Origin of the sequence: Romboutsia sp. Marseille-P6047 (genome assembly GCF_900604535.1) — a bacterium.
Classification (GTDB): Bacteria; Bacillota; Clostridia; order Peptostreptococcales; family Peptostreptococcaceae; genus Romboutsia_E.
The window spans coordinates 1-230,686 of sequence record NZ_UWOT01000005.1 but is presented as its reverse complement, the minus strand read 5'-3'; the positions used below and the strand labels follow the sequence as shown (position 1 = coordinate 230,686).

At 26.4% G+C, this 230,686-nt stretch carries 223 protein-coding genes, 2 tRNA genes, 3 pseudogenes, 4 riboswitches and 4 other annotated features (1 of these 236 cut by a window edge); of the genes and pseudogenes, 167 read left to right on the top strand and 61 right to left on the bottom strand.

The window, feature by feature from the left end; all coding sequences use genetic code 11:
* From EIH23_RS07430 to EIH23_RS07415, 4 genes are all read left to right on the top strand, one after another.
* Positions 1 to 532, top strand: partial view of a PTS transporter subunit EIIC gene (locus EIH23_RS07430; RefSeq protein WP_122639587.1) — the 3' portion only. The gene continues 854 nt to the left of window position 1, outside the view; 532 of the gene's 1,386 nt are visible here — the last part of the coding sequence; the start codon falls outside the window, past its left edge; it ends in the stop codon at positions 530 to 532.
* A gap of 198 nt (positions 533 to 730) precedes the next feature.
* Positions 731 to 2,206 carry a glycoside hydrolase family 32 protein gene (locus tag EIH23_RS07425; protein ID WP_122639586.1) on the top strand — a complete coding sequence of 492 codons (1,476 nt, stop codon included), beginning with the start codon at positions 731 to 733 and terminating at the stop codon, positions 2,204 to 2,206.
* Entirely contained in the window at positions 2,199 to 3,155 is a 957-nt protein-coding gene (locus tag EIH23_RS07420; protein ID WP_122639585.1) for a carbohydrate kinase family protein, read from the top strand. Before EIH23_RS07425 ends, EIH23_RS07420 begins: the two co-directional genes overlap by 8 nt.
* Before the next feature lie 21 nt (positions 3,156 to 3,176).
* The gene (locus tag EIH23_RS07415) at positions 3,177 to 3,692 is read left to right on the top strand and encodes a PTS sugar transporter subunit IIA (protein WP_122639584.1); all 516 of its coding nucleotides are present in this window, start codon (positions 3,177 to 3,179) and stop codon (positions 3,690 to 3,692) included.
* Between the two features lie 35 nt (positions 3,693 to 3,727).
* Here EIH23_RS07415 and EIH23_RS07410 read toward each other — a convergent pair whose 3' ends face one another.
* The gene (locus tag EIH23_RS07410; protein ID WP_122639583.1) at positions 3,728 to 4,513 is read right to left on the bottom strand and encodes a 3'-5' exonuclease; all 786 of its coding nucleotides are present in this window, start codon (positions 4,511 to 4,513) and stop codon (positions 3,728 to 3,730) included.
* A 275-nt stretch (positions 4,514 to 4,788) separates the two neighbouring features.
* Between EIH23_RS07410 and EIH23_RS07405 the strand changes: the two genes are divergently transcribed.
* The 3 genes from EIH23_RS07405 to EIH23_RS07395 all read left to right on the top strand — a co-directional run bounded on the left by EIH23_RS07405 (position 4,789) and on the right by EIH23_RS07395 (position 8,563).
* Positions 4,789 to 6,687 (top strand): glutamine synthetase, encoded by a 1,899-nt coding sequence (locus EIH23_RS07405; protein ID WP_122639582.1) that lies wholly within the window; start codon positions 4,789 to 4,791, stop codon positions 6,685 to 6,687.
* 129 nt (positions 6,688 to 6,816) lie between these two features.
* Positions 6,817 to 7,614 carry a M23 family metallopeptidase gene (locus EIH23_RS07400; RefSeq protein ID WP_122639581.1) on the top strand — a complete coding sequence of 266 codons (798 nt, stop codon included), beginning with the start codon at positions 6,817 to 6,819 and terminating at the stop codon, positions 7,612 to 7,614.
* A 256-nt stretch (positions 7,615 to 7,870) separates the two neighbouring features.
* Positions 7,871 to 8,563 (top strand): hypothetical protein, encoded by a 693-nt coding sequence (locus tag EIH23_RS07395; RefSeq protein ID WP_122639580.1) that lies wholly within the window; start codon positions 7,871 to 7,873, stop codon positions 8,561 to 8,563.
* Positions 8,564 to 8,590: 27 nt separating this feature from the next.
* On the opposite strand, the gene EIH23_RS07390 is transcribed toward EIH23_RS07395, so the two are convergent.
* Positions 8,591 to 9,721, bottom strand: a complete 1,131-nt coding sequence (locus tag EIH23_RS07390; RefSeq protein ID WP_122639579.1) for an MGDG synthase family glycosyltransferase — start codon at positions 9,719 to 9,721, stop codon at positions 8,591 to 8,593.
* A gap of 1,012 nt (positions 9,722 to 10,733) precedes the next feature.
* Between EIH23_RS07390 and EIH23_RS07380 the strand changes: the two genes are divergently transcribed.
* The 3 genes from EIH23_RS07380 (at position 10,734) to EIH23_RS07370 (ending at position 12,960) form a co-directional block, all read left to right on the top strand.
* Positions 10,734 to 11,174 carry a hypothetical protein gene (locus tag EIH23_RS07380; protein WP_122639577.1) on the top strand — a complete coding sequence of 147 codons (441 nt, stop codon included), beginning with the start codon at positions 10,734 to 10,736 and terminating at the stop codon, positions 11,172 to 11,174.
* A gap of 55 nt (positions 11,175 to 11,229) precedes the next feature.
* Positions 11,230 to 12,261 (top strand): M42 family metallopeptidase, encoded by a 1,032-nt coding sequence (locus EIH23_RS07375; RefSeq protein ID WP_122639576.1) that lies wholly within the window; start codon positions 11,230 to 11,232, stop codon positions 12,259 to 12,261.
* A 189-nt stretch (positions 12,262 to 12,450) separates the two neighbouring features.
* Positions 12,451 to 12,960, top strand: coding sequence for a hypothetical protein (locus tag EIH23_RS07370; protein WP_122639575.1), 510 nt, complete (start codon positions 12,451 to 12,453; stop codon positions 12,958 to 12,960).
* Positions 12,961 to 13,019: 59 nt separating this feature from the next.
* Here the strand turns inward: EIH23_RS07370 and EIH23_RS07365 are convergent, their stop codons facing one another.
* A complete protein-coding gene (locus EIH23_RS07365) occupies positions 13,020 to 13,364 on the bottom strand; it encodes a hypothetical protein (RefSeq protein WP_122639574.1) in 345 nt (114 codons plus the stop codon).
* Between the two features lie 253 nt (positions 13,365 to 13,617).
* Between EIH23_RS07365 and EIH23_RS07360 the strand changes: the two genes are divergently transcribed.
* From EIH23_RS07360 to EIH23_RS07345, 4 genes are all read left to right on the top strand, one after another.
* Complete coding sequence (locus EIH23_RS07360; RefSeq protein WP_122639573.1) at positions 13,618 to 14,838, top strand: hypothetical protein; 1,221 nt, start codon at positions 13,618 to 13,620, stop codon at positions 14,836 to 14,838.
* Between the two features lie 244 nt (positions 14,839 to 15,082).
* A complete protein-coding gene (locus EIH23_RS07355) occupies positions 15,083 to 16,021 on the top strand; it encodes a metal ABC transporter solute-binding protein, Zn/Mn family (RefSeq protein WP_122639572.1) in 939 nt (312 codons plus the stop codon).
* Between the two features lie 10 nt (positions 16,022 to 16,031).
* Positions 16,032 to 16,754, top strand: a complete 723-nt coding sequence (locus EIH23_RS07350) for a metal ABC transporter ATP-binding protein (RefSeq protein WP_122639571.1) — start codon at positions 16,032 to 16,034, stop codon at positions 16,752 to 16,754.
* Between the two features lie 15 nt (positions 16,755 to 16,769).
* On the top strand, positions 16,770 to 17,612 hold the full coding sequence (locus EIH23_RS07345; RefSeq protein WP_206425646.1) for a metal ABC transporter permease: 843 nt from the start codon (positions 16,770 to 16,772) through the stop codon (positions 17,610 to 17,612).
* 69 nt (positions 17,613 to 17,681) lie between these two features.
* Here EIH23_RS07345 and EIH23_RS07340 read toward each other — a convergent pair whose 3' ends face one another.
* Both EIH23_RS07340 and EIH23_RS07335 read right to left on the bottom strand, forming a co-directional pair.
* Positions 17,682 to 17,957: a YlbF family regulator gene (locus EIH23_RS07340; RefSeq protein ID WP_122639569.1), complete on the bottom strand. Its 276-nt coding sequence runs from the start codon at positions 17,955 to 17,957 to the stop codon at positions 17,682 to 17,684.
* Positions 17,958 to 18,144: 187 nt separating this feature from the next.
* Positions 18,145 to 18,963 carry a pyridoxamine kinase gene (locus tag EIH23_RS07335; RefSeq protein WP_122639568.1) on the bottom strand — a complete coding sequence of 273 codons (819 nt, stop codon included), beginning with the start codon at positions 18,961 to 18,963 and terminating at the stop codon, positions 18,145 to 18,147.
* A gap of 196 nt (positions 18,964 to 19,159) precedes the next feature.
* On the opposite strand from EIH23_RS07335, the gene EIH23_RS07330 reads away from it, so the two are divergent.
* Entirely contained in the window at positions 19,160 to 20,353 is a 1,194-nt protein-coding gene (locus tag EIH23_RS07330; protein WP_334294987.1) for an amidase domain-containing protein, read from the top strand.
* Between the two features lie 178 nt (positions 20,354 to 20,531).
* Complete coding sequence (locus EIH23_RS07325; protein WP_122639566.1) at positions 20,532 to 20,732, top strand: cold-shock protein; 201 nt, start codon at positions 20,532 to 20,534, stop codon at positions 20,730 to 20,732.
* Between the two features lie 89 nt (positions 20,733 to 20,821).
* Here the strand turns inward: EIH23_RS07325 and EIH23_RS07320 are convergent, their stop codons facing one another.
* Positions 20,822 to 21,598, bottom strand: a complete 777-nt coding sequence (locus EIH23_RS07320) for a hypothetical protein (protein WP_122639565.1) — start codon at positions 21,596 to 21,598, stop codon at positions 20,822 to 20,824.
* A gap of 175 nt (positions 21,599 to 21,773) precedes the next feature.
* On the opposite strand from EIH23_RS07320, the gene EIH23_RS07315 reads away from it, so the two are divergent.
* The gene (locus EIH23_RS07315) at positions 21,774 to 22,199 is read left to right on the top strand and encodes a CBS domain-containing protein (RefSeq protein ID WP_122639564.1); all 426 of its coding nucleotides are present in this window, start codon (positions 21,774 to 21,776) and stop codon (positions 22,197 to 22,199) included.
* A gap of 74 nt (positions 22,200 to 22,273) precedes the next feature.
* Here EIH23_RS07315 and EIH23_RS07310 read toward each other — a convergent pair whose 3' ends face one another.
* On the bottom strand, positions 22,274 to 23,029 hold the full coding sequence (locus EIH23_RS07310) for a peptidylprolyl isomerase (RefSeq protein ID WP_122639563.1): 756 nt from the start codon (positions 23,027 to 23,029) through the stop codon (positions 22,274 to 22,276).
* A 667-nt stretch (positions 23,030 to 23,696) separates the two neighbouring features.
* Between EIH23_RS07310 and EIH23_RS07305 the strand changes: the two genes are divergently transcribed.
* Entirely contained in the window at positions 23,697 to 23,960 is a 264-nt protein-coding gene (locus tag EIH23_RS07305; protein WP_122639561.1) for a TIGR03905 family TSCPD domain-containing protein, read from the top strand.
* A 56-nt stretch (positions 23,961 to 24,016) separates the two neighbouring features.
* Here the strand turns inward: EIH23_RS07305 and EIH23_RS07300 are convergent, their stop codons facing one another.
* A complete protein-coding gene (locus tag EIH23_RS07300; RefSeq protein WP_122639560.1) occupies positions 24,017 to 24,472 on the bottom strand; it encodes a hypothetical protein in 456 nt (151 codons plus the stop codon).
* A gap of 399 nt (positions 24,473 to 24,871) precedes the next feature.
* Between EIH23_RS07300 and glpK the strand changes: the two genes are divergently transcribed.
* Positions 24,872 to 26,380 (top strand): glycerol kinase GlpK, encoded by a 1,509-nt coding sequence (gene glpK, locus EIH23_RS07295; protein WP_122639559.1) that lies wholly within the window; start codon positions 24,872 to 24,874, stop codon positions 26,378 to 26,380.
* A gap of 130 nt (positions 26,381 to 26,510) precedes the next feature.
* On the opposite strand, the gene EIH23_RS07290 is transcribed toward glpK, so the two are convergent.
* Positions 26,511 to 26,858, bottom strand: a complete 348-nt coding sequence (locus EIH23_RS07290; protein WP_122639558.1) for a RidA family protein — start codon at positions 26,856 to 26,858, stop codon at positions 26,511 to 26,513.
* A 157-nt stretch (positions 26,859 to 27,015) separates the two neighbouring features.
* Here EIH23_RS07290 and EIH23_RS07285 point away from each other — a divergent pair, with 157 nt between their 5' ends.
* Positions 27,016 to 28,293: a Gfo/Idh/MocA family protein gene (locus EIH23_RS07285; protein WP_122639557.1), complete on the top strand. Its 1,278-nt coding sequence runs from the start codon at positions 27,016 to 27,018 to the stop codon at positions 28,291 to 28,293.
* A gap of 63 nt (positions 28,294 to 28,356) precedes the next feature.
* On the opposite strand, the gene EIH23_RS07280 is transcribed toward EIH23_RS07285, so the two are convergent.
* Together EIH23_RS07280 and EIH23_RS07275 are read right to left on the bottom strand one after the other, a co-directional pair.
* The gene (locus EIH23_RS07280) at positions 28,357 to 28,818 is read right to left on the bottom strand and encodes a regulatory YrvL family protein (RefSeq protein ID WP_122639556.1); all 462 of its coding nucleotides are present in this window, start codon (positions 28,816 to 28,818) and stop codon (positions 28,357 to 28,359) included.
* 83 nt (positions 28,819 to 28,901) lie between these two features.
* Positions 28,902 to 29,696, bottom strand: coding sequence for a M55 family metallopeptidase (locus tag EIH23_RS07275; RefSeq protein WP_122639555.1), 795 nt, complete (start codon positions 29,694 to 29,696; stop codon positions 28,902 to 28,904).
* 115 nt (positions 29,697 to 29,811) lie between these two features.
* Between EIH23_RS07275 and EIH23_RS07270 the strand changes: the two genes are divergently transcribed.
* Positions 29,812 to 30,723 carry a S66 peptidase family protein gene (locus EIH23_RS07270; protein ID WP_122639554.1) on the top strand — a complete coding sequence of 304 codons (912 nt, stop codon included), beginning with the start codon at positions 29,812 to 29,814 and terminating at the stop codon, positions 30,721 to 30,723.
* Between the two features lie 100 nt (positions 30,724 to 30,823).
* Entirely contained in the window at positions 30,824 to 31,414 is a 591-nt protein-coding gene (locus EIH23_RS07265; protein ID WP_122639553.1) for a DUF3867 domain-containing protein, read from the top strand.
* A 37-nt stretch (positions 31,415 to 31,451) separates the two neighbouring features.
* Here EIH23_RS07265 and EIH23_RS07260 read toward each other — a convergent pair whose 3' ends face one another.
* Together EIH23_RS07260 and EIH23_RS07255 are read right to left on the bottom strand one after the other, a co-directional pair.
* Positions 31,452 to 32,093 (bottom strand): isochorismatase family cysteine hydrolase, encoded by a 642-nt coding sequence (locus EIH23_RS07260; RefSeq protein WP_122639552.1) that lies wholly within the window; start codon positions 32,091 to 32,093, stop codon positions 31,452 to 31,454.
* A 157-nt stretch (positions 32,094 to 32,250) separates the two neighbouring features.
* Complete coding sequence (locus EIH23_RS07255) at positions 32,251 to 33,630, bottom strand: YjiH family protein (RefSeq protein WP_243113347.1); 1,380 nt, start codon at positions 33,628 to 33,630, stop codon at positions 32,251 to 32,253.
* A gap of 101 nt (positions 33,631 to 33,731) precedes the next feature.
* Positions 33,732 to 33,953: a binding site (T-box leader), on the bottom strand.
* Between the two features lie 247 nt (positions 33,954 to 34,200).
* Here EIH23_RS07255 and EIH23_RS07250 point away from each other — a divergent pair.
* Complete coding sequence (locus EIH23_RS07250) at positions 34,201 to 34,389, top strand: asparagine synthase (protein ID WP_122639551.1); 189 nt, start codon at positions 34,201 to 34,203, stop codon at positions 34,387 to 34,389.
* A 162-nt stretch (positions 34,390 to 34,551) separates the two neighbouring features.
* Positions 34,552 to 35,373: a tetratricopeptide repeat protein gene (locus EIH23_RS07245; RefSeq protein ID WP_122639550.1), complete on the top strand. Its 822-nt coding sequence runs from the start codon at positions 34,552 to 34,554 to the stop codon at positions 35,371 to 35,373.
* A 59-nt stretch (positions 35,374 to 35,432) separates the two neighbouring features.
* On the opposite strand, the gene EIH23_RS07240 is transcribed toward EIH23_RS07245, so the two are convergent.
* Positions 35,433 to 36,002, bottom strand: a complete 570-nt coding sequence (locus tag EIH23_RS07240) for a GerMN domain-containing protein (RefSeq protein WP_122639549.1) — start codon at positions 36,000 to 36,002, stop codon at positions 35,433 to 35,435.
* A 249-nt stretch (positions 36,003 to 36,251) separates the two neighbouring features.
* On the opposite strand from EIH23_RS07240, the gene EIH23_RS17175 reads away from it, so the two are divergent.
* Complete coding sequence (locus EIH23_RS17175) at positions 36,252 to 36,320, top strand: hypothetical protein (RefSeq protein ID WP_442970288.1); 69 nt, start codon at positions 36,252 to 36,254, stop codon at positions 36,318 to 36,320.
* A gap of 110 nt (positions 36,321 to 36,430) precedes the next feature.
* Here EIH23_RS17175 and EIH23_RS07235 read toward each other — a convergent pair whose 3' ends face one another.
* Complete coding sequence (locus tag EIH23_RS07235; RefSeq protein WP_122639548.1) at positions 36,431 to 38,353, bottom strand: ABC-F family ATP-binding cassette domain-containing protein; 1,923 nt, start codon at positions 38,351 to 38,353, stop codon at positions 36,431 to 36,433.
* Positions 38,354 to 38,388: 35 nt separating this feature from the next.
* A complete protein-coding gene (locus EIH23_RS07230; RefSeq protein WP_243113346.1) occupies positions 38,389 to 39,093 on the bottom strand; it encodes a M15 family metallopeptidase in 705 nt (234 codons plus the stop codon).
* A 179-nt stretch (positions 39,094 to 39,272) separates the two neighbouring features.
* On the opposite strand from EIH23_RS07230, the gene EIH23_RS07225 reads away from it, so the two are divergent.
* The 4 genes from EIH23_RS07225 (at position 39,273) to EIH23_RS07210 (ending at position 42,292) form a co-directional block, all read left to right on the top strand.
* Positions 39,273 to 40,049: a sugar phosphate isomerase/epimerase family protein gene (locus EIH23_RS07225; protein ID WP_122639546.1), complete on the top strand. Its 777-nt coding sequence runs from the start codon at positions 39,273 to 39,275 to the stop codon at positions 40,047 to 40,049.
* Positions 40,050 to 40,051: 2 nt separating this feature from the next.
* Positions 40,052 to 40,519, top strand: coding sequence for an ASCH domain-containing protein (locus tag EIH23_RS07220; RefSeq protein WP_195250859.1), 468 nt, complete (start codon positions 40,052 to 40,054; stop codon positions 40,517 to 40,519).
* A 19-nt stretch (positions 40,520 to 40,538) separates the two neighbouring features.
* A complete protein-coding gene (locus tag EIH23_RS07215) occupies positions 40,539 to 41,291 on the top strand; it encodes a GNAT family N-acetyltransferase (RefSeq protein ID WP_122639544.1) in 753 nt (250 codons plus the stop codon).
* A gap of 158 nt (positions 41,292 to 41,449) precedes the next feature.
* Positions 41,450 to 42,292 (top strand): Rpn family recombination-promoting nuclease/putative transposase, encoded by an 843-nt coding sequence (locus tag EIH23_RS07210; protein ID WP_122639543.1) that lies wholly within the window; start codon positions 41,450 to 41,452, stop codon positions 42,290 to 42,292.
* A gap of 76 nt (positions 42,293 to 42,368) precedes the next feature.
* Here the strand turns inward: EIH23_RS07210 and EIH23_RS07205 are convergent, their stop codons facing one another.
* Complete coding sequence (locus EIH23_RS07205; RefSeq protein ID WP_122639542.1) at positions 42,369 to 42,875, bottom strand: GNAT family N-acetyltransferase; 507 nt, start codon at positions 42,873 to 42,875, stop codon at positions 42,369 to 42,371.
* A gap of 141 nt (positions 42,876 to 43,016) precedes the next feature.
* Here EIH23_RS07205 and EIH23_RS07200 point away from each other — a divergent pair, with 141 nt between their 5' ends.
* The 3 genes from EIH23_RS07200 (at position 43,017) to EIH23_RS07195 (ending at position 44,077) form a co-directional block, all read left to right on the top strand.
* Positions 43,017 to 43,382 carry a hypothetical protein gene (locus EIH23_RS07200; protein ID WP_122639541.1) on the top strand — a complete coding sequence of 122 codons (366 nt, stop codon included), beginning with the start codon at positions 43,017 to 43,019 and terminating at the stop codon, positions 43,380 to 43,382.
* Between the two features lie 145 nt (positions 43,383 to 43,527).
* Positions 43,528 to 43,758, top strand: a complete 231-nt coding sequence (locus EIH23_RS16550; protein ID WP_164489010.1) for a nucleotidyltransferase — start codon at positions 43,528 to 43,530, stop codon at positions 43,756 to 43,758.
* Positions 43,700 to 44,077 (top strand): hypothetical protein, encoded by a 378-nt coding sequence (locus EIH23_RS07195; RefSeq protein WP_164489004.1) that lies wholly within the window; start codon positions 43,700 to 43,702, stop codon positions 44,075 to 44,077. The genes EIH23_RS16550 and EIH23_RS07195 overlap by 59 nt, the downstream gene beginning before the upstream one ends.
* 204 nt (positions 44,078 to 44,281) lie before the next feature.
* On the opposite strand, the gene EIH23_RS07190 is transcribed toward EIH23_RS07195, so the two are convergent.
* Both EIH23_RS07190 and splB read right to left on the bottom strand, forming a co-directional pair.
* Complete coding sequence (locus EIH23_RS07190; protein WP_122639540.1) at positions 44,282 to 44,887, bottom strand: cupin domain-containing protein; 606 nt, start codon at positions 44,885 to 44,887, stop codon at positions 44,282 to 44,284.
* A gap of 99 nt (positions 44,888 to 44,986) precedes the next feature.
* Entirely contained in the window at positions 44,987 to 46,009 is a 1,023-nt protein-coding gene (gene splB / locus EIH23_RS07185) for a spore photoproduct lyase (protein ID WP_122639539.1), read from the bottom strand.
* Between the two features lie 155 nt (positions 46,010 to 46,164).
* Between splB and EIH23_RS07180 the strand changes: the two genes are divergently transcribed.
* From EIH23_RS07180 to EIH23_RS07140, 9 genes are all read left to right on the top strand, one after another.
* Positions 46,165 to 47,100, top strand: a complete 936-nt coding sequence (locus EIH23_RS07180) for a YbgA family protein (protein ID WP_122639538.1) — start codon at positions 46,165 to 46,167, stop codon at positions 47,098 to 47,100.
* 15 nt (positions 47,101 to 47,115) lie between these two features.
* The gene (locus tag EIH23_RS07175) at positions 47,116 to 48,333 is read left to right on the top strand and encodes an NAD(P)/FAD-dependent oxidoreductase (RefSeq protein WP_122639537.1); all 1,218 of its coding nucleotides are present in this window, start codon (positions 47,116 to 47,118) and stop codon (positions 48,331 to 48,333) included.
* An 80-nt stretch (positions 48,334 to 48,413) separates the two neighbouring features.
* Positions 48,414 to 48,666 (top strand) — a binding site (T-box leader).
* A 66-nt stretch (positions 48,667 to 48,732) separates the two neighbouring features.
* Positions 48,733 to 49,797, top strand: coding sequence for a bile acid:sodium symporter family protein (locus EIH23_RS07170; protein WP_243113345.1), 1,065 nt, complete (start codon positions 48,733 to 48,735; stop codon positions 49,795 to 49,797).
* 152 nt (positions 49,798 to 49,949) lie between these two features.
* Entirely contained in the window at positions 49,950 to 51,797 is a 1,848-nt protein-coding gene (locus tag EIH23_RS07165; protein WP_122639536.1) for a phytoene desaturase family protein, read from the top strand.
* Positions 51,798 to 51,807: 10 nt separating this feature from the next.
* The gene (locus EIH23_RS07160; protein ID WP_122639535.1) at positions 51,808 to 52,737 is read left to right on the top strand and encodes an ABC transporter ATP-binding protein; all 930 of its coding nucleotides are present in this window, start codon (positions 51,808 to 51,810) and stop codon (positions 52,735 to 52,737) included.
* Between the two features lie 17 nt (positions 52,738 to 52,754).
* Positions 52,755 to 53,147: a hypothetical protein gene (locus EIH23_RS07155; RefSeq protein ID WP_122639534.1), complete on the top strand. Its 393-nt coding sequence runs from the start codon at positions 52,755 to 52,757 to the stop codon at positions 53,145 to 53,147.
* Positions 53,148 to 53,165: 18 nt separating this feature from the next.
* Positions 53,166 to 53,666, top strand: coding sequence for an ABC transporter permease (locus tag EIH23_RS07150; RefSeq protein WP_122639533.1), 501 nt, complete (start codon positions 53,166 to 53,168; stop codon positions 53,664 to 53,666).
* Between the two features lie 218 nt (positions 53,667 to 53,884).
* On the top strand, positions 53,885 to 54,994 hold the full coding sequence (locus EIH23_RS07145; RefSeq protein ID WP_243113344.1) for an ABC transporter permease: 1,110 nt from the start codon (positions 53,885 to 53,887) through the stop codon (positions 54,992 to 54,994).
* Positions 54,995 to 55,061: 67 nt separating this feature from the next.
* The gene (locus EIH23_RS07140) at positions 55,062 to 55,700 is read left to right on the top strand and encodes a nitroreductase family protein (protein ID WP_122639531.1); all 639 of its coding nucleotides are present in this window, start codon (positions 55,062 to 55,064) and stop codon (positions 55,698 to 55,700) included.
* A 40-nt stretch (positions 55,701 to 55,740) separates the two neighbouring features.
* On the opposite strand, the gene EIH23_RS07135 is transcribed toward EIH23_RS07140, so the two are convergent.
* The gene (locus tag EIH23_RS07135) at positions 55,741 to 56,184 is read right to left on the bottom strand and encodes a MarR family winged helix-turn-helix transcriptional regulator (RefSeq protein ID WP_122639530.1); all 444 of its coding nucleotides are present in this window, start codon (positions 56,182 to 56,184) and stop codon (positions 55,741 to 55,743) included.
* Between the two features lie 119 nt (positions 56,185 to 56,303).
* Positions 56,304 to 57,212, bottom strand: a complete 909-nt coding sequence (locus EIH23_RS07130; protein ID WP_122639529.1) for an SDR family oxidoreductase — start codon at positions 57,210 to 57,212, stop codon at positions 56,304 to 56,306.
* Positions 57,213 to 57,456: 244 nt separating this feature from the next.
* Between EIH23_RS07130 and EIH23_RS07125 the strand changes: the two genes are divergently transcribed.
* Genes EIH23_RS07125 through EIH23_RS07110 form a run of 5 tightly spaced genes read left to right on the top strand, consistent with a single transcriptional unit; the run spans position 57,457 to position 59,763 of the window.
* Positions 57,457 to 57,684: a LexA family protein gene (locus EIH23_RS07125; protein WP_122639528.1), complete on the top strand. Its 228-nt coding sequence runs from the start codon at positions 57,457 to 57,459 to the stop codon at positions 57,682 to 57,684.
* A gap of 14 nt (positions 57,685 to 57,698) precedes the next feature.
* The gene (locus tag EIH23_RS16255; RefSeq protein ID WP_147515474.1) at positions 57,699 to 58,361 is read left to right on the top strand and encodes a hypothetical protein; all 663 of its coding nucleotides are present in this window, start codon (positions 57,699 to 57,701) and stop codon (positions 58,359 to 58,361) included.
* Positions 58,362 to 58,371: 10 nt separating this feature from the next.
* Complete coding sequence (locus EIH23_RS07120) at positions 58,372 to 59,073, top strand: ATP-binding protein (RefSeq protein ID WP_122639527.1); 702 nt, start codon at positions 58,372 to 58,374, stop codon at positions 59,071 to 59,073.
* 18 nt (positions 59,074 to 59,091) lie between these two features.
* Positions 59,092 to 59,481, top strand: coding sequence for a hypothetical protein (locus tag EIH23_RS07115; RefSeq protein WP_122639526.1), 390 nt, complete (start codon positions 59,092 to 59,094; stop codon positions 59,479 to 59,481).
* An 18-nt stretch (positions 59,482 to 59,499) separates the two neighbouring features.
* Entirely contained in the window at positions 59,500 to 59,763 is a 264-nt protein-coding gene (locus EIH23_RS07110; RefSeq protein ID WP_122639525.1) for a Mor transcription activator family protein, read from the top strand.
* 110 nt (positions 59,764 to 59,873) lie between these two features.
* Here the strand turns inward: EIH23_RS07110 and EIH23_RS07105 are convergent, their stop codons facing one another.
* Genes EIH23_RS07105 through EIH23_RS07095 form a run of 3 tightly spaced genes read right to left on the bottom strand, consistent with a single transcriptional unit; the run spans position 59,874 to position 60,501 of the window.
* Positions 59,874 to 60,020 carry a YvrJ family protein gene (locus EIH23_RS07105; RefSeq protein ID WP_122639524.1) on the bottom strand — a complete coding sequence of 49 codons (147 nt, stop codon included), beginning with the start codon at positions 60,018 to 60,020 and terminating at the stop codon, positions 59,874 to 59,876.
* An 8-nt stretch (positions 60,021 to 60,028) separates the two neighbouring features.
* Positions 60,029 to 60,253 carry a DUF2922 domain-containing protein gene (locus EIH23_RS07100; RefSeq protein WP_122639523.1) on the bottom strand — a complete coding sequence of 75 codons (225 nt, stop codon included), beginning with the start codon at positions 60,251 to 60,253 and terminating at the stop codon, positions 60,029 to 60,031.
* A 32-nt stretch (positions 60,254 to 60,285) separates the two neighbouring features.
* Positions 60,286 to 60,501 carry a DUF1659 domain-containing protein gene (locus tag EIH23_RS07095; protein ID WP_122639522.1) on the bottom strand — a complete coding sequence of 72 codons (216 nt, stop codon included), beginning with the start codon at positions 60,499 to 60,501 and terminating at the stop codon, positions 60,286 to 60,288.
* 110 nt (positions 60,502 to 60,611) lie between these two features.
* Between EIH23_RS07095 and EIH23_RS07090 the strand changes: the two genes are divergently transcribed.
* From EIH23_RS07090 to EIH23_RS07045, 10 genes and pseudogenes are all read left to right on the top strand, one after another.
* Positions 60,612 to 61,079 (top strand): phage antirepressor KilAC domain-containing protein, encoded by a 468-nt coding sequence (locus tag EIH23_RS07090; RefSeq protein ID WP_147515471.1) that lies wholly within the window; start codon positions 60,612 to 60,614, stop codon positions 61,077 to 61,079.
* 101 nt (positions 61,080 to 61,180) lie between these two features.
* Positions 61,181 to 61,483: a hypothetical protein gene (locus EIH23_RS07085; RefSeq protein ID WP_122639520.1), complete on the top strand. Its 303-nt coding sequence runs from the start codon at positions 61,181 to 61,183 to the stop codon at positions 61,481 to 61,483.
* Between the two features lie 30 nt (positions 61,484 to 61,513).
* Positions 61,514 to 61,891: a helix-turn-helix domain-containing protein gene (locus tag EIH23_RS07080; protein WP_122639519.1), complete on the top strand. Its 378-nt coding sequence runs from the start codon at positions 61,514 to 61,516 to the stop codon at positions 61,889 to 61,891.
* A 67-nt stretch (positions 61,892 to 61,958) separates the two neighbouring features.
* Positions 61,959 to 62,360: a hypothetical protein gene (locus EIH23_RS07075; protein WP_122639518.1), complete on the top strand. Its 402-nt coding sequence runs from the start codon at positions 61,959 to 61,961 to the stop codon at positions 62,358 to 62,360.
* A 56-nt stretch (positions 62,361 to 62,416) separates the two neighbouring features.
* Entirely contained in the window at positions 62,417 to 62,797 is a 381-nt protein-coding gene (locus EIH23_RS07070) for a competence protein CoiA family protein (RefSeq protein ID WP_122639517.1), read from the top strand.
* Between the two features lie 9 nt (positions 62,798 to 62,806).
* Positions 62,807 to 63,262 carry a hypothetical protein gene (locus EIH23_RS07065; RefSeq protein ID WP_122639516.1) on the top strand — a complete coding sequence of 152 codons (456 nt, stop codon included), beginning with the start codon at positions 62,807 to 62,809 and terminating at the stop codon, positions 63,260 to 63,262.
* A gap of 763 nt (positions 63,263 to 64,025) precedes the next feature.
* A pseudogene (locus tag EIH23_RS07060) lies at positions 64,026 to 67,190 on the top strand (type I restriction endonuclease subunit R).
* A 10-nt stretch (positions 67,191 to 67,200) separates the two neighbouring features.
* A pseudogene (locus EIH23_RS07055) lies at positions 67,201 to 67,914 on the top strand (M48 family metallopeptidase).
* A 128-nt stretch (positions 67,915 to 68,042) separates the two neighbouring features.
* Positions 68,043 to 69,410 (top strand): MATE family efflux transporter, encoded by a 1,368-nt coding sequence (locus tag EIH23_RS07050; RefSeq protein WP_122639515.1) that lies wholly within the window; start codon positions 68,043 to 68,045, stop codon positions 69,408 to 69,410.
* A 296-nt stretch (positions 69,411 to 69,706) separates the two neighbouring features.
* The gene (locus EIH23_RS07045) at positions 69,707 to 70,912 is read left to right on the top strand and encodes an MFS transporter (RefSeq protein ID WP_122639514.1); all 1,206 of its coding nucleotides are present in this window, start codon (positions 69,707 to 69,709) and stop codon (positions 70,910 to 70,912) included.
* 87 nt (positions 70,913 to 70,999) lie between these two features.
* Here EIH23_RS07045 and EIH23_RS07040 read toward each other — a convergent pair whose 3' ends face one another.
* On the bottom strand, positions 71,000 to 74,113 hold the full coding sequence (locus EIH23_RS07040) for a ligand-binding sensor domain-containing protein (protein WP_122639513.1): 3,114 nt from the start codon (positions 74,111 to 74,113) through the stop codon (positions 71,000 to 71,002).
* Between the two features lie 260 nt (positions 74,114 to 74,373).
* Complete coding sequence (locus EIH23_RS07035) at positions 74,374 to 75,432, bottom strand: PQQ-dependent sugar dehydrogenase (protein ID WP_122639512.1); 1,059 nt, start codon at positions 75,430 to 75,432, stop codon at positions 74,374 to 74,376.
* A gap of 203 nt (positions 75,433 to 75,635) precedes the next feature.
* On the opposite strand from EIH23_RS07035, the gene EIH23_RS07030 reads away from it, so the two are divergent.
* The 4 genes from EIH23_RS07030 (at position 75,636) to EIH23_RS07015 (ending at position 79,997) form a co-directional block, all read left to right on the top strand.
* Positions 75,636 to 75,995: a hypothetical protein gene (locus EIH23_RS07030; RefSeq protein WP_122639511.1), complete on the top strand. Its 360-nt coding sequence runs from the start codon at positions 75,636 to 75,638 to the stop codon at positions 75,993 to 75,995.
* A 145-nt stretch (positions 75,996 to 76,140) separates the two neighbouring features.
* Complete coding sequence (locus tag EIH23_RS07025) at positions 76,141 to 76,590, top strand: globin domain-containing protein (RefSeq protein WP_122639510.1); 450 nt, start codon at positions 76,141 to 76,143, stop codon at positions 76,588 to 76,590.
* Between the two features lie 228 nt (positions 76,591 to 76,818).
* Positions 76,819 to 77,886, top strand: coding sequence for an AraC family transcriptional regulator (locus EIH23_RS07020; protein WP_122639509.1), 1,068 nt, complete (start codon positions 76,819 to 76,821; stop codon positions 77,884 to 77,886).
* Between the two features lie 164 nt (positions 77,887 to 78,050).
* Positions 78,051 to 79,997, top strand: a complete 1,947-nt coding sequence (locus EIH23_RS07015) for an oxidoreductase (protein ID WP_122639508.1) — start codon at positions 78,051 to 78,053, stop codon at positions 79,995 to 79,997.
* A gap of 123 nt (positions 79,998 to 80,120) precedes the next feature.
* Here EIH23_RS07015 and EIH23_RS07010 read toward each other — a convergent pair whose 3' ends face one another.
* Entirely contained in the window at positions 80,121 to 81,101 is a 981-nt protein-coding gene (locus tag EIH23_RS07010) for a helix-turn-helix domain-containing protein (RefSeq protein ID WP_122639507.1), read from the bottom strand.
* Positions 81,102 to 81,285: 184 nt separating this feature from the next.
* On the opposite strand from EIH23_RS07010, the gene EIH23_RS07005 reads away from it, so the two are divergent.
* Genes EIH23_RS07005 through EIH23_RS06995 form a run of 3 tightly spaced genes read left to right on the top strand, consistent with a single transcriptional unit; the run spans position 81,286 to position 84,414 of the window.
* Positions 81,286 to 82,686: an MFS transporter gene (locus EIH23_RS07005; protein WP_122639506.1), complete on the top strand. Its 1,401-nt coding sequence runs from the start codon at positions 81,286 to 81,288 to the stop codon at positions 82,684 to 82,686.
* 3 nt (positions 82,687 to 82,689) lie between these two features.
* Positions 82,690 to 83,559, top strand: coding sequence for an amidohydrolase family protein (locus EIH23_RS07000; protein ID WP_122639505.1), 870 nt, complete (start codon positions 82,690 to 82,692; stop codon positions 83,557 to 83,559).
* A 15-nt stretch (positions 83,560 to 83,574) separates the two neighbouring features.
* Positions 83,575 to 84,414, top strand: a complete 840-nt coding sequence (locus EIH23_RS06995; protein WP_122639504.1) for a creatininase family protein — start codon at positions 83,575 to 83,577, stop codon at positions 84,412 to 84,414.
* Positions 84,415 to 84,520: 106 nt separating this feature from the next.
* Here the strand turns inward: EIH23_RS06995 and EIH23_RS06990 are convergent, their stop codons facing one another.
* A complete protein-coding gene (locus tag EIH23_RS06990) occupies positions 84,521 to 84,700 on the bottom strand; it encodes a hypothetical protein (protein WP_122639503.1) in 180 nt (59 codons plus the stop codon).
* 288 nt (positions 84,701 to 84,988) lie between these two features.
* On the opposite strand from EIH23_RS06990, the gene EIH23_RS06985 reads away from it, so the two are divergent.
* Positions 84,989 to 86,416 (top strand): potassium/proton antiporter, encoded by a 1,428-nt coding sequence (locus EIH23_RS06985; RefSeq protein WP_122639502.1) that lies wholly within the window; start codon positions 84,989 to 84,991, stop codon positions 86,414 to 86,416.
* Between the two features lie 266 nt (positions 86,417 to 86,682).
* On the top strand, positions 86,683 to 87,396 hold the full coding sequence (locus EIH23_RS06980; RefSeq protein ID WP_122639501.1) for an acyl-[acyl-carrier-protein] thioesterase: 714 nt from the start codon (positions 86,683 to 86,685) through the stop codon (positions 87,394 to 87,396).
* 46 nt (positions 87,397 to 87,442) lie between these two features.
* On the opposite strand, the gene EIH23_RS06975 is transcribed toward EIH23_RS06980, so the two are convergent.
* Positions 87,443 to 88,276 carry a helix-turn-helix domain-containing protein gene (locus EIH23_RS06975; RefSeq protein ID WP_122639500.1) on the bottom strand — a complete coding sequence of 278 codons (834 nt, stop codon included), beginning with the start codon at positions 88,274 to 88,276 and terminating at the stop codon, positions 87,443 to 87,445.
* Positions 88,277 to 88,447: 171 nt separating this feature from the next.
* Here EIH23_RS06975 and EIH23_RS06970 point away from each other — a divergent pair, with 171 nt between their 5' ends.
* The 3 genes from EIH23_RS06970 to bilR are packed head-to-tail and all read left to right on the top strand — an operon-like array spanning position 88,448 to position 92,560.
* On the top strand, positions 88,448 to 89,812 hold the full coding sequence (locus EIH23_RS06970) for an MFS transporter (RefSeq protein WP_122639499.1): 1,365 nt from the start codon (positions 88,448 to 88,450) through the stop codon (positions 89,810 to 89,812).
* Positions 89,813 to 89,837: 25 nt separating this feature from the next.
* Complete coding sequence (locus tag EIH23_RS06965; protein WP_122639498.1) at positions 89,838 to 90,599, top strand: alpha/beta hydrolase; 762 nt, start codon at positions 89,838 to 89,840, stop codon at positions 90,597 to 90,599.
* A 38-nt stretch (positions 90,600 to 90,637) separates the two neighbouring features.
* Positions 90,638 to 92,560 (top strand): bilirubin reductase, long form, encoded by a 1,923-nt coding sequence (bilR, locus tag EIH23_RS06960; protein WP_122639497.1) that lies wholly within the window; start codon positions 90,638 to 90,640, stop codon positions 92,558 to 92,560.
* 44 nt (positions 92,561 to 92,604) lie between these two features.
* Here the strand turns inward: bilR and EIH23_RS16545 are convergent, their stop codons facing one another.
* The 4 genes from EIH23_RS16545 to EIH23_RS06945 form a co-directional block, all read right to left on the bottom strand.
* Positions 92,605 to 92,718 (bottom strand): sigma 54 modulation/S30EA ribosomal C-terminal domain-containing protein, encoded by a 114-nt coding sequence (locus tag EIH23_RS16545; RefSeq protein WP_243113343.1) that lies wholly within the window; start codon positions 92,716 to 92,718, stop codon positions 92,605 to 92,607.
* A 17-nt stretch (positions 92,719 to 92,735) separates the two neighbouring features.
* The gene (gene hpf, locus EIH23_RS06955; RefSeq protein WP_243113342.1) at positions 92,736 to 93,137 is read right to left on the bottom strand and encodes a ribosome hibernation-promoting factor, HPF/YfiA family; all 402 of its coding nucleotides are present in this window, start codon (positions 93,135 to 93,137) and stop codon (positions 92,736 to 92,738) included.
* 311 nt (positions 93,138 to 93,448) lie between these two features.
* Positions 93,449 to 94,186 (bottom strand): LytR/AlgR family response regulator transcription factor, encoded by a 738-nt coding sequence (locus EIH23_RS06950; protein WP_122639496.1) that lies wholly within the window; start codon positions 94,184 to 94,186, stop codon positions 93,449 to 93,451.
* A 14-nt stretch (positions 94,187 to 94,200) separates the two neighbouring features.
* Entirely contained in the window at positions 94,201 to 95,136 is a 936-nt protein-coding gene (locus tag EIH23_RS06945) for a sensor histidine kinase (RefSeq protein WP_122639495.1), read from the bottom strand.
* A gap of 227 nt (positions 95,137 to 95,363) precedes the next feature.
* On the opposite strand from EIH23_RS06945, the gene EIH23_RS06940 reads away from it, so the two are divergent.
* The 6 genes from EIH23_RS06940 to EIH23_RS06920 all read left to right on the top strand — a co-directional run bounded on the left by EIH23_RS06940 (position 95,364) and on the right by EIH23_RS06920 (position 102,170).
* Positions 95,364 to 97,934: an ABC transporter permease gene (locus EIH23_RS06940; RefSeq protein WP_122639494.1), complete on the top strand. Its 2,571-nt coding sequence runs from the start codon at positions 95,364 to 95,366 to the stop codon at positions 97,932 to 97,934.
* A 10-nt stretch (positions 97,935 to 97,944) separates the two neighbouring features.
* A complete protein-coding gene (locus tag EIH23_RS06935; RefSeq protein ID WP_122639493.1) occupies positions 97,945 to 98,622 on the top strand; it encodes an ABC transporter ATP-binding protein in 678 nt (225 codons plus the stop codon).
* Between the two features lie 359 nt (positions 98,623 to 98,981).
* Positions 98,982 to 100,514 carry a phosphoenolpyruvate carboxykinase (ATP) gene (locus EIH23_RS06930; RefSeq protein WP_122639492.1) on the top strand — a complete coding sequence of 511 codons (1,533 nt, stop codon included), beginning with the start codon at positions 98,982 to 98,984 and terminating at the stop codon, positions 100,512 to 100,514.
* Positions 100,515 to 100,604: 90 nt separating this feature from the next.
* Positions 100,605 to 100,700: riboswitch (guanidine-I (ykkC/yxkD leader) on the top strand.
* Between the two features lie 60 nt (positions 100,701 to 100,760).
* A complete protein-coding gene (locus tag EIH23_RS06925; protein WP_122639491.1) occupies positions 100,761 to 101,468 on the top strand; it encodes a B3/B4 domain-containing protein in 708 nt (235 codons plus the stop codon).
* A gap of 23 nt (positions 101,469 to 101,491) precedes the next feature.
* Positions 101,492 to 101,638, top strand: a complete 147-nt coding sequence (locus tag EIH23_RS16870; RefSeq protein ID WP_330566193.1) for a hypothetical protein — start codon at positions 101,492 to 101,494, stop codon at positions 101,636 to 101,638.
* Between the two features lie 4 nt (positions 101,639 to 101,642).
* A complete protein-coding gene (locus tag EIH23_RS06920) occupies positions 101,643 to 102,170 on the top strand; it encodes a hypothetical protein (protein WP_330566192.1) in 528 nt (175 codons plus the stop codon).
* Positions 102,171 to 102,271: 101 nt separating this feature from the next.
* On the opposite strand, the gene EIH23_RS06915 is transcribed toward EIH23_RS06920, so the two are convergent.
* A complete protein-coding gene (locus EIH23_RS06915; RefSeq protein ID WP_122639490.1) occupies positions 102,272 to 103,528 on the bottom strand; it encodes a GntP family permease in 1,257 nt (418 codons plus the stop codon).
* A gap of 204 nt (positions 103,529 to 103,732) precedes the next feature.
* Between EIH23_RS06915 and EIH23_RS06910 the strand changes: the two genes are divergently transcribed.
* From EIH23_RS06910 to EIH23_RS06875, 9 genes are all read left to right on the top strand, one after another.
* Positions 103,733 to 104,278 carry a cupin domain-containing protein gene (locus EIH23_RS06910; RefSeq protein ID WP_122639489.1) on the top strand — a complete coding sequence of 182 codons (546 nt, stop codon included), beginning with the start codon at positions 103,733 to 103,735 and terminating at the stop codon, positions 104,276 to 104,278.
* A 253-nt stretch (positions 104,279 to 104,531) separates the two neighbouring features.
* Complete coding sequence (locus EIH23_RS06905; protein ID WP_122639488.1) at positions 104,532 to 105,299, top strand: ABC transporter ATP-binding protein; 768 nt, start codon at positions 104,532 to 104,534, stop codon at positions 105,297 to 105,299.
* The gene (locus EIH23_RS16865; RefSeq protein ID WP_330566191.1) at positions 105,289 to 105,825 is read left to right on the top strand and encodes an FtsX-like permease family protein; all 537 of its coding nucleotides are present in this window, start codon (positions 105,289 to 105,291) and stop codon (positions 105,823 to 105,825) included. Before EIH23_RS06905 ends, EIH23_RS16865 begins: the two co-directional genes overlap by 11 nt.
* 292 nt (positions 105,826 to 106,117) lie before the next feature.
* A complete protein-coding gene (locus EIH23_RS16860; protein ID WP_330566190.1) occupies positions 106,118 to 107,284 on the top strand; it encodes an FtsX-like permease family protein in 1,167 nt (388 codons plus the stop codon).
* A gap of 93 nt (positions 107,285 to 107,377) precedes the next feature.
* Positions 107,378 to 108,049: a response regulator transcription factor gene (locus EIH23_RS06895; protein ID WP_122639487.1), complete on the top strand. Its 672-nt coding sequence runs from the start codon at positions 107,378 to 107,380 to the stop codon at positions 108,047 to 108,049.
* Positions 108,046 to 109,056, top strand: a complete 1,011-nt coding sequence (locus tag EIH23_RS06890) for a sensor histidine kinase (protein ID WP_122639486.1) — start codon at positions 108,046 to 108,048, stop codon at positions 109,054 to 109,056. Before EIH23_RS06895 ends, EIH23_RS06890 begins: the two co-directional genes overlap by 4 nt.
* Positions 109,057 to 109,226: 170 nt before the next feature.
* Positions 109,227 to 109,682 carry a LytTR family DNA-binding domain-containing protein gene (locus EIH23_RS06885; protein ID WP_122639485.1) on the top strand — a complete coding sequence of 152 codons (456 nt, stop codon included), beginning with the start codon at positions 109,227 to 109,229 and terminating at the stop codon, positions 109,680 to 109,682.
* Between the two features lies 1 nt (position 109,683).
* Positions 109,684 to 110,388, top strand: a complete 705-nt coding sequence (locus EIH23_RS06880; RefSeq protein ID WP_122639484.1) for a LiaF transmembrane domain-containing protein — start codon at positions 109,684 to 109,686, stop codon at positions 110,386 to 110,388.
* A 16-nt stretch (positions 110,389 to 110,404) separates the two neighbouring features.
* Positions 110,405 to 110,818, top strand: a complete 414-nt coding sequence (locus EIH23_RS06875) for a peptide deformylase (protein ID WP_122639483.1) — start codon at positions 110,405 to 110,407, stop codon at positions 110,816 to 110,818.
* A 39-nt stretch (positions 110,819 to 110,857) separates the two neighbouring features.
* Here EIH23_RS06875 and EIH23_RS06870 read toward each other — a convergent pair.
* From EIH23_RS06870 to EIH23_RS06850, 5 genes are all read right to left on the bottom strand, one after another.
* A tRNA-Asn gene (locus EIH23_RS06870) sits at positions 110,858 to 110,933 on the bottom strand.
* Between the two features lie 144 nt (positions 110,934 to 111,077).
* Positions 111,078 to 111,674 (bottom strand): 4Fe-4S binding protein, encoded by a 597-nt coding sequence (locus EIH23_RS06865; RefSeq protein WP_122639482.1) that lies wholly within the window; start codon positions 111,672 to 111,674, stop codon positions 111,078 to 111,080.
* Position 111,675: 1 nt separating this feature from the next.
* Positions 111,676 to 111,885, bottom strand: coding sequence for a 4Fe-4S dicluster domain-containing protein (locus EIH23_RS06860; RefSeq protein ID WP_122639481.1), 210 nt, complete (start codon positions 111,883 to 111,885; stop codon positions 111,676 to 111,678).
* A gap of 502 nt (positions 111,886 to 112,387) precedes the next feature.
* Positions 112,388 to 112,891 carry a VanZ family protein gene (locus EIH23_RS06855; RefSeq protein ID WP_122639480.1) on the bottom strand — a complete coding sequence of 168 codons (504 nt, stop codon included), beginning with the start codon at positions 112,889 to 112,891 and terminating at the stop codon, positions 112,388 to 112,390.
* An 87-nt stretch (positions 112,892 to 112,978) separates the two neighbouring features.
* The gene (locus EIH23_RS06850) at positions 112,979 to 113,731 is read right to left on the bottom strand and encodes a helix-turn-helix domain-containing protein (protein WP_206425645.1); all 753 of its coding nucleotides are present in this window, start codon (positions 113,729 to 113,731) and stop codon (positions 112,979 to 112,981) included.
* A gap of 130 nt (positions 113,732 to 113,861) precedes the next feature.
* On the opposite strand from EIH23_RS06850, the gene EIH23_RS16715 reads away from it, so the two are divergent.
* From EIH23_RS16715 to EIH23_RS06810, 10 genes are all read left to right on the top strand, one after another.
* Positions 113,862 to 113,990, top strand: a complete 129-nt coding sequence (locus tag EIH23_RS16715; protein WP_279265827.1) for a hypothetical protein — start codon at positions 113,862 to 113,864, stop codon at positions 113,988 to 113,990.
* Positions 113,991 to 114,211: 221 nt separating this feature from the next.
* Complete coding sequence (locus EIH23_RS06845) at positions 114,212 to 114,694, top strand: RNA polymerase sigma factor (protein WP_122639479.1); 483 nt, start codon at positions 114,212 to 114,214, stop codon at positions 114,692 to 114,694.
* Positions 114,687 to 115,226 carry a zf-HC2 domain-containing protein gene (locus EIH23_RS06840; RefSeq protein WP_122639478.1) on the top strand — a complete coding sequence of 180 codons (540 nt, stop codon included), beginning with the start codon at positions 114,687 to 114,689 and terminating at the stop codon, positions 115,224 to 115,226. The genes EIH23_RS06845 and EIH23_RS06840 overlap by 8 nt, the downstream gene beginning before the upstream one ends.
* Positions 115,226 to 116,023, top strand: coding sequence for a YfjL-like protein (locus EIH23_RS06835; RefSeq protein ID WP_122639477.1), 798 nt, complete (start codon positions 115,226 to 115,228; stop codon positions 116,021 to 116,023). The genes EIH23_RS06840 and EIH23_RS06835 overlap by 1 nt, the downstream gene beginning before the upstream one ends.
* Before the next feature lie 339 nt (positions 116,024 to 116,362).
* Positions 116,363 to 116,731 (top strand): ribonuclease H family protein, encoded by a 369-nt coding sequence (locus tag EIH23_RS06830; protein ID WP_279265829.1) that lies wholly within the window; start codon positions 116,363 to 116,365, stop codon positions 116,729 to 116,731.
* Between the two features lie 204 nt (positions 116,732 to 116,935).
* Entirely contained in the window at positions 116,936 to 117,175 is a 240-nt protein-coding gene (locus EIH23_RS16855) for a hypothetical protein (protein ID WP_164489009.1), read from the top strand.
* Positions 117,144 to 117,437, top strand: a complete 294-nt coding sequence (locus EIH23_RS16850) for a cytochrome P450 (protein WP_330566187.1) — start codon at positions 117,144 to 117,146, stop codon at positions 117,435 to 117,437. The genes EIH23_RS16855 and EIH23_RS16850 overlap by 32 nt, the downstream gene beginning before the upstream one ends.
* 204 nt (positions 117,438 to 117,641) lie before the next feature.
* Positions 117,642 to 117,729: riboswitch (cyclic di-GMP riboswitch) on the top strand.
* A gap of 204 nt (positions 117,730 to 117,933) precedes the next feature.
* A complete protein-coding gene (locus EIH23_RS06820; RefSeq protein WP_122639476.1) occupies positions 117,934 to 124,266 on the top strand; it encodes an NPCBM/NEW2 domain-containing protein in 6,333 nt (2,110 codons plus the stop codon).
* A gap of 103 nt (positions 124,267 to 124,369) precedes the next feature.
* The gene (locus EIH23_RS06815; RefSeq protein WP_122639475.1) at positions 124,370 to 124,993 is read left to right on the top strand and encodes a PH domain-containing protein; all 624 of its coding nucleotides are present in this window, start codon (positions 124,370 to 124,372) and stop codon (positions 124,991 to 124,993) included.
* A gap of 82 nt (positions 124,994 to 125,075) precedes the next feature.
* Entirely contained in the window at positions 125,076 to 125,690 is a 615-nt protein-coding gene (locus tag EIH23_RS06810) for a DUF4397 domain-containing protein (protein ID WP_122639474.1), read from the top strand.
* An 82-nt stretch (positions 125,691 to 125,772) separates the two neighbouring features.
* Here the strand turns inward: EIH23_RS06810 and EIH23_RS06805 are convergent, their stop codons facing one another.
* On the bottom strand, positions 125,773 to 126,198 hold the full coding sequence (locus EIH23_RS06805) for a ferritin-like domain-containing protein (protein ID WP_122639473.1): 426 nt from the start codon (positions 126,196 to 126,198) through the stop codon (positions 125,773 to 125,775).
* A 177-nt stretch (positions 126,199 to 126,375) separates the two neighbouring features.
* Positions 126,376 to 126,471, top strand: a riboswitch (TPP riboswitch).
* Between the two features lie 117 nt (positions 126,472 to 126,588).
* Between EIH23_RS06805 and thiT the strand changes: the two genes are divergently transcribed.
* Complete coding sequence (gene thiT / locus EIH23_RS06800; protein ID WP_122639472.1) at positions 126,589 to 127,224, top strand: energy-coupled thiamine transporter ThiT; 636 nt, start codon at positions 126,589 to 126,591, stop codon at positions 127,222 to 127,224.
* Positions 127,225 to 127,294: 70 nt separating this feature from the next.
* Here the strand turns inward: thiT and EIH23_RS06795 are convergent, their stop codons facing one another.
* The 4 genes from EIH23_RS06795 to EIH23_RS06780 all read right to left on the bottom strand — a co-directional run bounded on the left by EIH23_RS06795 (position 127,295) and on the right by EIH23_RS06780 (position 132,187).
* Positions 127,295 to 129,028, bottom strand: coding sequence for a carbon starvation CstA family protein (locus EIH23_RS06795; RefSeq protein WP_122639471.1), 1,734 nt, complete (start codon positions 129,026 to 129,028; stop codon positions 127,295 to 127,297).
* A 118-nt stretch (positions 129,029 to 129,146) separates the two neighbouring features.
* Complete coding sequence (locus tag EIH23_RS06790) at positions 129,147 to 129,665, bottom strand: hypothetical protein (protein ID WP_122639470.1); 519 nt, start codon at positions 129,663 to 129,665, stop codon at positions 129,147 to 129,149.
* Between the two features lie 116 nt (positions 129,666 to 129,781).
* On the bottom strand, positions 129,782 to 131,245 hold the full coding sequence (pdxR, locus tag EIH23_RS06785; protein ID WP_122639469.1) for a MocR-like pyridoxine biosynthesis transcription factor PdxR: 1,464 nt from the start codon (positions 131,243 to 131,245) through the stop codon (positions 129,782 to 129,784).
* Positions 131,246 to 131,263: 18 nt separating this feature from the next.
* Complete coding sequence (locus tag EIH23_RS06780; protein ID WP_122639468.1) at positions 131,264 to 132,187, bottom strand: D-alanine--D-alanine ligase; 924 nt, start codon at positions 132,185 to 132,187, stop codon at positions 131,264 to 131,266.
* Positions 132,188 to 132,422: 235 nt separating this feature from the next.
* On the opposite strand from EIH23_RS06780, the gene EIH23_RS06775 reads away from it, so the two are divergent.
* The 3 genes from EIH23_RS06775 to EIH23_RS06765 all read left to right on the top strand — a co-directional run bounded on the left by EIH23_RS06775 (position 132,423) and on the right by EIH23_RS06765 (position 134,793).
* Positions 132,423 to 132,496 (top strand) — tRNA-Cys (locus tag EIH23_RS06775).
* Positions 132,497 to 132,751: 255 nt separating this feature from the next.
* The gene (locus EIH23_RS06770) at positions 132,752 to 133,987 is read left to right on the top strand and encodes a competence/damage-inducible protein A (RefSeq protein ID WP_122639467.1); all 1,236 of its coding nucleotides are present in this window, start codon (positions 132,752 to 132,754) and stop codon (positions 133,985 to 133,987) included.
* Between the two features lie 20 nt (positions 133,988 to 134,007).
* Positions 134,008 to 134,793, top strand: coding sequence for an HAD family hydrolase (locus EIH23_RS06765; RefSeq protein ID WP_122639466.1), 786 nt, complete (start codon positions 134,008 to 134,010; stop codon positions 134,791 to 134,793).
* An 8-nt stretch (positions 134,794 to 134,801) separates the two neighbouring features.
* On the opposite strand, the gene EIH23_RS06760 is transcribed toward EIH23_RS06765, so the two are convergent.
* Entirely contained in the window at positions 134,802 to 135,389 is a 588-nt protein-coding gene (locus tag EIH23_RS06760) for a zinc dependent phospholipase C family protein (protein ID WP_122639465.1), read from the bottom strand.
* Between the two features lie 316 nt (positions 135,390 to 135,705).
* Here EIH23_RS06760 and EIH23_RS06755 point away from each other — a divergent pair, with 316 nt between their 5' ends.
* The gene (locus EIH23_RS06755; protein WP_122639464.1) at positions 135,706 to 136,632 is read left to right on the top strand and encodes a DMT family transporter; all 927 of its coding nucleotides are present in this window, start codon (positions 135,706 to 135,708) and stop codon (positions 136,630 to 136,632) included.
* Between the two features lie 121 nt (positions 136,633 to 136,753).
* Here the strand turns inward: EIH23_RS06755 and EIH23_RS06750 are convergent, their stop codons facing one another.
* Positions 136,754 to 137,695: a TIGR01212 family radical SAM protein gene (locus tag EIH23_RS06750; protein ID WP_122639463.1), complete on the bottom strand. Its 942-nt coding sequence runs from the start codon at positions 137,693 to 137,695 to the stop codon at positions 136,754 to 136,756.
* 161 nt (positions 137,696 to 137,856) lie between these two features.
* On the opposite strand from EIH23_RS06750, the gene EIH23_RS06745 reads away from it, so the two are divergent.
* The 3 genes from EIH23_RS06745 (at position 137,857) to EIH23_RS06735 (ending at position 142,679) form a co-directional block, all read left to right on the top strand.
* Complete coding sequence (locus tag EIH23_RS06745; protein ID WP_164489008.1) at positions 137,857 to 139,320, top strand: VanW family protein; 1,464 nt, start codon at positions 137,857 to 137,859, stop codon at positions 139,318 to 139,320.
* A 248-nt stretch (positions 139,321 to 139,568) separates the two neighbouring features.
* Complete coding sequence (locus tag EIH23_RS06740; RefSeq protein ID WP_122639461.1) at positions 139,569 to 140,237, top strand: vitamin B12 dependent-methionine synthase activation domain-containing protein; 669 nt, start codon at positions 139,569 to 139,571, stop codon at positions 140,235 to 140,237.
* Positions 140,238 to 140,255: 18 nt separating this feature from the next.
* A complete protein-coding gene (locus EIH23_RS06735) occupies positions 140,256 to 142,679 on the top strand; it encodes a homocysteine S-methyltransferase family protein (protein WP_122639460.1) in 2,424 nt (807 codons plus the stop codon).
* A gap of 44 nt (positions 142,680 to 142,723) precedes the next feature.
* Here the strand turns inward: EIH23_RS06735 and EIH23_RS06730 are convergent, their stop codons facing one another.
* Positions 142,724 to 144,814 (bottom strand): glutamine synthetase III family protein, encoded by a 2,091-nt coding sequence (locus tag EIH23_RS06730; RefSeq protein ID WP_122639459.1) that lies wholly within the window; start codon positions 144,812 to 144,814, stop codon positions 142,724 to 142,726.
* Between the two features lie 363 nt (positions 144,815 to 145,177).
* Here EIH23_RS06730 and EIH23_RS06725 point away from each other — a divergent pair, with 363 nt between their 5' ends.
* From EIH23_RS06725 to EIH23_RS06715, 3 genes are read left to right on the top strand one after another with little or no spacing between them, the layout of a single operon-like run.
* A complete protein-coding gene (locus EIH23_RS06725; protein ID WP_122639458.1) occupies positions 145,178 to 146,497 on the top strand; it encodes a glutamine synthetase family protein in 1,320 nt (439 codons plus the stop codon).
* A gap of 32 nt (positions 146,498 to 146,529) precedes the next feature.
* The gene (locus EIH23_RS06720) at positions 146,530 to 147,099 is read left to right on the top strand and encodes an ANTAR domain-containing response regulator (RefSeq protein ID WP_122639457.1); all 570 of its coding nucleotides are present in this window, start codon (positions 146,530 to 146,532) and stop codon (positions 147,097 to 147,099) included.
* 25 nt (positions 147,100 to 147,124) lie between these two features.
* Positions 147,125 to 148,774: a CTP synthase gene (locus tag EIH23_RS06715; RefSeq protein WP_122639456.1), complete on the top strand. Its 1,650-nt coding sequence runs from the start codon at positions 147,125 to 147,127 to the stop codon at positions 148,772 to 148,774.
* A 49-nt stretch (positions 148,775 to 148,823) separates the two neighbouring features.
* On the opposite strand, the gene EIH23_RS06710 is transcribed toward EIH23_RS06715, so the two are convergent.
* Positions 148,824 to 149,366 (bottom strand): DUF308 domain-containing protein, encoded by a 543-nt coding sequence (locus EIH23_RS06710; RefSeq protein WP_122639455.1) that lies wholly within the window; start codon positions 149,364 to 149,366, stop codon positions 148,824 to 148,826.
* 157 nt (positions 149,367 to 149,523) lie between these two features.
* Here EIH23_RS06710 and EIH23_RS06705 point away from each other — a divergent pair, with 157 nt between their 5' ends.
* Both EIH23_RS06705 and EIH23_RS06700 read left to right on the top strand, forming a co-directional pair.
* Positions 149,524 to 149,952 carry a DMT family transporter gene (locus EIH23_RS06705; protein ID WP_122639454.1) on the top strand — a complete coding sequence of 143 codons (429 nt, stop codon included), beginning with the start codon at positions 149,524 to 149,526 and terminating at the stop codon, positions 149,950 to 149,952.
* Between the two features lie 55 nt (positions 149,953 to 150,007).
* A complete protein-coding gene (locus tag EIH23_RS06700; RefSeq protein WP_122639453.1) occupies positions 150,008 to 150,655 on the top strand; it encodes a diphthine--ammonia ligase in 648 nt (215 codons plus the stop codon).
* A gap of 60 nt (positions 150,656 to 150,715) precedes the next feature.
* Here the strand turns inward: EIH23_RS06700 and EIH23_RS16240 are convergent, their stop codons facing one another.
* On the bottom strand, positions 150,716 to 150,880 hold the full coding sequence (locus EIH23_RS16240) for a hypothetical protein (protein ID WP_164489006.1): 165 nt from the start codon (positions 150,878 to 150,880) through the stop codon (positions 150,716 to 150,718).
* Positions 150,881 to 151,296: 416 nt separating this feature from the next.
* On the opposite strand from EIH23_RS16240, the gene EIH23_RS06695 reads away from it, so the two are divergent.
* From EIH23_RS06695 to EIH23_RS06680, 4 genes are all read left to right on the top strand, one after another.
* Positions 151,297 to 152,082, top strand: a complete 786-nt coding sequence (locus EIH23_RS06695; RefSeq protein WP_122639452.1) for a GNAT family N-acetyltransferase — start codon at positions 151,297 to 151,299, stop codon at positions 152,080 to 152,082.
* A 16-nt stretch (positions 152,083 to 152,098) separates the two neighbouring features.
* Positions 152,099 to 152,356 carry a hypothetical protein gene (locus tag EIH23_RS06690; RefSeq protein WP_122639451.1) on the top strand — a complete coding sequence of 86 codons (258 nt, stop codon included), beginning with the start codon at positions 152,099 to 152,101 and terminating at the stop codon, positions 152,354 to 152,356.
* Positions 152,357 to 152,510: 154 nt separating this feature from the next.
* A complete protein-coding gene (locus EIH23_RS06685; RefSeq protein ID WP_122639450.1) occupies positions 152,511 to 152,816 on the top strand; it encodes a hypothetical protein in 306 nt (101 codons plus the stop codon).
* 29 nt (positions 152,817 to 152,845) lie between these two features.
* On the top strand, positions 152,846 to 153,481 hold the full coding sequence (locus tag EIH23_RS06680) for a SpoIVB peptidase S55 domain-containing protein (RefSeq protein WP_122639449.1): 636 nt from the start codon (positions 152,846 to 152,848) through the stop codon (positions 153,479 to 153,481).
* A 6-nt stretch (positions 153,482 to 153,487) separates the two neighbouring features.
* Here EIH23_RS06680 and EIH23_RS06675 read toward each other — a convergent pair whose 3' ends face one another.
* Together EIH23_RS06675 and EIH23_RS06670 are read right to left on the bottom strand one after the other, a co-directional pair.
* Complete coding sequence (locus tag EIH23_RS06675) at positions 153,488 to 154,903, bottom strand: CehA/McbA family metallohydrolase (RefSeq protein WP_122639448.1); 1,416 nt, start codon at positions 154,901 to 154,903, stop codon at positions 153,488 to 153,490.
* Between the two features lie 11 nt (positions 154,904 to 154,914).
* Positions 154,915 to 155,850 carry a zinc dependent phospholipase C family protein gene (locus tag EIH23_RS06670; protein WP_122639447.1) on the bottom strand — a complete coding sequence of 312 codons (936 nt, stop codon included), beginning with the start codon at positions 155,848 to 155,850 and terminating at the stop codon, positions 154,915 to 154,917.
* A 130-nt stretch (positions 155,851 to 155,980) separates the two neighbouring features.
* Here EIH23_RS06670 and EIH23_RS06665 point away from each other — a divergent pair, with 130 nt between their 5' ends.
* A complete protein-coding gene (locus EIH23_RS06665; RefSeq protein WP_122639446.1) occupies positions 155,981 to 156,484 on the top strand; it encodes a hypothetical protein in 504 nt (167 codons plus the stop codon).
* Positions 156,485 to 156,549: 65 nt separating this feature from the next.
* Here EIH23_RS06665 and pdaA read toward each other — a convergent pair whose 3' ends face one another.
* A complete protein-coding gene (gene pdaA / locus EIH23_RS06660; protein ID WP_122639445.1) occupies positions 156,550 to 157,380 on the bottom strand; it encodes a delta-lactam-biosynthetic de-N-acetylase in 831 nt (276 codons plus the stop codon).
* Positions 157,381 to 157,570: 190 nt separating this feature from the next.
* On the opposite strand from pdaA, the gene EIH23_RS06655 reads away from it, so the two are divergent.
* Together EIH23_RS06655 and EIH23_RS06650 are read left to right on the top strand one after the other, a co-directional pair.
* Positions 157,571 to 160,699, top strand: a complete 3,129-nt coding sequence (locus EIH23_RS06655) for a helicase C-terminal domain-containing protein (protein WP_243113341.1) — start codon at positions 157,571 to 157,573, stop codon at positions 160,697 to 160,699.
* A 357-nt stretch (positions 160,700 to 161,056) separates the two neighbouring features.
* Complete coding sequence (locus EIH23_RS06650) at positions 161,057 to 162,649, top strand: AbgT family transporter (RefSeq protein WP_122639444.1); 1,593 nt, start codon at positions 161,057 to 161,059, stop codon at positions 162,647 to 162,649.
* Positions 162,650 to 163,025: 376 nt separating this feature from the next.
* On the opposite strand, the gene nhaC is transcribed toward EIH23_RS06650, so the two are convergent.
* Positions 163,026 to 164,465 (bottom strand): Na+/H+ antiporter NhaC, encoded by a 1,440-nt coding sequence (nhaC, locus tag EIH23_RS06645; protein ID WP_122639443.1) that lies wholly within the window; start codon positions 164,463 to 164,465, stop codon positions 163,026 to 163,028.
* A 110-nt stretch (positions 164,466 to 164,575) separates the two neighbouring features.
* Positions 164,576 to 164,748, bottom strand: a riboswitch (Lysine riboswitch).
* A gap of 140 nt (positions 164,749 to 164,888) precedes the next feature.
* On the opposite strand from nhaC, the gene EIH23_RS06640 reads away from it, so the two are divergent.
* A complete protein-coding gene (locus tag EIH23_RS06640; RefSeq protein ID WP_334294986.1) occupies positions 164,889 to 165,497 on the top strand; it encodes a ribonuclease H family protein in 609 nt (202 codons plus the stop codon).
* Positions 165,498 to 165,549: 52 nt separating this feature from the next.
* Here EIH23_RS06640 and EIH23_RS06635 read toward each other — a convergent pair whose 3' ends face one another.
* Positions 165,550 to 167,304: a peroxiredoxin gene (locus tag EIH23_RS06635; protein WP_122639441.1), complete on the bottom strand. Its 1,755-nt coding sequence runs from the start codon at positions 167,302 to 167,304 to the stop codon at positions 165,550 to 165,552.
* Between the two features lie 204 nt (positions 167,305 to 167,508).
* Here EIH23_RS06635 and EIH23_RS06630 point away from each other — a divergent pair, with 204 nt between their 5' ends.
* The 31 genes and pseudogenes from EIH23_RS06630 to EIH23_RS06480 all read left to right on the top strand — a co-directional run bounded on the left by EIH23_RS06630 (position 167,509) and on the right by EIH23_RS06480 (position 198,051).
* Entirely contained in the window at positions 167,509 to 167,790 is a 282-nt protein-coding gene (locus tag EIH23_RS06630; protein ID WP_122639440.1) for a hypothetical protein, read from the top strand.
* A 190-nt stretch (positions 167,791 to 167,980) separates the two neighbouring features.
* Positions 167,981 to 168,757 carry a protein phosphatase 2C domain-containing protein gene (locus EIH23_RS06625; RefSeq protein WP_122639439.1) on the top strand — a complete coding sequence of 259 codons (777 nt, stop codon included), beginning with the start codon at positions 167,981 to 167,983 and terminating at the stop codon, positions 168,755 to 168,757.
* Positions 168,758 to 168,919: 162 nt separating this feature from the next.
* Positions 168,920 to 170,311: a UbiD family decarboxylase gene (locus EIH23_RS06620; protein WP_122639438.1), complete on the top strand. Its 1,392-nt coding sequence runs from the start codon at positions 168,920 to 168,922 to the stop codon at positions 170,309 to 170,311.
* Between the two features lie 110 nt (positions 170,312 to 170,421).
* Positions 170,422 to 171,918: a VanW family protein gene (locus EIH23_RS06615; protein WP_122639437.1), complete on the top strand. Its 1,497-nt coding sequence runs from the start codon at positions 170,422 to 170,424 to the stop codon at positions 171,916 to 171,918.
* A 36-nt stretch (positions 171,919 to 171,954) separates the two neighbouring features.
* The gene (locus EIH23_RS06610) at positions 171,955 to 172,545 is read left to right on the top strand and encodes a helix-turn-helix domain-containing protein (protein ID WP_122639436.1); all 591 of its coding nucleotides are present in this window, start codon (positions 171,955 to 171,957) and stop codon (positions 172,543 to 172,545) included.
* Positions 172,546 to 172,624: 79 nt separating this feature from the next.
* Positions 172,625 to 174,007 carry an aldehyde dehydrogenase gene (locus EIH23_RS06605; protein WP_122639435.1) on the top strand — a complete coding sequence of 461 codons (1,383 nt, stop codon included), beginning with the start codon at positions 172,625 to 172,627 and terminating at the stop codon, positions 174,005 to 174,007.
* 131 nt (positions 174,008 to 174,138) lie between these two features.
* Positions 174,139 to 175,512, top strand: coding sequence for a tetratricopeptide repeat protein (locus tag EIH23_RS06600; RefSeq protein WP_122639434.1), 1,374 nt, complete (start codon positions 174,139 to 174,141; stop codon positions 175,510 to 175,512).
* Between the two features lie 88 nt (positions 175,513 to 175,600).
* The gene (locus EIH23_RS06595; RefSeq protein ID WP_122639433.1) at positions 175,601 to 176,557 is read left to right on the top strand and encodes a dipeptidase; all 957 of its coding nucleotides are present in this window, start codon (positions 175,601 to 175,603) and stop codon (positions 176,555 to 176,557) included.
* A 99-nt stretch (positions 176,558 to 176,656) separates the two neighbouring features.
* Complete coding sequence (locus EIH23_RS06590; protein ID WP_122639432.1) at positions 176,657 to 177,628, top strand: WG repeat-containing protein; 972 nt, start codon at positions 176,657 to 176,659, stop codon at positions 177,626 to 177,628.
* Positions 177,629 to 177,735: 107 nt separating this feature from the next.
* Positions 177,736 to 178,098 (top strand): CidA/LrgA family protein, encoded by a 363-nt coding sequence (locus EIH23_RS06585; protein WP_122639431.1) that lies wholly within the window; start codon positions 177,736 to 177,738, stop codon positions 178,096 to 178,098.
* A 1-nt stretch (position 178,099) separates the two neighbouring features.
* Entirely contained in the window at positions 178,100 to 178,789 is a 690-nt protein-coding gene (locus tag EIH23_RS06580) for an LrgB family protein (protein ID WP_122639430.1), read from the top strand.
* 124 nt (positions 178,790 to 178,913) lie between these two features.
* Positions 178,914 to 179,780 (top strand): YitT family protein, encoded by an 867-nt coding sequence (locus EIH23_RS06575; RefSeq protein WP_122639429.1) that lies wholly within the window; start codon positions 178,914 to 178,916, stop codon positions 179,778 to 179,780.
* A 340-nt stretch (positions 179,781 to 180,120) separates the two neighbouring features.
* Positions 180,121 to 180,936 (top strand): MORN repeat-containing protein, encoded by an 816-nt coding sequence (locus tag EIH23_RS06570; RefSeq protein ID WP_122639428.1) that lies wholly within the window; start codon positions 180,121 to 180,123, stop codon positions 180,934 to 180,936.
* A 67-nt stretch (positions 180,937 to 181,003) separates the two neighbouring features.
* Entirely contained in the window at positions 181,004 to 181,996 is a 993-nt protein-coding gene (locus EIH23_RS06565; RefSeq protein ID WP_243113340.1) for a CAP-associated domain-containing protein, read from the top strand.
* A 198-nt stretch (positions 181,997 to 182,194) separates the two neighbouring features.
* Positions 182,195 to 182,518, top strand: a complete 324-nt coding sequence (locus EIH23_RS06560; RefSeq protein WP_122639427.1) for a hypothetical protein — start codon at positions 182,195 to 182,197, stop codon at positions 182,516 to 182,518.
* Between the two features lie 152 nt (positions 182,519 to 182,670).
* The gene (locus tag EIH23_RS06555; RefSeq protein ID WP_122639426.1) at positions 182,671 to 183,255 is read left to right on the top strand and encodes an anthranilate synthase component II; all 585 of its coding nucleotides are present in this window, start codon (positions 182,671 to 182,673) and stop codon (positions 183,253 to 183,255) included.
* A 1-nt stretch (position 183,256) separates the two neighbouring features.
* Entirely contained in the window at positions 183,257 to 184,606 is a 1,350-nt protein-coding gene (pabB, locus tag EIH23_RS06550; protein ID WP_122639425.1) for an aminodeoxychorismate synthase component I, read from the top strand.
* Positions 184,596 to 185,333 (top strand): aminotransferase class IV, encoded by a 738-nt coding sequence (locus tag EIH23_RS06545; protein ID WP_122639424.1) that lies wholly within the window; start codon positions 184,596 to 184,598, stop codon positions 185,331 to 185,333. The genes pabB and EIH23_RS06545 overlap by 11 nt, the downstream gene beginning before the upstream one ends.
* Positions 185,334 to 185,360: 27 nt before the next feature.
* The gene (locus tag EIH23_RS06540; protein ID WP_122639423.1) at positions 185,361 to 186,062 is read left to right on the top strand and encodes a hypothetical protein; all 702 of its coding nucleotides are present in this window, start codon (positions 185,361 to 185,363) and stop codon (positions 186,060 to 186,062) included.
* A gap of 17 nt (positions 186,063 to 186,079) precedes the next feature.
* Complete coding sequence (gene folE / locus EIH23_RS06535; protein ID WP_122639422.1) at positions 186,080 to 186,652, top strand: GTP cyclohydrolase I FolE; 573 nt, start codon at positions 186,080 to 186,082, stop codon at positions 186,650 to 186,652.
* Positions 186,653 to 186,665: 13 nt separating this feature from the next.
* Positions 186,666 to 187,457, top strand: coding sequence for a dihydropteroate synthase (gene folP / locus EIH23_RS06530; RefSeq protein ID WP_122639421.1), 792 nt, complete (start codon positions 186,666 to 186,668; stop codon positions 187,455 to 187,457).
* Between the two features lie 9 nt (positions 187,458 to 187,466).
* Positions 187,467 to 187,826, top strand: coding sequence for a dihydroneopterin aldolase (gene folB, locus EIH23_RS06525; RefSeq protein ID WP_122639420.1), 360 nt, complete (start codon positions 187,467 to 187,469; stop codon positions 187,824 to 187,826).
* Entirely contained in the window at positions 187,826 to 188,332 is a 507-nt protein-coding gene (gene folK / locus EIH23_RS06520) for a 2-amino-4-hydroxy-6-hydroxymethyldihydropteridine diphosphokinase (protein WP_122639419.1), read from the top strand. Before folB ends, folK begins: the two co-directional genes overlap by 1 nt.
* Complete coding sequence (gene aroF / locus EIH23_RS06515) at positions 188,313 to 189,110, top strand: 3-deoxy-7-phosphoheptulonate synthase (RefSeq protein ID WP_122639418.1); 798 nt, start codon at positions 188,313 to 188,315, stop codon at positions 189,108 to 189,110. The genes folK and aroF overlap by 20 nt, the downstream gene beginning before the upstream one ends.
* A gap of 432 nt (positions 189,111 to 189,542) precedes the next feature.
* On the top strand, positions 189,543 to 191,357 hold the full coding sequence (gene dnaG / locus EIH23_RS06510; protein ID WP_122639417.1) for a DNA primase: 1,815 nt from the start codon (positions 189,543 to 189,545) through the stop codon (positions 191,355 to 191,357).
* Between the two features lie 15 nt (positions 191,358 to 191,372).
* Positions 191,373 to 192,527, top strand: a complete 1,155-nt coding sequence (gene rpoD, locus EIH23_RS06505; protein WP_122639416.1) for an RNA polymerase sigma factor RpoD — start codon at positions 191,373 to 191,375, stop codon at positions 192,525 to 192,527.
* Positions 192,528 to 192,646: 119 nt separating this feature from the next.
* Positions 192,647 to 193,333 carry a tRNA (adenine(22)-N(1))-methyltransferase gene (locus EIH23_RS06500; protein WP_122639415.1) on the top strand — a complete coding sequence of 229 codons (687 nt, stop codon included), beginning with the start codon at positions 192,647 to 192,649 and terminating at the stop codon, positions 193,331 to 193,333.
* 27 nt (positions 193,334 to 193,360) lie between these two features.
* On the top strand, positions 193,361 to 194,458 hold the full coding sequence (locus EIH23_RS06495) for a Nif3-like dinuclear metal center hexameric protein (protein ID WP_122639414.1): 1,098 nt from the start codon (positions 193,361 to 193,363) through the stop codon (positions 194,456 to 194,458).
* An 85-nt stretch (positions 194,459 to 194,543) separates the two neighbouring features.
* Positions 194,544 to 194,751 (top strand) — a binding site (T-box leader).
* A gap of 60 nt (positions 194,752 to 194,811) precedes the next feature.
* A pseudogene (gene argH, locus EIH23_RS06490) lies at positions 194,812 to 196,128 on the top strand (argininosuccinate lyase).
* Between the two features lie 70 nt (positions 196,129 to 196,198).
* Positions 196,199 to 197,056 (top strand): lipoyl synthase, encoded by an 858-nt coding sequence (lipA, locus tag EIH23_RS06485; protein WP_122639413.1) that lies wholly within the window; start codon positions 196,199 to 196,201, stop codon positions 197,054 to 197,056.
* 11 nt (positions 197,057 to 197,067) lie between these two features.
* Complete coding sequence (locus tag EIH23_RS06480) at positions 197,068 to 198,051, top strand: lipoate--protein ligase (protein ID WP_122639412.1); 984 nt, start codon at positions 197,068 to 197,070, stop codon at positions 198,049 to 198,051.
* Positions 198,052 to 198,157: 106 nt separating this feature from the next.
* On the opposite strand, the gene EIH23_RS06475 is transcribed toward EIH23_RS06480, so the two are convergent.
* Together EIH23_RS06475 and EIH23_RS06470 are read right to left on the bottom strand one after the other, a co-directional pair.
* The gene (locus EIH23_RS06475) at positions 198,158 to 198,553 is read right to left on the bottom strand and encodes an RrF2 family transcriptional regulator (protein WP_122639411.1); all 396 of its coding nucleotides are present in this window, start codon (positions 198,551 to 198,553) and stop codon (positions 198,158 to 198,160) included.
* A gap of 114 nt (positions 198,554 to 198,667) precedes the next feature.
* Positions 198,668 to 199,510: a L,D-transpeptidase family protein gene (locus EIH23_RS06470; protein ID WP_122639410.1), complete on the bottom strand. Its 843-nt coding sequence runs from the start codon at positions 199,508 to 199,510 to the stop codon at positions 198,668 to 198,670.
* A 211-nt stretch (positions 199,511 to 199,721) separates the two neighbouring features.
* On the opposite strand from EIH23_RS06470, the gene hcp reads away from it, so the two are divergent.
* Positions 199,722 to 201,446, top strand: coding sequence for a hydroxylamine reductase (hcp, locus tag EIH23_RS06465; RefSeq protein WP_330566185.1), 1,725 nt, complete (start codon positions 199,722 to 199,724; stop codon positions 201,444 to 201,446).
* Positions 201,447 to 201,494: 48 nt separating this feature from the next.
* On the opposite strand, the gene EIH23_RS06460 is transcribed toward hcp, so the two are convergent.
* The gene (locus tag EIH23_RS06460; protein ID WP_122639408.1) at positions 201,495 to 201,968 is read right to left on the bottom strand and encodes a DUF2798 domain-containing protein; all 474 of its coding nucleotides are present in this window, start codon (positions 201,966 to 201,968) and stop codon (positions 201,495 to 201,497) included.
* 172 nt (positions 201,969 to 202,140) lie between these two features.
* Between EIH23_RS06460 and EIH23_RS06455 the strand changes: the two genes are divergently transcribed.
* The 3 genes from EIH23_RS06455 (at position 202,141) to EIH23_RS06450 (ending at position 203,414) form a co-directional block, all read left to right on the top strand.
* The gene (locus EIH23_RS06455; protein WP_122639407.1) at positions 202,141 to 202,566 is read left to right on the top strand and encodes a MarR family winged helix-turn-helix transcriptional regulator; all 426 of its coding nucleotides are present in this window, start codon (positions 202,141 to 202,143) and stop codon (positions 202,564 to 202,566) included.
* Positions 202,567 to 202,632: 66 nt separating this feature from the next.
* On the top strand, positions 202,633 to 202,863 hold the full coding sequence (locus tag EIH23_RS16540; RefSeq protein ID WP_243113339.1) for a hypothetical protein: 231 nt from the start codon (positions 202,633 to 202,635) through the stop codon (positions 202,861 to 202,863).
* Positions 202,839 to 203,414: a hypothetical protein gene (locus EIH23_RS06450; protein ID WP_243113338.1), complete on the top strand. Its 576-nt coding sequence runs from the start codon at positions 202,839 to 202,841 to the stop codon at positions 203,412 to 203,414. Before EIH23_RS16540 ends, EIH23_RS06450 begins: the two co-directional genes overlap by 25 nt.
* A 43-nt stretch (positions 203,415 to 203,457) precedes the next feature.
* On the opposite strand, the gene EIH23_RS06445 is transcribed toward EIH23_RS06450, so the two are convergent.
* Positions 203,458 to 204,273 (bottom strand): MerR family transcriptional regulator, encoded by an 816-nt coding sequence (locus EIH23_RS06445; RefSeq protein WP_122639406.1) that lies wholly within the window; start codon positions 204,271 to 204,273, stop codon positions 203,458 to 203,460.
* Between the two features lie 133 nt (positions 204,274 to 204,406).
* Between EIH23_RS06445 and EIH23_RS16535 the strand changes: the two genes are divergently transcribed.
* The 3 genes from EIH23_RS16535 to EIH23_RS06435 all read left to right on the top strand — a co-directional run bounded on the left by EIH23_RS16535 (position 204,407) and on the right by EIH23_RS06435 (position 207,784).
* On the top strand, positions 204,407 to 205,027 hold the full coding sequence (locus EIH23_RS16535) for an MATE family efflux transporter (protein ID WP_330566195.1): 621 nt from the start codon (positions 204,407 to 204,409) through the stop codon (positions 205,025 to 205,027).
* Between the two features lie 13 nt (positions 205,028 to 205,040).
* Positions 205,041 to 205,676, top strand: a complete 636-nt coding sequence (locus tag EIH23_RS16530; RefSeq protein WP_243113337.1) for an MATE family efflux transporter — start codon at positions 205,041 to 205,043, stop codon at positions 205,674 to 205,676.
* 239 nt (positions 205,677 to 205,915) lie between these two features.
* Complete coding sequence (locus EIH23_RS06435; protein WP_164489005.1) at positions 205,916 to 207,784, top strand: PAS domain-containing sensor histidine kinase; 1,869 nt, start codon at positions 205,916 to 205,918, stop codon at positions 207,782 to 207,784.
* Positions 207,785 to 207,827: 43 nt separating this feature from the next.
* Here EIH23_RS06435 and EIH23_RS06430 read toward each other — a convergent pair whose 3' ends face one another.
* Complete coding sequence (locus EIH23_RS06430) at positions 207,828 to 208,823, bottom strand: LacI family DNA-binding transcriptional regulator (RefSeq protein ID WP_122639404.1); 996 nt, start codon at positions 208,821 to 208,823, stop codon at positions 207,828 to 207,830.
* Between the two features lie 380 nt (positions 208,824 to 209,203).
* Here EIH23_RS06430 and EIH23_RS06425 point away from each other — a divergent pair, with 380 nt between their 5' ends.
* The 12 genes from EIH23_RS06425 (at position 209,204) to EIH23_RS06370 (ending at position 224,212) form a co-directional block, all read left to right on the top strand.
* The gene (locus EIH23_RS06425; protein ID WP_122639403.1) at positions 209,204 to 210,469 is read left to right on the top strand and encodes a sugar ABC transporter substrate-binding protein; all 1,266 of its coding nucleotides are present in this window, start codon (positions 209,204 to 209,206) and stop codon (positions 210,467 to 210,469) included.
* Between the two features lie 50 nt (positions 210,470 to 210,519).
* Complete coding sequence (locus tag EIH23_RS06420) at positions 210,520 to 211,830, top strand: sugar ABC transporter permease (protein ID WP_279265826.1); 1,311 nt, start codon at positions 210,520 to 210,522, stop codon at positions 211,828 to 211,830.
* 2 nt (positions 211,831 to 211,832) lie between these two features.
* A complete protein-coding gene (locus EIH23_RS06415; RefSeq protein WP_122639402.1) occupies positions 211,833 to 212,687 on the top strand; it encodes a sugar ABC transporter permease in 855 nt (284 codons plus the stop codon).
* A 16-nt stretch (positions 212,688 to 212,703) separates the two neighbouring features.
* Entirely contained in the window at positions 212,704 to 214,749 is a 2,046-nt protein-coding gene (locus EIH23_RS06410) for a beta-galactosidase (RefSeq protein ID WP_122639612.1), read from the top strand.
* Between the two features lie 180 nt (positions 214,750 to 214,929).
* Positions 214,930 to 215,186 (top strand) — a binding site (T-box leader).
* Between the two features lie 138 nt (positions 215,187 to 215,324).
* Positions 215,325 to 215,891 carry a tryptophan transporter gene (locus EIH23_RS06405; RefSeq protein ID WP_122639401.1) on the top strand — a complete coding sequence of 189 codons (567 nt, stop codon included), beginning with the start codon at positions 215,325 to 215,327 and terminating at the stop codon, positions 215,889 to 215,891.
* A 199-nt stretch (positions 215,892 to 216,090) separates the two neighbouring features.
* A complete protein-coding gene (locus EIH23_RS06400) occupies positions 216,091 to 216,627 on the top strand; it encodes a hypothetical protein (RefSeq protein ID WP_122639400.1) in 537 nt (178 codons plus the stop codon).
* 31 nt (positions 216,628 to 216,658) lie between these two features.
* Complete coding sequence (locus EIH23_RS06395) at positions 216,659 to 218,023, top strand: sensor histidine kinase (protein ID WP_122639399.1); 1,365 nt, start codon at positions 216,659 to 216,661, stop codon at positions 218,021 to 218,023.
* A 114-nt stretch (positions 218,024 to 218,137) separates the two neighbouring features.
* Positions 218,138 to 218,563 carry a hypothetical protein gene (locus EIH23_RS06390; protein ID WP_122639398.1) on the top strand — a complete coding sequence of 142 codons (426 nt, stop codon included), beginning with the start codon at positions 218,138 to 218,140 and terminating at the stop codon, positions 218,561 to 218,563.
* Between the two features lie 296 nt (positions 218,564 to 218,859).
* Positions 218,860 to 219,561, top strand: coding sequence for a response regulator transcription factor (locus EIH23_RS06385; RefSeq protein WP_122639397.1), 702 nt, complete (start codon positions 218,860 to 218,862; stop codon positions 219,559 to 219,561).
* The gene (locus tag EIH23_RS06380) at positions 219,548 to 220,789 is read left to right on the top strand and encodes a sensor histidine kinase (RefSeq protein WP_122639396.1); all 1,242 of its coding nucleotides are present in this window, start codon (positions 219,548 to 219,550) and stop codon (positions 220,787 to 220,789) included. Before EIH23_RS06385 ends, EIH23_RS06380 begins: the two co-directional genes overlap by 14 nt.
* Before the next feature lie 117 nt (positions 220,790 to 220,906).
* Entirely contained in the window at positions 220,907 to 221,584 is a 678-nt protein-coding gene (locus tag EIH23_RS06375; RefSeq protein ID WP_122639395.1) for an ABC transporter ATP-binding protein, read from the top strand.
* A complete protein-coding gene (locus tag EIH23_RS06370) occupies positions 221,585 to 224,212 on the top strand; it encodes an ABC transporter permease (RefSeq protein WP_122639394.1) in 2,628 nt (875 codons plus the stop codon).
* A 47-nt stretch (positions 224,213 to 224,259) separates the two neighbouring features.
* Here EIH23_RS06370 and EIH23_RS06365 read toward each other — a convergent pair whose 3' ends face one another.
* A complete protein-coding gene (locus EIH23_RS06365; RefSeq protein ID WP_122639393.1) occupies positions 224,260 to 226,407 on the bottom strand; it encodes a YhgE/Pip domain-containing protein in 2,148 nt (715 codons plus the stop codon).
* A gap of 233 nt (positions 226,408 to 226,640) precedes the next feature.
* Between EIH23_RS06365 and EIH23_RS06360 the strand changes: the two genes are divergently transcribed.
* The 3 genes from EIH23_RS06360 to EIH23_RS06350 all read left to right on the top strand — a co-directional run bounded on the left by EIH23_RS06360 (position 226,641) and on the right by EIH23_RS06350 (position 230,519).
* Positions 226,641 to 227,342, top strand: coding sequence for an ABC transporter ATP-binding protein (locus tag EIH23_RS06360; protein WP_122639392.1), 702 nt, complete (start codon positions 226,641 to 226,643; stop codon positions 227,340 to 227,342).
* Positions 227,333 to 229,762, top strand: coding sequence for an ABC transporter permease (locus EIH23_RS06355; protein WP_122639391.1), 2,430 nt, complete (start codon positions 227,333 to 227,335; stop codon positions 229,760 to 229,762). The genes EIH23_RS06360 and EIH23_RS06355 overlap by 10 nt, the downstream gene beginning before the upstream one ends.
* A 208-nt stretch (positions 229,763 to 229,970) precedes the next feature.
* Positions 229,971 to 230,519: an NADH peroxidase gene (locus tag EIH23_RS06350; protein ID WP_122639390.1), complete on the top strand. Its 549-nt coding sequence runs from the start codon at positions 229,971 to 229,973 to the stop codon at positions 230,517 to 230,519.
* 51 nt (positions 230,520 to 230,570) lie between these two features.
* On the opposite strand, the gene EIH23_RS17090 is transcribed toward EIH23_RS06350, so the two are convergent.
* Positions 230,571 to 230,681: a helix-turn-helix domain-containing protein gene (locus EIH23_RS17090; RefSeq protein WP_279265828.1), complete on the bottom strand. Its 111-nt coding sequence runs from the start codon at positions 230,679 to 230,681 to the stop codon at positions 230,571 to 230,573.
* Positions 230,682 to 230,686 lie beyond the last annotated feature (5 nt).

Genomic DNA, 230,686 nt, shown 5'->3' with positions numbered 1-230,686 from the left:
AGTTTTAGATGCAGTACAATGGCTAATACAAATACCTTATGGAATTGGTGGATTCATAATGGGTGGAGTATATAGTACAACTGTTGTTGCAGGGCTTCATCATATGTACAATATAATAGATTTCGGGCAATTGGCGCAATTTGGGTTTAGCTATTTTGTTCCTATTGCTTGTGCAGCTAACATATCTCAAGGTGGAGCTGCATTAGGGGTTGCTTTAAGAACTAAAAATCCAAAAACTAAAGCATTAGCATTGCCAGCGGCATTAAGTGCATTACTTGGTATAACAGAACCAGCTATATTTGGGGTTAACTTAAGGTATATGAGACCGTTTGTTGCAGCAGCAATAGGTTCAGCATGTGCGTCTTTATATGCAGCTGTAGTAGGATTAGGTGCAACAGGTACTGGTGTAACAGGGATATTTGGAATACTTCTTACTTTACATGCTCCTTTACATTATGCAATATTGTTTGCAATTGCATTTTGTGTATCATTAGTTTTAACTATGATATTTGGTATAAAAGAAGAAGAATAGCATTATAAAAAATCTAAACATAATTATGTTTAGATTTTTTTATTTTAATGAAAAAATGAAATTTAATAAAATATTTTGAAAATGTTTACAATATTAAAGTGGTAATATATAATCAAAAGGTGGGAACGATACCATAAAAATATTACTTAGTTATGAATTTAATTTATATAGAACAATATATTAAAAAGGAGGTTGTATATGAGTATTATAAAAAGAGAACTTTCAAAAGTACTTGAAGTTTACAAGAGTTATGAAAAAACAAAAGTTGATAAAGATGAGTTTAGATTGAAGTTTCATTTAATGCCTCCAATAGGTTGGCTAAATGATCCTAATGGATTATGTCAATTTAAAGGGGAGTATCATATATTTTATCAATATTCACCATTTGAAGTTAAAGGTGGAATAAAGTTATGGGGTCAATATGTATCTAAAGATTTAATAAACTGGGAAGATAGAGGGGCAGTAATTTTTCCTGACACAATTTATGATATTCATGGTGTTTATTCAGGAAGTGCATTTATAGAAGATGATAAAATAAACTTTTTTTATACAGGAAATGTAAAACACTTAGGAAATCATGATTATATATCTTCTGGTAGAGGTCATAATACAATGATGTTTACAAGTGAAGATGGAATAAATTTTAGTGAAAAAAAAGTTTTATTAGAAAATATAGATTATCCACAAAATATGACTTGTCATGTTAGAGACCCTAAAGTATTAAAAAAAGATAATAGTTATTATATGGTATTAGGAGCTAGAGATAATACAGATAAGGGATGTATATTATTATATAAATCAAATAATTTAGAAGATTGGAATTATATAAATACAATAACTACTAAGGAAAAATTTGGATACATGTGGGAGTGCCCAGACTTAATAAAGCTAAAGGATGTTAAGAATGGAAATATCAAATACATGTTATCTATGTCACCACAGGGTATAAGAGAGGATGGATATAAGTATAATAATATATATCAAAGTGGCTATTTCTTAGGTGATATGAATTTTGATAAAGGAGAATTTACCTTTGGAGAATTTGTTGAACTAGATAGAGGTTTTGACTTCTATGCTCCACAAACTTTTGTAGATGAAAAAGGAAGAACTATACTAATAGGATGGATGGGTCTTCCAGATATAGAAAAAGATCACTATACAAATCCAACAGATATAAATGGATGGATGCATGCATTAACTATGCCTAGAGAATTAATTTTTGTAAATAATAAATTACTTCAACTTCCAGTAAAAGAAATTGAAAAGTTAAGAAAAAATAAGATTACAAATTATCTAAATAATATACAAGAATTTAGTGAGTTAAAAGGCGATGTTTATGAACTTGAAGTTAAATTTAATAGTGAAATCGATAACTTTGAATTAAACTTAAAATCAGACTGTAATATAAAATATAATAATGATGAAAAATTAATAAAATTAAGCTTTAAAGAAAGTGGATATGGAAGAAGATTAAGAGCAGTTAAGATTGATAGGCTAGAAAGTTTAAGAATATTTGTAGATAAATCTAGTGTTGAAATATTTGTAAATTACGGAGAAGAAGTATTTACAAGTCGTATGTATTGCAAAGAAAGAAATAATGATATAGAATTTAAGGGTAATTTAAATGATATAAAAATTAATTTATACGAATTGGGAGAATATAAATATGTATAAAATAATGACCATTGGAGAAGCATTAATAGACTTTATACCAAATAAAAAGAATTGTATGCTAAAAGAAGTTACAGAATTTGAAAGGATTGCAGGGGGAGCACCAGCTAATGTTGCAGCTGCAGTTGCAAAACTAGGTGGAAACGCATACTTTGTATCACAATTAGGAATGGATGCTTTTGGAGATCATATAATAGATGTTCTTAATGATGCAAGTGTCAATACAGAATATGTATTAAGAACGAATAAAGCTAATACAGGGCTTGCTTTTGTTTCTTTAAAAGAAGATGGCAATAGAGATTTTTCATTCTATAGAAACCCAAGTGCTGATTTATTACTTGAAGAAAATAATATAGAAGAAGATTGGTTTTTAGATTGTGGAATATTACATTTCTGTTCAGTAGACTTAGTTGAGTCGCCTATGAAGTATGCTCATAAAAAAGCTATAGAACTTGCTAAAAAAAATAAGGCAATAATAAGTTTTGATCCAAATGTAAGGTTACCACTTTGGAAAAATGAAAATGATTGTAAAAATGTAATTCTAGAATTTTTACCTTTATGTAATATAGTTAAAATATCTGATGAAGAATTAGAATTTATAACAGGTATAAAAGATGAAAATAAAGCACTAGAAAACTTATTTGTAGGTAATGTAAAGGTAGTTATATATACAAGAGGAGCTAATGGAGCTCTATTTATAACAAAAAATATGAATATTATAGAAAGTAATGGATTAAAAGTAGATGCAATAGATACTACAGGAGCAGGAGATTCTTTTATAGGGTCATTTTTATATCAATTAGGTAGAGAAAATGTAACTGTAGAAAATATAGATAAATTAGATGAAAAAATAGTAAAAGATATGTTAGATTTTAGTAACAGATATGCTGCAGACACAACTACTAAAAAAGGTGCGATAGCAGCTATGTGTACATTAGAAGAAATAAAATAATAAATACAGAGGAGAATGAAAATGGGATTATTTGATTTTTTTAAAAAGAAAAAAGATGTGGTTGTAGAAGATAAAAACACAGTAGAATTAAAAGGAATAGTATGTCCGACAAATGGAGAAATATTAGATATATCTGAAGTTCCAGATGAAGTATTTTCTCAAAAAATGATGGGGGATGGGTTTGCTGTAAAAACTTCTGATGGAGTTTTTGTTTCACCAATAAGTGGTACAGTAGAAATGGTATTTGATACTAAGCATGCAATAGGATTAAGAAGCAATGATAATGTAGAAATGCTTATACATATGGGAATAGATACAGTTAATTTAAAAGGTCAAGGATTTGAGGTATTTGTAAAAGCAGGAGATAAAGTAAAAGCAGGAGATAAGCTTGCTAAAATGGATGTTAAATATGTTCAAAAAAATGCTAAATCAGATATAACTCCAGTAATATTTACAGCATTAGAAGATGGAAAGTCTTTAAAAGTTATTAAAGGAGATGCTAAAGCTAAAGAAGAAAATAGAATAGAATTAGTTTAGTATAAAGAAAAGGCGAAAATTATTAAAGTTTTCGCCTATCTTTTTTTATAATTTACTTTAGAATCTTTAGCTTCTGTTAAAAATTGATTTGTTTTGCCCATTTTATATGCTAAATCTATTATTTTTTTCTCTTCTTTTGTTAAAGAGCGTTCTAAAATTTTTTCAAATTCACTAAATAATTTATCGTAATTAACTTCTTTTTTTGATTTTCTTTTAGATTGTGATGGCTTTACGGGAGTATAAATGTACACATCTGGAACTATGCTTGGATTATTTATTTTTATGAATACTTGAGCAGTATAATAAGCATCATTTAAAGCATTATGATAAGATTTATCTTGATTTAATCCAAGTATTGAAATTGCATTTTGAAGCCCTATGCTTTTACCAGAAGGATTATTAAAATATTTAGATGCATGTTCTTGTATATTAATATAATTTTTTGGTAAAGACTTTGATGGTAAATCATAATAACTTACATTCCTATATAATTCTTTTAAGTCAGCAGTACCCCAAACACCGAATACAGCTTTCTTAGAAGAAATAAATTTTTTGAACTCTTTAAATACTTGAGGGAAACCTTGAGCATTTTTTACATCATCCTTAGTAATGCTAGTCATTTTTTGTATGAAAGGATGAATATCTTTATATATCTCAGGTTTTACATAAGCATTAAAAGTATCTATCATATTAAAGTTAGAATCCAACTTAATTGCACCTAATTGTATTATCTCAAAAGGACACCTTTCGTTAGATACAGTTTTATTAAGAGATCTATCAAAACCTTGATTAAACTCTAAATCAAATACTATATATTCCATAGCTTTCTCTCCTAAATTTCTTTGCATTTTATTAATAATAAAAAAGTTTTTATATTAATAGTATACCCTATAATAATAAAAATTTGAAATATAACTATCAAAAGAACAACAAATATAACTAGAAAAGTTGTATAATAGATAGATGAAAGAAATGAATAATAAAAATATTGCGAACTTTTAAACTCTAATATATAATATTATAAAGAATAAAACGAATAAAAATATACAAAATAAAATAAAAAGTAGCATAAGCGCATCTTAAGGGGGAGTTATCAATGAGTAAATTACTACATGTAATAGAAAAAGAAAGATTTGACGCAAATGAATTAAAGTCTTTGCTTAAAGAACACAAACACATAAAATTTGTTTCATTAGTAGGTGTTGATTTGGGAGGAAATGCAACTGATGAAAAAATACCTATGGAACTATTTTTAGATGATATAGAAAGTTTCTTATCATCAGCAGTTCAAACTGATGGATCAAGTGTTGAGCTTTACGAAATAGCAACTTTAAATAATGCTAAAGTTGACTTAATGCCAGATGAAAGTAGTAGATGGTATGTTGATTATAACTTAGAACATATAGATGAAGAAACTAATTTACCAATAGGAACATTAAAAATACCTGCTTTTTTAATACACGATAACAAAAATGTATGTTCAAGGGGAGTGCTGCAAAAAGCTGAAACTTATTTTAAAGAATCACTTTTAGAAGTATTTAATGAATATCCTCATATGATAAACAACATAGGAATTAAAGATGTAAGTGAAATTGATACTATATTATTAACTTCTGCTACTGAATTAGAATTTTGGGTGAATACTCCAGAAGATAAAGCAGATCTAGAAGAATTATCAGTATCTCAAAGTTTAAAAGAACAATATTGGAAAAGAACTCATGGTTTAATAAGAACTTGTTTAGAAAAAACATTAATAACTATTCAAGCTAAAGGTATATGTCCTGAGATGGCTCATAAAGAAGTTGGAGGAATACAAAGTACTATAAGTATAGATGGTAAAACAAATCATGCTATGGAGCAATTAGAAGTGTCTTGGAAATTTGCATCACCTCTTCAAGCTGCAGATAATGAACTTGTTGTAAGAGAAGTTATAGAAGATATATTTACATCAAATGGTTTAGAGGTAACATTTAAAGCAAAACCAATACATGGTGTAGCAGGCAGTGGAAAACATACTCATGTAGGTGTAAGTGCTAGGTTAAAAGATGGAAGTCTAAAGAATTTATTTGCACCAATAGATATGAAAGATGACTATTTAAGTGAGATTGGATATGGTGCATTAATGGGTATACTTAATAACTATGAAGTATTAAATCCATTTGTAACATCAACAAATGATGCTTTTAATAGATTAGTGCCAGGATTTGAAGCTCCTGTTTGTATAGTTACTTCACTAGGTCATACATATGAAATTCCATCAAGAAATAGATCTGTACTTGTAGGACTAGTAAGAGATGCAGAAAATCCAAAAACATTAAGATTTGAGTTAAGAGCTCCTAATCCATTATCAAATGCTTACTTAGTAATAGCTGGATGTTATCAAACAATGTTACATGGTATAAAGGCTGTAGCAAAAAGTAAACTTACAACTAAAGAATTAGAAAAAGAATTATCAAAAGATATAGGTGAAGAAAGTTTTTACTTAGATAAAAATAGAGCTTATAGAGATGAAAATGATGTATTTGAACACTATACTCAAGAAGAGTTAAATGAAAGATTTTCAGTACCACCAGCTACAGTATATGAAAATGTAAGAAACTTAGAAATATATGAAGAAAAATTAGAAGCATTAAAACAAGGGGATGTATTCACTGATAAAATAATAAATTCATTTAAAGTCGGATCAATAGATAAATGGAAAAAGGAATTAGAATATAGAATAATAAAAACTTATTCAGCAAGAATAAGAAATTATGTAAAATTACATACAAAAGAAAACATGGATGCATTAGATGAAGTTATATGGAATTCAATATCAGATATTAAATTCAATGTAATGAAAGATACATTAACAAGAAAATCTTTATTTACTCAAATAAGAGATGCTATCGAAGGTGAAGACTATGAAACTGCATCAAAATTACAATTAGAATTAAAGAAAAATATGGTTGAAGTAAGAAAACTATATATGCAATATAAAAAGAATATATATTAATTTTATTTAGAAAATGACTACATTAAATTTTGGTTTTAATGTAGTCATTTTTACATTGAATACAATAAAGTGAATAAAACTTACATAATTAGTCTATATTAATATATAGTTGTAAAAGGAGGATAAAAAATGGATGAAAATTTTAAGAAAGTGATATTACATTTATTTGTATCACTATTATTAGTCATGTCCGTTAGTATTAATAAAATGTCTTATGCATTTGGAGAAGAAAATAAGTTAGATATGTTAATAGAGAATAAAGAAAAGCAAAGTTATTTAAAGGCTAAAATAGATGAATTAAATAATAGATTAGAATCAAAGAAACAAGAATTGAAAAATGATGGACAAGATGATTTAAATGATGATAATGAATTAGAAATTGTAAAATTGAGTTTTATACAAGAAGATAGTATATCAGATGAAGAAGAAGCGATAAAATCTGATATAAATAATATGGAACAAGAAAAAGAAACTTTAGGTAAACAATTACAAGATGAATTAATTGAAGGCGTACAATTAGAAAAATGTTTAGAAGAAGAAGCAGCAGAGAAATTATCATCAGAAGGTATAGACTTTATAAAAGGAATATGGCCTTTAAAGGAATATAAGGACATAAGCTCAGGGTATGGGTATAGAATACATCCTATAACTAATATAAAAAGCTTTCATAAAGGAATAGATATACCAGCACCACAAGATACTGATATATTAGCAATTGATGATGGTATAGTTAGTTTTTCAGGATATCAAAATGGATATGGAAATGTAGTAAAAATAAATCATTTTGATGGTAAAACAACTATATATGCACATAATAATTATAATATAGTTCAAGAAGGCGATATTGTAAAGCAAGGACAAGTTATTTCAAAAGTTGGTACAACAGGAGACTCTACAGGAATCATGTTCATTTTGAAGTTAAAATAAAAGGTGAAAATATTAATCCAATAAACGGAGTAACAAAATAGTTAATTAAGAATATAAGGCAAAGTAATAATACTTTTAGCCTTATATTTTTTTATCAAAAATATAATTATAGGGGTGAAATTTTTAGTAATTAAAAGCATATAGATTAATATGAGATAAATTTGATAGATAAAAAGTTCTGACAAGTTAAAGTCAAACTTTTATTTTTATATAAAATAAATGCTAAAAACTAAGTTTAAAATTATTGCTAGAGGAAGTGATAAAAATAAAACGTAAATTATTAATTGATTTTACAATCTATATAGCATCGCCTATAATTTTATATTATATAAGTGGAATGAACAAATTTGGTTCTTACGTTTTTTATTTAATATTAGCAGGAATTTGTTATACTTCATATACAAAATATAGACAGAATAGAGTGAGTGTATCAGGATTAAGTATAATGATAGCAATGACATTATGTATTTATTTTTCAAAATATCACAAATCAGGAATAGAAATATATACTTATATAACTTATTTAATTGGCTTATGTGCTGGGGTTATATTATTATTAAATTTATTTAACAGAAATATTTTTAGTCAAATTTATTCAGATATTTTAAATACAAACTCCAGTAGAAATTTACAAATAAATACTATTATAAGAAAGAGAAAACTAGAGAATGAATTTGATTTTTTGACAAGTACTTTAATACTTCAGCTCCTAGTATCAATATTTATAAGATTTTATTCAATTATAAACTATGGAATTTTAGGTTATAACAATGGATATAGCATTGAAATATTAAGTTTAATAACATTTAGTGGAATAGAATTATACACAATATATAAAATTATTTTAAAAACAGCAGTAGATAAATCAATTTCAAATAAAAGTAGTATTAATGGTAAAAATGAAGGAATAGTTATAAATTTAAATAAATATAAAAAAGTTAATAAATAAAAATAAAAGGTGCTAAATTAGCGCCTTTTATTTTTCAATACTTTTATCTTCTATTAATTCACATATATAATTATATATATTTTCAGGATGAATAGTTTTCTTAAAGTCGACTATATTTTCTAACATAAATTTAATTATTGAATTAAACTTATTAGATACTATAGATTCAAAAATTTCTTTAAGATCTTCATCATCATTATAAATGATTCCAATACCTTTATCTACAATAAACTTAGCATTTTCAATCTCTTGACCAACCTTAGGTAATTTTACAATTATAGGTGTCTCTGAGTGAATTGCCTCAAATAAAGTAGCACCACCTGGCTTTGTTAGCATTAAATCATAATCTTTTACTAATTCATGCATATTTGTGACAAAACCAAGAACTTTTACATTACTTAAAGGTTTTTTTTCTGTTAGGTTTTCGTAAAGTTTTTTATTCTTTCCAGCAACAATGGTAACTTCCAATATATCTTTATTAATGCCTACAAAGTTATCTATCCAATGCATAAAGTTCTCATCAAAATCAAATAATCCACGACCACCGCCTAGTAAAAGTAGTCTATATTTTCCAGGTATATATTTCTTTTGAGAAACATTAAAGTTTTTATTTATAGGTACACCTGTAACTTTAATGCTATTAGGTGTAATACCTTTACGTACCAATCTATTTTTTATTTCTTTACTAGGAACAAAATACATATCTGTATTTGGATAAATCCATTCTAAACTATCAACAACATCAGTAATAACTGTAATGCATGGAATAGGATCATGTTTAAGATTAAAGTTATATACACAAGATGCAGCTAAGGGGAATGTAGATATAATTAAATCAGGATTTATATCTAGTATGTACTCTGATAATTTTGGTGTATATATAATATGAGAAATATCATACTTAGGATTAAAAGATTTCTTTAAATAGTAGTAGTAATTATAAATCTCAGGCATATACTTTGTATTTTTCTCATACATCTTGACCATAGGTTTATTAATTCTAGGTAAGCTAGCATTTATAAAATTCTGTATTACTATATTATAATTATCATCATGTTCATTTATGTAATCTTTAATTGCATTAGCAGCACTTATATGACCTGCACCAAATTGTGCTGTTAAAATTAAAATAGTTTTATTTTTTTTTTCTAAGCTCAATATATCACCTCTATAAAGACCGTATTTATTTATTTATTTTATTTATAGTATTATACCGTATCACATTCAATATAAGCAATGATATAAAATTTATTATTTAAGGAGGATATATAATTTTAAGGTTGAAAAGTTAGTAAGAGGTGATTTTAATGGAAGGAATAGATAAAAATAAAAGTTATGAGAAAGATGAAAATGACTCTTATATATTTTAAAAATGATTTTTTACTCAATAATTGGAATCATAATTTTTTTCATACCTATAAATATAAATAATCAAACTCAAACTATGTTTATATCATATATCTGATTTAATTCAATTAAATTATAGAGAGTTTTGAAAATATATATAATATTATTTATGATAATAGGTAGTATAAAATCATTTATAGATAATAAAAATAAAATTTATTTTCTTTTAGAATTTTAAGTGTAATTATATTATTAAATGTATTTTATGGTAATAATTATATATTCTTTCAAAATGATAATACACCATTAATAATAAAGGATGTAGTTTTAAATTTAATAACAGTTTTGCCAATAAGTGCAGTATTTATGCCATTTATATTAGAGTATGGATTATTAGAAATTATTGAATCCTATTTTCATCCTATTATGAAAAAATATTTTAAGATAAGTGGAAAAGCATTAATAATCATATTTATATATTTATTTACAGATTGTTTTTGTGGATATTATATGACTCATTTGATGTACTCTAAAGGAAAGCTTAGATTAAATGAACTATACACACTACTAATAAATTTTTCAACTATGTCATTTTATATGATGAGTTATACATATTCAGAATTTAACTTAAATAGTAAAAGTTTTATCTTAGTATCATTATTAATATTAATAATAAGTAATATGGTTTTATGCAGAATATATCCATTAAGTAAAATAAAGAAATCATATTATGTAAAAACAAATTATAAGGAAAGTATACATAAAAAGGATAAATTTAAAAAGGGAATAAATAAGCATTTAGAAATAAAGAGAATGAAAATATTTGAATATAATAGAAAATTTAGGACATGTATTAAATTTAAATATGAAATTAATATCTAATTTAATAGTAGTGTTTTTTCTAGGTGATTTACTTTTTAATAATAATTCAGTAATAGAATTTCTTAGTCAAATATTTTATCCAATAATAAGTACAGTTAAATTTCCAGATGCCTCACTGATTAGCAAATCTATAATAAGAAGCCTTTATAATTCTATATCAACTATAGATTTAATAAACTTTAGCATTTTATATGATACAAGGTTCATAATAGGAATATTTTCCGTTATTATTGGTATATCTTTTACAACAAATTTAACATATATATACAGTGCTAATATAAAAATAGATAAAAAGTATTTTATAATTATGTATTTTGAAAAAGTTGCATTAACTATATTACTATATTCAATAATATATTATTCTAGGGGTTACATTATATAGTTGTATGAATATAATAAATTAGGGAAAAGGAAGACTTATAATACATGGAGGTAATATGAACAACAATTTATTATATAGATATATATGTGAAGTTTTAAGTATTCCAAGTCCCAGTGGATATACAAAGCAAATTGAAGAATATATAGTAAATTTTCTTAAATCTTTAGATGTAGAATTTAAAGTTGGAAATAAAGGCAATATATTAGCTACGATAGAAGGAGAAGAAAATAATTTTACTACTACTTTTTCAATTCATGTAGATACCTTAGGAGCAATCGTTAAAGAAATAAAAGAAAATGGACGATTAGGAATAAGTTTAATAGGTGAGTACGTAATTAGCTCTGTAGAAGGTGAAAATTGTATAATTTACACAAGAAATAATAAAAAATATGAAGGAACATTACAAAACATAAAACCGTCTATTCATATATATGGAGAAGATGCTAATAAAGTTGAAAGAACTGTAGAAAACTATGAGATAATAATAGATGAGGAATTATATTGCAAAGAAGATGTAATTAAATTAGGTATAGATGTAGGTGATATAGTATCCTTTGATACAAGAACGAAAATAACAAGTTCGGGATTTATTAAATCAAGATATTTAGACGATAAAGCAGCTTTAGGTGCAGTTTTATATATTATAAATTATATAAAATTAAACAAAATAAGTATAAAAAATACTATAAATTTTTTATTTACAAATTACGAAGAAGTAGGACATGGAGCATCTTCACTTATACCTGAAAATACAAAAAATTTAATTGCAATAGATTTCGGATGCCTTGGTGATAATCAAAATTCTACAGAAGATAGCGTTAGTATCTGTAGCAAAGACTTTAACGGGCCATATGATTATGAGCTTATAAGTTATCTTGTTTATTTATGTAAAGAAAATGATATTAGTTATAGATTAGATATTTATGAAAACTATTGTTCAGATGCAATATCAGCTTTGAGTACCGGGATAGATGCAAAATTTGCTTTGATAGGACCAAGTATATACGCATCACATGGATATGAAAGAACTCATATAAAATCTATTGAAGAGACTATAAAATTAATACTAAAATATATTATAAAATAGGCGTTATTAATACGCCTATTTTATTTACATATAAATAGATTTATTTAATTTTAAATATAACTTGATTATAATAAAATACTATATTTTTAATTAAATTAAAAGACGAAAAAGTTAATATATTGTAAAAAAATAGAAAAAATCATAATGATATGGTATAATGTATAAAAACTAATACAATGAGGGATGCTTATGAATAAATTATTAAAAACTATATTTTTAAGCACTACTATTTTGTTCAATACAGCATGTACAATAAGTGATAGTAATATAAGTGGCATAGATGACTTAGATAAAACTAAAATAGCTAAATTTTCTAGTGAATCAAGTAACTTAATAACTATACCTATCCAGATCGACTTTGATGATCCTTCAAAAATAGTTGAAGTAAAGTGTAGTGAAAATGATAGTATAGAAGAAAAAGTGAATTTAGTATTAGATACAATATCTAAAGAATGCTTTAATAGTCTTCCTATAAAGGGAGAGATTGTCGGAAATAGTGTAGTAGAAATAGAGTTAAATGAGTATGATGAAGAATCAAAAAAAATATCGTGGAAAAGAGATTATTTAAATGAATATACAAAGGATTATACTATAAATATTATAGTACAAAACTTAATACAAGATACTTTAAAGACAGAAATTTATAATATTAAAGATGTTAGAGTATACTATGATGATATACTAATTACATTAAATTAAATAAAGTAAAATAAAGGGAATGACTCAAAATGTGAGCATTCCTTTTATTTATTAAAAATTTACTTAATAAAGTCATTTAATATTATTTCTTCTTCACTTTCAGTATTAGGAGTACTTATATTATCATCAACATCTATAGAGTCATTAGCTAAATATGTTGCAACAGATAATATACCTATACCAGCAAATAATTTTAATTGTTGTTTTCCTAAATATTTAAATGCGGGAAATAAAACTTTTCTAGCTTTAGGGCTAACTAAAGTTGCAGCAGATAAAACTACACCTGATGCAATTAAAGTAGATAAAACAGGATAATTTGAAACAAACTCTGAAGTACCATTACAGCTTTTACAACAACATTCACTTAAGTCGTCTTTCATATTTTTAAATTGATCAGAAGTCATAAAATCACTCCAATACTTTAAGTTTAGTAAAGCCTTGTTTATAGATTATGTAATAAATCAAATTTTATAATTCATAAAATATGTTAAAGTAAAAAATTAAAATTAAAAAACAAAAAATACCTTAAATTAGTAGAGAATACACAAAAGATAAATAATTAGTAACCAGTTTAATTTGCTTTCATATAATTATATTAAACAACATAAGTAATACTTATGTCATTTTAAAAATACAGCAAAGGGGTTTTGACATATTATGAGAAAGAAAAAAAAACAATCTTGTTCATGCACTCCTCAAAACAATGCTTGTAATCAAGTTAAACAATGTAAAGTAGCAGACACATGTTCAAGTAATTTATGTAATCCATGTAAAAAACCAGTTAAAAAATACGTAGAAGATTTATGTGGGGATTATGAAATAACATGTGTAGATAAATGTGTTAATTTAGCTAAAAAAGCAGAGGAATTATTTGAAAAAGCATTAGAGTATGATTGCAAAGCTACAGAAACTTATAATCAAGCAAAGGAATGTGAGCAATCTGCTAAAGTATTACAACAAAAAGCTAATAATTTATTACAAAATTCAAGTTGTACTGAAAAAGAAGCAAAAGCAGCAGAGTGCAAAGCTAAAGAATTAATGGAAAAAGCAGAAGAACTTGCTGCTAAAGCTAAATGTTTGTATAAACAGGGGAAAGAAATACAACAGGAAGCTGAAGCTAATTGTGAAAGTGCAAAATGTCTATATGAAAAAGCACAATCTTATAACGAACAAGCTAAAGAATTATATAATCAAGCAATGAAATGTGATGAAAAAGCATTAGAATGCTATAAAAGTGCAGGAGAAAAAATTAAAGAATACGAATCTAAATCTAAAAAATGTGAAGATATGATTAACAAATGTGAAAATAAATTAGATGAATGTGATAAGAAAGTAAAAGACTCAAAATGTATGAAACCGATAGAAAAATGTATGAAACCAGTAGAAAAAGTTAATTATTGTACTTCACCTAAACCAAGTTGTTCTTGTAAATATGACGAGTATGATTATACATGTAATCCACCTAAGAAAAAAACTTGTGGCTGCAAATCTATGAATAATTGTGAATATAAACCTATGAGCAATTGTGAATGTAAGCCTATGAATAATTGTAATAACATGAATACAACAACTAAATCTAAACAATCAGATATAATGTACGTTGAAGATTGTGACCTTTGTTCAGGTAATTTATGTTCAACTTATGTTAGCCCAATGTATGATATGACACCAATGCAATGTATGGGAAATATGTGTGATAAATATCCATCATTAGATATGCCATATATAAATACCGTTCAAGATATGAATACAATGCAATATATGAACACTATGCCATATATGAATACAATGCAAGATATGAATGATATGTGGATGAATTATTATATGTATATGCAAAATATGTACATGCAAAATATGATGCCTTTTGATGAAATGTAGTAAAAAATTTATATAGTATATAAATAAAAAATAAGGTAAGTTATTACTAAATAGCTTACCTTGTTTTTGTTTTAAATGTAATAAAAATGCACAATATATTAACTTTAATAGTATCACATGAACTGTAAAGGTTAAAAATAAATATTGGTATGGATATATAATTTTTATTAATATATAATATACGTAGTATTAAATAGAATTTTAATAATTAATATATTTGAAATTAAATTCAAGGAGGATATAAATGAAAAAGATATATATATCGATGATGACAATACTAATAAGTATAATGATGATAGGATGTAAAGACAATAAAGTAAGTAAAGAAGATTTAGGTAATAAAGAAGAAAAAGTAAAGGTATATGCAACTATATTTCCACTATATGATTTTGCCAGAAACATAGGAAAAGATAAAATAGATTTAAATTATATAGTACCACCATCAGGTGAGCCACATGACTATGAAATAAGTGCTAAGATGGTTAAAGATATACAAAATTCAAATATACTTATAAAGAATGGACTAGGAGTAGATGCTTTTGCAGATAATATAGCTTCTGAATCAGATAACTTGAAAATAGTAATAGCAAGTGATGGCGTAGAAAAGCTTAAGTATGATGAAGAAGATCATAGTGAAGAAGAAAATGTACATAAACATGGAGAATATGATCCTCATGTGTGGTTAAATATTAATAATGCAATAAAAGAGTGTGAAAACATAAAAAATATGCTTATAGAAGTTGATAATGAAAATAAAGATTATTATGAAGAAAACTACAATAATTATATTAAATCATTAAAAGATTTACAAGACAGCTACGATAGTAACTTAAAGGATGTAAAAGGTAAAAGTTTATTAGTTTCTCATGGTGCATATGGATACTTATGTGAGGAATATGGGTTAAATCAAATTTCTATAACTGGAGTAAGCCCAAATCAAGAACCATCTATAAGTAAAATAACTGAGCTTACTGATTATGCAAAGTCAAATAATATAAAGTATATTTTATTTGACGGACTTGTAAACCCAAAGGTATCTCAGACAATAGCAAGTGAAGCAAAGATAGATACAGCAATTTTATATTCCATAGATGGTATAACTAAAAATGATTTTAATAATAATGAAGATTATATATCATTAATGGAAAAAAATTTAGAGACACTTAAAATGGTTTTAAAGTAGGTAAATAATTATGGTAAATATAATAAATTTTAAGAATGTAAGTTTTGGATATGAAGACAAAACTGTACTAGAAAATGTTAACTTCAATGTAAATCAAGGTGATTATATAGGAATTATAGGTCCAAATGGATCAGGAAAGACAACTTTATTAAAACTTATAATAAACGAGATCAATCCAACTAAAGGAAAAATAAAAATACTTAATAAAGATATTCAAAATTTTAATAATTGGGAAAAGATAGGATATGTAAATCAAAAATCAAATTCATTTACATCATCTTTTCCAGCCACAGTTACAGAAGTTGTAGCAATGGACTTAGCTCCTAAGATAGGTTTATTTAAAAGAATAAAGAAAAAACATTTAGAAGAAGTATATAAGGTCTTAAAACTAGTAGGTATTTATGAGTTTAAAGACAGGTTAATAGGTAGCTTATCAGGAGGACAGCAACAAAAAGTATTTATATGTAGAGCTCTTATGAGACACCCTAAAATATTAATACTTGATGAACCAACAGTTGGTATTGACCTAAATGGTCAAAAGGAGTTTTATGAAATTTTAAAGAAGCTAAATGAAAAATTAAATCTTACTATAGTTATAGTGTCTCATGATTTATTTATAGTAAAAGAAGAAGTAAAGAAAATTGCAGTAATTAAAGGTAAAAACATTAAGGTAATAGATAATATAGATGATAATGTAACAAAAAATACATTACTAGACCTTTTTGAAATGTAAAAGGGAGGTAGTATCTTGGAAATTTTTCAATATGATTTTATGATAAGAGCATTAATTTCGGCTTCAATAGTAGGGTTAATATGCCCACTTATGGGAATGTTTATAGTTTTAAGGAGATTGTCACTAATAGGAGATAGCCTATCACATATAGCCCTATCAGGTATTGCAGCATCTACCTTATTTAATTCAAATTCTATAGTAGGCTCATTAATAGCATCATCTTTAGCAGCACTTGTAATTGATAGATTAAGAACTAGTTTAAAGGAGTATGCAGATTTATCAATTGCTATAATAATGGCATTAGGAGTAGGTATATCTGGAATATTAATGAGTTCTTCAAGTGTTAATTTTGATTTATTCTCATTTATGTACGGAAGTATAGCAACGGTAACTAAAGAAGATATAGTTATAATAATGATAACTGCAGTAGTGGTAGTAGTATTTATAAATTTATTTTTTAAAGAATTAGTATATATTACATTTGATGAAGAAAATGCTAGACTGTCTAATATACCAGTAAAAATGATAAACTCAGTATTTATGATTTTGGTGGCAGCAAGTATAACTATGACACTTAGAATAGTAGGAGTATTATTAGTTTCATCCTTAATAGCTATACCTGTGGCTACAAGTTTAAAAGTAGCTAAAAGTTTTAAACAATCAATTTTTTATGCGATTTTATTTGGAGAAATATCAATACTTAGTGGGGTAATAATATCATTTTATATGGATGTTGCACCAGGTGCAATTATAGTTATAGTTAGTATATTACAGCTTATAATAGTTACTTTACTAAAAAAAATAACAAATAAAAATAAAATCAAAAAAGTAATAAATAAAAAAATGGCCTCAAAATAAATTTATTTTGAGGCCATTTTTTTATTTATTTTATAAGTTCTTTTTCTATTGTCTTATAAAGTCTTTCCATCATAAGGTTAAAATTTTTAGTGGCTTCCATATAATTTGATATAAGTGGTAAATTAAAAATGTATCATATTCTCTATCTAACTTTTCTAATTTTGCAGATAAATCTTCTTTACTAGATCTAGAGTAAATTGCATTTTTTTTATTAAGATAAGAGTCAAATTGTCTTTTTAAAGATCTATTCTTATCAATATCCATTTTACATTTATTCATATACTTAAACTCATTAGTATTTTTTATATAAGCTGCAAACTCTTTTGCTTTATGATTAATATCCATTATAATATACCTCCTATAAATTTGATATATTATATTTTATAAGGTTATAGATGTATATAGAACATTTAAGTAAATTTCATAAATAAAACTGTGTCAAAAATATAGATTATATAATTTATATAATGTAGCAAAACAGACAAGATGTAAATTTGACAACGTGTAAATTAAGCTACAATTATATATAAGACTATATTGATATTAAGTCACCTAGGAATATTTCAAACATTACACCATCGTTTCTATCAGTGTTAAACTGAGATGTATAGTTTATTGTTTTGTATATAAAGTTAGTTGCTGTTTTTACAGCAAATTCTAAATCATAGTTATTAGTCAATAATCCACACACAATAGATGTAAATATATCTCCAGTACCACTATAAGAACGATTGTTATATTTTACAGCTGTAAAGTATGATTTATTTTTAGCTTTGTTATAAGCTAAATTGATAATATTATCATCTTCTATAATACCGGTAATAATTATATTTTCTGGGCCTAAACCAGATAAATCTTTAGCAATCTCAATTAGTTCATCTCTTGAATAGTTATCATGATATTCTTTATCTGTTAGAATACAAGCTTCTGTTAAATTAGGAGTTGTTAAAGTTGAAATCTTTACTAACTCTTTTATTTTATTGCACATTTCTTTAGTAAATGTAGGATATAATTCTCCATTATCACCCATTACTGGGTCTACAACTACTAAAGAAGTTTTATTTTCTTTTATAAATTTAGACACTATATCAATTTGTTCCATAGAACCTAAAAATCCACTATATATACAATCAAAATTAATCTTTAATCTATTCCAAACTTCTTTATATTTATCCATCTCATTAGTGAAATCTAAGAATGTAAATTCTGGATAATTTGTTTGACTAGAAAGTATAGCTGTTGGAAAAGGGCAACACTGAACTTTTAAGGCTGAAAGTATAGGTATTGCCACAGTTAAAGAACATCTACCAACTCCTGATAAATCATTTATAGCTGCTACCTTTTTTAGCATAATACTCCTCCATAAAATTAAAATTATAAATATATATTACTATTAAAATACAGAAAAAAATATAATTTAAGGATAAATAAATATAAAAATTTTAATGTATCAATACAATTAACAATAAATAAAATTTTTTAACTATTAATTGGACATAATAAGATAAATAAATTCTATATCAAAATGATGTACTAATCGTTGGGAGGTGCTTTGTTTGAAATTACTCAAAAATAAAAATGAGTACATCAAAAAAATATGGATATGTTTATTCTTAACAATATCATTAGGAGTAGGTGTATTTATAAGTAAGGGTGTATATGATAAGATGGCATATAATAATAAAAACATAGAAGAAGAGGTGTTAGAAGCTAGCTCATTAGACACAGATACTAACAACGCAGAAAGTAATGAACAGTATCAGGTATTACTAGAACATTTATTTGACTATAGGAATAAAGCCATATTAGATCAAGATACAGATATACTAAAAGAATTATATGATACAAATAAAAAATTTGGATTATGGGCATATGAACATGAAGTAAAGAAAATGAAATATATAGAAAATTGGTCCAATAAACAAGGTGTAAATTTTAATGATATTAAAACTAGAGTAGTTGTAAAGAAATTTAAAGAAAAAGAAGAAGACTTATATGGAATAATTTGTACAGTATCTACTGAGTATAAGTATTCTTATGAAAATGAACCAGACGTAACCAATATGTTTAGAATTGGTACATATCATTATTTAAATGTTGTTATTAGAGATGATCAATATGTAATAGTAAAAGAGTGGTACACAGACCCTTTTGAGGATTCATTAAATTTAGATAATATTGATACAGTTGAAATTGAAAATTATATAAAAAATCATGAAAAAGTTGAAGTTCAATTAACTAATGAACAACAAAAAGCTATAAACTATGCTCACCAATATTGTGGAGCAGCAGCAGATGAAGAGTATGGTTTTAAATATAATAAAAACTATAGAGATTTTAACCCTGAAGGTGGAGACTGTGCAAATTTTGCATCTCAAATACTATATGAAAGTGGTAGATTTAAGAAAAATGATACATGGAATTTCAATGGCAAGGATGGAACAAAAGCATGGGTAAATGCTCAAGGGTTTAAAAATTATATGATTTATAGTGGAAGAGCGCAGTATATAACAAAAGGAGCTTATAATGATGTCTATAAAGAGGCATATAATTTACGCCCAGGTGATATTGTAGGATATGAAAAGGGTGGAAGGATAACTCACGTTTCAACTGTAACAGGATTAGATTCTAAAGGATATCCTTTAGTTACATGTCACAATACTGATAGATATTTAGTTCCTTGGGACTTAGGCTGGAGTAATAAAGACATTAAATTTCACTTGATTAAGGTTAATTACTAAAAATGTTTTCCTAAAAGATGGAGTGCACTAGAATGGCTTGTTTACTAGCTTCTAGCCATTTTATAAATCATGTATAAAACTAATAATATTTGACAATAATGAGCATATATGGTAAAATTACAATAAAGCTAATTTAATTTTAGCTGAACAATTGTGTGTTTTTTAGGAGGATTTATTAATGAAAACTGGTGTAGTTAAATGGTTTAACAACGAAAAAGGATTTGGATTCATATCTGTAGAAGGTGAAGGAGATGTTTTCGTACATTTCTCAGCTATACAAGGAGATGGATACAAGTCTTTAGAAGAAGGACAAAGTGTACAATTTGACGTAGTTGAAGGAGCAAAAGGTCCTCAAGCTTCTAATGTAGTTAGATTATAATTAAAAATTCATATATATTAGTTTTATTGCTATAATTCTAGTAGTATGTGAGAAAGCCGCTATATAGCGGCTTTTTACTTTTTAAATATTTATAAAGTTTTTACTAAACCTATATCATCTATAAATTTAAATTCTTTTTCATTTAATAATACATCATATAATTCTTCAGAAGTATATTTACAGAAATTATCTATACATTCTTCTAAAGAATCTTCTAGCTTATCAAATTCATTATACATATCAAATGTTGCAGCAAATTTTTCCATATCACTTCTTAACTCATCTATATCAACTAAAAACTCTATCCATGAAGAGTCTAATTCTTTATTTAAAATCATAGATTTAAACTTAGGCAATAATTCGGACTTATTTTTTATAGGTATTATTATTTCTTTCTTTTTATTTTCACTATCTATAAACTCAGATATATCATCGGCCATAGATAAAAGATTATTTTCTACATAGTTAAAGAAGTCTTCTTTATTAAATTCACGATGAATATTATCTGTAAATAATTCTTCCATACTAGATTGCCATAATCTTAATGCGTATATGTTAGCATTAGCACTTTTTATAGGATTACCTCTATAGTCATATAGTTTAGGATAAGAATAGTTGAAATGTTTTGCTATTTCTACTCTGAAAAAATATCCAGCATCATCCTTTGGCATTAAATTTATGATAAATTCATCTAAATCGCTACCTAAGTATACATGAGTAGACTTAAATATGTTAATAATATTATTTAGGTTGTCTTTATTTATAATCTTAATGTTGTTTTTTAATGCAATATTATAGATTTTATTTTCATAAACTTTATTTAAAATATTTTTTAATTCAGTATAATAATCATAAGTATATATCATGTCGTTCCTCCTAAAATGAATATATAATATTTATACCCCAAAAAAAATATTTAAAATAAAAATTTAAATAAAATACTAAATATGATAGAATTAATATGTAAAAGAAAATAAAAAATATGTTTTTATAAATAAATGTATATAAATCCTTATATTACATATTTGGAGGTGTAGTGTAATGAACATATTATTTTTTTTAACACCTAAAAGTGAAGTTGCATATATATATGAAGACTACACAATGAGGCAAACTTTAGAAAAAATGGAATATCACAGATATTCTTCTATTCCTATTATAAATAAGGAAGGGAAGTATGTAGGAACATTAACAGAAGGGGATTTACTTTGGACATTAAAAAATGACTTTTCACTAGATATGAAGTCAATAGAAGACATACCAATTATGAGTATTAAAAGACGTAAGGATAATGCCCCTGTATCTGTTGAAGCAAATATAGAAGACTTAATTTCAAAATCTATGAATCAAAATTTTGTTCCAGTAATAGATGATAATGAGACTTTTATAGGGATAATAAAAAGAAGAGACATAATTGATTATTGCTATCATAAGATGAATATACAAGAAGGTAGCAAGACAAAATAAGAAGATAATAATTAAAAATTACATAATATAAATAAAGCCTAGTAAAATTTACTAGGCTTTATTTATATTAGATATTAGTCGTTGAATTTAACCATATCATTGTATTTAGTTTTTAAATCATTGTATTTGTTAGTGTAAGCTTCACTTTGTTTTTGGTAAGTTAAAGCTTTTTCTATTTCGCTTTTAACTTCTGCATATTCAGATTGCCCACCTTGTTGTCTATCTTCTAATTTTATTAAGTGATATCCAAATTGAGTTTTAACTGGTCCAACTACTTCACCTTTATTCATAGTGAATACAGCTTCATCGAATTCAGGAACCATTTGTCCTCTTTCGAAAGTACCTAAATCTCCACCAGCATCTTTTGATGGGCAAGAAGAATGTTCAGTTGCAGCAGCCTCAAAAGTAACTTCTCCAGCATTTATTTTATTTAATAAATCACTAGCTTTTTCCTCATTATCTACTAATATGTGTTTAGCAGAAGCTGTATCAGGCTTTACAAATCTGTCTTTATTAGCATTAAAGAAAGCTTCTTTTTCTTCTTCTGTTAAAGTAACACTAGTTAAAACTTTGTTCATAGCATATTGCTTTAACATATTTTCTTTAACTCTTTCTAATTCAGCTTTGAATTCAGCGTCTTGATCGAAGTTGTTTTCCTTAGCTTCTATGTATAATAATTCTTGGTTAACTAAATCTTCTAGTATTTGCTTTTTTCCTTGATCAGAGTTGAAGTGAGCTGCTTGATAAGGATCTAATCCTCCTAATATTGCCTCAACATCTAAATTAGTTATTTCTTTTTCTCCAACTTTAGCTAAAACTTTTTTTTCCATAATTATTGACTCCTTTATATGTATTCATTATTAATATTAGCCTTTAATATAAATAATATCAAAAAAAATTTGATATGTCTAATATTTCCAGTATAAGTAAAATATTAGTAAAAGATTGCTATTGAAATTAATAGTAGAGATGATATTATTCCAACTACACCTTCTTCATTTTTAAATTTGAATACCATTTTACAAGAAAAATAAAAATAAACAAATATTGAAATGAATTTTAAGTATAATAATGTAATATTAGTTGGAAACAATAAAAAATTAGAAAGCGTTAGTATATAAGAAGTAGAGGTACTTAATCTATACCATAAATTTATATCTCTTAACTTTTTTTCTTTTGTATAATATAAGATTATAGCAATTATATAAACTAGACCACAAAATGTATAAATTGAAAAGAATATATACTCAATATATTTATTTTGTATAAAAATCCATTTATAGCAAATTATTGGCCAAAATAACAATGTTAAAAATCTAAAATACTTTTCAAAAATTAAATCTATTTTCAATTTATCACATCCCTTACATTTACATTAATATTAATAATATATAAATAAATTAAAGCATATATGTATATTAAATGCTAGATTTATATTATATTTTATATCATTAATTAGATTTTTTTAACATAAATTATATACATAGGGGGGGTTATATGTATAGATATTACACTAAAGGTGTATGTTCATCTTCTATATTATTAAATATAGAAGATGATATATTAAAAGATGTTGTATTTGAAGGTGGATGTGCAGGAAACTTAATTGCATTAAAAGAATTAGTTGAAGGCAAAAATATAGATGAAATCATAGATAAATTAGAAAACATACCATGTAAAGATAGAGGAACGTCTTGTCCAGATCAGCTTGCAACAGCACTTAAAATTTATAAAAAATATGTAGATAAAGAAGATGAGTAGCTACATAAAAAAGAGTGTCCTTAAAGGCACTCTTTTTTGCATATATATGATTAATATTATTGCTTATTAACTAATATAGCTATCTTTTCATCTGGATTGTAGCTTATTTGGATTAATTGATTTTTTCTAACATGCTCTAAATCTTCTCCACCGTAAGCTATTTGTAACTTAACAGGTAATTTACCTTGCTTTATTATTGCAACATATTCTTTTTTACCTTTTTTCTCTAAGCTTATTAAGTTACCTACATAAGGTTTAAAGTTTTGGTACTTTTCTCCAGATTTTTTTATGTAGAAATAAGATGCAACTGCTATTAATACATTTATACCGAATATTAACCAACCATTGATATCTGCAACCGCACCAACTATGATTAATACTAACATGATTACTATAGGTAAAATTGCTTTTTTCATTAATAATTTCCCCATAACCTCATTAGCTTTTCTCTCTGGTTCACTCATAGTTTTTGATCTAGCAAATGATTCAGCGAATTTGTCTTTTAAGCCCATATTGACCTCCTAGTTTAAATAAATGTTTGATTATAATAACGTTTTAGGATTGAAACTAAAAATTTATGTTATTAATATTATGTTCAATCTCTACATTTAAATTTACAATATGCAAATGAAAATACATTAAATATTTTATCATAAATTATAAGAAATGAAAATAAATGAAATTGAAATCTTTAGAAAATATTAAATTTATATTCTAAATTAATATAAAATTTAAAAAATCATTATAAATATATCTATTATAATTAAATTTACGTATATATTATCATAATAAAGGTAATAAAAATTTAATTATAATAAGATTTTAAATAATATATTTTATCATTTTATGTTAATATATTATGAATAGATAATAAATAATGAAATGTTACTTTTAAGGAGGACATATACATAATGGCAAAAAAATATATAATGGCATTAGATCAAGGTACAACTAGTTCTAGGGCCATATTATTTAATGATAAAGGTGAAATAGTAGAGACTGCACAAAAAGAATTTACACAAATATATCCTAAGCCAGGATGGGTAGAGCATAATCCAATGGAAATTTGGGGATCACAAAGTGGTGTTATGAGAGAAGTTATAGAAACTGCAGGGATTACTCCAGATGAAATAGCAGCTATTGGAATTACAAATCAAAGAGAAACAACTATTCTTTGGGATAAAAATACAGGCAAACCAGTCTATAATGCCATAGTATGGCAATGTAGAAGAACATCGGATATATGTAATGAATTGAAGTGTAAAGGCTTAGAAAATATAATAAAGGATAAGACAGGCCTTTTAATAGATGCATACTTCTCAGCTACAAAGGTAAAATGGATACTTGATAATGTAGAAGGTGCTAGGGAAAAAGCAGAAAATGGAGAACTATTATTTGGTACAGTAGATACATGGCTTATATGGAAATTAACTCATGGGAAAGTTCATGTAACTGACTATTCTAATGCATCAAGAACTATGATGTATAATATAAAAGAATTAAAATGGGATGAGGATATATTAAAAGAATTAAATATACCTAAATCTATTCTTCCTGATGTAAAACCATCAAGCTATATATATGGACATACAGACTCACAAATGTTAGCAGGAGCGCAAATTCCAATATCAGGATGTGCAGGTGACCAACAATCTGCATTATTTGGACAAACATGTTTTGAAGAAGGTTGTGCAAAGAATACTTACGGAACAGGATGCTTTTTACTAATGAATACAGGTGAAAAATTAGTTAGGTCTAATAATGGACTTATAACAACTATTGCTTGGGGTATTGATGAAAAAATACAATATGCCCTAGAAGGAAGTATATTTATGGGGGGAGCATCAATTCAATGGCTTAGAGATGAGCTTAGAATGATAAAAAATGCAAAAGACAGTGAAGAATATGCAACTAAAGTAAATGATACAAATGGAGTATATGTAGTTCCAGCATTTACAGGGCTTGGAGCACCTTATTGGGATATGTATGCAAGAGGAACGATACTAGGACTTACAAGAGGAGCTAAAAAAGAGCATATTATAAGGGCAACATTAGAATCTATAGCATATCAAACTAAAGATGTAATAAATATAATGGAACAAGACTCTAATATTAAAGTAAAGAATTTAAAAGTTGATGGAGGTGCAAGTAGTAATAATTTTTTAATGCAATTCCAATCAGATATATTAGATATAAATATAGATAGACCAGAAATAACAGAAACAACAGCATTAGGAGCTGCATATCTAGCAGGGCTAGCAGTTGGATTTTATAAAAATAAAGATGAAATAACATCAAAATGGAAAGTTAAAAAAGAATTCAACCCAAATATGAAAAGTGAAAAAAGAGAAAAGCTATATAAAGGATGGAATAAAGCAGTATCAAGATCCCTACAATGGGCAAAAGAAGATGAAGAATAATATTGATATAACTACTTAAGGCAAAGGGTTAATGAAAAATATTCTAGTCATTTGCAGCATCTTTCCAGCTGCATGACTAGAATATTTTCATTACCTCCTGCCCAAAGAGCTTATATTAAAAATAGTATTTTTAATACTTAGTAGCTGCTACTATTGATATCTCAACTAATAAACATTCTCTAGCCATTTTAGCTTCTACACAAGCTCTAGCAGGTTCATGTCCATCTTCAACCCAATTATCCCAAACTGAGTTCATATCAGCAAAATCATTCATAGATTTTAAGTATATTGTAGCAGATAATATATGATTTTTATCTGAGTTATACTTTTCTAGTAAATTTTCTATTTTACTTAATACACCGATAGTTTGTTCTTTAACATCACCTTCAGCATGAACTTGACCAGATAAATAAATTGTATTGTTATGTACTACAGCAGAACTCATTCTACCATTATTTTCATATCTTTTGATTTCCATAAAAAACCTCCTAATGTTAAATCATTTTTGTGTAAATAAAATTATAATACAAATTAGTATATTAATCTAGACTGTATAAATTGAAAATATACTATAATAACTTTGTAGGGGTAAGTAATATAATTTTATTGTTGTATTATAGAAAAGGGGAATAGATATGAAAAAAGTAAAAGTTGCAGTAGTAGGTGCAGGAGTAAGAGGGACTTATGCATATGCTCCGTATATTTTTGAAAATCAAGAAGTTTGTGAAATAGTGGCTGTAGCAGAAACTAAAAAGGGAAGACGCGATTTATTTTCTAAGAAGTATAATTTAAAAGAAGAAAATGTATTTGAAAGTGCAGAAGAACTTTTTGAAAAAGAAAAAATAGCTGATGCAATAATAATAGCAACTAATGACGATAGACATTTTAATCTAGCAAAGTTAGCTTTAGAAAAAGGATATCATGTTCTTTTAGAAAAACCTATGGCTAATAGTTTAGATGGATTAGTACATATAAAAGAGCTAGCAGAAAAATATACTGATAAAGTATTTATGACTTGTCATGTGCTAAGATATACAGAGTTTTTTAAGAAGTTAAAAGAAATAATAGATAGTAAGGAATTAGGAGCGCTAGTAAGTATACAACATAATGAAAATATAGGTTATTTTCACTTTGCACATAGTTATGTAAGAGGTAACTGGAGAAATAGTAGTGATACAGGACCTCTAATGTTGACTAAAAGCTGTCATGACTTAGATATACTATTATATCTTACAGGAAGTAAATGTAGAAAGATTGCCTCATTTGGAAGTTTAAAACATTTTAATAGTGATAACTTTAAATTAACTATGAGTGAAAGTTGTTATAGATGTAGTGAAGAAGAAAATTGCCCTTATTCATGTAAAAAAATATATTTAGAAAATGAAAGAATGATGAATAATGCAGTACATATAAATCCAACAAAAGAAAATCTAGATACAATTTTAAAAAAAGGTCCATATGGAAGATGTGTATATAGATGTGATAATAATGTAGTTGATAATATGGTAAGTATTATAGAGTTTGAAAATGATGTAACAGCAACATTTAACTTATCAGCATTTACTAAAGAATGTACTAGGACTATAAAACTTATGTTTACACATGGTGAAGTTGGTGGTAATTTTAAGGAAAATGAAATACGAATTAAAAAGTTTGGAGATATAAAAGAGGAAGTATTAAAGCTTGGTAAAAATGATTTAAGTCATGGTGGTGGAGATAAAAATCTTATTAAGCATTTTATAGATTTAATTATAAATGAAAAGATTGATAATAGTATTAAGGAATCTATAGAAAGTCATATAATGGCATTTGCATCAGAGTATTCAAGAGTAAGTGAGCAGGTTATATATATAGATGAATTCTTAAAAGATGCAATAGACATGACAAGCGAAATAGAAGATACTTTATTTTAAATAAAAAAAAGTAAGTTATAAAAATTAGCTAACTAAGACCTATTTTATAACTTACTTTTTTATTTATTTATCATCTTCGCTAGAGTCTTTATTTTTTCCTATATCAAATACGTCTACGCATTCTGATAATAGATAAGATAATATGGCAAATAATATTTCTGTATGTGTAGGTATGCTTATAGAATTCATAAATAAATCTATAATATTTACAGTGATAAAGGTTAGTAATATATCAATTAAAGATTCAATAATCTTATAAGCTTTATAAGGTAATTTATTTACATACCTAAAAATATCTAAAAAAGAAGTACATAGAAAATCTATAGGACTTCCAATTAAGAAATAAATCGCAAAAAATAGTATTACAGAGCCAACTGATTTATATTCAAAGCCTAAAAAAGACAAAAATCCAATACCTACAAAGGTAAATATTACAAACGATATTCCGAAAAATACTATAAAAAATAAAATCAAAGAAAGGATTTCAAAAAAAGGAATTTTATATTTTTTATTTATTTTAATCACTCCTCAAGTCTAACTATACTATATAATAGTTTACTATAAATGGAAGAGAAAATTACATAAAAATATTAAAAAGTTTAAATAATTTATATGAATAACAACATTCTTAAAACTTCATAGTAATCATTACTTTCAAATAATATAGTTTGAGAATCTACTGATTTCACATTAGGATAAAAAGATGCTTTAAAAGCTTTATAGTGTTCTTTATATTTAATTTCGACTTTAAAATGTTTTGGTAGCTTTATTAAATGTCGAGATAAGTCTCCTGATAGAGCTTCTTTCACACCTAGTTTAATGTTTTTTAGAGCAAGGTATGGATGTATTGATATAGAACTATTACCAATTCCTTTTGAAACTGGAACTGTAATTATGTTAGGGGTTAACTGTTTTGCATGACGGCATAACATTTCATCTCCACTTAAAAAAGCAACAGGGACATTATAATATAAACTAGTATAAGAATTGATTGTAAATTCAGAAGCTATAGAATCATTTATTTTTATATATTCAAATTGAGTATCTAAAGTATGAGAAAGTGGATTTCCATTAAATGTAGCAGGGCTATGATATCCTATAAACAAGGATGCGTCAAAGCTTTTATCTATACCAGCCATCATAACATGAGGGTCTTTCGTCCATCCTCGAAGAATTTTTATATTTTCAGGTAATTTCATTGGGTTAATATTTCGGCCACTATCATGAGCATCTTTAATTAATATATCACTTTTTTCAATTTCATTTATTCCAAGACAAGCAGCATTAACTTCTTGAGTCATTTGTTGTTTACTATATGTTGATAAATTATGTTCAAGTTCAGTCTCATTCCAATCTACAATACCGCAAGTACCTTCAATATCAGCGCTTATATAGATCTTCATAATATACCTCCAATTCTTAAAAATTAAGACTATATTAGTAATATCATCTTAATTTAAAGTATAGAATATTTATGACCAAATATAAACTAGTAATTAAATAAGGGAGGAGTAAGGTTTGAATATACCTAAAAATCTTAAAAAAGGTGATACTATAGGAATAATCGCTCCATCTGGAGATTTAAGAGAATATACAATTAATGAAATTAAATTAGGAATTGAAAGTTATGGATATAAAGTTAAAATAGGTAAGAGTTGTTATTTAACTTATAGAGGATACTTAGCAGGTAATGATGAAATAAGAGCTTCTGATTTAGAAAATATGTTCTTAGATACTGATATAGATGCAATAATGTGTCTTCGAGGAGGATATGGGACTAGTAGAATATTAAACTTGATAAATTATGATATAATAAAAAATAATCCTAAAGTATTTATAGGGTTTTCTGATATAACAGCACTTCATATAGCATTTAATAAAAAGTGTGACTTAGTAACATATCATGGAATTATGGCAAATACAGTTAACAAATGGGATGATTTTTCATATAAATCCTTAATTGAGTGTATTAATTTTAAAGATGAATTAATACTTAAAAATCCTTGTAAAGATTCAATAAAATCTTTATATAAAGGTAAAGCCAGTGGCGATATAATTGGTGGTAATTTATCTATGATAGCTTGTAGTTTAGGCACAGAATATGAAATTGATACAAGGGGCAAAATATTATTTATAGAAGAAGTTGGAGAATATATATATAGAGTAGATAGATTATTAAACCATTTAAGTTTAGCAAAGAAATTTGATGACTGTAATGGAATCATATTTGGCGATTTTAATGATTGTAGAAAAAGTACTAAACAAGATTGTGACCTTATTGATTTATTAGTTGAAATTGCTAATAGATATAAAAAGCCAACTTTATATAATATTAAATCAGGACATTGTAAGCCTATAGTGACAATTCCTTTTGGCATTAAGTGTAAAATAGATGCAGATGAGTGTAGTATAATATTTAATAAAAAATAATTTAAAATAAATTTATTATAAAAAGATATGAATATATATTTATTTGTCTTAAGTATGATATAATCTTATACAAGTAAAACTTTTGCTAGGAGGAATAGATATGTCTGATGATAGAATAATCGATTTTAATGAACTAAAAAATAAAGTAAAAGATACAGATGTAGATAAATTTGAGCAATATATATATAATTTATATTTTTCTGTGATGGATGGAAGCATGAGTATGTCTGAATTTTCTAGAAAGATATTTGATTATATGAAGGATAATAATATATCACAAGAGAAGTTTATGAATATACAAAAAAAATTCATGGAGAGATATGGAATGGATCCGAACGAAGTTGAAAATCAATTAAAAAGCTTTGGTATAGATCCATCTACAATAAATATGGGAAATTTAGATCCTACTAATATGAGTGAGGATCAATTAAATAATATAAAAAAAGCTGCAGGGTTCTATGAAAGATATGGAACTAAAATACAACCTAAAAGTTGTATAAGTGCTACTATAAAAAATGACACTAATGATATTAATATAGTTATAGATCAAGAAAAAGTTATGCTTTTTAGTAATAAGAAAATAAACTTAATGGATGCAGAGTTAAATGAGTTTTTATTATCATACAAAAACATGTTTAATAATAAAATAAGAGTTGTACTTTGTGAAAACTACACAGAATATGATTATTAATAAAAAATGGATGAACCATAAAGTTCATCCATTTTTATTAATCTATTACAATATTTTTAACAACTTTAATTCCATTTTGAATCATACTGTTTAAGAAAACAATATTTGATAAATCTCCACAGTGTACATTAGGAATATCATATGTATCTACTAATTCAACTGGAACAATAATATTTTTATTAATGTTATTATGAATAAAATAAGTTTTTAAGGTAACTGCAAATTGATATATACATATATCTGTACAGTCTCCAACTATTATTATATTATCTACACCATCAAAGTTAATTTCACCTAATGCAAAAAATCCATTAGTAGAGTTTTTAGGTAATATCTGAAGATTTTCTATAGATTTTAATTCATCTATTACTTCACTTTCAGTATCATTTTCTAGACAGTGAATAGGGTAATTAGAAAATTCTAGGCAATCTTCACTGTGAGTATCGCTAAAAGCAACTAATCTATGTAATCTAGAAGAAAGTTTTTCTGTAATATTTGAAATAGGATTAATAAGAGCTTCTATTCTAGGTGAATATAAAGCACCTCCTTTTGCAAATCCATTATTCATATCTATTATAAATAACTCAGTTTTACTAAGATCTATTGTAGATATATTTAAATTTGGTAAATTATCTAAGTTATTTTTTAATATTTCTAATTCTTTTAATAAGTTATTCATAGTGCACCCCTTTTTATTTTCATTTATTTTTCATTTATATAGATATATAATACACTAGAGTAAATACTAGTGTAAATACAGTTAAGATTTATTTGTATAAAAATATAAGCAAATTAAATAAAAAAAGGCTATATTTTATATAAAATATAGCCTTTTTTTATTTAATTATAAGTTTTGCAACTACTGTTATTATTGGTAGAGCTATTGCAGTTCTTATTAAAAATATTACGAATAAATCCTTTAATTTAAGTGGAATATCAGATTTTAATATAACTGCACCAGTTTCAGTTAAGTAGATTAATTGAGTTATAGATAAAACACCTATTATAAATTGTGTTACAGGACTTATATCAGATCCAGATACCATTATTGATGGTAAGAACATATCTGTAAATCCTACTAAAACAGCAGGAGCAGCAGCACTAGCATCAGGTATTTGAAGAAGTTTTAGTATAAATACTACTGGTATTGATATTATGTTAAAGAATGGAGTGAATTCAGCTACGATTAAAGCTAAAGTTCCCCAAGCCATAACTAAAGGAAGTAGTCCTAAATACATATCTATAACAGTTTTACATCCGTTTACTAATATGCTTTTTACTGTTGGAGCATTTTCAGCTCTCTTCATTGCTTTTTCAAAACCAAATTTAAAAGTATTAACACCTTCGGGAATAATATCTTCTTTTAAATGAGGTACATTGTTATAAGTTTTATCATTAAATCCTTTCAATGGATATATACGAGGCATAATTAAAGCACAAGCTAATGATGCTAAACATACTGTTCCATAAAAAGGAACAAATAATGGCATAAATCCAAGTTGATCAGCTATTACCGTTGAGAAAGGTAGTGATACTAATGAGAAACAAACTGATATTATAGCAGCTTCTTTTGCCGTATAAAACCCTTGTTTATATTGAGTATTAGTTATCATAATTCCTAAAGTACCATCTCCTAACCAAGAAGAAACAGCATCAATTGCAGAACGACCAGGAACTTTGAATAAGTTATACATAAACTTAGATATTACTGTACCAAATAAATCCATAAGACCAAAGTCAACAACTAGTGGTAATAAAAATCCTGATACTAAGAATATTGCAAGAAGACTAGGAAGTAAACCAATCATAGTAGCACCAGTTAATTCTGATTTTATAAACTCAGGTCCTACATTAAATAAAGTCATAGTTATAAATATTGCACCAAGTATTCTACATATTAACCAAAATGGTGAAACATTTAATAAATCTCTTAAAAATTCATTTTTTATATTTATAAACTTGCTAAGTATAGATAATATAGCTGATGTCACTATTACAACTAAAGCAATACTTTCTAAATAATTAGCTCCAGCTATTTTGATAAGTTCAGCTAAGAATCCTATACCTATATTGAAAGATGATAAACCTTCTAAAGGAACAAAACTTCCATAAGGCATTGGTATAACAAATAAAAATAGTCCTAATAATGATGGTATTAAAAACTTAAATAAATTAACATTTTTTGATTCAACATTAGATTGAATTGTTTTTTCCATAATAATTTCCTCCTAATTAATAATTATAAATAAAAACGATTAAATTCTATTTTGCAAAATAAATTAATTCTTTATATTAAAAAAGTCCCTTGGTTATAAAACCAAGAGACGAAATATCCGCGTTACCACTCTCATTGTCAAAATTATGCAAATTATAATTTTAACCACTCAAATCTCTTAAGGCGAGATGACCTATTATCATACTAATAATTTCAAATAATATTCTCCAAAGCTCTCTTCAATTAAACTTCAATGCTAAGCTTCCACCATCCTTAGCTCTCTATAAAATTCATTTAATATACTCTCTTTTTCACAGAATTTAAAATATTGACTTGTTAGATATTAATATAAAATAATTGGTATAAAAAGTCAACATTTTATTTGAAAATAATAATGTTTTAAATTTTCCATATAAATATTTATATTTATGAGATGTTAAAAAACAGTTGATTATTCTAAGTATTTAATGGTTTATAATTACTATTTATAAATTAATTCCTATTTATATAAATCAGTCTATAAGTAAAAACTATAAGTGATTTAATTAAATCATTTAAGGAGGAAACACCCATGAAAAAAGGATTATTACCAGTAGCATTAGGAACTTTAGTAACAACAGCAGGCATAGTTATAGACTGTAATCAAAGTAAGTGCCAGATGTGCAAAGGAAATGATTACTTAAGTTTAACGGGAACTTTTCTTTTAGGATTAGGAGTGGCACATATATTACTTGGTGGTATAGATATTGTAAAAGAATAATTAAAAAAATAAACAAGATAGATATATAAACTATCTTGTTTATTTTTTTTATGAAAATTGTTAATTTGATAAAATAAAATTCATATTAATAATTGTAGTAACATAAATAAATTAAAAAAATAAAATATATTATGATTAATAGCTTAAAATGGGGGCGAACATATGGCTATAAATAAGATGTTTAAAGAAATGTTTAATGAGCAAAAAAGGAAAAAAGAGTTAGAACATCAAAAAGAAGTTTTAAAAAAAGCTTTAGAAGAGCAAGGATCTATGATTAATGAGTATGACAGGGCAATGGAGCTTTTAAAAATGAAAGAGTATAAGAAAGCTATACCTATTTTAACTAAGTGTGCAGATAATAATAATACTGGAGCACAATATGAACTTGGAAGACTTTTAAAAGATGGAATAGGAATAGAAGTTGATAAAGTAAAGGCCAAAAAATATTTAATAAGCTCATATAAAAATGGATATAAAAAAGCCGGTGCCCTACTAAGAGAGATGAATCATAAGGATAATGAAGTTTGTAAAAAGATAGTTGATATTGAATATGAAAAGATAAATAGTAATTTGGGATATACAATAGATATGCCTAAAAATTGGATTAAATTAGAGTCGAAAAATAAAGAATGCTTTGATACTATAGCCATTGACAAATTAGATGGAGATGTTCTTTTTAACATTAAAATGCAAGTATTCTTAATAGAAATACCTAATAACATGTCATACTCTGTGAATTTAGATAGAATAGCAAACAATATGGGATGTATTGAGTCTGTAAGTTTTAACAATGGTCATTGTGAAGGAAAATTAATTTGCGGAGAAGGATTAGATGGAACTTGTAACTATATATTTATAAGCAAGGGTAGTAAGGGGGTATATGATTTAAGAGTTATAGTTGATAAGTATCTAGATCCTGTTTATGAAGAAGTAATAGACCATATAATTTACAGTTTTGATATAGAAGATAAAATAGATGAATAAATTGAAATAAGGTTGAGCTTTGAAAGTTTATTTAAAGCTCAACCTTTATCTTTAATATTTTATTCTTCTAAAGAATCTTTAGTGAAGTACTCATCTTTATCCATTAATATATGTCCACTTTCATACTCTTCATCATCAACTAAAATTTTAAATTTATCTAAATTAAAGTTTTCTATATAAGTTTTTGCAACTGAATTAAGCATCATGGATTCAAAACCACTGCCTAAGTTAAAGTTATAAAACTCTTTGGATAAATTAAGAACACCTACAAGATTATCTTCTTGATCTTCAAATGTAGAAAAGCTTTTTACACTAGTATTAGAAGTAACTACATCTTCATTTTTTAATTCTTCTAAAATAGATTCAGAAGATATTTCATTTACTTTTACTTTTTTATTAACTATTGAGTCACTATCAATATCTGATACATATATATTTGCGAAAACTTCTGATGAATCTTCATTGTTACTAGTTATGTAATCAGGTGAAATTACTTCTAAACTAGAAGATTTATTTTCTGTTGAATCATTAGTAGTTGTAGTTTCTGTAGATGCTTTATCTTTAGAGCATGCACAAAATAGTAGCATACAAGAAAAAATGAGTATAAAAGAGCATGTATATTTTTTCATTAAATTACCTCCTTAATTATCTAGTTAAATAACTAGGCTAGTATCAGAATATGATATGAAGTGTTTAGATATGATAGATTAAAGAAAATAAAAGATATTATAATAAGCATTAAGCAAGCTATAAAACTATAGTGTGTCAATTTGGATACAAATCTTGTATATAAATTGGAATATATCTCAATAAGGTGTATACTAACTTTAAAAATAAAGACATAAGGGAAAAATACAGCATTAGATTGCGCAGTTTATATTATTGATAAAATGACTGAAAATGTATTTTTCATTTACGATGATAGAGGTATAGATATATTCAAATAATAGTAGATTATAAAAAAGAGTAATAAAAAAAGCTATTTAAGAATGCATTAATATAAAAAAATAGCAACTATATATGATATTAAATATCAATGATAGTTGCTATTTTTATATTAATTTTTAGAATTAGCTATTTCTTCAGCTAAGTTATTTAAGTATTCCCATCTTTCATACTTATATTCAAGCTCTTTTTCAAGATTTGCTTTTTCATCAAGTATTTCTTGAAGCTTAGTAAAGTTTGTAGCAAATTTAGAAGTACTATTATCTAATTCTTCAATCTTACTTTCTAGTTTTGCTATATCATCATCAATAGTATCAAACTCTCTTTGTTCGTTATACGAGAATTTAAGCTTTTTATCATTTTTAGGTTTTTCTTTCTTAACTTCTTTAGGAGTTTCTTCTTTTCTTTCGGAGTTTTGAGCTTCTTCAAATTCAATTCCTTGAATTTCTTTATATATTAAATAATCACTATAGTTACCTGTGAAGATATGGATGTTACCATTTCCTTCATAAGCAAATATCTTATTACAAATTCTATCTAAGAAATATCTATCATGTGAAACTGATATAACAACACCTCTAAATTCATCAAGATAATCTTCTAATCTGTTAAGTGTTTCTATATCTAAATCATTTGTAGGTTCATCTAGTAAAAGGACATTTGGAGCACTCATAAGAGTTCTAAGTAAATGTAGTCTACGTCTTTCTCCACCTGATAATTTTCCAATAAGAGTGTATTGCATAGTTGAGTTAAATAAGAATCTTTCACACATTTGAGATGCAGATATTTTAGTTCCATCAGCAGTTTCTATATAATCACTTGCTTCTTTTACATAATCTATAGCTCTCATATTTAAATCCATATGAGCATCATCTTGTGTAAAGCATCCTATTTTAACAGTTTCACCAATTTCTATAGTACCACTATCAGGAGCTAACTCACCATTTAATATTTTTATAAGAGTTGACTTACCTTGTCCATTTTTACCGATTATACCGATTCTATCATGACGAGCAAGAGTATATTCTAAATTATTTATTACAGTTTTATCTTTAAACTTTTTAGAGATATTGTGTATTTCTATTATCTTATTACCAAGTCTAGAAGAACCAACTGATATATCCATTTTCTCATCAGGAGTTATAACTTCTCTATTTGTTAACTCTTCAAATCTTTCAAGTCTAGCTTTTTGTTTAGTAGTACGAGCACGAGCCCCTCGTCTTACCCAAGCTAGTTCTGTTCTTATAAGATTTTGACGCTTTTCTTCCATACTAGATTCTATAGCAAGTCTTTCCATCTTTCTTTCTAAGAAAAGAGAATAGTTTCCATCATAGCTAAATAATCTACCTTTATCAAGTTCTATTATTCTATTAGTAACTCTATCTAAGAAATATCTATCATGAGTTATCATAAGAAGTGATGCCTTAGAACTATTTAAATATTCTTCTAACCAATCTATAGTATCATTGTCTAAGTGGTTAGTAGGCTCATCAAGTATTAATAATTCACAAGGCGTTATAAGTGCAGAAGCTAAAGACACTCTTTTTCTTTGACCTCCAGACATTGATTTTATTTTTTGATTAAAATCACTTATTCCAAGTTTAGTAAGAACAGCCTTAGCTTCACTTTCTAAATCCCAAAGATTAAGCGCATCTATTTTTTCTTGTAATGATAAAAGTTTATTATTTAAATTTTCATCAAAAGAAGTATTTATCTTTTCTAATACATCTTGATATTCACCAAGTAATTTCATTTCAGCTGAAGTACCTTTAAATACTTGTTCAAGAACAGTAGCCTCCTCATCATAATCAGGATTTTGAGGTAAGTATTCAACTCTAACCTTATTAGCTTTAGTTATAGTACCGCTTTCTGCTTCTTCAGCACCAGCTATTATTTTTAAAAGTGTAGATTTACCAGTACCATTAACACCAATTAAACCTATTTTTTCACCTTCGTTTATTCCAAGAGATATGTCTTTAAGTAAAGTCTTTTCAGAATAACTCTTACTTATGTTTTCTAATGTCATTAAATTCATATACATCACCTTTAGTTATAATTTTACTTTTATGTTTAATTATTTATATTTTTTTCAAAATGTTGATAATCAGGGTTTTTCCAATATCCTCCCCATGTCCATCCTCTTTTTACAAATGCATTATAACATGGGTCATTTTCTACTATCATACCCGTTATAAGATTATTTCTATCAATAAACTTAGTAGCAGTAGTTGGGTTAACCTTATTTGTAGAAGTATTTACATGAGGATTATATAAAGGATTAATATCAATTGCAACACCTTTACCATGATTAGATATTTTATCAGTTCCTGCAATTGTTCTATAGCAAAATGAGGAAGTGTTATTATCCTGCATAGAAAGTTCATCATCAGCATTATATTCGTCTATTAAGTTTATTTTTTCAATTGGATATTTTGCTTCATAAAGCTCCTTAAATATGTCTACAACTTCAGCTGCAACTTCCTTATTTACAATCATTTCTCCAATATGAGTTTTATCATCAAATCCATAGTATGATAACTTTAGATAAGATAAAGATTCAAACTTTATAGGTTCATCTTCAGGCATAGAACATCCTATCATTTTTTCTTTTATTTCAGATGGAATATCAGAATAAGAAAATATAGGTTCTTTATTTACATTTAAAGTTTCTTCTTTAGTGATATTAGAATCATCTAAAGTTATTTCCTTACTTTCACATCCAACTAAATTAATTAATATAAATAAAAATAATATGTATTTAATTTTATTTAGCAAAGTATCCTCCTTAATTTATAGATATTACTTAAAATATATACTAATATAAAGTTAGTATATATTTTAGAAACACTACCTTAAAACAATATAGTATTAATTATAACCTATAATGTAAATTTAATCTAATAGTTAAAATTAAGATTACAAATAGATAAAATAAGCAAGCTAGGAGTGAAAAAATGAAGTTTTATATATCTCAATTAGATGAAAACAAAAAAATAATACCAATAATAGAAAAGTACGATGTAGGTCTTGAAATAGTTCAGTTTTCAAATCCATTTATATTAGATAATAAAGAAAAATTTATAAAAGAATATAAAAATGAGTGGGGAAGCTTATTAAATGAAATAGATATATCAATACATGGACCATTTGCAGATTTATCATGTGGAAGTAGGGACAGTATAATAGCCAGTATAACTAAAAAAAGATTTGAACAAGGCTATGATGTAGCAAAACAATTAAATGCTAAAAAAATTGTTTATCATAATAGTTATGTTCCTAAGCTTTATACATATGAAGAATGGATTTATAATGCTGATAAGTTTTGGAATGACTTTTTTATAAATAAAGATGATAATATAGATTTTTATTTAGAGAATGTTTTAGAGTATGATACTGTTCTTATTAAAAGGATTTTAGAAAATATAAATAAGAAAAATTTTAGTGCATGTTTAGATATAGGTCATGCTAATGTTTATTCAGATGTTAGTATAAATGATTGGATAGAAGAGTTAGGTAGTAAGATAGGGCATATGCATATTCATAATAATTATGGAAAAGAAGATAGTCATTTAGGAATAGATAAAGGGAATATAGATGTTAGAAATATTATTAGTCAAGTAGAAGATAAAAATAGTGATGTTAGCATTTCCTTGGAAATAGTGGATACTAATGATCTAAAGGAAACATTAAACACTTTATATGAAGAAGGTTTTATAAAAAGGAGGGATTGAAAATGGAAGATAAATCTATAAAAATAATGTGGGAAAATTATTTAAAATCAATAGGTGAAACTATTGAAAATACAGATAAAACATACGAAGCGTGGCATTTTTGTAATGATAAAGAAACTGCAAATAAATTAGCTGATTTAGTTATTAAAGGCATAAAAAGAGGAACTACATCAGTTTATAAATTTTACGAAGTAGAAAATGAAGAAATACCAAAAGAAGGTACACACAGCATAATTACAAATTGGGACGGAGTAGCAAAATGTATTATAAAAGATAAAAAAGTATATGTACGTCCATTTAAAGATGTAGATGAAGTTCTTGCAGGAATAGAAGGTGAAGGAGATAAATCAATTTCTTACTGGAGAGAAGTGCATATAGAGTGTTTTACTGAAGAATTAAAAGAAATAGGAATTGAATTTAATGAAGATATGCTTGTAGTTTTTGAAGAATTTGAAGTTGTATATAAGTAATTTTGTGAGGTGTTAATTAGTGCAAGATTATAATAAAGCTATTAAGTATTTATCAAAAGATAAATTAAGTAATTGTGCATTATTACAAGTATTAAAACGTAATACTGCTAATATATTAAAAGCAGAAGAAGATGGAGTACTTTTGTTTGATGAAGTTAGTAATGCCTATATGTTAAGTGCTGAAAATACAGAAAAAATATTTGAGTGTCTTAAAGGTTTAGAAAACTGTTACTTATTTTATGTAACAGATAATTGCTTTGTGAAATATTTACAAAAGCTATATAACTTAGATGAAATTTTAATATGTAAACAATTTATATATGAAGATGAGCATATAGTTGATTATGATAAAAATCTTGATATAAGAGAGCCTTCTAGTTTAGATATGGATATAATTAAAAAGAATTATGATAAGATTACAGATGAAGAATTAGAAGAAATTAATAAGTTACATAATTTATATGTAGGATATGATAAGTCAAAAAATATGGTGGGGTTTATTGGGAATCATTTAGAAGGGAGTATGGGGATTTTAGAAGTGTTTCCTCAGTATAGAAGAAATGGATATGCTAGTGAGCTTGAAAGATTTATGATTAATGATTTTATAAGAAAAGGTATGATACCATTTTGCCAAGTTGAGGTAAATAATGAAAAATCTATTAGATTGCAGAGAAAACTGGGGTTAAAGGAAAGTGAAAAAGTGGTGTATTGGTTAAGTGATAATTTAGAAGTGAAATTTAAAATTACAGATGAAATAAAAGAAGATAAGTAAGAGATTTTTAAAGCTATAATTTCAATGAAATAACTTAACATTATGAGCACATATATTTCTCATATACTTTTTATCTAACTATCAACTTTATACTATAATAAATTTATATAAAATTGTATAATTTAATTATAAATTAATAAAACAAGGAAGTGATTATATTGAAGACAAGCTTACTAAGCCCTAAGATAGATTTTGTATTTAAGAAAATATTTGGTTCAGAAGAACATCCAAAAGTATTAATATCATTTTTAAATGCAGTATTAAAACCAATTAAACCAATTATTGAAGTAGAAATAAAAAATTCGGATATAGAAAAAGAATACATAGATGATAAATTTTCAAGATTGGATGTAAAAGCAAAAACTAGTAACAATGAAATTATAAATATAGAAATACAATTAAAAAATGAATATAATATGATTCAAAGAAGTTTATATTATTGGAGTAAATTATATGAAGAGCAATTAACAGAAGGGGATAGATATGACAAACTGTGTAGAACTGTTTGTATAAATATTTTAGACTTTAAATATCTAAAAAATGATAGATTTCATAATGGATATAGATTAAAAGAAATAGAAACTAATGAAGAGTTGACAGATTTAGAAGAGATACATTTTATAGAAATACCAAAACTTAAGAAGTTAGAAAAATCAGAGGAAGTAGTTGATTTATTAGAAGGTTGGGTAGAGTTTTTAAGAGATCCAGAAAGTGAAGTTGTAAGAAAATTAGAAATGAGTAATAAAGAAATAAGAGAAGCAAAGGATGAATTATATAGATTAAGTAGAGACTCAAAGGAAAGAGAATTATACTTTATGAGAGAAAAATCTTTAAAAGATGAGATAAGTGCATTAGCTAATGCAGAAGAAAAGGGAATGCAAAAAGGAAGAGAAGAAGAGAAAATTAATATAGCTAAAAATATGATTTTAAATGGTATGAGTAATCATATGATATCAAATATAACTGGATTAACCATAGAAGAAATAGATGAAATAAGATAAACATTTATAAATTTTAAGTGAATAAAAGAGGCTTGATATTTGGATATAACCATATCAAGCCATTTTTATTGAACATCTATTTGAAGTTTTTTAGTAATTTATCATAACAATAAAAAGACTTTTCTTTGTCAAATAAGTTTATTTTACCTATAAATTTAAATCCACATTTTTTTAATAATGAGTTCATCTTAGTATTTATAGAGTAAGTATCTGTTTTTAAGTAGACAACATTATTATAATAGGCTAATTTTTCAGCAAAGTTTATAAGCTCAGTTGCTACTCCTTGTTGCCTAAATCTAGGATTTACTGCCATTCTGTGTATCATCATTGATTTATCATTAGATGACCAGTTTAAACCTTCGTATTCAACTGGTTCTATAAAGTTAACACAGATAAAACCTTTTATATGACCACAGTCGTCATCTACATATAAATCCCCATTTTCTATATCATCAGCAAAATCTTCGTCTAGAGGATAGTTTTCACCCCATTGAGTATTATTGTAAGTTTTCATTTCTTCAATTGTGGATTTTATTATTTCTATTATGGTGCTTATATCATTTAACCTAGCCTTCCTAATCATATTTAGAACACCTCCAAAAGTGCTTGAACTTTCAATTAAATAGATTCTATTATATAATAAATTATAAATAAAAATTGGATAAAGAGATATTAAAATTTATATGAAACATTGAAAATTACGTTGTTTTATAGGAGGGATATAATGAGTAAATATACAAGTGAAGAAATAGAAAATACATTAAAGATTATCGAGTCTACAATTATAAATTGTGAAAAAATACAACCTAAATTTAAAGAAGGTACACCTCAATTATCGCTTTCTAGAAATCGTATAAAAGCTTTAAATATTTCAAAAACATTAATAACAAATGATGAGCATAGTTATACACAAGAAGATTTGTCAAAAGCAGAAGTTCAAATAACTTCTATTATTAATAAAAGTAAAAAGGCCTTTATTAATGCAAAAGAAGGTACAGGCACATATACACGTTTGAAGAGAATAATAGATGCTATGACAATTTCATTAGATTATATTCAAGAAGGTATAAATAATTTAATAAAAATGTAGGTTAACTTTATAATTATATAATGAGGGAATATTATTAGAAAGTATATATGCAATTGTTATATAATGAGAAGTAACGATATTATTTATATTATATATAGTAATTTGTAAGTGAGATTATTTTAGTAAATAAGAGAGGATGTAATAAATGTTTAATACTTTAAGTTATATAGGAAAAAAGTTAAATGATGCAGGTGTAACATGGGGAGTTGGAGCATCTATACTGCTTAATAAGTTTGGTTTTATAGACAAAACTAATGATATAGATATTTTTATAAACATTGATGATATTAAAAAAGTAGATGAAATCCTTAAAAGTATTGGAGAAAAAAAAGAAATGGGAAAAGAGTTCAACATACTCAACAAAATATTTTTATGAGTATGTAATAAATGGATTTGATGTTGATGTAATGTCTGGATTTGCAGTTAATCATAATAACGGAGTATTTAGATATATATTTGATAATAATTCTATATCAGAATTTAAATTAATTAATGGTGTAAATATACCATTTACTTCATTAGAAGACTGGTATGTAATTTATCAGTTAATTCCTAACAGACAAACCAAGGTAGATATGATAGAAACATATATTTTATCTAATGGAATTAAGAAACCAATGCTCTTAGAAAGAGCATTAGAAGGTTGTTTACCTGTAGATGTAAGATTGAAAATTGAGAATATATTAAATTCATAATTTAATATATCGATTAGATATGAGTGACAATATTAATAAATTACGAACTATAACGGTAGGGTATCAATCCTACTTTTTTATGCCTAATAATAAAGATTATTATCTAACTTAAATTAAAAATAAATATAGCCACCTTTAGCTTAGGTGGCTATATTTTGAGCAATGTACAAAGTCTTTAGTCATATTAATGAAGTAAATTTTATGTTAATACCTAGGATTTTGTTCAGAAGACTGTGCATCTGATTTAGTATTATGAACAGTACCAAAAGGATGTTTAGGTGGAGCATAAACAGAGTATACTTTAAGAGGTTCATTACCTGTATTGATTATATTATGCCATTTACCTGCAGGGATTATGATAGCAGAGTCATCATTAACTCTTCTTTCAAAGTTTAAGTTATTTTGACTATCACCCATTCTAACAATACCTTGACCGTCCTCAATACGTATAAATTGATCAGTTGTTGGATGCATTTCTAAACCTATATCGTCTCCAACATTAATACTCATTAATGTTAATTGTAAGTAACTTCCTGTCCATAAAGCTGTACGGAAAGTATTGTTTTGAGATGTGGCATCATCAATATCAATTGCAAATGGATTTGGTCCATAATCCTGTAATTGAGTATATTGTTGATTTTGAGTATATTGTTGATTAGAATTTGGAGCATACATTGGTCTATTATTCAATGAACCATATTGATAGGCATTATATATTTGTGAGTTAAGCCAAAACAAATATGGATACATATTATACATTTGTGGATTAACCATATAAGGATAGGGATATGATGTAGGAATATGATACATATTTATCACTCCTTCTTTTTTTAGACTTTATAACATTATATTGAATTATATTTATTAATATTACTATTTTTATAACTCAACTGTCTAATATCCCATTTATTAAATTATATATTTAATAAGACTATTAGGAAAAACATTTTTTATTTCAGTCATGAAGAAATCTTTCATATCAGCTAATTCCTCTTTAGTATAAACATATTTACCATATCCAAACTGACCATATTTAAACTTTCTATCATCATTGTTCATAGGTAAAGTAGTCTCTGGAAATATTTCAAGTACTCTATTCTTAGCCTTAGTAGTATATCTATGTGATATTACTTCAAATATAATTTGTTTATCAAAATCTTTAGGTAATTTTTCTTTTATACTTTTAATTAAATCTCTATATTCATCTTTCCAATTTTCATAAAGAAAAACAGGCGCTATTATAAAGCCTATTTGATATCCAGCATTAGCAACTTTTACAGCAGCCTCAATTCTTTTATTAGCAGATGCAGTATGATGTTCATGAGTATCTATTATTCTTGGAGTGTTTATACTAAATCTAATTTCTGTATGATTATTATGCTTTGCATCTAATAAGGTATCTACATCGTTATATTTGGTTACAAATCTAAATCTACCTTTTTCTTCTTTGCCTATGAATTCTATAGCTTTTTTCAATGAATTAGTATAAGGTTCAAGGGGTACAGGGTCAGATGTTGCGGCACCTTCAAATATAGTTACAGATGGAAGTCTTTCATCTATGTACTCTTTAGCTTTATTTAAAATTTCATCTATATTAACAAATACTCTTACATAAGGTTTATCACCTAATTGAGTATTTAAATAACAATATTCGCATCTTCCCATACATCCACTAACTAAAGGTAATTGATAGTTTGCAGATGGTTTACATGTTTGAAATTTTAAGCTTTTACGTTCTCCAACAACTAATGTTTCTTTACCAGATCTATATTGGTCATGTAAATTATCTCCTGGTATATGACTCTTAATTCTATTAGAACTTGCATTTATAATTTCAATTTTAGGATTATCTTTTACTTTATTATAAATGTTTTTGCCAATCTCTGTATCTAGAGAGTCTTTTTCAAATATAACTCTTTTAGGAATAAACATTATATCACCTCTTAGTATATTTTATTAATTTGATTTTATTGTTTGTTTATTTAGATTTTACATACAGATATAAATTAAAAAGATAATAAAAAAATAGCTAATAACAAATAATATAGAAATAATATAAAAATGGACAATATAGTAGGTGACAAGTTATGAGAAAGCCAAAATTAATTATTAGCAAATGTCTTAATTCAGAAAAGTGTAGATATAATGGTCAAATTTACGATGACAAGGTTATATCTTTATTAAGAAAATATGTAGATTTAGAAACTGTATGTCCAGAAAAAGAAATAGGCCTTACAGTACCGAGAGAACCTATAAGAATTGAAAAACATGATGACAAATATAAATTAATGCAACCTAGTTCTAATATAGATTACACATCTCAAATGACTGAATTTGCAGAAGAATTCTTAAGTAAAGTAGAAGATGTAGATGGATTTATATTAAAAAGTAAATCACCATCTTGTGGTATAAAAGATGTTAAAATTTATCCTAAGAATCAAAAATGTAGCATAAGTAAAGATGGACGAGGTGTTTTCTCAACTAAAGTTGTAGAAAAATATTCAAGTATTCCAATAGAAGATGAAGGTAGATTAAGAAACTATAGCATTAGGGATGAATTCCTTACAAAAATTTTTACAATAAATAATCTAAAATGTGAAAATAGTATTTTAGATTTTCATAATAAGAATTCATTATTATTAAAATCATACAATGAAGATATTTATAATGAACTAAACACTATAGTAAGTAAAGAAAATATAAATGAAGATGATATAAATTTATATAAAAATAAGGTATATGAAATTTTAAATAACAAAAGAGATAAAAGCAGTAAATTAAATCTTGCTAGAAACTTATTTGAAAAATATACAAATTATTTAAATGAAAATGAAATAAAATACTTTAATAATTTATTAATTCTTCATGAGAATGAAAAAATACCATTTAGTTCAATTCTTGTTGCACTACAAATATATGCAATTAGATTTGATGATAAAGATTTATTAAACCAAACATTTTTTAATCCTTATCCAACAGATTTAATAAGTATAAGTGATTCAGGAAAAGGTAGAAATATATAATTTAGGAGGGTAATAATGGAAGTTAAATATGTACAAGGAAAGCCATTATTTACATATATAAATAAAAATAAAAAACAATACCCATACTTAACTGAAGATATAGAAACTGATGTATGTATAATAGGAGGAGGGGTTACGGGAGCTATAGCATCTTATTATTTTAGTAAAAATAATGTTAAAGCAGTTGTTTTAGAAAAGAAAAGAATAGCTCATTTAAGTACTAGTGTAACTACATCTCTTTTACAATATGAATTAGATGATAACTTATCAGATCTTACAGAATATACAAGTTTAGAAAATGGAATAAAGTCTTATAAATTAGGTCTTAAAGCACTTGATGAAATTGAAGAATTTATAAAAGCAAATGGTAATAAGTGTGATTACAAAAAAAGAGATACACTTTTATACACAGCTAAAAATAATGAAGTAAATGCTATAAAAATAGAGTATGATTATAGAAAAGAAAATGGACTAGATGTTGAATATATAGATGAAAGTAATAATAAATTTAGTTTTGATTTAAAAGCAGGTATGATATCAAAAAATGGTGGAGCAGAGTTAGACCCATATAAATATACAAATCAATTATTAGATGTATCTTGCAATATGGGTGCTAAAGTATATGAAAATACAGAAGTTGTTGATTTAATTCATCATGAAGATTATATAGAAGTTATAACTGAATTTGGATATAAAGTAAAAGCTAAAAAGGTTATAGTTGCAACTGGTTATAATACAAAGTTATTTACTAAGAGAAATTTTGGAACTAAAACAACTACTTTTAATATAGTTACTAAGCCTGTTTCTAACTTTGATGGATGGGAAGAAAAGATACTTATAAGAGATAACTGCGATCCTTATAACTATCTAAGAACTACAGTAGATAATAGACTTATAATTGGAGGAGAGGATGTTGATTTTATACCAGATATATTTGATGAAAAATTAGCTAATGAAAAATATGATATTTTAGAAAATAGATTAAAGTCTATGTTTAAAGATATTGATAATATAGAAGCTGAGTTTAAGTATTGTGGAGCTTTTGCTTCAACACCTGATAATTTAGGATTTGTGGGACCTGGTAGTGAGCATAAGAATTTATGGTATTTATTAGGTTACGGTGCAAATGGGATTTTATTTGCAATACTTGGTGCAATGATGTTAAGTGATTTATATAAGGGTAATGAAGATAAAGATATGAAGTTATTTAAGGTAGATAGATTTGATAAATAATTATATTTTCTGAAAATTAAGAAAATGTTATTGACATGTAAAAATAAAGATAGTATTATGTATATATAATACTTAATAAAACAAAAGCAATGACAAAGACAAAAATACTTAGAAGTGTAAATACAGAGAACCAACATTTGCTGAGAGTTGGATATTACATAAAGTATATAATGATCACTTTGTAGCTTTCATGGTGAAATTAAAGTAATCATGAACGTTTACCAGCGTTATATGGTTAGGATTAAGACTTAAAAAAGTCCGATCTGATGAGTGGTAGCTTAATTTAAGCTGCAAATAAGGTGGTAACGCGAAATTATAACTTTCGTCCTTATATTATGAAAATATTCATGTATAAGGACGGAAGTTTTTTTATTTATAGAAAAAGGTGGTGAGATAAAAGTGGACATTGATATTAGTGACATAGGACTGATACAAATTGAAAATACTGAAAATTTAGAAAATAATAAGATGAAATTATGGGGAGGAATAAGTAAAATGAGTTCTTTAAAAAAAGTAAGTGATGTAGCATCAAAATATATGGCTTTAATAGTATTAGTAGTAGCAGGATTAAGTGTACTAAGACCAAGTACATTTTTATTTGCAGCACCTTATACAAATCAATTATTAGGGGTAATAATGTTTTGTATGGGAGTAACTTTAAAGCTAGAAGATTTTAAATTAGTATTAACAAGACCAAAAGATGTACTTTGTGGAAGCTTAGCACAATATACAGTAATGCCACTTTTAGCATACCTTGTATCAAAGTTATTAAACTTACCAACAGAATTTGCAGTTGGCTTAATATTAGTAGGATGTTGCCCAGGAGGACAAACATCAAATGTAATGGCTTATATATCTAAAGGTGATGTAGCTTTATCTGTAACGTTAACATCATTATCAACAGTATTAGCTCCACTTGTAACACCAGCACTTGTTTTATTATTAGGAGGAGAATCTGTAAATGTATCAATGAGTGCTATGTGTATGTCTATAGTTAATGTGATATTAGTTCCTATATTATTAGGATTTTTATGTAATAAATTCTTCTCAAAAGCAGTTGAAAAAGGTTTAGATGGATTACCACTTTTATCAGTAGTAGCTCTTAGTCTTATAATAGGTGGAATAGTAGTAAAGAATTCACAATTATTTATGTCTTCAGGCTTACTTTTAGTAGTAGCAGTAGGAATACATAATATGTTTGGATACTTAGTAGGTTACTTAATAGCTAAGGCAGTAGGTATGGAAGAAGCAAAAAGAAGAACAATGTCTATAGAAGTAGGCCTACAAAGCGGTGCACTAGCAACTTCTTTAGCTACTCAATATTTCTCACCGATGACTGTTATACCAGGGATTGTAGCTAGTGTTTATCATGCAATATCTGGAGCACTTTTATCTAATTACTGGTCAAGTAAGGCTTTAGATAAAAATAAAGATAGTAAAGAATATAATGAGGTATTAGTATAAAAATGAAATCATAAATTAATTATAAAGATAAGTTTATATTTAATAATGAGAAGAGCAGTATAGTATACTGCTCTTTTTGCTATGAATTAATAGTAATATTTGGAATAGAATGTTTATATAGAGTTTAAATAAAAGTAAATAAGGAGGAATAGATGAAATACGATGTTATTGTCATAGGTGCAGGTATATCGGGACTTACAGCAGCTGCCTTATTATTAAAGAGAAGATTAAAAGTATGTGTTATAGACGCACAATTTAAACCAGGTGGTTCTTGCGGAATATTTAAAAGAAAAGACACTGTATTTGAACAAGGAGCGGCTATGATTTATGGATTTAATGATAAAGGATTTAGCCCACATAGATTTGTATTTAATGCACTAGAAGAACCAATAGATATAATAAAACATGATAAGCTTTATGCTATAAACTTTGGAGAGCATAGAATAGTATTTCATGAAGATATAGATTTATTTATAGATGAATTAGCAAAAGTATTTCCAAAGGAAAAAGAAAATTTCAAAAGATTTTATAAGGATTTATCAAAGCAATATTTAAAAGTAATAGCAGAAAATCCAGCCTTTATATCTCCAGATGCAATAAAAAAAGAAGATGGATTAAAATCATTTTTAAGACATCCAATAGAGTACATAAGATTTTTAGGATATATGAATAAAAATACAGAAAGTATATTAAAAAAATACTTTAAAGATCCAAATGTATTTGATTTATTTGATAAGTTAACATCTACATATTGCTATACAAATGTAGAAGAAACACCTGCTATATTATCTTCAGTAATGTTTGTGGATAATCATTTTGGAGGTAGTTATTATCCAGCAGGCTCAACATTAAATTTAATTGGTAAGTTAGAAAAAGTGATTGAAGAAAATAATGGCGATATGATATATAATTCAGAAGTTGTAAAAATAATAGTAGAAAATAACAAAGCTATAGGTGTGAAACTAGATAATGAAGAAGCTATATATGGAGAATATATAATAAATTCTGGGACTGTTTGGAATTTATATAATAAATTATTAAAGGATAGTGCAGATGAAAACAATATAAAATGGGCAAACTCATTAGAACCATCATACAAGTCAAGTGTATTATTTGCACTTGTAAATAAAGAAGTAATACCAAAAGAAACACTTCCAATAGAAATGCTTATAGGAGATAAAACTAAATTAAATGAAGATGAAATTACAGTATACATATTAAGTATAGATGATAAAACACTTTGCGAAGAGAAGTATCACAGTATTATGGCAATAGGCCCTAGTTTAAAAGATTGGCCAAAAGGATTTAAAAATAGATATAACACTGAAGAATATAGAAATATGAAAGAAATTGAGAAAAATAGAATGCTAGATGTTTTAGAAAAAAGATTCCCAGGATTTAAAGAAAACTTATGTCATGTAGAAGTAGGAACACCTACAACATTAAATAGATATATATTAAAAGAAGGTGGAAGCGTAGCAGGTCCTAAACAAAAACTAGGGCAACATATGATGAAAAGATTAAAATCAAAAAGTGAAATAGAAAATCTTTTTAATTGTGGAGAATCAACAGTTATGGGAACAGGAACTCCTGCTGTTACAATATCAGGTATAAGTGCAGCAAACCTTATACTTAGAGAACTAAATTTAGATGAATTTGAATACAAAGAAAATATGAAAAACTATGTAAATATAGTTAAAAAGCCATTTGACTTTAATCATATCAAAATAGGAAAAAATGAAAAAGAAAATAATCTTGCTAAATTAGCTTTAAAGTGTCAGTTTTGTGATAACCCATCTTGTGAAAAAGCATGTAAATATAATATTTCAATAAGAGATATAAATAGAAGAGTTGCAGTAGGTAACTTTTATGGAGCTAAAAAATTATTAAAAGATAATAAGTCATGTAAAAACTGTGAAAGCAAAGACTGCGAAAATAAATGTATTAGAAAAAGTTACAAAGAATCTGTAAGTATAAAGGAGATAAATTCACAGCTATAGGAGGGATTTTATGTATATCCTTCAAGTAAAAAATTTGCATAAAAGGTATGATGATTTTGAGGCAATAAAAGGTATAAATTTAGATATAAAAAAATGTGAAATATATGGACTATTGGGTCCAAATGGAGCAGGAAAAAGTACTTTAATAAAATCTATATGTGGTCTTGAAAAAATAACATGTGGAGAAATAATATTTGAAGAAAAAGAAAATAACGTAAATAAATATAAAAGAAATATAGGACTTTTACCACAAGATATTGCTATATATAATGATTTTACAGCAAAAGAAAATGTATCTTTTTTTTGCTCCTTATATGGATATAATGGAAAAGAACTTAAAAAAAGAGTAAATAAAGCATTAGAATTCGTAGGGCTATTAGATGTTGAAAATAAAGTATCAAAAAACTTTTCAGGCGGTATGAAAAGAAGATTAAATATGGCTTGTGCAATAGCTCATAGTCCTAAATTAATAATAATGGATGAACCAACTGTGGGAATAGACCCTCAGTCTAGAAATCATATATTACAGTCAGTTAAAAAACTAAATGAAGAAGGATCAACAATAATATACACATCTCACTATATGGAAGAAGTAGAAGAACTATGCACTAACATATCAATTATGGACAATGGAAAAATAATAGCAAATGGAAGTAAAGAATACTTAAAGTCAAGCTTAGTTAATTACAATACATATACAATAAACTTAAAAAATGAAATATACAATATAGATAAATACATAAGAAAAATAGAAGGTGTTCAAAAAGTAGAAATAGATAAAAATAAAATAAAGTGCTATTATTCAAAGGATAAAAATATAACTCAAAAGCTTATAAACATTATATCAAATCATAGTGGTGTTATAGAAAATATAAAAAGCGAAATTCCCACATTAGAAAGTGTATTTCTAACATTAACAGGTAAAAAACTAAGAGATTAATATAACTGAGGGATGATATGATTTTAATAACTTTAATTAAAAAGGAAATTATGCAGTTTTTTAGGGATAAATTTAATGTGTTAGTAATGTTTATATTTCCTGTATTTCTTATAGTAGTAATGGGGTGTGCCTTAAATGGATTAATGAATGTAGATTACAATATATTTGAAAATAAAAAAGTATATTATAAAATAAATGATTTAAGTAAAGAAAATAAGTACTATAAAGTATTTAATAGCTTTAAAGATATCTGTGAAGAAACTATTAAAATAGAATTTAAAGAAATAAATGATGATAATAAAGCAAAAGAATATATTAATAAATCACAAGGTCTAGCATTTATAAATATACATGAAGATAAATTTGATTTTATAGAAATGAAAAAAGAAAATGATTCACAAAATATTTAGAAGTATTTTGAACAATATATAGAAAAATATACACTTACTGATACTATAATAAGAAAAAATCCTAATATTATAAATGATTTAATAAAAGAAAGTAATATAAAAATAAAAGAAGAAGGTACATTAAGTAGCGGAATAGATTCATTTACTTATTATACATTTTCAGAACTTGTATTAATAATACTTTACATATCTCAAATAACCTGTGTATCAACATATAAAGAAAGCTTTCAAGGTACATTGAGTAGATTAAGAATATCTAAAATTAGCAACTTTAAAATAATAATATCAAAAGTAATTTTAGGTATAATAGTAGGTTTAATACAAATTTTAGTAGTATATTTTATAAGTAGAGTTTTTCTTAATGTAAATTGGGGGCAAAATTTAGTCAAAACCTTACTTGTATTAATATCTTTAATAATATTTAGTTCAGTACTTGGAATCACAACTAGTATAATATTTAAAGATAATAAAACTTCATCTAGTTTAATTAATACATTATTAATAATTTTAGGTTTTTAGGTGGACATATGTACCAATTTCACTTATAAAATCAATTAAAATAACAAACATACTATGTCAAATAACACCTACCTATTGGGCAAACATATCATTACTTAGCCAAAGCTTAAAAATAAATACTAATTATTTTTATATATCAATAAGTTTATCCCTAGGATTATCTGCGTTATTAATGATAATAGGAATTTTGGGATGTAAAGTAAGGTTAGGTGATTATAATGATTAAAATTATTATAAATACAATTAAATTATTGATAAAGAAAAAAAGCTTTATAGCTATGTCAGTAGTAGCACCAGCAATAGTTATAGTATTCTTTAGTTTTACATTTGGAGGAAACTCTAATTATAAGGTAGGAATAATAGATAAAGATAATAGTTACATATCAAATGAAATAATAAATACAATAAATGAAATAGAAAATATAGATATAGTATATATAAGTAATGAAAGCGATGAAATGTTATTAGCATCTCATCAAATACAAGTAGCAGTAATAATAAATGATGGCTTTAGTGAAAATGTATTAAACTTAGATAAAGATAATATAATTGTAAAATCAATTTCAAACAGTGATGTTAAATCAATATTATTATCTATTATAGAATCTAAAATAGATAATCTAAATTTAATAGCTAAAGTAAGTAACAATGATATAGAAGTTTTTAAAGAATATAATGAAACATTTAAAGATAAACTACTTACATATAATATAAATAATGTTAAAGAAATAAGACCATCTATAGATAACTCACTTGGAATAGTTATTATGATGGTTCTTATAAGTGGAATAACTATTACTAATTTTTTAATAGAAGATGAAGAAAATAATACAAAATCAAGAGTATTAGTTAGTGGAATAAATAAATTTAAGTATTATAGCTCACTTTTTATAGTATTTTATTTACTATCTAGTACTAGCAGTTTTATATATTATACTGGTTGTAAAATGCTAGATTTAGATTTTAATATGGATAATACGACTAATTTTTTTATAGTTATGCTTATATTTAATTTAATTTCTATATCATTAAATTTGTGTATAGTAAGTTTTACTAGAAATAGGTACGTTGCTAGTACTGTAAATATACTGATTGTTATACCTACATGTATGCTATCAGGGATGTTTTGGGACTTTGAAGTTATGCCTACTTATCTTCAAAATATAGGAAACTTTTTACCGCAAAGATGGATATATATGTGTGTAGAGAACTTGCAAAAGTATAATAATTTAGGAGCTATAAAAGAATACATATTATATATGATGATACTATCTACAGTACTTTTTAGTATAAGTTTAATTTTATTTAGTACAATAAAAAAAGTTTGACGTCAAACTTTTTTTATTGTACTATTAGTTTGACATCAAATTAACTTAATTAACAAAGGAGAAAAATATGAATGTTATAGAAGCAATACAGGCACGTAAAAGTGTAAGAAAATTCAAAGATGAAGTAGTACCAAAAGAAGATATATTAAAGATGCTAGAATTAGCAACAGAAGCTCCTTCGCCAAAGCATCAACAAAATTGGAACTTTGTTGTATTAACTAATCGTGAAATAATAAATAAAATGGCTGATATAGTAACTGAAAGTCATGAAAGATTAGGTCAAATAGCAAAGACTGAAAAAGATAGAAAAATACATATGAGTGTAATAAAATATTATACATGTTTTAGAAATGCTCCAGCAGTAGTAATGGTATATGGTTCTGAATACAAAATGATAGAGTATAAAATACTAAAAGAGAATGATGCATCTCAAGAAGTATTAGATACATTAGTATCACCTCAATCAGCTGCTCAAGGAATAGGTGCTGCAGTTGAGAACTTCTTATTAGCAGCAACAGAAATGGGATATGGTACTTGTTATATGACAGGACCTACTCATGCTAAAGTAGAAATTGAAATTTTAATAGGTTTTGATAAGCCAGGATTTGAATTAATGTCTATGATAGCATTAGGAGTTGCTGAAGAAAATACAGCTCCTAAACCACCTCGTAAACCACTTGAAGAAGTAGTAACATTTATAGACTAAAAATAATAAAAATAGAAATGCCTATATGAATAAAGCATTTCTATTTTTCATTTTCAACCTTAAAGTTAGTATTAAGTTTTCTAAGTAATCTTAAGAATTCCTCTTTTTCCTCTGGAGTAAAGTTTTTATAAGCAGTTTCTCTTACTTGTGATGAAATAAAATTAAACCTATCTTCGATATCCCTAGCTTTTTTAGTTAAGCTTATATAAGCAACACGTTTATCTGTAATAGATTTTTCCTTTTCTATATATCCTAAACTTATAAGTTTGTTTACTAGTGGAGTTACTGTAGATTTATCTTTACCAATTTTTTTAGCTATCTCTTTCATAGTTAGCTTCTTATCACTTTCATAAAGAGCAGTTAATATATTCCCATGTGTTGGTATCAATTCAGTCAAATTATTTTCTTTTAATTTATTTTCAATAAACTTTATCATATTAGCTTTAGTTCTACTTATAAAATAAATAATATATTTATCCTTCATATTAATTCTCAATCTAGATAAAAGTATATTCATCTTAATATATAATACCACATATAAATATATATTTAAAAAATAAAAATGCCCAGTAAATAATTTACTGGACTTTATCAATAGTTTATTTATACTACAATATTTCCACCGTTAGGATGCAATATTTGACCAGACATATAAGAAGAATCATCACTAGCTAAAAATAAAAAGCAAGTAGCAACTTCATATGGTTGCCCAGCCCTTTTCATAGGAACTTCACTAGTATATGTTCCGAAAGTTTTAACTTCCTTTGCAGAAAAAGAAGCAGGTATTAAAGGTGTCCAAATAGGACCAGGTGCAACACCATTAACTCTAATTTTTTTGTCCATTAAAGATTGAGATAATGATTTAGTAAAAGTAAGTATAGCACCCTTAGTAGAGCTATAATCAATTAACTGTTTATTTCCTTCAAATGCAGTTACAGATGTTGTATTAATTATAGAAGCACCTTTTTTCAAATAAGGAAGAGCAGCTTTAGTCATATAAAAATAAGAAAATATATTTGTTCTAAATGTTTTTTCTAATTGTTCTATAGAAATATCTAAGAAATCATTTTGAACATATTGAACAGCACAGTTATTTATTAAAATATCTATTTTTCCAAATGTGTTGATAGTATTTGTAACAACTTCATCAGAAGAATTAGGAATAGTCAAATCACAAGGATTTAATAAACATCTTCTACCTATTTCTTCAATTCTACATTTTGTTTCTTGAGCATCTTTTTCTTCACTTGGGTAATATGCTATAGAAATATCCGCTCCTTCCTTAGCAAAAAGATAAGCAACAGCTCTACCAATACCACTATCTCCACCAGTTATAATAGCAACTTTATCTTTTAACTTATCACTTGGTTTATGACAAGGATTCTCTGAAATAGGTCTTGGAACCATTAGATATTCTAATCCGGGCATAGTATCTTGGTGCTGAGGAGGGAAGGCTATATTCACATCTCTACATATTGTCTCACTACCAATAAACTTATAAATAGGATACATATATTACACCACCTTAAAATAGTTTAGTTAACTATAAAATGTATATTAGAACTAAAGAAAAGTATTACTAAAAGTATAAAATTAAAATATATTAATAATATAATTTTAAAAATAATTGTACTTCATCAAAAACGGAACGGTATAGACATTTTTTGTCTGAAATTTATGAACGTATGTTTGGTAAAACTATTGAAATATATTTTTAAGACTGATACTATTAAATTATGAAAGGGGGGGAGATAAAATGAAAAATAAAGATTTAGAAAAAATTATAAAAATGTATGATGTAATTGAAAAATACTTTAATATTCATGGATATGCACCAAGTGTTAGAAATATAGGAGCAATGCTTGGAATATCATCAACATCCACAGTACATAGAAGACTAAATAAGTTAGAAGAATTAGGATGGATAAGTAAAGGCAAAAACATTACCAGATCAATAACTCTTAACTCTATAACATGGAAATAAAAAGGGGATAAAAAATGGCTTTGTATAGAAATGTAAATGTAGATATATGGAAACATCCAAAAATTTCTGTTGATATGAATCATAAAGAAAAATTACTTTTCTTATATATTTTAACTAATAACTCAACAAAACAAAGTGGGATTTATGTTTTACCAATAAAACAAATTGGATTTGATTTAAATATACCTCAAAAAACAGTAAAATTAATTTTAAATAAGTTTGAAAATGATTTAAATTTAATAAAATATAATTTTAAAACTCATGAAATAGCAATAAAAGGATGGGGAAAATATAATTTTAAAAATTGTGGTAAACCAATGCTTGATTGTATAAAATCAGAACTAAAAGACGTTAAAGACTTGGAATTACTTAAAGTTGTAAGTCAAAATATAAGTAAAAAAGAAGTAAAAGACTTATTTGAAAGAGCTTATAATGGTGAAAATATTCAAGAAGAAAAATTAACGTCACGTGAATTTAAAAATGAAGAAGATAAAAAATTAAAATACCAAAAAGAAAAACAAAAACAAAAACAAGAAGAAAAAGAAAAAGAAGTTCAAAAGAAATCTAATATTAGATCTATAAATTTTTACCAACCCAAAGAAGAAGATTCACTTTATAAATTACCAAGTAAAGAAGATTTAGAAAAAGCAAAAGCTATTAGTCAAATAGATTTATAGGAGAATTAAGATGGATAAAAGTAAATATAAATGTGACAAGTGCAAGGATATGTTATTTATTTTAGATAATGATGAAGCTACACCATGTTCTTGTAGAAGTATAAGAATAGCTGAAGATTTACTCAAAAAGAGTGGAATTAGTGAAGCATTTAAAGAAAAAAGCTTTGAAAATTTCAACTATAAAGTAGATTATCAGATATTAGATGCATATACAAAAGCTAAGACATATGCACAAGATATAATAATCAATTTTAAGCAAAATAAAAGAGCTTTAACTAAAGAAAGCTCAATTATATTTATGGGACAAGTAGGTTCTGGGAAAACCCACTTGTCAATGGCAATTGCCAACAGTTTACTAAACAAAGGCATAAGCGTAATATATATGCCTTTTAGAGATATTATAACACAAGTTAAACAAAATATGTTAGACGAAGAGTATTATAGAAAAACTATAGATAGATATAAAAATGCAAGAATTCTTTTAATTGATGACTTATTTAAAGGTAATATTACCAAAAGCGATATTAACATAATGTTTGAGATAATAAATTATAGATACCTAAACAAATTACCTATGATAATTAGTACAGAGTGCACAAAAGATATGTTACTAAATATTGATGAAGCTTTAGGAAGTAGAATAATTGAAATGAGTAAGGACCACATAATTGAACTTAGAGGTAAGAAATTAAATTATAGAATTTACTCATAAATATAGGGGGAAATAAATATGGGAATGTTAAATAAATTTTTTAATAAATCTGTAAAGGAAAATATATATCCTTTTGGAAGCAAAGAATGTACAAGCTATTTAAGAGAAGCTTATAAAAATAGCATAGATGACACTATATTATTAACTGAAGATATTTATGAAAAATTAGAAAAATATGATGAAATAAATAAAATGTTATGTGAATTAGAATTTGATAAAAAAGTAATAGAGCATTTCTTACAAAATGAAATGAAAGAATACGAAACAGCATTTTGTAAGGAAAGAAAAATAACTTGGAAAAGTAGTGAAAAAACAACAATAGATACTAAATCATTAAAAAAAGACAATCCTGAACTTGCAAGTAAATATTCAAAAACAACTAAATCTAGAATGTTTAAAATATATTAAGTAAAAGGAGAAATTTATATGGGAACTATGTTAGATAAAGTAAGTTTAGATGATATTCCAGAAAGCTTTAGAGAATTAGCAGAAATTATTGGGATAGATGCTTTTAAGAAGTTGGTAATTAATTATGGTGGAACTTCAATTTATGTTCCTGTAAAAGAAAGTATTAGTAGAAGCGTTAGGGATAAGATTTTAAAAGATACATTTGATGGAAATTATAAGAAAAGTGCAAGCACTTATAGAATTAGTGAATCTCATGTAAGAAGAATATTGAAAAACACTTAAATATACACTAGGATAATTTAAAATAAAAATTTCTAGTCATGTGACTTAGGGGATGCCACCAATGACTAGAAATTCTTGTTTTGATTCAAATATATGTAAATATTAAGAATTTATTTGAGAGATAAAAGGGTTTTAGATAAATCATTTATACTGTTTGATAGTGCTTGTAGTTTTCCTTCAATCCTTATAAGTAAATACATAGATAAGGCTATTGGAAATCCTACGTTGGCTATAACAGTTAAAAAATCACTATCCATAAAATCACCTACTTAAGATCGTATTCAGTAGAGTTAGTTTCAACTACTTTAGCTTTTACTACTTCTATTAAATCAACTTCACCAGGACAGAAGATATTTTTTTCTATGATTAAGTTCATAGCAGATATAACTTCACTTTCAGATAAGTTTTCTTTTGGATCATCAATTGTTAAGTTTACGTTTTTATCACCTTGAGATTTAAAAGTCATTATTAATTTTTTAGTAGTTTCCATAAATAGTACCTCCTATATTTAATAAGTATTTTTTATGATAAAGATGTAGAGTCAAGTTTTAAAACATCATACAAATCATGTTTTTGTAAAGAAGCTATAGCATTAGCTACTTCTAAAACATCATCAGCATTAGCATCTGATTTTAAATTTGAAAAAGTTTTACTACCTGTTAATGCTTTACCGTCTGTTCCAAGACCCTTGTCAAATTGTAGCTTTAAAGATGAAGCATTTTTAAATTCTGTTGCCATAAATATTACCTCCTTTTTATTTGGGAAACTTCCCTTGATTTAATTAAATGATATAACTTTTATTTATTATGGGCTGGTAATATATGACAAAAATTATTGGGGGTGATTATATGAGAAATTTTATTAATATAGAAAAAGGGCTTGCTTTAGTAGAAGCTCTAGAAGGACAAACTAAACAAGATAGAATAAATGGAGTAAATAAGTATGCGAGTATTGTAGCGTTAGAAGAAGTAAAGGGATTAGAAGAAGAGATAAGTCTGTTAAGAACAAAGGCTTCTTATTTAGATAAAATTATGAATCATAAAGGTACTATTACGGTGACTACTATAGCAGATAATTATGGTATGAGTTCTAGAATTTTTAATAAGCTACTTCATGAGCTTGGAATTCAGTATAAGCAAAGTGGAGTTTGGCATTTGTATAGTAAGTATAAGGATAGGGGATATGTGAATATTAGCTATATTGAGATGAAAGATAATACTATACCTAACATGAGATGGACTAATAAAGGAGTTATGTTTTTGTATAATAAGTTAAAAAGTGTGGGGATTTTACCTGTTTTTGAGAGGGTTATATAGGAAAATAAGTAAAATTATGTATATATAAAAGAATAATGATATAATTTAATAGATATTTAATAATGTTGTTAATTAATTTTAACAACAGGGATATATAAAATATGAAAACTAACTTACACAGATGGAATATAGCACATAAAGGACATTGTAAATGGTATTATGTAGACCATAACAATGAAACAATACATATATTCAATCAAAAACACGACTTAAATATGGAAACAGAATTAGAATATATATTTGGATATCATAAAAATCATAAATGTTTAATAGAAGAATTTAAAAATAAATCTTATAATGTAATAGTTTACAAAGGTAATGAAAATAACTTATATGATGAAATCTTAGTAAATCCAACTTATTATATAGATAAAGGTAATAACATTCACTTAGAAAAATTATAACATTAAACATATTACATTAGGGGGATTAAAATGGAAACCATAGGGGAAAGAATTTATAGAAGAATGAGAGAGTTAGATTTTATCCAAAAAGAACTAGCAAAAAAATCAAATATAACAGAATCAAACATATCTAGATATATAAATGGACTAACAGAACCTAAATCAGCAGTAACAAAAAGAATAGCAAATACACTACATGTATCAACAGACTATTTATTAGGATACGAGAAGAAAATAGAAAAAGATATAAAAGTTATATTAGAGAAAGTAGCAAAAATATTAAAAGAAGATAATTTAACCTATAACGGGAAAATAGCATCTAAAGAAACAATAGATGCTGCTTTAATGACTATAAATATGGGGATTTTATATACTAATGATATTAATAAGGATACTGTAACTGAATAGACACAATTCATCAGATAGAATATAATTTATTCCTAAGGTGGAAAATAAAAATAATAGGGGGAATACTATGAGATATTGTATGTTTCCATGCAATTTAAGTAAATATGACATATTAGGTAGCTTTTTAAAAAATGGATTTGTAGATTATGGAACAAAGTTTGATTTAAACGTAGGGGATGAAGTATATATATACACAGGAGCACCATATAGTGCAATATTTTTAAAATGTTCAGTTAGGGCTATTCTTAAATATGAAGAAACTATAAATGATGAAGAATTTAGCATAGAAAATGATGAAAATCAAGAAATATCTAAGAAGCCTAGATATGTAAGGCTGGTACCTGTTAAGAATTATTTAAATAAAATAGATAAGGTTAATAGTGAAAAGTTAAGAGATCATGGAGTAAAAGGATTTTCATTCCAAGTTCAACTATCACAAGAAACTATTGATTACTTAGAAAGTATATAGTTAAGTAAAAGCTAGTCGAAAAAGACTAGTTTTTATTTTATTAAGGGGAGGGAACTTTGAAAGAAACACTAAAGAATCCTTTTGGACTTATAAATGGAGCATTATATCATGTAAAAGACATATCAAAACAATGTGATGTATATTGCCCAGAATGTGGCAATAAGTTAATTTTAAAAGATGGAGATATAATGGTTAAACACTTATCTCACAGTATAAAAAGAGATAACTGTATAAATGAGAGCATTATACATAAATATATAAAACAATATCTATATGAAAAAATAGTAAGCTTGATTATAAAAAATCATAAAGTGATATTTGAGGGAAATAAGTTAAAACTTGCAAAAGAAGAATTATTAAATATAAAAGAAAAGTATATAGAATACAGAAACTTAGATATAAACTATATACCTGATATATTTCTAGTACTTGAATGAAATTATAATGTGGCTATAGAGATATGTTATAAAAATAAAAAGGACTTAGATTATCTAAATAAGATACTAAGTAATTCAAATATAGATATAGTACTAGAAATATGTGTGACAGAGGATGATTTGATAGATTTTAATGAATATGAATTAATTAAAAAAGCTAATGTAATATACAATAAAATAGAAAGAAAATATAGTATAGCTCAGGAAAAGGTTAATAAATTAAGTATTGAAAATAAAAATCTTAAAGAAAGGATTAAAAATGATTATACTTTAGAAAATAAGAATTTATTTAAAAGAATTAAATTTCTAAATGAAGAACTAAAAAGATATAAAAGCCTTGTCCAACATTTAGGCAAAATAAGTGAAAATCAAAGAGAAGAAATAGAAAAATTAGAAGAAGAAAATGAAAGGTTAAAAAAAGAGAGTTTGATTTATGAAGAACTTGAATTAATAAAAAATTATTAGCAAAAGTTTATTCAATAATTAATGAAAATAGTGTTATAGATCAAACTTATCATATAGATTATTATAAAGTTATAAGTGAGGATATATGTAGTAGATTAAGGGATTTATCGAATAAAATAGATATTTTAGTAGAAGGATATAGGGATATTGAGGATTATATAAGTTATGATATACATAGTTTTACTAATCAAGAGATATTAAAATCATTATCTGATTGTAAGTTTAAATATGAAGTAAATGATTTTAAAAGTGTAATTGAATCAATAGTTAAGCGAGTTGAAGATATAAGTAAGGGACATAAGATAAACAAAAATATAGATTATTATAAAGATAAGGTTAAAAACCTAGAGAATACAATACAATTGCAAGAGGATATATTAAGGTATTTAGGTTTATTAGATGGCATTAGTGATAGTTTTGATAATGCTAAGAAATTAAAGCTATATATTGATAAAATTAATAAAGAGTGCTATCATCTTCGGGGGAATCATCAAAGATGACCCATTTCAAAGAGAGGCACTCAATTTTATCTAATTATAGTATATGTTTTGTTATTTAATTATTGCCAAGTTTTAAACTAATATAACTATACTTAAATATTATAACTATTTTTATTATAATGTCAATTGAAAAATATACAAACCAAGGTATTTATATAAGAATATATGATATTTAAATAATAAATAGGAAAATAAGTGCTAAATACCTAGCACTTATTTTTATGTTAATATATAAATAGAAAATCATACAAGGGGGAATACATTTGTATCTAGGAAATGAATACACACTAGTAGAAAAACCAGCAATAGATTACCTAAGACAATTAGGATATTTATATATAAATGGAAAAGACTTAACACCAGAACATGGAGAAAGAGACACACTAAGCGAAGTAATCCTAGCAAAAAGAATGAAAACTTCCTTAAAAAAAATAAACCCATGGATAAGTGAAGAAAATATAAACAAAGTAGTAAGAATACTTCAAAGACCAGAAAATCTAGGAAGTGGCTTACTTGAAATAAATGAAAAAATATACAACTATATAATAAATTTAGAATTAACAGTAAGCGAAGTAATTGATAATAAAAAATCAACACCAACAGTTAAACTAATAGACTTTGAAAACATAGAAAATAACGACTTTTTAGTAGTAAATCAGTTTAAGGTAAAAGGAGAACAAGAAAGTATAAGACCTGATATAGTAATTTTTATAAATGGTATGCCAATAGCTGTACTTGAATGTAAATCACCATTTAAAGAAGGTAACTCTAATGAAAATGTAGGCAAAAATGATGGATATGAGCAGCTATGTAGATATATGAATAAAAGAGATGCCAATTATATAGAAGGAGCAGAAAGGTTATTTTATACTAATTTTATAACTGGAATATTAAATAAATATACAGCTTTTATAGGAACTATAAGCAGTGGTTATAAGCATTATGTAGAATGGAAAGATGCTTATCCAGTTTTAAATAGTGAAGTGAAAGATTATAAAGATAGCCCACAAAATATATTACTTCAAGGTGTATTTAAAAAAGAAAATTTATTAAATATAATGCAAAACTTTATAGTATACGATTTAGATAAAGAAAACAGTATAAAAATAAAAAAAGTTGCTAGATACCAACAATTTAGAGCAGTTGGAAAATGTTTAAAAAGAATAGAAGAAGGAAAAACACCACTAGAAAAGGGTGGGGTAGTTTGGCATACTCAAGGTTCTGGTAAATAACTTACAATGGTATTTTTAGCTAGAAATATAAGAAATACAAAGAAACTAAGTGATTCTACTATAGCAATAATTACAGATAGAACTGATTTAGATAAGCAAATATTTGAGACTTTCCAAAATAATTTAAATAATACTACTCCAGTAAGAGCTGATAGCATACAAAAAATGAAGGAGTTACTTAGAAATTCTAATGCTCAAATAATAACTACAACTATACAAAAGTTCCAAAGTGAAAAGGAAGAATTAAATATTGTAGGATTAAATGAAGAAGAAGCTAATAATATAGGAAATCTATATTTTGAAAAGGATTATGAAGTACTCTCAACTAAGAAAAATTTAATAGTAATGAGTGATGAGGCTCACCGTAGTCAATATAGCACTACTACTGCGAATCTTCGTTATGCTTTACCTAATGCTACTTTTATAGGATTTACAGGTACTCCTATAGACAAAGAGGATAAGTCTATTCCTAGAACTTTTGGTTCATATATAGATAAGTATTCTATAAAAGATGCAGTGGCAGATGGTGCAACTGTAAAAATAGTGTATGAAGGTAGAAGACATGATTTACATATAAAAGGAGATACCTTAGAAGATATATTTGAGAAAGAGTTTAGTGATAGAAGTGATGAAGAAAAAGAAGCTATAAAAAATAAATATGCAAATAAAAGAACTGTTGTAGAAGCAGATGATAGAATAGATGAAATTGCTAAGGATATATTAAAACACTACAAAGAATTTATATATCCGAATGAATTTAAAGCTCAGATTGTATGTGTATCAAGAGAAGATTGTGTAAAGTATTATAATGCTTTAAATAAGCATATGAAAGATATTATGGATGAGGAGTTAGAGTGTAAAATTATATTCTCATCATCTCAAAATGATAAGCCATATTTAAAAGAACATCATACAACTAGTAAGCAGCAAGAGGAAATTTTAAAAGAGTTTAAGAAAAGTACAAAAGAAAGTAAGTTGTGTTTTATTATAGTTAAGGATATGTTACTTACAGGATTTGATGCTCCTATTGAGCAGGTTATGTATTTAGATAGACCACTTAAAGAGCATACATTACTTCAAGCTATTGCAAGGGTTAATAGAACTTGTGGTGATAGGAAAAAATGTGGTTATGTTGTAGATTATTATGGTGTTTTAGACTTTTTAGATGAGGCTTTAGTTATATTTGATAAAGATGAGTTGGGAAGCCCTATGCAGTCTATAGATAGTATTTATGATGATATGATGAATCTTAGAGAAAATGTTATGAGGATGTTTTCTGGAGTAGATAAAAATAATATAGATGCACTTGTAAGAGTGGTTGAGCCAGAAGATAAAAGAGCAGAGTTTGAAATTGCTTATAAAAAGTTTGTAAGTTCTGTTGAAATGCTTATGCCAGGTAATGTTTCTAAGGATATATTAAATGATGTTAAGTGGTTATCATATATTAGGGCAGCTGCTAAAATGAGATATAATCCTGAGAAAAAGCTAGATATATCAGATTGTGGAGAGAAGGTTAAGGAGATTATTTCTAAGCATTTAGAATCTAATGGAGTTATATCTTGGATTACTCCTATAACTTTATTTGAATCTGATTTTGAGAAAAAAATAGAGAATAATATGTCTGATGAAGCTATAGCATCTAGTATGGAGCATGCTATAAAGAATGTATTAAATCTTAAGATGGACGAAAATCCAGTTTATTTTACAAGTTTATTTGAAAAACTTGTTGCTATACTTGAAGAAACTAAGGCTGATTGGACTGAGAAAAAAGCTAGATTAAAAGAATTTATAGATAGAGAATTAAATAGCGAAGAAGAAGAAGCTGCTAATGATTTAGGACTTACGAAAAAAGAGTTTGCAATTTTTGAGACTTTAATAAAGGTTTTAGAAGATGGAGCAAATTTAAATTCTAAGGTTTGTGAGGAAGAAGAAGTGTATATGTCTGATTCTAGTGTAGAATTTATTAAGGAATTTTGTAAGGAATTCAATATTAAAATGATAAATGATTGGTATATGACAGGATGGAGTGAGAATCCAACTAAAGTATCACAGGTAGATAGTAAGATTTATATGTATTTAATAAGTAAGTCAGCAAAACTTAGAGAAGTTTATGGAAATGACACAATGACAAAAATAAAAGATTTAAAGGAGCAGATGGTAAATTTATCTAAGATACATTATGCAACTTTAGACTAGAGGTAAGAATATGAAGTTAGAATTTAAATATGGAACTAGGGAAATTAGTTTTAATTTAATATATAGAAAAAGAAAAACTATGAGTATTGAAGTTGAGCCAAGTGGAGAGGTTAATGTAATCTCTCCATTTGGAGTTGATAAGGATATTATTTTAGAAAAAATTAAATCAAAGGCTAGTTGGATAGTTCAAAAGCAGTATGAAGTTAAGTATGTAAATGATACTAGGATAAATAGGGAGGCAGTAAGTGGTGAGTCTTATATGTATATTGGTAGAAATTATTCTTTGGATGTTGTTTTAGATGATAGTATAAGTGATATAAGTGTGAAGTTGTTTAGAGGTAAGTTTGTAGTTAGAACTTATACTAAGGATGAAGAGGCTATTAAAGAAGCTTTAAAAAATTGGTATAAAGAAAAGACTTTATCAAGACTAAAGGAAAGAGTATCTTATTATCAAAGTTATTTTAAGGATGAGGTATCTGGCATTAAGGTAAAGGATCAAAAAAAGAGATGGGCTAGTTGTACTGTTAAAAATGAGTTACTTTTTAATTGAAGATGTATAATGGCTCCTTCTAATGTGTTTGATTATATTGTTGTTCATGAAATGAGTCATATGGAGTATAAGGATCACTCAAAAGGATTTTGGGATAGGGTGTGTTCCGTTATGTCTGATTATGATTTGAGAAGGCAGTGGCTTAAGAATAATGGTATTAAGATGGATTTATAAAGTATTTGAGTAGGATTTATGTAGAGCAGAGATATATATTATTCATTTTTATAAACATCCCTATTGACTATCCCCTAACAGGATAGTTTATTATATTATAAATAATCACATATTACAAGGAGGTCCATATGGAAAATGCATTGCAAAAGAAAGTCAAATTGACTTCATTATTAAAGTATACATTTCCAACAGTAATAATGATGGTGTTTTTTTCACTTTATACCATAATTGATGGAATGTTTATATCTAAATTTGTTGGTGCAAATGCACTTTCAGCCACAAATATAGTTTATCCGGTAATAAATATATTAATAGGAATTGGAGTTATGTTTGCCACAGGAGGTAGTGCTATAGTTGCAAAAACTATGGGGGAAAACAAAACTGAAAAGGCAAGAGAGTATTTTACGCTTATAACAGTAAGTGCAATAATTTTAGGCATTATAGTTGAAATCATATGTATACTTTTTATGAAAAATATAATATATATGCTTGGTTCTACAGACTCATTATATTTTAATTGTAGAGAATATTTATTCTTTATGATAATTTTTACTCCATTTATAATACTAAAGCTTTATTTTGATTATTTTTTAGTAACAGCAGGTGTTCCAAAGCTAGGTCTTATAAGCTCTATTTTGGGTGGAATAATAAATATCGTATTAGATTATGTGTTTATAGTTCAATTTAATATGGGAGTTAGAGGTGCTGCATTAGCAACTTGTATAGGATATATTTTACCAAGTTTAGTTGGGTTAATTTACTTCTTTAATAAAAAGAACATGCTACACTTTGTAAAGTTTGAGTTTAATTTTAAAGTTATTTTAAACAGTTGTTCAAATGGGATGTCAGAAATGGTATCGCAAATATCATCAGCTCTTACAACACTTGCATTTAATATAGTAATGATTAAGCTTTTAGGAGAAGATGGAGTTGCTGCAATTACAATTATGCTTTATATTCAATTCTTATTAAATTCAGCATATTTAGGATTTACTTCAGGTACATCACCTAGAATAAGTTATAATTATGGGAAACAAGATGAAGAGCAAGTAGAAAAATTAGTTAAATATAGTATTATAATAATTTCTGTATTTGGTATTATAACATTTGTTTTATCTAGAGTTTTAGCAGAAATTTTAATATCATTATTTGCAACAAAGGGAAGTAATTTATTTGATATATCTTATAATGGATTTATGATTTTCTCAGTAGGATTCTTAATATCAGGATTTAATATATTTACCTCTGGAATGTTTACTGCATTTTCAAATGGAAAAGTATCTGCTATAGTATCATTTTTAAGAACCTTTGGATTTTTCTTACTTGGTATAGCTATACTTCCAAAAGTTATGGGAGTAAATGGAGTTTGGCTTGTAGTTCCATTTGCAGAGATTGCAACTATTATAGTTTCATTTGCTTTTATGTACAAATATAGAAAAATATATTTATATAAAAATGCATTTACATTAAAAAAATCTATGTCTATTGATTTTTAAATAAATTAAAAAATAGACGTGTTAAATATATTTATTAAGGCATGGATAGCTAATTCTCATATCCATGCCTATATTTTGTCAAACATCTAACCTAACGAATAATTATCATAAAAATATACTACCTATAATGAAAGAGTATCTATAAAATTTCTAGATAGTTGAATTTGAGGATATTGTACTAAAAAATGGATAAAAAGTACAATAGTTTAATTTTAAAATGATATATAATATAATTTGTAGATAATTAGATAATAAAAGTTATGTATTAACTTAAAAAAGGGGAGGAGTAGAAAACTATGAAATTTACTTATAAGCATACAATGTATGCTTGTTTTACGGGATATATTGTTCAAGCAATTATAAATAATTTTATTCCATTGCTATTCTTAACATTTCAATCATCTTATAATATACCCATATCAAAAATAACATTTTTAGTAACTTTTAATTTTGGATTACAATTAATAATTGATTTTTTAGCAGCCGGATTTATAGATAAAATTGGATATAAAATATCAGCTATAATCGCTCATATTTTTGCTGCTTTAGGTCTTATATTATTAGTGCTATTACCTGAATTATTTAGCGATCCATTTATTGGTTTAATGATATCTGTTATGGTTTATGCTGTTGGAGGAGGATTAATAGAGGTTCTAATAAGTCCTATTGTAGAATCATGTCCAACAGATAATAAAGAATCAGCCATGAGCTTACTTCATTCATTTTATTGTTGGGGGCATGCAGGAGTAGTATTATTATCTACTTTATTTTTTGCTATATTTGGAATAGGAAATTGGAAACTACTTGCTTTTATATGGGCTATTATTCCAGTAGCTAATGCATTTTTCTTTATGAAAGTTCCAGTACTTCATTTAATTGAAGATGGAGAAAATGGATTATCAGTCAAAGGTTTATTATCAAAAAAGCTATTTTGGATAATGGTATTATTAATGATATGTGCTGGTGCTAGTGAACAGTCAGTTAGCCAATGGGCATCAACTTTTGCTGAAAAAGGGCTTGGAATTAGTAAGACTGTTGGGGATTTAGCAGGTCCTATGATTTTTGCAATAATGATGGGTATATCAAGACTATTATATGGAAAGTTTGGAGAAAAGATAAATCTTCAAAAGACTATGCTTTGTAGTGGAATTTTATGCTTAATTAGTTATTTAATAATTTCATTATCATCTTGGCCTATATTAGGACTTATAGGGTGTAGTATAAGTGGTTTTTCAGTTGGTATACTATGGCCAGGAACATTTAGTATTTCTGCATCAGAAATAAAAGGAGGCGGAACCGCTATGTTTGCTTATTTAGCTTTAGCTGGAGATTTAGGGTGTTCATTAGGTCCAACTATTGTAGGAAGATTCTCAGGTATGTTTAATGATAATATTAAAATTGGAATTTTAGCAGCGAGTATATTTCCGATTTTATTGATTATAGGAATTATTATAAATAAATATATTCAAAAAGATAAGGATAATGTATCGATAAGAATATAATAAAAGTAAGGGCATATGTCCTTACTTTTATTATTAAAATAGTTTATAAAATTATTATGATATTAAAATAAGATGTTTTATTAATATTTAAATCTTTTTAGGTAATATTATTGTAAAGGTTGACCCTTTGCCTAATTCACTTGTAACAGTAATATCTCCACCATGGAGCTCAATTAATCCTTTTGTAATAGTAAGTCCTAGACCGCTACCTTTTGAAAATTCTCTTTTTGAACTTACAACTTGGCTAAACCTATCAAATATACTATCTATTTTTTCTGGTGGTATTCCGCTACCATTATCACTTATTTCTATAGTTAATATATCTTTTGAATCAACTATATTAACAAGTATTTTGCCATAAGAATCGGTAAATTTTATAGCATTACCAACAATATTTATAATACATCTTTCAATAGCATCTTGATCAAATTTCATAATACAATCTTCTATATTTGTATCGACAATAAGGTCTATTTCTTTTTCTTCAGCTAAACTTTTTAACGATAAAGCTGCCTCTTCAACTACATATATAATATCATTTTCTTCTAAAAGTAGATTATAAATACCTTCATTCATTTTAGAAGAATCAATTAAATCATTAATAATATTTAAAAGTCTTTTTAAATTATTATCATTTATCTTCATATATCTTGATAGTTCATTTGAAGAAATAGATCCTGTTTTATTAAGATTAACTATCAATTGTTGGGTTGCTCCTATAACATTTAATGGAGTTCTAAGTTCATGTGACATATTGATCAAGTAATTATTTTTACGTTTTTCTAATTCAATATTTTTCTGAAGAATTTCATTTTTTTCATTTATTTCTTTAGCTAATTGCTTATTTTTTAGAGTAATAGCATTCTTCAAATGTACTATTTTAAATGAAACATATATTATAATTATAAAAAATAGTAAGAAATAAATAAATTTAGCAAATTTACTTCTCCAAAATGGCGGATTTACATAAAAAGAAATACTTTCAATTTCACTATGATTTCCATTAAAATTTTGAGCTATAAAATCTATAGTATATTTTTTATCAGCTAAATTTGAGGGTGTAACTTCATTATCATGCATTAATGTCCATTTATCATTATTTATACGATAATAAAAATCAATATTTTGCACATTATTATAAATATTAGTAAATAAACTCATGGTAATAAAGTTTTCTTTATAGTCCATGGAAATATTATTTGAATCATTTATATCTACTCCATTTATAGAGACATTGTCAAAGTGTAGCACAGGAGAAGTTGTATTACTTTCTATAATATTTGGATCTATAACATATATACCACTAATAGATCCCAAAATATATTCTCCGTTTTTTGTTTTTAAAAATGAGTTTATAGAAAATTCTACTTTATTTAAATATTTTTTTACAGTTGTTAATTCATCATTTTTAAACTCTAAACAGTTTATCCCTGAATTTGTACTTATCAATATTTTATCATTAAAAGGGATAATACTATAAATAGTATTATTAGAAAGTCCATCTTCAATGGAATATGATTTGAATTCTTTAGTCAACCTATTATATTTATTCAGAGCACTTTCAGTACCAAACCATAAATTTCCTTTAGAATCTTCAGTAATCGATAAAATAGTATTATCAGAAATACTATTTTCAAACTCATTATATTTGAAGAGATTTACAGAGTTATTATTAGGGTCAAATTGTATCAAACCTTCTTTACTTGCACCACCAAGCCAATAAATACTTTGTGAATCTTTAAAAATAGGTCCACCTAAGTTAATATTTATGTTATTTTCAGTAAGCAGTTTGTTAATACTTTTTACGCTAAAGTCATTTAAATCAACAATATCAAAACCACCTATAGTTCCAACCCATAGATAGTCTCCATCTACATATAAGGTATGGCAAAATTTATTGTCCAATAAACTTTGTACTTTTAAAGTTTCTCTATTAATAATATTTAACCCAACGGAGGATGTAGCAAAAACATATTTTTCATTACCTTTTATATCCCAAATAGTATCAGAATTTAATTTGTTATCAGTTTTAGTATTCAGTTGTTTGATAGTATTATTTTTTTTATCCAATATACTAATACCATTTCCATAAACCCCAAGCCATAGATTTTCGTTAACATCTTCATATGTACCAACTATAATGTTATTTTTTACATCTGGGTCAACAACAAAATTATCATAATAGCTTATTCCTAAAGTACAGTCTACTGTACTTATTCCACAAAATGTACCTATCCATAAAAGTCCGCTAGAATCTTTCATAATGTAAGAAATATTATTATTAATTAATGAATATTCATCATACGAATTATTTGTAAAATGTTTTGGAAAATCGTTTTCTTTATATATATATAATCCGTTAGTTGAGCCGACATAAATTCCTGTATTATCATTATAAATATGGTTAATAGTATGGGAATTACCACTATCGTCATTAATATATAACTTATATTTATTATCAATTTCTTTAGTGCTAATATTATAAACATATAGACCATCATATTCAGTTCCTAAGTATATAGCATCTTTATATAATGATAAAGTTGTAAAAATAGCATCTTCAGTTAAGGATTTAATAATGCTATATTCGTTATTGATCATGTCATATTTTAAAAGGTGATTTTTTGATATCATATAAATTTCATTATCATTATAAAACTCTATAGATAATATCTTTGAATATGAAAGTTTAAAGTCTTGTTTAACTAAAGAAATAAAATTATCTTTAGTATGATCATAGATATTTAATCCATTTGATGTAGCAATTATAATATCACCTTGATTATTAATTTTGATATCCATAATTTTATTTGATGAGAGTGAACTATTAGTTACAGTGTAATTAGTTATTTTCTCAGTTTTTAAATTAATCTTACTTAAACCATCATGTGTTCCTACCCATAAATTATTATTTAAGTCTTCGTTTAGACATGTAATATAGCTATCAATAATATTTCGTTTTTCACTAAAGCCTTTATTATAAATTTCAAATTTAAAGCCATTGTATCTATTTAGGCCATTTTTAGTACCAATCCAAATATAATCTGAGCTATCTTGATAGATAGAATTTATTGAAGCTTGTGATAATCCATCTGATGTTGTAAGATTATAAAACATAAATTCAGAGGCATGAGCTATTGCAGGCAAGCATATACATATTAAAAGCAGTGTCATAAATGTTATTATCTTATCCCTATTCATAAATATACAAATACTCCCCTTAAATATAATTATATTTTAATTAAATATTATTTTATATACTTTGTCATATCATGTCAATTGATTTATAGGGAATTATGAAGTGAGAAAATAACATAATTCGTAATGTATAGAATTATTTTGAAATATATTGCATATAAAGTATGATAAATATAGAATTGTCAACTGAATATACAGAGACTAATAAAAATATTAGAAGACTTTAACTATATATTTAATTTTAGCATTAAGAAATCAAGTATTTATTTAGACACAAGCCTAAGGATTTTATCATCAAATTCATTAGGGTTTCCTCGACCATCTCTATTACTTGTTGAAATATAAATATATCCGTCGTTTCCTTGAATTACTTCACGTAATCTACCATAATTATTCTTAAAAAATGATTCTATATTTATAACTTCTGTTTTATTATCATTTAATGACATCACCAGTAGTTGTTGACCACGAAGATTAGCAACTAACAGTTTATCTTTCCAATCACCTTTATTTGCAAAAGCAATACCAGATGGAGCCCACGTTTCTTTTTGACTATGAACTAAAGGTTTTTGAATAGTAATGACATTAGAATCTTCATAACCTTGAACAAGAGGCCATCCATAATTACCTCCTGGGATTATTAGATTTATTTCATCATGAGCAGATTGACCATGTTCTGATGAGTATAATACATTATTAGAACTCCAAGCTAAACCTTGTGGATTTCTATGACCTAAACTATAAACAGGTGAGTTTGGAAATAGATTATCTATAGGGATATTACCATTAAGTTCAATTCTAAGTATTTTTCCAGCCAAACTTGATGTGTCTTGAGATAATGATGGATTTTGAGCATCTCCTGTTGTTATATATGATTTTCTATCAGGACCTATTTTTATTCTTCCCCCATTATGAAATTGATTATCAGGAATTTGATCTAAAAGAATTTTATCAATTGATAGAGTATTATTTCTTTCAAGTAGTCTTATTACTCTATTTAATATTTTATTATTATCACTATATGAATGCATAACGTATATATAATGATTTTGTGAATAATTAGGGTCTAGTGCAATTCCCATAAGGCCACCTTCACCTTGAGCTACAAATGGAAGTTCAAATCTTATAAGTGGATTTGGATTTAGTATATTATTTTCAATAACTCTAATTGATCCAGATCTTTCTGTAAAATATATTCTTTTATCATTGCTTATATCTATTGCCCAGGGGACATTTAAATTTTGTGCAATGACTTCTATTTCATAGGTAATTTGTCTTGATAATATAAGTTTATATATGAAATTATAGATTTTTTTCTTCATAATGAGATATCCTCCAAATTATATAGGTATAATATCATTACTTTAATATATGAGTATTGATACCTCAAATTGATTTATTGAGTATAGATTGGAGAACTGTATCAAAAGTAAAAGAGTATTGTAAATTTAAATATAGAGTAAAAGTAATTAACATGTTGTAGTATACTATAATTAAATAAGCTTAAGATAAAGGGAGAATAGAGATGTGTGAAATAAAAAATAATTGCAAAAGATTATTATTAAATATAAAAAAATGTGAACAATCTATTACAATTGATGGATATACTGATGCAGGTATTATAGGATATTTTCTTAAAATACCTTTTAAAAAAAGTCATACAAAGCGTTTTTTACAAATTGAATCGGATATTAAAAATATAAAAATATATATAAATGAAAATAATATAGATATAGACATAGATACATTTGAAGAGTATAGCAATTCATCAATAATCTATAATTCAAATCAATTATATACATTATCATATAAACAATATGAACATAGAATAGATTACTTAAATAATTTAAAAGAAAAAATCCTTATTTTGATGGAAAGAATATAATTAAGTTATTTAAAATTAAAAAAAATATATAATATATATTTAAAAATGTTTATATAAAAAATTAGCTGGGTATATTTTAAATAATTAAATGTATATATAAAATACACATTAAAAAGGAGAAAATAAATATGTTAAATCAAAAACAATAGATATAGTAAAAAGCACAGTACCAGTATTAAGAGAACACGGATTAGAAATAACAAAAACTTTTTATAAAACAATGTTTGCTAATAATCCCGAAGTAAAAGAAATGTTTAACATGGATAAGCAAGAATCTGGAGAACAACCAAAAGCACTAGCAATGACAGTATTAGCAGCAGCTCAAAATATAGATAATTTAGAAGTATTATTACCAGCAGTAAAGAAAATAGCAAGTATTCACGTTAATTCAAAAGTAAAATCAGAACATTATCCAATAGTAGGTAAGAACTTATTATTAGCAATAAAAGAAGTTCTAGGGGATGCAGCAACAGAAGATGTTTTAAATGCATGGGAAGAAGCTTATGAAGTTATAGCTAAAGTATTCATAGATGTAGAAAAAGAAATGTATGTAAATCAAATATGTGTAGATAATCAAATACATCAAAGAATGTAACTTAATAAAAGCTCCTTAAAGTATTGATATTTATATCACTACTATTAAGGAGCTTTTATTAATCCCTTGTAATTATTAAACTTACTATGATGATTACCATTCATTTATGATTAAGAATAAAAACTTGTCTATTTTTGTGAAAACCCCTAATATTATTAATATAATTTCAATTTATATATTTAAAGAAAAAACATATTAAATTTATAGCTATAATAAGTGGAGGTTTTTATGCAAAATATGAGATATTATTATGATTTTTCTGGTCAAAAATTCGGATATCCTTTAAGCTTAAGCATTAATAGCTTTAGCAGACAAGTGTTTTCCCGTCATAGAAGCCTAGAAATAACCTACGTTTTAAAGGGAGAATATGAGGCTATTACAGAAAACTTTTCTCATACAATTAAAGAACATGAACTAGTAATAATTGCTCCGAATGATATTCATATGATTCGTCAAAATTCTAGAGAAGAAAATGTGATTTTAACTATACATATTGATTTTTCTCTATTTACACCAGCAATGATAGGAGAAATAAAGCATTCTTACGAATCAATTGTTTGTACTGATAATAATAATTTTAAATTATTGAAAAAATTAAAGATTCAAATAGGTAAATTAATTGGAGTTTTGTTACGTGGCAATAATAATCTATTTGAGTTAAATACAATAATGATGGAAATTATTAATATAACTTCTAATAACATGCAGTACCCTATTGAACATTTGCCTCTTCAGTCTACTCATAGAGAAAATTATATTAAAGCTATTCAATATATAGATAGTCATTATAAAGAGGATATACGTTTAAGTGATATAGCAAACACACTTATGTTTAGTATTTCTTATACGTCTAAACTATTTAAAAAATATACAGGCATTCCATTTGTAAAATATGTTGCTCTTGTAAGAGTACGTGAATCTATAGAATCTTTATTGGAAGGGAAAAAATCTATTGAGCAGATTGCTGATGATTGTGGCATGCCAAATTCTAAAGCATATACTACAGCTTTTAAGGAACTATATGGAATTGCTCCTAGCCACTATCGAAAAAAGTTTGTCAATAATATTAAATTTAATGAAGATAAAAGAGAGCAATTAATGTATTTAGATTATAACCAAATGGAGCTGCTTCAACATCTATTAGAAGAATCAGAAAACATAATTTATGAAAATGTTGGTATAAAAATTAAAGAAAAAGAAGGACATATTCTTTGCTTTATTAAAACGTCTAAAGATGTAAGAAGTACTATGACTCACTGTAATGATGAAATTATTATAGATATTGCTAAAGATTAAAATCTACATTAAGACTTTCTATTATAAGTCATTTTTTCTTTAATTTTATCTCCTTTCGTCTTTAATCTTCAAATACAAGGACATATTTTGACCCTTAACATCAAGCTTGAACAAGGAAAGTAATCAAAAAATATGATAACATCAAATAAAAAGGAGATGAGGATATGAAAAAATATAGTCATTTATTTTCGCCTATTAAAATTGGTGAAACCATAGTTAAAAATCGTATTTTTATGCCACCAATATCTACAAATCTAGCAGATAAAGGTTATGTAACAGATACTTTAGTTGAGCATTACGCGGCAAGGGCAAAAGGTGGTATTGGTCTTATTGTAACTGAAGTAACTACTGTTGAACCTGTTTATACATATTTACCTGGAGATATGTCCATAAGTGATGATTCTTATATTCCTGGTTGGAAAAAGTTGACGGAGGCTGTACATAAGTATGGTGCAAAAATACTTCCACAATTGTTCCATCCTGCTTATATGGCATTTCCTGTTCCAGGAACACCTCGTTTAATTGCACCATCAAATGTTGGACCTTCCTATGCAAAGGAAGCTCCAAGACCAGTAACTATACCAGAATTAAAAACTATTATAAAGCAGTTTGGTGAAGCCGCATTAAGAATTAAAATTGCTGGAGGAGACGGTGTTGAAATTCATGCGGCCCATGCTCATGGTCTATTAGGAGGTTTTTTATCTCCAATATATAATAAAAGAACTGATGAATATGGAGGAGATATTAATGGCCGTTTGAAATTAACACTAGAAGTTATTGAAGAAGTTCGTAAAACATGTGGAAAAGATTTTATTATTGATGTAAGAATTTCTGGTGATGAATATTGTGATGGTGGTTTAAATATTAATGATGGAATATATATTGCTAAGCAGTTAGAAAAACATGGAGCTGATATGATTCATGTATCTGGAGGAACTACTATCATGCGTGGTAGCTCAATACCTGCACCTGGTACAAAGCAAGCCTCTCATGCTAAGCTATCAGAAGAAATTAAAAAACATACGTCAATTCCGATAGCTACTGTTGGAAGAATTACAGAGCCTTGGATTGCTGATGAATTAATTGCAAATGGAAAGTCAGATATCTGTATGATTGGAAGAGCTAATTTATGTGATCCTGAATTTGCTAATAAAGCAGAAAAAGGGTTAGACAAGGATATACGTCCATGTATTGGATGCCTTCGTTGTCTAAATGGTATTATGTTTGGAAATCGTATAGCTTGTACAATAAATCCATCTCTTGAAATTGAAAATGAAGATACTCTTAAGTTATCTGATACAAAGAAAAAAGTTCTTGTTATTGGTGGGGGACCTTCTGGTATGGAAGCGGCTTATGTTGCAAAGAAAAGGGGACATCATGTAGTTCTTTGTGATAAGAATGAAGAACTAGGGGGACTTATGCGTATAGCTTCTATACCAATTGCTAAGCAAGATCTTTCAAAAGTTACACAATACATGGTTAGAAAACTAGATGAAAGTGGAGTTGAAGTTCGTTTAAACTGTAATGTTAATAAAGAACTATTGCAAGATGAATTTTCTGATTATGAAGTGATTGTAAGCAATGGAGCTTCCCCTATTGTTATTCAACAATTTACAGCCTTTAAACATTGGGCAACAGCCGATGATATTTTAGATGGCAAGGTATTTCCTGGACATAAAATTGTTATTATTGGAGGTGGTTCTGTAGGTTGTGAAACTGCAGATTATCTTGCACCTTTAGTTTATGATCGTTTTCCTAGAGATAGAAAAGTTACTGTAATTGAAATGGGTAAAGAAGTCATGGAAACAGAAACAGGTCCAGGGAGAAGTTTACTTGTGCAGCGTATGATGAAAAAAGGTATAGAGTTAATCTGCAATGCTAAGGTTGAAAGTGTAGAAGAAGATAAAATTTATTATAGTAAAGACTGTGAAATCCACTGTATTGATGATTGTGATACACTTATATTCGCAGTAGGTTACAAAGCAGACTCTAGGTTAGTTGATACCTTAAAGGAACTTCAAATGACTTATCATACTATAGGAGATGCAAACAATGTTGGAACAATAAAAGATGCTATTAATGCAGGATATGATATTGCTAAAAAGTTGTAATATAAACAATCTAGGAGATGGATTGAAAATTTATTTTATATTAAATATAACTTAATATAAAATAAATTTATAAAAAATACTGTAGATAAGTTTGATTATTACAAATCTATCTACAGTATTTCTTTATAGATTATAATTTTTAAATTCTTTTGGAGATATTTTATATTCTTTAGTAAACGCTTTATAAAAAACAGAGTAATCTGAAAAACCACACTGATGTGGAATCTCTTTTAAAGGAACATTGTCCATAATTAGTTTTTTAGATGTTGTAAGTCTTTTTTGTGTTATTAATTTATATACACTAGTATTAAAATTCTTTTTAAATAGCTGATTAACACTAGACTCACTTATATGAAAATGATCAGCAATAGATTTAATAGTGATTTTTTGTGATAAATTATTTGATATATAGTGTAATATCTCATCTAGTAATATGGTTTTTTCTGGCTTAGAATAAGATAAATTTTTATAACAATGAGCTCTATAAAATAAACAATATAATTGAACAAATAAGCTATAACAGAAAAATTCGTTAGATGGATTTGAATTAGCTTTTTCTTGAAGTAAAAGCTCTATAATTTGTTCTACTTGTAAATAAAGTGTGCTATATGTTTGAAGAACATAGTGACCATTTAACATGGGGTCATGTTCAATTTTTTCAGTTAATTTAAGCATTTTACTACATTGATTATAAAAATTTGAGTTGATCCATATTACTGTACGATGATAAGTTTCTTTTGAGGCTTCACATAGCAGTGGTCGATGAGAAGCTCCAGGTGGAATAATTATTATACTTCCTTTTTGAATATTGTATCTATCATCCTCTATTAAATATTGAATATTTCCTGACTTACAAAAGATTATTTCATAAAATCCATGATTATGTAAAGTTACAGTGTCTTTTTCAGAATCAATCATATCATGTGCATCAATAAACGAGCTATTCATTTCTATATCTTTATATCCAATGTAGCTTCCATCATCTGTCAATATGCCTAAAAAATCTGTTCTTTTTTGATTTACTATTTCATTAAGAATTTCTGTATCATTTATTACACTTATCTTGTTTAATCTTATTAACTCTTCAATTTCAGAAAGTTTCATATATAATTTCTCCTATTAAATTAACAAAATTTAAATTACTAATTACTAATAATAGTAATGATTTTATGTAATATTTGCAATGTTTTTTGTAAATTATGCAATTTAAATTGCAAATAAAATAGATTATTATAGAGTTGTAAACGTTTTACTAAAAATCATTAAATTATTTAGGGGGAAGATCTATATGGTAAACAAAAGCGTGCGTCCTTTTGGTAAAAAGGATGAAATAGGTTATGTATTTGGAGATATGGCAGGGAGTTTTGTTAATTTATTTGTAGATGCATACTTTTTAATATTCTGTACTTATGTATTAGGAATTAGTAGTGCATGGATGGGGACATTATTCTTAGCAGCTAGATTATGGGATGCTATTAATGACCCTATAATGGGTTCTTTACCAGACAGATGGATGATTGGTAAATCAGGTGATAAGTTTAAGCCATGGATTAAAATATTTATGGTTCCACTAGCATTATCAGGAGTATTGTGTTTTACTAGTGTTCCATTCACTGGAGTTGCATTACATGCTTGGGTAGCTTTTGTATATGTATTATATGGAATGAGCTATACAGGAACTTCAATGCCTTTTGGAGCTATGGCAAACGTTGTTAGTACAGATCCAATTGATAGAAGTAAGTTATCAAGAGCAAGAAGTATAGGTGGTACACTTGTTGGTATAGGGGCTTTATCTTTTGTACCAGTTATATGTTTTGATGCAAATAGCAATATTATCCCAGAAAGATTTACATTATTAGGAATTATATTTGGTATTTTAAGTATTATTAGTTATTCTCTTTTATTAAAAAATACAGAAGAGCGTGTTCGTGTTGAAAAGAAAGAAAATGGTGAGAAGTTTAATTATGGAAATGTTTTAAAAGCAGTTGTTAAAAATAGACCATTAATAGGAGTCATGATAGCAACTATAGGTAGTATGCTTTATATAACTGGCTCTAGCCAAATAAGAAGTTATATATTTAAAGAGTATTATCAAAATACTTCTATAATGACTTTACTTAGTTTTGCATCAGTGCCAATTCTTTTACTTTGCTTCCCACTTGTTCCAAAACTTGTTGAAAAGTATGGTAAAAAGGCAACTTTAATGGCAGGAATTTTATTTAGTACTGTATTCAGTGTTATTCCATTTGTAGTTGAAATAAAGAATGTATATGTATATTCAGCTTTATACTTAATAGCGATGATAGGTCAAACTGCATTTACTATGTTAATTTGGGCATTAGTTACAGATTGTCTTGATTATAGCGAATGGAAATTTAACGAACGTAGTGACGGTTCTATGTACTCTTTATATACATTTAGTAGAAAAATAGGATCAACTATCGCTTCTGCATTTGTATCATTTGGATTAGGAGCAATAGGATATGTATCAGGAAGCAATGTAGTACAAACTGCAGAAACTATAAATGGTATATATCTTCTTGTAACATTACTACCAGTTATAACTTGTGTATTACAAGTAATAGGAATTGGATTTATATTTAATCTTAATAAAAGTAAAACAGAAGAAATGTATGATGCATTAAAACAAAAAAGAGAGAAAAACATTAAAGAAGTGGGGAATTTATAAAATATGAAAAAAATAGATATCCATCTTCATTTAACTTTAAATCAATACCCTAAAACTGATAAGATGTTTATTTCAAGTGCAGAAAATATGATACCTCACTTAAATAAATTAAACATTGAAAAAGGCATTCTAATGTCAGCTGGAGAAAATAATAATTCAATGATGCCAATTGGTTATAATGACGAATGTAGAAAAATATGTGAAATATTTAAAGATAAATATGTTTGGATGTGTAATTTAGATTATAATAATGAAGATAGTATATATGAAAGATTAAGTTTATACAAAGAACAAGGTGCAGTTGGTATTGGAGAATTTATGATTAATCGTAAATTAAATGATACCTTTATACAAAAAGTATTTGAAGCTGCAGAAAAATTAGATTTACCCATTTTATTTCATATGAGTCCCAAAGAAGGATATCAGTATGGTATTGTAGATGATAGTGGACTTTTCATGTTAGAAGAAGCATTAAAGAAGTATCCTAAATTAAAGTTTATTGGTCATAGTCAACCATTTTGGCATGAAATAAGCAAAGACCCAGGAAACTCTTTAGAAGAAAGAATGAAATGGGGAAGTGGCAAGGTTACTTTAGGAGGTAGACTACCATATTTATTTGAAAAATATCCTAATTTATATGGTGATTTATCTGCAAATAGTGGTGGTTGTGCTATTATGCGTGATGAAGGGTTTGGATTAAATTTTTTAAAGAAATACAATGATAGATTATTATTTGGAACTGATATGGTTAACAATGAAATGGAATTTCCACTTGGAAAGTGGCTTGATGAAAAGTATGAAGAAGGTTCTTTAGATAAAAAAACTTATGAGAATATTTGTAATAGAAATTCAGTTAAATTATTTAATTTATAAGTAGGGGAGATAAAAATGCGTACAAGAATATTACCAAAGATGCTTAATGATGAAGTTGAAGAGTATCTATCAAGAAATGATATTATTATAGTTCCAGTTGGAACAGTAGAACTTCATGGAGGATTTCCACTAGATTGTGAAACTACTATTAGTGAAGCTTATGCACTAAAAATGGCAGAGGCTTGTGATGGCTTAGTATTAACAGGTCTTCCATATTTTTATGCAGGAGCTACTGCAAGTGCAAGAGGTACAGTTCAAGTAAGTGTAAGAGAAGGAATCGATTATCTTGGAGCAATAGCAAGAAACTTACTAAGATTAGGATTTAAACGTCAAATTTATATAAGTTTCCATGGTCCAGCTCACATGACATGTAGTCCAATGATAAGAGATTTTATGGATGAAACAGGAGTTCCTATATTATATATGGATATGACAATGCATGTAATGAAAAATGCTCAAGATTTATTTAAATCTCTAGATAGCTTTCATGCTATTAGTGTTGGTGCTTATAAAATTATGAATAGAATAGAAGATGTTCCACTTACAACAAAATATGAACATAAAAATCCTCAATCGTGTAAACAATTTGATGATATATTTGGTATGGCATATCAAAGTGGCTCTATAGGATATTATTTCAAAGAAAAAGGAGATCATATGAGTACAACTGCTGTGCCAGATGAAGAAACTAGAAATAAATTAGCTAATGAAGGTGAAGAGCTTATTGAACAAATGGTAGAGAGAATGAACTTAACTCATGTTGTAGAGCAAATGAGAAAGCTTGAGGAATATAATAAGGAAGTAGAAGAAAAATGCCCTTGGGTACCATCTAATTTTAATAAAAATAGATTTTAATATAGTATAATTATAAAAATATGTCTAAAAATTTCTGCAATGAAACTTATTAGGCATATTTTTATTTATTATGTAAATTAAAATTTATTTAATTTATGAATTATATTTATAATGACAAGATACTTGATACAAAGCACTTTCTAATAAGTCTAACTTGCCCTTTTTTTCTATACTTGAATTTAATCCATGTATCGTCTATATCAATTATTGTTCCTTTAACTTCACATATACCTAAAATAGTAATTTTACATTCATTACCTATTATATCTAAAAGTAACTTACTCATATCATTTCTCCTGTTGTATAAATAATTTGTGGTCAGTATTTCTTATCTAATAATAACAATACGTGATATTTTATATTTTAAACTTGATTAAAAAATTTAACAACAGAAAAGTGGAATCTATATAAAAAAGGAGACTATTCATAATTATATGAATTTAACAAGAATTTTACCTGGGATAGTTTGATAAACTGTAAAAAATATATTATGATAATAACATAATTATAGGAAATATTTGGATTTAAGATTCGAGTAATTAGTGATAATCTAAATTATATAAGGAGGAATTTAATGACAGAATTGATGATAATTAGTGGTTTAGTATTGATCATCTGTATAACTTCAACTAAGGTTTTATATAAATTTGGAGTACCAATGCTTCTTATATTTATTGTCCTAGGTATGTTATTTGGATCAGATGGACTAGTTGGAATTTACTTTGATAACTATGAGCTAACTAGTACATTATCTTCACTAGGATTAGTATTTATTATGTTCTATGGAGGTTTTGGAACAAATTGGAGGATGGCTAAGCCTGTAGCACTTCCATCAGTATTAATGTCTTCATTAGGTGTTATAATGACGGCAGGTCTTACAGGTTTATTTTGTCATTTAGTAATAAAGACTACTCTATTAGAAGGAATTTTAATAGGAGCAATAGTAGCATCTACAGATGCTGCATCAGTATTTGCTGTTTTAAGAGCTCAAAAACTAAATTTAAAAGGTTCATTAGCATCACTTTTAGAAGTTGAAAGTGGAAGTAATGATCCAATTGCATATATGATGACTCTTATAGTACTTACAATGATGAAGAGCTCAGGAGATTTAAGTATAAGTACGGTGTCACCTATAATAATTAAGCAGATTGTATTTGGATTGATAGTAGGTTTTTTACTTGCAAAGAGCACGGTTTATATACTTAAATACTCAAACTTTGAAGTAGATGGATTTTATACAATATTTGTAACTGCTGTTGCAATACTTTCATATTCACTTAGTGAGTTTTTAGGTGGAAATGGATATTTGAGTGTATATATAGCAGGAATAATAATTGGAAATAGTAAAGTACCTAAAAAGAAAAGTATGTTTCATTTTTTTGATGGAGTATCTTGGATTATGCAAATAGCATTATTTTTTATATTAGGTCTGTTATCTTTCCCATCAAGGCTACCTTATGTTACATCAACGGCAGTATCTATATCTCTATTTATGATATTAATCGCAAGACCATTAGCTACATTTATAATACTTAGTCCATTTAAATTTACAGCTAAAGAAAAAATATTTATATCTTGGGTTGGGCTTAGAGGAGCTGCGTCAGTTGTTTTTGCAATATTTGCAGTTACATATGGCGTTAGTATAGAGAATGATATATTTCATATTATATTCTTTATAGCTTTATTCTCGGTTGCAATACAAGGAACACTTATACCTAAGGTGGCTAGTGTATTAGATTTAGTTGATAATGAAGATGAATCTTTGGTATTGAAAACTTTTACAGATTACACAGGTGAAATAAATACTGATTTATTAGAGGTTAGCATAACAAGAGATAATCAATGGGTAGATAAAACGATTATGGATTCAAATATACCGGAAGATATACTCATTGTTATGATAAAGCGAGATAATAAAATATTAGTTCCTAAAGGGTCTACAGTAATAAGAGATGGAGATACATTGGTTTTAAGTGGAAATAATATAAAACATTTAATATAAAAGTAAAATATGTATTACAAGTGAATAATATATTTTAAAGATAATTTAGGCATAAACTAATCTCTATATAAAATAGAGATGTTTATGCCTAAATTACTTTTCATCTAAAAATAATCAATTAATAGCCCAATAGTTTTATTTAAATTAAGGAATTATTCTTATGATATAATAAAAGTGTATATATATTTAAATATGAATTGATCTAATACTTATAAAAAAGTATAAAATAACATAACTGATAAAAATATTTAGAAAGGTGAACATTTATGATATATAGTACTAATTATATAATTGGATTAGAAGATATAGGACAGAATAACGAAGCTACAAACAAAGCACTTCTTAAAATAATGGAAGACGTATCAGGATTTCATTCAGCATCTATAGGGTATGGGGTATTTGAAGTAGAAAGTAAAAGAAAGGCATGGATGCTTTTAGACTGGAAAATGAAAGTCATAAAAAGACCTAAATATAATGATGAAATAAAAGCTCAAACATGGTCAAGGGGATCAGATAGATTATATGCATATCGTGATTTTCAGATTATGGATAAAGAAGGTAATGTAATTGCTATAGCTACATCAAGATGGATATTTGTAGATATAGATAGAAGAAGACCCGTAAGACTTACACCAGAGTTAATTGATTTATATGAATCAGAACCTGATAAAAGAGTATTTGATGAAGATTTAGAAGACATAAAATGTGAAGATTACATATTTAAAAAAGAATATTATATACAAAGAAGAGACATAGATATAAATGAGCATATGCACAATTTAAGCTATCTTGATATGGCATATGAAATTTTACCTGAAGATATTTATAAGACTATAGTGTTTGACAATGTAAGAATAATATACAAAAAAGAGATTGTATATGGTGAAATGGTTGAGTGCTATTATACTGTAGAGGATGACAAGCATATTATTACAGCTAAAACTAAGGATAAATTAAATGCGGTAATAGAATTATCATAAAATAAATAGAAAAAGCCATCCAAAAGGATTTATTGGATGGCTTTTTCTATTTATATTTTTTTATTTCATTATAATATTCTTTTGGTGTAACTCCAAACTCCTTTTTAAAAGCACGGAATAAATTATTATAACTTCCTATTCCGCAAATATTTGCAACGTCTACTATAGACATTCCTTCTGCTATAAGTTTTTTTGATAAATCTAATTTAGCTTTTACTATATAACGATGTAAAGTTAATCCCGTAGTTTTTTTGAATTCTCTAGATATATGAAATTTACTAACATAAAATTCTTTTTCAAGATCATCAAGAGAAATTTCTTCTGTAATGTGGTTGTTAATATATGCAAAAATATCATCTATTAAAAATGGTTTACTTCTTTTTATTTTTTGCTTTGGTTCTGCATATATACAGGATCTTAGTATTAGAACTAGAACTATTGATAACATACTTTTAATATATAGGTTGTTAGCAAACTCATAATTTTCCTCTTTTAAATAAGCAAGCTTTTTTAATATATTTTTTGTTAACATATTGGTTTCTGTATTTGCATCTATAACTGCACACTCAAAAGGTACAGTATTAAAACTTTTAACAAGGTCTGTTTCTTCATCAGATAATTTATATAGTAATTCTGCTGTAACTGATAGTTCATAGACTATTAAAAGTTGTTTTGATTTTGATTCTATATCAATAAAATTATTAGGACTTATTAAAATAATATTATCAGTGCTACACCTTTGAGATTGATTATTTAAATTTAAATTACAATCTCCCGAAAATACAAATAATATTTTATAATATTTATTTGAGTTAATTCTTTTAGTTTTTATATTATTAAATTTAAATTCCCTTACAAAATAATCTTTTTTATCAATCATTAATACCCCCCTTTTATTTTAATAGCTAATATATCAATTTTTGTTAATATTATATCAAGATATGAATATAATTTTATTTTACAATATGAGATAATAAAAATACAAATAAATATGACAGTTTTGTTAAATTTATTTACAATCTATTTTTTATCAATAACAAGGGGGTACTTTATGCAAAAGTTTTCAATGAAAGATAAGATTGGTTATACTCTGGGGGATTTAGGGTGCTGCTGTACGGAACAGTTTAGGGCTATGTTTTTAACAGTATTTTATACATTAGTTCTAAAAGTTAACCCTATCCATGTAGGTACAATAATGCTAGTAACAAAATTTTGGGATGCTATCAATGACCCTATAATAGGAGCTATTATAGATTCTCGTAAAGCAAAACCTGGTAAAAAATTTATACCTTGGATTCGTACATTTTCAATACCTTGTGCAATTTTAATGTGTATTGGATTTTTAAATGTTTCTAATTTAAATTATGGTTTAAGATTAGCTTATATCTTAATTACTTATGTTTTATATGAAGCTATGTATACTTGTGTAAACGTTCCATTTGGATCATTATCAAGTGTTATGACAGATGATACTAATCATCGTACAGATTTATCAAGATATAGAAGTTTAGGTGGAACTATTTTTATGACTGTAATAGTTATCGTTGGACCATTATTTTTATATAAAGATAACAAACCTGTACCTTCAAACTTCTTACTATTAGCTATTATTTGTGCTTGTGCAAGCGTTTTCTGTTTACAAATTACATCTGTATGGTGTAAGGAACGTGTTGAGTTACCTCATATAGAAAAGGAAAAATTTAGTTACATTGAAGTATTAAAAAATATATCAAAAAATAGAGCTTTATTAGGAGTTATAATTGCTAGTTTAGTTGGTATGATATCAGCTAGTGTTGTTAATGGATTAAATACATATTTATTTAAAGATTATTTTGGTAATGTAAAAATAATGGCTGTTTCAGGAATGTTAAGTACAGTTTATTCAATAATTACATTCATTGGAACTAAGTTTGTTGCTAATAAATTTGGTAAAAAAGAATGGTGTATGTATGGGGCTGGTTTTGCTGCGATAGTGTATGGAGTTTTATTTTTCTTCCCAATAGATAATCCTATAATGTTTATAATAATCAATGGGGTTTGCTATATAGGAGCATCAGGTTTCCAAATACTAATTTGGGCTATGGTAAATGACTCAATAGATTATCAAGAGTTACAAACTGGAACTCGTAATGAAAGTATAATTTACTCTACATATTCATTCTTTAGAAAACTTGCTGCTGCATTAAGTGCTAGTTTAAGTAGTTTTATACTTGCATTTATAGGATATAACGTACATGCTTCTACTCAAACAGCAGAAGTTGCTTCAAAGCTTTGGAAATCGTATACAGGAATTTATTCTATAGGATATTTAATAGCAATATTAGCATTATTCTTTATATATCCTTTAAGTAAGAAAAAGACTCAAGAAATGTTACAAGAGTTATCAATTAAAAGAAAGAATATAAAAAACATTTAAAATATGCTTATTTAGGAGAGATATGATGATTAAATTAATAGAAATAAAAAATCGTAAAAATAATACATTAAGAGGTGTACTTACCCTTCCTGATAATATAGAAAATCCTTTTATAGTGTTAAATCTACATGGATTTGGAGGAAGTATGTCAGGGCATAGATATGCTCATGCTCATTTATCTAGAATACTTGATTTTAATGGATTCGGATGTGCTAGATTTGACTTTTATGGCTGTGGTGAAAGTGATGGAGAATTTGAAGAAATGACTTTTACTGGTCTTATAGAAGATGCTATTGACGTATATAATTGGTTAGTTGATTCAAAAATAACGACTTCTGATAAAATCATATTATCTGGTCATAGTATGGGTGGTTATGTAGCTGCATGTGTTGCTCCAAAGTTACAACCAGCTGCTTTAATTCTTATGTGCCCTGGTGCTGGAATGTGGTACGGTTGTAAAGAACGTGCAGATGAGCTGAAAGATAAATCAATACAATATGCTAATATGGAAGGATTAAAATTTAATATTGACTTTAATTATGATTTATACAACTATGAGCCATTCTCAAGTGCTATGGGATATGACAAAGAAGTTCTAATTATAAGAGGGACTGAAGATAAATTAGTTGATGATCGTACTTGCCAAACTTATTTAGATTGTTATAAAGATAATAAAACAACATATATACAAATTGAGGGTGCAGGTCATAACTTTGAAAATATAAATGCTAGAAGTGAATGTGAAGATGCAATTATCGATTTTTGTAAATTAATTAATAATAAATAAATGTAAAATAATTAAGAATAAATTTAGGGGGGATTTATATGAAACTTTTAGAAACAATCAATGTAGGAAATATTACACTAAAGAATAGAGTTATGTTTCCACCATTAACTACTGGTTATGAGGGGAGAGATGGTAGCATAACTAAACAAAGTATTGAATTTTATGAAAGATTAGCAAAAGGTGGTGTTTCATACATAGTAATAGGTGATGTTTCTCCGATTAATAGTTTTTCTCCTACACCAAAACTATATGATGATAGCCAAATTGAAGGTTTTAAAAAATTATGCGATTCAATACATAAACATGGGGCTAAAGTTTCTGCTCAGATATTTCACCCAGAATATGACTGTGATGCTATAAATAAGATGTTTGCAAGTGGTGATATGAAAGCAGTAAGAGAAAAATTACATCACGATATGAAGCACTTTGTTAATGAAGTAAGTGAAGAAGGCTTAAATAATATTATAAAAAAAATGTGTGATTGTGCAATTCGAGCTGAAAAAGCTGGTGTTGATATTATTCAAATACATGGTGATAGATTAGTTGGATCATTATGTAGTACTATATTAAACAAAAGAAATGATAAATTTGGAGGAACTCTAGAAAATAGAACAAGATTTGCACTACAACTTGTAAAAGCATTAAAAGAATCAGTTCCTAATATGCCTATTGATTATAAATTTTCAGTTGTTACACCGCAGAGAGGTAAAGGTGGCATAAATTTAGATGAAGCACCTACTTTTGCTAAATGGCTAGAAGAAGCTGGAGTTGATATGCTTCATGTAGCTCAAGCTAATCATACTGGTAATATGGCAGATACTATTCCTCCAATGGGGGTTCAACCTTATGGGTTCTTTGTTGATATTGCTGCTCAAATCAAGAAAGTAGTGAATATACCAGTTAGTACAGTTGGTAGAATATTTAATCCTAAAATGGCTGAAAGCATTCTAGAGTCTAATAAAGTAGATATAATTGGACTTGGTAGAATTTTACTTGCAGATCCTGATTGGGTTAACAAAGTAAAAGACAATAAATTTGAAGATATACGTGAATGTATATGTTGTAATAAGGGATGTACTGATAACATACAAGAGCGTAAGTTTTTAAGTTGTATACTAAATGCTGAAAATGGATATGAAGGAACTAGAAAAATAACTAAGGCTGAAACTAAGAAAAATGTTATAGTAGTAGGTGGAGGACCTGCAGGACTTGAAGCTGCTCGTGTAGCAAGTCTAAAAGGTCATAATGTTACTTTATTTGATGAAAATACATCTTTAGGAGGTCAATTAAATTTAGCATGTATACCTCCTAGAAAAAATGAAATACGTAGAGCTATTAGATTTTTAACACATTCAGTAACATCTCAAGATGTAAAGTTAAGACTTGGAAAGAAGGTAAGTCAAGAAGATATATTATCTTTAGAACCAGATGCTGTATTAGTTGCAGTAGGTGCAAGTAATATTATTCCAAGTATAGATGGTCATAGTAATCAAATGGTATGTGATGCATGGAAAATATTAAGTGGAGAACAACAAGTATTTGGTAATATAGCTGTTATTGGCGGAGGTATGGTAGGTTGTGAAGTAGCTGAGTACCTATGCCTTCAAGAAGGAAATAAGGTTTCTATAATTGAAATGGATGATAATATAGCTAAAGGTGAAAGTAGTACAATACTTCCAACTCTAATGGAAAACTTTAATAAAAATAATGTTAAGATATATACAAATCATAAGGTTAATAAGATAAACAAAGAAAATATAGTATGTGAAAATGATAATAAGGAAATTGAAATACCTTGTGATTATGTAGTTATGGCAGTTGGTGCTAGACCTAATAGTTTTGATATTGATAAGTTATTAGAAAAGAATATCAAAGTTGTTAAAATTGGTGATTGTAAGGATAGAGCATCTGATATTGAGAATGCAATTAAAACTGCTTATGATACTGCTAACGAAATATAAAATAATAAACCCCTAGGTAATATATTACCTAGGGGTTTATTATTTTATATTTGTTCAATTAATCCATAACCATCATGTCTTTTGTAAACTATATTTAAATCTTCAGAATCTAAATTTCTAAATACAAAGAAATTATGTCCTAATAAATCCATCTGCATAATAGCATCTTCAGTAGTTAGAGGTTTATCAAGATTAAACTTCTTAACCCTTTTATAATACTATCACTTTCTATATTTATATCATCATATTTATCTATATTATTGAATCTAATACTTTCATTAGATTTATTTTTATTAATAAGTTGAGTTTTTAATCTTCTTATTTGTTTATATAACTTATTATAAACTACATCTATAGCGTTATATAAATCATCTTTTGAATCTTCAGCTCTGATTATAGTCCCATTTTTAGTGAATATAGTCACCTCTATTTTCTGACTTCTCTTAGTAACATCTAATTTTACATGTACATCTGTATCATCACTTAGATACCTTTCTAAGTTATAAAAAGTATTTTCTATTTTTTCTCTAATAGAATTTGTTAGTTCAACTCTTTTTGAAACGATATTAATTTTCATAATTATGTACCTCCAATATTAAATGTTTGTTTTACTAATTCTAAATATCCACTTGGATGGAAATAGTAAGTTTTTGTCTATGTCCTGCAGGAAAATTATTTATTATAATCTAATGTCATATTGGAATGATTTGGATTATATTATTATAATAATATGAAAATGTTTTCAAGAAAAGACTGTTTTTTTATGGAATTTTCTGATAATATATTGATTATACGGTGTATTTATAGTTGAACTACTAATAAATCTAATAAATAACTGCACCTAATATTTTCAAATATTGAAACTACTAAAGTGCAGCTATTTTTATATTAAAATCTTTTAGTTCGATAAAATCTATAAAGAAAATCCTTTTCTAAAGACTTATTTAAAATAGCAGTCTTATCAAAATTAATAAAGCGAATTTCTAGAGATGACTTATTAATAGGTAGTACTTTATGAATTAACTTTAAATTGACAATATATTGTTTATGTGTAGCAAAAAAGTTAGGTGGCAACCTTTTAGATAAATCTTCAAAACTCTCATAAAATTTTATTATATCGTGATCTTTAGTATAGAGATTAATAGCTCTAGAATTTTTTTCAAAGATAACAATATTATCAAAATTAATCATATGGATTTGTTTTCTTACTTTATAAACAAATAATGTATCTTCAATAAAATTAGTTTTAGCCAATTTATGAGAATTAATATGATCTATGGCAATATTTAAAGAGTCTAAGATTTTCTCGTTAGTAAAGGGTTTAACTATGAAATCAACAGGATGAACTTTGAAACTCTCTAAGCTATAATCAGCAAAACCAGTAACAAATATTATATGAACATCTTCATCTATTTTTTTTATTTCCTTAGCACAATCAATACCATTTTTATAAGGCATATCTATATCTATTATAAGTAAATCTATTTTTTCACTTTTAATAAATTCTATGGCATCTATTCTGTTTTTTACTTTCTTTACATAGTCTACATAGTTAGAATCTTTTATTATTTTTTCTATATCATCTCTAATAATTTTATCATCATCACATATTAAAACTTTTATCATTAAAAAATCTCCTTTTAGCAGTATTTCGGTATTAAAATAGTAAATTCAGTTAAAAATTCATCACTACTTGCAAAGATATGGTAACCATACTTATTTAGAATATTTTTAACTAAATAAAGCCCATAGCCTCTGTTATTACCATCTTTAGTAGAAAAACCTTCTTCAAAGATACTCTCTGTATTGTATATTTTAGGTCCATTATTTTTTATTGATATAACGTACTGGAATTCATCCTCATATACAAAGAGTTTTATATATTTATTATCTTTTTTTATTGTAGATAAAGAATCAATAGCATTATCAATAATATTTAAAAGTACAGAACTCATATCACTGGGTTCTATTATAAGATTATCAATAAAATCTTGAATATAAACATCAAATGTAATATTTTTTGTAAGGCATTCTTCGTATTTTAATGAGGCTATAGCATCTAAATATGATACTTTTCCATATCTAGAAGTCTTAGATCTAAAGCTATTAGAGATATTTATAATATAGTCTTTTGCATCGATATTTAAATTATTATTAAGTAGAGAATAAACTACTTGTAAATGCTTAAGATAATCATGTTTTTGACTTCTAAGTTTGGAGATAATATTATCTTTATGTTCTACTTTATTATTTAATTTATTTAATTCAGATTTATATTCATAATTTATATTTATAATTTTTGTAAATTTATATCCAATACATAAACAGATAATCATTACTGTAAATGCTAATATTGATGTGAAGATACCCTTTATCAATAAATTTTCATTTAATCTATACAATGTATAAGTAAACATTTTATAAACTATTAAAAATGATAACGATGATATAAATAAAGTGAAAATATTTCGCTTTCCTAAATTCATTTCATTATAAAAATTATATCTATATAAAATTAGACTAAATAATATAAAAAAGACTAATAAGCCTACTGTAAATATAAAAACATTATACATATTTAACTCCTTAACTATTCATTTATAATAGAAGTATATCATTTATAAAAAGATATGTAAAAAGTTGAAACTTACATAAATAAGGACAAAATCTGCACATAAGTTATTATAAATGAACAAAGAACTATAATAAATTTGCAAAAACTCAATTTGATAGAATTATTTTTCATGGATATAATGAACTTGTTCAAGATAAGAAGTTATTTGTATGAAAGGAAGTGAAATAAATGATGGAAGACTTTAATATGGTAATAAAGTATATAAAAAGCTTTAAATCAAGATCATTGGCAATAGTGCTAAGCATAATTTTAGGAACATCACTTATTGTAGGTGTAGGTACTTTATCAAAAAGTGCGCAACAAGCTGGATTGGATAGGGTAAAAAGGGAAACGGGTACATATCACGTAGCTTATAAAGATATCGATAAAAAACAATTAAATATTATAAAAGAAGGTAGTGATATAAAAAATATTGGGGTAACTTCTTACTATGCATCTACAGATATAGGTGAAAAGCTACCTATTAATATAATTTATGCTGATAATAATTACCTAAATGATGAATCAGAAATTATAAAAGGTAGATTGCCAAAAGGCGAAAATGAAGTTGTATTAGAGGGTTGGATATTAAACAGTATGGGATTAGAAGAAATTGTAGGACAAGAGCTAACCTTTAAGCTTTATAATAAGGATAATGAAGAAACTTTTAAAGTTGTAGGAATATTAAAAGATAGATATAAAGATAAAAGTGTTGGAAGATGCGAAATGTTTTTAAATCTTGATGAAGAAAATATTAGTAATTTTACAGCAAATGTGGAGTTCAATGAAGGTAGCACAATTAGTAAAAATATACAAGGTATAGCTAAAAAAGCAGGAATTGACCTAAAAGATCAAGTGGGTGTTAATTCAACACTAGTGGGATCTGTAGAAAATAATGGGGGACTTGATATTGAAAGTAGAAATACCGCTATAGCTATGAGTATATTTGCTGGTTTAGTAATTTATAGTATTTATTCAATATCTGTTTATCAAAGAATAAGAGATTATGGAATGTTAAGAGCAGTTGGAGCAACTAATTTTAGAGTATTTAAGCTTATGCTATATGAGCTATTATTATTAGCTTTGATATCTTTACCTATAGGTATAGTATTTGGTATGGGTGGAGCTCAGATATTTAATAAACTTGGTGGAAATATAAAGTATGAAGGAAATATAAAGTCAACTTCTTTTGTAATACCAACCAGGATAATAATATTATCTATAGCTTGTACATTAATAATGATATTTATAATAAGTATATTAACGTATATAAAAATAAGAAAAATATCACCTATAGAAGCTATAAAGAGAAACTTTGGATCAGATAAAAAAGTAAAGAAAAGTAATTTTATAATTAATAAATTAATTAATAAAATATATGTAACTAAAACAATATCAATAAAAAATATATTTAGAAATAAAAAATCATTAATACTTATTATGATATCAATGAGCATAGGTGGAATACTTGTAATAAAGAATGATTATGCATACTCTAGATCACAAGCTATGTATAAAGATCAACAAAGATGGTTGTTTATGAATGGTGACTTTGTCTTAAAAGTAAATGGATCAACTGATGAGGAAAATGGACTTAGTGATGATGAGATAAATGAAATCAAAAATATAGATGGAATAAGTGAAGTTAAGACAGCTAGAATACTACATACTAGGATGATATTAGATAAAGAAGATATACTAGATATGAAATTTATAGAAGAGTTAGGTAGTGGTGGATATACTGGAAATGTATTGAATGGTTTATTAGCTGAAGATAAAGAAACTGGTAAGTACTTATTAAAACAGAAGTTAAAAGGTTTTAATGATGAAATGTTAAAGTCACTGGATGAATATGTGATAAGTGGTAACATAGATATAGAAAAAATGAAAAAAGAAAACTTAGCAGTAATTTATATGCCACATATTATTGATACTTTTTATGGAACAAAGGATGTAGTTGTAGGTAAAGGAAAACCACTTTCTAATATAAAGGTGGGAGACACTGTAACAGTAAAATATCCTAAAGGTAAAATAACTGATGGAGAGGCGTATTGGAAAGCAAAAGATAATTATGAGTATGAAGAGTATGACTTTAAAGTAGGGGCTATTGTTAATTATCCATTTGCAGATGATAGTATGTATAGTTCAGATAATGGTATAGACGTTATAACAAGTAATAATTATTTAGAAAGATTATTTGGCAAAAACAATTATGATGTAGTTTATGCAAATATGAAGAAGGGTGAAAATCATCAAGAGATAAATAAAGAACTTGGTAAAATAGGAAGTAAAGTACCTGGAACAATTACTACAGATATGGTTCAGGATAAAATAGCTAATGATAAGAACTTAAAGCAAGAAAAACTATATACTTATGGAATAGTGGCAATCTTGTTTGTAATAAGTATATTTAACATAATAAATAATGTAAGCTACAATTTAACATCACGAACAAGTGAATTTGGTATGCTTAGGGCAATTGGAATAGGTGAAAAAGATTTTAGAAAAATGATAACATATGAAGGTTTATTTTACGGAATAGTTTCAAGCATAATAGTCGTAGTTGGAGGAATACTCTTACAAATTAGGATGTATAAGACTTATGGCTTTGCAGATTTTGGTATGGACTTTCTTATAAATTATAAATTATATATTTTAATAATAGTTGCAAATATAATAGTTGGATTATTGGCAACTTATTTACCAGCTAGAAGAATAAAAGAAAGTAGTATAGTAGAATCTATAAATATTTTAGAATAGAGGTGTCATTATGGTTATATTAGAAACTATTAATTTAGGTAAAATATATGGAAAAAAACAAACAAAAGTAGATGCACTTAAATATGTTAATTTGAAAATAGATAAGGGTGAATTTGTAGCAATAGTAGGTCCAAGTGGTAGTGGTAAAAGTACATTTCTCCATTTAATAGGTGGATTAGAACGTCCTAGTAATGGAACTATAAAAGTTGATAATAAGGATATTTGTTGTTTATCTGAAGGAGAATTAGCAAAGTATAGAAGACAAAAGGTGGGATTTGTTTTTCAACAATATAACTTAATACCAGTGCTTAATGTGAAAGAAAATATAGAATTACCATTAAAGCTTGATAATCAAAAAATAGACAAAGAGTATATAGAAGATCTTATGAAATTATTAGGAATAGAAGATAGAAAAAATCATCTTCCAAATCAATTGTCAGGAGGTCAACAGCAACGTGTTGCTATAGCTAGAGCACTTGCAAATAAGCCAAGTATAATTTTAGCTGATGAGCCAACAGGAAACTTAGATAGTAAGACTACAGAAGAAGTAATGGATTTATTGAAGCAATCTATTAAAAAATATAATCAAACTTTAATAATGATAACTCATAATAATGAAATTGCAAAAAAGGCTGATAGAGTAATATCTATAATAGATGGAAAATTAAACAATAAGATAAGCGTTTAAGTTAATGAATAAGATAAAATAGAATTTTACTAAGGAAAAAATACCTATAAATTAAGTATAGAAAGGACTTATTTTATATTTTTATAGCATATAAATTATTTATTCATATACACCTAAAAGTTAAATATTTTACAATTATTAAGAAAAGTAGTTATAATTTATAACTATTCACTGATAATATATGATATAATAAAGCCTCATGATTTATAACTTTATATTTAATTTAAAATTAACATATGTATACAATATATTGTGAACTAATTTTTAAAATAAATAGTGGTAATAAATAATTAATATGATATACTATATAGTATAATAAAAAGAAAAAAATATATACTAATTAGGGATATGGAGGAAAAATGTTCAATTTAAATGCTATAAATGATAAAATATTTAAAAAAGTAATAGTAAATCCAAATAAAAAAGAATTAAGAAGCTTAGCAAGTGATGTAGAAGTAACTACTGAGTTTAAAAATGCTAGTTATAAAAGTGAAGTTAAAAATAGAAGTGCAAAAAATACATACATAGTTGATGAAATAGAAGTAGGGGTAGATCAAAAGGGAATTTCAAAAGATAAAGCTGATGAAATAGCAGCTAAAGTATTTGAATATATAAAAGAAAAAGAAGTAATAAGAGTAGATAGAAAAATGGGAATGAATGAAAAATTTTCTTATAATTGTAGATTATACATATCAAAAGAATTTGCTAGAATAGCTCATATGTGGCATGATACATTATTTAATCCAGATGATAGTGAAAATCCAGATTTAGTAAGTATATATATACCTGAGTGGCCAGAAAGAATAATGATAGCATATCCTGAAACTGGAGTTACTTTTATATTAGGTAGTGATTATTTTGGAGAAGCGAAAAAGTCATTTTTAAGAATGGCGATGTATAAGGTAAAGAAATCAGGTGGATTAGGATTCCATGCAGGAAGTAAGGTATTAAGAGTATTAGATAAAAATAATAAAATAAAAGATGTTGGATTTATAATGTTTGGACTAAGTGGAACTGGGAAGACTACTTTAACAATACATGACCATGAATTAACTGGTGAAGAAAAAGCAATAGTTAGACAAGATGATGTTATATTTATGGATGAAGATGGTTATTGTATAGGAACTGAAAATGGATTTTATATAAAAACAGAAGGGTTAAATCCAGCTAATCAAGGGATATTATACAAAGCTGCAATTAGTGAAAATGCAACTTTAGAAAATATAATGGTTAGAGAAGATTCTACAGTAGATTTTGATGATGTATCTATAACTTCTAATGGTAGAGGAATAATTTTAAGAGAAGATATAGACACTACAGATGATACAGTAGATTTAGAAAAAGCTCATAAGATATTATTTATAACTAGAAGAAATGACATAGTTCCTCCAGTTGTAAAATTAAACCCAATGCAGGCACTAGATGCATTTATGTTAGGCGAATCAATAGAAACTTCTGCAGGAGATCCAAGTAAAGCAGGTCAATCAAAAAGATGTGTTGGAACTAATCCATTTATAATGGGTTCTGAAATAGAAGAAGGAATGAGATTAAAAGAAATATTACAAAAGAATAAAGATATGGAATGCTTTATATTAAATACAGGTAGTGTTGGAGCTAAAGAAGATTTCAAAGGTGAAAAATTAACTATAAATGTTTCTACAACTATAATGAAAGAAATAGCTAAAGATAATATCGAATGGATAGAAGATAAAGAGTGGGGATATATGATACCTAAAGAGGTTAAGGGAATAGATATAGAAAAATATAATCCAAGAAACTTCTACACTAAAGAAGAATATGACAATATAGCAAATATGTTAAGAGAAGAAAGAAAAGCTTGGTTAAGTAAATATGAAAATCAAGCTATGAAAGAAGTAGCTATAACAATCTAATATAAAGATAAAAATATATTAAATCCGTTGAAGATATAGTGTTGATTTAATTTTAATAGAATGATATTTTTTTTAAAAATTTAGTTTTATATTTTAGTTTTCTAGGGTTCCGCAGTTTATAGCTGGCTGGTCCGAGAGAAAACGCATAGTTTACTGTGTACACGGAATGATAAAAGCCTGGGAGATATTTTTCATAATACTCCTATGGCTTTTTTTTATTATTATTTTTGAGGAGGCATAATTAAAATGAAAAAATTTATAATTGAAGAAGAATTTTGGGGTGTATTTCCAAATACAAAGATAGGTATAATAACTTGTTATAATATCGATAACACTATAAAAGATGAGAATAAATATGAAGATATGCTTAAAGAAGCTCAAAAAGAAGCTTTAAAACATTTAACAGATGAGGAATTTAGCAATAATGATGTTATAAAAGTTTGGAGAGATGCTTTTAAACAATTTAAAACTAAAAGAGGAGTAAGATCATCTATTGAAGCATTATTAAAAAGAGTTCATAGTAACAAAGGGTTAGGAACTATAAATCCTTTAGTTGATATTTATAACACTATATCATTAAGATATGGTTTACCTTGTGGTGGAGAAGATATAGATACATTTGTTGGAGATGTTAAATTAACTAAAGCAGTTGGAAATGAAGGTTTTATTACATTAGGATCAAATGAAAATACGCCACCTTATGAAGGGGAAATCGTGTATAAAGATGATGAAGGAGCAATTTGTAGATGTTGGAACTGGCGTGAATCAGTAAGGACTATGTTAACTGAACATACAAAAAATGCTTTCTTATGTATAGAATTAGTTGATGAAAATAGAGTAGAAGATTTTGAAAATGCTTTATCTGATTTAAAAAGATTAGTACAAGAAAACTTAGGTGGAGAATGTAAAGTTACTATACTTGATATTAATAATAAAGAAATGACAATAATATAGATTTAAGGAGGTAGATTGAATAAATGAATATTTTTACGTATAAAGATGTCTATATTGAAGATGGAAAAAGGATATTAGAAATTAATATACTACCAGAAAAGTATTGTAATTTTGACTGCATATTTTGCCCTATAGGAAGATCAAAAAATAGACACTCAAATATCATTTGAAGAAATGGATAGCTCATTAAAGGAACTAGAAAATGTTATAGAAGATACAAAAGCAGAATTAATTTTTATTAATTCAAAAGGTGAAGCACTTGTAAATGAGAAGATTAGTGATATTATCGATTTTATAAAAAATAAAGGTCTATCTGTAAGGTTACTTTCTAATGGATATATATTAGGTAGAGAAGAATATAAATGTATTGCTAATAAATGTGATGAAGTTATTGGAGAAATAAAGGTAATAACAGAAAAAGACTTCCAAAAGATACAAAGGCCAATTGAAGGATATACATTAGAAGAATATATTTCAAATATGGCTTTATTTAATAAACAATACAATGGTAAGTTTATATTTGAAATTACCATTATCAAAGGATATAATGATGATGATGAGTCAATTAATAAGTTAAAACATATTATCAAAGAAATATCTCCAAATGAAGTTAAAATTGAACGAATGGATGATGATATATTTAAGAAAAAGCTTGGTATATCAGATGAAAGGTATGAAGAAATCTTATCCATGTTGTTTTAATTTTTAGTATGCTATTTTTAATAAATGGAATTTGGATTTCATTTTTAATAAAGCTAGCAAGATAATTGCTAGCTTTTATTTTAGTAAAATTTGGATATTAATTATAAACTCATCATAAAAAATTGCATAATTGTTGATACAAATACTATAACTAGTCCAATAGCTATTTCATAATGAATTAACTTAAATCTTTCAATTAAATCCATAGAAACACTTTTCGTACTTGCATGGAATAAAGCACCGTGAGGTAAATGTTCAAACACACATGCACCAGCATTTACCATAGATGCACCAGCAATACCAGATAAACCAGAGTTTAAAATAGCACTAGAGAATGTTGAAGATGCTATTGTTGCTCCACCTGTAGTAGAAGCCGTAGCAAGTGACATTACCATACCTGATATAGGTGCTAGTAAAAATTGTGGAATACTCAACGTATCTAATAAAGATATTGTACTATGTTGCAAATTAGACATTTGAATTATTCCAACTAAAGTACCAGTACCAAGTAGTAATATACATACTCCTTGCATCTTTTCAACTCCGTAGCTTAAATATTCCTTTGTATGAACTAAATTTTTAGTAGCTATTATACAAACTATAGCGCCAACAGGTAAAGCAACTAACGGATCCACAACTATACTAGATACATTACCTAAAAATAATAAACAAATGGCTACAATAGGTCCTATAATAGATGCAAATAAGCTAGGTAAGTTTTCATCTTCTTGAATATCTATATCTATATTAATTTTACTTACTTTATTAATTAAAGTTTTTGCTAATACTGTTGTAACTAAAACACCACATATAGCAGGAACTATATTAGCAAGCATAACACTTGATAAATCTACATTAAAATTAGTTGCAGCAGCTAAAGTATTTGGGTTTGGAGATATAATATTTCCGGCTTTACCTCCACCTAATGCTGCTAAAAGTATAGCTAATTTTGAATACCCTAATTTATGTCCTATAGACATACCAATAGGTCCAACTGTAAGAACTACAACGTCTAAATCAACTCCAACAGCTGATAGTACCATAGCAGAAAGTACGATTCCTAAAATTGATTTTTTAATTCCTAAAATTTTTATTATTTCCTCTGAAATTCTATCTACAGCACCTGTTTTTATTAATGTTGCAGCTAGAAATCCTGATGTCATTACTCTTAGAATAGCAGGGGCCATGCTTTGAGCTCCATTTGCCATATACTCAACTGTACTTACTAAGTCAGCTCCACCTACAATTCCACCAACTAATGCACCGAATACTAAACAGTAAAATGGTTCAAACTTTTTAATTATAAGAATAATAGATACACTTAAACCAATTATCGCCCCAAAAGTTGTTATTGTCATATTATTTCACCTTCTTATCGTTAAATTTGTTAATACTTATTTTATACAATGAATATAAAAGCGTCAAATATAATTTAATTAATTTAATAATATTTAACAATGTTGTAATACTATGATATAATAAATTTAAATAATAATATAAATTCATTAAGTGTAAAAAACTAAAAAATAGATTAAGATATATATAAATTTAAGGAGAATGAAATGTCTGATATAAATATAGGTAAAAAAATAGCACAAATAAGAACTAATAAAAACTTAAGTGTAAGAAAGCTAGCAGAGTTATCACATGTAACTGCATCTATGCTTAGTCAAATAGAAAGAGGAAATGCAAATCCTTCTGTAAATTCATTAAAATCAATTGCATCAGCTCTAGAAGTACCACTATTTACTTTTTTCACTTCAGAAGTAGAAAAAGAAGATTTAATAGTAAGAAAAGATAGTAGAAAAAAAGTTATTTTGCCTGAAAGTGATAATGTTATATATGAAATATTAGCTCCTGGATTTAGTGATAATTTTGAATTTGCTATTATGACACTTGAACCGAATACTTCATCTAGTAATGGTGATATAAGTCATATAGGATATGAGCTAGCTTATGTTCTTGAAGGAGAAGCTACTGTATATCTTGATAATGAGGAGTTTACTATGAGTAAGGGTGATAGTATAAAGATATCAGCAGGAATTAATCATAGATGGGAAAATAACACAAATGAAGATGTGAAAGTTATTTTTGCTGTTATACTATAACAATTTTAAGATGAGATTAATAGAGCTTAGCATTTTATGTTAAGCTCTATTAAAGTATTTCTAATAATCATATCTACACTTTAGTATATATAAATCAAAAGAATTCAAATATATAAGAATATATCTAAAATAATCTTTTAAAATTAGTTTACATTACAAAAATGTAATGGTAATGAAATATACATTCATATCTAAAAAAATAAAACGCGTTTATAATAAATTTATGATAAATAAACAAAGGAGATAAAATAAAATGAAAAATGTATTAAGTGTAGAAAGTGTAGAAAAGTATTATGGAAATAAAGACAATGTTACAAAAGCTATAGATAATATAAGTTTTAAAGTTAGTGAAGGTGAGTTTGTTGGAATAATGGGGCCTAGTGGAAGTGGTAAGACAACATTACTTAACTGTATATCAACAATAGACAATGTAACAACAGGAAAAATAATAATAAATGATAATGATATTACAAGATTAAAATCTAACAGATTAGATAAGTTTAGACAAGATGAACTTGGATTTATATTCCAAGATTTTAACTTATTAGATACACTTACTGCTTATGAAAACATAGCATTAGCATTAACAATAAAAGGAGAAAAAACTTCTCTTATAGATTCAAAAATAAAAGAAGTGGCAAAATATTTAGAAATTGAAAAAATATTAAATAAATATCCTTATCAAATGTCAGGAGGACAAAAGCAAAGAGTAGCATCAGCTAGGGCTATAGTAACTAATCCATCATTAATTCTTGCTGATGAACCAACAGGAGCATTAGATTCAAAATCAGCTAGATTATTACTTGAAAGATTTGAAGATTTAAATAAATCTTTAAAATCAACTATATTAATGGTAACTCATGATGCTTTTACTGCAAGTTATGCTCATAGAATATTATTTATAAAAGATGGAAAAATCTTTACAGAATTAGTAAGAGGAAGTGACTCAAGAAAAGAGTTCTTTAGTAGAATTATGGAAGTTATTTCTCTAATAGGAGGGGATGACAACAATGTATTCTAATATGGCATTAAAAAATGTGAAAAAAAGCTTTAAAGATTATAGTATATATTTTTTAACATTAACATTAGCAGTTTGTATATTTTATAGCTTTAATTCTATAAAATCACAAAAAGCTATGATACAGATGAATGCTTCAGGTAAAGAATATACAGAAACTCTTGTTAAGATAATATCTTATGTATCTGTATTTGTAGCTTTTATATTAGGAAGTCTTATTCTTTATGCTAATAACTTTTTAATAAAAAAGAGAAAAAAAGAACTAGGAATTTATATGACATTAGGTATGTCAAAAAATAAAATATCTAGAATTTTAATACTAGAAACTATAATAGTTGGAATACTGTCATTAATAAGTGGTTTAGTATTAGGATTAATAGCTTCTCAAGGTTTATCAATACTTGTATCAAAGCTATTTGAATTTCAAATGTCAGGATATACTTTTATAATATCGAAAACAGCTATTCTTAAGACTATTTTATATTTTGGAATAATGTTTTTAGTAGTAATGATATTTAATTTTCTGTAATATCAAAATATAAAATAATTGATTTATTAACAGTTGGAAGAAAAACAGAAGAAATAAAATTTAGAAATCCATTTGTATATTTAGTTACATTTATTTTATGTGTAATTTCATTAGGTTTAGCGTATAAGTTTATTATAGATATAAATTTAAATATAAATGATAGCAGATTTCTTATGTCAATAGGACTGGGGGTAATAGGTACACTTTTATTTTCTTTAGCTTATCAGGATTTATTTTATATATTGTAAAGAAAAATAAAAGTATTTATTTCAGAGGACTAAATATATTTATAGTGAAGCAAATAAATAGTAAAGTTAATACAAACTTTATATCAATGTCAGTAATTTGTTTAATGCTGTTTATAACTACTGTTATGTTATCAACAGGATTTAGCTTTAAGAAAGCTTTAGAATCAGGGCTAGAAGAAGCTACTCCATTTGATGCTAGTGCATATATGTATGTTAGTCCACAGGATAAAGCACAAGATATAGAAAAATCCCTTGAATATATAGGTGTAAAATTTGATAAGGACGATAAAGTAGCTTATTATAATGAATATATGGATGGAAGTAAAATATATGATATTTTTAATGTAAATGATATTTCACAAAATATGAATTATGAAGTGGAATATATAAAAGTATCAGACTATAACAAAATAATGGAATTAGACAATGAAAAGATAGTAGATTTAAAAGAAAATGAAGTATTAATTACATCTAACTTTTCAAGAGTATTACCAGTAATAGAAAATTATATGAAAGATAATAATACTATCAAAATTCAAAACAAAACTTATAATATAAAAAATAAAGAAGTTATAGAACATAACTTGAAGACTGAGTTTATGAAAACTAATCTGTTAACTGTTATAGTAAATGATAAACTATGCGATGATATGAATATATCTTCAAGCTCTGTAAATGTTAATTTTGCAGGGAATAATAAGGAAAAACGTGAAGCTGATTTTACTAATGCAATATATTCATACAAAACTGAAGATACAGATTATGATAAAATAGGATTTGTAATGGGAACTAGTAGAGATGAAATTTATGAAGGAAATAAAGGTACAACTACTATTGTATTATTCGTAGGAATCTATATTGGAATAGTATTTTTAATAAGTAGTATGGCAGTTCTTGCTCTTCAACAATTAAGTGAAGCAAGTGACAGTATGGATAGATATACTTCATTAAGAAAATTAGGAGTTAATATGAAAGGAATAAATAAGACTATATTTATACAAACTTTAGTTTACTTTAGTATTCCAGTATTATTATCAGTAGTGCATTCAGTTGTAGGAATAAAAGTTGCAAATCAATTTATATCAATGTATAATCAACCCGATATAGGAGTAGCATCTTTTATAACCGCAGGAATTTTTATAGTTGTATATATAATATATTTCTATACAACTTATGTAGGGTATAAAAATATAGTAAAAAACAATATATAAACCTTATAAAATCTATTTAAAGTAGTAAACTATTTTAAATAGATTTTTTTTGTATAATAAACTACAAGATAGTATTTAGGAGTGATTAAATATATGGAAAAAATAATAATAGTTGAAGATGATGAAATAATTAGAGATGAGCTTAAAAATTTTTTAAATAAATATGGATATGAAGTGATTGCACCAAAAGAATTTGAAGATATAGTTAAGTTTATTTTAGATGAGAATGCTAACTTAGTTTTATTGGATATAAATTTACCAATTTTCGATGGATACTACATATGTAGAGAAGTTAGAAAAGAGTCAGATGCGCCAATAATAGTTGTAACAAGTAGAGATAGTGATATGGATGAATTAATGAGTATGAATTTAGGTGCTGATGATTTTGTAACAAAGCCTTATAATACCCAAATACTATTGGCAAGGATATCAGCATTATTAAAAAGAAGTGGATGTAATGTAACTTCAAGTAATATATTAACTTATAGAGACCTTAAGTTAAATTTATCAAATGCAACGATTACATATAAGGACAAAGAAATTGAATTAACTAAAAATGAAGTTAAAATACTTTCTTATATGATAAATAATAAAGGACAAATTATATCTAGAGATTTGCTGATGGAGCACTTATGGAACTCAGATTATTTTGTAGATGATAGTACATTAAATGTTAATATAGCAAGACTTCGTAAGAAATTAGATGAAGTAGGAATGGAAAATATCATAGAAACAAGAAGAGGACTAGGTTATATAATGCCATGAAAATATTAAATTACATAAAAGATAAAGGGATATTCTTAAGTATAAATCTACTTATTTTTATAATAACTGCATTTATTATGTATTTGATAAATACAAGTGTAGTTATAATTTTTAGTGTATTTTGTATATGGTTTTTCCCTTTATTAAGCTATATGTTAATAGAGTTTTTTAAATATAAAAGATATTTTAATTCTGTTAAAAATATACTAGAAAACTTAGATAAAAAATACTTATTACCTGAAGTCGTAGATGATCCAAATTTTATTGAAGGTATACAAATGAATAATATATTTAAAATATTAAGTAGAGATATGCATGAACATGTTAAATATTATAGGGTTATGCAAGAAGAATATAGAGAGTATATTGAAATGTGGGTTCATGAAATAAAGACACCTATGGCATCAAGTAAGCTTTTAATAGAAAATAATAACAATGATATTACAAGAAAGATTAATACTCAACTGGATAGAATAGAAAATTTTGTAGAACAAGTATTATACTATTCTAGAAGTGATGAGGTTGGTAAGGATTATATTATAAAGAAAGTAGAGTTATCTACAGTTGTAAAAAGTGTAATTAATAAAAATAAAAGAGACTTTATAAATAAAAGAATAAGGTTACAACTAGATGATATTAATGAGACTATATATACTGATGTAAAATGGGTTGAATTTATATTGAATCAAATAATAGGAAACTCTATTAAATACTCAAAATTAGAAGATGCTAAGATAAGTATCAGTTCAAAAAAAGTAGATAATTCAATAGTATTAATTATAGAAGATAATGGTGTAGGTATTATTGAAAAGGATGTAAATAAAGTATTTGAAAAAGGATTTACAGGAGAAAATGGTAGAAAATTTGGTAAGAGCACAGGTATAGGTTTATACTTATGTAAGAAACTTTGCGATAAATTAGGTTTAGGATTAAATTTAAAATCAACTGTAAATGAAGGAACTAGTTTAAGTATAGTATTTCCTATATATGAAAACTTAACTAATTAGTATATAAATTTTATATGTTAAAATCACTCTTATTAAATAGTAAGAGTGATTTTTTTATTTACTAAAAGTATCTAGTTTTAACGTCTTACTACTATAAATTTACCTCTTAGTCAAAATTCGTTTACACAAAAATATTAAAGGATATAATTAATACTGTGGAGAGTGGATAAATGAAAATACGAATTGAAATTGATGAAAAAATAAAAGAAGACGAAGTTATTATAAAATGTAGTAAGTTAACTGATGAGATAAATAAAATACAAGGCATGTTAAAAGAAATAATATCTAAAAAAAGTAGTATGGTATTTTACAAAGATAATATAGAGTATTTTATTTCTTTAGAAGAAATACTTTTCTTTGAAACTGAGGCAAGTATTATATTTGCACATACAGTAAATGATGTATACCAAGTAAAATATAAGCTTTATGAATTAGAAGAAATTTTACCAAATAATTTTATGAGGGTTTCAAAGTCTACGATTTTAAATGTCGATTATATTTATTCAATAACAAGAAATCTTACAGCATCAAGTATAGTTGAATTTCAACATACCCATAAAAAGGTGTATGTGTCGAGAAACTATTATAAGCCTTTAAAATTTAAGTTGTTAGAAAAGAGGAGATAGTATGAGAAAAGAAAGAATATTTTGGGGTGTGCTACTTATACTTGGAAGTATATCGCTAATAGTTAATAAATTAGGATATTTTGGTGATATCAATATGGTTAGTATAATAATTAGCATTGTATTAATTGGAATTATGATAAAAAGTATATTTTATAAAAGTTTTGCAGGTATTTTATTTCCACTTGCTTTTATATGTATAATTTTTGATGATAAGCTTGGACTTACTGCAATTACTCCGTGGACAGTTTTAATTGCAGCAGCTTTAGGTAGTGCAGGACTTTCAATGATTTTTCATAAAAAACCTAAGTGGTATGATTATAAACAAAACTATAATTGGAAGGAAGACAACTACGATACTATAGATTTTGAAGATGATAATCGTATTAGACTTGATACTAGCTTTGGTGGTAGTATAAAATATATTAATACAGAAAGTTTTGAAAGAGCTGATTTAAGTTGTAGTTTTGGATCTATGAAAATTTATTTTGATAATTCAAAGTTGAAAAATGGACGAGGTGTTATCAAGTTAGAAGCTTCTTTTGCAGGAGTGGAGCTTTATATACCTAAAACTTGGACTGTTGAAGATAGAACCAGTCAAGCTTTTGGAGGACTTAGTGAGAAAAATAAAAACTTTCCAAGCAAAGATGATATACTAACTTTAGTTGGTGATATTAGTTTTGCTGGTGTTGAAATAATTTATATATAGAAAGGCTTTAATAAATATGGTAAAAGAAATTGTAAGAGATATATTATTTTTAGAACAAAAATCAGAACTTGCAACCAAGGAAGATGCACAAGTTATAAATGATTTAGTAGATACACTAAGAGTAAATTTAGATAGATGTGTAGGATTAGCAGCTAATATGATTGGAGTTAAAAAGCGTATATTAGTATTTACTATAGGTGGAGGAATTATAGTTCCTATGGTAAATCCAGTTATATTAAAAAAAGAAAATAGCTATGAAGCAGAAGAAAGCTGTTTATCTTTAGATGGATTTAGAAAAACTATAAGATATGAAACTATAGAAGTAGAATATTTTGATGTGAATTTTGAAAAGAAAAAACAAGTATTTAAAGGATTCCCTGCACAAATTATACAGCATGAAATGGATCACTTTGAAGGGATTATAATATAATAAAAAAACTCTTAGCTTATAAACTAAGAGTTTTTTTATTGGCGGGAATAACAGGGCTCGAACCTGTGACCCATTGATTAACAGTCAATTGCTCTACCAACTGAGCCATATTCCCGTGTCTTTATAATAAGTAGAAATTATCTACTTGATCTTTACAGTTATTATTGTAACCAGTTTATTTAAATTTATTAATATTTTTTTCAATAAACTTCTTATCTTTAATTAGATAATATTAATCTAATTTATAAGCTATTTTTATTTATATAGTAGTGCTCTTTTCAGGATTGTATTTAGCTTTTGATATTAACTGAGTCATTGTACCCATTGGGCAATATACACACCAAGATCTTGGCTTAAATAGAAGCATGGTTATTATGCCTAAAATAGTAGATGTAAGCATCATACTATAAAATCCAAATGCAAACTGAGCAACCCATGGTGCAACAATACTAGTATCAACCCAATTCCAAGGTACCTTAAAAGTCCAAAGTAATTTAATAACTTCTTTTAAATTACTAGCACCTATAAATACTAGATAAGTATTAAATAACATAACTACAAACATAGTCATAAAAAATGTTAAAAATCCATATCGAAAATATTTGCTTCTTAAAAACTTAGGTATATCTTTATATCTAGACAATTTTAACTTATCACCTATTAAATTTAATAATTGACCTCTACCACAGTAAGTATTACAATATGTTTTTCCATGACCAGAAATTGAGATTATTAAAGGTATTAAAAAGCATAGAAGCCCTAACCATGCAAATAGTATATTAAATAGTCCAAGTATTAAGTAAGTTGCACTTATAATCCACATGTAATCTGTAAATGATTTTTTCTTATTTTTCATATTAAGCTTCTACCTCCACTTTTTCAATTTTTATAATACAAGCAGGACAAGCTTTTGCACATTTACCACAACCAACGCATTTATCAGAGTTTATTTGTGCAAACACACCTTGTTCTATGTGTATAATTTGTAGTGGACATACTTTTGTGCATGTGCCACATGCCACACAATATTCTTTATCAATTACAGCTTTTCTTTTTATTTTTGCCATCAATTATCCCTCCATATAACTTATTGATATTATTATATAGATTTATTGATATAGGTTCTGTGACTAAATCACATAAATGTTTCAATATAAGTGATATATATCATGGAGTAATTCAATAATATTTATATTTACTTCAACTTACTCTTGTTTTGATTTTTTTAAACTAGCCATAGTTTTTTCATCCTCATCTAAAATACTAAGAATATGCATAGCTCCATTAATATATATTTTACCTGCATCGGTTAAAAGTAATTTTCCATTATGTCGATAAAATAAAGGAGGTATACCTTCTTTTTTTTATTTGGCTAAATGTTGAGATAGAGCAGCTTGTAATACATAAAATTTTGCAGTAGAGAATCCTTTTGTAGATGATAAGGCATGGGGGGAAGTATTTAGATGAAAAAATGGATGAGATGATTAAATTTATGGAAGATAGTAAAAATAATTAAGAAATAAAAAGTCCAGCAATATTATATGCTGGACTTCAATTTGTAAAATATTATTAATTTAATAATAACAAAATATATAACAAGCATACTAATCCAACTGTAGCAATAAAAGCAAGTGTGTTAAATATACTAACAGTTTTACTTTTAAAGACTTTACTAGATATAGAGTATATTCCAATACCTATTACCCCACCTAAAGTATTTCCTATAAGATCTGTTATATCTGTTGCTCCAATAGCAAAGATAAATTGTAAAACTTCAACAGATAAACTAATTAAAAAAGCTACTGAAGTTTTTTTAGTAAAAGACCAATCTTGTTTTAACATACATGTGTAAATTCCAACAGGAACGAATACCAGTATATTATTAATAATTTCACTGATATATATTTTTCCGTTAACAATAACTGAGCCAGAAAAAGGAATTATATTAATACTTCTATTGTTATCAATCTCACTAAATGATAAATTCATTTTAAATAAAATAATCCATATTAATATACAAAAATATATTGCAGACAAAATCATAGTTAAATTAAGTTGTTTTTTATTTTTCATTTAAGTTCTCCTAAATATTTAATTATAGTATAAAAATATAAAATATCTTTCATTTTGATTAAACTCAGTAAATAAATGACAAAAAATTTAATCAAAACTTATTCTATAATATTTATGGCGATATTCTTTAGGCGTAAGACCTGTTTCATTTTTAAATACGCGAATAAAGTAACTTTGAGAGCTAAAAGAAAGATATGAGCTAATATCTGAATAGGAATAATCCGAGAATTTCAACATATTTTTAGCTGCTTCAATGCGTTTTTTTATTATGTAATTAGTAATAGTAATTCCAACTTCTTTTTTAAAAAGAGTAGAAAGGTAGCTAGGATTTAAATCAACATACTCTGCAAGTTTAGTAACATTGATAACTTCATTTAAGTGATAATAAACATAATCCATGCATAGAACAATTGGTTTAGAGTAAATATTTTTCTTTTGTAACTCATTCATATGTTTAGTAAAAAAAGTAAACATTTCTGTATGTATATCTTTTACCTCATTAGTACTTTTACATTTATCTATTTTTTGTATAAATAAATCGCTAGCATTATAAGCTGTTTCTGGTTCCATTCCACCTTCTATTGCAAAACGAGTTGCTAATGTAATAGATGCAACAAATAAATATTTTATATTATTAATAGGATTATCTGAAAGTACACCTACTGTTGAAGATGAGAACATTTTTATACTTTCTTCAATAGCCTTTATTTTGCCTTCTTTTAGATATTCATATTGAAGCATCTCCTCATCATAGGTATGATGTCTATATTCATTTTCTCTATTTATAAATGCCATATATTCAAGTTGCTTTTTATTTATAGATTTATTTTTACTAATCACTATTACCAACTCCTTTTATGTGAGAATTATACCATAGAACTAATAAATTTATTATAAATATTTTATTGAGAATGATATATTGAAGTAAATAAATTATTTAATAAATATGGTGTTGGATAGGAGAATTATTATGAGAAAAGTTTCAGAAAGCATAAAAGATATTTTGAAGAAAAATTTAATAAACTTAATACCTTTTGAAGAAAATCAACTGTATAAAGAAATTTATATAGATTTTCTAAAAGAGATGATATATAAGTAAAGTAGATAGAATTATATTAACAAAAAATAGCCCTAATAAATAAGGGCTATTTTTAATTTTAATCAAGATTTAACAATAATGTCTTTTATGATAATGATAGATAGCTTAGAATTTAAATGTGTATATAAAATAAAAATAATAAATTTATTTATAAAAAGTGTAACGAAATGAGTTTTTTTATCACTAATATCATGAAAGGAGATTTATGTTACTAAAAAAAAATATACGAAGAATATAAGCAAGATGTATTTAAATATCTTGTAACCTTAACATATGATACCTCACTTTCAGAAGATTTAGTGTCTGAAACTTTTCTAGGTGCATTAAAGTCATTATATAAATTTAAAGGAGAATGTAGTATTAAAACATGGCTTTTTTCAATTGCAAGAAATAAATGGTACGAGTATTTACGCAAACAAAAGCCAACTATTTCTATAGATGACTTAGCTTATAACTACCTTTTAAGTGAAAATGATTTAGATGGTTCTTTAATAAAAAAGGAACTTGCAAGTAAAATAAATACATTACTTGATAATGAATCATCTAGAACAAAAGATATTATTTTTATGAGAATTGAGGGATACTCATATTTTGAAATAGGAAAAAAGTACAATATATCTGAAGGCTCTGCAAGAGTAATAGATTATAGAACTAAAAAGAAAATTAAAGATACTTTGATGAAGGAAGGAGTAGTATATGAATAAAATATCATGCGATATTTGTATGGATCTAATTCCATTAGTGAAGGATAAAGTAGCTAGTGAAGATAGTCAAAATGCAGTAATTAAGCATATAGATAAATGTAGTCAGTGTAGAAGTTTATTTAATGAAACTAATACCAAAAATCATAATATAGATGATAAAAAAATTATATCTAAAATAAAAAAACAACTTATACTGGTATCAGTTATATTAGTTATACTAGGCTCATTTATAGGTATAGCAATTACTGAAAGTGAAAATATGTTTTACAATATACTAATTATGCCTACCATAGGAGCTTTATCATACTTTGCTCTTAGAAAAAAATCATACATTACCTTAGTAACCATGTTTGCTTTTACATATGTATATAATTTAATTAAATATATAATAGGTGGCATATTTGATAAATCTCAATTGTTATCATATATAACAGCTCCTATATTGTGGGCTATAATATATACCGGACTTTGTGCTATTGGGATTTTAATTGGATTTTTACTTTATATTGCGTTAAAAAAGGAGAAAAAATAATGAAAAAATTTATAAAAATTTTATCAGGGGGATTAGCTTTTTTATTAATAATAGTTATACTGTACTTTGCAAATGGTTTATTAGGAAATCCTATATCTAAGACAGTAGCAAATAATGTGTCCAAAGAATATATAGCTAAAAATTATCAAAATATGAAATTAAATTTATCAAATGCTTCTTATAGTTTTAAAACAGGTGATTATTATGTTCAAGTAAAGTCTCCTATAAGTAAAGATACACATTTTTCACTTACCATATCACCTCTTGGAAAAATAATAGGGGATACTTATGAAAGTGATGTACTTGGTAAGTTTAATACTTTAACAAGAATAGATAAAATTTATAATGATAAAGTAAATAATGTTATTGAAAGTAAGGAATTTACATATAAAAGTGATATTTATTTTGGTGAATTGAGTGAAGATATGTTAGATAGAAATAAGTTAGAGTTAGATAAGGATTATAATTTATATGAATTAGGTAAAAAGGCAGGTCATATTGTTCTTTATATTCAAGATGAAGATGTTAGTTTTAAAAAAGCTAGTGAAATTTTACTTGATATAAAATCTATGCTTGATAAGCAAAGTGTATCATTTTATTCTATTGATTTTACTTTACAAAAGCCGAGAAATGAAAATGGAGAATTAAGTTCAGATGATAGCTATATAAGTGTAGAAAAGTTTTTATATAAAGATATATATGAAGAGGATTTAGAAAATCGTGTATTAAAAAGTTACGAAGATTTACAGAAGTATTATAAAGAACAAGATTTGAAAAAGGAAGAAATATTAAATTAAAAAAGACAGGTTCCGATTCCTGTCTTTTTTAGTGGAGAATTATAAAAAATACAAAAGATATTGTTATATTTAAATCATTAACATAAATACAAATATTATACATATAAAATAAAAATATTTATATTAATTTAATAATAAATAAAAAAAGAAACTTTTAATAAAAGCATCTTAATTGATGAATTTAACAACCTTTGATATAATTAATATCTAGAATTAATAAAAAATTACTAACAAATAGTAAGGTATAATTATAAAATGAAAAAAATACAAATATACACAGATGGCGGATGCCGAGGCAATGGTAAAAAATCAAACATAGGTGCATGAGGAGCGTACCTAATATATGGAGAACATACAAAAGAAATAAGTGGAGGAAGTAAAGAAACTACAAATAATATAATGGAACTAATGGGATGTATAGAAAGTTTAAAAGCAGTAAAGAAAAAGAATATACCAGTAGAGGTATATGTAGATAGTTCCTATGTATTAAATGGAATAACATCTTGGATTTATGGATGGAAAAGAAATAATTGGATATCATCAAATAAAGAACCTGTTAAAAATAAAGAATTATGGATTGAACTAGATAATTTAAAAAATCAATTTAAAGATATAAAATTTATAAAGGTAAAAGGTCACTCCAGCTGCATAGTAAACAATAAAGCAGATGAACTATGTAATAAATACATGGATAAAATGCTAAAATAAATATAATTAATATTAAAGCTTTATTACGCTAAAGACTATATATAGATTTATTTTTTATAAATCTATATATAGTCTTTTATTTAAAAACTAACTATTAAAAATAGAAAATCATAGATAATAATTAAAGTAGTATATATTCACAAGAAAAAACCACTTTTAAATTAAATATATTTCTAATTTATATGAAAAGGAGAATATAAATTCATGACAGATAAGAAACAAGTTCCACATGATAAAAGTTTAGATAATACTATTGACCTATTGCAAGAAGGATACTTGTTTATTAAAAATAGGATTGAACAATATCATTCTGACATATTTGAGACTCATTTACTTGGTCAAAAAGTAATTTGTATTACAGGAGAAGAGGCAGCAAAACTTTTTTATAATCCAAAATTATTTTATAGAAAGAATGTTTGTATTACTAGATGTTTATGGTATTAATCATGATTCTAGGGTATGGAATGAACCTTATAAATTTTATCCTGAGCGTTTTAGAGATCGAAAGGAAAATTTATTTAACTTTATACCTCAATGTGGAAGTGACCCATCAAAAGGGCATAGATGTCCAGGTGAAGGAATTACTATTGAAATAATGAAAGCTAGTTTAGATTTTCTTGTTAATAGTATTGAGTATGACGTTTTAGATCAGGATTTAAGTTATAGTATAGAAAAATACCTACTTTACCTGGAGGTAAATTTATAATGAGTAACATAAGAAGAAAGATATAAAGTGACTAAAAAATATATATAACTTTAATTAAATTTAAAATATAACTAAAGTCTATCAAGTAGATAGACCTTTTTTAGTGTATATACATATTTATTTAAAATGAGATTAATATAATTAAAATATATAGATTATAAAAATAACATTGTGATTACTGTAAAAATATGGTAGAATAAATTAAAATTTCATAGGCAAATCTAGAGAAATCTAGAGACGCAAAGCTAAAGGGGCTAAGGTTAATTATTAACTATGCCAGCCAGTTGCCGAAGAATACAAATTCTTTGTTCGTATAAAAATCTTATGCTCACTTATGGTAAAAGATAATTTTATGATGTTTACTTTTGATGGCAACTATCCTTTTTGAGGGTAGTTTTTTTATTAAAAATAATAATAGAATTAAATTTTTAGGCTTGGTAGTACAACCCTTAGTTACAAGAAATATAAAACTAGAATAATAGTCGAGGGAAATATTATGAAGAAAAAAATATCAGCAATACTAGTAGCATCAATTGTAGTAAGCAATGCCTCTCCAGCATTAAATGTATATGCTAATGAAGTGGTAAAAGAAAAAGTTCAAGCAGTAGAAGAAAAAGTAGTAAGTGAAGCAAAAATATCGGCCTTTAATTTAAGTGAATACACTAATTTTGAGGGTTACAATTCAGAGTTTAAAATTCTAAGAGAAGAAATCAAATCAATATCTAACAATGGTGGTCAATATGGATCAAGTTCTATAGATAAAGCTATAGATGGAAATCTTTCAACTCACTGGGAAACAGGAAAGTCAAACAGCTCAACTTTCCAAAATGAAGTTGTTGTAGAATTTAATGAAATAGAATCAATTGATAGAATTGCTTATGCAACAAGACAAGATGGAGCGAAAGGGAAAGGATTCCCAACTCAATTTGAAATATATGCTTCAACAACAGGAGAAGATTCAGATTTTGAATTAGTTTCTACAGGAGCACATTCATCAACTGGCAATATGATGGAATTTAAGTTTGATACTATAACAGCTAAGAAAGTTAAGTTTGTATTCAAAGAAGCAAATCAAGGATGGGCAAGTGCATCAGAGTTTTATTTCTATAGAGAAGATAAATCAATTGATAAGTTAAACTCTATATTTACAAATGAAAATATGAATGAAATAAGTGAAGAATTTAATACATTAGATAAATTATCTGATTTTGAAAATAAAGTCAAAAATCATCCGCTTTATGAAGAATTTAAAACATATATAAATAATGCAAGATTAATACTAGAAGGAAATAATGTAGAATATAAAGATGCCGTAATAAACAAATTTAAATCGTTTAACGATGAAGCTTTATTAGAATACAATAAATTATTTAAAATAAATCCTTCTTCTATAAGTACTAATGGTAGCCATTATGGAAGTAGTAATATAGAAAAAGCAATTGATGGAGATATAAATACTTCTTGGCACTCAGGAAAACAAAACAGCTCAAGCTTTATAAATGAAGTTATTATAAGCTTAGATAAACTTGAAACTTTAGATAGGGTAGTATATACAAGTTTAAACAGCAGAGGATTTGCTAATTCATTTGATATATATACTTCAAAAACAACTGAGGGAGATACATTTGAAAAAGTAACTTCAGGAAGTAGTAGTATAACAAAAGATTCTTTAGAAATAAAGTTTAATCCAACTGAGGCAAGAAGAGTTAAATTTGTATATAAACAATGTTATGAAAACTGGGCATTAGCATCTGAATTTGCTTTATATAAAGAAGATAAACTTAAGGATAAAATGGGAAGACTTTTTACAGATAATAGTATGAGTAAAGTTAGTGAAGAATTTAATACAGTAGATAAAATAAATGCATTAGAGGAAGAAGCTAAGTCACATCCATTCTATGAAGATTATAAAGAAGATTTAAGCAATGCTAGATTACTTGTTGATAATAGCAATGTTCAATACACTGATGCAAAAGTATCTAAATTTTTAGATATAAATAGCAAATTACTTTCAGGTTATGATGAGGTTTACAAATTAGATATAACCAAAATAAAATCAATAACTGCTAATGGCGGTCACTATGCAAGTGAAGTAATATCAAAAGCTATTGATGGAGATTTTAATACTAAGTGGCATTCAGGAAAACAAAACACAGATACATTTACGAATGAAGTTGTAATGGAGTTAGATGAACTTACAACATTAAATAGAATAGTTTATACAGCCCCTAGAGGTTCAAATAGAGGATTTGCACAAGAGTTTGAAGTTTATGCTTCTAGAACTACTAAAGGAGATAATTTTGAAAAAGTGTCTGCAGGATCATCTAGTGTTACTCAAGATTCAGTAGAAATAAGATTTAATCCAACTGAGTTTAAAAGAGTTAAATTTGTATTAAAAAAAGGATATGAAAATTGGGCTTGTGCAGCAGAAATTAGTTTATACAAGCAAGATGAAATATCAGAAAAAATGGAAAAATTATTTACAAATGGTTTATATAATCAGCTAAGTGAAGAGTTTAATTCAGTTGAAGCTATAAACAAATTAGAAGAAGAGTTATCAACGCATCCACTAAAAGAATTATATTCAAATGATATAGAATTAGCTAAAGATTTAGTAAATAATCCAGATAAATTTGAAAATGTGACTATTATAACAGCAGAACAAAGAGGAAAATATACTCAAGAAATTGGCATAAGAAGTATTAATGGTGCCGCATACTCTTCATTCCAATCAACAGGACTATATGTAACACAAGGTGAAGAAATTACAGTTTATGTTGAAGCTGATGAAAATGGAGTAATGCCTAGAATATGCTTTGGTCAATCTGGTAAAGGTCAAGGAGACTGGAGAAGATGGGCAAATCTACAACCAGGTAAAAATGTAATAAAAGCACCATCTGGAATAAATCCTAGTGCAGTATATATAGTAAACGATGCATTACCAAAAGACCAAGCTTTTGCTCCAAAGTTAAGAATTGAAGGTGGAAATAAGTTCCCTACATACATTCATGGAAAAACAGATGCAAATGAATTTGCAAATGAAGTAAAAGAATACGCACAAAAGGTTGAATATAATGATAATGCATTTACAAATGGAAACCCAGAAGGTAAAGTATTTAATATAGTAGAGTTAGTATCTGAAAACTGTATAATAACAACTAGTGCAGCAGGTGCTGTAGAAGCTCTAAAAACAATGGAAAAAACTAATTTAACAGTAGAAGATACTATGAATGAATGGGAAGAAATGTATGATATGTTCCAAACATTCCAAGGCTTTGAAAAAGATGCAAAAGAAGAAAAAGATAGTTACTTCCCTAATAAATTTATAGCTAGGGTATTCCAAAATGTACCATTAGGATTTGCAGACCATGGATACACTGGTTATCTAGGTTCAAGTAATATAGAAAGAAACGGTGGATTCTTTAAGCAAATAGTATTACCTATAACTCATAGAGATAATGACAACTGGTGTTATACTCATGAGTTTGGACATATATTCAATACAAAATATGTTGTCGATGGAGAAGTAACTAATAACCTTTATGCACAAGAATTTAGAAGGATTAAAGGTTTAGGTGGAGATAGAGCTAACTGGAATGAAATTATGAAGAGATTTAATGGACAAGAGTTTGCTATGCATTATTTTGAAAGACTAGATGTATTATCTCAAATAAATATAGCTTATGGATATGATGCTTATGCAAAAATGTCTACATATGTAAGACATAATACTTCACAAATATCTTCGGTAAAAGGTTCAGACCAACAAAGATTAGCTGTGGCATATTCATTAGCATTAAATGTAAATTTACTTGATTTCTTTGAGGGTTGGAATTATATAACAGTTACAGATCAAATGAGAGAAGTTGTAGCCAATTTACCAAAACTTGATAAAAAGATAGAGTATTTACATGGCGGTGCTTATGACTATAAAGGAAATGGATTCGATGAAAATTTAAAAATAGAAGTAAGTTCTAAATTAAATGAAGAAAATGCAACTAATACTTTATCATTTACTATAGATAGTGAAAATAGTGATGATTTACTAGGATATGAAATTTTAAAAGACAATGAAGTTATAGGATTTACAAGAGGTAATAACTTTGTAGTTAAAAGTGTTGATGTAAATGAAAATACAATATATGAAGTAGTTGCATATGCAAAAGATTTATCAACAGCAAAAGGTGTAAGTGTAAAAGCATTTTCACCAATATTAAGTGTACAACAAGATAATATGATGGTTAGCTTAAATAGCCAATTTAATGCAGAAGATTTTGCAAAGGCATTAAATTATAAGGGTGAGGATATAAGCTCTAATATAATAATAGAAAGTAATGTTAATACAAGTAAAAAAGGTAATTATCAAGTTAAGTATACTTTAGTAGATAATGAAGTAGAACTTTCTAAAACTGTTGATATAGAAGTAGTAAGCTCATTTGATTATTTATCTGATAGTGATTGGGAAAGTGTAGAAACTCAGCATGGAACACCAAGAAGAAATAGCAATCTAAAAGGTAGAGTAAATGGAGAAATAAAAGCATTTGATAAAGGGATAGGAATACATGCAAATGGTAAGGTTGTTTATAATTTAGAAGGAAAAAATTATGATACATTTGAAGCACTTGTAGGTGTTGACGGAACAATAGCAGCACAAGATAATTCAAGTATAACATTTAAAGTTGTAGCAGATGAACAAACAGTAGCAACTACAAGAGTCTTAAAGTATAGTGATAATATGGTTTATATAAGTGTACCAGTAAGTGGTATTAGTAAATTAGAAATACAAGTTAATAATGGTGGAAATGGAAATACATCAGACTATGGTGTAATAATTAATCCAAAATTAAGTAATAACAATATGAAACCAAGTATAGATATATCTAAGACTTCTGATATTGTAAAATTAGGACAAGAGTATGATTTAACAGAAGGTGTAACTGCTAGTGATATTGAAGATGGAGAGTTAACAAAAGCTATAAATATTAATTCTAATGGCTTTACAACTAATAAAACTGGAAGATACATTATTGAATATACAGTAACGGATAGTGATAATAATACTACGACTGTTAGTAAAAACATAGTAGTGTATAGTGATGTAGTTTATGCTAGTAATACAGATTGGCAATCTGCAACAACTGATTGGCAAAGTGTAAGAAAAGATAAATCAAGTTCTAATGGAACTATAAAAGTTGGTATTGATGGACAAACTAAAGAATTTGAAAAAGGAATAGGAACACATGCTAATTCTACAATAATTTATAATGTAGAAGGTAAAGGATATGAATACTTTGAAACACTTGTAGGTATTGATAGAAATATATCACAACAAAATAACTCAAGTGTAATATTCCAAATATTTGCTGATGGAGAAAAAGTATTCGATAGTGGTTTAATGAAATGGAGCGATAATGCTAAACTAGCTAGAATAAAATTAGATGGAGTTAGTGAGTTAAAGTTAGTAGCTAATAATGGTGGTAATGGAAATACATCAGACCACGCTAACTTTGCAGATGCAAAATTCTTAATAACAAATTCTAAACCTACGATAGATATAGCTAGTGAGGGGATAACTACAAAGCTTGGTGTAGAAGTAAGCTTAGATAGTGAATACAGTGCAACTGATGCAGAAGATGGAGACTTAACTAATAAAGTAGTAGTAGAAGATAATGTTAACTTCAATAAAGCTGGTAAATACGAACAAACTTTCACAGTTACAGATTCAGATGGAAATACAACTATAAAAACTAGATATATAAAAGTAGTAGATATGAATGATACTACATATATAAGTGATATAGACTGGACATCAGCTCAAATAGGTTGGAATACAATTAAAAAAGATAAGGCAGTAAGTGGAAATGCCTTAAGGCTTACTGATGAAAGTGGAAGAGAGGTTTCTTATGAAAAAGGAATTGGTACTCATTCTACATCTACTATAAAATATGATTTAACTAATGATGATTATGGATATTTCACTAGTTTTGTTGGAGTAGATAGAACAATGTATGGAAGTGTTGGTTCAGTAACATTTGAAATTTACTTAGATAATGAAAAAGTATACGATAGTGGATTAATGAGCTCAAGAGATGCTCAAAAATATGTTGAAATAAATCTTAAGGATGCTAAAGAATTAAAACTTGTAGTAACTGATGGAAAAAATGGGAATGGATCAGACCATGCTAACTTTGCAGATGCGAAGCTTCATTTTGCAAATTCAGAAAGTGTAGAAGTAAATAGAGTAAACCTTGATGAATTAATTGAAAATGTAAATAGTATAAATGAGGCTAATTATACAATAGAAAGTTATAAGGTAGTAAAAGATACATTAGCTGTAGTAGAAAATTCATTAAATGATGGTTATAATCAAGTAGAGATAGATGAATTATATAACACTTTAAAAGAAGCTTATGATAATTTAGTTTCATTAATAAATTGGAATGATCTTATAGATGCTATAGAAAATAATAATGAATATAATGAGTTAAATTATTATAAAGATGTAATGGAAAGTCATAAGAATTTAATTAATGAAGCTAGAAATATGATAGAAGAAAATCAATCTACACAAGAAGAAATAGATTCTATGTGCAATAGAATATTAGAATCATCTAAAAACTTAGTTGCTAGAGAAAATAAAATAGCTCTTAATAAAGCTATAGAAAAAGCAGAGTCTATAGAAAATGTTAATTATAATTCTATTAGGTGGAAAAATTTACAAGATGCTTTGGTAGATGCAAAAGTAATTTATAATGATGTAAATGCAAGTGATATAGATGTAGAATCATTTACTTTCTTAATGAACTACTTAATAGATGAATTAAAGTAAATATTTAAGAATAAAATTGCTGGAATATAAATTTTCAGCAATTTTATTTTTTATATATATTTGTTATAATAATTAATAAATAAAAATGAATTAGGAGGATGTTATGGCAGGGAATATATTTGGAAAAATGGCAGCAGATACATTAGGCTTATCTGATATAGGTAAGATAATAGATCCAAAGGATTTTAACAAAGTTGATGGTGATGATTATATAATGAACGAAGATGGAGAAAAGATATACTTCGTTATAAAATCAAAGTCAGATGAGTATGTATTTACAAATAGAGGACTAATTCATGTAGATGGAGCATCTGCAGTAAGCAAAAAAAGAGTAGTAAAAAGACATGAGTTTAGAAGTGAAAATGTGCACTCAGTAACTTTAGAAACAGCTGGAACAGTAGACTTAGATGTTGAAATAAAATTTAGTTTTGGAAGTGAACACTTTAGTATAGATGTAGATAAAAAACAAATAGAGCAATTAAAAGATTTGTATAAAGCTTTATTTGAAATTGGAACAGTTCAAAATAGAAATAATCAATCATATGAATATGGTATGAATAGTTTAAACATGGCTAATGAATCTATAAAAAGAGCTCATATAGATGGAAATATAGCTACAATGATTGAAGAAGTAACAAGATTTAATTTTAATTGGATGCAAAATGTTAAGGATACTTATAATAACAAAGACTTTGGATATGTTTTTGAAAAATATATAAATAACTAATAAATTAAGTGCATTATATGCAAATTATCACAAATAGATGTTGCAATCATAATATATATAAAGATATATAGGAAGTAACATCATGAAAATAAGATTAGACATGAATACATCATATATAAGAGTATTACATGCGGCACCAAATGCACCAGCTGTAGATGTATATGCAGGAGATATGATATTATTTAGCAATTTAACATTTGAACAATTCTCATCATATATACCAGTGCCACAAGGAAGTTATACTATCAATGTTTATATTGCGGGAACAGAAGAAAATCCAGTAATTAGTCAAAATGTAGATGTACCGGGTGGCAGTATGATAACTGTAGCAGCAACAGGTAACTTAAATAATCTAACATTAGTTCCATATATAGAATCAAATCCAAGAAACCTTCAAGATGGAAAATCAAGAGTAAGGGCTATACATTTATCACCAAATGCACCAGAAGTTGATATATATGTAAATGGAAATGAAATGTTTAGTGACGTGGAATTTAGAGAAGCTACAGATTATATATATGTTAATTATGGGGAATATAGGATAGAAGTTAAGGTAGCTAATACTGATAATATAGTTTTAAGTAGCAATGTAAATTTAAAAGATAGAAAGGTTTACTCATTGTATGTTTTAGGAGATGTACCGAATTTAACTTTAGTTCAGTCTTTGGATGGATGCACGTATATGTTGATGCAATAAATTTATTAGTATAAAAAAGGCATTTCTATTTATATAGAAATGCCTTTTCATATATATAAAACTTATAAATTTTTTATAAGTTTTATAATCTATCTAACATACCTTTTAACATACTAGCATGTCTAGCTTCATCTCTAGCAGCATGATCTATAAATGTATATAGTTCTTCAAGATCTGAATTCTTAGCTTTTTGAGCAAGCTCTGATTTATATTTATTAGAACCAACTTCACCTTTAATCATGTTTGATATATTAGTTTTAGTACAATCTGAAACTTTACCAAGAAGTTCAGCATATTGAGCAGCATGTTCAGCTTCTTCCCAAGCTATGACTTTAAGTACCTCAGCTATTTCTGCGTAACCTTGTCTTTGTGCAACTCTTGCCATAGCTAAGTATAAACCAACCTCAGCAGTTTCACTATTAAATTGTCCTTGTAAGCTTTGTTTAAATTCTTCATTATCTTTTACTAAACCAAGTTGATTTTCTTTTTCAAAATTTAATTTTTCCATGTTAAAAATATTCCTTTCAATAATAGTCTAAGCATATTTTTAACTTACACGTTTGAAAATATTCTATGATAATTTTGTAATATAAATCTATTTTATATATTCATTTAATATGTCTAAATTATATAATTAATAATTGACAATATAAAAAAATATATTACAATTAAATTATAAGTAAATAATTAATGCTAGGGGTGCCATTGGCTGAGAGGTTTATACCGACCCTTATTACCTGATCTGGTTAGTACCAGCGTAGGAAAGCAAGAGTAGATATTAATATAATAATCTAGTAAATTAATTAGAGAGTTATAATAATTTTGAATTTTGAAGCTATACCTAATCAGGTATAGCTTTTTTATTTATAATTCATTTATTTATTGAGGAGGTAAGGGAATGGTAAACACAATAATGTTAATTATATGTTTAATACCTATAGCTTATTATTTATTAAACATAAAGAAAATTAAGCTAGATACAAAAACAATGATAGTTGTATCTTTATTTGCTGCATGTAGCTTTATTTTATCTAAAATAAAACTAATCCAATATCCACAAGGAGGAGGTATTGAATTATTATCATCAGTGCCAATTTTAATGATTGGTTTACTTTATGGGCCTATTACTGGTATGACTTGTGGGTTAATTACAGGAATACTAGGTTTAATAGGTTCGGCATATATAATTCATCCAGCTCAATTTTTACTAGACTATATATTACCAACTATGTTACTTGGACTTAGTGGACTATTTGATTGTAATAAAAAGAGAAATATATTTATAGGATGCATATTAGCTGTGCTTTTAAAGCAACTTTCTCACATACTTTCAGGATGTATTTATTTTGCAGATTATGCATGGGAAGGATGGAATCCAGTTGCTTATTCAATAGTTTACAATTTATCAGGTACAGGATTAGAAGGATTGCTTAGTAGTATAGTTTTAGTTACAATGCCATTATCTAAAATTAAAAGAATGGCAAATATACAAACTATAACAAAAGAACATTTAGAAGAAAGTTATGATAAATAATTATAAATAAAAAAATCCAATAGTTAACCTATTGGATTTTTTTATTAATTTAGTATATATTTATTAATAATTAAGCTTGTTTAGTCTTAGATTTAAATTGTTTTTTTATAGTATTGAATCCTTCTATCATAAGAATAATAGCAAGAATTACTAAAAGTAAAGCTAGGATAGTACGTATATAACACCAGCCAAGTCCAGTACCGCCAGACATAATAGCTAGAACATTAGATTTAATAGTAAGCACTAAAGAAGTAACAGTTACTACAAGCATAAATACCATTGGTATAAAGAACATCTTATTGTTTCTACCGATATTACCAAGCCATGTAGCTATAGCAAGCAAACCAAGTGCAGCTAATAGTTGATTTGCAGCTCCAAATAAAGCCCATATATTTGCATATCCAGTAAGACCAAGACTTATACCTAATACAACAGTAATAAGTGTTGCTACATATGGATTTGTTATAGTCTTTTTAAATCCTGAAACATCATCTCTAGTTTCACCAGGGGCAAGCCAAAATTCTTGGAACATATAACGAGCAAGACGAGTTGCAGTATCTAATGAAGTTAGGCAGAAAACTGAAACTGTTAAAACTAATAAAGAGTATGCTATGTTATAAACATTAGAAAGGCCAGGGATTTTACTTAACATAGATGCTATGCCAGATGCGAATACTACTGTAGGAGTAACTGTTGTTCCAGTTGAATAATCTTTCCATATATATCCTACTGCGCATACAGAAATTAATGCTAGAGCACATTCTATTAACATAGAACCATAAGCTATAGGACGAGCGTCTGCTTCTTTATCTAATTGTTTTGCAGTAGTACCAGAAGCAACTAAAGAATGAAATCCGGATATAGCACCACAAGCAATTGTAATAAATAAAGCAGGGAATAAGTACCCAAGAGAAGTTCCAGTAGGAGCTATAGTATCAGTAAAACCAGTAAATGCAGGTATATCTAATGTTGGATGGCATCCTATAATCCCAACTATAGCAATGGCTATCATACCGTATAATAAAAATGAGCTTAAATAATCACGGGGTTGAAGTAAAATCCAAACTGGAGTTACAGATGCAATTAATATATATATACCAACTATAATCATCCAAGTATTTGAACTTAAGTAAATAGGATGGAAATTAAGACCTAAAGCTATACATATAATTATAGCTACAATGCCTATAACAGTTGAAACTCCTAAAGAAGCATTTCTTCTATAAACTAAAAATCCAAAAGCAATTGCTAATAATATAAACAAAAGAGATATCATAGCAGTAGAAGCATTAGCTGAGCTTGCAACATAATCAACAGCACCAGATTGAGTAAATGTAGCCTTAAAAGTATCTGCAACTATAGATGCAAATGCAGCAACAACTAATATTAGTGTTAAATAGGAGAATGTAAGAAATAGTTTTTTAGCCCTAGGACCTATATTTTGGCCTATAACTTCACCAATGGATTGACCTTTATGACGAATAGATGCAAATAAAGCACCAAAATCATGAGTAGCACCAAAGAATATTCCACCAATTAAAACCCAAAGTACTACAGGAACCCAACCAAACACAGCAGCTTGAATAGGTCCATTAATTGGCCCTGCACCAGCTATAGATGAAAAGTGATGACCAAGTAAAACTGGTGTTTTTGCAGGAACGTAGTCTATGCCATCTTCTAATTCATGAGATGGAGTTGTACGTTTTTCATCAATTCCCCACTGTTTAGCTAGCCATCTACCATAAGTAACATAGCCAACGAATAAAACTATAATTCCTAAAAATAAAATAAATAAAGCGTTCAAAAATTTTCCCCCTTTTACAAAAAATTATAGTTATTTATATAAATTTAATAACTATTTAAATGTAGAAAAATTCTGAAAATATAATTTAAAAAATATATTGAATAGTAAACTACACAACTTAAATATTTTTAGACAGTAAATTTTTAAAAAACTTAGTAGTATCTTTTCCAGACTTATTTCCATAAATTTTACTATCACTAATATTTAAGCAACAAGTACGAAAATCCATCCAACCATTAAAAGAGAACTTAAAATTTTTAAATATTTTACATTTTTTTATAAGTTTATCTACACCTTCTTCGCAAGAATTGCATACAAATAAAGTCGTAATATATGAATACATATGACCTGATTTGGGATTAATTAAACTCATACCATTTTCATAAGCATAATTCTTACACTTTATAAAAAGTTCTTTTGTTAAATTATCAACTTCAAAAATATAAACATATTCATTTGAGTCAGCTTCCCATAAGGTAGCTTTTTTTACTAATACATATTTTTGATTATGTACATGAAATTCACACTTAGCTACAAGTGGTATATGTGTATTAGTACATTTTTCGATATCATAATAAACATTATAACTTTGTAAGATTTTAGACACAACTTCATGTGTGTTTAGTAGTGATGACATGGTATACCTCCATTAAAAAGTTTAGCTTAATTATATTTAAACTCTATGATATATAAATAGATAAAAGACCTAATTAGGTAAAGATATAAAAAATCCTAAAAGTTCAAAGTGAACTTTTAGGATTTAGAATCATTTTCCATATTTTTTATACACTCACCAATTATTTTTATTCCTTTTTCTATATCATCTAAAGATAATCTAGAAAATCCTAGTCTTAAAGTATTATCACCATTATCATTAATAGAGAATATATCCCCAGGCATAAAAATAACACCTTTTTCATAACATTTATTTAATAAATCTCTAGATTTAATATTTTTAAGTTTAACAAAAATATGAAGACCACCATCACCAAGAATATAATCATGTGGAATATGTTTTAAGGCACACTCATAAGCAAAATTAAATTTATCACCATAAAACTTACGGACTTTTTTTATGTATTTTTCAAAACCGCCATTATGCAAATAATCATAAAGGATACCTTGATCTAAAAAAGAAACATGAATAGTTTTACATCTTTTTACACTTTCAAGTTTTGAAATAATGTTTTTATCAGCAAGTATCCATCCTATTCTAAGCCCAGGGAATAAAATTTTTGAAAAACTGCCTATATAAACAACTCCATTACTAAAATTATCAAGAGATGCAATAGGGAATATATGAGAACTAGAGTATAGAAGTTCCTCATTAAATCCATCTTCAATAATAGCAATATTATTATCTTTCATTAAATTATAAAATTTATACCTACTTTCAGGTGACATAACAGTTCCAGTAGGGTTATGATAAGAAGGCGTTATATAAGCAAATTTAATTTTATCTTTATATTTAGAAACTTTATTTTTTAGCATGTCAAAATCTAAGCCATTTTTATTTATGTCAACATTAATAAGATTTAAATTTAAAGCTCTCATAATTTTAAGTGTAGTATTATGAGTTGGGTTTTCACAAATTATATAATCTCCAGGAGATGTAAATGAAGATAGCATAATTTCTAATCCTTCTGTAAAGCCATTTGTTATGAGTATATCTTTATTAGAAGTATCGACTCCTTTATTATTCATATATTTTAATAAATAATCTATTAAAGGTTTATAACCTTGTGCGTATCCATAATTAAGAAGTTTATCTCCTTCAAGGGAAATTCTATTTAGAAAAGATTTCTTTAATTCATCTATATCAAACATAGAACCATCAGGAGAAATACTTTTAAAAGATATTAAGTCAGACCTCCAGGGAATTTCATTTTTTATAATGTCCATTTTATTTGCAGTTTTAGAATAACTATTTTCAAGCGAGTCCCAATTTATACACCAATTACCTTTAGGTATATTGACGTTTGAACTTACAAAAGTTCCTTTGCCAGAAACTGAATATATATATCCTTCAGATTTTAGTTCTTCATAAGCTAAAACTATAGAGTTTCTACTAACTTTAAGAAGTTGACTAAGCTCCCTTGTAGAAGGGAGCTTACTATTATCAGGTATAAGTCCTTTTAAAATCATATCTATTATATGATTTTTTATTTGTATATAAATTGGCTCATTGTCATCTATATTGAGATTAGAGAATAACAATTTATCACCTCAGTTTTATTAATAATTTAATGAAGCGACTTTACTGGGAGTTAAAGAGTATTCTATTATTTTATCTAATAAATCACTAAATCCAAGACCTTTAGCAGCTGCACTTTTAGGAATTAAGCTAGCTTTAGTAAGTCCAGGAAGTGTGTTTAACTCAAGTACATAAGGAACTCCATCATGTATAATCATATCAATTCTTACATAGGCTTTGCAATAGAAAATATCCCAGCATATTTGTGAAATTTCATTTATTTTATTTTGTAAGTTTTCTTCTAGATAAACTACTTCTTCTAAAGCACCATTATCATTATATTTTGCAGTATAATCAAAGAATTCAGAGTTAGCTTTTATTGATATAGTAGGGTAAACTTCATTATTAAGTACAAATGATGTATATTCTCCACCTGAAATGTATTCTTCTATAATTGCGTATTCATCAACTTCTAAAACTTTTTCTATAGCAGGCTTTACCTCTTCCTTTGAACGTACACAAAATGTTGCAACGCTAGAACCACCACTATTTGGTTTTATAAATACAGGATACTTGAAACTTTCTATTTTATCATAATCTATATTTTCACATGAATTAGTAACAAACCATTTAGCAGTTGGGATATTTGAATTTTTTAATATCTTTTTAGTAATATTTTTATCCATACACATCCCACTTGATAGAGGACCACATCCTGAATATGGTATACCTTTTGCGTGTAATATTGATTGTATACATCCATCTTCGCCAAATTTACCATGAAGTGCAATAAATGCAAAATCAATATCATTTGTAAGCTTTGTAAATATATCTTCTGTTTTATCTATAATAATTTTAACTACGTCATATTTATTTCTATCTAAACCATTAAAAACTTCATTACCTGAATTTAAAGAGACTTCTCTTTCTGAAGAGATACCTCCCATTATAACTGCTACTTTCATAAAACCACTCCTAATATATTTAAATTTTCTTTGAATATTAATTCTAAAGAATTTACTTTTCTTAGTTTTCTTAATTTTATTTATACCTAATTATATTAATATGTAGGTCATATCGAAAGTACCACTAGTTATTAAGTTTAAATATAGAGTGGTATATACTATAAAAATAAAATTTTATAACTTAAATTGTTGCAAGTATTTAAAAAGACATATATAATTTAATTGTAATTAATAAGGCGACATGGCCAAGTGGTAAGGCAGTGGACTGCAACTCCTTGATCCTCAGTTCGAATCTGGGTGTCGCCTCCAATAAAAATGTGGGCTTTTTCGAAAAATAATTTTGTTCAGGGGTCGGGCAGACATATATATTTTCTAGTCATGCAATTTAAGTGATGTTGCAAATGACTAGAAAATATATATTGTCTACCTTGACCCAGGTATAAAATAATTTATTCGAGAGAAGCCCTTTTGTTTTTATGTGGAGATTTAGATAATAGTTAAAGTAAGAAAAATACATTAAAAATATATATTTGGTTTAAATTATATTTGAAGGAGTGGATTAAGATGAAAGCTGAGATTTTGACTGTTGGTACTGAGATTCTTTTGGGGGATATTGTTAATACGAATTCTCAGTACTTAGCTTGTGAGTTAGCTAATTTAGGAATTGATGTTTATTATCAAGGTACTGTTGGAGATAATGAAGACAGATTATTTGACTGTCTAAAAGAGAGTTTAGATAGAAGTGATATTGTTATTACAACTGGTGGTCTTGGACCAACGAAAGATGATTTGACCAAAGAAACTGCTGCTAAATTTTTCAATCAAGAATTAGTTCTTCATGAGCCATCATGGAATAAGATTGAGAAGTATTTTAATAAGCTATGTAAAACTCCAAGTGAGAATAATAAAAAACAAGCTTATTTTCCTAAGGAAGCTATAATTCTTGAAAATAATAATGGTACAGCGCCTGGGGCTATTTTAAAGAAAGATAATAAAACTATAATAGTACTTCCAGGACCTCCAAAGGAAATGAAGCCTATGTTTGATGAAAGTGTTAAACCTTATTTAAAAGATTTAACTGATGAAGTTTTAGTTTCTAAGACACTTAGATTTTATGGTATTGGAGAATCTTTATTAGAACATGAGATAATGGATATAATAAAGGCGCAGTCAAACCCAACTGTAGCTCCTTATGCAAAGGAAACTGAAGCTACATTAAGAATTACTGCAAAGGCTAAAAATGAAGATGAAGCTATTAGTTTAATGAACCCTGTTATAAATAAAATATATGACAGAGTAGGAAAGTATATATATGCTCAAGGTGAAGTTACTTTAGAAGATACTGTTGCTAAGTTATTGGTTGACAAGAATTTAACTATTAGCGTTGCAGAATCTTGTACTGGTGGTATGGTTTCTTCTAATCTTATAAATTACCCAGGGATATCATCTGTTTTTATGGAAGGGTGCGTTACATATTCTAATGAAGCTAAAATAATGAGTTTAGGAGTAAATAAAGAGACTTTAGACAAATTTGGAGCAGTTAGTTATGAGACCGCTAGAGAAATGGCTATAGGAGTAGCTAAAAGACATAATACTAATATAGGTATATCAACTACAGGGATAGCAGGTCCACAAGGTGGAAGTGAGGAAAAACCAGTAGGACTAGTTTATTTTGGTATTTATATAAATGGTAAGACAATAGTTAAAAGATATTTATTCAACGGAAATAGAGAACAAGTAAGATTAAGAGCAACAAAAACAATATTAAATGATTTAAGATTAGAAATTATAAATCTTTAATTAAATTTTGGAGGCAATTTATGATAAAACACATATTTTGTGACTTAGATGGAACTCTGTATCATCATGGAATAAGTGATGATGATATAAAGGCTATAGAAGCAATAGAGAAAAAGGGTGTTGTATTTAATATAGCAACTGGTAGAGCTTTTAAACAAGCTTCTAAAATGATTAAAGGCAAGTTAGATTTAAATGGATATTATATATGCCAAAATGGTGCCTTTGTATATGACAAAAATCATAACGAAATCTTAAAAGAAGTAATAGATGATAATTTAGTAAAAAAGGTAGTTAATAGATTTAAATCTGATGATGCTTATATATTCTTTATGCATGACGGAAATATAGTAATATCTGGAGGAGAGGATATACTAGATGAGTTTGACAGGGAGTGTATAAATGATCCGGATTTTTTTAAAAAAGATAGCTTTGACAACTTAGTAGGAAATATAGGGATTTTATCGAGAAATGAAGATGAATTAGGAAGAATGGAGACATATTACAAAAATGAATTTGAAGGAATATTAGATGTTTATTTATCTGGAAAATATGTCTTAAATATATCTCCAAGCCATATATCAAAAGGGAATGCAATAAAGCATGTATGCAGTATCTTAAATGTAAATTTAGATGAAATAGCAACAATAGGAGATTCTCCTAATGATATATCTATGTTAAAAGATTTTAAATATAGTTTTTCAATGGATAGTAGTAGAGAAGATGTTAAAAAAAGTTCAGCTTATACTGTGAAAAGTGTAAAAGAAGCAATTGAAGTTATAGAAAAAACAAATGGTGTTGAAAATTAATTCAACACCTAAACACAATTTATAAATTTATTACAATTAGCTGTATTAATTAATATACAGTCTAATATATAATTTATTACACTATTACATACATAATTTGAAAATAATAAATCATTTTCGTATTCTGTTATTCCTTGATATTCTAGATATAATGAATCAAAGAATTCTTTAAATGTATTAGTTTTAATTTTATCTCCCTTAAACTTTAATAAATTAGTTTCTTTAGCAACCATAGCAAGTTCTTTCTCATAGTTAATATGTTTACTCATACTATGAGACATTTCCCAACGTCTACTATGAGGTACACAGAAAAAGTCACATAAAAAGTGACATATAACACCTAGTTCTTGATTAAATTTACTTATTGAAAAATATTTACTTATACAATCTAAGTCTAAAGTGCATAAGTAGTCTATTTTTTTTAATATCATATCAAGAGATTCTTCCATATAATGCTTTTGTAAAACATATTTAGATGATATGTCTGGTTTTATATTTCCATAAATAAAGTTTTTATCGCTTATAAAAAAAGATTTATTTTCATCTATATTTTCAATTAAAGACTTACCTATTAAAAGATGAGTATTTATAAACATTGCATCACCTCATTATCTTAATTAACGTATATAACTATATATTTAACTTTAATGAAAGATTTTATTATAAATTTGAAAAGCTTTCTACTAATTAAATAATAACAATAAGTAATATACGTTTCAATGAGTAAGAAATTCCAAATAAGTATATAATCCCTAATATCATTTTATTATAATCAAAATTTTAGTAAATTCAGTACTATGTATACTAAGTTTCGTGTATAAATTTAGAACATATAATTAAGATTTTATTTCTAACTATAATAAAAATATTATGATATAATTAGGAAGTATTTTACATCTAAAGGAGAAGACAATGAAAGAAAGAAACAACGGTTATATCTTTATAGCCATAGCCGGTATACTATGGTCAACAATAGGTTTATTTTCAAATAGCTTAATGGAAAGTGGATTAAATCCTAGTCAAGTTGCATTTGGAAGACTAACACTAGGATGTTTATTCTTAAGTTTATACTGCATGATAAGTAAACCACGATTATTAAAGATAAGTAAAAAAGGATTAATATATTCAATAGTAATAGGACTTATATGTCAGGCATTATTTAATTTATGTTATTTAAGTTCAATACAAAGTGTAGGAGTATCAGTAGCAGCGGTACTACTTTATACATCACCATTATTCTTAGCTATATTTTCAAAAGTAGTATTTAAAGAAAATATAAACAAACATAAAATAATATCATTAATACTATGTTTTATAGGAGCGATATTAGCAGTAACAGGTGGAAAATTAGATACAAGTAGCTTAAATCTAACAGGAGTTGGAATAGGAATACTATCAGCAATAGCATATGCACTAATGCCGATAATAAATAAGAATGCATTAAAAGAAAATGAAAGTATAACATTAGTATTATACTCATTCTTATTTGGAGCATTATTTATGTTACCAATATCAAATCCAAGTGAAGTAATAATAAAAATGGCAAACTCATCAATATTATTTAATATGTTATCATTAGGGCTTATGCCAGCTGCACTTGCATACATATTTTACATGATAGGCATATCAAAAGGAGTAGAACTATCAGTAGCAGGAGTAATAGCCTCAGTAGAATTAATATTTGCTCAATTAATAGGTTGGTTTATATTAAAAGAAGCATTCTCAATAATAAAACTATTAGGACTATTATTTATGATAGCATCAGCTATAGTAGCAATAAAAGGATCAGACTCAACAGACACAGATAGTGTATCTGAACCTACCAAAGAAGTATGCTAAAAAATATATTATGATATACCCAGGCGAAAAGTGTAAAATAAAAATTAGCTTCCATTTGTAGCGTAACTTTGCTGCATGGAAGCTAATTTTATTTTACACTTAGCCCGTATAGCGAGTATTTTTACTCTCCAGCATAATTTGATCCTTGGAAAGTACCTCTTCTTTTTAATTCAGCATCAATATCATTTAATACATGCCATTTTTTTAAACTCCATAAAGGACCTACAAGGTCTTCTCTTTTTCCATCACCAGTAAGCCTATGGACTATCATTTCCTCAGGCAAAACCTCAAGTTGGTCACAAACTAACTTAATATATTCTTCTTGAGTCATTAAATTTAACATACCATTGTTAAGCATTCTCTCCATAGGAGTATCCTTAATAACATGAAGTAGATGTATCTTTATACCATCAACGCCAAGTTTACCAACTGCTTTAGCCGTTTCCATCATCATATTATAATCTTCACCTGGAAGTCCATTTATAATATGAACAACTACTTTAATATTTTTAGCTTTTAACTTTTCAACACCTTCAAGGAATGTTTGATAATCATGACCTCTATTTATTAATTTAGACGTTGAATCATGGATAGTTTGAAGTCCAAGCTCAACCCAAAGATTTGTTCTTTCATTAAGCTCTCCTAAATATTCAACTACATCATCTGGAAGACAATCAGGTCTTGTAGATATAGATAAACCTATAACATCTTCTAAACCTAATATAGTCTCATATTTTTCTTTTAAAACTTCAAGTGGAGCATAAGTATTAGTAAATGCTTGGAAATAACCTATATATTTTGCTTTAGGCCATTTTTTTAGCATCATTTCTTTAATATCATAAAACTGTTTAATTAAATCATCCTTAGGATTTCCAGCAAAATCACCGGAACCTTCCTTACTACAGTAAGTACATCCACCATAAGTTACTTTTCCATCTATGTTAGGACATGTGAATCCAGCATTTATAGAGACTTTAAAAATTTTTTCTCCAAATGTATTTCTAAGATAATAGTTCCATGTATGGTATCTTTTATTGTCAAATGCATATTTAAATTTTGTCAATATTATCACCTTTTCTAATAGTTATTAATTGTAATTATATTATTGATATATTACCATAAAAAAATTATATATACAAATTAATAAAATTAAAAATACTAACACATTTATAGTCATATACATTAATTAGTTGATAGTAACTAATGATTTAGAGGGGGATGAATATGGATAAAGATCAAAACAATATAAATAATAGTCATAAAGATGAAGTTGAAAAATTAAATGAAGAAAAAGATGTTGTAGACGCGGAAGATATTACAATTAACTATGAAAATGAAGAAGTTAAACCTGAAGATGAAAAGTTTAATAAAGAAGGGTCAGAAGAAATAAAAGAAGAATTAGAGGAAGAATCTAAAAAAGAGGAAGTAAAAGAAAATAATGATTGTAAGCAGATGAAATTTAAATTTGATAAAAAATCAAAAATAATATCTGCAGCATGTGTAGGGGTAATTATAGTAGGCAGTATAATAGCAAGCAACGTTACATCTAAGTATAAAGCATTAGTATTTCCAGGAACAAAGTTATATGAAGTAAACATATCAAAACTAGATAAAGACAATTTAAATGAAAAAGTAAGTAATATAAAAAATGAAATAGGTAGTAATAAAATAAAAATAAAAGCTAAAAATGATACATATAATTTAGAATTTAAAGATTTAATAAAAACTTATAATGAAGATAAATTAGAAAATGAAGTTATGTCTTATGGGAAAGATGGAAATACACTTCAACAGTTTGGAATGATAATTATAGGTATAGCTAAAAATTATGAATTTGATATAAAAGTTAATGAAAATAAGTTAAATGAATTAGTAAATAAAATATATGATGAAAATAGTAAAGCACCAGAAGAACCTAAAATTTCTATAAATGGAGATGATATAGAGATAACAGAAGGTAAAAAAGGTAATGTTGTTGATAAAGAAAGCTTAGTAGCTACACTAAAAAATATGATAGAAAATTATGATGGTAATAATGAAGCTAAAAATATAGAAGTAAGTTATATAGAAGAAGATCCCAAAATAAGTGTAGATGATTTAAATAAAGTAAATACTAAAATATCTAGTTATTCAACTACATATGGAACTGGTGGAGGAAGAGGAAAGAATATAGAAGTTGCAACAAATAAAGTTGATGACTTATTATTAATGCCAGGTGAAGAATTTTCTTATGAAGCTACAGTAGGTCCAGTAGAAACTAGTAATGGATATACATATGCTCCAGTTATTTCAAATGGAACACTAACACAAGGCGTTGGTGGTGGAGTATGTCAAGTATCAACTACTATATATAATGCACAATTAAGAGCTGGTATATTACCTACGGAGAGAAGAAATCATTCAAAGGCAGTAAGTTATGTTCCAAGAGGTATGGATGCTACATTAGCATCAGGTAGTATAGATTATAAGTTTAAAAATACATACGATTACCCGCTTGTAATAAATACATATACATCTGGCGGAACTATTCATATAGAGTTTTGGTCAAATAAAGATGCAACTAATGGTTTAACATATGAAGCAGTTAGTTATGCTAGTGGAAATGTAGCTAACACTTATTTATATGGATACGATTCAAATAACAATAAAGTTTATGAAAAGCATGTAGATACAAGTGTTTATAGATAATAAAAAAGTATTACTGGATAAAAATATCAGTAATACTTTTTTTATTAAAATCTCAAATGGCACTATAAAATTTTTATAATTATGAAAATTTTAAATTTAATATCAACATCTAGTATGTTATAATTTATGTTAAATAAATTTATAATTTGTAATAATTTAATATTATTTATGATATTTTAATCTAAGGATTTCAAATAAAAATAAATATTTGAAGATTTATTGAATTAATAGAAATAAAAGGAGGGTATATGTATATAGAAAATAATGATATATTAACTTTTCTAGGATATAAAAATCAAAAACTAGATGATTCTATTTTAAATATGATAAATTCATGCAAAGAAGAGGCAATTAATCTTATAAATGAAAGATTTATATACGGAGTTTATGATATTGAAGAAGATAAAGATATAAGGCTACTTAATACTAACATAGTTTTAAGTGGAGAAAGTATAACTAGACATTTAAAAGACTGTAATAAGGTTATACTATTTGCATGTACCCTTGGAATTGATATAGAAAGAAAGATAAGATTATATGAAAAGATAGACCTAACAAAAAGTATAATACTAGATGCATGTGCTAGTATATTAGTTGAATCTCTTTGTGATGATATAGAGAAAATAATAAAAAAAGGTTTAAACAAAGAATATAGATATACTTTAAGGTTTAGTCCTGGATATGGAGATTTAGATATAAGTTCACAAAAGAAAGTTATAGGATTACTAGATGCTAATAGAAAAATAGGTTTAACTTGTAGTAGTAATTTTATACTTATGCCAAGAAAATCTGTTACTGCAATAATAGGTATATCAAATAATGATATTAAAAGTGAGTACGATATATGTGATAGTTGCCATGCAAGAGAAAATTGTATGTATAGAAATAATAATAAATGTGCAAATTATAATAAATAATGTTTAAGGGGTATGAATATGGATTTAAGAAAATATATAAAAGATAATATATTAATATTTGATGGAGCTATGGGAACTATGCTTCAAAGAGAGGGAATGATTGGCGGGGAGATACCTGAATTTTATAATATTGAAAAAAGAGATATTATAAAGAATATACATAAAAAATATTTAATGGCAGGAAGTAATGTAGTCACAACGAATACGTTTGGTGCAAATAGAATAAAGCTTGAGCATGAAAAATACAGCGTAGATGAAATTATAACATCTGCTATAAATATTGCAAAAGAATCCATAAAAGAAGTTAAAAAAAGTGCTAATATTTTTCTTGATATGGGACCATTAGGAGTTTTAATTGAGCCAATAGGAACTTTAAAATTTCAAGAGGCTTATGAAACATATAAAGAGATTGTACAAATTGGTCAAAGAGAAGGCGTAGATGGATTTATAATTGAAACTATAAGTGATTTATATGAAGCTAAAGCTGCTATACTTGCATGTAAAGAGTACAGTGATAAACCAATATTTTGTACAATGACATTTGATGAAAATAAAAGAACTTTAACAGGTTGTGATACACTTACGATGGTTACAGTTTTAGAAGCTTTAGGAGTTGATGCTCTAGGCGTTAATTGTTCACTAGGACCTAAGGAATTACAAATTGTTATAGATGAAATCTTATCTTATTCATCAATACCAGTTATTGTTCAACCTAATGCAGGTCTTCCTAAGATGAAAAGCGGAGAAACTTACTTTGACATAGATTCAAAAGAATTTACAAAAGAAGTAAAAACAATGATTGAAAAAGGTGTAAGAATAGTTGGAGGATGTTGTGGAACTGATGATAAGTTTATACAAGATTTATCTAAAGAAGTAGCTAATTTAAAACCGAAAACTATAACACTTAAAAATAATACTACAGTATCTAGTGGAAATAAAACTGTAATAATAGGTGAAAATAAAGTTTTAATAGGAGAAAGAATAAATCCAACTGGAAAGAAAAAATTAAAAGAAGCTTTGCAAAATGAAGACTATGACTATATATTAAAAGAAGCAATAAATCAAGTGGAAAGTGGATCTGATATATTAGATGTAAATGTAGGATTACCGGAAATAGATGAAAAAAATACAATGGTAAAAGCTATAAAATCTATTCAAGAAATTATAAATGTGCCACTTCAAATAGATAGTACCGATAATGAAGTTATAGAGGAGGCCTTATTTATATACAATGGAAAACCCATTATAAATTCTGTAAATGGAAAAAAGGAATCTATGAAAAAGATATTCCCTTTAGCTAAAAAGTATGGAGCAGCAGTAATTGGTCTTACTATTGATGAAGATGGAATAAAAAGTAAGGCGGAAGAGAGAGTAAAAATAGCGAAAAAAATTATTGATACAGCAAAAGAGTATGGAATAGATAAAAAAGATATACTAATAGATGTTCTAGCATTAACAGCATCAGCACAACAAAAAGAAGTGCTTGAAAGTGTTAAAGCAATTAAAATGATAAAAGAAGAACTTGGTGTATGCACAGTCCTTGGAGTAAGTAATGTTTCTTTTGGTCTTCCGAATAGAAGCTTATTAACATCTACATTTTTAATGATGTGCTTTACATGTGGACTTGATGCACCGATACTAAATACATTAGACAAAGATGTAGTAAAGTCAATAAAAGCATATAGAGTTTTAGTTAATGAAGATAAAGAAAGTAAAGAATATATAAATCACTGTATGAATTATACAAAATCAGAAGATATAAATTTTATTGAAAAAGAAAAATCAAAGCACTCTTTAATAGATATGATAAAAAAGGGCTTAAAAAATGAAGTAAAAGAAGAAACTAAAAGGCTTCTAAAAAATTATAAGCCTTTAGAAATAGTTGATAATTATATAATTAAATCATTAAATGAAGTTGGAGATGATTTTGAAAAAAATAAATTATTCTTACCTCAACTTATAATGAGCGCAGAAACTGTAAAAATTGCTTTTGATGAAATAAAAGAAAATTTAAATAAAAGTGGAGAAAAGTCTCATAATAAAGGCGAAATAATACTTGCTACAGTAAAAGGAGATATTCACGATATAGGTAAAAATATTGTGAAAGTTCTTTTAGAAAACTATGGATTTAAGATTTATGATTTAGGTAAAGACGTTGATATAGATGAAGTAATTAGAGTTGCCAAAGAAAAAAATATTAAACTCATAGGTCTTAGTGCTCTTATGACTACAACTGTAGTGAATATGAAATCAACTATAGATGCTCTTAGAGAAAATAACATTGATTGTAAGGTAATGGTTGGAGGTGCTGTACTAAATCAAGAGTATGCTAATATGATAGGTGCAGACTATTATGTAAGAGATGCTAGAGAAAGCGTAAAAGTAGCACAAGGTTTATTTTTAAATCAAGTTGATAACACTATACAAAAAACAATTAAATAAAAAATGATTGTACTTTAATAAAGTACAATCATTTTTTATTTAATCTATATACTAAATAATAGATCACCATAAGTTGGATATGGCCAATATTTATCACTAACTATAAATTCTAATTCATCAGCAACGGCTCTTACTTCTTGCATAGCAGGAATTATATTATCTTTATAATATTTTGCAGTACTTAAAGTTCCTTCATAATCTTTAGAATTTATAAGAAGATTATCCAAAGTATCTAATCTTTTTGATAAGCAGCTATTTAATGAAGAAAGTTTTGATACTAAATCAATTTCTAAGCTACAATCTATATCAGAAGAAAGAGATTTTTTTGATAAAGCAGTATCACTTAATTCTTTTATATACTCACAAACTGCTGGTATAACATCTTTTTTTATCATATCGCATAAAGTAAGTGCTTCTATATTTATTGTTTTAGAATATTCATCTAAAAGTATTTCATATCTAGACTCAATTTCTTCCTTAGTATATATACCATGTTTTTCGAATAATTTTATATTTTTATCTAATGTATAATAAGGAAGAGCATCAACTGTAGTTTTTAAGTTAAACAAACCTCTTTTATTGGCTTCTTCTACCCATTCATCAGAATAATTATTTCCATTAAATATTATATTTTTATGTTTTAAATAAGTATCTCTTATCAAATTATTTACATCACTTTCAAAGTCATCAGATTTTTCAAGCAAGTCAGCAAACTCACATAATGAATTACCTACTATTGTATTTAAAATAGTATTCGGACAAGCAATAGAAACTGTTGAACCTAACATACGGAATTCAAATTTATTTCCTGTAAATGCAAATGGTGAAGTTCTATTTCTATCAGTAGAATCTTTTTTAAATGAAGGTAGTACATCTACAGCAATTTCCATCTTAGCAGCAAGGGATTGATTATATTCAACATTATCTTCTATAGATTGTAAAACTGCCTCTAAATCAGAACCTAAGAACATAGAAACTATTGCAGGTGGAGCTTCATGTCCTCCTAAACGATGGTCATTTCCAGCACTTGAAACGGATATTCTAAGTAAATCTTGATATTCATCTACTGCCTTTATTACAGCTACTAAGAATAATAAAAATTGAGTATTATCTCTAGGATTCTTTCCTGGGCTTAATAAATTCTTACCAGTGTTAGTACATAAAGACCAGTTATTATGTTTACCACTACCATTAAGGCCAGCAAATGGTTTTTCATGTAAAAGACAAACTAGGCCATGTTTAATTGCGATAGTTTTCATTAAATCCATTACAAGTTGATTATGGTCACTTGCAACATTACTATTAGCAAATATTGGAGCTAATTCATGTTGAGCAGGAGCAACTTCATTATGTTCAGTTTTTGATAATACTCCTAATTTCCAAAGTTCCTCATCTAGTTCCTTCATAAATGCAGCAACTCTAGGCTTTATAGCTCCAAAGTAATGATCATTAAGTTCTTGACCTTTTGGAGATCTTGCACCTAATAAAGTTCTTCCACAAAATTGTAAATCTTCTCTTTTATCATAAAGCTTTTTATCTATTAAGAAATATTCTTGTTCTGGACCAACTGTAGTTGTTACTCTAGTTGTAGTAGTATCACCAAATAATTTTAGTATTCTTAAAGATTGTTTATTTATAACTTCCATAGATCTAAGTAAAGGAGTTTTCTTATCTAATACTTCCCCTAAATAAGAGCAAAATACAGTAGGTATACATAAAGTATTATCTCTTATAAATGCATAAGATGTAGGATCCCAAGCTGTATATCCTCTAGCTTCAAAGGTACTTCTAAGCCCTCCAGATGGAAAACTTGATGCATCAGGTTCACCTTTTATAAGTTCTTTTCCAGAAAACTCCATTATCACAGATCCATCAGATGTAGGAGAAATAAAACTATCATGTTTTTCAGCAGTTATGCCAGTCATAGGTTGGAACCAATGAGTAAAATGAGTAGCACCTTTTTCAATAGCCCAATCTTTCATAGAATTTGCAACTATATTTGCTATATTTATATCAAGAGTTGATCCATCATCTATTGTTTCTTTTAATTTTTTATAAACATCCTTAGGTAATCTTTCTTTCATTACCTTATCATTAAATACCATACTTCCGAATATATCTGGAATATTTATCATAATAAATTACCCCCAAATTATTATAGTAGTTAAATATAAGAGAACTTCTTTGTATCTTATATTTTATTTTTAAAATAAAAAAAGCGCAGTAGGTAATAACCTACAGCGCCTTTGCTGTTTTATTTATTATTTATAGTGTCATTGTATGAAAATAATTTTAGATTGTCAACATAAAAAAATATATCTATAAATAAATATTTTTTTATTATTGAAAATAATCGAAATAATCGGAATATATTGACACAAATATATATCTGCTTTACAATTATACATATTAAAATGAACAAAGGTGTTCATCATGAGGTAAAAGTCTGTATTTTTATCTTTTGATGAGCACCTTTTTATTATTTTTAGGAGGACGTTATGAGTTATAAAGAGAGTGAAGTAATGGAGTTTATTGAAGATAACGATGTTAAATTTATAAGACTTGCATTTTGCGATATTTTTGGAATGCAAAGAAATATATCTATAATGCCAAATGAGTTAGAAGATGCGATAAAATATGGAGTAAAATTTGATGCATCTTTTATGAGTGGATTTATGAATATAGAAGATAGTGACTTATATTTATATCCGGATCTAAAAACTTTATCAATACTTCCTTGGAGACCTCAACATGGAAGGGTTATAAGATTTTTTTGTGATATAAAGTATCCTGATGGTCGTCATTTTGAGGGTGATGGAAGACATATAATGAAGTCAGTAATAGATAAAGGACGTGATTTAGGTTATTTATTTAAAGTAGGTTCAGAGTGCGAGTTTTACCTATTTGAACTAGATGAAAATGGAAGCCCTACAAATATACCACAAGACTTTGCTAGTTACTGCGATATAGCACCATTGGATAAAGGTGAAAACATTAGAAGAGAAATATGCCTAATATTAGATGAGATGGGAATAGAGTTAAATAATTCACATCATGATCATGGGCCGGGACAAAATGTAATAAATTTTAAAATCTGTGGGCCACTAAGTGCTGCAGATAATATTATTAATTTTAAATCAGTTGTGAAAACAACAGCATCTACAAATGGATTATTTGCATCATTTATGCCAAAGCCACTTGCAAATGAAAGTGGAAGTGGATTACATCTTAATTTTATGATTTGCAAAAATGAATTAAATTTATTTGAAGATCCTAAAATGGTAGATAAAGAAACGGCTGATAAGTTTATTGCAGGAATATTGAATAGGTTAAAGGAGATAACTTTATTTCTAAATCCAATAACGAATTCATATAATAGATTTGGAAATTTTCAAGCACCTAAATTTATAACTTGGTCTAAAAGAAATTTATCACAACTTATAAAAGTTCATATAAGAGATGGTGAATATACAAATATTGAAGTTAGATCATCTGATTCATCTTGTAATCCATATATAGCATTAGCTCTAATAATAAGAGCTGGACTTGAAGGAATAGAAAATAATTTACAGCTTTGTGAAGCTTGTGATGTAAATTTAAATAAAATATTACAAAAAAATTTAAATGATATAGATGCATTGCCTAAAAATCTTTTTGAAGCTATAAATTTGTCAAAAAATAGCCGATTTATAAAAAGTATATTACCTGAAAATGTAATCAACACATATATAGAGACTAAGGAGTATGAGTGGAGAAAGTACGACGCAAGAACAGACAAAGAAAAGGTAGAAAGAGAATTATATTTCTTAAGTGTTTAAGGTATATCTTTTAAGAAATGGATGGTGTATATATGTCAAGTGCCTTAATTGTATCGAGTTCAGAAAAGGGGAAGAGTATTCTTTCTGAAATTATAAAAATGAGTGGATTTTCTAAGATAGAAACTGTAAGCAATGGAAGTGAAGTACGAAGAATTCTTATACAAAATAATTTTGATATAGTACTTATAAACGCACCATTAACTGACGAATTTGGGCATGATTTAGCTTTAAATATAACTGAAAATACATCATCAGGTGTAATACTTATGGTAAAAAGTAATATTGCAGATGAGATATCTGCAAAAGTTGAGGATTTTGGTGTATTTATTGTTGAAAAACCTTTAAATAAACAACTATTGTATCAAGCAATTAAGTTAATATCCACTTCAACAAAAAGAATAACAAAACTGAAGGAAGAAAACTTGAAACTAAAAAATAAAATAAGTGAAATTAGGTTAATAGATCGAGCAAAATGTATTTTAATACAATACTTAAATATGACAGAGCCTCAAGCACATAGATATATAGAAAAGCAAGCTATGGACAGAAGAATTACTAAAAAAGAAGTAGCTCAAAATATACTTAAAACTTATGAAAATTAAAATATAAAATATGGAGGAGTAAATAATGACAAAATTTATATTTGTAACAGGTGGAGTTGTATCTGGCTTAGGAAAAGGAATAACAGCAGCATCTTTAGGACGATTATTAAAAAATAGAGGACTTAAAATAGTTGCTCAAAAACTAGATCCTTATATCAACGTAGATCCAGGTACTATGAGTCCATATCAACATGGGGAAGTTTTTGTTACAGACGATGGAGCAGAAACTGATTTAGATTTAGGTCATTATGAAAGATTTATAGATGAGAATTTAAATAAATATTCAAACTTAACAACTGGAAAAGTATACTGGAATGTACTTATGAAAGAGAGAAATGGTGAGTATTTAGAGGAAACGGTACAGGTAATTCCCCACATAACTAATGAAATAAAAGATTTTGTATATTCCGTTGGAGAAAAAAGCAATGCAGATATTGCTATAGTTGAAATTGGGGGAACAACAGGTGATATAGAAAGTCAACCATTTTTAGAAGCGATAAGACAAATATATCAAGAAGTTGGAAGAAATAATTGTATATTTATACATGTTACATTAATACCTTATATAAGTAGTTCTGGTGAGTTTAAATCAAAGCCAACTCAACATTCAGTAAAAGAACTTCAATCCTTTGGAATAACACCACATATTATTGTGGCTAGATCTGATGAGGCAATTGATGAAAATACAAAACAAAAAATAGCACTATTTTGTAATGTGAAACCTGACTGTGTTATAGAAAATAATAATACAGATGTGCTTTACAAAGTGCCAATTATGTTAGAAGAAAATGGGTTATCGAAAGTTGTATGTAGAGAGTTAGGAATAAAATATGATGAGTGTAATTTAGCTGAATGGAACAATATGATAGATAGAATTGATAATAGAGAAAAGAGTATAAAGATATCTTTAGTTGGTAAATACACAAAATTACATGATGCATACTTATCTGTAGTAGAAGCTCTTAACCATGCAGGATATGAAAATAAATTAAATATAGAGATAAACTGGATTGATTCAGAATATGTTAATGATATTACAGTAGATGAGTTATTAAAGGATAGCGATGGTATATTAGTTCCTGGAGGATTTGGAGATAGAGGGATAGAAGGTATGATTAGAACTGCTAGATATGCTAGAGAAAATAATATACCATATTTGGGTATTTGCTTAGGTATGCAAATAGCAGTAATTGAGTTTGCAAGAAATGTATTAAAATTACATGAAGCGAATTCTAGTGAATTTGTATACTATGGTAAGTATCCTGTAATAGATTTAATGCATGATCAATATGGAAACCTACAAAAGGGAGGTACTATGAGATTGGGAGCATACCCTTGTAAAATAAAAGAAAATACTCAATTGTTCAAGTCATATAAAACTAGTGAAATATTAGAAAGACATAGACATAGATATGAGTTTAATAATAAGTATAGAGCGATTTTTGAAAATTCAGGAATGATTATATGCGGAACATCGCCAGATGATAAATTAGTAGAAGCTGTAGAGGTAGAAAATAATGATTTTTATGTAGGAGTTCAATACCATCCAGAGTTTAAGAGTAGACCAAATCGTGCAAATCCGATAATAAAACAATTTATAAAGGTATCTTTAGAGAATAAAGAAAGAAATATAGAAGTAGAACTTAATAGTTTATCATATCAAAATATATTTTAATTAATATAAAAAGTGATAGATAATTATACCTATCACTTTTAAACTTAATTTATCTTAGGCTATTACCTTTAGCAAATAAACTTAATCCTATCATTAGCACGATAAAAGACATAATAGAAGATATAAATCTAGATAAGAATAATGGAGACATAATCAAAGTTATTCCAAAGAAAATAACAATTACATTCCATAAACCAAATCTAAAGTAAGGATTGTTTTTATTAGTAATGAATTTTAATAATTGATTAACTAATAAATATGCACCTATTACGGATGAAATAAAACCTTGGATTTTAGTTGGAAATAAAAATAAAAGTACAACTAAAATTAATAAGATAGTTTGACTTTGTTTATAAGGTTTAAGTTCTTCTTTTGGAGTGTATCTAGATAGTTCATTAATATTTTTTAAATTTAAATATGCTATAAATAAAAGTGATAGTCCTAATATCCAAGATACTAATTTAATTCCAAATCCTTTAGATACTAAAGATAATGTACCTAAAATAATTAGTATTAGACCAAGTGCTATGAACTTAGTGGCATTTTCTCTTTTATTTAAACCATCTAAATTGATATTAAAAAATTGAAACATAAATTCACCTCATTATATATAATACAAATAAATATTTTATAACATTATAACATAAAATTATTATTTGTAAAAAGTAAGCATGATAGATTATGGACAAGAATATTAATTAATATAGAGCTTGTATTATAGAGTTTATTAATAATGAGGAGGTTTAATTTTGTCTAATTTAGGAGCAGTAATATTTGCAATATTAGCAGGTCTTTCTACCACATTAGAAGCATTTTTTAATGGAGAATTAGAAAAACATACAACAGCTATGACAGCTACGTTTATAAGTTTAGTTGTAGGAGCGGTATTTTTTTTAATAAGCATATTAATAACTGGAGATTTTAAAGATTTAATGAAATTAGAAAATATAAATCCAATATTATTATTAGGTGGTATATTTGGGGGATTAATAATTTACTTTACAGTAAGAGCAATACCATCTCTTGGTGTTTCAAATACATTGACCTTAATAGTAGTTTCACAAATTATATTAGGATTTGTAATAGATAGCATTATATTAGGTAAGAATACTACACATTTGTACAATTATATAGGAGCAGTATTATTATTCATAGGAGTATTTTTTATGTTAAACTAAACATATAAGGCTTATGCTAAATTTTTACAAATAAAATATATAAAGGAGATTTAATATGAACGATAAATTTGTAATGTCTTTTAGTGGTGGAAAAGATAGTATGCTAGCTTTACATAGAATGATTAAAAATGGGAATACTCCAGTTGCTCTTTTAACTACTGTAAAAAAAAATCAGGATTCATCTTGGACACACGGTATAAATAATAATTTTTTAAATAAAGTAAGTGAAAGTTTGGGTATAGAACTTATAACTGTAGAGTGTGAAGTTGAAGAATACGAAAAAGAATTTGAGAAAAAATTATTAGAAGCTAAACAAAAAGGTGCTAACGTTTGTGTTTATGGAGATATAGACATAGAGCATCATAAACAATGGGGAGTAGATAGATGTAATGTATCTAATATGAAAGCTGAATTTCCTTTATGGCAAGAAGATAGAGAGAAATTAGTTTATGAATTTATTGATAGTGGATATAAAGCAACAATAAAAAAAGTTAACTTAGATAACTTAGGTGAGCAATTTTTAGGGAAGGTATTAACTAAAGAGTTAATAGAGGAGATAAAAGCCACTGGATCTGATGCATGTGGGGAAAATGGAGAATACCATACATTTGTAAGTGATGGACCATTATTTAAAAATCCTATACAATTTAAAATTGATAAAATTACCTTAGATAAAAATTATGGTCATTTAGATATTATATAATGCAAAGACAATATTAAATAGGTTAAAACCTATTTAATATTGTCTTTTTTTACTTGAAAGCTATTTCTTTTCCCAAGCTATCATGACATAATCTTTTCCAGTTTCCTCTTTTACTAAATGTTCAGCTTTGTCAATAGCTGCTTTTTCAGATGAATTAAGATTAGCTAATTCAAAATGTCCATGATTACAATTACATCCTGAACTACAAGTCGATTTGTTTTCCATATTAAGTCCTCCTTAAGATGAATTAGTTATATTTTATGAATTAATAAGAAATATATAAGTAAATAAAATTTGAATTTTTAGAAATAATAAAAAGTTATTATAAAATTTGCTAGATATTTATTTTGTAATAATACGTATAAGTATCAAAACTAAATGCATATATAAATAAGGTAGGTAAAAATGTAAAATATAAATTTTGAAGAAAATTATCATATAACTATGATTTATAGAGGATATTACATCAACAGTAAAGAATATATATGGTGTATGTGTAACTTTGTAAATAAAATAATTATTAAATAATAGGAAATGCTATTGATATATACGATATATTTTTTTATAATTAGGTCAAGTCCACTAAAATTTTTTATAATTAATAGGCTTATTAGTTGTAAAAAGATAAGGGGGGAATACTTTTGATTACAAAAGTAAATGAAAGCTTAGAAAAAGCGTTTTGGGAATATGTATCGCATGAAGAGCGTATTAATTTATTCATAATAGGCGATGTTGAAAATTATGGATTAAATACAGAATTTCAAGAAGTTTGGTTTCAAATTTGCAACGAAAAGATTGCTGCTGTAATGCTAAGATATTACAAATCTTTAGTAATTTATAGTTATGAGAATGATTTTGATGTAGATGAAATGATAAGTCATATAAATACTTTGGATATAAAAGAGATTAGTGGGAAAAAATCGGTTATAGATAAATTATTAGACGGATATGAAGATTATAAAGAATTTAAAGAAACTTATTTTTGTAGCTTAAAAAGTTTAAATAATATAGAAACTTTAGTAGGTACAGAAAATAAGATTCAAAAAGCTGAAGTAAAAGATTTAGAAGAATTAAATAAATTCTTAAGTCAAATAGATGGAATGCATGCACCAGATTATATACCATCAAAGACTAAGCAATTAAATGAGAAGAATACAAGGATTTATTTTGTAAAAGATAATGATAAAATAATAAGCACAGTATCTACAGGAATAGAGACAAGCTTTTTAGCTATGATTTGTGGTGTAGGTACAGATATAAATTATAGAAATAAAGGGTTAGCTACATATATGGTATACACATTATCAAAAGAATTATTTAATGAAGGTAAAGTACCTTGTTTATTTTATAATAATGAGTACGCAGGCAGAATTTATAAAAAAATAGGATATGAAGTAGATGATAAGTGGAGCATTTTATTAAAATAATCACCAGGAGATTAAAATGGAAAAAATATATAGATTAAAGCAATATGGATTAAAAGCATTAAAAGAGACTGTTATAATAGTATTAGTAAGTTTAATTTTACTTTATTTAGGTTTAAAATTAGATAATTCTATAATTTTAGATTTACTAATTAACTTTAAAAATATAGTACTTATTGCAGGTATAGTTTTATTTGTAATTTGGTATTTTATTATATTAGGTGTTAACTATATATATGGAGAAATGGATATAAGATCAAAAAAAAATAAAAAGTAAATTAAAAGCGAGTATGTAAGTACTCGTTTTTTTAGTTAAATAAATGAAGTTGATGCAAATAGTAAAGTTGGATAAAGTACTTACCATTATAATATATTTGATAGATACACATAATAATACTGCAATTAAAAATATTTTATTGAAGGAGTACTATATGAAAAAGTCCTTTAAAACAAATTTAAAAATGTTTTTAATTATTTTTACTTTAATAGTATTATTTCCAAGTTGTATTCATTCAATGCAAAAAAAAGAAGAAATTCCTTCAGAAGTTATTATAGGAGGAGAACTTTTACAGATTAATATGGATACTCAAAAAGTTATGTATTATAAAAGAGATAACAAATTTAAAAATTTGGAAAACTTCGATTTAATATGTAAAATAGATAATAAAAAAATAAAAATAGAAATGATATTTTTAATTATATTATCTATAACAAAGCTAAAAATTATAAGGTTTTAATATTAAGAAATGGAAAGTATGAAAACATAATGTTAAGTAAAGAAGAACTTAATCCATCCTATTTTACAGAATACATTCCATTTTGCGCTACATTAACTTATATAGATCCAAAAGAAAATACATTTGGAGCTGTAGGACATAATATAAGAGTTAATGAACTAAATGATATAATTTCAAAACAAGGTAAGATATATTTATGTAATGTAGTAGAAATAAAAAAATCTAATAAATGTGAAATTGGTAGTATTTATGGAAAAATGAAAGACAAAAGTCAAGGTAATATATATAAAGTAAATGACTTTGGAGCAAAGGGAAAAATAACTTGTGATAATTTTAAAGATAAACAAATTTATAAGGTAGGTAAAGTTGAAGATGTTCAATTAGGACATGCAAGTTTAGTTATAAGTAATAGTACTGAAGAAAATAAAAAGTTTTATGATATTAATATAACTAAAATAAACAATCAAGATGAGCCAAGCACTCAAGGATTTGAATTTGAAGTAGTTGATAAAGATTTTATAAATTCATATGGTGGTATACTACAAGGTATGAGTGGCTCACCAATAATACAAAATGGAAAAATAATAGGTGCATTATCACATGTATTAGCTACAAATACAAAAGAAGGTGTTGGTTTATATATAGAGTGGATGATGGAAAAATAAATTCCATCATCTTATTTTTACCCATATAGGAGCAGTAATTGATATCTTATTATTTTGTTGTATTATTTTAGCATAATAAAATGCATCTTCTTTAGCCTTGATAGTAAAATCTAATTTAGCAAAATTAGAATTAAAGCTTTGTTTTTTTATAATTGATCCATTGTTACTTATAATTTGAATATCTTTAATAGTATCACTATTATCATTATCTATAGCACTAACAGAAAAATTTAATTTCGATGGTTTTTTTAGCGTAGAACCTAAGGGTGAATCATTTATTGTATAATCTATCTTTATGTTCTTATCTTCTGTTGCATATACTCTCATATGTCTTAATCCATCATATAAAGCATCCTTTGTTAAGTCAGTAGATAAAATAACTGTTCTAAACTCATTTGCTATACCAAAATCAACTTTGTGATTATCTTGATTACATGTAGGTGCAACGTGCCAACCTTTATCTAAAGCATATTGATACATATCATATGCTTTTATATTTTTATCCATAGATTTATTATATCCATTACCTATTTCTAATAAGCAAATTACTTTATCTGCAGCTTGTGAATATTTAAAGTCATTAAACTTACCAAACTTATCACATGGATGATTAAATTGTCCTATTAAATCTTCGTAGTTAGATATAATTTGGTAAAATCTATCTAAGTCTAAACTGGTATCATTAGAAGAAATAAATCCATCTGTATTTAATACATTAATATGTCCTTTTGGATTTTCATCATTCATATCATATGTCATTTCAAATCCAGATAATGCTATAAATTCACCATTACTTGAATACTTATCAGCACAAGTTATTAAGTTATTCCATTTTTTAGAAGGTGATGAATCATTTAAAGTACACATTAAGTCATTATCTAAATAATTAGAATGGTCTGTTATAGCAAAAAAATCTAAATTAGCTTTATATTTTGCTAAATAATAAGCATCTTCATAGGTACCATGGCCATCGCTATTTTCTGTATGAGCATGAAGTAAACCTCTATAGTGAGTATATACAGGAGTACCAACTGTAAAATACCATTCAAATTCTTTTTTATTATTAGATAAGTCACTTAATTCAATTTTTACTATTTGGTTACCTCTTTTAAATTTAGTTTTAGGCGTATAAGTAATCTTTTCATTTGTAATTGTACAATCACTTGTAACATCTTTATAATTTACAAAAAATTTTACTGATGATAAATTTATACCAGTATCATCTTTATAAGACACTGATATTGTAGGTTTTCCAACTATATATTGTTGGCATTTAGATGGATTTACTTTTTTTATAATCGGTGGAGTTAAATCATCTTTTATTTCATTTATAGCACTTACAGTATCATCATTACTTTCATGTATAAAGACTAACAATAAAAGTATTGGTACTATTAAAAATATTATCTTTTTCACATTCATTAAATCATCCCTTAATAACTAATTTTAAACTCTAAAAAATCAATAGAAGATTTATTTTTAAAGTAAGAATCTAATTTTATAGAAGTATCTAAAAATATATCTAAGCTATTATTGTATATATCTAAAAAAGAGCAGTTATGCTTTTTTAGGGTAATAGGATCTACCCATACAGAGTGATTTTCATTGAGTAAATCATTTACACAATGTGAATAGTTAGAATATATTTCATTATCTATAAAACTATTTTTTACAGTTGTGTTTTTTATATTTAAATAAATTTTAGAAAATAGGTTATATGATGTATTTAATTTTTTTTCTACTTTTTTAAATGTATAATATGATTTTTTTATATCGTCATAAGTGATTTTTTTATTATACACATAGCTTAGTAAATAACTATACATATCACAAATTACTAATAAATCATCATTACTAATATCAATATTTAAATAATCTTTAAAGTCATATGGTTTTAAGCTTTTAAATTTGAATAATATTAATTTATCAATATGAGTTTCAATACTTTTATGAAGAGCTACAGCACTTTTATATTTATATTTTTCCTTTAGCGTTTTTTGTAAACTATATATATATGGATGAGCGTATTCATCTAATATATAGTGAGATAAAAAACCGTATATATATGAGATACAAACGTTTTTAAAGTTTGTGTCATTAAATAAATGTTCTAAATTATTTTTACTATTACAATACATAACCATATTATTAAAAAAAATATTAGTATCTTTATTGTGAATAAGAGCACTTAATAGAGAAGTATTTTTTTTATTCAAAAAGGATAAATCATTATAATAATTAAAAAAATTAGAACCTTGGCTCCCTAAGTTATATACATTAATATTTTTTTTTATTATATTTTGTGTTTTTATATCTAAATTATTAAAACAATCATTAGCAAATAAATAGTGTGTAATAGCCCTTGGCATTTTTTTATCCTCCAATTCATAATTGTAATCATTATGATATGTAAATTTAAAAACCTATATACATTAGAACAAGCTTATGGATAATATAATTTATTAAGTAAATAAATAAAATCATCCTGGGAGGATATTTATGTTAGTGGATTCTATAAAAATAAATGTAAAAAAGAAAGATGCTATTAGAAAGATATTTAATAAAACACCTTTAATTAGTAAAGTAATACAATTTAATAATAAGGCTCAAGATATACATCTAGAATATATAGAGTTTAAAATTTTAAAGTATCAAATAACTAGCAAAAAGGGGAGTATGAATTTATTTAGAAATAGTTCTAAAAAGTTCGATGTAACCATGGTAGTAAATACATATAGCGGATATTCTGAGTCTGTAGATTCTATTCCAATTACAGTAAAAAGATATGTACCAAAAAGTTGTATAAAAAAATCTAAAGTTGATGACTACGAAATTATTGAAGAAGTGAAAAATCAAATTATAAAGTTTATGGAAAAAAAATATAAAAATGATATGTTAGATAATCTAAATATACAAAATATAAAGCTACTAGAAATAAAAAGTATATATAAACCATACTGGGTAGCAGAATATAAAGGAAAAAATATATTAGTAGATGCTTAAATTAAAAGTATAAGTAAAGATCTTAAATTATTGAAATATATTTATTTAAGACCTTTACTTTATATTTAATTTTTATTTGATTTAACTAAATAATCAAATGTTTCTAATCTATATCCTTCTTTTTCCCAGTGAGTAAGAACTTCATCAAGTATTTCGCTATTTGTTTTTGAATTAGGATGAAGTAAAACTATTGCACCTGGATGTGTTCTAGAATAGATTTTTTCTTTTGCAAACTCTGGAGTAGGTTGCTTATCATTATACCAATCTACATAAGCAAAGCTCCAAAATATTGAACTATAACCTAAGTCTTGTGTGTATTTTAAAGACTCTTCGCTAAATTTTCCCATTGGAGGTCTAAAGTATTTAGGCATATCCTTATTTGTAACATTCTTATAAGATTCTTCTACACTAATAACTTCATCTTTAAACTTATCAAAATCATGTATACTTGCCATAGAAGGATGATTTTTAGAATGATTGCAAACTAAATGTCCTTCTTTTTCCATACGTTTTATAAGGTCAGGATTAGTGTCAATATAAGTTCCAACTACGAAGAAATGGGCTTTAGCACTATGTTTCTTTAATACATCTAAGATTTTGCTTGTATAACCATTTTCATACCCTTCATCAAATGTTAAATATATTACCTTTTCATTATGGTCTCCTACATAATAAGAATCATATTTCTTAAAGAAACTAGCTTCTTGAGGTGGAGACGGTTGCTTTCCATCGTTACGAGGATTAAAATACCAATTATATTCAGTAGTACTAAGCCCAGGAGAATAAATTTGAGTTTTAAGCTTTTTGACTAGAGAAAAATTTGGTACAACTAACAATGTGAAAGCAATTAAAAAAGCACCTAATATATAATAATTTTTATAGCTTTTTTTATTCACAAAATCACCTCTAATTATAATAAATTTAACTTTATATAGTTTTTATAATTATGGTCGATTATATACCACAAATTAGAACAATATATCGCTATAAAATTTTGTCAATTAATATAAAATATTTAAAAATTATAAAATGTATAGTAAAGTAAATATTATATAAAACTAAGATAAACTTAGAAGTAAAGTAATATTGAAAGGACTTAAAATGGATGAAGTGGAGAATATAATAAAATTAAGAAATGATATTATTAGTGTGATAAATAATGTTATTTTTTTAGATATAGAAACAAGTGGATTAAATCCGAGTAAATCTGAAATATTAGAAATTGGAGCTGTGAAAATAAACAATAAAGAAATAACTACCTTTAGGTCTTTAATAAAAAATAAAAAAGAAATACCACTAGAGATATTTTCTTTATGTAGTGAATTAAAAAGAGAAGACTTTAATAATGCGATGGATTTAAATACGGTGAAAAAATATCTTATAGACTTTATTGAGGATAAAGTTATAGTATGTCATAATGCAGAATTTGAAAAAAGTTTCTTTAATTTTTATATACCGGAAATTAAAAATAAGATTATAGATTCTATGGAATTAGCAGCGATATTAGAGCCATATCATAAAGAATATAGTTTAGATTATCTAAAAAAGAGAATAACCAATGATAAAAGTGATGAAAAACATAGAGCATTAGATGATGCTATAGATACTATAAACGTTGTGAATGCACTTTTAATGAGACTTAATAAAAGTGAAATTAATAACGCAACACTAGAACCATTAAGTTTTAAAATAAATTCTTATTTAAATAAATTTGGATTATCAAGTTGGGACTGGAGTAGATTTATAGATGAAGGAAATTATGAAATAGATGAATATAACATAAAGTATGAAGATAATAAAAGCAACTTATCATATAGAGATAAAAAGAAGGAAAAGGAAATCTTTAATAAAATACATTCAAAGCATAGTCCATATGAAGACTTGCTTAAGGATGATAGCATTTGGGCAAGTAAAGAAGGATTTATATATGAGTTTAGACCAGGACAGTATGAACTTACAAAAACTATAAGAGAAACTTTTAGAGGAAACCATGGGTCAGCTAATATTGCATGTATAGAAGCACCAACAGGTATTGGAAAAAGTATTGGATATTTATTACCAGCAATTTTAGAAGCTAGATTAAGAAATCAAAGAATAATAGTATCTACAGATACTAAGGAACTACAAACTCAGCTTATAAACAAAGATATTCCTAATATACTTAATTCTCTAGAGTTAAATAATAAAGTAAGTTATGGATATATAAAAGGAAAAAATAACTATATATGTGTGGAGAAGCTAGAATCATATAAATATGATTATAAGTCTGATGATTTAAATAAATTAGAAGTATTAGGAATTATATATCTAGAGAGATTAGTAGAAAATGGAGATTATGGAGATATAGAAGAAATAAATTATTGGATCTTAAATCATTTTACTGGAATAATGAATCATATTATAAGCTCAAGTTGTGATCCTAACTTATGTAGACCTAAAAAATGTATTAAAAATTGTTTATATAAAAAAAGAGTTGAAGAATTAAAAGAAGAAGACATAACAGTAATAAATCACTCACTACTTGCTAAATGGCCATATAAAGAAGAAAAGCCAATTGAAAATTTAATAGTAGATGAGGCACATAATTTAACTGAAAAAGGATATGATTTTTTCTCTAGTATAGTAGATTCTAGGGCTTTTTTATATTTTTTACAGGAAATATATCCTTATGAAAATATATATAATAGTCCATTTTCATATAATAAAAAGCTTAAAAAAGTTAAGATGTTTGATAAATTTTATAATCATATAAGATTAGATAGAACTATTAAAGATAAAATAAGTACAAATATAAACTTAATAGTAGAAGAAATTCAATCACTACTTATTTATGGAGAAACTAGCGAGTATAGTAATTTAAGTATGTATAATTTAAGATGGGAGTTAAATCTACAATCAAATGAAGTTGCTGGAAAGATAAAAAAGAATGGAGAGTATGCAAGTATTACATATAATCCATATAGTGAAAGAATAAAGATTAGCTGTGAAACTATATTAAGAAATATTACATCAATATTAGTAGCTATTGATAGAAATATGGAAGATGATAGTTGTGATAAAGAATCTGATGTATATAAATTTGGTAAGTCAAGGTTTAAGGATATGGAAGATATAAGAAATACTATTCAAGCCTTTTTAGAATATAGCGAAGATGATAATTTTGCGAGAATAGTAGATATAGATAAAAACTTTAAGTATTTTGAAATTAGAGTAGTTCCATTAAATATAGCAGACTTATTTGAAGAAAATATACTAAGTTCTTTATCTACAGGAATATTTTTATCAGCTACATTAAGTGTAGGAAATAAGATGGATTACTTTAAAAGAACGTTAGGAATAAATAGAGTTAATAATTTAGAAAAAGTAATAGAACCTATTTATGATTATAAAAGGAGGCTATCTTTAATTAGTGTAAATGATATTTGTAGTTATAAAAATAATTCATTTATAGATGAAATAAGTATGATTATAAGTGATATTTGTGATATAACTAATGGGCATACTTTATGTCTATTTAATAGTAAGGACAGGCAGACTAAGACTTATGAGGTTTTAAAGAATTACTTACATGAAAAAGATATAGAAATTTATAGTGACAAAAAAGGTATAAATGTACTTAAAGATATAAATAAAAAATGTGTAGTATTAGGTTCTAAAGGCTGTTTTGAAGGTGTAGATGTTCCGGGAGATGGACTTATATGTGCTACGTTGGATAAAATACCAAACTTAAACCCCAAAGATCCTTTGTATTCAACTATAATGCATAAATACAATATACCTTATCACAGAATAAACTATCCTCAGCTAGCTATAAAAATAAAGCAAGCTTTAGGACGTATATTAAGGAGTAAATATGATTATGGTTGCTTTGTTATACTTAATAGTGGAAGTAATAAAACTACTTTAAGGATGCTTGAAAAAGATTTACATGGATGTAGAATTATTAGTATGAATAGAAGTAATATGTATAAGAATATGGAAGCTCATTTTAAAAGATGCAGAGATGAAATTATAAAATCTGCCATTATGGATATTTCAAAAAGTTTAAAAAGTATACAAATTAAAGATATGAAAAAAGCTGAAAATTATATAAATGAAGAAATAAAAAAACGAACTTTGAGTAGTAGAGTACGTTATATGGGTGATTTACAAAAAACTTTTAAAATAAAGTATTTTAATATAAATTATTTAATAAATAAAGATAAGATACTTTAATGATTAAATAATAAAAATTAAACTTTTTTAAAAAATGAAGAAAAATTATATATAACTTTCAATATATGTAGGAAATGTATTATACATATAAATCTTTTATATTAAAATAAATCTCTTGTAAAGTAGTATTTAACAGGGGTTTATTATTTTTTTTATCATAAGTATAAAATTTAAAATTTTCTAATAATAAAAGTTGATTTGGAAAATAACTAAAATTAATAAATAAAGTATTATTGTTGAAATTTATAGAAAATTTTAAAAATAAAGTTGACAATTATTTTTAGGTTGATATAATTAGTATATAAAAATTAATTTATTTATTAAAAATAAGAACTTATTATTAGGGAGGGAAAGAATATGGATAGAGCGGTTAAATCAACGCAAGAGAAAAAAAGTGTATTTCAAAAATGCCTTGATGGAATAGAAGTAGTAGGAAACAAACTTCCTCATCCTATAACATTATTTGCATTATTCTGTGTGGCAATTATGATTATATCTGCAGTAGCAGCAGGTGTAGGTCTTTCAGCAGAAGGAGAACTTATAAATAGAGCTACTAATGAAGTTGAATTCCAAACAATAACAGCAGTAAGCTTACTATCAAGAGAAGGTATAGTTTATATGCTAGAAAATGCTATATCTAACTTTATAAACTTTGCACCACTTGGGGTTGTTTTAGTAGGTATGTTAGGTATAGGTACAGCAGAAGGAAGTGGATACATATCTGCTTTACTTAAAAAGACAGTTTCTGTAACTCCAGCAAAATTAGTTACACCAATGGTTGTATTTTTAGGAGTTATGTCAAATATAGCAAGTGATGCAGGATACGTTGTATTAGTTCCACTTGCAGCATTAATATTTATGTCATTTGGTAGACATCCACTTGCAGGACTTGCAGCAGGGTTTGCTGGTGTTTCTGGAGGATTTAGTGCTAACTTAATAATAGGAACAATAGATCCAATGTTAGCAGGTATATCTACTGGTGCAGCTCAAATGTTAGATCCAAACTATACAGTACAAGCAGCATCAAATATGTATTTTATGATGGCATCTACATTCTTAATAACAGGATTAGGTTGGTTTATAACTGATAAAATAGTTGAACCTAGATTAGGATCTTTCAGTGGTAAATCTCAATTATCAGAAGAAGATAAAAACTTACAAAACTTATCTAAAGAAGAACAAAGAGCATTAAAAATTACTAATACAGTAGTATTATTAATGTTAGCAGCATTAGTTGCAATAGTATTAATGCCAAACTCAGTATTAAGAAACTTAGAAGCAGATACATTTGCAAATTCAATAATAGATCATTCACCATTAATGAATGGATTAGTTGTATTAATAGCAATAATATTCTTCGTGGCAGCAGTTGTTTACGGAAAATTATCAGGTAAATTTAAAAATGAGAAAGATGTTGGTGCTGAACTTGGTAAGTCAATGGCTTCGATGGGATCATATATAGCATTAGCATTTGTTATGGCTCAATTTGTTAGCTACTTCTCATACACTAACTTAGGTACAATATTAGCATTAAAAGGTGCTGAATTACTAGGTTCAATGAATATGAACTCTATAGTTCTAATAATAGTATTCGTATTATTTGCAGGATTTATAAACTTATTCATGGGATCAGCTTCAGCTAAATGGGCTATAATGGCTCCAGTATTCTTACCAATGTTCATGAAACTTGGTATATCTCCAGAGTTAACTCAAGTTGCTTACAGAATAGGTGATTCTACTACTAATATAATATCACCACTTATGAGTTACTTTGCAATGATAGTTATATTTGCTCAAAAGCATGATAAAAAAGCTGGTATAGGAACTTTAATATCAACAATGGTACCATACAGTTTAATATTCTTAGTTGGATGGATAATAATGTTAGTATTATGGATGACATTAGGATTACCACTAGGACCAGGAGCAGGACTAGTTTACAGCTTATAATATAAATAAAAAAAGAAATCTCAATACATTTAAATGTTATGGGATTTCTTTTTTATGTCTAGAACAATATTTAGATATTCTTACTATTTTGTAGAGGTTTTTGAAAAATTTCATATACAAAATCTTTTCATTTTATGGAAATTGAATGTATTTTGTTATCCTTTGTATAAACTATGACTGAAGATTTTGAGTAATTACCTAAGTCTTTAGTATCAATTTTATTACATTACCTAAATTATTATCTACAAGAGAATTTACACAAATACTATCTTTACTTAAACTTTGTGTATTTGATGTATTATTAATCCATTCTAAAATATACCTAAAAAGGGGATTAGAAAAAGGGTTGTCTAAATAGACAACCCTTTTATTATATTTATACTATAGCCTCTTTTACAGACTCAGTATTATCTTCAGTTGATATTTTTTCTATACTTATTCCTGTTAAACCATAAAATAGTGATATTATAGGGCAAAGTAAATTGAAGAATGCAAATGGTAAAAATGCAAAACACCCAACCCCCATTGTGGCAGACATATAAGCTCCACATGTATTCCATGGAATTAATGGTGATGTGATTGTAGCACTATCTTCTAAAGCACGAGATAGATTTTTAGCAGCTAATCCTTGGTTTTTAAATGCATCTTTATACATACTTCCTGGAATTACTATTGCTAGGTATTGATCAGCTACAGCTAAATTAGTTCCAATAGCAGTGAAAATTGTAGCAGCAATTAATCCGAATGTTCCTTTTGCTACTTTTAATATTGAATTAGCAAGTGCTTGTAGTATTCCTGACTTTTCAAGTATACCTCCAGTTACTAATGCACACATCATAAGTGCAACTGTATCTAGCATACTTTCCAGTCCTCCACGAGAAAGTAATTCATCTACAAATACCATACCACTATTTGAAGTATATCCTACTTTAGCAGCTACAATAACATCTGCAGCTGAACTTCCTTGGAAAAATACCGCTACAAATCCTCCAGCTAGTGCTCCGATCATTAGTGCGGGTATTGCTGGTACTTTAAGGATAACCATAGCTATAACTCCAACTGGCACTAAGAATAACCATGGAGATAAAGTATTAAAGCTAGATAGTAAAGCATTTTGTATTTCTGTTATTTGAGCTGTATCTATTTGGCTTCCTGCATACTTCATTCCTAATATAGCGTAGATTATAAGCGCTATTAAAAGAGCAGGAATTGTAGTATATAACATATGTTTTATATGATCAAATAAATTAGTTCCAGCCATTGCAGGAGCTAAGTTCGTTGTATCTGAAAGTGGAGACATTTTATCACCGAAATATGCTCCTGAAATAATTGCACCAGCTACTAAGCTACTTGGCATGCCTAATGCACTTCCTATACCAAGCAATGCTATACCAATAGTTCCTACTGTTGTCCAAGATGAACCTGTAGAAATTGATACGATAGCACATATTACAGTAGTAGCTACTAAAAATATACTTGGAGATAATAAATTAAGTCCCCAATAAATCATTGATGGAACTATACCACTTATAATCCAAGTACCTATTAATATACCTACAACTAAAAGTATTAAAATAGATTGCATTGTAGTATTAATAGTTTCTAAAATTCCTTCTTCTAATTCTTTCCAAGTAAACCCAAGCTTAAATATAGATATGCAGCCAGCAAAAACTCCACCTAATATTAATGGAATATGAGCTGAAATTTCATAATCTTTTAGAATGACTAAGCATGTTACTAAGGTCGCAACTAAGAAACCGATACATAAAACTGCATCAAATAAGGTTGCTTGTTTTTTTTCTCTTGATGATGTCATGATAGACCTCCTTGATTTTTATGAATATAACCTGATATCTAAATTTTAGCTAAAAAAATAGAGTAGAAGTTTCTACTCTAGACTTAATCATTTTTTAGTATATGACTTAATCTAAAGATAGTACTCCACAAATTATTGTGACAGTGTTATACATATTATGTATAACCCCAACATACAAGCTTAAAGCTTCACTTGTATATTTCGGCAATATTACCTTTTGTTTTGCTTCAACGTGCTTACCTCCACAGAACTACTTATTAATATCGCGACCTCTATCATTAGTTATATTCGTTATTCATAAAAAATTATACCATAAAGTAATAACATATGGAAGTGACAAAATATAACTTTAAAAAAAATAAAGTTTAAGTTACAATAATTATTGATTACAAGCGGTATAAAAATAATTGTAAGCTTATAGGAGTGATAATATTGAGTAAAAAAAAATTTTATGCAGTCAGAAAAGGTAAGTGCATAGGAATATATAATACTTGGGATGAATGTAAGTCTCAAGTAAATGGGTTTTCAGGAGCAGAATACAAAAGCTTTTTATCTAAAGATGAAGCAGAAGAGTATATATATGGAAAGAAAGAAATTATTTTTTCGAATGAAGATAACACCGTAGAGGCATATGTAGATGGTAGTTATGAACATTGTATAAGAGAATATGGCTCAGGTGTTGTTATACTAAAAAATGGACAAGTTCAAAAAACATACAGCATAAAGGGTAATGATGAGTCTTTAGTAACTATGAGAAATGTCGCAGGTGAAATAGAAGCATCAAAACTAGCTATGAATTATTGCCTAGAAAATAATATAGAAAATCTAATTTTATACTTTGACTACGAAGGTATTGAAAAATGGTGTACTGGAGTTTGGAAAACTAATAAAGAGGGAACAATAGAATATAAAAGATTCTATGATGGAATAAAAAATAAACTAAATATTAAATTTGTAAAAGTTAAAGCTCATAGTGGTGATAAGTATAATGAAGAAGCTGATAAATTAGCTAAAAAAGCTATAGATTTATAAAAAAATAATAAGACCTTAATGTATACTCATTAGGGTCTTATTATTTTATGATTTAATCAGGAATTTCTCCATAGATATCTTCTAATTCATCTGCAAATGCTATTGGGCTATTTATTGACTCATACATAGCTCTAGCATATATATTTGCTTGATCATAAGTTGACTGCCAAGCGAATATTCCTCCTAAACAGTTATTTAATACATACTGACCTTTTAAATATATAGATAAATCATTTTCTATAGACATAGCATACTGACCATCTCTTATAAGATAAGGAACTCTAGCTTCGTTATCAAATTGATATTGATATCCATTCTTATTTATATAATTTCTTCTAAGTTCGTCATTTGATACAGTTGTAGTAGCTCCTAATCTACCATAGAAAGGAACTCCTAATAGTATTTTTTCAGAAGGCATTCCATTTTGTATAAGATTTTGAACCATTCCATGAACACTATAACCTGATAAAGATAGGTCTGAATCATATAAATTAGCTTGATGTCTACGTCCTCTCTCTCCAGTTTCACCTGCTGTAAAGTCATAGCTCATAAGGTTAAAATAAGTTATTATAGGAGCAATTTTATCTATTTCAGCACTTCTATTTGTATATCCAGTATCACCAGTACCAGCAACACTTAACCATTTCTCATCACCAATTACGTCTCTAATGGCAGTTAATAATAATGTAAAGTTTTCTCTATCATTAATACTTGATTTTATACCAGAGGCACTACTACCTGGATACTCCCAGTCAATATCTATACCATCTAAGTTATAATTATTTATAAGTCTATTAACCTGTCTAGCAAAATCATATCTAGATTTAGGTGTTGAAGCTGCATCTGAGAATCCCTCAGCACCCCATCCTCCAATAGCAGCAATTACTTGTAGTTGAGGATTATATCTTTTTAGAGAAACCAAATACTCTAAATATCTTGGTGTAGGGACTAATAAAGAACCATCAGGATTTATTTCAACAAATGCATAAATAACTGCGTCTAAAAAGTTAGGGTCAACATTTTTCGGATTGCCTAAAACATACTCCATAACAATTGGTTGAAGATCAGGGCAATTACTATTAGTAACATTAGACTGTTCATCAGGACCGTTTATAGGAGGTCTATTTAAATAAGGTATAGTTTGAGAACGTTCTATTTCTTTTACATCTTTACCTGGCATAAAACATAAGTACCAATCTAAGCATGAATATTCTTTTCCGCAATTATTTATTCTTTTTTTCAAATCCTTCCATGTTTTAGGTGGAGGTAAAATTACCGGCATACCTGGAAGCCAGTTAGCTGGAGTAACTATATTATCATTATCAGATGCTTGAAGTGCGTCTATAATTCTTATTATCTCTGGAATATTTCTTCCAGTTGTTAGAGGATAGTAAAGAATAGTTCTTAAAACTTGTTTATCATCTATTATAAATACAGAACGAACAGTAGATGTATTGCTCATAGATTCAGAAATCATACCATATAGTTTAGCAATTCTCATATTAGAATCTGCAATAACAGGAAATGGGATTTCAATACCAGTTAAAGTACAAATATTATAAACCCAAGCTAAGTGAGAACTATTACTATCTATACTAAGCCCTATAAGATCCGTATTTCTTTTTTGAAACTCATCATAATATTTTGCAAAGCATATAAATTCTGTAGTACATACTGGTGTGAAATCACCAGGATGAGAAAATAAAACTACCCATTTGCCTTTATAATCAGACAACTTTATAGGTCCAAAAGTTGTATTGGCTTCGAAATCAGGCGCAGTTGATCCTAAACTTGGAAGACATGGCATATAAATCACCCCTTAATTCAATAAAATATAATCTATTTTATAGTATTAATAAATAGATGTTTATGTTACAGGTTATAATAGTAAGTAGTGTAAGTCTGTTATATACAACAAAAATGTACAATAATAATTGCTATTTTTAGATAAATTTGGTATAGTTAATTATGAATAAATGTGTTAAAAATTGTAATTATAGGGGTGAGTAGTTTGAAAAGATTGGTACAAATACTTATTATGTCACCTATGATATGTTTTTTTGTAACTTCTACGCTGTTTATTTCTAACCTTTTTATGGGAGTAGTTGTTGGAATTGGATATTATTTTATGCTTTTCAGCTTTGGAAGTTTAGCACTATTCGGGACTTTATTTTTATGCAATATAAATCGTATATTTGCTAAGAAAAGAAGAGTACCTCAAGCTAGGGTTGCTAAAAAGGTAGTCAACAAGAAAAAGCAAAATCAAAATATATCAAGAAGAAAAGTATCATAAGAATGCATAATGAGAATTATATAAATTTAATGACGTTAAATTTAATGATTAGTGAGGATGTAAGAATAGGACTATAAACGATATTGATATCATCAAGTATTGTTTGTAGTCCTATTTTTATTATAAATGGAGAATAGTTTCTACTTAAAAATAATAAAAAATAAATAAGAAGTATTTTAGGAGGTAGGAGATGGAATTTGATGTTTTCTACAGAAGTGTAGTTGGATATAAAAATATATTAAAAGGTAAGGAATCACAAGATTATTGTAAGTATAAAAAAATTAAAGGTGGGATAATATGTTCATTAGCAGATGGACATAGTAGTGATTTTTTTGAATATAGCCATATAGGATCAAAATTAGCTTGTGATGCAGGAATTTACGTTTTAGAGAACTATATAAAAGAAAATGGATATAAACTAGATAACATAAAAAATGATTTAGTTAATAGTAAAATACAACAAAAAATATATATAAAGTGGCTAGAGTTAGTAAATAATCACTTTAAACAAAGTAGACCTGTTGTATTTAGAACTGAGTATTCTAAATATGCAACTACATTGGTTTTAGCATTAATTTGTGATAGTTTTAGATTATACTTTAATATAGGGGATAGTTATATTTTAATAAGGAAAAATAATAAATATATTAAAGTTCTAGGAATGAATAATAATTATTTTGTTAACTCATTAAGTAATAATGAGTCTTATAGATATATAGAGTACTATATAGAGGAAATTAATGATGAAAATAAAAATGACTATATTATTCTTTTTAGTGATGGATTTTATGATTCATTTAATAATTATAAAGACATGATTAATGACTTGAATGACACTATATTAATGTATAATAAAAATGTATTTTCTAAGTTTTGGCTTGAAAATAATTATAAACAACATTTAGATAATTTAAGTAAAAATAAAGGGTATGATGATATTAGTATAATGTTCATAAAATCTATATAAATGTTGTCTTAAAAATCAATATCAAAAAAATGTAGTATTATTAATATATTTATACTATATTGTTTTTAAATGTAAATAAATAGAAAGATTATGGTATAATAGATAATAAAAGTATAAGGCAAATATAAATAATAATATTATAGACATAGAAAGGGAAAAGTAATGAAGTTTAAAGAATTGTTTGATAAATTTGCTGATTTTATAGACAACAATAGAGGTAATATAACTAAACTTTTATTATCTGTATTAGCCTTTATTGCACTAATAGTCGTATTCTTTATTAGTAGTGATGAAATGAGTATAAGTAAAGAAGTAGATCACTTAGTAAAGAATATAGAATCAAGAAAATATCAAATTGCATATGATTATTATGAAACTTTAAAGTCAGATTTTTCAGGATCGAAGATGAGTAGATTTAATAAATCTGCATCTAAAAAAATAAATTCTGTAATTATAAATAATGGTGACAAATATGTAAATGGACAAATAAACAAAGAACAATATATAGGTTTAATAAATACTGTAAATGCGTTAGATAATATTAATATAAATATTGATAGTATAATAGAGCAATCAAAAAGAGTTGAAGAAATGTATATAGAAGAAAATATAAATTATGATGTAGCACTTTCTTACTTAAGTATATCATCAACATTAAATAATATGAATGATGAATTAGATGAGTACACTCAAAAAATAAAAAATTATTATGAATCTAGAAATGTTTATAATGAAGCAACTAAAAATCAACAAGTAAAGAAATATTATGAAGCTATACAGGGTTATGATAAAGTTTTAGAAGAAGATAAGAAATATTATAAATTAGCAAAAGCAGCAAAAGAAGAATGTATAAGTTCTATGTATAATTATTACATACAACAAGCTAGTTATGCTAATGAAAATGGAAACTATGATGAAGCTATTAAGTATATAGAATATTTAAAGAAGTACTATAGTGATGATGAGAAGATATCTGAATTAGAAAGTAAGTATCAAGAAAATCTATCTTTATACACTATGACGCAAGATGATATTATAAACTTAATAACAAAAAAAATGGGAACAAATAAAGATGGAATTACTATAAACTCTTATCAACAAATGATAAATGGTAATAAATTCTATTATGTAGAAATTTGTAAATATGATAAATTAATAGATGAAATACTAATTGATGCAAAGACTAGAAAGATATATTCTTATAAATCAAGTGAAAAAGATTATAATACATCTTATAGTGATGGTTTTTTTAAGATTATAAGTAGCGGAGAGTTTAGATTTGCTTTAAGTGAAGGCGAATGTAGATTTGAATTAGAAAATAAATTAAAAGAAAAAGACGAATCATTTAAAAATATAGATATTGTTTCAAAAGAAGATAGTAGTAAGTATACAAAAAATAAAGATTTAGTAGATAACTTTATAAAGAATAACAATAGCGTTTATTATTATGCTGTTGTCAATAAAGGTATATTTAAGAAAAAAGAATTATATCTCATAGATATGTATACAAAAAAAATCTATTTTGTATCTAATGATGAGATTGTAAATTATTAGAGCGTGTTTATACACGCTTTAATAATTGTATAAAATAATAAAAATAGAGGATATTTTGTATTAATTGGTAAATATATAAATTAGTAATAAAATTTAGAGGAGACGTAGTTATGCATAAAGCAAAAAATAATGTATATATTGCAATAGGAATTATAGTGGCTACTTTAATTTTATTTATCGGAATAATGTACACTCAGATAAATGGAGATAAAATAGCTAAAAACACTTATATTGGAGATATTAATATTGGAAATTTAACGAAAGATGAGGCTAAGTCTATATTAAAGGATAAATTAAACATAGGTATAATAAAATTATCTTTTAATGATAAACAATGGAGTGTAGCTCCTAGTGAAGTAGATGCAAGCTATAACTTTGATGAGACTATAGAAAGAGCGTATAATTTTAACAGAGATAATAATATACTTGATAGTTTATCTAAAACTATAAAAACTAATTTTGGAAGTAAAAATGCAATAGATATGGTTGTAAATTATAATGAAGATAAGTTGAAATCAAAATTAGAAAAAATAAAAGATGAGATAGATATTGAAATGAAAAATTCAACATTAAATATAAGTGGAAATAATATAACAGTGACTGATGATTCAAAGGGATTAGAATTAGATATAGAAAATAGTTTAAATAAAATAAAAGTAAATTTACAAAATGGTATTTTATCTGATGAACTTGTTGTTAATGAAGTTGAACCTACTATAACTAAATCAGATTTAGTTAATGTAAATACTATACTAGGTAGATACACAACTGCTATAAAAGGATCATCAGCAGGTCGTATATCGAATATAAAAATTGCAGCGGAAAAAATGAATAACTTTTTAATGATGCCAGGAGATGAGTTTTCATATGTTGATGAAACTGGACCTTATACAGCTAGTAATGGATATAATAATGCACCAGTAATAGTAGAAGGAGAGTTACAAAATGGAATGGGTGGTGGTGTATGCCAATTATCATCTACACTATATAACTCAGTATTATATGCTGGACTTGAAATTGTTGAACTAAGAAATCATACAATTCCATCATCGTATGTTCCTAAAGGTAGAGATGCAACAGTTACAGATAGTGGAGTAGACTTTGTATTTAAAAATAATTTAACTGAACCTGTTTATCTAAAAAGCTATGTTTATGGAAGTACACTTGTAACTGAAATCTATGGAAGTAATAAAGATAAACAAAATATAGAAATTCAGACAAATATAGATTCAGTATCAGAAGCTAATGTAAAAACTATAGAAGACCCTACTATAGAAAAAGGTAAAGAAGAAGTAATAGAAAAAGGTAGAGACGGATACACTGTATCAACATATAGAATATATAAGGATAATGAAGGTAATGTAATTAAAAAGGAAAAAATATATACATCATATTACCCTAAAAAGCAAAAAGTTGTAGCTGTTGGTACTAAAGAAATTGAACAAGAGACCAATAAAGAGGACGTTAATAAAGAAGAAACTAATAAGGATGAAAATGTGAATAATCCACAAGAAGGTACTCAAGAGTCAACTACATCTGATCAAGAAAATACGAGCTTAGAGCAGAATAACAATGAACAAGTAAATACAGAAAATGTAACTCAGTAAAGTTTGTTTAATATAAAGATATTGGGAGGTATTAATTTGAATTTAAATGATATAACCAATTACATCCAAAGTATTTGTGAAAATATTTCAAGTGTTCTAGATGTAGATGTAACATTAGTCACTAAAGATCTTATAAGAATTGCAGGAACAGGAGTATTTAAAGATAAAATAGGTGAAAAAATATCAGAAGAAACTGTATATTATAAAGTTCTTACAGAAGGAAAATCTTACTTAATAAATAAAGAAATAGATAATGAATGTAACAAGTGTTGTTATAAAAATCAATGTAAAGAGCTTGCTGACATATGTACTCCAGTAAAGTTAGGGAATGAAATACTTGGACTATTAGGTATAGCAGCATTTGATGAAGTGCAAAAAAATAAATTTATTTCTAAAAATGAAGACTTAACTGAATTTATATCTAGAATGTCTGATTTAATATCATTTAAATTAGATGAGATGTATAAAGAAGAAGTTAAAACTATGGATGATTTAGAAAAAGAAGCTATAGAAAAGGCAATAAAAAAGTATGGTAGTAATACAGAATGTATGAAAAAAGTTGCAGATGCATTAGATATAGGTATAGCAACACTATATAGAAAAGTAAAAAAATATAACATAAAATAAAAGTAGGTATGTTATAAAATGTTAAATTACATTTTATGACATACCATTTATTATATATATCTATAAGGAGAATAAAATAATGATATTTAATGAAATAGATGAATTATTAGATTTACAAAATAAATACTTTGATAGTCAGATTACTAAAGATGTAAGCTTTAGAATAAAACAACTTGATATTTTAAAAAAAGCAATAAAAAAATATGAGTCTAAAATTATAGAAGCTATTAAAAAGGATTTTAATAAATGTGAATTTGAAGTTTATGAAACGGAAATAGGAATAACTTTATCAGAGATAAAGCATGTAAGAAATAAAATAAAAAAATGGTCATCACCACAAAAAGTAAAAACACCTCTTACAAACCCTGGAGCAAAAACATATATATACAAGCAACCATATGGAGTTTGTTTAATAATGTCTCCTTGGAATTATCCTTTTTATCTTTGCATATCTCCATTAATAGGAGCTATTATATCAGGTAACTGTGCAATTATAAAACCATCAGAGTTGTCTTTTAATACATCAAAAGTTATAAAGGATATGATAGAAGAGTATTTTAACAAAGAGTATATAGCAGTAGTAGAAGGATATATAGAAACAAATAAATACTTACTAAGTAAAAAATTTGATTATATATTCTTTACAGGAAGCCCTGCTGTTGGAAAAATCGTTATGGAAGCTGCATCTAAAAATTTAACGCCAACTACCTTAGAGCTTGGTGGTAAAAGTCCATGTGTAGTAGATAAGAATTGTGACATAGATAAAAGTGCTAAAAAAATAGTATGGGGAAAATTATTAAATGCAGGTCAGACTTGTATAGCTCCTGATTATATAATTGCCCATACAAAAATTAAAGACAAGCTTATAGAAGCTATGAAAAAATATATAAATGAATTTTATGGAGTAAGTCCTATAAAAAGCGATGATTATGCTGGAATAATAAATAAAAAGCATTTTAACAGAATATTAAACTTAATAAATTATGATAAAGTAGTTTATGGTGGAAAATATGATGAAATTAAACTAAAGATAGAGCCAACTATATTGGATAAAGTTGAACTTATGGATGATGTAATGCAAGAAGAAATATTTGGTCCAATAATTCCAGTAATGGAGTTTGAGAAGATAAGTGATTTAGATGAAATAATAGAAAAAAATAGAAATCCACTTGCTTTTTATGTATTTACTAATGATAAAAACTTTGAAGATACTATTATAAATAAATTTTCGTTTGGTGGTGGATGTGTAAATGACACAATAATGCATATTTCTAATCAAAATGCTCCTTTTGGGGGGATAGGTAATAGTGGAATTGGTTCTTATCATGGAAAAAGAAGTTTTGATGCATTTACTCATGAAAAAACAATATTAAAAGCATCATCTATAGATATACCGTTTAAGTATCCTCCATATAGTAAAAAAGCATTAGAATTATTAAAAAAATCATTTGATATATTGTAGTTAATGACAATTAAATAGCAAAAAATGTATAGTTTTGACTAACTATGATAAATATGTTATCTTTATATAATGAAGAATAGATTGGAGGCGATTGTTATTTTAGGTAATAATATAAAATAGACATACTTAACATGCCGAAAAAGTCAATGGACATATCTTTAGTAGAAGAAGAAAAAAGTGATTTAACATTTTTTAATATAGAAGAAGAAGACGAACATGAGACGCTAAAGGCATTAAAACAAAGTTATGTAACTACTAACTATAAAGATGAAACAATACTTAATTTACAAAATGAATTAAAAAGCAATAGCGAGGAAGTTTCCAAGGAAATAAAGCTAAAGTCATATAATGATTACAACAACTCATTAGAACTAGCTAATAGAGGATATATAACAAAAGCAGTTGAATTAATTGAATCTGCTCTAGAAATAAACCCTAAGGATGTAGATATATTAAATTTAAGAGGTTTGTTAAAACTTTTAAAATGTGATTTTTCGAAAGCCTTTGAAAGTTTTTATACAGCTCTTTGTTATGGTAATAATGAACTTTCAAGAAAATATGTTGATATACTATCATCAGAAGATTTTAAAGTATTTTTAGGTAGATATAATCACTCTATAAGATTTATAAATGAAGAATTAAATCAAGAATCTATACATATATTAGACAATATTATAGATGAAGATCCAGACTTAATAGAACCATATGTTATTCTTTATTTACTTTATAATAAGTTAGGAAATGAAAAAAAGAAAGATTACTATTTTAGTAAACTTAAAGAAGTAGATAAGGATAATCCAATTTTTGAAAATGATAATGAAGAATCATTAATTACTGAAAAAGTAGAAGAAAATACAGTACAAGAAAAAAGTAAAAAATCAAACAAAAAGAATATTATACCATATGTAATTATAGCATTTTTAGCAGTAGGTGTTGGTATATATCATATCAATAATAAAGCAAAAATAGAAAGTTTAACTTCAGAGCTAAGTAGTAAAGAAGAAAAATTAAACGAAACAGATAAGCAACTAAGTGAAACTAATGAACAGTTAAATGAAACTAATAAAAAATTAGATGAGACTACTCAAGTATTAGATGAAGCTCAAGTTCAAAATGAGATAGCTTCATTAGATGAAGATACTTTATATACTAAAGCTACTAGCCTTAAAAAGTCAGGCAACTATGAAGACGCAATTGAATACTTTAAAGGTGTTGTTAAATATGGAAAAAGTAAGAAATTTATATCAGCATCTATATATGAAGTAGCCCTTTTAAATGAAAAGCTTGGTAATGATGAAGAAGCTATAATTTACTATAGAAAGTATATATATACTTATACACCAGAAGAAAATTATTATGATGATGCATATTATCAATTAGGTATGTTATATTATGATAATGGTGAGTTAGATAAAGCAAAAGAAATATTCTATGGATTAAGAAGTGAAGTACCTAACAGTATGTATAATAACTCTAAGGTTTCAGAAATTTTAAAAGAAAAGTAGATAATAAAGAGTAAGGTTGAAAATAGTATGAACCTTACTCTATTTTTATATTTATAATAGAAGGTAGTAAAGTTATGGAGGTAAAATTATGATACTAGATATTCATGCAGATATATTCTCTGATGTATTAAGTAAAAAATTAAGTAAAGAAAGTAATATTATAAGAAAATACCATTTAGATAAATTTAAAACTGGAGGAGTAAATGGAGGCATTTTTGTTTTTTGGCAAGATCCATATCTAAAAAAATACTATAACTATGAAGGATTAAAAGTAATGATGGATTATGCAAAAGAAGAAGCTAATTTATCTAAAGGCTTCTTAGTTATAGCAAAAAATTATGAAGAGTATATTAAAGGATTAGAAGATAATAAAATAACAGCTATGATGCATCTAGAAGGTGCTAAAAGTTTAGAAGATAAATTAGATAAAGTAAAGGAAATTTATGATTATGGAATAAGAACTGCATCTTTAACATGGAATGAAGAAAATAAGCTTGCTACTGGAGTTAAGGGTAATAGTAATAATGGACTAAAACCAATGGGTAAAGATTTTATAAAAGAGTGTGAAAATCTAGGAATAATTATAGATGTATCCCATGCTAATGATAAAACTTTTTATGATATATATAATACTAGTACAAAGCCTATAATTGCTACACATTCTAATGCAAGAGAATTATGTAATGTAAAAAGAAACTTATTAAAAGAGCAAATTAAACTAATAAAAGAAACAGATGGAATAATTGGAGTAAATAGTTATATTGGATTTATTAGTGATGATAATAACAAAAGAGACTTATATAGTTTGATAAATCATATAGATTACATGGTTGATTTAATTGGAATAGACGCTGTATGTTTTGGGTTTGATTATTGTGATTATCTTAATTTAGATGAGGGTGAATGTACAAAAGGACTAGAAAATGCATCTAAAACGAAAAATATCATAACAGCTTTAAAAGATAGAGGATATAAAAATGAGGATATAGAAAAAATTTCATATAAAAACTTTTTAACTTTTATAAATAAAAATTTTGGAAAATAAAAACTTACTTGGTATAAAAAGCATAGTATAAGGAACAAAATAATAATATATAGTAATGGTTATTATTATGAATTTATTATTCATAGGAGGGGATATACTATGCAGAAAGAACCAAAAGAATTATTTTTACCAGTTTTAAAAAATGGTAAGTATGGATTTATAGACAAAGATAAAAATCTAATAATAAGGCCTAAATACAAGTATGTATCAGATAGATTTAGAGATGGATATTGCGTTATAACATATATAAAAAAAATAAGAAAAAGTGTAAAGTGGGTATTTGGATATATAGATACAAAAGGAAATGTATCAATATTTCTTAATTTAGAAAGTGCTACTGAGTTTAATGAAGGTATGTCAAAAATAAAAATAAACAATCTATATGGTTATATGGATACATCTTTAAGAGAAGTTATAAAACCTAAATTTGATTGTGCTGCAAATTTTAGACAGGGGCTTGCAGGCATAAAAATGAATAAAAGATGGGGATTTATAAATAAGTCAGGAAAAATTGTTATTTCTCCAACATACACATATGTAAATCAATTTTTTGAAGACAGAGCATTAGTAGAATTAAAAAATAAGTATGGATATATTGATAAGTCAGGAAAGATGATAATAGGACCGGAGTTTGATATAGCAACAGATTTTTCGGAGGGATTAGCAGCGATAAGGGTTGGAGATAAGTGGGGATATATTAACAAAGATGGAAAACTAAAAATAGATTTTAATTTTGAAAAAGCAAAACCATTTTATGAAGGGTTGGCTGCTGTTTCAATTAATGATAAATGGGGATATATTGATAAAACTGGAAAGATAATAATAGAGCCAATGTTTGATTATGCCTGTAATTTTTCAGAAGGATTAGCTAGATTTAATATGGGTTTAGACTCTTTTAGTAGAGGTATTAATATTCCTAAAGGCGGTGTCTGGGGATTTTTAAATAAAACCGGTAATATAGAAATAGTGCCAGTGTATGATTTTATATCAGATTTTGAAGATGGATATGCACAGGTAATTCAAGGTAAAAATAATAATTATATTGATAAAAATGGTAAGTTAATTTTATAATAGTAATATTCCAAGAAATAGGGTTTGAAATATTATTAAGTAAATAGTAATATATATTTAAAGTAAAATAAGGAGAGTAATCTCCTTAATTTTTTTGAGGAGGACATATGAAGTTATTTAATCAGTTAGCTCTTATTTTAGGAATTTGGGCAATAGGAGAATATATTAGTTCTTTTTTACAAAATATCATTGTAGTACCAGGAAATATTATAGGTATGATATTATTATTTTTACTTTTACAATTTAAAATAATAAAGCTAGAAAAAGTAAATGAATTGGGGGATTTATTAATAAATAATATGGCTATATTTTTTGTACCCGCAGGTGTATCACTTATAAGATCTTTAGATTTAATAAGCCAAAATATATTTGTTTTAATAATGACTATATCTCTTAGTACTATAGCTGTAATGTATATAACAGGTTTTGTAGTAGAAAAAATGATAAGCAAAAAGTATAAGGAGGAATAATATGTATAATGTACTAGACACACCAATATTCGGAATAGTAATTACAATAGTATTTTTTAATTTAGGGGTATATATCCAGAAAAAAACTAAAAATCCAGTGTTTAATCCGTTATTAATAGCAATTATAACGATAATTGCATTTTTAGGAATAACAAAAATACCATATGAAAAATATAAACTTGGTGCAGATAGCATAAACTTTTTACTAGGTCCAGTTACAGTAGTGTTAGCTATACCTTTATATAAACAATTTGATTTATTAAAAAAACATTTCTTAGAAATAGTAATTGGAATAGTAAGTGGAGTATCTGTTTCTTTAGTTAGTGTAATGCTAATAGGTAAATTTACAAATGCAAATATAGACATTATAAATTCTTTGATACCTAAGTCTATAACAACCCCTATGGGAATATCACTAACAAATACATTAAGGGGAATAGAATCTATAACAGTTGTTTCTATAATTTTAACAGGAATATTAGGGGCTATAATTGCTCCAACTATATTTAAAATAGGTAGAATAAAACATCCAGTTGCAAAGGGGATTGCACTAGGTACATCAGCACATGCACTGGGAACTACTAAAGCTATAGAAATAGGAGAGGTAGAAGGTGCTATGAGCAGTTTATCTATAGGTATAGCAGGTATGATAACTGTCATAATAGTTCCTATAATATTGAACTTATTATAAAAACATTAAAAATAATAAAAATATTATAAAAAATACTAGACATCTAAAAAAAAGGTAATATAATATAATCTGTATTTATATATAAATATCTTAAAAAGTATAAGCAATTTGAAGGGAGAACAAAATGAGTAAAGTTAATACCGCTTTAGAAGACAATTTGTTTTTAAGATATGCGGTAATAATAACAGGAATGCTTATTGCATGTATAGGCATAAATGGATTTTTAAGACCAGCACATTTATTAAGTGGTGGAGTAACAGGTATAGCAGCAATAATAAACTATACAACAGATATAAATATGGGGTTATTAACATTCTTAATTAATATTCCAATATTTATATTAGGATTTATTTTCTTAGATAAAGACTTTTGTATAACTAGCTTAGTAAATATGATATTATTTTCAATACTTTTAGGTGTAACTCAAAATGTAGGTAATATAATACCAACACATGATATTTTCTTACAAAGTGTATTTGGAGGAATACTATCAGGTGTAGGATCAGGGATGGTATTTAGAACTAAATCTTCTCAAGGTGGTACAGACATTATAGGTGCTATATTAAAGTTCAAGAAGAACATAGCAGTAAAAGATACAGCTTTAGCAGCTAATTTAATAATAGTATCTATTGGTGGAATTATATATGGAATGGATTTAGCGTTATATACACTTATAGGATTCTACTTAAATGCATCAGCAATGAATTTCATTAAGAATGTAATGACTTATGAAAAATCAGTTATGGTTATTTCAAATGAAAGTGAGTCTATAGCTAAAGAAATTATGACAAGCTTAGTAAGAGGAGTAACATTCTTAGAAGCAGAAGGTGCTTATACAAAAGAAAAGAAAAGAATAATTTACTGTATAGTACTTTCAAAAGAGATTCCAAAAATAAAAGAAATTGCTTTAAAGTACGACCCAAAAGCATTTATATCTGTTAATGATGTAAATGAAGTAAAGGGAAGAGGATTTAAAGAAAGATATTTATAAAATATAAATAAAGTATGAATAAAAATAGTATAAACGTTAATAATATATTATGAGAGGATTATTATCCTCTTTTTAACTCTAGAGTAATAAATTTATTTAAGCGGGTTTCTTATGTATAAGAGCATAGGAGTAAGTTTTTAATTTATACTTAAATTAGGACGGATGGCTTATAAGTTGTTAGTGTAATCGGGTAATGTGGATGTGTAAAAAATAGAGTATATCACAGCTGTGGTATACTCTATTTTTATTATAAAATTTATTATAGCTATAGAAATGTTTTTAATATAAATATATAATGTTTCTATAAAGTAGATGATAAAACCAATGGGGGAAGAGCAATATGAATTTATCAAGAGAGTACATTGACATATATAATAATTATATGAAATATATAAATGAAATAAAAAGAGAATGTAGACCAATAGAACATATGAAAAATAGAGTTTTAAAAAAAGATAAAAAGGCTACGGAAGAAGAAATAAAAGCTTTAGAACAAAACAGTGAATATAATAATGAAAACTCTGGACAATTAGAATTCAAACCACAAAACAAAAAATATGAATTTTCTAATGGAGATATTTACTTAGGAAAAGTTATTGATGGAAAGTTAAATGGAAATGGAGTATATATTGTTTCGCCAGAAGAATCTATGGGATTTGAATACATAGGTGAGTTTAAGGATGATGAAAAATGTGGTAGAGGTATTTGTACTTTTACTAATGGCAATATATATATAGGTGGATTTAAAGCTGATTTAATGGATGGAATAGGTCAGATGATTTATAAAAGTAATGATGAGTATATAGGAGGTTGGGAAAAAGGACATAAGCAAGGACAAGGTATATATAGATGGAACGAAGGAACTATTTATATAGGTGAGTTTAAAAAAAATAAAAGAGAAGGACAAGGTATTTGTTACGATAAAGAAGGAAATATAATTTATGACGGCGAATGGAAAAATAATCTAACTCATGGAGAAGGAACTTACATATGGAATGAAGGAAAAAGATATGTAGGAGAATTTATGTATGGAAAAAGACATGGTTATGGTACTTTTTATTTAAATAATGAATTAGTATACCAAGGGCCTTGGAAATATGATAAGCCGTGCATATATGATAAAACTTTAGATGAAATATTTGCTTTTAAATTATAAGACACTGTTAAAGTAATCCCTTATATCCATTGAATTAGGATATAAGGGATTTTTTGGAGGTGATGTATTGATAAAGAAAATAGGAATACTAATGGTAATATTATCAATAATAGTTGTAGCTAAGAATAATGATGTTTTTACAAAGGTTAAATCTACTATTATTGATACTGAAAGTAGCAATGACATATATACTGAACCAAATTTAGAGGAGTGGATAGAAATTGATAACTTTCAATATATAAAAATAGGAGATAGTAAAGATGATGTTATTTCAAAAATAGGTGAACCATCTAGAATTGATACTAGTGAATATGATTTTAAATGGTACGTTTATAATCAAAATATTAAAAAATTTGCTATGGTTGGAATTGAGGATGGATTTGTTGTAGCTTTGTATAGTAACTCTATTAATTCTTGCGAAACAGAAGGAATAAACTTAAATGATAGTAAGGCAAGTGTAAATAATAAGTACGACTCAATGGAATACAGAAGAAAAGGGAACACTAGATATATCATCCAATCTAATGGAGAATATGACATAATAAAAGAAAATAAAAAATACATAACTATATTTTATGATGTTATAGAAAATAGCAAAGTTTGTTCTTATCAAATAATAAATCAAAAATCAGAAGATAATATGAAAGAAATTTATAGTCGTGGTAGTGAAGAATTACAGAAAAGTTTTGAACTAGAAACAATAGATTTAATTAATAGTACAAGAGCAAAGTTTAATTTTAATTCATTGGAGTATAGTGATACTGCAACAAAAAGTGCAAGAAAACATAGTAAAGATATGTTAGAAAATAATTACTTTGATCACATAAATAAACAAGATGAAACTCCTTTTGATAGAATGGAAAATGAAGGCGTGAAATATATGAGTGCAGGTGAAAATATAGCATCTGGTCAATTCAATGCAATATATGCGCATGAAGCTTTAATGAACTCTAAGGGACATAGGAAAAATATATTAGGTGAGTATAAATACATAGGTGTTGGTATTGGATTTGGAGGAACCTATAAAATATATTATACGGAGAATTTTTTATGTAGATAATAATTTAAATAATATTGTATATTTTAATGGAAAGTTTAATAGCTATTATAAAGGACAAAAATAATAAAATAAGTCAATTTACTTAGAATATGTTACAATAAAATTAAAAGGGGGGCTTTAAATTTCATAAAATATAAAACATTTTTCATAAAATTTAATATTATATATTAAGACTATCTTGAGAAGGATTGATTGTTAATGAATAATAAGATTTATGAGAAAAAAGAGTTCATGATTTTTAAGGTTAAAGAAGGCTATATAGCTTATAATACTAAAAAAAATTTTCAAGAGGGTCATACGCATTTAAAACACTTTGAAGCAGCAAAAACAGCAATTGACTTGGTAATAAATAAAAAAGTTCCTAGAAGTACAGATGGATACTACCTAACAAGTCTAATAAGACTTAGTGAAGATGAGTATTATATATCAAAGATAAATGAATTACTAGATGCAAGAGAGCAAAAAGGGAAAAAAGACAAATATTATAACCCTGGATATAAATTATCAAAAAGGAGCATATAGCTCCTTTTTTTATGCTTAAGTAAATTATATTGACATGAATTTCGTAAAGAATATATAATTAAATATAAAAATTGTACAAAATTAATACTTAATTAGACTATAATAGTATTGAGAGTTTGTTAAAATAAATACACTTTAAGGGGGCACTTGGTATGATTCTTATGATTGATAACTATGATTCGTTTGTATACAACTTAGTTCAATATATAGGAGAATTAGGAGAAGAAATAGTAGTAAAGAGAAATAATGAATTAACACTAGAAGATATTGAAAATTTAAATCCAGAAATAATAGTTTTATCACCAGGTCCATGCTCACCGACAGAAGCGGGTATATGTATAGATGTAGTAAATCATTTTAAAGGCAAGAAACCAATACTAGGAATATGTCTAGGACATCAAACTATAGGACATGCCTTTGGTGGAAATATAATCAAGGCCATAGAGCCTGTTCATGGTAAGGTTCATAGTATAAAACATAGTAATAAAGGCGTATTTAAAGATTTGAATAATCCATTAAATGTAACTAGATATCATTCATTAGTAGTAGATGAAGAAAGTTTACCAAGAGATTTAGAGATAACTGCACTAACTAATGATGGAGAAATAATGGGTATTAGACATAAAAAACATCTTATAGAAGGTGTTCAGTTCCATCCAGAAGCTATTTTATCAGAACAAGGTCATGAGATACTTAAGAACTTTATAAAAGAAGCTAGAGAAAGGGTGGAAATATAGTATGATAAAAGAAATTAAAACTAAACTAAATTCCTTTGAAATATTTACAATATTTAGAGATGAAAAAGATAGTTTTATATTAGATAGCGCTATGGATAAAGAAAAATTAGGTAGATATTCTTTTATTAGTAGCAATCCATTTAAAACTTTAAAATACAAAAATACAGAAGAAAATCCTTTAGATTATTTACAAAAGGAACTGAATAAATACAAAGTTACTAATAATACTCATTTACCATTTATAGGTGGAGCTGTAGGATATTTATCTTATGATTTAGGTAATTATATAGAGAAACTTCCAAGAAAGGCTAAGGACGATTTAAATGTATATGATTTATACTTTGGCCTATATAATTATGTAATAGTAATAGATCACTTTGAAGAAAAAACATATATAGCTACACCAGATATAAATGTAGAAGAAGAAAAAAATATAATTAATCATATTGAAAGACAAATATTAGATGCTGAAAAAAAAGGAATAGATTCTATTTGTTATGAAGAAAAAGATGTAGAGCCAATAAAACTTCAATCTAATTTTACAAAACGTGAATTTGAAGAATCTGTTCAAAAAGTTAAAGGTTATATAAGATCAGGAGATATATATCAAGCAAATTTAACTCAAAGATTTAATGGTGAAACTACTTTGTCCAGTTATGAGCTATATAGAGATTTAAGAAGAATAAGTCCAGCTCCATTTGGAGCATATTTAAACTTTGATGGTTTTAATATTTTATCAAATTCACCTGAGAGATTTATAAAATGCATAGATAAGAAGGTAGAAACAAGACCAATAAAAGGAACTAGACCTAGAGGTAAAACTAAAGAAGAGGATTTTAGGCTTCAAGAAGAATTAAGAAATAGCGAAAAAGATAGAGCGGAACTACTTATGATAGTAGATTTAGAAAGAAATGATATAGGTAGAATATCTAAAATCGGTAGTGTAAAAGTACCTGAATTATTTGTAATAGAGCCATATGCAAATGTTAATCATCTAGTATCCACAGTAGTTGGAAATCTTAAAGAAGATAAAGATGCAATAGATGTTATAAAGGCTACTTTCCCAGGTGGTTCGATAACAGGTGCTCCTAAGATTAGATCTATGGAGATTATAGATGAATTAGAACCAACTCAAAGAAATGTTTATACTGGTTCAATTGGATATATAGGATTTAATGGAGATATGGATTTAAATATAGCCATAAGAACTATTGTCAAAAAAGAGAATAAAGTATACTTCCAAGTAGGTGGAGGTATGACATGGGGATCTAATCCAAGTGAAGAGTATCAAGAAACTCTTGATAAAGCTAAATCTATAATGAAAGCATTAAGAGGTTACTATGAAGAGTAGTGTAAGTTTTAATAGTGAACTAAGCAAATTTGGAATAGGATTATTTGAGACTATAAAAATAGAAAATGACCCACTAGATTTAGATTTGCATATGGATAGACTTTTTAATTCCATTAAAGAACTAAATTTTAATATTAAATATAGCAAAGAAGATTTAAAGAAAGAAGTAATTAAGTATATAAATGATAATAATATAAAAAATAAAGCACTTAGGCTAACTGTATTTGATGAAGGTTATAATATTTCAATTCGTGATGTGGCATATAGTAAAGAAACTTATGAAAAAGGATTCAAATTAATAATATCTCCTATAAAAAGAGGTAATAGTATACTGTATAAGCATAAAACTACAAACTATTATGAAAATATTTACACTAAAAGATATGCATCTAGTAAAGGTTATGATGATGGTTTATTTGTAGATTGTGATGGGAATATACTGGAGTGTTCTATGAGCAATATATTTTTCATAAAAGATAATACAATTTACACTCCAAATAAAGAATTACCTTTATTAAATGGCATAATGAAAAAAAGGATTTTGGATATTTGTGAAGAACTAAATATAGAATTAATAGAAAAAAATATAAGAATAAAAGATATTGAAGAATATGATTTTGCATTCATCACAAATAGTCTTATGAAAGCTATTAAAGTGACACAAATTGAGCAAAAAGTCTATAATTCATCAAATGAATTATTTGATAAAATAGTAGTTTGCATATAATTAAATTACAGTTAGTGGAGAAGTGATATGACAAGTAAAATTTATGAAATTTATAAATTAGAAATAGATAAGATAATAAAAAACTCTAACACTATAGCTGTATTTTTAGTCGGGTCATCTAAGAATATAGACTTAAATGTAGCTAATGAAAATATAAATGATATTGATGTTTTTGTATTTGTAAACATAGGTGAAAATCAAGTAAGAGAAATAAAAAGAATTGAAGGAATAGAATTTGATATAAACTATTTCTCGAGAAGAGGATTTAAGGAACTTTTGGATAATAAAGAATACTTTTTCTTAAAGGAAATGAAGGATGCTAAAGTTATCTTTGATAGAAATAATACAGCAGCGGGTATAATACAATTATGCAAGTCAAAATATATGGAAGGTCCGAATAGAATTTCAGCTGAAGAAAAGTTTTTTATAAAGTCTGAAATATATTCTAGTATAACTAGGTTGAAAAATAAAGAAAAGTTTGATTTATTTGAATATAATTTTTTAGTTAATTTATATTTAAAAGAATTAATAGTTGGGTATTTTACTATAAATAATAAATGGATACCGAAGGATAAAAAATTACTTAATGAATTAAAGCATGATAATCCTCGTCTTTATGAATTAGTGAATGAAGTAAAAAATGAAGAAAAATATGAAAAGTTGTTAAATATTTATAACTACATATTTAAAGATGTGGTTATGAAAAATTATATAAAAATAACTTACTAGTCAAGGGGGTTAAACCAATGAGTAAAGTAGATAAGAAGAAGATAGAAAATGCGATAAGAGATATATTAGAAGCTATAGGAGAAGATCCAGATAGAGAAGGTCTTGTAGACACTCCTAGTAGAGTTGCAAGAATGTATGAAGAAATATATTCAGGTATTCATCAAGATCCAAGAGAACATCTAAAGGTTCTTTTCCAAGATGAAAAACATGAAGAAATGGTTATAGTAAAAGATATACCTTTTTATTCATGCTGTGAACATCACTTAGTGCCTTTCTTTGGTAAAGCACATATAGCATATATACCAAAGGGTGGAAGACTAACAGGTTTATCAAAACTTGCTAGAGTTGTTGAAACTTTTGCTAAAAGACCTCAATTACAAGAAAGAATAACTAAAGGTATAGCAGACATAATAATGGAAGAATTACAACCTTATGGAGTTATGGTAGTTGTAGAAGCAGAGCATATGTGTATGACAATGAGAGGTGTGAAAAAACCAGGATCAAAAACTGTTACATCGGCAGTTAGAGGAGCATTCGAAAATGATCCATCTACAAGAGCTGAAGCAATGAGCCTAATAAATTTAGGATAGGAGAAATTTAAGAATGTTTGAATATGGAAAAAAAACTTATATAATGGGAATTTTAAATGTTACTCCTGATAGTTTTTCAGATGGAGGAAATTTTAATAAAATAGATGAAGCTATAAATCATGCTAAAAAAATGATAGAAGATGGAGCCGATATAATCGACATCGGAGGCGAATCAACTAGACCAGGTCATAAGTATGTAGAAGCGGATGAGGAAATTCAAAGAGTAATACCTGTAATCAGAGAGCTTAAAAAAGAAATAAGTGTACCAATATCAATAGATACATATAAGGCTAAGGTTGCTGAAGAAGCCTTAAAATTAGGTGTAGAAATGATAAATGATGTATGGGGATTAAAAAAGGATGAAGATATGGCTAAGGTAGTAGCTAAATATGATGCTCACGTTTGTATAATGCATAATCAAGAGGGAACAGAGTATAACGAAGATATAATGGAAAGTATTAAAAAATCTCTTAAAGAAAGCATAGATATGGGACTTGAAGCTGGCGTTAAAAAGGAAAAAATAGTTTTAGATCCTGGTATAGGATTTGGAAAAACTTTTGAACAAAACTTAGAAGTACTTAAAAGGCTAGAAGAATTAAATGATTTAGGATTTCCGGTTTTACTTGGAACATCTAGAAAATCTGTAATAGGAAACGTACTTAATGTAGAGCCAAAGGAAAGATTAGAAGGAACAATAGCTACAACAGTATTAGGTGTTAGAGATGGTATTGATATAGTTAGGGTTCATGATGTTAAAGAAAATTTAAAGGCAGCTAAGATGGCAGATGCTATATACAGAAGGTAGGTTTTAAAAATGGATAAAATACTATTAAATAATTTAGGATTTTATGGATATCATGGTGTATTAAAAGAAGAAAGTGTTCTAGGTCAAAAGTTTTTTATAGATATGGAACTTTTAGTAGATACTAAAGAAGCTGGGTTAACTGATGATATGAATAAATCAGTTAGTTATGCAGATGTTTATAATGTAGTAAAAGAAATAACAGAAAATAAAAGATTTAATCTTATAGAAGCTTTAGCAGAAAATATAGCTAAAGAAACTTTAGAGAGATTTGGACTTATAAATGAGGTAATGGTTAGAGTAAAAAAGCCTGAAGCTCCTGTAAATGGAATTTATGACTATTTTGGAGTTGAAATAAGGAGAGGCAGATAATGAATATAAGTTACTTAGGTCTTGGAACTAACATGGGAGATCGATTAGGGTATATACTAAAAGCATGCGAATTAATTGATACCCATGAAAATGTAAAAATAACTAAGAAATCTAAAATTTATGAAACGAAAGCTTGGGGATATACAGACCAAGCGGATTTTTTAAATGTATGTCTAGAGGTACAAACTAATTTAGATGAATATGAACTACTAAATTTATGTCAAGACATAGAACAAAAGTTAAACAGAAAAAGAATTATAAGGTGGGGACCAAGAACTATAGATGTAGATATATTATTTTTTAATGATAAAATATCAAATGATGAAAACTTATTACTTCCTCATCCAAGAATTCAAGATAGAGCGTTTGTTTTGATACCTCTTATGGATTTAAATAGTAAACTTTTAATTAATGGTAAAACTATAGATATACATTTAAACTCTCTAACTAAAGACCAACGAGAAGAAGTAAAGGAGTTTACAATTGATGAGAAAGACACTATTTAATGACGACATAAAAATTGAAATTAACTCATGCGGTAAAAAAATAGTAGCAAAAGAAAATAAGATAATAATGGCAGGGCCTTGTGCTATAGAAAGTTATGATCAACTTTTAGAAACTGCTAAATTTATAAAATCTCAAGGTGCTAATATACTAAGAGGTGGAGCGTTCAAACCAAGAACATCACCAAATTCATTCAAAGGTTTAAAAGAAGAAGGTCTAGAAATATTAAAGGCTGTAAAAAAAGAAACTGGACTTGCTGTTATAACAGAGCTTATGGATATTAGAGATTTAGAAAAATTATATGAAGTAAGTGATGTAATTCAAATAGGCTCTAGAAATATGCAAAATTTTACCCTTTTAACTGAAGTAGGAAAACAAGATAAGCCAGTAATGTTAAAAAGAGGATTAGCATCAACTATAAATGAATGGATTGGTGCAGCAGAATATATAGCTGTAGAAGGTAATAAAAATATAATCATGTGTGAAAGAGGTATAAGAACTTATAATGATTATACTAGAAACACATTAGATTTAGCAGCAGTTCCAATAATACAAAAAGAAACTAATTTACCGGTTATAGTAGACCCAAGTCATGGAACTGGTGTAAGATATTTAGTTAAACCAATGTCTATTGCAGCATTAGCTTGTGGTGCAGATGGTTTGATGATAGAAGTTCATCCAAATCCTAGTGAAGCTTTATCTGATGGAGCTCAGTCACTTCACTTTGATGAATTTGGAGAATTAATGAGTGATGTAAGGTTACAAGTAAAAAATTTATAGAGTTAAAAAAGAGGCTATTTGCCTCTTTTTTATATAAATATTATTTTGAGATGTATTAGTTAAATTATTTAAGATAATTTTACAAATAGAAAGTATAAAACTTAGAAATAAATAGAATTTACGGAAAATAATAGAGATGATTCTGAGATATACCTTAGAATCATCTTTTTATTTGAGATTTTAAGTTTAAAAATAAACTTTTTTGTAAATATAAATAAAAAGATAAAAATATTATTTTACATTTTATATTTTTATTTATGAAGATAATAATATATATCAATTAAAAGAAAAGTGCAAAAATAATAGAATTTTTTTAATATTAAGAAGGAATTTAAGAAAAAAAGTCGAAATATGTATAAGAGTATTTGACTTTTTTGCAATATAATGTAAAATAGTAATGTTAATAAAAAAATTACACCAGAAGGTGATAATATGAATGATATAAAAGATGTTGTAGAAGAAATTAAAAATAGATGTGATATTGCAAGCGTAATATCAGAATATATGCCTATAAAGCAATCTGGGGGCAATTATAAAGGACTATGTCCTTTTCATGGAGAAAAGACGCCATCATTCCATATAAGCTCATCTAAGCAGATTTATAAGTGTTTCGGATGTGGCGAAGGTGGAGATGTAATAAACTTTGTAATGAAGATGGAAAATTTGGATTTTATAGATGCAGTGAAGTTATTAGCTAATAAATGTGGTATAGAAATAAATACCAATATGAATGAAGAAGATAAGCTAAGAATAGAAAAGTCTAAAAAATATCAAGATATACATCTTGAAGCTGCAAGGTTTTATTTTGCTAATCTGTTAAAAGGGAAAAATCCAGGTTATGATTATTTAAGAAAAAGAGGCCTAGATGATAAAACTATTAAAAAGTTTGGATTAGGTTATTCACAAAATGCATGGCATGAGCTCATGGATTATCTATTATCGAAAGGATATGACAAATCTGATTTAGTTCAGTCAGGTCTTGTAAATCATAAAGTAGATGGTGATAGATATTATGATAGATTTAGAAATAGAGTTATGTTTCCTATATTTGACTATAGAGGAAATGTTATAGGATTTGGAGGTAGAGTTTTAGATGATTCACTACCTAAGTATCTTAATTCACCAGATTCTTTAATTTTTAACAAAAGATATAATCTCTATGGATTAAACTTTTCTAGAAAAAATATAGTAGACAGAACTATTGTACTTGTTGAAGGATATATGGATTTAATATCGCTTTTCCAGTATGGAGTAAGAAATGTTGTAGCAACTTTAGGTACGGCCCTAACAGAACAGCAGGGGAATTTAATAAAGAGGTATGCAGATACTGCAATTATATCTTATGACTCTGATGAAGCAGGTATTAAAGCAAGCTTAAGGGCTATAGAAATTCTTTCTAAAGTTGGTATAAATATAAAAGTACTTAACTTAAAAGATGCAAAAGACCCTGATGAATTTATTAGAAAATATGGACTGGATGATTATAAAAAAGCAATTGATGACTCTACTCACTATATAAAATTCCAAATAAATCATCTAAAAAGAAAGTTTAATTTAGAAAAAGATGAAGAAAGAGTGAAGTTTGCTAAAGAAGCATCAAATATACTTAAATCAATAAAAAGTCCAGTTGAAGTTGATTACTATACAAATTATATAGCAAAGCAAATAAATATTAGTACAGAGTCTATAAAAAAAGAAATTTATGGTAAAAATTATAATAGTGCATATAATAAAAATTACACTAAATATACCAATAAAAAAAGAGAATCTATAGTAATAGAAAAACCTAAGGCTATAGAACATGGTAAGGAACATGTAGAAGAGACTCTTATAAAATTAATGTTAGAAAATAAAAAAATTAGACACGTAGCTTTATTAAAGCTTGACGAGTCAGATTTTTTATTAAATGGAAGTAAAGAAATTTTAAATTACATCATTAAAAATAGAGAATTGGACAAAATAACTATTGACAAAATTACAAGTTTAAACATATCCGAAGAATACTTGAAAGATTTGGAGAGAATATCATTAGACGGAATAAATATCAACGATACAAAAAGTATTGATGAGATTGTAAGAAATCTAAAAAAAAATAATCTCCAAGAACAAATGAATAGATTATTACAAGAACAGAAAAATATTGAAAAACAAAAAACAAATAAAGATGACTTGAAAGAGGTAGATGTGAAAGTTATGGAAATTGCTTTAAAAATAGTTGAAATAAGAAAGATGCTACATAGCTTGTAGAAGGGAGGTAAGAGCGTGACTGATAACAATAAGAAAACATCAAAAAAATTCGCAGCAAAATCACTGATAGAAAAAGGTAAGAAGCAAGGCGCACTTACTCTTGCAGAAATAATGGAAGCTTTCTCAGAAACAGAGCTAGATAAGGATCAAGTAGAAAATTTATATGAAACATTAGGTAATTTAGGTATAGAAGTTATAGAAGATAAATCAGAAAAAGTTGATATAGATTTTAGTGTTAGTGATGACTTAGATATGGATAGTATAGATGAAAATCCTGATGATATAGATAAAGAAGAAGTTATTGAGTTAGAAGCTATAGATTTATCTTTACCAAAAGGAATAAGTATAGATGACCCAGTTAGAATGTATTTAAAAGAAATTGGTAAAATACCTCTTTTAAAGCCACATGAAGAAGTAGAATTAGCTAAAAGAATGCTTGAAGGTGATGAAATAGCAAAGCAAAGATTAGTTGAAGCAAACTTAAGACTTGTTGTAAGTATAGCTAAGAGATATGTAGGAAGAGGTATGCTATTCCTAGATCTTATACAAGAAGGTAACTTAGGTCTTATAAAAGCAGTTGAAAAATTCGACTATGTAAAAGGATTTAAATTCTCAACTTATGCTACATGGTGGATAAGACAAGCTATAACTCGTGCTATAGCAGATCAAGCAAGAACAATAAGAATACCAGTTCATATGGTTGAGACTATAAATAAATTAATAAGAGTATCAAGACAATTACTTCAAGAATTAGGTAGAGATCCAAAACCTGAGGAAATTGCAAAAGAAATGGAAATGACTGAAGAGAAAGTTAGAGAGATTATGAAAATAGCTCAAGATCCAGTATCTTTAGAAACTCCAATAGGTGAAGAAGAAGATTCTCATTTAGGAGACTTCATACCAGATGATGATGCTCCTGCACCAGCAGAAGCTGCAGCATACTCTTTATTAAAAGAACAAATAGAAGAAGTATTAGGTTCACTTAATGAAAGAGAACAAAAAGTATTAAAGCTTAGATTTGGACTTGAAGATGGTAGAGCTAGAACTCTTGAAGAAGTTGGTAAAGAGTTTGATGTTACTAGAGAGAGAATAAGACAAATAGAAGCTAAAGCTTTACGTAAATTAAGACATCCAAGTAGATCTAAAAAACTTAGAGACTATTTAGACTAGGATTTTAATATATAACAAAAATTCGCCTTATACTAATTAAGGCGAATTTTTATATATAACCATAGAAAAATACTAAATATAATTTACACAATATAGAAATTTATGAGAGGATGGCAAAAATGAAATTAACAGATAGATTATTAAAAATTGCATCATTAGTTAGTGAAGGAAAGAGAGTTGCAGATATAGGAACAGACCACGGATATATACCAGTTTATCTATTGAATAAAGGGGTTGTACCATTTGCTATACTTGCAGATGTAAATAAAGGTCCGCTTGAAAATGCACGTAAGGAAGTTAGAAATAATAACTTAACTGATAAAACTGATTTAAGGCTAGGTTCAGGAATTGAAGTACTTAAAAAGGGGGAAGTAGATGAAGTTATTATAGCTGGTATGGGAGGTATACTAATTAGTGAATTATTAGAAGCTAATAAAGAAGTTGCACACTCTGTAGATAAGCTTATACTTCAACCTATGCAAGCTCAAGAAGAATTAAGAAAATATTTAGTAAATAATGGATATGAAATACTTGATGAAGTACTTGTAAAAGAAGACTTTAGAATATATGAAATAATAGAATCAAAGTTTACTGGTAACAATACTAAAGTTGAAGATGAAATATACTTTGAAGTAAGTAAAAAACTAATAGAAAATAAAGATCCTTTACTTAAAGAATTTATAGATAAAAAAGTATATAAGTATAATTCTATAATAGAAAAATTAGAAGGAAAAACTGGAGAGGCAGTAGAAGCTAAAAGAAATGCTAGTAAATCTATTATTGAGAAGTTAAATAATTTAATATAATAAAAATTTTAAGGGGTGATAAATAATATGAAATTAAAAAGCCTTATAAAAAAGATAGAAGCTAAGTATCCTACAAATTTAGCTTATGATTGGGATAATGTAGGATTATTAGTAGGTGATTTAGATGAAGAAATAAGAAAGGTACTAGTTTGTCTTGAAGCTAATGAATCTATAATAGAAGAAGCTATAAATAATAATGTAGATTTAATAGTTACTCATCATCCTTTTATATTTTCTAAGATGAAAAAGGTAACTACAGGTGATTTTAAAGGAAAATTAATACATAAACTTATTAGAAATAATATAGCTATTTATTCAATGCATACGAATTTTGATATAGCTTTTGATGGATTAAATGATTATTTTATGGAAGTTATGGGATTTGAAAATTCTAAAGTACTAGATACAACTAATAGAGAAGTTTTATATAAACTAGTTGTATTTGTGCCTAAAACTCATGAAATGGGTCTTAGAAAGGCTTTAGGAAATTCGGGTGCAGGACATATAGGAAATTATAGCCATTGTACATTTAATACAGATGGAATAGGAACATTTATGCCGTTAGAAGGAACAAATCCATTTATAGGTGAAACTAATAAAATAGAAGATGTTAAAGAAGTTAGAATTGAGACAATAGTTCCTCAAAGAATTTTAGGAGGAGTTATAAACTCTATGCTAAAGGCTCATCCTTATGAAGAAGTAGCTTATGATTTATATAAGTTAGAAAATAAGGGCAATGAAGTTGGTATTGGAAGAATTTCCAAATTAGAAACACAAATTAGTTTAAAAGAACTTTCAACTATGATAAAAGAAAAACTTAATATGGATTCATTAAGAGTTGTTGGCGATTTAAATACTACAATCAATAAAGTAGCTGTTGTAACTGGATCAGGAGCTGATTTTGCTAAAAAGGCTCAAAAATCTGGAGCTGATGTTTTAATTACAGGTGATGTTAAATATCATGAAGCACAGGATGCAGCTGATGCGGGTATATGCTTAATTGACTGTAATCATTTTGAAAGCGAAGATATATTTAAAGATGTAATGAAGAGATTTTTAGATCAAATTGAAGATCTAGAAGTTGTTAAGAGTGAAATTAATATAAATCCATTTCATATTTTATAATATACAATCAAGATAAACTAAAATAATTAGATAAAAATAATTGACAAATAAAAATTAATAAACTACCATAACTATTAATAAAATAATAAATTCTATGAAAAAGAGAGTAATATAAATTAATTTTATAGAGAGCTTAGGATGGTGGAAGCTAAGTATTGATATTTATATGAAAAGAGCTTTGGAGAATACTGCAGGAAATAAGTATGGTAGTAGGTGACCTCGCCTTAAGAGATAGAGTGGGTAAGTTAATTTTACCAATAAGAGTGGTAACACGGATAGTATTCGCCTCTTGGATTTTATTCCAAGAGGCTTTTTTATTATAAAAATATAGGATATTTATTGGGGGGCAAATTATGAAATTATGGGGTGGACGTTTTAGAAAAGAAGAAAATAAATTAATGGAAGAATTTAATAAATCATTTGAGTTTGATAAAGTATTATATAAACAAGATATAGAAGGCAGTATAGCTCATGTTTATATGCAAGGGATGTGTGGATTACTAAGTAAAGAAGAATGTGAAGAAATAACTAATACATTAATAAAAATAAAAGAAGATATATAAAATGGAAGTTTAAAATTAGAAGGAAATTATGAGGATATACACAGTTTTGTTGAAATAAATTTAATAAATAGAATTGGAGAGTTGGGCAAAAAGCTTCATACAGGACGTAGTAGAAATGACCAAGTAGCAACAGATATGAGATTATATGCAAAAGAAAAAACTATAGATTTAATAAACCAAATAAATAGTTTTAGAAAAATAATTAAAGAAGTTGCAGACAATAATTCAGTTATAATGCCAGGATACACACATCTACAAAGAGCACAAGTAGTAACATTTAAACACCATTTAATGGCTTATTATAGCATGTTTACTAGAGATGAAAAACGACTACAAAATGCATTGGAAATATTAGATGAAAGTCCACTTGGTTGTGGGGCGTTAGCAGGTACTACTCATAATATTGATAGAAATATAACTATGAAAAAGTTAGGGTTTAAAAGAGTAGTTGAGAATTATATGGATGGAGTTAGCGATAGAGATTACTTAATAGAACTAATGAGTGATTTTTCTATAATAATGATGCATTTAAGTAGACTAAGTGAAGAGTTAGTACTATGGAGTAGCAAGGAGTTTAGTTTTGTAGAAATAGATGATTTATATACTACAGGAAGCAGTATAATGCCTCAAAAGAAAAATCCAGATGGAGCAGAATTAATAAGAGGAAAAACTGGAAGGGTCTATGGAAATTTGATAGGTCTTTTAACTGTTATGAAGGGATTACCATTAGCATATAACAAAGATATGCAAGAAGACAAAGAAGGATTCTTTGATAGTGTAAAACAACTAAAAATGTGTATACAAGTAATGGAAGAGATGATAGCTACATTAAAAGTAAATAAGGATCAAATGAAGTCGAGTGTACAAGGTGGATTTTTAAATGCGACAGAGGTGGCTGATTACTTGGTTAAAAAAGGAATTCCATTTAGAAGTGCTCATAGTATAGTTGGTTCTATTGTAATTTATTGTGAGGATAATAATAAATCAATAGAAGATTTAAATCTAGAAGAGTTAAGACAATTCTCCAATATATTCGATAACAAAATATATGATTTTATAGATTATGAAAAAATACTAGATAAAAGAATAAAACAAATAATTAAATAGTAAGATGAAGGAATTTAGAAGTTTTTATCTAATATTGTTCAAGTAATAAATTTTTATTAGGGGGAATAAAATGAGCATTAAAACTTCTAAAAGAAAGCCAGACTGGTTAAGAGTAAAGATTAATAGTGAAGAAACTAAAGAAGTTGAGTTTATGATGAGAGAATTAGAATTAAACACTGTATGTAAAGAAGCTAGTTGTCCGAATTTATGTGAATGTTATAAAAAAAGAACTGCTACATTTATGATAATGGGAAGTCAATGTACTAGAAATTGTAGATTTTGTAATGTTAATAATGGAAATCCGCAGCAACTTGATGAAAATGAGCCAATGAATGTTGCTAAAGCAGTTAAAGAATTAGGACTAAGTCATGCAGTTATAACAAGTGTTACAAGAGATGATCTAGATGACTGTGGAGCAAGTCATTTTGCAAAAACAATTAAAGCAGTTAAAGAACTTAATCCTAATACAACTATAGAAGTCTTAATACCTGATTTAAAAGGAATTGAAAAAAATTTAGATATAGTAATAAAAGAAAATCCACAAGTTATAAATCATAATATTGAGACAGTAAAGTCATTATATGATAAGGTAAGACCAGAGGCAATATACGAGAGAAGTTTAAATGTATTAAAGTATATAAAGACTAAAGCACCTAATATACTAACTAAAACAGGTATAATGGTAGGTTTAGGTGAAAGTGACAAAGAAGTTTATAATGTTATGGATGATGCTTTATCTGTAGGATGTGATATTTTTACAATAGGGCAATATTTAAGACCTTCAAAGAATCATATAGAAATTGAAGAATATATTACTCCAGAAAAATTTGAAGAATATAGGTTAGAAGGGATAAAAAAAGGATTTAAATATATAGCTAGTAGTCCCTTAGTAAGAAGTTCATATAAAGCAGAAGAAGCTATAAAATAAAGGAGTAAAATATGATATATGTAGAAAGTAATTCATTGAGTCCATATTTTAACTTTGCCCTAGAGTATTACCTAATGACTGAAAAAGAACTAGGTGATGATAATATATTTATGTTTTGGAGAACTAAGCCAACTCTGATGATAGGAAAATTTCAAAATACTATAGAAGAAATAAATCAAAAGTATGCAGAAGAAAATAATATAAATGTAGTTAGACGTATGAGTGGTGGAGGAACTATATATACTGATATGAATGGTTGGCAATTTACCTTTATAAATAAGAATTATAAAGGTAGTGGAATTGATTTTAGTGAATTTACAAAGCCAATAATACATGCATTAGAAAAACAAGGTATAAATGCATATTTTAATAGTAGAAATGATTTATTAATAAATGGACGAAAATTTTCTGGAAATGCTCAATATATAAAAAATGGTAGTAGACTTCATCATGGATCAATATTATTTAATACAGATATTGAATCTATGGTAAAAAGTATAACTGTAGCTGAAGATAAAATTATTTCAAAAGGAATAAAGTCTGTAAGAGAAAGAGTTACAAACATATCGGAACATCTAGATAAAGATATTAGTACTTTAGAATTTAAAGAAATTATGTTAGAAAGTTTGCTTAAAAATACTAAAAACATATATACACTTACTGATGAAGATTTATACAGAGTAAATGAGATATCAAAAGAAAGATTCGAGTCTTGGAACTGGAATTATGGTGCATCTCCTAAATTTAATATAACTAAGTCTAAAAGATATAGTGGTGGAAAAGTTGAATTTAAAATAAATATAGATAAAGGTATAATTAGGGATATATTTATAAATGGAGATTTCTTTGGAGAAGGTGAAGTTGAAGATATATCTAAATTACTTAGTGGATGCAGATATTCGAAAGAATCTATTATAGAAGTGATTAATAGTATCGATATAGAAAAATACTTTTATAAAATAAGTAAAGAAGATATTTTAGATTGTATAATCTAAATAAAAAATAGATGTATAAATTTATACATCTATTTTTTATTTAGATTATACAATCTAAATAAAAAATAGATGTATAAATTTATACATCTATTTTTTATTTAGAAATTTAAAGGATATCTTCTAAAGTATATTCACTAAATTTTTGTTTAAATGCATCTAAAGCATCATTTATTATAGGCTTTAGACTACATCTACCATTAAGATTACATGTATTACTATCATCAGAAAAACATTCAACAATATTTAAATTATCTTCTGTTATTTCCAATAAATTCCCTAGATTTATATTTTTAGGATCTGTTACTAATTTAATACCACCATTTCTACCTTTAGAAGAGAGAATATAGTTATTCTTTGCTAGTTTATAAATTATTTTTTTTATATGATGAGTAGATAAATCAAGTATAGAAGAAAGCTCATCTACTGTAAAAAGTTCGTTTGGATGATTTCCTAAATATATTAAGATTCTGAAACTATAGTCTGTAAATTTTGACAAGTACATAGAATACTCCTTAGTTAAAACGTTATTTATTAATTATTATTATATAAATAACTATATAATAAACACAATAATAAATATTGAATTAAATAAAATATTTTTTTATTAAAGTAAGAATTAATTGATTATTATAGTAGTAGTATCTAATATATTATCATAAATCCATTGAGCATTATCGACTGCTAATCTTATACATCCATGGCTTAAAGCTAATCCTAATCTATCATCAATTATCTCAGTACCCTGAGCATTAAATAAAATTGAGTGATAATAATAACTACCTCTAATTCTAGTTGCATATTTTACTCTATAAGTAGAAGATCCAAAATAAGGTTTTCTACCACTTACATAAAATGTACCTTTTATAGTTGGAGTACTAGGTTTTCCGATTGTACAAATCCATTTATATAGTAAAATCCAGTTATTATTAGAATCTTTTTCAAATATATAAGTAAATTTATTTTCCAAATTTGTTACAATTAAATTTTTAGTAGGACTCTTTATATTATTATCATTTACAAATTTAGTCATGTCTGTATTAAAATTAGTGAAATCATAACCTTCTGGAGGATTACCATCATCAGATAAAAAATAGCTAAATATATATCCTTCATCGTTATTATACATAACATGGCTCCAGTCTCCATTTACTGATAAAACTTGGACCATAGATTTATGAGGAAGTACTGTTACTGGATTTGACTCAGATGATGGATAAGATCTTAAGGTAACATCAGTCCATGTGAATTTAGTTTGTGATAGATACTCATTATATACATATCCTCTTTGGTTGTTATATATTACTTCATACCAATCTTCCTCACCATCAATTACTGTAACTCTTGATCCTGCTGGTATAACTGATATTATATTTGAAGATGTAGATTTACCTTCCCTTAAATTAAGGTTTGCTAAGGTGTATTTGTATACTTCTTGTGACTGTCTTTTATATTTCTTCATAATTCCACCCCATACTTAGACTTTAAAATATTCTATGATAAATTTAAAATAATTGTGTAAGGCTTTTCTCTTAAATATTAGAGTAAAGCCTATATAATTTTGAATTAATTTAAATAAATTAGAAATCTGTAACTTATGTTACGGACTTTATTTATATTTAAACTTATAATGTGTATATAAAATAAACATTAGAAATCTTGGAGGAATAATTATGGAAAAAATGTTTTGTTTTCAATGTCAAGAGACAGCAGGATGTACAGGATGTACTAAATTTGGAGTATGTGGAAAATCACCAGATTTAGCAAGAATGCAAGACTTATTAGTATATACAACTAAAGGATTATCAGAAGTAACAACAAGACTTAGAGCAGAAGGTAAGCAAGTAAGTAGCGAAGTTAATCACTTAATAACTATAAACTTATTCACTACAATAACTAATGCTAACTTCGATGATGCGGTATTTTATGCAAGAGTTAAAGAAACTTTAGCTATTAAAGAAGAGTTATTATCTAAGTTAGATAATAAAGAAAACTTATCAGAAGCAGCATTATGGAATGCAACTTCAAATGAAGATATGGATGTGAAAGTAGGAGTATTAGCTAAAGTAAAAGATGCTATACTTGGAAGCGGAAAAGAAAAAGAATCTGATGATATAGATAAATTATTAGATGAAAAATCTACTACAGTAGGAGTATTAGCTACTAAAGACGAAGATGTAAGAAGTTTAAGAGAACTTATAATATATGGATTAAAAGGTATGTCAGCTTATATGAAGCATGCTAATGCATTAGGATATGATAGTGAAGAGATAAATGCATTTATGCAAGCTACTTTAGCTAAAACTTTAGATGATAGCTTATCTATAGATGAATTAATAGCATTAACTTTAGAAACTGGTAAAGTAGGGGTAGATGGTATGGCTCTACTTGATAGTGCAAATACTGGAACTTATGGACATCCAGAAATAACTAAAGTTAATATAGGTGTTAGAAATAACCCAGGAATACTTGTATCAGGACATGACTTAAAAGACTTAGAATTATTACTAAAGCAAACAGAAGGAACTGGAGTAGATGTTTATACTCACTCAGAAATGTTACCAGCTCATTACTATCCAGCATTTAAAAAGTATTCTCACTTTGCAGGTAACTACGGAAATGCTTGGTGGAAACAAAAAGAAGAATTTGAAAGCTTCAATGGTCCAATATTAATGACTACAAACTGTATAGTACCACCAAAGGATAGCTATAAAGATAGAATATACACAACAGGAGCAGCAGGATTTGCTGGAGTTAAGCATATAAAAGGTGAGAGCGAAGATAATAAAGATTTTTCACAAATAATAGAACAAGCTAAAAAATGTGCTCCTCCAACAGAAATAGAAACAGGAGAAATAGTAGGTGGATTTGCACATAACCAAGTATTTGCACTTGCAGATAGCGTAGTAGAAGCTGTGAAAACTGGAGCTATAAAGAAATTCTTTGTAATGGCTGGATGTGATGGAAGAGCTAAATCAAGAAATTATTATACTGATTTTGCTTTAAGCTTACCAAAAGATACAGTAATACTTACAGCAGGATGTGCTAAATATAAATACAATAAATTAGATTTAGGTGATATAAATGGAATACCTAGAGTATTAGATGCAGGACAATGTAATGATTCTTACTCATTAGCACTTATTGCACTTAAATTAAAAGAAGTGTTTGAGCTTAATGATATAAATGAATTACCAATAGCATATAATATAGCTTGGTATGAACAAAAAGCTGTAATAGTATTATTATCACTATTATACTTAGGTGTTAAAAAGATACACTTAGGACCAACATTACCAGCATTCTTATCACCAAATGTTGCTAAAGTTTTAGTTGAAAACTTTGGTATAGGTGGAATAACTAATGTTGAAGATGATTTAGAAATGTTCTTAAAATAATATATAAAAAAAGTAGCAATAATAAAAATATTATTGCTACTTTTTTAGTTAAGCTACATTCGTATCTATTGTAGGAGGAAATATTTTAAAGAATAAACCTCTAATTAAAGGAGATACAATAAGTAGATTTAAAGGTATAGCGAAGATAAAGTTTTTTACTATACCCATACTATAAGCAGGTAACAAGTTAGGCCCAAAACCTACATTTGTAACGGCTCCAAAGAATGACATCCAAAGAACCATACCGCATCCTGTAAAGAAGGACATACATATTCCTACCTTCTTCATACTATCTCCAGGTTTAATTATTTTGCTAGCTATAATTTTTACTATTTTACCAACTATAAATAAATCTCCTATTAATGCAAATATAAATGCGGGGATGAATCCCATAATAGCATGTTTAAAAACATTTACTGAAAAGCCTTCTATTAATGTTATATTGTAACAACTCATTATGAATACCATAGTTGTACATATCATTAAAACAAATATAAGATGTTCTTTTTTATTTTTTCCCATTATTAGAAAATACCTCTTTCTTTAATATTGTAAACTTAGTTGACATAGATATGTTAACATAATGGAAAAATAATGTCAACTAAGTTTACGATATTAAAATTGTACTTAAAAAAACTTTGTAAAAAAGATATAATACTAATAGATACTAATTATAGAAAATAGGAGACAATATATGCAGTCATATTTTAAAGATTTAAATATAATAGACTTAATAAGCGAAAAGCATGCAAAACTTAGAAAATTGGTAAGAGATAAATGGGTAGAGTTGGGTGAGGAATATATAAGTGATACAGAATCGTATATATTAGCTATAATAGAAAGGGAACCTATGAGTGTAGCTCAGATAGCTAGAATAATAGATATATCACGTCAAGGTGTTCATAAATGCACAAAAGATTTAATTCTAAGAGGATATATATACACTGAATATGTAGAAGGTAACTCGAGAGATAAGATATTACTACTAACAGAAAAAGGTAAAAGATTTTTTGAAGAAACCTTATTATTAAAGGAGAGTATAGAAGAAGAGATAAAAACATCTATAGGAAGAAAAGAATTTGAAATATTAAAAGACTGCTTAAGTAAAAGATGGTTTTAAAAAATTATTTTATAAATAGAAAAATTGGGTATGAATATAAAAATAAATTTATAAAAAGGAAATAATATGAAAGATAAATTAATAAATGCAGTAACAAAAAATAAAGAAAAACTATCTTATATAAATATAAGCGAAGATAATAAGTATAATGGGTGGGTGTATAAGTTCAATATAATATTACCTAATAATAAAAATATGGGATTAGACTTAAAAGATGAAAATGATTTATTTTTATTATTTGTTCTATCATCATCATGGTCAAAAACAGGACCTTGGAAAATGCAGCATTTTTTATAACTTATCTGAAATTAAACAATAAAGATAAAATAGAATTATGGATGAATGATGATTTTGTAAATGATGAGATTGAAAGTCGTAATATTAATGCTAATGATATAGTAAAAATGTGTAGTGGATTAGTTCCTAGGAAGAAAGTAAGCTTTAGAAAGGACTATTATTCAAGTATATCTATAATAGCTAATAATTGGAATGATATAAAAGAGAGTTTAAAAATTTCTAATGAAAACAATGACTTTAGTATATTTATAAATTATATAAGGCAGATTGAAGGTTTAGGATCTGGTAAAAATAAAATGAGAATAAAAATTCCTTTAATTTTAAGAGAATTAAGGTGTCAAGAGGTATATGATAATATTCCTGGAGTGTTATGCTGTGTTCCTGATGAAAGAGTGAAATTGTCAGCAAAGAAAGTGGGTATAACAATTCCTAATGTAACATCAATAAGTAGTTTACTTAAAGCATCTAAAATTATTTATGAAAACTTTGGAGATTTATATGATATACCTTTATTTGCATATGAAGAAATAATAGACGATATAAAAGCCTAAGAGTAGATTATATAATCTATTCTTAAGCTTTTTATTTATAAAATTATTTTACTTTAATAGAAACTTTAATAACATAATTATTTATATCTTTAACGGATACCTCATCTATTAGAATATCCTCATAAGCATCTCCATTAATATGTAAATTATTTTCATTTATATAATCAAGTATTTTTTGATAAATAATCTGTACACTGTCATAATATCCTTTATGATATCCAACAACATATATACCTTTAGGCTTAATAAATATTTTTTCATTAGGAATATTCTCATCAACTTTAGTAAAATAGTAGCTATACTTAGATAAATTTCTTGTGAGCAAATCTTCATAGCTAATTATTCCACCCGCAGCAAATCCAATATTTAGATTATTATCAAAGCAATAATTTATATGATCTGAGTAGGTTTGGATATCATAAATTTGTTTTGTGTTATCAATTGGGTCACTTAAAATAAGATACTCTTCTTTTTGATTTTCTAAAAAAATAGATTTTGTAAAATTTTTACCCTCAGTAATTAGCTTTATCTTGTTAGACATTTGGACTTGCAACTTTTTTAGTCTATTAATTTCATTTTCAATTTCAATAATCTCTTCTTGAAAAAGATTTATTATATTATCAGGAGTTCTTCTCTCTATAAAATTTTTAATTTCTTTTAAAGGCATACCTATAGATTTTAAAATATATATAACATTTATAACTTCTAATTGGTGATGAGAGTAATATCTATATCCATTTGACATAACTTTTTCAGGTTTAAATAATCCTATTTCATCATAATGAAATAGCGTTTTTTTATTTATATTACATAATTTTGCAAATTCACCTGTAGTGAAATATTTTACTTTATTCTCCATATTTTATTCTCCTTATTGACTATCCTCTTACAGGATACTTTATTATAGTTTACATAAGAGTATTTTTCAAGGAGGAAATTATGAGTAATGCATTAGAAAAAAAGATTACATTAGGATCTTTGATAAAATATACATTGCCAACAATAGCAATGATGGTATATTTATTTCTAGGTTTGTAGGAGTAGATGTATTATCTGCATCAAATATAGTATATCCTATAATTAATTTACTTATAGGAGTAGGGGTAATGTTTTCTACTGGAAGAGGAGCTATTGTAGCTAAGCTAATGGGAGAAGGCAAAGATAAAGAAGCTAAAGAAGGTTTTACAAGTATAGCAATTAGTGGCTTAGTAGTAGGTTGTATCGTATCTTTAATATGTATTATTTTTATAGATAAAATTATATATACTTTAGGTGGAAATGATCAATTATATAAGTATTGTTATGATTATTTATTATGGATGTTAATATTCACACCTTTTTTAATTTTAAAAATATATTCAGATTACTTTTTAATAACAGCAGGTGTAGCTAAATTAGGCTTAATAAATGCTATTGGAGGAGGAGTATTAAATATAGTTTTAGATTATATATTTTTATATATTTTTAAAATGGGTATTACTAGTGCTGCTATAGCAACAGGGTTAGGATATGGAGTTCCTTCAATAATAGGTATAATTCATTTTTCTAAAAAAAGTAGTGCAATTCATTTTGTTAAATTTAAATTTAATTTTAAATTAATAAAGTTGTTTTAATGGATCTTCGGAAATGGTAACTCAGTTAGCAATTTCTGTAACCACATTTTTATATAATATAGTTATAATAAGATTTTTAGGAGCAAATGGAGTAGCTTCAATAACTATAATCTTATATATTCAATTTTTATTAAATGCAGTTTATTTAGGTTTTACATCTGGCGTATCTCCTAGAATTAGCTATAATTATGGTAGTAAAAATGAAGTAGAAATTAGGAAGTTAGTAAAATATAGTTTCTTAATTATAAGTGTATTTGGAATAGCTACATTTATTATATCTAGAGTTTTCTCAGATGTATTAATAGGTATATTTGTAGATGACAAGCAATTATTTAAGACAACGTTAGATGGATTTATAATTTTTTCGTTTAGTTTCTTGTATTCAGGTTTAAATATATTTATATCTGGAATGTTTACAGCATTTTCAAATAGTAAGATATCAGCAATACTTTCATTATTTAGAACATTTATTTTATTTATAATTGGAATTATAATTTTACCAATGATATTTGGTCTTAATGGAGTTTGGTTAGTTGTTCCAATTTCTGAGTTGATTGCTTTGTTTATATCTTTTATATTTGTATATAATAATCGATTTAAATATATGTATAGTAGAGCATTTAAAAATAAATCTTTATCCTATGAATAAAATGATTATTTGAGTTTATAAATTGTATAAATATAAAAAAGTTGCTTAATGTAATTACTTAATTATATTAAGCAACTTTTTTGTGTTAAAATTTTATATATAAGGAAAATAAGTAATAAAATGCAAAATAAACAATAAGTTACTTGTAAATATAGTAAAATATAGTAAAATATGGAATAGTAATAGAACATTGTGAATTTTTTAAGGAGATTAGCAAATAGGGATATATGGAAGAAAATATGTATAAGAAAATAGTAAAAAATAGTCCGATTGCTTACTGTTGTGCGGATATAATAAATGATAATTATGGCAATCATTTGGGCATAAAAATAAAAGATATAAATAAATCTTTTGAGGAGTTATTTGAGACAAAACTAGAATATATCAATAATAAGAATATAATGAATATGTTATCTGATGAGCAAATAAAAGATTGGATAAGTACATATAAAGAAGTTGATATTAACTCTAAGAAAACGATAAGAAAATATAATAAATTTATGAATATTATCTATGAGATGGATATTTATAATAAAGAAGATAAAGAATTATATATGGTATTTAGGCAAGTAAGTAAAGTATCACCAGCAATATCACCAGCAATGAGTAAAGCACCATTTCTAGCATGGATTAAAGATATAGATGGTAAGTACACAGACGTTAATAATGCATTTCTCAAATCTATGGGTTTAAAAATTACTGATGTTATAGGAAAAACAGAGTATGATATAATGGAAAAAAATCAAGCTGAAGAATCAAATTTTTATGATAAATCCGTTTTAAAAAAAGATACGTTTCATACATATAGACAAGCAATTATTAAAGATAATAAAAAAGAATATTATGAAATAACAAAATGGCCATGTATAGATTATACAAATGGATGCACAATAGGTACTATGGGAATATCCGTTGAGATTACGAAAGAAGTTATATCAATAGAAGAATTAGAAAAGAATCAAGAAATATTATCTCAAATAACAAATAATATAGATGAAATAATAATAATTGAAAATGATAAAACCCCTGTATATATAAGTTCCGCATTTGAAAAAATGTTTGGTATAAGACCAGAAGATATGAACTTATATGATAGTTGTGAAAATTGGGACAAGTATTGGGATGATAGAATAGAATACGAAAAAAAATACAATGAATATGATAATGAAAAAGAAATAGGTATATCGAAATTTAAAAATGAGTATGGATATAAATGGCTGAAAAAGGAGTATATGCCAATAAGGAGTAATAGTGATGATGTAAAAAAAAGGGTAGGAATAATAAGAGATATAACTAAGGATGTAGAAGCAAATGAGAGTCTAGAAAAATTAAGAATGGATTTTTTTGCGAATTTGTCACATGAGCTGAGAACACCTATAAATATAATTTTAAGTTCATTACAGGTAATAAACTTAAGGTTAGATAAATTAAATCAAGATGACTATGAATATTTTACAAAATACTTAGGAATACTTAGGCAAAATGGGCTTAGGTTACTTAAGCTTGTTAATAACTTAATAGATACAACTAAGGTTGATTCTGGTCACTTTGATCATAGCCCACAGAATGGCAATATAATAAGTTTTATAGAAGATGTGTGTATGTCTGTAAGTGAATTTATAAAAAATCATAATTTAAATTTAATATTTGATACAGATTGTGAAGAAAAAATAATTGCATTTGATAAAGATAATATGGAGAGGATAATGCTGAATTTATTATCTAACGCAATTAAGTTTAGTAAAGATAAAGGTAATATAGAAGTAAGTATATATTGTGAAGAAAGTATAAAAATAAAAGTAAGAGATAATGGAATTGGTATTCCTAAAGATAAGTTAGATAGCATATTTGGTAGATTCGAACAAGTAAAAAGTAAGATGAAAAATGAAAGAGAAGGAAGTGGAATAGGTCTTTCATTAGTTAAATATTTAGTAGAAATGCATGACGGAAGTATCTCTGTAGATAGTGAGTTAGAAGTAGGTTCAGAGTTTATAATAAATTTACCTGATAAGTTGTGCGAAAATAACAAAAATAAAGTTGATAGAGTCAACAATGTTAATCTAACCAATATAAGCAATATGAATATAGAGTTTTCGGATATATATTAAAAATAGCCTTCAATTTTATGAAGGCTATTTTAATATATGCTTATTATAAGCAAAAACTTTTTCTAATTATTAACTCAGAATTTAAAAGAACAGTCTTTTTAATAGTTCTACCATCTATTATTTGTTCTGATAGTAATGATATTGATGTTTTACATAGTTCAGGTATATCAATATGGAATGTACTAAGCGGTGGAGATACATATTTTGAAATATCAATGTTATTAATACTTATAACGCTAACTCTTTGAGGAATAGATATATTATGCTCATTTAATGCTTGAAGAACACCTATAGCTATAGCATCTGATGCAATAAAAAATGCTGTAGGTAAGTTATCATTTAAAGTTTCAATAGCTTTTTTAGTCATTTTATATCCTGTCTCTACTGAAAATTTTTTATCTATAAAAATATTATTTTCATTTAGTAAATTTTTATTATATAAATATGTTCTAAAAGCAATTTCTCTTATATCTTTTTCATGAACATTTGTGTCATGATTTAAATATGTACCACCTATAAATCCTATATTTGTATGACCAGCATTAATAAAATAATCCAGAGCCTTATGTGTTATTCTAGAAGTATTTGGTTGTACTGAATCGTATAAATCTGGAGTAGGATTTGAATCTATAAAAACACCATTCTTAGTTATTTTGTTCAGTTCTAATATTTCACTTGTTGAGAATCCACCTACAGCAATAAATCCACTTATATCTTTAGGTATTTTGCTTATACCATCTTGCTTTTTTATAGTGATTAACTCCATATTTTTCTCATTAGCATATTTTTCTATTTGTAAACGCATTTCTTTAAAATAAACGTCTTCTAACTCCTCTGTATCAGTAATCCAAAATAGTAATGCAATTTTTTCTATAATAGTTTTAATATACTTTCTTTCATATCCTAGGGATAAAGCTGTATTTAAAATCTTACTTTTTGTTTTTGGTGAGACTGATAAAGAGGTATCATTATTTAATAACCTAGATACTGTAGAAGTAGAAAATCCAGATTTCTGAGCTATTTCTTTTATAGTAACCATTAAATAACCTCCAATTTATTTTATTTAAAATTATATTTTTAACAAATTAAATTATAAAAGAGCTGATGTTTTAATTTATCATATATACATTATAACCATAATTAATCTTTATAGTAAAGATATTTACTATTTATATTTAGTAAATAATTTTACTAATAATATAAATGTTAATACTATTTTTAGATTAAAATTACTATAAATAATATTTAAAATAGTGTTTTATTTAAAATGTTTAATTTATGAAAAGTTAATTATAGAACTATAGTTATATCATTTACTATTTATTAATATTTTTTTAGTAAATATATTTACAAAATCAATTTACTTAATTATAATTAAAAGTGTAAAAACGATTTCATGAAAATTAGGGGGAATTAAATATGTTTAAAAGAATTTGTTCACTAATATTATGTGGAGCATTAGTAGTAGGTATGACAGGTTGTGGACCTTCAGATAGTAAAGGAGATGCCTCAACTAGTTCAGGAAATAATTCTGATTATGATTTATTAGTTTGGGAAGATCAAAGTAAATCAGGTGGGATAGAAGATGCAATTAAGAAATTTGAAGAAGAAAAAAATGTAAAAATAAAAGTTGTTGAAAAAACTTATGCAAATCAAATAGAGGACTTAAGATTAGATGGTCCAGCAGGGACAGGTGCAGATGTAATAACAATACCTGGAGATCAAATAGGAACAGCAGTTACATCAGGATTACTTAAAGAATTAGAAATAGATGAGTCAACTAAAGAGATATATACAGACTCAGCTATGGAATCACAAATAGTTAATGGGAAGGTTTACGGACTTCCAAAGGCTGTAGAAACTCAAATTTTATATTATAACAAAGATATAATATCTGAAGAAGATTTACCACAAACTACAGATGAATGGCTAGAGTATTCAAAGTCTGTTACTAAAGATGGTAACTACGGATTATTAGCATTATGGGATCAAATATACTACGCACAAGGTGTTATGAGTGGATTTGGCGGATATATATTCGGTAAAAATGAAGATGGAAGTTTTAATGCTGAAGATATAGGTCTTAATAATGAGGGTGCAATAAAAGCAGGAGAATACATATCTAAGTTTTATGATAGTGGAGTATTTCCAAAAGGAATAGTTGGAGAACAAGGTATAAATACTTTAGATTCATTATTCACAGAAGGTAAAGCAGCTGCAGTAATATCAGGTCCTTGGAATATAGAACCATATAAGCAAGCTGGAATAAACTATGGTGTAGTAGAATTACCGACATTACCAAATGGAGAACATATGGGGTCATTAATAGGAGTAAAAAGCTACAATGTAAGTTCATATAGTAAGAACCCAGAATTAGCAGAAGAATTAGTTGAATTTTTAGCAAATGAAGAAAATTCAAAAGCTAGATATGAGGTAACTCAAGAAGTTCCAGCAATAAAAACATTAGCTGAGGATGAAAATGTACTTAGTACTGATAGTGCAAAAGCAGTTGCAGCTCAATCTCAATATGCAGAATTAACTCCTGGTATAACAGAAATGAACTCTGTATGGGAGCCAATAGATTCAGCTTTACAAACAATAGCTACAGGAAAAGCAAAGGCTAAAGATGCACTGGATAATGCTGTTACAACTATAAAAAATACAATAGCAGCAATTAATAAGTAATATAGTTTTATTTAAAGTAAAACAGTTACGATCAATAAGGGGGAATATAAATGGTAGAAGAAGTTACTAGTCAAGTATCACCAAAGATGAGTAATCAAAAAAAGTCTGACCATGGAAAAAAAGCAGCATTACTATCTTTAATACCTGGACTAGGTCAAATATATAACAAACAAATAGTAAAAGGATTGATATTTTTAGGTTTCTTTTTATCTTTCATCTTTGTATTTAAAGATTTATTTAATATGGGGTACTGGGGAATATTTACCCTAGGAGAGCAAGTACCTAGAGATAATTCAATATTCCTTTTAGCAGAAGGTTTAATTGCAATAATAGTAACAGCCTTTGGACTGCTATTTTACTATTTAAATATAAAAGATGCTTATGCTAATGGGAAAAGAAGAGATGATGGGTTCTCAGTTTACTCTGTAAGAGAACAATATCAAATACTTTTAGAAGAAGGATATCCATACTTTATAACAAGTCCAGCGTTTGTATTACTAGTATTTTCAGTAATATTCCCTATACTATTTAGTTTTGCTTTAGTATTTACAAATTATGATCTTTATCATAGTCCACCAGCTAGCTTAGTTAGCTGGGTAGGACTTGAAACATTAAAAGATATATTTACAGTAGAAATTTGGAGATCTACATTCTTTGATGTATTAGGATGGACTGTTGTATGGACGCTTGTAGCATCAACAATCCAAATTGCACTAGGTATATTTTTAGCAGTAGTAGTACATCAAAAAGGAATTAAATTTAAAAAGTTCTGGAGAACGATATTTGTATTACCTTGGGCAGTACCTGGTTTTGTAACAATACTTATATTTACAGGAATGTTTAATGATACATTTGGTGCTATGAATAATGTAATACTTCCTATGTTAGGTATTAGTGAAATACCATGGTTAACAGATGCTAACTTTACAAGACTTGCATTATTAATGGTTCAAGGTTGGTTAGGATTCCCATATATTTTTATAGTAACAACAGGTGTGCTTCAATCAATTCCAGAAGAATTATATGAAGCAGCAACAGTTGATGGAGCTACTTCTTTACAAAAATTTAAAAATATAACTTTACCTTTAGTTTTATACTCAATGGCTCCAATATTAATAACACAATACACATTTAACTTTAATAACTTTAATATTATATATCTATTCAATGCGGGTGGTCCAGCTGTACCTAACTCAACTGCAGGAGGAACTGATATATTAGTATCTTGGATATATAAACTAACAATGCAATCAGGTCAATATGCATTAGCAGCAGCACTTACTCTTTTATTATCAGTATTTGTTATAGGATTGGCTATATGGCAGTTTAGAAGAACAAATTCATTTAAGGAGGTAGAATAAATATGAATGTATTAAATTCAAAAAGTAAAAATAATATAAAAAAGGCATTAATATATTTACTATTAATTTCGGTATGTGTAATTATTATCTACCCACTTTTATGGACAATAGGAGCTAGCTTTAATCCAGGTAATAGTTTAGTGAGTACAAGCCTTATACCTGAAAATCCTACAACAGAACATTACTCACAGTTATTTGCGGGTGTAGGAACTCTACATTATAAACAATGGTATTTAAATTCATTAAAGATAAGTATATTTACAATGATATTCTCACTAATATCGGTATCATTTACAGCATATGCATTTTCTAGATTTAGATTTAAAGGAAGAAAAAATGGATTAATGGCGTTTATGCTTTTACAAATGATACCACAATTTTCAGCGCTAACAGCAATATTTGTTTTGGCACAAATGTTAGGATTAATAAATAGTCACTGGTTATTGATATTCATATATGTAGGAGGTCAAATTCCTATGAATGCATATCTTTTAAAAGGGTATATGGATTCAATTCCAAGAGATTTAGATGAAAGTGCAAGAATAGATGGTGCTAGTAGAACTAGAATATTTTGGCAAATAATAATGCCTTTATCAAGGCCTATGTTAGCAGTTGTAGCAATGAATGGATTTACAGGTCCTTTAGGAGATTTTGCTCTTTCATCAGTTATACTTAGAGAGCCTGAATCTTATACTTTACCAATAGGTCTTTACAAGCTAGTTAGTGATAAGATGGGAGCTAGTTACACAACATTTGCAGCGGGAGCAATATTAATTAGTATACCTATAGTAATAGCTTTCTTAGCATTACAAAAACACTTTGTATCAGGACTTGCAGCAGGTGGAACAAAAGGATAAAATGGGGGATATAAATATGGAATTTACATATAACAATGAGAAACGATTACTTCATGGAGGAGACTATAATCCAGATCAATGGCTAGATTATCCAGAAATTCTAGAAGATGATATGAGATTGATGAAATTAGCAAATGTAAATACTATGACAGTAGGTATATTTGCATGGAGTGCACTTGAGCCAACAGAAGGAAATTATAATTTTGAATGGCTAGATAAAATAATTGATGATATATATAAACAAGGTGGTAGGGTAATACTTGCCACTCCAAGTGGGGCAAGGCCAGCTTGGATGTCTAAAAAATATCCAGAAGTATTAAGAACAAATGAAAGAAGAGAAAAAATGCTTCATGGAGGAAGACATAATCATTGCTTTTCTTCACCGGTGTATAGAGAAAAAACACAATCTATAAATCGTAAATTAGCTAATAGATACAAAAATCATCCGGCATTAATAATGTGGCATATCTCAAATGAATTTAGTGGAGAATGTCATTGTGATTTATGCCAAGAAAATTTCAGAAATTGGCTTAAAAATAAATATAAGACCGTGGAGAATGTAAATAAAGCTTGGTGGGGACCATTTTGGAGTCATTCATACTCAGACTGGTCAGAGATAGAGTCACCTTCATCAATAGGAGAAGGTGCAGTTCATGGATTAAATTTAGATTGGAAGAGATTTGTAACTGATCAAACTATAGATTTTTATGAAAATGAAATTAAACCATTGAGAGAGTTAACACCTAATATAGCGATAACTACAAACTTTATGGCAGATACAAATGATTTAATACCATTTCAAAGCTTAGATTATGAAAAATTTTCAAAACATGTAGATATACTAAGTTGGGATTGTTATCCAGCTTGGCATAATGATTGGGAGAAAACTTCAGATTTAGCAAGTAAAGTTGGATTTATAAATGACTTATATAGAAGCTTAAAGCAACAGCCATTTTTAATAATGGAATGTACTCCAAGTGGAGTAAACTGGCATAATGTCAATAAATCAAAAAGACCAGGTATGCATAAATTATCAGCAATGCAACTTGTAGCACATGGATCAGACAGTGTACTTTACTTCCAATGGAGAAAATCAAGAGGTTCTTCTGAAAAATTCCATGGTGCAGTAATTGATCATGATAATTCAAGTGAAAATAGAGTATTTAAAGAAGTTTCTCAAGTTGGAGAAGCACTTGAAAATATAAAAGAAATAAAAGGAAGTATGAAAAACTCAAAAGTAGCTATTGTATATGATTGGGATAATGACTGGGCATTAAAAGATGCTCAAGGGTTTGGAATAGAATCAAGAAGATATCCTCAAACGCTACAAGAACATTACAAATATTTCTGGAATAAAAATATATCTGTAGATGTTATAACTCCAAGAGCTGATTTATCTAAGTATAAATTAGTAGTTGCACCAATGATGTACCTTATGACAAAGGAAACTATGGATAATTTTAAATCATATGTAAGCAATGGTGGAGTTTTAGTTGGTTCATATATAAGTGGATTAGTTAATGAAAATGATTTAACTTATATAGGTGGATGGGCAAATACTCTTAAAGAGATATATGGTATAGATATATTAGAGTTAGATACATTATATCCTAAGGATAAAAATAGTATTAATTATAATGAGAAAAATTTTGATGTAAAAGATTATTGTAATGTAATATCTACTATAAATGCAGAAGTTTTAGCTAATTATGAAAATGATTTTTATAAAGGTAGTCCAGCTATAACTATGAATAGATTTAATAAAGGTAAAGGGTACTATATAGGTGCTAGAACAAATCAAGATTTCCTAAGTGAATTTTATGATAATGTAATATGTGACTTAGATATTATAGAAACACATGATTTTGAAACCCCTCAAGGTGTTTCTATACAAATAAGAGAGAATGAAGAAAATAAATATTACTTCATGATGAATTTCACAGAAGAAAATCAAGATGTTATAATAGATAATTTATATGAAGATTTAATTACTAATAAAAAGGTTTTAGGAAGTATAGAACTTAAACCCTATGATACATTAGTATTAAAAAAATCTAAATAAAAGTTATCAACTCCTTTTCTTAGAAGCTGTATATAAATATATTTATATGCAGCTATTTTTTATTAATATAGTCAAAATTAGTAACACGATTACATTTTTTACATATAAATAAGAGTATAAAGATAAAAAGAATTGACTTTATTAAAAATTAAGAATATAATTACAATAATTAAAAATTTTTATAATCCTAAGAAAAGGGATAGTAACTAAATTTAGGTTCAAAATAGAGAGTTGAGGATGGTGGAAGCTCAACAAGAAGAAATTTAGTGAATGGGCCTTTGAGGAGTAAACTGAAATCATATTATATGAGAGTAGGCTTTACCGTAAATCGCACGTTATAGCGAATGGGATATGATAGTATCCTAAAATGAGAGATGTATAACTTGATTTTGTTATACATAAATTAGGTGGCAACGCGGATAAACTCCGTCCTATTAATTTAGGACGGAGTTTTTTATTTTATAAATTAAAGGTGGTGATAAGTATGATATGAAGAAGAAAACATAAAGAATGTGATTTAAATATATGGCAATTATTGATTAAAAAATATTTAAAAGATTTAGGAGGACAATATTATGAAATTAAATACAAAAAAAATGGTTTTAAATGCATTACTTTTAGCATTAGGTTTAATTATACATCAACTTACACCAGCTATAGGTTTACCAATACAACCTGATATATCTTTGATTATGTTATTTACAATAATGATTATAAATAAAGGAGATTATAAAACTTCTCTAATTTGTGGTATAGCATGTGGAATATTTGCAGGTTTAACATCTAAATTTCCAGGTGGACAGATACCAAATATAATAGATAAAGTGATAACAACTAATTTAGTTTATTTATTTATGTATGTAATTTATAAGCTTCCTTTTGTAAAAAAACTAAGTGAAAGAATTCAGGATTTTATAGTTTCAATGATTATACTTCCAATAGGAACTTTAATTAGTGGTACTACATTCTTACTAGCAGCATTAGCCTTAGTTGGATTACCAGGCAGTTTTAAAGCTTTATTTTTAGTAGCTGTAGTTCCAGCTATAGGAATTAACCTAGTATGTGGTATATTTTTAGTTAAAGTTGTGACATCTTCTGTAAATAGATTAGGATATAAAAACTTAAGTAGTTTTAATAAATAGAGAGTTATGAAAAATCATTATGCTAAATTTAGTATAGTGATTTTTTTAATTAAATTCATAATAGAAAATTTTATGATAAAAACTTTAAAGTTAGAAATTACGTATATTTTGACGGAAAATGTTTATATTAAAATGCGATTTTAGGTAGAAAATTACAATTTAATGTACTACTATTAACTTATCAGGGGATTAATGATATATGAACGAATGTGTCAAAAACATAATGAAGATATATATATTTATTTTAGTTATACTGTATATATTACTTGGAAAGTTTAGCTTTATACACATATATAGCGTATTACTTATATTAAATAGTACTATAGGGATTTGCGGATTTTTAGTAAATACATCTTATTCTGACTTAAATAAAGATAATATATATAAACACATATCCATGGTTTTTGCGTTTTCTGGAATTATCAACTTAGTTTATGCTTTTTCGATGCTAATGTATAAGCATGAATATCAACATATAAATACAATTACACACATTGGATTTTTAGGTATAGGTGTAGAGATTTTACTAACAATGTACATTTTAAATAAACATAAAAATGAGATAAATATAAAAAAAATTATAAATACATTAATAATACTTACAGTTTTATCATTATTAGTGCTATGTAGAACATCAGTTATTCCAATGGTTTATAGCAAAAGTGGAATTACTGTATATTCTTTTATAGTAGAAATAGTATACATTATAGGTGCTATTTATATAATAAAAATATAAAAAACTAGATAATAGAATATCAAAAAGGGCTATGAGAGATATTCAAATATACAATGTATCCAGATTAGTTTATTTAGCTTTCATGTTAATATATGGAGTCTTAAGCGCATATTTAAAAATATATAACACATACATTTTCTTAACATTACTTCTAATATGCTTAGTAAATAGTATATGTATATCAAAAATTTGTTATATGGATATTATAAGAAGGCCAAATCAATTATTATACAGAAATCTACTTAGGGAGAAGGAAAGATTAGAAGAGGTAAATAAAGGATTTAAAGACTATAAAAATAGATATGAAGAGATATTAATGTATCTTCCAGATGGAGTAATAGTTTGTGAAGATGGAGTAATAGTTTTTGCAAATGAAAAAATTAATGAATATTTTAATCTATATAGTAGTGATTATATTTTAGGAAGAACTCTTTTTGATATAGTTGATGAAAGTGAAAGAGAAAGCATAAAGAAAATTGATGATATCAAAAAACCTGTTAAATATCTAAACCTAAAGTATTCATTCCGTGGAACAGAGTTTTATGGAGAGCAAACTAATATAATTAAAAGACGTAAAAATAAAACATTATCTATATTTATAATAAAAAATATGGAAGATAGAATAAAGTTAGCTAAAATAAAAGAAGAATTAGAGTATAATAAAACATTAGACGAAATAAAAAACCAAGTTCTAGCAAATATATCTCATGATTTTAAAACGCCAGTAAATGTAATTTACTCAACCGTTCAAATGCAAGATTTAAATATTAAAAAGAAAAAGTATGATAATTTAATTGAATTTAATCAAATTATTAGACAAAATTGCAATAGATTAATAAAACAAATAAATAATTTTATAGATTCTATCAAATTAGAAAGTGATAAATTACATGTGGATTTAAAGTATGTAAATATAGTTAGTTTAGTAGAAGATATAACTGACTCTGTATTAACATACGCTACAGAGAGAAATATAAATTTAATTTTCGATACTGAACATGAAGAAGTATATACTTCTGTAGATACACAATTTATAGAAAAAATAATTTTAAATTTATTATCTAATGCTATTAAATATAATAAAGAAAATGGATCTGTAGATGTAAAAGTTGAAGATACGGATCAGTTAATAATAATTTCAGTAAAAGATACAGGAGTAGGAATTCCTAAACGTAAGTTGAAAAATATATTTAATAGATATGAACGAGCAGAACGCGATTCTATAGAAACTAAAGAAGGTAGCGGAATAGGGCTTAATATAGTAAAACAAATGATAGAAGCATTAAATGGAGCAATAGATATTAGTAGTGTAGAAGGAAAGGGAACAGTAGTAAAAGTTATATTGCAAAAAAATGATGATGCAAAATTAGAAGAAGATGAAGCAATAAAAGCATAGTAATAAATTTAATGCATAATAACAATATATGTATATTGCCAGATATGATAATTTTTATTTGAATAATACAAATACTATATTCAATATGATAAAACACTAGGAGAGTGAAGCATTATGATTAAATATCTGGCAACTAAATTTTTAGAGAAACAAGCAGAAAAAAGATGGGAAGAAAACAAAAAAATTATAATGTATACAGGAATAACCATTTTAACAGGGTTAGGTGCATATTTTTCTTATAAAAAGATAAAAAACTATATACTTGATAGAGAAATGTCTGATGAGTTAAATTATTTAGATTATCTAGAAGATGAAGAGTCTTATGATAAAGAATGTGATGAGATTTACAATAAAAAAGATGAAGATGAAGAATTAAAAGAAAAAATAGATGAGTTTAATTCTAGACGATTAAGTTATGAAAATGATGAAATAGTATCACCAAAAGAATTAAATCATTATATAGATCAGATAAAAGTAGATAAATGTGATATAGAGGAAGAAGAATTTGAAGAAGATAAATATGAAAAATATGACGAATAATTGAGTTGACAATATCAACGAAATAGAATATACTAAATGCAGATGTAAAATGCGATTTAATCATTGAATACCCTATTAGATTCAATGATTACTTTATTAAATAATAAAATAAACCTATTAAAAAAAGAGATTTAAAGGAATTGTGCTGAAATTATTTAGTTCATTTCTTTAAATCTCTTTTTTGTACATTATCATATTAAAGTGACTAATATGTAATTTTATAAGAAGTATTATATTATATTATTTTATATATTGTATAATAATTATAGGAAAATAAAATTAAATTGGAGGAAATTATGACAAATATTCTTATGATAGAAGATGATAGTACTATAGCATTTGGAGTAAAATATGCACTAGAACAAGAAGGCTTTAATATAGATATATGTAAAGATTTAGAAAGCAGTAGAAAAAATATTAATGAAAAAGAATATGGTATTATTCTCTTAGATGTAACCTTACCTGATGGAAATGGTTATGATTTTTGTGAAGAAGTTAGAAAGTCACAAGATATACCAATAATATTTTTAACTGCTTGTGATGAAGAAGTTAATATTGTAATGGGATTAGACATAGGAGCAGATGATTATATAACTAAGCCTTTTAGAGTAAGAGAGCTTGTATCTAGGATAAAAGCTGTGCTTAGAAGAAAAGGTAATAATAATGATAATAAAAAAATATTAAAGTTTAAAAATTTAAGTATACATACATTAGAAGCAAGAGTATTTAAAAATGGAGAAGAAATTTTTCTAACATCAGTTGAATATAAGTTATTGTTGATTTTAATACAAAATAACAATGTAGTTTTAAGTAGATCAAAAATTCTTGAAAAACTTTGGGATGTCACATATGACTTTGTAAATGATAATACTCTTACGGTTTATATAAAAAGACTTAGAGAAAAGATTGAAGATGATGCAACAGATCCTAAGTTTGTAATTACTGTAAGAGGTCTTGGTTACAAGTGGAATGGAAGTGAAGATAATGTTTCTATTTAATCCAGAGATGAAAAGATTTTTAAGAAATTGCTTTATTTTATTACTAATTAGTATAGGGTTATCTATAAGTATTACTTTTATGAATATAAATATAATAAAATTTAAGGTAGTTGAAAATAATCAAGCAATATTAGGAGAGATATTACATAAAAATCCAAATTTAGAATCACAAATAGTAGATATAATAACTCAAGGTGGTTCTAAGGAAAATATAGACTTAGGTAAAGATATCCTAGAAAATTATAATTATAATAAAAGTATAAGTTTTGGAAATGAACCTATTATAAGTGAGAGTATTAATGAACTTTTAAGTGTAAATATATTGTTTTTAGTATTTGTATTTGTTTTATTTTTAATATTATCTATATATTATTTTAAAAAGGTATATTCAGATATAACTGATATGACTGATTATGTTTATAATAGGTCAGAAGGAAGGATATTTGAAATGAAAAATTCCAATCAAGAAGGACAAATAGGTCTTTTAAAAACTGAGTTAATTAAGATGACGAATATTCTTAAAGAAAAAGTAGAGCTATTAAATAATGATAAAATATTTTTAAATGATACTATATCAGATATATCACATCAGCTAAAAACTCCTATGACATCGCTTATAATACTAAATGACCTTATGTATGAGGATATACCGAAGGAAACAAAGGTTGAATTTTTAGATAAAATAAAATCTCAGTTAACTAGGATGGAGTGGCTTATAAAAAGTATGTTAAAACTTTCTAAGGTAGAAGCTAAAGTTATAGATTTCAAAAAAGAAGAAGTGGATATTAAAGAGCTAGTAAGAAGAGCTCTTCAGCCAAGTTTAATTCCAATAGAGCTTAAAAATATAAATTTAGATATAAATGGAGATGATGATGCAACATATTATGGAGATATAGATTGGTCAACGGAAGCTTTATTAAATATAATAAAGAACTGTATAGAACATACTCCTAAAAATGGAAGTTTAACTATTATTTATGAGGAAAATCCATTATATTCAGAGATAATAATAAAAGACAGCGGAGAAGGAATAGATAAAAAAGACTTACCTCATATATTTAAGAGATTTTATAAGGGAAAGAATAGCTCAAAAGAGGATAGTGTAGGAATAGGGCTTGCAATGGCAAAATCTATAATAGAAGGTCAAAATGGAGATATATATGTTAAGAGTGAAATAAATAAGGGAACAGAGTTTCATATAGTTTTTCATAAAAGTTATAGTGACTAATATGTCACTTAAATCTTCACCTTAATGTAAGGCTTAAGTTCTAAACTATAAAGTATAGATTTGAGTTTGAATTTAAGAAGAAATTTAAATAAAGATATAACAATTATGGAGGATAATATGGAAATTTTGAAAGTAGAGAATCTAGCTAAAAGTTACGGCAAAGGCGAGGCAAAAGTAGATGCCTTAAAAAATGTAAATTTGTCAATAAATAAAGGTGAATTTATTGCAATAGTAGGACCAAGTGGTAGTGGAAAAAGTACATTATTACATTTATTAGGAGGAGTAGACAAGCCAACTAGTGGTAATGTTTATATAAATAATGTAGATATATATACTTTAAAAGAGAAAGATTTGTCTATATTTAGAAGAAGAAATGTAGGTCTTATATATCAATTTTATAATTTAATACCAGTACTTAGCGTAAAGGAAAATATATTACTTCCTGCAGAATTAGATAATAGAAAAATAGAAAAAGAATACTTAGATGACTTATTAAAAACTTTAGGACTAAAAGAAAGAGAAAATCATCTTCCGAACGAATTAAGTGGAGGGCAACAACAAAGAACATCTATAGGAAGAGCTTTGATTAATAGACCATCTATAGTTTTAGCAGATGAACCAACAGGAAACTTAGATAGTAAAAATTCTAAAGAAGTGCTTGAGCTATTAAAGCTATCAGTAAAGAAATATAATCAAACTTTAATAATGATAACTCATGATACTAATATTGCTTTACAAGCAGATAGAGTGATAACAATAGAAGATGGAATAATAAAACAAGATGAGGTGATATAAATGAACTTATATACATCTCTAACCATAAGATATTTAAAAGAAAATAAGAAGAGAACAATAGTTACTATAATAGGAATAATACTTTCAACTGCACTTATTTGTGGGATTGGAAATATATTTGAAAGTTTTATGGATTATCAAATTAGAGAGACTATATCTAATGATGGTGCATTCCATGCTACATTTTATGATATAAAAAAGGATGATATAGATACTATAACAAAGTCAGCAGGAATTTCTAAATCAGCTTTAAGTGATAATTTAGGATATTCTAAGATAAAAAATAATGATAATAGCTTAATTCGAGTTAAAAGTTATGATAATGAATCGTTTGAGGGATATCAAATTAATTTAAAAGAAGGTAAGCTTCCAATAAATGAAAATGAAATAGTACTTAGTGAATCGGCATATTCCTTAGTTAATAAAAATATAGGAGATACTATAAAACTTCAAATAGGAAAAAGAGAATCTAAAGATGGAGATAATGTATCAGGTTATTATTCACCAGAACAAGGGGAAAAATTAGTTGAATTAGAAAGTAAAAACTTTAAAATTGTTGGCATTATAGAAAGACCAGGATTTGAGTATAATGGAAATGGTGTAGTTACGGCAATAACTCACCTAGATATAAATAAGTTGCCTAAAAATAAAGATATAAATGTATCTATATGCGCTAATAAGCCTTCAGAAATATATGATATAGCCTCTAAAATATCTAAAAATTTAGGTTTTAAAGAAGATATCGTAAATGAAGAAAATGTATATGAAAGTGATTCATTATATTATTCTAGTGATAAAGGTGTATTTTATGAAAACTTATCATTTAATGAACATTTATTAAGAATACAAGGTGCAAGTGCATATACACATATAAATAACACTATATATATGATAATGTCAATTGTTACAATTCTAGTAGTTGTATGTACAATTGCAACTGTATATAATGCTTTTAGTATATCTATTAGCGAACGTAAAAAACAGTTTGGAGTACTTAACTCTATAGGTGCTACAAAATACCAGGTTATGAAATTAGTATTTATAGAAGCGCTTATAGTTAGTATAATAGCTATACCAATAGGGATAATTTGTGGTAGTTTAGCAATAGATTTAGTATTTAAATGTATACAAAGTTTATTTAAAAATTCATTTATAGCACAGATGAACTTAAGAGTGGTCTATAAACCATATATAATTATAGGAAGTTCAATTATAGTGATGATTACAATATTTGTATCAGCAATACTTCCAGCAATGAGTGCAGCAAAAACTTCTCCTCTTGAAGCTATAAAAAATAGTAGTAATTTGAAATTAGGAAAAGTTAAAGATTCCAAAATTATTAAACTATTATTTAAGGCTGAAGGAGTTCTTGCATATAAGAATTTAAGAAGAAATAAAAAGAAATTTAGAATAACTTTATTTTCTTTAATAATAAGTGTAGTTATATTTATATCATTTAGTGGATTTATGGAGTTATTTGTAAGATCAAATGAAATTCATACAGGTCAAATGAATTATGATATGAATCTATATAAAAATGGAGAAGTAGAAGATAATAATTTAATTAATGACTTAAGAAATATAAATGGAATTGAGAATTTTAGCATTAACAATTATTATACAGTGGGAACATATATAAAAGAAAGTAATATAGATGAAATTTATAAAGATTTAGTAAGTAAATATTTCGAATTTGAAGAGAAAAATAATGAATTTATATATGATTTCTTAAATAATCACATTATGTTCCCTGGAGATTATGCTATAGGTAAATTAAATCTTACTAGTGGAAGTATTGATAAAGAAAGAGCTATAAATGAAAATGGTATAATACTTAGAAATAAAAGTTATTATGAAGAACCAGGTAAAAAAGGTGATGTTTCTTTAACTAATTACAAAGTCGGTGATACTATAGATATTTATGAAGTAAGTTATGATGAAAATACTGGTGAAGAAATAAAAACACCAATTAAATTAAAAGTACTAGCTACTACAGAAGACTTACTTCCAGGAAATTTATCATCAACTCATATGGGAATTGATTTTATAACTTATGATGAAGTAGGAGAAAAATTAGGGTTTGATATAGATAAAAGTATGGTTTATATATCTACAAATAAAAATGAAGAAAGTAGAGATCTTATAAAAGCATTAGCAGAAAATAATGGATATAATGTTAACGATGAACTTGAATATGCTAAAGAGATGGAAGAGTCAGCAATGGCAATAAAAGTATTTGTATATGGATTTGTAGTTGTTATATCATTAGTAAGTATAACTAATATAGTAAATACAATAAGTACAAATATAAATTTAAGAAAAAGAGAACTGGCTATAATTAAATCAATAGGTGTAACACCTAGAGGATTTAACAAAATGATATATTTAGAAGGCTTACTGTATGGAGTATTAGCATTATTATATGGAGTTCCAATAGGGCTTGGAATAGATATACTTATGAATAAAACACTTGGAGATGTTATAGATGTTGGTATGATTCTTCCTTGGGGTGCTGTAGGTATATGCTTTGTAGGAATATTTGTTATAACATTTATTGCTTCTTATATACCAATGTCTAAGATAAACAAAGAAAATATAATAGAAAACATTAGGCAGGAAAGTATATAATTGAATAAAAAAAGGAGTATAAATTAATTTATACTCCTTTTTTTATATTAATGTCCAATTAAACCACTATCTGAAAGTTTATCATTAAACTTTTTAGTTACTCTATTTATAGGACCTTTGAAGATAACACTAAGTATAGTAAATATAGCAAAGAATATTAATAAAGCAATAATATCCTTATTTAAATTTGGCATATAAACACCAGCAACAGCTTCTCTTTGAGCTGATATTGCATAAGTAAATGGAAGTAATGGATTTACAGCTTGGAAAAACTTTGGTGTAACCTGAATAGGGAATGTTCCTCCAGAACCTGCAACTTGTATAACTAGTAAAATAACAGCTATAGCCTTACCAACATTTCCAAATAGAGAACACAATGAATAAACTATAAAAGTAAACACAAATGAAGTAAGTAATGAAACTAAAACAAATAACAATGGATTAGTCATAGTTACTTTTAAAATGAATATATCACCTAAACTTACTATAAGTGCTTGTAATAGTGCTATAGTAAGGAATGTAAGTCCTCTACCAAAGTAAACTTCATAAGGTTTATACTCACCATGTACTTCTGTTGAAAGTAAGGAGCAAAGTAATAATATTCCTACCCATAAAGAAAGTACAGTATAAAATGGTGTCATAGCAGATCCATAGTTTGCAACTGGATATAAACTGTTTGTTACTATTTCAACTGGTTCTTTTAAGAAATCTGAACGAGTTGTTATATCATTTTTCAATAAAGATATTAGTTCTTTCATATCCTCACTATTATTTACTTTAGATACAGCATCAACTAATTCATTTATAATATTTTTAGCCATTGGTATTTTTTCTTTTATAAAATCTACAGTTTCATCTGCACTTCCTGAGAATTCTAGAGCAGTTGATAGAATATTATTTACTTTAGGAAGCTTATTTTCAGCAGAATTTAAAACATCTAAAATATTATTAGCAACTGTAGTACCTTCATCAAATATATTATTTATAGGAGTAGTTATTTTTGAGTCAAAGTTATTTATTATATTTGATGTAATGCTATTAATATCTTTGACTACTTTTAATATACCATTTAAATTAGGTAAAGATGGAGTTTGTCCATTAGCTAACTGATCTTTTATAGCATTTAAGCTACTAGTAGCAGCATTTAATTTAGTATTAATACTTTCTAATTGAGTAATTACACCACCAAGTTGATTTCCAGGGACTAGTTTATTAAGTTTATTTAAGAAACTAGTCAAAGTACTTGTTGTAGAAGATAAATTTGAAAGTTTATTAGATAAACTATCTATTAATTCTGGAGCATTATCGTACCCTTTGTTTATTGCATCTATTATATCAGATACAGCAGATATTGCAGAGGATGATACGCTATTTATTATTTCTAGATCACTTTTTATAACTGGAGCAATGCTATTAACACTTGATTGTGTATCATTTAAAAATGATTTTACATCATCAGCTAATCCAACAGAATTAGTTAGTGTAGTTTGAATTAATGGCATATCTTTTTGAAGTTCTTTGACAATATCAGAAATTTGACTTGTAGCATCAGATGCTAAGTCAATAGTTTTATCAATATTTTTAAACTTATTTTGAACTTCAATAAGAGAAGTTTCAATTTTATTTAACTTTGGAAGTTCTGTCTCTAGTGTTACACCAATATCATTAAGAGCTTCAAACATTACTTCGCTTACTGTTTTTACAACTGTTTGATTTACCTCAAGTTGAATTGAGGTAGCTCCTTTATCTGTAATTTTTGGAGCAATAGCATTTATTTTCTCATTAACAGTATAGATTATTTCACCTTTTTTAACATCTTCCCTAACTAAAGAAGTTAAATTTTGTGAAAAATTAGATGGAATTTCTATTGATGCATAATACTTACCGGTTTCAACGCCTTTTAAAGCTGTAGCTTTGTCAACAAATTGCCATCCAAGTGCATCGTTATCTTTTAATTTTTCGACTACTTGATCACCTAAATTAACATCCTTATTTAATACAGAGCTACCCTTATCCTCATTGATAACAGCAACTTTTATATTACCTGTATTACCATAAGGATCCCAAGATGCTTTTATATTAAACCAAGCATATAAAGATGGTAAAATTGATAAGCCAACTATAACAATTAATAATGCAAAGTTGGTAAATACATTGCTAAAATCTTTTTTTAAGATTTTTAATATATTTTTCATATAGTTATACCTCCGACATATTATTATAAATTCAGAATGTTATTTAAAAATATAATATAACAATCATTTATTTTTGACAATAAAAGACAAGTGAAATATAGATAAAAGTAAAAAAGTGACGCAAATTCTTGTTATTTACATGATTTTATTTTATGTAAAAAGTAGACTTTTTATAGGGTCATAATTAATATTTAATTGATATGGTTAATATCCATTCAGATTGGGGGAAAAACATGAGTATTGTATTAAAAAATATTAGTAAAATTTATAAAAGTGGAGAAGTTGAAACCGTAGCATTGAAAAATATTAACCTAGAAATAAAAGATGGAGAGTTTGTAGTTATATTAGGTCCTAGTGGTAGTGGGAAAAGTACCTTATTAAATGTAATAAGCGGATTAGATAGTCCAAGTGAAGGTGAGATTTATTTTAATGATACTAAAATTAGTGATTATAATGAAAAGCAGTTGACTAAATTTAGAAGAGATTATTTAGGATTTATATTTCAGCAGTATAACTTATTACAAAATCTTACTGTAAGAGAAAATGTTGAAATAGGTAGTGCAGTTAGCAAAGATTCACTTGGGATTGATGAGGTACTAAAGTCAGTATCAATGTATGAAGACAAAGATAAATATCCATATCAATTATCAGGAGGAGAGCAACAGAGGGTATCTATAGCAAGAAGTATTGCTAAAAATCCAAAGATAATGTTTTGTGATGAACCAACAGGTGCACTAGATGAAAAAACAGGAAAACAAATATTAAATATTATTCAAGTTATGAATAATAACTTAAATACTACAACTATTTTAATAACCCATAATACAAACATATCATATATGGCCGATACAATAATAAAAATGAACTCAGGTAAGATTGTAGAGGTTATAAAGAATGAAGAAAAAAGAAAGGCAAGTGAAATATTATGGGCTTAAGAATCCTTTTAAAGAATACATTAAATATTTTTAAGAAAAAAAGATTACAGCTCTTAGCTATTGGAATTATAATTGGAATTAGTTCATTTTTATATACAACAATGTTTTACACATTAAATAGTATGAAGGATCCTTTTGAAAAGTTTGTAAAAGAATATAATCAAGAGGACTTTTCTATAAATATTGTAGATGGAATTACTAGCTCAGACATAGATTTATTAAATGAAAAAGAAAAATCTACTGTAAATAACATTCTTACATATAGCTTAAATGATATAAAAAATAAGAATAAACAACTATATAATAAAATTTTAGATAATAGAATTAAGAGATTTGAAGATACTTACAAAGACTTTGAATTAGAATTAAGAAAATATAAAGAGGTTAATTTTACATATAAAGGTGAAGGCAATAAAATTACATTCATTAAAGATGGAGAAAGTATAAATTTATCATACATAGAAGAAGGAGATAAACCTAAAAGTAACAATGAAATTGCAGTTAGTAAAATTTATGCAAATAAAAATAATTTAAATATAGGAGATAGTATACAAGTTAATAAAAATCTATACAAAATTACAGGATATGTTTTATTTCCAGATATGACATTACCAATAAATGGATCGGATTTTATAATAGATAACTCAAAAATTACACCGGCTCTTGTTGTTGATAATGAGTTTGAAAATATAAGTAGTAAAGAAGAGATTTATTTATCTGGTGTTGTGAAAAAAGAGTATAACAAAAACTATGGAAGTATAATGAATAAATTTGATAAAAAAGTAGTAGCTACATTTACTGAGAATAAAGATTTGGACTTTATAACAAATATAATATCAACTAAAAATCAAATAAGAAGTGGAGCGATATACGAAGAAGTTAAATCTGGTCAAGAAATAACTATCATACTAAGTGTAATTATGCTTATTATTGCTGTTATGATAGTCTTAATTTTAATTTATAAAATTATTAGAAATGAAAAATCTCAAATTGGATTATTAAAGTCAATAGGATATTCAGAAAATTGTATATTAATTCCATACTTAATTATACTTATAATAGTATCACTTCCAATGTTAATTATAGGTTATATTGGAGGAGTGTATGCATCTTCAAAAATGAAAGACTTTTATTTAGATTTTTATTTGATTCCAGATGCACCTATAAAAAGTAATTTGTTTATACTAGCTACATCAGTAATTATACCAATGTTAATAATTTTACTTCTTTCATACATTATAATAAAGAAATTGTTATCTAAAAAAGTTATAAATTTACTTAAAGAAAATAATATAGAAAAGGTAAGTAAATTAAATAAGATTAGTAATATATTACTTAAAAATTGTTCAGCAAAAAATAAGTTCAAATACTCTTTTATATTTAATAATACTAGCAAATTTGTAGTATTTTTTATAGGTATATTCTTATCATCAATGCTTATAATAATGAGCTTTATGATGATAGGATTTTTCGAAAAAATGACAACTGATTATTATAATGATGTAGATTATGTATATGAAGGATATGTAGATTTTACAAAGGGATTACCTTCTTTAAAAGAAGATGAAGAACAATTTATAAGTATAGAAAGTATAAAATATAAAGGCAATGTTATTAATATAAAAGGAATTTCACCAGATAATAAACTTCATAAGTTATATGATAAGAAATATAAGGATATAACGAAGGATTTAGATAAGGGAGTAATTATAAATAAAAGTTTCAGTAAAATTTACAATATAAAAAAGGATGACATAATAGAAATTGAAATAAATAACCAACGAATAAAAAGAATTGTATCAAATATATCAAAAGATTATGGTAATGAAACTATTTATTGGAGGCTAGAAGACATAGAGCATATTATTACCTACAAAAAAGATTTAAATTTAGGAATAAATAAAACTTACTTTAATGGGGTATACTCAAAATCTAATTTGGATGAATCCAATTATATAAGTGTAATAAATAAAAATGATATAATAAGTCAAAGTAAATTAATGCAAAAATATGTTGAGATTGCAGTTTATATAATGATTGGATTTGGTATTTTTATAGGAGTATTAGTTCTTTATATTCTTACTACCTTAACTACTGAAGACAATTATTATAATATTTCATTATTAAAAGTAATGGGATATTCTAAAAAAGAAGTTAACTCTATGATTTTAAACAGTTATCTATTGCATGCAATAATTTCATATTTTATAAGTACATATATTACTGTGGTAGGTTTTGACTATATCATAGGTTATATGGGCAAAGAATTTGGCATTGTTATGCCATTTGAATTTAAGATAAGCCACTTAGTATCAGGATTACTAGTTATAATAATTATATTTTTTTCTGGCACATTTGCAGCAAAGAAAAGAATAGATAAAGTTTCACTTCAAGAAGTATTAAAAGAATATAGAGAATAAGATAAATTATAAGAAATTAATGGCTATAATCAAAGAATTACGATTATAGCCATTTTAATTTTGAAGATTATACGAGTTATTAAATTTAAATGGTAGAATCACTTTAGTATAATTAGTAAAATTATTACTAATAATATAAGTATGATTTTTCTATTTAATTATATGAAATACATAAAGTAGATACATATTTTAAGGAGGTACTAATAAGATGAAAAAATGGGTTTGTACAGTATGTGGATACATTTATGAAGGAGATGCACCACCTACAAAATGTCCAGTATGTGGAGTTGGTCCAGATAAGTTTGAAGAAATGAAAGGTGAATTAAAATGGGCTGATGAACATAGAATAGGAGTTGGACAAGGGTTAGATGATGAAATACTAGAAGGATTAAGAGCTAATTTTATGGGTGAATGTACAGAAGTCGGAATGTATTTAGCTATGAGTAGACAAGCTGATAGAGAAGGCTATCCAGAAGTAGCTGAAGCATATTCAAGAATTGCTTATGAAGAAGCTGACCATGCAAGTAGATTTGCAGAAATGTTAGGTGAAGTAGTTGAAGCAAGTACTAGAAATAATTTAAAAGCTAGAGTAGAAGCAGAATATGGAGCAGCAGAAGGTAAGTTAAAGTTAGCTAAAAAGGCTAAGGAATTAGGACTTGATGCAATTCATGATTCTGTACATGAAATGTGTAAAGATGAAGCTAGACATGGTAAAGCGTTTTTAGGATTATTAAATAGATATTTTGAAAATAAATAAAAATAAAAAAGTAACATACTTATATTTATTGAGTATGTTACTTTTTTATTTTTAATTTTTGGACAAAAAATAACTATTTATACTTAAATAAAATATCATTGCATCCTTAAAATTTTTTAAATCTAAATCAAGTAATTCCTTAATTTTATCTAATCTATATATAAGTG

Excerpts from the sequence above, each read along its gene's own strand:
- EIH23_RS07425 (WP_122639586.1), top strand. The coding sequence starts at position 731 with ATGAGTATTATAAAAAGAGAACTTTCAAAAGTACTTGAAGTTTACAAG.
- EIH23_RS07420 (WP_122639585.1), top strand. The coding sequence starts at position 2,199 with ATGTATAAAATAATGACCATTGGAGAAGCATTAATAGACTTTATACCA.
- EIH23_RS07415 (WP_122639584.1), top strand. The coding sequence starts at position 3,177 with ATGGGATTATTTGATTTTTTTAAAAAGAAAAAAGATGTGGTTGTAGAA.
- EIH23_RS07410 (WP_122639583.1), bottom strand. The coding sequence starts at position 4,513 with ATGGAATATATAGTATTTGATTTAGAGTTTAATCAAGGTTTTGATAGA.
- EIH23_RS07405 (WP_122639582.1), top strand. The coding sequence starts at position 4,789 with ATGAGTAAATTACTACATGTAATAGAAAAAGAAAGATTTGACGCAAAT.
- EIH23_RS07400 (WP_122639581.1), top strand. The coding sequence starts at position 6,817 with ATGGATGAAAATTTTAAGAAAGTGATATTACATTTATTTGTATCACTA.
- EIH23_RS07375 (WP_122639576.1), top strand. The coding sequence starts at position 11,230 with ATGAACAACAATTTATTATATAGATATATATGTGAAGTTTTAAGTATT.
- EIH23_RS07370 (WP_122639575.1), top strand. The coding sequence starts at position 12,451 with ATGAATAAATTATTAAAAACTATATTTTTAAGCACTACTATTTTGTTC.
- EIH23_RS07365 (WP_122639574.1), bottom strand. The coding sequence starts at position 13,364 with ATGACTTCTGATCAATTTAAAAATATGAAAGACGACTTAAGTGAATGT.
- EIH23_RS07360 (WP_122639573.1), top strand. The coding sequence starts at position 13,618 with ATGAGAAAGAAAAAAAAACAATCTTGTTCATGCACTCCTCAAAACAAT.
- EIH23_RS07355 (WP_122639572.1), top strand. The coding sequence starts at position 15,083 with ATGAAAAAGATATATATATCGATGATGACAATACTAATAAGTATAATG.
- EIH23_RS07350 (WP_122639571.1), top strand. The coding sequence starts at position 16,032 with ATGGTAAATATAATAAATTTTAAGAATGTAAGTTTTGGATATGAAGAC.
- EIH23_RS07340 (WP_122639569.1), bottom strand. The coding sequence starts at position 17,957 with ATGGATATTAATCATAAAGCAAAAGAGTTTGCAGCTTATATAAAAAAT.
- EIH23_RS07335 (WP_122639568.1), bottom strand. The coding sequence starts at position 18,963 with ATGCTAAAAAAGGTAGCAGCTATAAATGATTTATCAGGAGTTGGTAGA.
- EIH23_RS07325 (WP_122639566.1), top strand. The coding sequence starts at position 20,532 with ATGAAAACTGGTGTAGTTAAATGGTTTAACAACGAAAAAGGATTTGGA.
- EIH23_RS07320 (WP_122639565.1), bottom strand. The coding sequence starts at position 21,598 with ATGATATATACTTATGATTATTATACTGAATTAAAAAATATTTTAAAT.
- EIH23_RS07315 (WP_122639564.1), top strand. The coding sequence starts at position 21,774 with ATGAACATATTATTTTTTTTAACACCTAAAAGTGAAGTTGCATATATA.
- EIH23_RS07310 (WP_122639563.1), bottom strand. The coding sequence starts at position 23,029 with ATGGAAAAAAAAGTTTTAGCTAAAGTTGGAGAAAAAGAAATAACTAAT.
- EIH23_RS07305 (WP_122639561.1), top strand. The coding sequence starts at position 23,697 with ATGTATAGATATTACACTAAAGGTGTATGTTCATCTTCTATATTATTA.
- EIH23_RS07300 (WP_122639560.1), bottom strand. The coding sequence starts at position 24,472 with ATGGGCTTAAAAGACAAATTCGCTGAATCATTTGCTAGATCAAAAACT.
- glpK (WP_122639559.1), top strand. The coding sequence starts at position 24,872 with ATGGCAAAAAAATATATAATGGCATTAGATCAAGGTACAACTAGTTCT.
- EIH23_RS07290 (WP_122639558.1), bottom strand. The coding sequence starts at position 26,858 with ATGGAAATCAAAAGATATGAAAATAATGGTAGAATGAGTTCTGCTGTA.
- EIH23_RS07285 (WP_122639557.1), top strand. The coding sequence starts at position 27,016 with ATGAAAAAAGTAAAAGTTGCAGTAGTAGGTGCAGGAGTAAGAGGGACT.
- EIH23_RS07275 (WP_122639555.1), bottom strand. The coding sequence starts at position 29,696 with ATGAAGATCTATATAAGCGCTGATATTGAAGGTACTTGCGGTATTGTA.
- EIH23_RS07265 (WP_122639553.1), top strand. The coding sequence starts at position 30,824 with ATGTCTGATGATAGAATAATCGATTTTAATGAACTAAAAAATAAAGTA.
- EIH23_RS07260 (WP_122639552.1), bottom strand. The coding sequence starts at position 32,093 with ATGAATAACTTATTAAAAGAATTAGAAATATTAAAAAATAACTTAGAT.
- EIH23_RS07255 (WP_243113347.1), bottom strand. The coding sequence starts at position 33,630 with ATGGAAAAAACAATTCAATCTAATGTTGAATCAAAAAATGTTAATTTA.
- EIH23_RS07250 (WP_122639551.1), top strand. The coding sequence starts at position 34,201 with ATGAAAAAAGGATTATTACCAGTAGCATTAGGAACTTTAGTAACAACA.
- EIH23_RS07245 (WP_122639550.1), top strand. The coding sequence starts at position 34,552 with ATGGCTATAAATAAGATGTTTAAAGAAATGTTTAATGAGCAAAAAAGG.
- EIH23_RS07240 (WP_122639549.1), bottom strand. The coding sequence starts at position 36,002 with ATGAAAAAATATACATGCTCTTTTATACTCATTTTTTCTTGTATGCTA.
- EIH23_RS07235 (WP_122639548.1), bottom strand. The coding sequence starts at position 38,353 with ATGAATTTAATGACATTAGAAAACATAAGTAAGAGTTATTCTGAAAAG.
- EIH23_RS07225 (WP_122639546.1), top strand. The coding sequence starts at position 39,273 with ATGAAGTTTTATATATCTCAATTAGATGAAAACAAAAAAATAATACCA.
- EIH23_RS07220 (WP_195250859.1), top strand. The coding sequence starts at position 40,052 with ATGGAAGATAAATCTATAAAAATAATGTGGGAAAATTATTTAAAATCA.
- EIH23_RS07205 (WP_122639542.1), bottom strand. The coding sequence starts at position 42,875 with ATGATTAGGAAGGCTAGGTTAAATGATATAAGCACCATAATAGAAATA.
- EIH23_RS07200 (WP_122639541.1), top strand. The coding sequence starts at position 43,017 with ATGAGTAAATATACAAGTGAAGAAATAGAAAATACATTAAAGATTATC.
- EIH23_RS16550 (WP_164489010.1), top strand. The coding sequence starts at position 43,528 with ATGTTTAATACTTTAAGTTATATAGGAAAAAAGTTAAATGATGCAGGT.
- EIH23_RS07190 (WP_122639540.1), bottom strand. The coding sequence starts at position 44,887 with ATGTATCATATTCCTACATCATATCCCTATCCTTATATGGTTAATCCA.
- splB (WP_122639539.1), bottom strand. The coding sequence starts at position 46,009 with ATGTTTATTCCTAAAAGAGTTATATTTGAAAAAGACTCTCTAGATACA.
- EIH23_RS07180 (WP_122639538.1), top strand. The coding sequence starts at position 46,165 with ATGAGAAAGCCAAAATTAATTATTAGCAAATGTCTTAATTCAGAAAAG.
- EIH23_RS07175 (WP_122639537.1), top strand. The coding sequence starts at position 47,116 with ATGGAAGTTAAATATGTACAAGGAAAGCCATTATTTACATATATAAAT.
- EIH23_RS07165 (WP_122639536.1), top strand. The coding sequence starts at position 49,950 with ATGAAATACGATGTTATTGTCATAGGTGCAGGTATATCGGGACTTACA.
- EIH23_RS07160 (WP_122639535.1), top strand. The coding sequence starts at position 51,808 with ATGTATATCCTTCAAGTAAAAAATTTGCATAAAAGGTATGATGATTTT.
- EIH23_RS07155 (WP_122639534.1), top strand. The coding sequence starts at position 52,755 with ATGATTTTAATAACTTTAATTAAAAAGGAAATTATGCAGTTTTTTAGG.
- EIH23_RS07145 (WP_243113344.1), top strand. The coding sequence starts at position 53,885 with ATGATTAAAATTATTATAAATACAATTAAATTATTGATAAAGAAAAAA.
- EIH23_RS07140 (WP_122639531.1), top strand. The coding sequence starts at position 55,062 with ATGAATGTTATAGAAGCAATACAGGCACGTAAAAGTGTAAGAAAATTC.
- EIH23_RS07135 (WP_122639530.1), bottom strand. The coding sequence starts at position 56,184 with ATGAAGGATAAATATATTATTTATTTTATAAGTAGAACTAAAGCTAAT.
- EIH23_RS07130 (WP_122639529.1), bottom strand. The coding sequence starts at position 57,212 with ATGTATCCTATTTATAAGTTTATTGGTAGTGAGACAATATGTAGAGAT.
- EIH23_RS07125 (WP_122639528.1), top strand. The coding sequence starts at position 57,457 with ATGAAAAATAAAGATTTAGAAAAAATTATAAAAATGTATGATGTAATT.
- EIH23_RS16255 (WP_147515474.1), top strand. The coding sequence starts at position 57,699 with ATGGCTTTGTATAGAAATGTAAATGTAGATATATGGAAACATCCAAAA.
- EIH23_RS07120 (WP_122639527.1), top strand. The coding sequence starts at position 58,372 with ATGGATAAAAGTAAATATAAATGTGACAAGTGCAAGGATATGTTATTT.
- EIH23_RS07115 (WP_122639526.1), top strand. The coding sequence starts at position 59,092 with ATGGGAATGTTAAATAAATTTTTTAATAAATCTGTAAAGGAAAATATA.
- EIH23_RS07110 (WP_122639525.1), top strand. The coding sequence starts at position 59,500 with ATGGGAACTATGTTAGATAAAGTAAGTTTAGATGATATTCCAGAAAGC.
- EIH23_RS07105 (WP_122639524.1), bottom strand. The coding sequence starts at position 60,020 with ATGGATAGTGATTTTTTAACTGTTATAGCCAACGTAGGATTTCCAATA.
- EIH23_RS07100 (WP_122639523.1), bottom strand. The coding sequence starts at position 60,253 with ATGGAAACTACTAAAAAATTAATAATGACTTTTAAATCTCAAGGTGAT.
- EIH23_RS07095 (WP_122639522.1), bottom strand. The coding sequence starts at position 60,501 with ATGGCAACAGAATTTAAAAATGCTTCATCTTTAAAGCTACAATTTGAC.
- EIH23_RS07090 (WP_147515471.1), top strand. The coding sequence starts at position 60,612 with ATGAGAAATTTTATTAATATAGAAAAAGGGCTTGCTTTAGTAGAAGCT.
- EIH23_RS07085 (WP_122639520.1), top strand. The coding sequence starts at position 61,181 with ATGAAAACTAACTTACACAGATGGAATATAGCACATAAAGGACATTGT.
- EIH23_RS07080 (WP_122639519.1), top strand. The coding sequence starts at position 61,514 with ATGGAAACCATAGGGGAAAGAATTTATAGAAGAATGAGAGAGTTAGAT.
- EIH23_RS07075 (WP_122639518.1), top strand. The coding sequence starts at position 61,959 with ATGAGATATTGTATGTTTCCATGCAATTTAAGTAAATATGACATATTA.
- EIH23_RS07050 (WP_122639515.1), top strand. The coding sequence starts at position 68,043 with ATGGAAAATGCATTGCAAAAGAAAGTCAAATTGACTTCATTATTAAAG.
- EIH23_RS07045 (WP_122639514.1), top strand. The coding sequence starts at position 69,707 with ATGAAATTTACTTATAAGCATACAATGTATGCTTGTTTTACGGGATAT.
- EIH23_RS07040 (WP_122639513.1), bottom strand. The coding sequence starts at position 74,113 with ATGAATAGGGATAAGATAATAACATTTATGACACTGCTTTTAATATGT.
- EIH23_RS07035 (WP_122639512.1), bottom strand. The coding sequence starts at position 75,432 with ATGAAGAAAAAAATCTATAATTTCATATATAAACTTATATTATCAAGA.
- EIH23_RS07030 (WP_122639511.1), top strand. The coding sequence starts at position 75,636 with ATGTGTGAAATAAAAAATAATTGCAAAAGATTATTATTAAATATAAAA.
- EIH23_RS07020 (WP_122639509.1), top strand. The coding sequence starts at position 76,819 with ATGCAAAATATGAGATATTATTATGATTTTTCTGGTCAAAAATTCGGA.
- EIH23_RS07015 (WP_122639508.1), top strand. The coding sequence starts at position 78,051 with ATGAAAAAATATAGTCATTTATTTTCGCCTATTAAAATTGGTGAAACC.
- EIH23_RS07010 (WP_122639507.1), bottom strand. The coding sequence starts at position 81,101 with ATGAAACTTTCTGAAATTGAAGAGTTAATAAGATTAAACAAGATAAGT.
- EIH23_RS07005 (WP_122639506.1), top strand. The coding sequence starts at position 81,286 with ATGGTAAACAAAAGCGTGCGTCCTTTTGGTAAAAAGGATGAAATAGGT.
- EIH23_RS07000 (WP_122639505.1), top strand. The coding sequence starts at position 82,690 with ATGAAAAAAATAGATATCCATCTTCATTTAACTTTAAATCAATACCCT.
- EIH23_RS06995 (WP_122639504.1), top strand. The coding sequence starts at position 83,575 with ATGCGTACAAGAATATTACCAAAGATGCTTAATGATGAAGTTGAAGAG.
- EIH23_RS06990 (WP_122639503.1), bottom strand. The coding sequence starts at position 84,700 with ATGAGTAAGTTACTTTTAGATATAATAGGTAATGAATGTAAAATTACT.
- EIH23_RS06985 (WP_122639502.1), top strand. The coding sequence starts at position 84,989 with ATGACAGAATTGATGATAATTAGTGGTTTAGTATTGATCATCTGTATA.
- EIH23_RS06980 (WP_122639501.1), top strand. The coding sequence starts at position 86,683 with ATGATATATAGTACTAATTATATAATTGGATTAGAAGATATAGGACAG.
- EIH23_RS06975 (WP_122639500.1), bottom strand. The coding sequence starts at position 88,276 with ATGATTGATAAAAAAGATTATTTTGTAAGGGAATTTAAATTTAATAAT.
- EIH23_RS06970 (WP_122639499.1), top strand. The coding sequence starts at position 88,448 with ATGCAAAAGTTTTCAATGAAAGATAAGATTGGTTATACTCTGGGGGAT.
- EIH23_RS06965 (WP_122639498.1), top strand. The coding sequence starts at position 89,838 with ATGATTAAATTAATAGAAATAAAAAATCGTAAAAATAATACATTAAGA.
- bilR (WP_122639497.1), top strand. The coding sequence starts at position 90,638 with ATGAAACTTTTAGAAACAATCAATGTAGGAAATATTACACTAAAGAAT.
- EIH23_RS16545 (WP_243113343.1), bottom strand. The coding sequence starts at position 92,718 with ATGCAGATGGATTTATTAGGACATAATTTCTTTGTATTTAGAAATTTA.
- hpf (WP_243113342.1), bottom strand. The coding sequence starts at position 93,137 with ATGAAAATTAATATCGTTTCAAAAAGAGTTGAACTAACAAATTCTATT.
- EIH23_RS06950 (WP_122639496.1), bottom strand. The coding sequence starts at position 94,186 with ATGATAAAAGTTTTAATATGTGATGATGATAAAATTATTAGAGATGAT.
- EIH23_RS06945 (WP_122639495.1), bottom strand. The coding sequence starts at position 95,136 with ATGTATAATGTTTTTATATTTACAGTAGGCTTATTAGTCTTTTTTATA.
- EIH23_RS06940 (WP_122639494.1), top strand. The coding sequence starts at position 95,364 with ATGATGGAAGACTTTAATATGGTAATAAAGTATATAAAAAGCTTTAAA.
- EIH23_RS06935 (WP_122639493.1), top strand. The coding sequence starts at position 97,945 with ATGGTTATATTAGAAACTATTAATTTAGGTAAAATATATGGAAAAAAA.
- EIH23_RS06930 (WP_122639492.1), top strand. The coding sequence starts at position 98,982 with ATGTTCAATTTAAATGCTATAAATGATAAAATATTTAAAAAAGTAATA.
- EIH23_RS06925 (WP_122639491.1), top strand. The coding sequence starts at position 100,761 with ATGAAAAAATTTATAATTGAAGAAGAATTTTGGGGTGTATTTCCAAAT.
- EIH23_RS16870 (WP_330566193.1), top strand. The coding sequence starts at position 101,492 with ATGAATATTTTTACGTATAAAGATGTCTATATTGAAGATGGAAAAAGG.
- EIH23_RS06920 (WP_330566192.1), top strand. The coding sequence starts at position 101,643 with ATGGATAGCTCATTAAAGGAACTAGAAAATGTTATAGAAGATACAAAA.
- EIH23_RS06915 (WP_122639490.1), bottom strand. The coding sequence starts at position 103,528 with ATGACAATAACAACTTTTGGGGCGATAATTGGTTTAAGTGTATCTATT.
- EIH23_RS06910 (WP_122639489.1), top strand. The coding sequence starts at position 103,733 with ATGTCTGATATAAATATAGGTAAAAAAATAGCACAAATAAGAACTAAT.
- EIH23_RS06905 (WP_122639488.1), top strand. The coding sequence starts at position 104,532 with ATGAAAAATGTATTAAGTGTAGAAAGTGTAGAAAAGTATTATGGAAAT.
- EIH23_RS16865 (WP_330566191.1), top strand. The coding sequence starts at position 105,289 with ATGTATTCTAATATGGCATTAAAAAATGTGAAAAAAAGCTTTAAAGAT.
- EIH23_RS06895 (WP_122639487.1), top strand. The coding sequence starts at position 107,378 with ATGGAAAAAATAATAATAGTTGAAGATGATGAAATAATTAGAGATGAG.
- EIH23_RS06890 (WP_122639486.1), top strand. The coding sequence starts at position 108,046 with ATGAAAATATTAAATTACATAAAAGATAAAGGGATATTCTTAAGTATA.
- EIH23_RS06885 (WP_122639485.1), top strand. The coding sequence starts at position 109,227 with ATGAAAATACGAATTGAAATTGATGAAAAAATAAAAGAAGACGAAGTT.
- EIH23_RS06880 (WP_122639484.1), top strand. The coding sequence starts at position 109,684 with ATGAGAAAAGAAAGAATATTTTGGGGTGTGCTACTTATACTTGGAAGT.
- EIH23_RS06875 (WP_122639483.1), top strand. The coding sequence starts at position 110,405 with ATGGTAAAAGAAATTGTAAGAGATATATTATTTTTAGAACAAAAATCA.
- EIH23_RS06865 (WP_122639482.1), bottom strand. The coding sequence starts at position 111,674 with ATGAAAAATAAGAAAAAATCATTTACAGATTACATGTGGATTATAAGT.
- EIH23_RS06860 (WP_122639481.1), bottom strand. The coding sequence starts at position 111,885 with ATGGCAAAAATAAAAAGAAAAGCTGTAATTGATAAAGAATATTGTGTG.
- EIH23_RS06855 (WP_122639480.1), bottom strand. The coding sequence starts at position 112,891 with ATGAAAAATAAAAAACAACTTAATTTAACTATGATTTTGTCTGCAATA.
- EIH23_RS16715 (WP_279265827.1), top strand. The coding sequence starts at position 113,862 with ATGAGAAAAGTTTCAGAAAGCATAAAAGATATTTTGAAGAAAAATTTA.
- EIH23_RS06840 (WP_122639478.1), top strand. The coding sequence starts at position 114,687 with ATGAATAAAATATCATGCGATATTTGTATGGATCTAATTCCATTAGTG.
- EIH23_RS06835 (WP_122639477.1), top strand. The coding sequence starts at position 115,226 with ATGAAAAAATTTATAAAAATTTTATCAGGGGGATTAGCTTTTTTATTA.
- EIH23_RS16855 (WP_164489009.1), top strand. The coding sequence starts at position 116,936 with ATGACAGATAAGAAACAAGTTCCACATGATAAAAGTTTAGATAATACT.
- EIH23_RS16850 (WP_330566187.1), top strand. The coding sequence starts at position 117,144 with ATGTTTGTATTACTAGATGTTTATGGTATTAATCATGATTCTAGGGTA.
- EIH23_RS06820 (WP_122639476.1), top strand. The coding sequence starts at position 117,934 with ATGAAGAAAAAAATATCAGCAATACTAGTAGCATCAATTGTAGTAAGC.
- EIH23_RS06815 (WP_122639475.1), top strand. The coding sequence starts at position 124,370 with ATGGCAGGGAATATATTTGGAAAAATGGCAGCAGATACATTAGGCTTA.
- EIH23_RS06810 (WP_122639474.1), top strand. The coding sequence starts at position 125,076 with ATGAAAATAAGATTAGACATGAATACATCATATATAAGAGTATTACAT.
- EIH23_RS06805 (WP_122639473.1), bottom strand. The coding sequence starts at position 126,198 with ATGGAAAAATTAAATTTTGAAAAAGAAAATCAACTTGGTTTAGTAAAA.
- thiT (WP_122639472.1), top strand. The coding sequence starts at position 126,589 with ATGGTAAACACAATAATGTTAATTATATGTTTAATACCTATAGCTTAT.
- EIH23_RS06790 (WP_122639470.1), bottom strand. The coding sequence starts at position 129,665 with ATGTCATCACTACTAAACACACATGAAGTTGTGTCTAAAATCTTACAA.
- EIH23_RS06780 (WP_122639468.1), bottom strand. The coding sequence starts at position 132,187 with ATGAAAGTAGCAGTTATAATGGGAGGTATCTCTTCAGAAAGAGAAGTC.
- EIH23_RS06770 (WP_122639467.1), top strand. The coding sequence starts at position 132,752 with ATGAAAGCTGAGATTTTGACTGTTGGTACTGAGATTCTTTTGGGGGAT.
- EIH23_RS06765 (WP_122639466.1), top strand. The coding sequence starts at position 134,008 with ATGATAAAACACATATTTTGTGACTTAGATGGAACTCTGTATCATCAT.
- EIH23_RS06760 (WP_122639465.1), bottom strand. The coding sequence starts at position 135,389 with ATGTTTATAAATACTCATCTTTTAATAGGTAAGTCTTTAATTGAAAAT.
- EIH23_RS06755 (WP_122639464.1), top strand. The coding sequence starts at position 135,706 with ATGAAAGAAAGAAACAACGGTTATATCTTTATAGCCATAGCCGGTATA.
- EIH23_RS06745 (WP_164489008.1), top strand. The coding sequence starts at position 137,857 with ATGGATAAAGATCAAAACAATATAAATAATAGTCATAAAGATGAAGTT.
- EIH23_RS06740 (WP_122639461.1), top strand. The coding sequence starts at position 139,569 with ATGTATATAGAAAATAATGATATATTAACTTTTCTAGGATATAAAAAT.
- EIH23_RS06735 (WP_122639460.1), top strand. The coding sequence starts at position 140,256 with ATGGATTTAAGAAAATATATAAAAGATAATATATTAATATTTGATGGA.
- EIH23_RS06730 (WP_122639459.1), bottom strand. The coding sequence starts at position 144,814 with ATGATAAATATTCCAGATATATTCGGAAGTATGGTATTTAATGATAAG.
- EIH23_RS06725 (WP_122639458.1), top strand. The coding sequence starts at position 145,178 with ATGAGTTATAAAGAGAGTGAAGTAATGGAGTTTATTGAAGATAACGAT.
- EIH23_RS06720 (WP_122639457.1), top strand. The coding sequence starts at position 146,530 with ATGTCAAGTGCCTTAATTGTATCGAGTTCAGAAAAGGGGAAGAGTATT.
- EIH23_RS06715 (WP_122639456.1), top strand. The coding sequence starts at position 147,125 with ATGACAAAATTTATATTTGTAACAGGTGGAGTTGTATCTGGCTTAGGA.
- EIH23_RS06710 (WP_122639455.1), bottom strand. The coding sequence starts at position 149,366 with ATGTTTCAATTTTTTAATATCAATTTAGATGGTTTAAATAAAAGAGAA.
- EIH23_RS06700 (WP_122639453.1), top strand. The coding sequence starts at position 150,008 with ATGAACGATAAATTTGTAATGTCTTTTAGTGGTGGAAAAGATAGTATG.
- EIH23_RS16240 (WP_164489006.1), bottom strand. The coding sequence starts at position 150,880 with ATGGAAAACAAATCGACTTGTAGTTCAGGATGTAATTGTAATCATGGA.
- EIH23_RS06690 (WP_122639451.1), top strand. The coding sequence starts at position 152,099 with ATGGAAAAAATATATAGATTAAAGCAATATGGATTAAAAGCATTAAAA.
- EIH23_RS06685 (WP_122639450.1), top strand. The coding sequence starts at position 152,511 with ATGAAAAAGTCCTTTAAAACAAATTTAAAAATGTTTTTAATTATTTTT.
- EIH23_RS06680 (WP_122639449.1), top strand. The coding sequence starts at position 152,846 with ATGTTAAGTAAAGAAGAACTTAATCCATCCTATTTTACAGAATACATT.
- EIH23_RS06675 (WP_122639448.1), bottom strand. The coding sequence starts at position 154,903 with ATGAATGTGAAAAAGATAATATTTTTAATAGTACCAATACTTTTATTG.
- EIH23_RS06670 (WP_122639447.1), bottom strand. The coding sequence starts at position 155,850 with ATGCCAAGGGCTATTACACACTATTTATTTGCTAATGATTGTTTTAAT.
- EIH23_RS06665 (WP_122639446.1), top strand. The coding sequence starts at position 155,981 with ATGTTAGTGGATTCTATAAAAATAAATGTAAAAAAGAAAGATGCTATT.
- EIH23_RS06650 (WP_122639444.1), top strand. The coding sequence starts at position 161,057 with ATGGATAGAGCGGTTAAATCAACGCAAGAGAAAAAAAGTGTATTTCAA.
- nhaC (WP_122639443.1), bottom strand. The coding sequence starts at position 164,465 with ATGACATCATCAAGAGAAAAAAAACAAGCAACCTTATTTGATGCAGTT.
- EIH23_RS06635 (WP_122639441.1), bottom strand. The coding sequence starts at position 167,304 with ATGCCATGTCTTCCAAGTTTAGGATCAACTGCGCCTGATTTCGAAGCC.
- EIH23_RS06625 (WP_122639439.1), top strand. The coding sequence starts at position 167,981 with ATGGAATTTGATGTTTTCTACAGAAGTGTAGTTGGATATAAAAATATA.
- EIH23_RS06620 (WP_122639438.1), top strand. The coding sequence starts at position 168,920 with ATGAAGTTTAAAGAATTGTTTGATAAATTTGCTGATTTTATAGACAAC.
- EIH23_RS06615 (WP_122639437.1), top strand. The coding sequence starts at position 170,422 with ATGCATAAAGCAAAAAATAATGTATATATTGCAATAGGAATTATAGTG.
- EIH23_RS06605 (WP_122639435.1), top strand. The coding sequence starts at position 172,625 with ATGATATTTAATGAAATAGATGAATTATTAGATTTACAAAATAAATAC.
- EIH23_RS06600 (WP_122639434.1), top strand. The coding sequence starts at position 174,139 with ATGCCGAAAAAGTCAATGGACATATCTTTAGTAGAAGAAGAAAAAAGT.
- EIH23_RS06595 (WP_122639433.1), top strand. The coding sequence starts at position 175,601 with ATGATACTAGATATTCATGCAGATATATTCTCTGATGTATTAAGTAAA.
- EIH23_RS06590 (WP_122639432.1), top strand. The coding sequence starts at position 176,657 with ATGCAGAAAGAACCAAAAGAATTATTTTTACCAGTTTTAAAAAATGGT.
- EIH23_RS06585 (WP_122639431.1), top strand. The coding sequence starts at position 177,736 with ATGAAGTTATTTAATCAGTTAGCTCTTATTTTAGGAATTTGGGCAATA.
- EIH23_RS06580 (WP_122639430.1), top strand. The coding sequence starts at position 178,100 with ATGTATAATGTACTAGACACACCAATATTCGGAATAGTAATTACAATA.
- EIH23_RS06575 (WP_122639429.1), top strand. The coding sequence starts at position 178,914 with ATGAGTAAAGTTAATACCGCTTTAGAAGACAATTTGTTTTTAAGATAT.
- EIH23_RS06570 (WP_122639428.1), top strand. The coding sequence starts at position 180,121 with ATGAATTTATCAAGAGAGTACATTGACATATATAATAATTATATGAAA.
- EIH23_RS06560 (WP_122639427.1), top strand. The coding sequence starts at position 182,195 with ATGAATAATAAGATTTATGAGAAAAAAGAGTTCATGATTTTTAAGGTT.
- EIH23_RS06555 (WP_122639426.1), top strand. The coding sequence starts at position 182,671 with ATGATTCTTATGATTGATAACTATGATTCGTTTGTATACAACTTAGTT.
- pabB (WP_122639425.1), top strand. The coding sequence starts at position 183,257 with ATGATAAAAGAAATTAAAACTAAACTAAATTCCTTTGAAATATTTACA.
- EIH23_RS06545 (WP_122639424.1), top strand. The coding sequence starts at position 184,596 with ATGAAGAGTAGTGTAAGTTTTAATAGTGAACTAAGCAAATTTGGAATA.
- EIH23_RS06540 (WP_122639423.1), top strand. The coding sequence starts at position 185,361 with ATGACAAGTAAAATTTATGAAATTTATAAATTAGAAATAGATAAGATA.
- folE (WP_122639422.1), top strand. The coding sequence starts at position 186,080 with ATGAGTAAAGTAGATAAGAAGAAGATAGAAAATGCGATAAGAGATATA.
- folP (WP_122639421.1), top strand. The coding sequence starts at position 186,666 with ATGTTTGAATATGGAAAAAAAACTTATATAATGGGAATTTTAAATGTT.
- folB (WP_122639420.1), top strand. The coding sequence starts at position 187,467 with ATGGATAAAATACTATTAAATAATTTAGGATTTTATGGATATCATGGT.
- folK (WP_122639419.1), top strand. The coding sequence starts at position 187,826 with ATGAATATAAGTTACTTAGGTCTTGGAACTAACATGGGAGATCGATTA.
- aroF (WP_122639418.1), top strand. The coding sequence starts at position 188,313 with ATGAGAAAGACACTATTTAATGACGACATAAAAATTGAAATTAACTCA.
- dnaG (WP_122639417.1), top strand. The coding sequence starts at position 189,543 with ATGAATGATATAAAAGATGTTGTAGAAGAAATTAAAAATAGATGTGAT.
- EIH23_RS06500 (WP_122639415.1), top strand. The coding sequence starts at position 192,647 with ATGAAATTAACAGATAGATTATTAAAAATTGCATCATTAGTTAGTGAA.
- EIH23_RS06495 (WP_122639414.1), top strand. The coding sequence starts at position 193,361 with ATGAAATTAAAAAGCCTTATAAAAAAGATAGAAGCTAAGTATCCTACA.
- lipA (WP_122639413.1), top strand. The coding sequence starts at position 196,199 with ATGAGCATTAAAACTTCTAAAAGAAAGCCAGACTGGTTAAGAGTAAAG.
- EIH23_RS06480 (WP_122639412.1), top strand. The coding sequence starts at position 197,068 with ATGATATATGTAGAAAGTAATTCATTGAGTCCATATTTTAACTTTGCC.
- EIH23_RS06475 (WP_122639411.1), bottom strand. The coding sequence starts at position 198,553 with ATGTACTTGTCAAAATTTACAGACTATAGTTTCAGAATCTTAATATAT.
- EIH23_RS06470 (WP_122639410.1), bottom strand. The coding sequence starts at position 199,510 with ATGAAGAAATATAAAAGACAGTCACAAGAAGTATACAAATACACCTTA.
- hcp (WP_330566185.1), top strand. The coding sequence starts at position 199,722 with ATGGAAAAAATGTTTTGTTTTCAATGTCAAGAGACAGCAGGATGTACA.
- EIH23_RS06460 (WP_122639408.1), bottom strand. The coding sequence starts at position 201,968 with ATGGGAAAAAATAAAAAAGAACATCTTATATTTGTTTTAATGATATGT.
- EIH23_RS06455 (WP_122639407.1), top strand. The coding sequence starts at position 202,141 with ATGCAGTCATATTTTAAAGATTTAAATATAATAGACTTAATAAGCGAA.
- EIH23_RS16540 (WP_243113339.1), top strand. The coding sequence starts at position 202,633 with ATGAAAGATAAATTAATAAATGCAGTAACAAAAAATAAAGAAAAACTA.
- EIH23_RS06445 (WP_122639406.1), bottom strand. The coding sequence starts at position 204,273 with ATGGAGAATAAAGTAAAATATTTCACTACAGGTGAATTTGCAAAATTA.
- EIH23_RS16530 (WP_243113337.1), top strand. The coding sequence starts at position 205,041 with ATGGTAACTCAGTTAGCAATTTCTGTAACCACATTTTTATATAATATA.
- EIH23_RS06435 (WP_164489005.1), top strand. The coding sequence starts at position 205,916 with ATGTATAAGAAAATAGTAAAAAATAGTCCGATTGCTTACTGTTGTGCG.
- EIH23_RS06430 (WP_122639404.1), bottom strand. The coding sequence starts at position 208,823 with ATGGTTACTATAAAAGAAATAGCTCAGAAATCTGGATTTTCTACTTCT.
- EIH23_RS06425 (WP_122639403.1), top strand. The coding sequence starts at position 209,204 with ATGTTTAAAAGAATTTGTTCACTAATATTATGTGGAGCATTAGTAGTA.
- EIH23_RS06420 (WP_279265826.1), top strand. The coding sequence starts at position 210,520 with ATGGTAGAAGAAGTTACTAGTCAAGTATCACCAAAGATGAGTAATCAA.
- EIH23_RS06415 (WP_122639402.1), top strand. The coding sequence starts at position 211,833 with ATGAATGTATTAAATTCAAAAAGTAAAAATAATATAAAAAAGGCATTA.
- EIH23_RS06410 (WP_122639612.1), top strand. The coding sequence starts at position 212,704 with ATGGAATTTACATATAACAATGAGAAACGATTACTTCATGGAGGAGAC.
- EIH23_RS06405 (WP_122639401.1), top strand. The coding sequence starts at position 215,325 with ATGAAATTAAATACAAAAAAAATGGTTTTAAATGCATTACTTTTAGCA.
- EIH23_RS06400 (WP_122639400.1), top strand. The coding sequence starts at position 216,091 with ATGAACGAATGTGTCAAAAACATAATGAAGATATATATATTTATTTTA.
- EIH23_RS06395 (WP_122639399.1), top strand. The coding sequence starts at position 216,659 with ATGAGAGATATTCAAATATACAATGTATCCAGATTAGTTTATTTAGCT.
- EIH23_RS06390 (WP_122639398.1), top strand. The coding sequence starts at position 218,138 with ATGATTAAATATCTGGCAACTAAATTTTTAGAGAAACAAGCAGAAAAA.
- EIH23_RS06385 (WP_122639397.1), top strand. The coding sequence starts at position 218,860 with ATGACAAATATTCTTATGATAGAAGATGATAGTACTATAGCATTTGGA.
- EIH23_RS06380 (WP_122639396.1), top strand. The coding sequence starts at position 219,548 with ATGTTTCTATTTAATCCAGAGATGAAAAGATTTTTAAGAAATTGCTTT.
- EIH23_RS06375 (WP_122639395.1), top strand. The coding sequence starts at position 220,907 with ATGGAAATTTTGAAAGTAGAGAATCTAGCTAAAAGTTACGGCAAAGGC.
- EIH23_RS06370 (WP_122639394.1), top strand. The coding sequence starts at position 221,585 with ATGAACTTATATACATCTCTAACCATAAGATATTTAAAAGAAAATAAG.
- EIH23_RS06365 (WP_122639393.1), bottom strand. The coding sequence starts at position 226,407 with ATGAAAAATATATTAAAAATCTTAAAAAAAGATTTTAGCAATGTATTT.
- EIH23_RS06360 (WP_122639392.1), top strand. The coding sequence starts at position 226,641 with ATGAGTATTGTATTAAAAAATATTAGTAAAATTTATAAAAGTGGAGAA.
- EIH23_RS06355 (WP_122639391.1), top strand. The coding sequence starts at position 227,333 with ATGGGCTTAAGAATCCTTTTAAAGAATACATTAAATATTTTTAAGAAA.
- EIH23_RS06350 (WP_122639390.1), top strand. The coding sequence starts at position 229,971 with ATGAAAAAATGGGTTTGTACAGTATGTGGATACATTTATGAAGGAGAT.